Here is a 230,686-nt window from a genome sequence, read left to right as displayed (position 1 = left end):
CACGCCGTGGGTTACATATAAACTCACGCTGCGCGCGCCGGCATCACGTAGTACCTGAGCAGAGCCGATAAAGGTACCGCCCGCGTCGCAAAGGTCATCCACAATGAGCACGTCTTTGCCTGCCACATTGCCGGAGACGAGGGAAAAACCGGTCAGGTTACCCGTTGCAACATCACGCTCTTTCGTGAGGATGGCATAGTCCCGCGCCCCACTGGCTTTGGCTACGTTATGAATTTTCTTCAATGCCCCGGCATCGGGTGCTACAAGCATCAATTTGCCTGTGCTTATCGCCTGACGCAGATTTTCGCTTTTCATCAGGCAGGTTTCCTGTGCAATCACCACGCTATTGTTGATGGCCGCCGCTGCCGCATCACTGTGGGGATCCAGCAGAAGAACTTTATTGAAGTTCAGTGTGTTCAACTGGTTAGCGAATACTTTAAGCGCAAAACTGTCGCCGTTAACCATGTGTCGGTCCTGGCGCGCCCAGGGCAGCCATGCCAGTTCAAGATGGCTTACGGAGATGTCGGTAACGTGACGCACGGCATCAACCAGTTGGGCTAACAACATGAAATCGTTCATATCGCGCATGGCGGCAACGCGAACCCGCATGACCTGAGCAAAACGTGGCAGTTCACCGATGACTTTCAGCCATACCGCGCCGTCGGGAAAGACACCCCGTTCGATTTCAACGGGTTGATTATCAAGTGTTAACGCGATTCTGCTGGTCATGATTCACCTCACCATTAATTAGTGTCATTAAGACACTTATAATATTGTCCATGGGACACTTATTGGCAAGAGATTTTTTCCCTACCGCGCAAATAAAAAGTTAACAAATTGATATTTAAGGAGTTAAAAGTTAGCTTGCCGCCATTGGGTGGGCTGATAAACTTGTGGCGTGTTTAATAAGCCGAGTAAGCGATGATCAGCGAAGCAGAGTATCTGGATTCTTATGATGCCAGCCGGTTCCCTTCCCCCCTGGTGACGGTAGACAGTGTGCTGTTCACGCTGCACGAGCAGGCGCTTCGCGTTTTGCTGGTGAAACGAGCGAGTCACCCTCAACAGGGGCGTTGGGGCCTGCCTGGCGGATTTATCGATATGGAAAAAGATGAATCCACGCGAGCCACGGCATTACGTAAACTGACAGAAAAAACGGGCGTCTCCCCTTCCTGGCTGGAGCAACTGGATACGTTTTCCGGGGCAAAACGCGATCCCCGTGGCTGGAGTCTGACCATCGCCTGGTATGCGTTAATCTCCTGGGTAGCCTGCGCGCCGCATATCGCGAGCGTCAGCGATGCCAAATGGATGCCCGTAACCGGGCTGGATGATATCGACCTGGCCTTCGATCACCGGGAGATAATTCAGACGGCGCTACAACGGTTACGACAGAAAACCATGTACTCTTTACTGCCAGTGTATTGTCTGCCTGATACCTTTACCCAGACACAATTGCAGGAGGCGACGGAGATTATCCTCGGCCAGCCTATCCAGCGAAAAAGCCTGATTCGCCGATTTGAGGCCTCAGGCATGTTTGAAGAGACAGGCGAGAGCGTAGCGACAGGTGCGCGAAAAGCACGCTTGTGGCGACGAAAGCCGGGTGTCGATATTCATCTCTTTTCCCGAAATTTACTGACGGACTAGTATGGCCTGCACGATGTCCCGCGAAATGAAAAAACGGCGCAACATCGAGCAGCTATAGTTGTCCCATTCTTGATTCTATTGTTCTTTACTATGGCTGAAATTACACCTTCACGACTCTCGGAAATGGCTGCTGATAGCTCTGCGTTCCGCCCACTGCGCGGCGGAAGCAATCCGCATTTCCAGACCATGCTCCCGCGATTGATCCGCCGGAAACTGGGCTTTACGCCGACCTGGCAGCGCCTGGAACTGCCCGATGGCGATTTTGTGGATCTCGCCTGGAGCGAAGACCCTGTGCTGGCAAGACATAAACCACGGCTGGTGGTCTTTCACGGGCTGGAAGGCAGCCTGCACAGTCCCTATGCTCATGGACTGATAGAAGCAGCAAAAGCGCGCGGCTGGCTGGGCGTGGTGATGCATTTCCGTGGCTGCAGCGGTGAACCTAACCGCCTTAACCGCATTTATCACTCTGGCGAAACCGAAGATGGCACCTGGTTTTTGCACTGGCTACAACGGGAGTTTGGCCAGGTCCCTACCGCGGCGGTGGGCTATTCGCTGGGCGGCAATATGCTGGCCTGCCTGCTGGCTAAAGAGGAAAATCGCGTACCCCTGGATGCTGCGGTCATTGTCTCTGCTCCCTTTGTACTGGAAGCGTGCAGCGCCCATATCGAAACCGGCTTTTCACGGGTGTATCAGCACTATCTGCTCAACCTGCTGAAAGCCAATGCGTCGCGCAAATTAAAAGCCTATCCGGGTTCCTTACCCATTGATTTACGGCAGTTGAAACGTCTGCGTCGTCTGCGCGATTTTGATGATGCGATTACGGCGCGCATCCATGGTTTTGCCGATGCGATTGACTATTACCGCCAGTGCAGCGCCATGCCGTTGCTGAATAAAATCAGCAAACCGACGCTGATCATCCATGCTAAAGATGACCCCTTTATGGATCAAAATGTGATCCCCGATACGCAGACATTACCGCCGTCGGTAGAATATCAACTCACCGAACATGGCGGTCACGTGGGGTTTGTGGGCGGCACGTTACTTCACCCGGAAATGTGGCTGGAAAAACGTATCCCCGACTGGCTGCAAACTTATCTGGAAAGCTAAATGATTATTCCCTGGCAGGACCTGGCGCCTGAGACGCTCGACAGCCTGATTGAAAGCTTTGTCTTGCGTGAAGGCACCGATTATGGTGAACATGAGCGCTCACTCGAACAAAAGGTCGCCGATGTGAGACGGCAACTTAAAAACGGTGAGGCCGTACTGGTGTGGTCAGAACTGCACGAAACCGTCAACATTATGCCGCGCTCGCAGTTTCGCGAGTAACTCACTGGCGGCTGGCTTCGTCTACAACAATGGTTTACTCAGGGAGCTGCTATGTCCGCTAAACATCCGGTTATTGCCGTAACAGGTTCCAGCGGTGCGGGAACCACCACCACCAGCCTCGCGTTTCGCAAAATCTTTGCTCAACTGAATTTGCATGCCGCCGAGGTTGAAGGTGACAGTTTTCATCGCTATACCCGCCCTGAAATGGACATGGCAATTCGTAAAGCCCGCGATTTAGGTCGACATATCAGCTATTTTGGCCCGGAAGCGAATGACTTCGGCCTGCTGGAACAAACGTTTATTGAGTACGGACAAACCGGCACAGGCCAGGCACGAAAATATCTGCACACCTACGATGAAGCCGTTCCCTGGAACCAGGTTCCCGGTACGTTCACCCCCTGGCAGCCCCTGCCGGAGCCAACAGATGTGCTGTTTTATGAAGGGTTGCACGGCGGCGTGGTAACGCCCCAGCACGATGTCGCCCGCCACGTCGATCTGCTGGTAGGCGTGGTGCCCATCGTCAACCTCGAGTGGATGCAAAAGTTGGTACGCGATACCAGCGAGCGCGGTCATTCCCGTGAGGCAGTGATGGACTCGGTGGTTCGATCGATGGAAGACTACATCAATTTCATCACCCCACAATTTTCCCGCACCCATATTAATTTCCAGCGCGTGCCGACGGTGGATACCTCCAACCCGTTCGCCGCCAAAGTGATCCCATCGCTCGATGAGAGCTTTGTGGTGATTCATTTTCGAAATCTTGAAGGGATCGACTATCCCTGGTTGCTGGCGATGTTGCAGGGTTCGTTCATTTCACACATGAATACGCTTGTGGTGCCTGGCGGCAAAATGGGGTTAGCAATGGAGCTGATCATGACACCGCTGGTCCAACGGCTGATGGAAGGGAAGAAGATTCAATAGGCCTCCAGCCGACACAAGCGCTGTAGCCCCGGTAAGCGCGGCGCCACCGGGGAATGTGTCGGATACGCGACGCTTATCCGACCTATGTTCTCAGGCCTCAATCACCTCATATGAATGCGTGATTTTCACCGCTTTCTCCAGCATTAATGCCACGGAGCAATACTTCTCGGCAGAGAGATCCACCGCGCGCGATACCGCCGCCTCTTTCAGCTCTTTGCCGGTCACGATAAAGTGCAAATTGATATGCGTGAACAGACGCGGAGCCTCTTCACGACGCTCTGAGGTCAGCTTCACTTCGCAATCTTTCACATCGTGGCGGCCTTTCTGCAAAATAGATACAACATCGATAGCGCTGCATCCGCCTGCTGCCATCAGCACCATTTCCATCGGGCTTGGGGCTTTGTCGCCTGAGTTACCATCCATCAGGATCTGGTGCCCGGACGCAGACTCGCCAAGGAACGTTAAACCTTCTACCCATTTCACACGAGCTTGCATTTTTAATTCACTCCGGAGTTACAGTTTTCTTTACAGATTACGCGCACATAAGAAAACTCGCAACGGAAGGCGACCTGCGTCAAGCTGAAGCGAGACACCAGGAGACACGCGACAAAAGCTATGCTAAAACAATCACGATGCTACAGTGATACATTGACGTTATGCATGTATGCAGAGGACATCACATATTACAGGCCGCAGGCATGTCTGACGGTCCACTTCCCAGGTATGGGGAAGATAGATTGCAACCCCGGACGCGATATGTGAATCCAGCGTCTGGAGCCAGCTTATAACAGAGGATAACCGCGCATGGTGCTTGGCAAACCGCAAACAGACCCGACTCTCGAATGGTTCTTGTCTCATTGCCACATTCATAAGTACCCGTCGAAGAGCACGCTGATTCACCAGGGTGAAAAAGCGGAAACGTTGTATTACATCGTCAAAGGCTCAGTGGCTGTGCTAATCAAGGATGAAGAAGGTAAAGAGATGATCCTCTCTTACCTTAACCAGGGAGATTTTATCGGTGAACTGGGTCTGTTCGAAGAGGGTCAGGAGCGCAGTGCATGGGTACGCGCTAAAACCGCTTGTGAAGTGGCCGAAATCTCCTACAAAAAATTCCGCCAGTTAATTCAGGTGAACCCGGATATCCTGATGCGCTTATCTTCCCAGATGGCGCGTCGCCTGCAGGTCACCTCGGAAAAAGTCGGTAACCTCGCCTTCCTTGATGTGACGGGCCGTATCGCACAGACGCTGCTGAATCTGGCGAAACAACCGGATGCAATGACCCACCCGGACGGTATGCAAATTAAAATTACCCGCCAGGAAATTGGTCAGATCGTTGGCTGTTCCCGCGAAACCGTCGGCCGTATCCTGAAAATGCTGGAAGATCAAAACCTGATCTCCGCGCACGGTAAAACCATTGTCGTGTACGGTACACGTTAATTCTCAAGCGGCGCATCGCCCTTAACGATGCGCCGTTTTTGTCTCTCTTCCCCATGTGGCGCAGGCTGATTTATCACCCCGAAATCAACTATGCACTGCGACAAACGCTGGTGTTATGCCTCCCTGTGACCGTGGGTCTGATCGCAGGTCGTCTCGATCTTGGTCTGCTGTTTTCTCTCGTTCCCGCCTGCTGCAATATTGCCGGTCTGGATACTCTGCATAAACGTTTCTTCAAACGCGTCATTATCGGCGGCACACTCTTTGCTGGCAGTAGCCTCACCGTACAGCTATTACTGACGCAAAATATTCCGCTGCCGCTGATTCTGACCGGATTAACGCTCTTGCTCGGCGTCACAGCAGAAATCAGCGCATTACACGGGCGGCTTCTACCCGCCTCGCTCATTGCCGCCATCTTTACTCTCAGCCTCGCCGGTAACATGCCCATCTGGGAGCCGTTGCTGATTTATGGGCTGGGTACCCTGTGGTACGGCGCGTTTAACGCCTTCTGGTTCTGGTTGTGGCGAGAGCAACCGCTGCGTGAATCCTTGAGCCTGCTGTATCGCCAACTGGCGGGCTATTGCGAAGCAAAATACAGTTTACTGACGCAGCACGTCGATCCAGAAAAAGCCCTTCCGCCACTCCTGGCACGCCAGCAAAAGGCGGTGGATATGATTAGCCAGTGTTACCAACAACTGCATATGCTGGCGGCAAATAACAACAACGACTACAAGCGGTTACGCCGCGTCTTCCAGGTGGCGCTGGACTTACAGGAACATATTGCCGTCAGCCTCCACCAACCGCAGGAAGTGCAGGAGCTGGTCGAACGCAGCCATGCCGAGGAAGTTATCCGCTGGAATGCGCAAACCGTTGCCGCGCGGTTACGGGTCATAGCCGATGATATTCTTTATCACCGCTACCCCAAACGCTTCAATATGGATAAACAGATTGGCGCGCTGGAGAAAATTGCCCGCCAGCACCCGGATAACCCGGTTGGGCAGTTTTGCGCCTGGCATTTCAGCCAGATAGCCCGGGTTCTGCGTACCCAGCGCCCGCTCTATGTCCGTGATCTGATGGCGGAGAAGCAGCGCCGTTTGCCCCTGATCCCGGCCCTCAAAAGTTATCTGTCGTTGAAATCCTCCGCCTTACGTAATGCGGCACGCATTAGCGTCATGCTCAGTATTGCCAGCCTGATGGGCAGCGCGCTCCATCTGCCTAAACCTTACTGGATCATGATGACGGTGATGTTTGTTACGCAAAACGGTTATGGGGCGACACGCGTGCGCATCCTGCACCGGGCGGCAGGCACCATGGCCGGGCTGATCATTGCCGGCGCGACGCTGCACTACCACGTACCCGAAGGCTTCACGCTCACCGCGATGCTGATCGTCACCCTGGTGAGCTATCTGATTATCCGCAAAAGCTACGGCTGGGCGATGGTCGGTTTTACCCTCACCGCGGTCTATACGCTCCAGTTGCTTACACTGAATGGCGACCAGTTTATTGTTGCCCGTCTTATCGATACGTTGATCGGCTGCCTGATAGCTTTTGGTGGCATGGTCTGGCTGTGGCCTCAATGGCAAAGTGGCCTGCTGCGAAAAAATGCTCATGACGCGCTGGAAACTTACCAGGATGCCATTCGGCTGATCCTGAGCGATGATCCCCAGGCGACGCCGCTGGCCTGGCAGCGCATGCGGGTAAACCAGGCGCATAATGCGCTCTTTAACTCGCTGAATCAGGCCATGCTGGAGCCGGGTTTTGATACGCGTTACCTGGCAGACATGAAACTGTGGGTCACGCACAGTCAATTTATTGTCGAACATATTAATGCAATGACCACGCTGGCGCGGGAGCACACCATGCTCACGCCGGAACTGGCTCAGCGCTATCTGCAGTCCTGCGAAATTGCCCTGCAACGTTGTCAGCAGCGGCTGGAGTATGATGGTCCGGGAAGTTCAGGAGATGTGAATATTCTGGAGGCGCCAGAGAGCATGACGCATGGCCCAATGAGCACGCTGGAGCAACATCTGCAACGGATCCTGGGGCATCTGAACACCATGCACACCATTTCGTCGGTGGCATGGCGTCAGCGCCCACATCACGGCATTTGGTTAAATCGCCGCTTGCGCTCTTAAGCGTTAACCACGTTGGCTACAGCTTTAGCGAAGCGCAGCATACCTTCTGCGATATCGTTCTCTTCAATGATAAGCGACGGCGCAAAACGCATTACGTCAGGACCGGCATTAAGCACCATCAGCCCTTCATTTGCCGCCGCGTTGAGGAAATCACGCGCACGGCCTTTGTACTGCGGTTTCAGTTCCGCGCCAACCAGCAGCCCCATGCCGCGAATTTCGCTGAACAGGTCATACTGCGCATTGATGTCTTCAAGATGCTTAACGAACAGTTCGCGTTTCGCATTGACGCCATTTAAGACCTCTGGCGTATTAATGATGTCGAATGCCGCACCGGCAACAGCACAGGCCAGCGGATTACCGCCGTAGGTTGAACCGTGGGAACCCGGATGGAACGCGCTGGCGATCTCCTGAGTGGTGAGCATGGCGCTTACCGGGAAACCACCGCCGAGCGCTTTGGCGCTGGTCAGGATATCCGGGGTGATACCATAGTGCATGTAGGCGAAGAGATCGCCGCTGCGCCCCATTCCACACTGCACTTCATCAAACACCAGCAGCGCTTTGTGTTCATCGCACAGCTCACGCAAACCCTGTAAAAACTCTGGCGTTGCCGCCGTCACCCCGCCTTCCCCCTGAATCGGTTCAACCACGACTGCACAAGTATGATCGTCCATGACCGCTTTTACGGCATGCAGGTCGTTATAGGGCACATGAATGATATCCGCCGGTTTCGGACCGAATCCGTCCGAGTATTTCGGCTGACCGCCCACGGTCACGGTGAACAGCGAACGGCCATGGAACGCGTTGTGGAAAGCGATGATTTTGGTTTTATGCGGACTGTGTCGGGTAGATGCATAATAACGCGCCAGTTTGAATGCCGTTTCGTTGGCCTCGGTGCCGGAGTTCATAAACACCACGCGCTCGGCGAAGGTGGCGTCGATCAGCTTACGCGCCAGGCGCAATGCGGGTTCATTCGTAAACACGTTGCTGATATGCCACAGCGTTTCGCCCTGTGTTTTTAACGCTTCCACCAGCGCCGGATGGCAATGCCCCAGCGCGGTAACGGCGATACCACCCGCAAAATCAACGTACTCTTTACCCTGCTGATCCCACACGCGGCTACCTTTTCCTTTCACCGGAATAAATTCGGCCGGTGCGAAAATTGGTAGAATGACTTCGTCAAATGTTGCGCGCGTGATTGCACCCTGCTGAGTTGCCATGTAACCCCACCCTTTTTAAACAAGAAGTAGAAGTGAAAATATAATCACGAAATATGCATAAAAAATCACTCAATGGCAACTAAAAATCGGCGCGATGCAAAAAGTTATTCAATAACGCATGTCCCTGCTCGCTCAGAATACTTTCCGGGTGAAACTGCACGCCTTCCAGATCCCACTGACGATGGCGAATCCCCATGATCTCTTGCGTCTCGCTCCAGGCGGTCACCTCAAAGCAGTCCGGTAATGAAGGCGGATCGATCAACAAAGAGTGGTAGCGCGTGACGGTTAATGGATTATTCAGGCCGCGAAAAACGCCCTGCCCGGTATGGGTTATCGGAGAGGTTTTCCCGTGCATAACCTGTTGCGCCCGGACAATGCGAGCGCCAAAAACCTGGGCGATGGCCTGATGACCGAGGCAGACGCCGAGAATCGGCAACGTGCCAGCATAGTGGCGAATAACCTCCAGCGAGATACCCGATTCATCCGGCGTGCAGGGGCCTGGGGATATCACGATCTTTTTGGGGGCCATAATCGCAATATCCGCCAGGGTGATCTCATCATTACGCCTGACCTCGACCTGCGCCCCCAGTTCGCAAAAGTACTGATACAGGTTCCAGGTAAAAGAGTCGTAATTATCAATAAGCAGGATCATGGCGGCCTCATCATTTTAAGCCGCCCTATTCTACTCAGTTTCGACGGCTTCGCTTACCACTTTGCCGAAGATCTCGCACAGCGGTTTTAGGTCACCCATCGCCCCGGTCTGGTTCGCTTTACTCCAGTTTTCCGGGTCGACGCCACGCCAGTCCAGCCGGTATCCGGCATGCAGCGCAAGCTGCTCAAAGAAAATCCGCTGGGCAATGCCATTGCCAATACGAAATGGGTGCAGCACATTGATTTCACAGTAGTAATGCGCCAGTCGCTCAATAAATTCTTCCTTCCCAAGCCCCTGTAGCCACTCTTCGTCTTCCAGCGACTGCATTAACGCATTACCCTCTTTTTCGATGTATTCGAAATGGCAGAAACGCGTATCTCCCTGATAGATATCTACTTCGCGCACCTGTCCCGCCCAGTCGAAGACATCCTGGTAAATATGACGGTGAATGGCGCACAGATGGGGCAGCCCTCGGGCCAGCGGACCCAGTTCCAGCGTGGCGGCACGTAACGCGGTGAGCTCCCATGCCGCCTGTTCCAGCCGTTGCGCCTCGCGAATACCCAGCCTGTTGCGCATAACATTGATGCCAGAGTAGAAGTAAGGATCGCGACCGTCGCCGAATTTATCGCTCATAGTGCCTCCTTAGCTCTTCAATACGCGCCAGCGCTTCATCGGCTGTAAGCGTTACCAGCGGGCTTTCAACGCCTTCAAGACGCCTGCTGGCCTGAAAATTGACATTACGGTCTTGCTCCCAGAGACGGGATTTTTGTCGGTCGGTGAGTTTTTTGGTCATAACGCCTCCCTGATGTCTCGCTCATGTGCCACAAGTATAAGCAGCAATTTCGCGTCACGCAGGGAGGAGAACACGCACAGGCCGGGCGGCCCGTGCGAAAAAAAGATTATGGCAGGACTTTAGCAGAGAGGATAACAACCGGTTTTGTCGGCACATTCTGGTAAGGACCGACGTCGTGGGTTGGAACCTGAGAAATCTTGTCGGCGACATCCATCCCTTTGACAACTTTACCAAATACCGCATAGCCAAAATCACGTTGACCATGGTCCAGGAAGGCGTTGTCAGCGACGTTAATGAAGAATTGACTGGTGGCGCTGTCTTTATCTGCGGTACGGGCCATGGAGATGGTGCCGCGCGTATTGCGTAAACCGTTATCGGCTTCGTTTTTAATGGGCGGGTTAGGCTGTTTTTGCTGCATTTGCTCAGTAAAACCGCCACCCTGAACCATAAAACCCGGGATCACGCGGTGAAACGTGGTGTTGTTATAAAAACCGTTATTCACATAATCCACAAAGTTTTTCACCGACACGGGGGCTTTCTGACTGTTCAGCTCCAGTTCGATGTTGCCGGCTGACGTGGTGAGCAGAACATGGGGATCACCTTTTGCCGCCAGTGCGGAAGAGGAGATTGCAGAAAGGGCACAAACAGCCGCAATTGCCGCCAGAGTCGATTTAACCATGAGGTTTCCTTAACGAAATACAGGTAAGAAAGCGAGTGGCTTGATTCTAAAGAGCACTCCGCCACCAGGCCAGCCTTTTACTTAATTTTACGCAATTGAAACATATGTTACGCAGGCTGACCACGCATTGTGTGGTCATTCTGCTATCAGCTTCACTCACTCTTGCGATGAAACGCCACTTCTTCACCGCCACTGTCCGTCTGAATCCAGGTTTGCGCAGGTTGCGTGGTAGCAATCACCCGCCCCTGGCGAATGGACCAGCGCACCGGCGACTGACATCGCACCGCGTCAAAACCGCTCTCAACCGGCAAAATGATCATATTCGCCGGGTTACCCGTCTCAATACCGTAATCATCCAGACCAAAGGTTCTGGCGCTATTATCGGTAATCAACCGCAGGCCATCGTCGATTTGCTGATACCCCATCAACTGGCAAACATGCAAACCCATATGCAGCACCTGCAACATATTGCCCGTGCCGAGTGGATACCAGGGATCAAAGACATCATCATGGCCGAAGCAGACGTTAATCCCGGCGGTCAGCATCTCCTTCACGCGGGTGATCCCACGCCGCTTCGGATAATCATCAAAACGCCCCTGCAGATGGATATTCACCAGCGGATTGGCGACAAAGTTGATACCGGAGAGTTTCAGCAAGCGGAAAAGGCGAGAAGTATAGGCGCCGTTATAGGAGTGCATCGCCGTTGTGTGGCTGGCGGTAACGCGCGGCCCCATTTCCATTTTCAGCGCCAGCGCGGCGACCGTTTCGACAAACCTCGACTGTTCGTCGTCGATCTCGTCACAGTGAATATCCAGTGGTCGGTCATATTTCTGCGCCAGTTCAAAGGCGATATGCAGTGATTCCACCCCATACTCGCGGGTAAATTCAAAATGGGGAATCGCCCCTACCACATCCGCGCCAAGCTGTAAGGCCTCTTCCAGCAACGCTGCGCCGTTGGGGTAAGACAAGATCCCCTCTTGCGGGAAGGCGACGATTTGCAGGTCTATCCAGGGGGCGACTTCCTGTTTCACTTCCAGCATTGCTTTGAGCGCTGTCAGCGTCGGGTCGGAGACATCGACATGGGTGCGTACATGCTGAATACCGTTCGCCATTTGCCATTTTAACGTCTGCCAGGCGCGCTTTTTCACATCATCATGGCTGAGTAACGCTTTGCGTTCCGCCCAGCGTTCAATCCCCTCAAATAGCGTTCCCGACTGATTCCAGTTTGGCTCGCCTGCGGTTTGGGTGGTATCCAGGTGAATGTGCGGTTCAATGAACGGCGGCAGCGCCAGCCCGCCCCTGGCGTTTAAGACTTCGTAACTTTCATGTTGTGGGGCGCTCATCGGGGTGATGTCACCGAAGTGGCCCTTCTCAATCGCGATTTGCCATAGCCCTTTTCGCCCAGGTAAATGAACGTTCTGAACCAGCCAAAGTGGTGTTGCCGTCATGCTTCTACCCCCTGGTTATCACTGAAACGTTGTTTCAGGCAATTGCCATAAATTCACATCTTTTTTTGTACACAATTTCCACAATTCTGAAAAGCCTGACAGATCCGCGACTTATAAAAAACCATCAAAATCAATTATCTACCCATTAAGTGGTAGGTGAAGATGTATTTGACCTGCATCAATAAGTGCCGGGGCTGAATCGTTAAGGTAGGCAGTAATAGAAAAGAAATCGAGGCAAAAATGAGCAAAGTCAAACTCGCTATAATCGGTAACGGCATGGTCGGCCACCGTTTTATTGAGGATCTCCTCGATAAAGCAGATGCCAGCCAGTTCGATATTACCGTTTTTTGTGAAGAACCCCGTAAAGCCTACGATCGCGTTCACCTGTCTTCCTACTTTTCGCATCATACTGCGGAAGAACTGTCGCTGGTACGTGAAGGTTACTACGAAAAGCACGGCGTTAACGTTCTCGTTGGCGAACGTGCGATTACCATCAACCGCCAGGAGAAAGTAATCCACTCCAGCGCCGGTCGTACCGTCTATTACGACAAACTGATCATGGCGACTGGCTCTTACCCGTGGATCCCGCCTATTAAAGGCTCCGAAACCCAGGATTGCTTTGTTTACCGCACCATTGAAGACCTCAACGCCATTGAATCCTGCGCTCGTCGCAGCAAACGTGGTGCGGTGGTCGGCGGTGGCCTGCTCGGTCTGGAAGCCGCCGGCGCACTGAAAAACCTCGGCGTTGAAACGCACGTTATTGAATTTGCTCCCATGCTGATGGCTGAACAGCTCGATCAGATGGGCGGTGAACAGCTTAAACGCAAGATCGAAAGCATGGGTGTGCGTGTGCACACCAGCAAAAACACCAAAGAGATCGTCCAGGAAGGAACAAGCGCGCGTAAAACCATGCGCTTTGCCGACGGTACCGAGCTGGAAGTCGACTTTATCGTCTTCTCAACCGGTATTCGCCCGCGCGACAAACTGGCGACCCAATGTGGGCTGGATGTCGCGCAGCGTGGCGGTATCGTGATTAACGACACCTGTCAGACCTCTGATCCGGATATCTACGCGATTGGCGAATGTGCGAGCTGGAATAGCCATGTGTACGGTCTGGTCGCACCGGGCTACAAAATGGCGCAGGTCGCCGTGGACCATATCCTCGGCAATGCTAACGCCTTTGCGGGTGCAGACATGAGCGCCAAGCTGAAACTGCTGGGCGTGGACGTTGGCGGTATCGGCGATGCACATGGTCGCACGCCGGGCGCACGTAGCTACGTTTACCTCGACGAAAGCAAAGAAGTCTACAAACGCCTTATCGTTAGCCCTGACAACAAAACCCTGCTCGGCGCGGTACTGGTGGGTGACACCAGCGACTTCGGCAACCTGTTGCAACTGGTGCTGAATGCTATCGAACTACCGGAAAACCCGGATGCCTTGATCCTGCCTGCACACGCCAGCAGCGGCAAACCGTCTATCGGCGTGGATAAACTGCCGGACAGCGCACAAATCTGTTCCTGCTTCGACGTCACCAAAGGCATGCTGGTCGCCGCCATCAACAAAGGCTGCCACACCGTTGCCGCACTGAAAGCAGAAACCAAAGCCGGTACTGGCTGCGGCGGCTGTATTCCGCTGGTCACCCAGGTGCTGAACGCCGAGCTGGCGAAACAGGGCATCGAAGTCACCAATAACCTGTGTGAACACTTCGCCTACTCCCGTCAGGAGCTCTATCACCTGATTCGCGTTGAAGGCATTAAATCTTTCGACGAGTTGCTGGCGAAATATGGCAAAGGCTACGGTTGTGAAGTGTGTAAACCAACCGTGGGTTCTCTGCTGGCCTCCTGCTGGAACGAATACATTCTGAAACCGCAGCACACGCCGCTGCAGGATACCAACGACAACTTCCTGGCAAACATCCAGAAAGACGGCACCTACTCCGTGATCCCGCGCTCTGCCGGAGGCGAAATCACCCCGGAAGGGCTGATGGAAGTGGGCCGTATCGCCCGCAAATTTAATCTCTACACCAAAATCACCGGCTCACAGCGTATTGGCCTGTTTGGTGCGCAGAAAGACGATCTGCCGGAAATCTGGCGTCAGTTGATTGAAGCAGGCTTCGAAACGGGTCACGCGTATGCTAAAGCGCTGCGAATGGCGAAAACCTGCGTGGGCAGCACCTGGTGCCGCTACGGCGTGGGGGACAGCGTGGGCTTCGGCGTTGAGCTGGAAAACCGCTACAAAGGCATCCGCACTCCGCACAAAATGAAGTTTGGCGTTTCCGGCTGTACCCGTGAATGTGCCGAAGCACAGGGTAAAGATGTAGGCATTATCGCTACTGAAAAAGGCTGGAACCTGTATGTTTGCGGCAACGGCGGGATGAAACCACGCCATGCGGATTTGCTGGCGGCGGATCTCGACCGTGAAACCCTGCTCAAATACCTCGACCGTTTCATGATGTTCTATATCCGCACGGCCGACAAACTGACCCGTACGGCCTCCTGGCTGGATAATCTGGAAGGCGGCATCGCTTACCTCAAAAGCGTCATCATCGACAACAAACTGGGTCTGAACGACCAGCTTGAAGCCGAAATGGCGCGCCTGCGCGACGCTGTTATCTGCGAATGGACAGAAACCGTCAACAACCCGCAGGCACAGGTTCGCTTCAAACACTTTATCAACAGCGACAAACGCGACCCGAACGTTCAGGTTGTGGCAGAACGCGAGCAACATCGTCCGGCAACGCCATATGAACGCATCCCGGTCAAAATGGTGGAGGAAACCGTATGAGCCAGTGGAACACTATCTGCAAAATTGACGATATCGTCCCGGCAACCGGCGTCTGTGCCCTGCTGAATGGCAAACAGGTGGCCATTTTCCGCCCGCGTCACGATGACCAGGTTTACGCGATCAGCAATATCGACCCGTTCTTTCAGGCAAGCGTGCTGTCGCGCGGCCTGATTGCCGAGCACAACGGGGAGTTGTGGGTCGCCAGCCCGCTGAAAAAACAGCGTTTCCGCCTGCGTGACGGCATGTGCCTTGAAGATGAAAGCCGTTCTGTCGACCATTTCGACGCCCGTGTAAAAGACGGTGTGGTGCAACTTAAAGCGTAATTTCCAGTGGGGGTGCAATGCCCCCGCTTTTTAAACCTTTTTCTTTTTTAACTTTGGGTAATCAACACTATGTTTACAGACACTATTAATAAGTGTGCGGCTAACGCTGCGCGCATTTCACGCCTCTCGACAAATAATCCTGTGGGTTTCTGGATAAGCTCCGCTATGGCTGGCGCTTATGTGGGCTTAGGGATTATTTTGATTTTTACCCTCGGTAACTTACTTGACCCGTCAGTGCGTCCGCTGGTGATGGGCGCAACCTTCGGTATCGCCTTAACACTGGTTATCATCGCAGGGTCCGAACTCTTTACCGGCCATACCATGTTCCTGACTCTCGGTGTGAAAGCAGGCACCATCACTCAGGGCCAGATGTGGACCATTCTGCCGCAAACCTGGCTGGGTAATCTGTTAGGTTCCGTTCTGGTTGCGCTGCTGTATAACTGGGGTGGTGGTAGCTTACTGCCGCTGGATACCAGCCTTGTGCATACCGTTGCACTGGCCAAAACCAACGCGCCCGCAGGCGTGCTGTTCTTTAAAGGCGCGCTGTGTAACTGGCTGGTTTGCCTGGCAATCTGGATGGCGATTCGTACCGAAGGCGCCGCAAAGTTCCTCGCCATCTGGTGGTGTCTGCTGGCCTTTATCGCCTCTGGCTACGAGCACTCCGTTGCCAACATGACGCTGTTTGCCCTCTCGTGGTTTGGTCACCACAGCGAATCGTATACCCTCTCTGGAATTGGTCATAACCTGTTGTGGGTAACCCTGGGCAATACTTTCTCCGGTGCCGTGTTTATGGGCCTGGGTTACTGGTATGCTACGCCGAAAGCGGAGCGTCCGTCTGCAACCCAGACAGCGAAGAGCCAACCAATAACAACCCATTAATAAAGACACAAATAATTCGAGCCGCAGGCAACGCACCTGCGGCTCGCAGAATGATGTGTATTTGAGGTGATGTCGTGGACCATTTACCCATTTTTTGTCAATTACGCGACCGCGCCTGCCTGCTGGTAGGCGGCGGGGATGTTGCCGAACGTAAAGCCCGACTTTTGATGGATGCTGGTGCACGGCTTACCGTTAACTCACTCACCTTCGTTCCCCAGTTTCATGTGTGGGCTAACGAAGGGATGCTGACGCTGGTAGAAGGCGGTTTCGACGAGCGCCTGCTCGACCCTTGCTGGCTGGTGATTGCCGCGACCGATGATGAAGCGGTTAACCAACAGGTCAGCGACGCGGCGGAATCCCGCCGTATCTTCTGTAACGTGGTGGATGCGCCGAAGCAGGCGAGTTTTATCATGCCCTCCATTATTGACCGTTCTCCATTGATGGTTGCCGTCTCTTCCGGCGGTACCTCTCCGGTGCTGGCGCGTCTGTTGCGTGAAAAACTTGAATCGGTTCTTCCCCAGCATCTTGGGTACGTTGCCAGCTATGCTGGCAAACTGCGTCGCCGCGTAAAAGAGCACTTTGCCAGCGTTGCCGAACGCCGCCGCTTCTGGGAAAAACTGTTTGTTAACGACCGTCTCGCACAGTCGCTGGCAAATCAGGATTCTCCGGCTGTTGAAGCCATTACCGGGCAACTGCTTGCCGAGCCGCTGGATCATCGTGGCGAAGTGGTGCTGGTCGGCGCAGGCCCGGGCGACGCCGGTTTGTTGACGCTCAAAGGGTTGCAACAAATCCAGCAGGCCGACGTGGTGGTGTATGACCGCCTGGTCTCAGATGAAATCATGAATCTGGTACGTCGCGATGCCGACCGGGTGTTTGTTGGCAAACGCGCGGGTTATCACTGTGTGCCGCAGGAAGAGATTAATCAGATTCTGCTGCACGAAGCGCAACAGGGCAAACGTGTAGTGCGCCTGAAAGGGGGCGATCCGTTTATCTTCGGACGCGGCGGTGAAGAGCTGGAAACCCTGTGCCATGCAGGCATTCCCTTTTCGGTTGTCCCAGGCATTACCGCAGCCTCAGGGTGTTCTGCTTACTCAGGCATTCCGTTAACCCACAGGGATTATGCCCAGAGCGTACGCCTGGTCACGGGGCATTTAAAAACTGGCGGCGAACTGGACTGGGCAAATCTGGCGGCAGAAAAACAGACGCTGGTCTTCTATATGGGGCTGAACCAGGCGGCGACCATTCAGGAAAAATTGATTGAGCACGGCATGCAGGCAGATATGCCCGTCGCGCTGGTAGAAAACGGCACCTCGGTAAAACAGCGTGTCGTCAGCGGAGCTTTGACGGAGCTGGGTGAACTGGCCCGGCAGGTAGATAGCCCGGCGCTTATCATCGTTGGCCGCGTCGTCGGCCTGCGCGACAAGCTAAAGTGGTTTTAACATTTCCTTCCACAGGTTAGTCATTTCGCAGAGGTAACCCGGATAGGCGCTTGCGCCGCATCCGGGAGTCCCGGCAGCCCGACTCCATAATTCCGGAACCCACCCGGATTATTTAAATATTAAAATCAATAACTTAAACATCATATAGCGTCACAATTGCTCTCTCGTCGCAAATTTGTGATCTCTCTCGCCAATACAATTCATCATGTGTTGTTATATTGATTATGTGTCGTCATATACTGAAATAAGCCGTTGGCTGTCGGCGGATTTCAGGCGACACCCTTTTGACCCTACATACAACATTCTAAGAAAGGTATTGATATGGAAAGCCAGGAACTTCAACGCAAGCTCGGCTTCTGGGCCGTGCTCGCTATCGCCGTCGGGACAACCGTCGGTTCCGGTATTTTCGTTTCAGTGGGAGAAGTTGCAAAAGCGGCAGGATCGCCGTGGTTAACCGTACTCGCCTTTGTGATTGGCGGTCTGATCGTCATTCCACAAATGTGTGTCTACGCCGAACTCTCAACCGCCTACCCTGAAAACGGCGCGGATTATATTTATCTGAAAAATGCGGGCAGCCGTCCGCTGGCCTTTCTCTCCGGCTGGGCCAGCTTCTGGGCCAACGATGCCCCCTCATTATCGATTATGGCGCTGGCGGTGGTCAGTAATCTCGGCTTCCTGATGCCGCTCGATCCGCTCACCGGCAAGCTGGTGGCAACGGCGTTAATCATCATGTTTATGCTGCTGCATCTGCGCTCCGTCGAAGGCGGCGCCGCCTTCCAGACGCTGATCACCATCGCCAAGATTATTCCCTTCACCATCGTTATCGGCATTGGCATTTTCTGGTTCAAAACCGACAACTTCGCCGCGCCAGCAACTACGGCCACCGTTACTGCGGCCTCCGGCATTATGGCACTGCTGGCGGGCGTATCGGCCACCAGTTGGTCTTATACCGGTATGGCCTCCATCTGCTATATGACCGGCGAAATCAAAAACCCCGGCAAGACCATGCCGCGCGCATTGATTGGCTCCTGCCTGCTGGTTCTGGTGCTCTACTCCCTGCTGGCGCTGGTTATTTCCGGTCTGATGCCTTTTGAAAAACTGGCGGCCTCCGAAACGCCCATCTCCGACGCCCTGACCTATATTCCGGCGCTGGGCAGCATGGCGGGCATCTTCGTGGCGATCACTGCGATGATCGTTATTCTTGGCTCGCTTTCCAGTTGCGTGATGTACCAACCGCGCCTGGAGTATGCGATGGCGAAGGACAAGCTGTTTTTCAAATGCTTCGCCCATGTTCACCCGAAATACAACACCCCGGATGTATCAATTATTTTGCAGGGAGCGCTCGGGATCTTCTTCATCTTCGTCTCCGATCTGACCAGCCTGCTCGGCTACTTCACGCTGGTGATGTGCTTCAAAAACACCCTCACCTTCGGCTCGATTATCTGGTGTCGCAAACGCGACGACTACAAACCGCTCTGGCGCACGCCCCTGTTTGGCCTGATGACATTCCTTGCCATCTGCTCAAGCCTGATCCTCGTCGCCTCTACCTTTGTCTGGGCGCCTATTCCTGGTCTGATCTGCGCCCTGATCGTTATCGCCACCGGTCTGCCCGCTTATGCCTTCTGGGAAAAGCGCAATCGTCGGCTGGCCGCACTTTCGTAAACCCGTCTGGAGAAACGTTACATGTTGGATATTGATAAAAGCACCGTGGATTTCCTGGTTACCGAAAATATGGTGTCGGAAGTGGAGAAAGTTCTGCAACAGGATGTTCCCCGCGTTCACGGCATCGTTGATGAAATGTTGCGTCGCGGCATTGACCGGATCTATTTCGTGGCCTGTGGCTCGCCGCTCAACGCTGCGCAAACGGCGAAGCATCTTGCGGATCGTTATTCCGATTTACAGGTTTACGCGATGTCTGGCTGGGAGTTTTGCGATAACACCCCGCACCGCCTGGACAACCGCTGCGCGGTGATAGGGGTATCGGATTACGGCAAAACCGAAGAGGTCATTAAAGCGCTGGAACTAGGCCGTGCCTGTGGCGCACTGACCGCTGCCTTTACTAAAAAACCGGACAGCCCGATCACCGTCCCGGTGGAGTATGTTGTGGACTACCAGGCCGACTGCATCTGGGAAATCCATCTGCTGCTCTGCTACAGCGTGGTACTGGAGATGGTGACCCGCCTCGCGCCGAATGCGGAAATTGGCAAAATCAAAACCGATCTGCAGAAACTGCCGCAGGCACTGGGCTACCTGGTGCGTAACTGGGAAGAGAAAGGTCGTCAGCTTGGCGAGCAGGCAAGCTCATGGCCGATGATCTACACCGTTTCCGCCGGCCCGCTGCGCCCGCTGGGCTACAAGGAAGGGATTGTTACCCTGATGGAGTTTACCTGGACACACGGCTCGGTTATTGAGAGCGGGGAATTCCGCCACGGCCCGCTTGAAGTGGTGGAGCCTGGCGTCCCCTTCCTGTTCCTGCTCGGCAATGACGAAAGCCGCCACACCACTGAGCGTGCCATCCGCTTCGTCAAAGAGCGTACCGATAACGTCATCGTGATTGATTACGCCGACATTGCCCAGGGCCTGCACCCATGGCTGGCACCCTTCTTGATGTTCGTGCCGATGGAGTGGCTCTGCTACTACCTGTCGATTTACAAAGATCACAACCCGGATGATCGTCGCTATTACGGCGGCCTTGTGGAGTATTGATTTCGCTATCCGGCCCGACCGGGCCGGTTTTCCTTAAAAGGAGCAGAGCAATGAAAACAGGCATGTTTACCTGCGGTCACCAGCGTTTACCGGTGGAAGAGGCGTTTCGCGACGCGCATGAACTGGGCTATGACGGTATCGAATTGTGGGGCGGGCGTCCCCACGCTTTCGCCCCCGATTTGAAAGCGGGAGGGATTAAGCAAATCAAAGCACTCGCCCGCACATACCAGTTGCCCATTATCGGCTACACGCCAGAGACCAACGGCTACCCGTGGAATATGATGCTGGGCGATGAACGGATGCGCCGCGAAAGCCTGGATATGATCAAACTGGCGATGGATATGGCCAAAGAGATGGGCGCAGGCTTCACATTGATTTCCGCTGCCCATGCCGGCTATCTGACCACACCGGATGTAATCTGGCAGCGTCTGGCCGATAACCTGCATGAACTGTGCGAGTATGCGCAGGACATTGAGATGGATCTGGTGCTCGAACCACTTACGCCCTATGAGTCCAACGTGGTCTGCAATGCCAATGACGTGCTACGCGCTTTCTCGCTTGTCCCCTCGCCACGTCTGTACAGCATGATTGATATCTGCGCCCCCTGGGTGCAAGGCGAACCGGTGATGAGTTACTTCAATAAGTTGGGGAATAAACTTCGCCATTTGCATATCGTCGACAGCGACGGCGCAAGCGACAGCCACTATATCCCCGGTGAAGGCAAAATGCCGCTGCGGGAGCTGATGCGCGATGTTATCGCCAGCGGCTACAACGGTTATTGCACGATCGAGCTGGTGACCATGTACATGAACGAGCCGCGTCTCTTTGCCCGTCAGGCACTGGAGCGCTTTCGCGCGTTGCTGCCGGAGGAAAGCGCATGAAACGGCTGGCGACCATTGGCGATAACTGTGTCGACATCTATCCGCATCTCGGTAAAGCCTTTTCCGGCGGCAATGCGGTGAATGTTGCGGTTTACAGCACCCGTTACGGCATGCAGCCTGGCTGTGTGACATGGGTTGGTGAAGACGAATATGGTCGGATGTTAAAGGACGACCTGGCAAAGATGGGGGTCGACACCAGCCATGTGCATGTCAAACGCGGCGTCACCGCGCAAACGCAGGTAGAGCTGAAAGGTAATGATCGGGTGCTGGGCGACTATACCGAAGGTGTCATGGCAGAATTCACTCTGCAGGAGAGTGATTTTGCCTGGCTTGATGGCTATGACATTATTCACTCCGCTATCTGGGGACACGCTGAAAGCGCCTTTCCCCGGCTGCATGCGGCGGGCAAGCTGACGGCTTTTGACTTTGCCGATAAATGGGACAGCCCGCTCTGGCAAACCCTGCCGCCGCATCTCGATTTTGCCTTCGCCTCGGCGCCGCAGGAGGACACGGCGTTAAGGGAGCGAATGCAGGCGATAGTTGCGCACGGCGCAGGCATCGCTGTCGTCACGTTGGGTGAAAATGGCAGCATCGCCTGGGATGGCGAGCAGTTTTACCGCCAGGCCGCGGCTTGCGTTGATGTCATCGATACCATGGGCGCAGGGGACTCGTTTATTGCAGGCTTCCTCTGCGCTGTGGCCTGCGGCAGGCCGCTGACTGTGGCAATGGAGCAGGGTACATTCAGCGCGGCGCGTACCATTCAATACCATGGCGCATGGTAATACTGTGCTGGCATGAGCCGCATCATGCCAGCGCTCTGTTACTCGCTGATAAACAACCCTATAATTCCCCTATTCCATTCTTTTCAGGGTTGAGCCATGCCAGCTACGGACCGCTATTCTCACCAACTGCTCTACGCCACGGTTCGCCAGCGCCTGCTGGATGACATTGCCCAGGGCGTCTACAAAGCCGGACAACAGATCCCCACCGAAAGTGAACTGTGCGCGCAGTACAACGTCAGCAGGATCACGATCCGCAAGGCCATAAGCGATCTGGTGGCAGATGGGGTGTTGATTCGCTGGCAGGGGAAAGGAACGTTTGTACAAAGCCAGAAGGTGGAAAATGCCTTGCTGACCGTCAGCGGCTTTACCGATTTTGGCGTCTCGCAGGGCAAACCGACGAAAGAAAAGGTGATTGAACAGGCGCGTATCTCTGCCGCGCCGTTTTGCGAAAAGCTTAACATTCCGGGTAACAGTGAAGTTTTCCACTTAAGCCGGGTGATGTATCTGGACAAGGAACCGCTATTTATCGACAGTTCATGGATCCCGCTGTCACGCTATCCGCAATTTGACGCGTATTACAGCGAGGGAGAATCAACCTATCAGCTATTTCAAAAACATTTTGACACGCGGGTAGTGAGCGACAAAAAGACGATCGATATTTTCGCCGCCACCCGTTCACAGGTGCAGTGGCTTAAGTGCGAACTGGGCGAGCCGCTGTTTCGCATCAGCAAAATCGCCTTCGATCAAAACAGTAAACCGGTCCATGTTTCCGAACTTTTCTGCCGCGCGAACCGTATTACGCTAACGATTGATAACCAGCACGCGTAGGTAAGAGATCCCGGATGCGGCGTAAACGTCTTATTCGGACAACCATCCGGATCCATCCTGCACAGTCGATCCCCTCACCCCATTGGGGAGAGGGGAACATACGCACCGGCGGACTTACGGCTTCGCCACGAACCCAATAGCTTCGTAGACTTTTTTCAGCGTTTCAGACGCACGGGCGCTGGCTTTTTCAGCGCCCTCTTTCATGATCTTCTGCAAAAACGCTTCGTCATCACGATAGCGGTGATAACGCGCCTGCAGCTCAGTCAACATACCGGACACGGCGTCCGCGACTTCGCCTTTCAGATGACCATACATTTTACCTTCGAAGTGCTGCTCCAGTTCCGGAATGCTCTGGCCGGTTACGGCAGAGAGAATATCCAGCAGGTTAGAAACGCCCGCTTTGTTCTGGATGTCGTAACGCACGACCGGTGGCTCGTCACCGTCGGTCATCGCACGTTTGATTTTCTTCACCACCGATTTCGGATCTTCCAGCAGGCCGATAACGTTATTGCGGTTATCGTCAGACTTGGACATTTTCTTCGTTGGTTCCAGCAGGGACATCACGCGCGCGCCGGATTTCGGAATGAACGGCTCCGGCACTTTAAAGACGTCGCCGTAGATCGCGTTAAAACGCTGGGCGATGTCGCGGCTCAGCTCCAGGTGCTGTTTCTGGTCTTCGCCGACCGGAACCTGATTGGTCTGGTACAACAGAATATCCGCAGCCATCAGTACCGGATAATCGAACAGACCGGCGTTAATGTTTTCGGAGTAACGCGCTGATTTATCCTTGAACTGGGTCATACGGCTCAGTTCGCCGAAATAGGTGTAGCAGTTCAGCGCCCATCCCAACTGTGCATGTTCCGGCACGTGTGACTGAACGAAAATGGTACTTTTCTCAGGATCGATACCGCATGCCAGATAGAGCGCCAGCGTGTCCAGGGTCGCTTTGCGCAGTTTTTCAGGATCCTGACGCGCGGTGATGGCATGCAGGTCAACGATGCAATAGATGCAATGGTAGTCATCCTGCATGTTTACCCACTGACGCAGCGCACCCATGTAGTTACCAATGGTCAATTCACCTGAAGGCTGTGCGCCACTAAATACGATGGGTTTAGTCATGTTTCACGTCCTGATTTTCACTGTGCGGGAGCCCGAGTGCGGGCAGTAGTTCGTTGAAGCGGTCGTACACGTAGTCCGGCTCACTCAATGTAATGGCTTCGCCGTAATTGTAACCATAGGTCATGCCGACAGAGCAACAGCCGGCAGCCTGGGCGGCGAGAATATCATTACGAGAATCGCCAACGAACAGCAATTCGTTCGGCGCCAGACCCAGCTTTTCCGCCACCAACAGCAGCGGTTCCGGATGCGGCTTTTTGTTTTTCACGTCATCACCACCGATGACCACGCTGAAATAGTGCGCAATACCCAGCGTTTCAAGGAGCGGGGCAACAAATGGCGTAGGCTTGTTGGTGACCAGCGCCAGCGGGAAACCTTTTTCGTGCAGTGCAGCCAGCGTATGGGCCACATCAGGGAACAGAAAACTGCCCTCTTCCACCGACTCAGCGTAGTAGCGGTCAAACAGCTTACGCAGCATCACGGCCTGCTCTTCCTGTGGAATATCCGCATGGTTAATCGCCGGTTTACCGGACGCAGCGCGTTGCGCGTTGCGCTCCTGCAGCGACCAGGTCAGAGCGCGTGACATCAGCACATCTGCGCCATTACCAATCCAGGTGATGACCCGATCTTCACCCGCCTGAGGCAGTTCCAGCGCATATAATGCGTTATCTACCGCTGCCGCCAGCCCCGGCGCGCTGTCTACCAGCGTACCGTCGAGGTCAAAGGCTATTCCACGAATTACCTGCATTTTATCCATGACTTACCTTTGCCAATTCACTGCGCATTTCATCAATGACTTTTTTGTAATCCGGCTGATCAAAAATCGCCGAGCCCGCCACAAACATATCTGCACCTGCGGCGGCTATTTCAGCGATGTTGCTGACCTTCACACCGCCATCCACTTCCAGGCGAATATCCAAACCGGATTCATCAATCCGACGGCGCACTTCGCGCAGTTTATCAAGCGTATGTGGAATGAAGGATTGACCGCCGAAGCCAGGGTTCACTGACATCAGCAAAATGACATCCAGCTTATCCATGACATAGTCCAGATAACTCAGCGGCGTGGCAGGGTTAAAGACCAGACCGGCTTTACAGCCGTTCTCTTTGATCAATTGCAGCGTACGATCAACATGCTCAGAAGCTTCCGGATGGAACGTAATAATGCTTGCCCCGGCGGCGGCGAAATCCGGCACCAGACGATCAACCGGTTTCACCATCAGATGCACGTCAATCGGCGCCGTAATACCGTACTTACGCAGCGATTTCAGTACCATCGGTCCAATGGTCAGGTTCGGCACATAGTGGTTGTCCATTACATCGAAGTGAACCACATCGGCACCGGCAGCCAGCGCACTGGCAGTGTCTTCACCCAAACGGGCAAAATCAGCCGACAGAATCGAGGGGGCGATCAAATACTGTGTCATCCGCATCTCCTTGAGAAGAATCTACATTCATTTTACAGGGTGTAGACAAACGCATTTCTGACGGCGAAGCCGCTCTGGCTCAGACAGTTGCCGGGCGATAGAGCGCCAGCAGTTCATCCACCTTTTTACGTGTCCCACCGTTGCTGCTGATACTGCGTCGTACTTTCACAACGTGCAGTTTCGCCTGGCTATACCACTCACGCGTCAGCGCGGTGTCGTGGTTGGAAATCAGTACCGGGATCCGGTTATTCACAAGGCTCTCGGCAATGGCCGCCAGATGGGCCTGTTGCTCCAGGGTAAAGCTATTCGTATGGTACGCCGTAAAGTTCGCCGTGGCTGAGAGCGGAGCATAAGGCGGATCGCAATAGACCACCGAATTCGCATCCGCACGCGCCATGCTCTCGGCATAGGATTCGCAATAGAAGAAGGCATTTTGCGCCTTTTCCGCGAAATGGTACAACTCAGCTTCCGGGAAGTACGGTTTTTTGTAGCGGCCAAAGGGTACGTTAAATTCGCCGCGCAGATTGTAACGACACAGGCCGTTATAGCCGTGGCGGTTAAGGTACAAGAATAACAGCGCGCGCCGGAAAAGATCCTGGCTCTGGTTAAACTCAGTGCGCAACTGATAATAAGTTTCCGACTGGTTCGTCGCAGGCGTAAAGAGCTCCCGCGCGCCCTGAACATATTCATCCGCGCGTTCTTTGACGATGTTATAAAGGCCAATCAGATCGCTGTTGATATCCGCAAGAATGTAACGGGAAAATGAAGTATTGAGAAATACCGAGCCAGCACCAACGAAGGGTTCGATCAGGCATTCGCCTTTTGGCAAATGTCGTTCAATATCGGCAAGCAGAGGGTACTTTCCCCCTGCCCATTTCAGAAAAGCGCGATTTTTTTTCATGCTGGATGATTGATTACACTCTCTCCGGCTGTGGAGACAGCTCCGACAGCATCCTGCGCTTTATACACGTTATCATTCAGGCAAGGCCTGGGTGTGGCCTGCCTGAATGATGTTGTGACGTGAAATTATTTCAGGTCGGCCTGTACCTGATGAATAGGCTTGGCCCACGGGTTCTTAGCCTGAACATCTGATGGCAGTGCAGCAACAGCGCGTTTTGCATCATCCTTAGAGGCATACACACCGCTGACCAATACATACCACGGCTGGCCATTACGTGTTGTCTGATAAACCACAAAGTTTTTCAGATTTTCTTTTTTGGCCCAGGCATTCAGGTTGTTGTAATTAGAAGAACTGCTCAACTGCAGTGTGTAATGGTCGGCTGGCGCAGATTTCAGTGAGCCCACGTTACCCGTCGCCACGCTCGCACTGGCTGCAGGTGCAGCAGCAGTAGCTGCCGGTGCCGCAGGTGCAGTCGTGCTGGTTGTCGCTTTCGGCGTCGTCGCGGCCACGGTCGGCGCTTTGACCGGTTCAGAGGCCACAACTTTCGGTTGCGCTGCCGGAGCCTGAACAACAGCTTTCGGCTCTGCCTTCACCACCGGCGGTTTAACCTGCTGCTGTGGTTTCGGTTCGACAACCGCTTGTTTGTGTTCCGGGCGAGTCGTTGCCGTATGGTTTTCTGCGGTTGCTGCGGTATGAGTCGCATTCCCGCCGCCGTTACGTACTGGCGCAACGGTTGCAGGTTCCGTCGGCAGCGTGCTGTTTGCCACCGCGTTGTTGATCTGCGCCTGGTTTTGCGGCGAAGTGAGCGCGTTGTTCAAATCACCCTGCACTTCAAGACGCTGCTGGGCACCCGTGGTTGCAGGTGCCTGGCTTTGAGAAGGCGTAGAGGAGATGGGCGGCAGGGAAATATCCTGCGCTCCATTGCCATTGCCCGTCGTCGGCTGTGCAGCACCCGCAGTTTGTTCTGCAGAGGTGGTGCCCGGCGCGGGCTGAGTAGCATTAGCCTGATCGGCAGTACCACCGTTCCCCGAAAGGTCGATGTTTTTACTGCCAGATGAACTCTGTTGGGCCGTACTGTTGCTGGAAGGGGCTTTCAATGCGGAACCGATGCCGACAATCAGCAGCAGCAGCACCAGAACACCGACCCCCATCATCACGTACTGACGTGATGCAGGTTTTGCGGCGGCGGCTTTTTTACGCTTACGTGGGCGACGCTCTGCGCGCTCCTCGTCCAGTGAGTTTTCTTCCGCTTCATAATCTTCTTCTGCGTATTCTTCGCGATCATCGCGCGTCTTACGTGTTCTCGAAGGGCGACGCTCGTCAGCATCAAGTTCAACATCATCAAAATTGATCTGCGGCTCATCAACACGTTCAGAAGATTGACGAGAACGACCAGTACGACGATCGCTGGGATCGGGTTTCAGCTCGTCTTCTGGTTTGAATTCATCCATTTAACACCCCACTCAAAGGCTCATGCTAACAACAATTGCATTCGCCCGAAGTTAAACGCCACGCACGCGCAGCAAGACCTTTCTAATAAATTACGCCTGCTGACAATCAGCAATAGCGCCAAGTACAACGTCTTGTGACACTCCGCCACGAACTTCGCTTTTCCCTATTGCCAGCGGGAGCACCAAACGTAGCTCGCCGGCCAGAACTTTTTTGTCACGCAGCATGTGCGGGATATATGCCTGTGCGGTCATTTCCTTCGGTCCATGAACCGGCAGACCTGCACGCTCAAGCAGGGTAATAATGCGTTGGGTATCATCTTTACTGAACTGCCCAAGACGCTCGGAGGCACGTGCTGCCATCACCATTCCAGCAGCGACAGCTTCACCATGCAACCAGTTGCCGTAACCCATCTCGGCTTCAATGGCATGCCCAAAGGTATGCCCCAAATTCAGTAAAGCACGTAAGCCTGTTTCCCGCTCGTCAGCCGCCACAACTTCGGCTTTCAGCTCACAACAACGGCGAATACAGTACGCCATTGCCGGGCCATCCAGACGCAACAGCGCGTCCAGATTTTGCTCAAGCCAGTCAAAAAAAGCGCCATCAAGGATGATGCCGTATTTGATAACTTCGGCGAGACCAGAGGAAAGTTCACGCGCAGGCAGCGTTTTCAGGCAGTCGAGATCCACCACCACCGAGGCTGGCTGATAGAACGCGCCAATCATGTTTTTGCCCAGTGGATGGTTTACCGCCGTTTTGCCGCCAACAGAAGAGTCGACCTGCGAAAGCAACGTTGTGGGGACCTGAATGAAACGCACGCCACGCTGATAGCTGGCTGCGGCAAAACCGGTCAGATCGCCCACTACACCGCCACCCAGCGCGACAAGTGTTGTGTCACGACCGTGAGGTTTTTGCAAAAGCGCAGTGAAAACCGAGTCCAGCACCGTCAGGCTTTTATACTGCTCACCATCGGGTAAAACCACGCTATCGACTTTGATACCGGCCTTTTCAAGGACATGGCGAATCTTGTCGAGATAGAGTGGAGCCAGCGTTTCATTAGTGACCAGCATGACCTGGTCACCGGATTTCAGGGGCGAGAAGGAAGCTGGATCGTCGAACAAACCAGCCGCGATGGTGATAGGGTAACTACGATCCCCGAGAGTGACTGTGATCCTCTCCATGACGCGACATCCACCTTATTTGCTTAAACCCGCAGGCCTGTGTATTACGCCAGAATTAGTTGCTTTCCAGCATGTGAATAATCTGGTTTGCGACGACTTTCGCGCTCTGATCGTCTGTGCGAATGGTAACGTCGGCAATCTCTTCATACAGCGGATTGCGTTCATCAGCCAGCGCTTCCAGCACTTCACGCGGCGGCGTTTCCACCTGTAAAAGCGGACGTTTTTTGTCACGTTGAGTACGAGCCAGCTGCTTCTCGATAGTGGTTTCCAGATAAACCACTACGCCACGGGCGGAGAGACGATTACGGGTTTCGCGAGACTTCACAGAGCCACCACCGGTTGCCAGTACAATTCCCTGTTTTTCCGTTAGCTCGTTAATGATTTTTTCTTCGCGATCGCGGAAACCTTCTTCACCTTCTACATCGAAGACCCAGCCCACATCAGCTCCGGTTCGTTTCTCAATCTCTTGATCAGAATCGTAAAATTCCATATTGAGTTGTTGAGCTAACTGACGCCCAATAGTGCTTTTGCCGGCACCCATAGGCCCAACCAGAAAGATATTGCGTTTCTCTGCCATTTTTTCGGTACTACTAAGACTATTCGTTGATGATAAATCCGCTCCGTAGACACCGTGCGAAGCCGGACATGAACTGAAACCTCATATGCGATAGTGCGAGAGTCAGACCAAAAATTATCTCAGTACTGAGACTGGTTTGGCAACTGAATAAATTGCCGACCAGACGTTAACACTACTTATGGTAAGACGGAGATAGCTGACGCTCAAATCGGTACTCCTTGTAAGCTAAATCATCTCTCACGTCAAACACCTGTAGCGAGTTAGGCAGAAAAAGCGATACAGAATATGTATCGATCAACGAACTGGCACGAGCCTTGGTGTAATAAAGACCACCAGTTCACGGCGCTCATTATCTTTACCATCATGACGAAACAGTCGGCCAAACCAGGGTATCCCCCCTAAAATTGGTACACTGTCGGAACCGAGCTTGTTCTTTTGTGAGAAAATGCCTCCCAGCGCCAGGGTATCACCGCTTTTTATTTCGACCTGGGTTTCAATCTCCTGTTTATCAATCGCCAGTACCTCGCCATCAGCCTGCTGGAGCACCTGGCCCGGCATGTTCTGGGTAATACGCAACTTGAGACGCACACGGCTATCAGGCAGCACGGTCGGCGTCACCTCCATACCCAGCACCGCTTCTTTAAACTCTACCGACGTTGCGCCGCTTTCGCCGCTGGAGACCTGGTATGGGATTTCACTGCCTTGTTTAATGCTGGCAGGCTGCATGTGAGAGGCCAGTAATCGTGGGCTGGCGATGATCTCCAGTTGCTGTTTTTGTTCCAGTGCGGATAACTCAATATCCAACAACCGCCCGTTAATACTGCCGATATTAAAACCAACCCGGGTGCTGGCACTTTCAACCGACAGATCGCTAGAAAGCGATGACACCTGCCCGCGTTTTCCGGGCTTTGTCGCCTCCCCCAGCCCCCACTTCACGCCAAGTTCACGCAGGCTCTTTTCATTTATGGTGACAATGTGTGCGGCCAGTTCAACCTGTTCAACGGGCAAATCCATCTGCGCAACCCACTTTTCCAGTACGTTAAGCGAGGCCTTATGATCGCGAAGCAACAGCCGGTTGAGCCGATTGTCTACCGTGATCGTTCCTTTTGGCCCAAGGAGTTTTTCGCCAGCCTTTGCCAACTCACTGGTCTGCGCATAACGCAGCGTCAGGCTACGCTCTTCCAGCGGCAGACTCTGTTTTTGCTTTTCCAGCGCCGCCTCACGCGCATCGTACTGTTGCTGTTGCCAGCTTGCGGAATGCACATACAGGATGTTGCCCTCTCTGCGTAGTGTCAGCCCTGCGCTGGCAATCACCGTGTTCAGTGCCTGCTTCCAGGGAACATCGACAAGATGCAAGGAGAGTGTCCCGCTGACGTCCGGCGAGATCACCAGATTATGTTTTTCCTGCCCGGCAAGCGCCTGTAGGACCTGGGTGACGGGAACATCATCCACCATTAATGTCACGGGTGCAGGTGTTGCCGCGCTCGCCGCCAGGCTACTGAGGCAAAGGGCCACTACTGCTGTTCTTTTCATGCTGAGATCCTTCTCGTTTCCAGCGCCAGTGCGCGGGTTCACAACCTTCCCCTGTCGCGATGCGCATCTCTTCTTTATTAAATTCCAACACGCGCCAGCCTCCCGCAAGCGTTTCCCCCTTCTGCACGCGTCGCCATCTGCCGGCGGGATCGCGCACAATCCCTGTCGCGGCCTGAGACCTGCTTACCACGCCCTGGTAATGCCAAAGCGCAAGCTGGCTGACCATGCAGCGATCGGGAGGCGGCTTGAAAGGATCACGCATACCCGCCAGCATTAGCACCAGCAAACATGACGCTGCGATGCGTTTAGCCGCCATCATCGCTCTCCACCTGGAGCACAAAACGCAGCGCCTTGTCCTGCGCGGTGATGGAAAAAGCAGGTGCGAGCATTTGCCGTTCGGCAAGCCAGGAAAACGTCCGGGGAATCGATACCCACTGCGCCTCCAGCACCATCTCGCCCCCCCGATGGGCAGGACTCCAGCCAATCAGTTGGGCATCAGGAGTATGAAAATCCAGCGGTGAAAAGGCCTTTGGGATATCTGCTTGAGCATGCGCTATCTCCGGTGGTTTAAGGGCCAGGATCTCTCGCCAGCTTTCCTGCAATGCCGCCTGCTGCACAAGATATTGTTGCTCCCGTGCCGTTTGTTCACGCGTTATGGGCTGAATCTGCCACCACCACACCGCAAGCAGGAGAAGCACCATAAGCAATAATCCGTACCCGGCACGGGTTACGGGCGAGAGGGCGTACCAGAGATCAAGGCTGCGCGGCATGCTCATCTTCCTTATTAAGCTGATAGTGAAACTGCCAGCGCCCTTGCGCATCTCGCCCGGTCGAACCGGTTTGGCGAAGACGAAAACCGGCGGTCGTGTCCAGCGCCTGCTCCAGTTCGCTTAATGACTGAAACGTTCTGGCAATCCCCGACACGCTGAGTTGCCCTTGCTGAAAATGCACCTCCGTAAGCCAGGCACTGTCGGGCATTTTTTCCGCCAGTTCTGCCAGCCGCTGCTGCCATTGACGGGTCTGGTTGTGCCGCTGCATTCTGGCCTGCTGTTTTAACCACAACTGGTGTTGCGCCTGGAAATGCGGCTGTTTTGCCTTAAGCGCTGACAGCATTTGCGCGTCAGATTGCAGCCACAACGTAGCGATCTGCTTGTCCTGGCCTGCCTTTACCTGAAACACCAGGGTAATCAGCGCCATCAGGCCCACAGCATACGCCAGCAGTTGCCCCCAAAAGCGCCGACATGCCTGTTGCCGCTGCTCTCGCCAGGGCAGCAGGTTGATCATCTGTTCCATTAGCGAACCGCTCCCAGGGCCAGGCCAATCGCTACCGCGAAACGCATGCCATTTGGCGGTAAAGGCGGTTGCCGCTGCACAAGGACGCTCCAGGGGTCAAACTCGGGCGTTGCCGCTGTGCATAGCGCAACGTCGGCAATGTCCAGCCCGAGGCTTGCGCTTAGCGCGTTTACGGTGGGCTGATCTTCGTGCGACCGACGCCCCCATCCGGTGCGCGTTGCCCACAGCCATTGCGCGTCGCCTTCCCAAATAAGACAACGTGCCGGAGGCGGTAAAAAAGGGACAAGATGCTGTAACGCGCAGGCATCAGGCGTCAGGGAGGTCAAATTCAGGTGCAGAGAGGTTGCCAGTTCCAGCATTTCGGCCACGTCTTTATGCTGCGCCGCCGTCACGCTATAGGCCTGCGCCAGTGAATCTTCGGTATAGTCGAAACGCAAATCTGCCGCTGCCATTTCAAGTTCACGCGCCATGGCGTGAGAAACCCAGCTTGCCAGTTCGTTTTCCCGCAAGGCCATTGCCGGGCGGGGGAGCTTACGCTGCAATGTGCGCGCTGCCGGAAATGCCAGCCGTACCCGGTGGCGCTGCGGTAACGATTTTCGCCACGGTAAGAGCGTGGTCAACAACTGTTGTGGAGCCTTAAGCTGCCCGTTTTCAACTGTGCCCAATGGTAACGGGATGTGCCACCAACGGCGTAGCGCCAACCCTGTTCTGCCTGGGGTTAATGCGACGATGAAAACACTATCTTGCTGAATATGCAGTCCAATCTGCCAGTGCCCGAATGCCATAAATCGCGACCTCCTTATCGCCAGGAAAGATGACGGCTATATCAATGCATCAGGCTTGCATTTATACTACCGCGCGGTTGTTTATAAACTGCCCAAATGAAACTAAATGGGAATCCTCCGGTGAAGTTCGTAAAGTATTTATTGATCCTTGCAGTGTGTTGCATTCTGCTGGGAGCAGGCTCGATTTATGGGTTGTACAAATTCATTGAGCCACAGCTACCTGACGTCGCGACGCTGAAAGACGTGCGACTACAAATCCCGATGCAGGTCTATAGCGCCGACGGCGAATTGATTGCGCAGTACGGTGAAAAACGTCGTATTCCGCTGACGCTGAATCAGATTCCGCCAGAAATGGTGAAAGCGTTTGTCGCCACAGAAGACAGCCGCTTCTATGAACACCATGGCGTTGATCCGGTGGGGATTTTCCGTGCGGCCAGCGTAGCGCTTTTCTCTGGTCACGCCTCACAGGGTGCCAGCACCATCACGCAACAGCTCGCACGTAACTTCTTCCTGAGTCCGGAACGCACGCTGATGCGTAAAATCAAGGAAGTGTTCCTGGCTATCCGCATCGAGCAGTTATTGAATAAAGACGAGATCCTCGAGCTTTACCTCAATAAGATTTACCTCGGTTATCGTGCTTATGGCGTGGGTGCGGCGGCACAGGTCTACTTTGGCAAACCCGTCGACCAGCTCACCCTGAGTGAGATGGCGGTCATTGCCGGGTTGCCCAAAGCGCCATCCACCTTTAACCCGCTCTATTCGCTTGACCGCGCAACGGCTCGCCGTAATGTGGTGCTGTCCCGTATGCTGAGCGAGGGCTACATCAGCCAGACGCAGTATGACCAGGCGCGCGGCGAAGCCATTGATGCGGATTACCATGCGCCGGAAATTGCCTTCTCGGCGCCGTACCTCTCAGAAATGGTGCGTCAGGAGATGGTGAATCGCTACGGCGATAAAGCATACGAAGACGGTTATCGTGTTTACACCACCATCACCCGTAAAGTGCAGTTGGCGGCGCAGGATGCCGTGCGCAATAACGTGATGGACTACGATATGCGCCACGGTTATCGCGGCCCGTCGAATGTGCTGTGGAAACCGGGCGAAAGCGCGTGGGACAGTAAAAAAATCACCGACACCCTAAAAGCGTTGCCGACCTACGGGCCGCTGGAGCCTGCTGTCGTGACGGCCGCCAATGCGCAAGAAGCCACCGCGATGCTGGGCGACGGGACCTCCGTATCACTGCATATGGACGGAATGCGCTGGGCACGCCCTTATCGTTCCGACACCGCACAGGGCCCAACCCCACGCAAAGTGACCGATGTGGTGCTGGCAGGTCAGCAGATTTGGGTGCGCATGGTAAATGAAGGCTGGTGGCTGGCCCAGGTGCCGGATGTTAACTCTGCCCTGGTCTCCATCAACCCGCACGACGGTGCCGTGCTGGCGCTGGTTGGCGGCTTTGATTTCAATCAGAGCAAATTTAACCGCGCCACCCAGGCGCTGCGTCAGGTTGGCTCTAACATCAAACCATTCCTTTATACCGCGGCGATGGACAAAGGCCTGACGCTGGCCAGTATTCTGAACGATGTGCCTATCTCCCGTTGGGATGCAGGGGCGGGTTCCGACTGGCGTCCGAAAAACTCGCCAGATGAGTATGCCGGGCCAATTCGCCTGCGTCAGGGGCTGGGGCAGTCGAAGAACGTGGTGATGGTACGCGCTATGCGTGCAATGGGGGTAGATTACGCCGCCGAGTATTTACAGCGATTCGGTTTCCCGGCACAAAACATCGTGCACACGGAGTCGCTGGCGCTGGGTTCCGCGTCGTTCACGCCCATGCAGGTAGCACGCGGCTATTCAGTCATGGCGAACGGCGGTTTCCTCATCGATCCGTACTTCATTACCAAAATTGAAAACGATCAGGGTAATGTTCTGTTCGAAGCCCGGCCAAAGGTCGCCTGCGCGGAGTGTAATATCCCGGTAATTTATGGGGACACACCGAAATCAGACGTGCTGGAAAACAAAGATATGGAAAACGTCGCTATCTCTCAGGAGCAGCAGAATCCTTCCATACCGATGCCGCAACTGGAGCAAGCCAATCAGGATCTGGTGGTGAAGAGCGGTGGTCAGGAGTATGCACCGCACGTGATCAGTACGCCGCTATCGTTTTTAATCAAGAGCGCGCTTAACAGTAACATCTTCGGTGAACCAGGCTGGCAAGGCACAGGCTGGCGCGCAGGTCGCGATCTCAAACGTAATGATATCGGTGGGAAAACCGGGACCACCAACAGCTCGAAAGATGCCTGGTTCTCCGGTTATGGTCCGGGCGTAGTGACGTCGGTCTGGATCGGTTTTGATGATCACCGTCGCGATCTGGGACGCACCTCCGCGTCGGGCGCTATCAAAGATCAGATCTCGGGTTACGAAGGCGGCGCGAAGAGTGCGCAGCCAGCATGGGATGCTTACATGCAGGTTGTTCTCAATGGCGTACCGGAGCAACCGCTCACGCCACCGCCAGGAATAGTGACGGTAAATATCGACCGGAGCACAGGGCAACTGGCAAGTGGAGGCAGCAGCCGTCAGGAGTATTTTATTGACGGGACGCAGCCGACACAGCAGGCCGTGCACGAAGTGGGAACCACCATTATTGATAATGGCGAGACGCACGAATTGTTCTGATAAAAGCCTGCCAGGGCTCCCCGGATGGAACGCAAAAATGTTTTATCCGGGCGGGCCGCAGTTCTGTCAGACATAAAAAAAGCGCTTACGCGCTTTTTTATAACCTGCCCTGCCCTTTAAGCCACTCTCTTAATAAGAACAGCGCGCTTACATTGCGGGCCTCATTGAAATCAGGCTCTTCCAGCAAGTCCATTAAATGGGCCAGTGGCCAACGCACCTGCGGTAACGGCTCTGGCTCATCACCGGGCAGCGACTCCGGGTATAAATCCTCAGCGACCATGATATTCATTTTGCTGGAGAAATAAGACGGAGCCATGCTGAGTTTTTTCAGGAATGTTAATTCCTTCGCGCCAAAACCCACCTCTTCTTTAAGCTCGCGGTTGGCCGCCTCATACATATTTTCACCGGGATCGATCAATCCCTTGGAAAACCCCAGCTCATAAGATTCGGTACCCACAGCATATTCGCGAATGAGAATGATATGATCGTCTACAATAGGCACAATCATCACCGCTTCGCGTGACGAGGGACGCATACGTTCATAGACACGACGTACGCCGTTGCTGAATTCCAGGTCCACACTTTCGACGTTAAAAAGTCGTGAAGACGCGACGGTTTCAACGTTAAGAATGGTGGGTTTTTGCAATGATTCGCTCATTATTATCGGTCTTTCCAGAGATTACTGGCATTATTGTGCGACATGCGACACTGTTTCGGCAATGTTCTTCGCGCCTCATTTACATTCCTGTAACTTAGCAGAAGCTATTTCCCAAATAAACCTAAAAGTCAAGAGGTTGAAATAAAACTAAGAATTTGCTGATATTCGCTCTATTGCGGCTTTGCTACTATTTTGCATGTTGTCAGGCGCTCACCTATTAGACTAACGATTTGCCCGATAACGCTCCAGCCATATTCATTGAATTTACGGGAAAGGGTGCAACTGACTACACCTGCTAGTAAAAGTAAGATGGGGAAAGCATGAGCACCATTTTGATTTATTTCGCTGCTATGCTGGCCTGCGTATGCCTTGTTGGGTGGTTTTACAGAGCGCGATCGCAAAGACGATACCGCCTGCCACATCTGCAAGCTTTCGCTGGCGCGACAACCCGCAAATTAACTCCTGATGAGCGCAGCGCTGTTGAAAGCTATCTGGAATCGCTCTCCCGTACCCGTCAGGTACCGGGCCCGACCGGTGCGACGGCTGCCCCGATCTCCCTCACCCTCAACGCGCAAAGTAATACCGTCATCAGCGTCACCCGTGCGATCACTCGTTACGGGATTACGACCGATGCCCCGAACAAATGGCGCTACTATCTCGATTCTGTTGAAGTCCATCTGCCGCCGTTCTGGGAGCAGTATATCAATGACGAAAACAGCGTTGAGCTTATCCGTACCGACACTCTTCCGCTGGTCATTTCGCTAAATGGCCACGCCCTGAATGAATTCCGTCCGGAAGAACACAGCCTGGTGCCAGAACAGGTTCCCTCGTCCCACTCAGCTATCCGCGGCGAAGAGACGGAGCAAATTGAGCTACTTAATATTCGCCATGAAACGGTGGAAGAGTATGCGCTGAGCCGCCCGGACGGCATGCGTGAAGCCTTACTGGTTTCAACATCGTTTTTACTGTTCTTTTTCTGCCTGGTCACCCCGGACGTGTTTGTCCCGTGGCTTGCTGGTGGCGGAATTATGCTGCTTGCGGCCGGGCTCTGGGGCATCTTCGCACCGCCCGCGCAAACTGCGTTGCGCGAAATCCACTGCCTGCGCGGCACGCCCAAACGGTGGGGGCTTTTTGGTGAGAACAATCAGGAACAGATCAACAATATCTCGTTAGGCATTATTGATCTTATCTACCCAAAACACTGGCAACCTTTTATCGCCCAGGACCTGGGGCAACAAAGCGATATTGATATCTATCTCGATCGTCACGTGGTTCGACAGGGGCGCTTTTTATCGCTGCATGATGAGGTCAAGAACTTCCCCCTCCAGCATTGGGTGCGCAGCGCCGTGATTTCAGCCGGAGCGCTGCTGGTTCTGATTATGCTGCTGATGTGGGTTCCGCTGGATATGCCCATCAAGTTTACCCTTTCATGGATTAAAGGGGCGCAGACCATCGAAGCCACGAAAGTTAGTCAACTTGAAGAAGCAGGGCTGCGTATTGGTGACTCGCTAAAGATTCACGGCACCGGCATGTGTAGCATCCATTCGTCAAGCAACTGGAGCGCGCGCCAAAGCTCGCCTTTTGCGCCGTTCGACTGTTCACAAATTATCTGGAACGATGCGCCGCCGCTGCCCTTGCCGGAATCAGAAACCGTCACCAAAGCGACGGCACTGGTGGAAGCCGTCAACCGCCAGTTGCATCCGAAACAGGATGACGGCTCTCGCGTGAGCCCGGCGCTGCGTACGGCAATCCAAAAATCAGGCATGGTCTTACTGGATGATTTTTCTGAGATTGTGCTGAAAACGCAGGATCTCTGTTCAGCAGAGGATGACTGCCTGCGGCTTAAAAACGCGCTGGTCAACCTGGGGAACAGTAAAGACTGGGATACACTGACGTCACGCGCCAGCGCGGGCAAACTCACCGGCGTGAATGTGTTGCTGCGCCCGGTCAGCGCAGAATCGCTGGACAACCTGGTCACCACCTCCACCGCACCCTTTATTTTGCGCGAAACGACCCGCGCGGCACAGGCGCTTAACAGCCCGGCACCAGGCGGCTTCCTGATTGTGAGTGAAGAAGGAAGCGAGCTGGTAGATCAGCCCTACCCTGGTGTCGCGTTGTATGACTATCCTGCCGCCGAACAGTGGGCAGAGTTCCAACGCCTGGCGGGAATGCTGATGCAAACCCCTTTTACCGCCGAGGGCATCATCACCAATATTTCGACTGACGCCAACGGTACTCGTCATATCAGCCTGCACCGTATGCCAAATAGCACAACCGGGCTCTGGCGCTACGTCAGCACCGCGCTTCTGCTTCTGGCAATGATTGTCTGCTGCGTTTATAACGGCGTCCAGGCGCTGCGCCGCTACCATCGAAACCGCACGCGTCTGGCTGAAATTCAGCAATACTACGAAAACTGCCTGAACCCCGGGCTTATCCCCGCACCCGATAGCCTGACCTGATAAATGTCATGCGCGCCGGGTATGCTAACCTGTCGCGCATCGTTATTTCTGGCTGGAGTTTCTTATGCATTTTGATATCGACTGGCAGAACGTGGATACCGTTCTGCTGGACATGGACGGTACGCTGCTCGATCTCGCCTTTGATAATTATTTCTGGCAAAAACTGGTGCCGGAGACGTTTGGCGCAAAGCAGGGCATTTCACCCGCAGAGGCTCAGGCCATTCTTCGTCAGGAATATCATGCCGTTCAGCATACGCTAAACTGGTATTGTCTGGATTACTGGAGCGAACGCTTAGGGCTGGATATCTGCGCCATGACAACACAGCAGGGGCCGCGCGCCGTACTGCGTGAAGATACAGTCCCTTTTCTTGATGCGCTGCAAAAAAGTGGTAAGCGGCGCATTCTGTTGACCAATGCGCATCCGCATAATCTCGCGGTGAAACTTGAGCACACCGGTCTGGCATCACACCTTGATTTATTACTTTCCACCCACACATTTGGTTATCCGAAAGAGGATCAGCGTTTGTGGCAAGCCGTGGCGCAAGAGACCGGCTTAAACGCCGAAAGAACGCTGTTCATTGATGACAGTGAACCCATTCTGGATGCCGCCGCAAAATTTGGCATTCGTTACTGCCTGGGCGTAACCAACCCGGATTCAGGTCTGGCGGAGAAAAGCTATTTACGTCATCCTGGCATGAACGATTATCGCCACCTGATTCCCTCGCTGAGCGTGAAGGAGGGGTAATGAAAGAACAGTCAGCACCTGATGTTCGCCTCGATAAATGGCTGTGGGCCGCGCGTTTCTATAAAACACGCGCCTTAGCCCGCGAGATGATCGAAGGCGGCAAAGTGCATTACAACGGTCAGCGCAGCAAGCCGAGTAAAATCGTCGAACTGAATGCCACGCTGACGCTCAGGCAGGGCAATGACGAACGTACGGTGATTATTAAAGCTATTACCGAACAACGCCGCCCCGCCGCAGAAGCCGTCGAAATGTATGAAGAGACTGCGGAAAGCGTAGCGAAGCGCGAAAAAATGGCGCTGGCACGGAAGATGAATGCGCTTACAATGCCGCACCCCGATCGCCGTCCGGATAAAAAAGAACGCCGCGACCTGATGAAATTTAAATACGGTGACAGCGAGTAACGCGCACCCGCAAGAGAGAAAACTATGGCTCAACATGACCAATTACACCGTTACCTGTTCGAGAACTATGCCGTACGCGGTGAACTGGTAACCGTCTCCGAAACCTGGAAGCAGATCCTGGAAAACCATAGCTATCCGCAGCCAGTGAAAAACATTCTCGGCGAGTTGCTGGTCGCGACCAGCCTGCTGACTGCCACCCTGAAATTTGCGGGCGATATTACCGTTCAGCTACAGGGCGATGGCCCAATGAGCCTGGCCGTCATCAACGGTAACAACCGTCAACAGATGCGTGGTGTCGCGCGCGTACAGGGCGACATTGCTGACGATGCCGATCTGAAAACGCTGGTTGGCAATGGCTATCTGGTCATTACCATTACGCCAGAAGAAGGTGAACGTTATCAGGGCGTCGTCGGTCTGGAAGGCGATACGCTGGCAGCGTGTCTGGAAGATTACTTCCTGCGTTCCGAACAACTGCCGACCCGCTTGTTCATCCGTACAGGCGATGTGGAGGGTGCACCGGCTGCAGGCGGTATGCTGCTGCAGGTTTTACCCGCTCAGGATACCCAGGCTGTGGATTTTGAACACCTGGCAACCCTGACTGAAACGATCAAAGCAGAAGAGCTGCTTACGCTTCCGGCGCAGGATGTTCTGTGGCGTTTGTACCACGAAGAAGAAGTCACCCTGTACGACCCGCAGGATGTGGAATTCAAATGCACCTGCTCTCGTGAGCGCTGTGCTGGCGCATTAAAAACCCTGCCAGATGAAGAAGTTGACAGCATTATTGCCGAAGAGGGCGAGATCGACATGCATTGCGATTACTGCGGTAATCACTATCTGTTTAACGCCATGGATATCGCTGAAATCCGTAACAACGCCTCGCCTGCCGATCCGCAGGTCCACTAAGACCTTCCTTAATCGTCAGCAAAAGCGCCACCTGAACGGTGGCGCTTTTGCATAGCACGTCACGTTTCCGTTAAAATGTTTTCTGAAAGTCTTACGTAATTTACTTTCATGAAAGCGATTACAGTCACAAAGCTGCCGTTAAAAATATCGCTTTACGTCGCTTTAGTGACATTTTCTCGATTATTCTGGCTATTATTGCCAGAAACTGTGTCGCCACGTGACCCATGTCACAGCGTTTTCCGCGTTCCAGGGCTTGTCGAGATACGTAAATCTATGAGCCCCGTCGCGGTCAGGGAATGAGCAATAACCCTACAATTTCAGGCAGTACATATTGGCTAAGGAGTAGTGACATGCGCGTTAACGTTTTAACCCCGCAAGATCTCAAGGCTTATGGTATCAACGATGTTCAGGATATCGTCTATAACCCCGACTACGATACGCTGTATCAGGAAGAGCTCCGTCCAGACCTGGAAGGATACGAGCGCGGAGTATTGACGAATTCTGGTGCTGTCGCCGTCGACACCGGTATTTTCACCGGCCGTTCGCCGAAAGATAAGTATATTGTCCGTGATGACACCACCCGAGACACCGTCTGGTGGTCTGATAAAGGCAAAGGCAAGAACGACAACAAACCGCTCTCGCCCGAAGTCTGGCAACACTTGAAAGGGCTGGTGACGCAACAACTCTCCGGTAAACGTCTGTTTATTATCGACGCCTTTTGTGGCGCCAACGCGGATACCCGTCTCTCCGTTCGTTTCATCACAGAAGTCGCCTGGCAGGCGCACTTTGTGAAGAACATGTTTATCCGTCCGACAAACGAAGAACTCGCTGAGTTTAAACCTGATTTTATTGTCATGAACGGGGCGAAATGCACAAACCCGTTATGGAAAGAACAGGGATTGAATTCAGAAAACTTCGTTGCGTTCAACCTGACCGAACGCATTCAGTTGATTGGTGGTACCTGGTACGGCGGCGAAATGAAAAAAGGGATGTTCTCGATGATGAACTACCTGCTGCCGCTGAAAGGCATCGCATCGATGCACTGCTCGGCAAACGTCGGCGAGAAAGGCGATGTCGCCGTTTTCTTTGGCCTGTCAGGCACCGGGAAAACCACCCTTTCTACCGATCCAAAACGCCGCCTGATTGGCGATGACGAGCATGGCTGGGACGACGACGGCGTCTTCAACTTCGAAGGGGGTTGCTACGCCAAAACCATCCGACTGTCAGAGGAAGCGGAACCGGATATTTTCCACGCCATCCGTCGGGATGCTCTGCTGGAAAACGTGAGCGTACGCGCTGACGGCAGCATCGATTATGACGATGCCTCGAAAACAGAAAATACCCGAGTGTCGTACCCGATCTACCACATCGACAACATCGTTAAGCCCGTTTCAAAAGCCGGGCATGCAACAAAAGTTATCTTCCTGACCGCAGACGCATTCGGCGTGCTGCCGCCTGTTTCCCGCCTTACCGCAAGCCAGACGCAGTATCACTTCTTGTCAGGCTTTACGGCTAAACTGGCGGGCACGGAACGTGGCGTAACGGAGCCTACGCCCACCTTCTCCGCCTGCTTTGGCGCAGCATTCCTGTCGCTGCACCCTACGCAGTACGCAGAGGTGCTGGTGAAACGTATGCAGGCCGTCGGTGCGCAGGCATACCTGGTGAACACTGGCTGGAACGGGACCGGCAAACGCATCTCCATTAAAGATACGCGCGCGATTATCGATGCGATTCTGAATGGTGAACTGGATAACGCCGAGACCTTCACCCTGCCGATGTTTAACCTGGCTATCCCCACAACATTGCCCGGCGTGGAGACAAAAATCCTCGACCCACGTAATACTTACGCATCGCCGGAACAGTGGCAGGAGAAAGCAACGCAACTGGCTAAACTGTTCGTCAGTAACTTTGAGAAGTATACGGATACCCCTGCGGGCGCCGCACTGGTGAGCGCCGGACCGAAGCTGTAACTTTCCAACGCAAGCCAAACAAAACCCGTCTTCAATTCACTGAAGGCGGGTTTCTGTTAGTTCTCTTTGCCCGGCGTGTTCAGGCGAGTAATGGGAATCGGCAGCCAAGCACGGATCGACAAGCCTCCCCGCTCACTGGTACCAAGCTCAAGCAAACCGTTGTGGTTATCGACAATACGCTGAACAATCGCCAGCCCAAGACCCGTACCGCTGGTGCTACGCGCACTGTCGCCACGGACAAACGGCTGGAACAGATGTTTGCGCTGCTCCGGCTTGATGCCAGGGCCGTCATCCTCCACCTGGAACCAGGCGCGATTAAGCTCCGTACCGCTACTGACCTTGATCCAGCCATTACCGTAACGGGCAGCGTTCACCACCATATTGGCAACGGCACGCTTAATCGAAAGCGGGTGCATACGAACCAGAATTTCGCTGTCATTAAGCGCCGTATCAATTTCACGCTCATAGCCACTCTCGGCCGCTACCACTTCGCCCAGGACCGCGTTTAATTCGGCAATTTCCATCGGCATCTCCTGCCCGGTTCGCAGGTAGTCGATAAACTGCTCGATGATGGCGTTGCACTCTTCGATATCTTTATTGATCGATTCCGCAAGGTAGCCATCTTCTTCGGCCATCATCTCTGTGGCCAGACGAATACGCGTCAACGGCGTACGCAAATCGTGGCTCACCCCGGCCATCAGCAGGGTACGGTCATCCGCCAGTTGCTTGACCCCTGACGCCATCTGGTTAAACGCGCGTGTCACAGAACGCACTTCGGAGGCACCGTATTCACGCAGCGGCGGCGGAATATGTCCTTTGCCCACTTTTAGCGCGGCATGTTCCAGGTCGACCAGCGGTCGGTTCTGTATTCGGATAAACAGCCATGCGCCCCCTATCGCCAAAAGCATAATAGCCAGCGTGTAGCGGAACAGCGGGGAGAAATCGCCCTGATGAATTTCCGTCAACGGCACGCGTACCCAAATATTGGGTGACAGCCACGTTTTCAACCAGACAACCGGCGAGCTCTTGTTAACCTCAACGCGCACTTCCGTTGGGCCACCCAATTGCTGCGCCATCTGCTGGCTTAAAAATTCATAGTGCTGTGCCCAACGCAGGCCTGCGTCTTCTGCGGCTTCATTGGAATAGAGTGAGATACCGAGTTCGCGATAAATTTCACGACGAAATGCCGGAGGAACCACCAGTTGTGTACCGTCCTCCAGTTGCAGTTTATCGGTCATCAACATACGAACTTCGTAGGCGAGAACCTTATTAAACTGCTGGAGGCTGGGCAAAATCGCGAAATTCAGCACCACGAGGTAGGTCGTCACAAGGCTGACGAACAGCAATGTGACGATCAACAACAGCGTGCGGGCAAAAGAACTGCGCGGTGAGAAGCGCATTCGCCTCATGCTTTAGAACCGTCCGGCACAAAGACGTAGCCCAGACCCCAAACGGTCTGAATGTAACGTGGGTGAGCCGGATCCTCTTCCACCATGCGACGCAGGCGGGAGATTTGCACGTCGATAGAACGCTCCATCGCGGAGTATTCACGTCCACGCGCCAGGTTCATCAGCTTATCGCGCGACAGCGGCTCACGCGGATGGCTCACCAGCGCTTTCAGCACGGCGAACTCACCGCTGGTCAGCGGCATCGGCTCATCTTCGCGGAACATCTCGCGGGTACCGAGGTTCAGCTTGAACTTACCAAATGCGATAACCGCTTCTTCCTGCGAAGGCGCACCAGGCAGTTCATTTGCCTGACGACGCAGTACCGCACGGATACGCGCCAGCAGTTCACGCGGGTTAAACGGTTTTGGAATGTAGTCATCAGCACCGATTTCGAGGCCAACGATACGGTCAACTTCTTCCCCTTTCGCCGTCACCATAATGATCGGCATCGGGTTACTCTGGCTACGCAGGCGGCGACAGATGGACAGGCCATCTTCACCCGGCAGCATTAAGTCGAGAACCATCAAGTGGAATGATTCGCGGGTCAACAGGCGGTCCATTTGCTCCGCGTTAGCGACGCTACGAACCTGGAAGCCCTGCTCGGTAAGATAACGCTCAAGCAGCGCGCGCAGGCGCATATCGTCATCCACTACCAGAATCTTATAATTCTCTTGCATTGTTTTTACTCCCAAAGGTTCCGACAATTATGAATACGTATTCTAAAAAAGTGCGCGTCGAGGACCAGCTAAATCTGGTATAAATTCTAGTCGAAATTGTTACAAAGCATATTTAACAGTAGCTTATATGCACATTGCATCACAGAAATGATGATTAATCCGCACCTTAAGGGGCGGTGATTTGTAAAGAAATCAGAGAAAAAAGAAGGCCACGAAATGAAAACGCCCCTGATCACCCGAGAAGGCTACGACAAGCTGAAACAGGAACTGGATTTTCTCTGGCGTCAGGAGCGCCCGGAAGTCACCAAAAAAGTCACCTGGGCGGCGAGCCTCGGCGATCGCAGTGAAAATGCCGACTACCAGTACAATAAAAAGCGCCTGCGTGAAATAGACCGCCGCGTTCGCTATCTGACAAAGTGCCTGGAAAACCTGAAAATTGTCGATTACTCACCGCAACAGGAAGGCAAAGTCTTCTTCGGCGCGTGGGTGGAAATCGAAAATGACGATGGCAACACATTACGTTTTCGCATTGTCGGTTACGACGAAATTTTTGGTCGCAAAGACTACATCTCTATCGACTCGCCAATGGCGCGCGCGCTGCTGAAAAAAGAGGTCGGCGATGTCGCAGTGGTGCAAACGCCCGCCGGGGAAGCCACCTGGTACGTTAATGAAATCGAGTATGTAAAGTAACGCACCAGGAACTATCCGGTAGCCCCCGGCGCGACTGGCATTTTTCTGTCTCAGTCCGTATAACTATCCCCTGATTTTGTTCAGAAGATGATATTGAAATGATGAATGATTCGCTCTGCCGCATTATTGCGGGTGAACTTCAGGCCAGATCCGAACAGGTAGAAGCTGCCGTTCGCCTGCTTGATGAAGGGAACACCGTGCCGTTTATCGCGCGTTATCGTAAAGAAGTCACCGGCGGTCTGGATGACACGCAGCTGCGTAATCTGGAAACCCGCCTGGGATATTTGCGCGAACTCGAAGAACGCCGCCAGGCCATCCTGAAGTCGATTGGCGAGCAGGGTAAGCTCACCGATGAATTGAGCAAAGCCATCAACGGTACGCTCAGTAAAACCGAACTCGAAGATTTGTATTTACCGTACAAACCCAAGCGCCGCACCCGTGGACAAATCGCCATTGAAGCAGGCCTTGAGCCGCTGGCGGATTTGCTGTGGAACGAGCCTTCACACGACCCGGAAAACGAAGCTGCAAAATACGTCGATGCCGACAAAGGCGTTGCCGACACCAAAGCAGCGCTGGATGGCGCACGCTACATCCTGATGGAGCGCTTTGCCGAAGATGCGCAGTTGCTGGCGAAAGTGCGTGATTACCTGTGGAAAAACGCCCATCTGGTCGCCACCGTAGTGAGCGGCAAAGAAGAGGAAGGCGCAAAATTCCGCGATTATTTCGATCACCATGAGCCGATTTCCACCGTGCCGTCACACCGCGCGCTGGCCATGTTCCGTGGCCGCAACGAAGGGGTATTGCAGCTCTCACTGAATGCCGATCCGCAGTTTGATGAGCCGCCAAAAGAGAGCCATTGCGAGCAAATTATTCAGGATCACCTTGGCCTGCGGCTGAATAATGCGCCGGCAGATAGCTGGCGCAAAGGCGTTGTCAGTTGGACATGGCGTATTAAGGTGCTGATGCACCTGGAAACCGAACTGATGGGTACCGTGCGTGAACGTGCGGAAGATGAAGCGATCAACGTCTTCGCCCGTAACCTGCATGACCTGCTGATGGCCGCACCCGCTGGCCTGCGCGCAACGATGGGTCTCGATCCGGGTCTGCGTACCGGTGTGAAAGTCGCCGTTGTCGACGGCACGGGTAAGCTGGTTGCCACTGACACCATTTACCCACACACCGGCCAGGCAGCAAAAGCCGCCGTGGTGGTCGCCGCGCTATGCGAAAAACACAACGTTGAACTGGTCGCTATCGGCAACGGAACGGCATCGCGTGAAACCGAACGTTTCTTCCTGGACGTGCAGAAACAATTCCCGAAAGTCACCGCACAGAAAGTGATCGTCAGCGAGGCCGGAGCGTCGGTCTATTCCGCCTCTGAGCTGGCGGCGCTGGAATTCCCCGATCTGGACGTTTCCCTGCGTGGCGCGGTGTCAATCGCCCGTCGTCTGCAGGACCCGCTGGCCGAACTGGTGAAAATCGATCCGAAATCTATCGGGGTTGGTCAGTATCAGCATGACGTCAGCCAGACCCAGCTTGCCCGTAAACTGGACGCGGTCGTCGAAGATTGCGTAAACGCCGTCGGCGTGGACCTGAACACCGCGTCTGTTCCTCTGCTGACTCGCGTAGCCGGTTTAACCCGCATGATGGCGCAGAATATCGTCGCCTGGCGCGATGAGAATGGTCAGTTCCAGAATCGCCAGCAACTATTAAAAGTCAGCCGACTGGGGCCAAAAGCCTTTGAGCAGTGCGCGGGCTTCCTGCGTATCAACCATGGTGATAACCCGCTGGATGCCTCTACCGTGCACCCGGAAGCGTACCCGGTTGTGGAACGTATTCTGGCGGCGACAGAGCAGTCTCTGCGCGATCTGATGGGCAACAGTAGCGGCCTTAAATCACTGAAAGCGTCCGACTTTACCGACGAGCGCTTCGGGGTACCGACCGTTACTGACATCATCAAAGAGCTGGAAAAACCAGGCCGTGACCCGCGCCCGGAGTTCAAAACCGCCCAGTTTGCTGACGGTGTTGAAACGATGAATGACCTGCTGCCTGGCATGGTGCTTGAAGGTGCGGTGACCAACGTTACCAACTTCGGTGCGTTTGTGGATATCGGTGTGCATCAGGATGGCCTGGTACATATCTCTTCGCTTGCCGATAAATTTGTTGAAGATCCGCATACCGTCGTGAAAGCGGGGGATATCGTCAAAGTAAAAGTGCTGGAAGTGGACCTGCAACGCAAACGTATTGCGCTGACCATGCGCCTTGATGAGCAGCCGGGAGACAGCAATTCACGGCGTGGTAATGGTGGCGCTCGCGAGGCAGGCAACCGCCCTGCCGCCCGTCCGGCGAAACCACGCGGGCGCGAGTCGCAGCCTGCTGGCAACAGCGCCATGATGGATGCGCTGGCGGCAGCCATGGGCAAAAAACGTTAAACCCTTCGCCCTCTCCTTCGGGAGAGGGTACTCCCTCTTCCAGATGTTCAAATCTAAACAAACAGGTGTACTGCGTTATTTCTTACTTGCCAGTAACTCTTTGAATAATCTCTGGATTAATTTTCAAAATTATTAACTAATTTTATATTAGTTATATTTTAGTTAATAAACCCGCCTCATAACTCTTTATTATTTAAACTTTATTCTTATTATTAATTTAACCTTAAGTCCGGGTAATAAATTAAATATCCCTTCACTGTTTCTTATTTGTTATTGCAAACGGGAAAGGCAAAACAACATAAATTTTGAGCCATATCAACAATGGCTCGGATTGTGGTTCCGCTTTGCGCAATATCGCGGTTTAATAGTGATGATAAAAACTATTCTCATTATCATTGTATGAGTGGAGTGACACTCATTGCTGTGCTGGCTAACTAACTGGTTTCATGCGCTTTACTGGCGCATGGTGGGAATGTTGTTTGCGATACAGATAAGTAGGTCCTATGCAATTCTCTCCTGACAGTGCGTGGAAAATAACGGGGTTCTCTCGCGAAATTAGCCCTGCGTGGCGCCAGAAACTCCTCTCATTAGGCATGTTGCCCGGTTCATCATTTAATGTCGTGCGCGTAGCCCCCCTTGGTGATCCTATTCACATTGAAACCCGACGCGTTAATCTGGTCTTGCGTAAGAAAGATCTCGCGTTTCTGGAACTGGAAGCCGTTTCCCGCTAATGGCCCGGCCATGAAAGAGAGAGAAGAACAATGAAAAAATTGACCGTGGGATTAATTGGTAATCCTAATTCCGGCAAGACCACATTATTCAATCAGTTAACTGGTGCGCGCCAGCGCGTGGGGAACTGGGCGGGTGTCACGGTTGAGCGCAAAGAGGGGCAATTCTCTACGACCGACCATCAGGTTACGCTGGTCGATTTGCCCGGTACCTACTCCCTGACCACTATCTCGTCACAGACCTCACTGGATGAGCAAATTGCCTGTCACTACATTCTGAGCGGCGATGCGCACATCCTGATTAACGTCGTGGATGCCTCAAACCTCGAGCGCAACCTCTATCTCACGTTGCAGTTGCTGGAACTTGGCATTCCCTGCGTGGTGGCGCTGAATATGCTGGATATTGCCGAGAAGCAAAAAGTCCGCATTGATATCGACGCCCTCTCCGCTCGCCTCGGCTGCCCGGTTGTTCCGCTGGTGTCCACCCGAGGTCGCGGTATCGACGCGTTAAAAATCGCGCTTGATCGCCATCAGAAAAATAAACAAATCGAGCTTGTTCACTATGCCCAGCCGCTGTCGCGTGAAGCCGATGAGCTGGCGCAAGGCATGGCCGCGGACATGCCCATCCAACAACGTCGCTGGCTGGGCCTGCAAATGCTGGAAGGCGATATCTACAGCCGCGCTTACGCTGGTGATGCCGCCCACAAGCTGGATATTTCACTGGCACGCCTTCAGGACGAAATCGACGATCCCGCACTGCACATTGCCGATGCCCGTTATCAAACCATTGCCGCCATTTGCGAGGCGGTCAGTAACACCCTGACGGCGGAATCCAGCCAGTTTACGGCAGCCGTTGACCGAATCATTCTGAACCGCTTCCTTGGCTTACCGATTTTCCTGTTTGTGATGTACCTGATGTTCCTGCTCGCCATTAACATCGGTGGTGCGTTACAGCCGATTTTTGATGCGGGTTCAGTGGCGATTTTCGTCCACGGTATCCAGTGGCTGGGCTATACGCTGCATTTCCCGGAATGGCTGACCGTTTTCCTGGCTCAGGGGCTGGGCGGTGGTATCAACACGGTGCTACCGCTCGTACCGCAAATCGGCATGATGTACCTGTTTCTCTCATTCCTTGAAGACTCCGGCTATATGGCACGTGCGGCCTTCGTCATGGACCGTTTGATGCAGGCGCTGGGGCTGCCGGGTAAATCCTTCGTGCCGCTGATTGTCGGCTTTGGCTGCAATGTTCCCTCGGTGATGGGGGCCAGGACCCTGGATGCGCCGCGTGAACGTCTGATGACCATGATGATGGCACCGTTTATGTCCTGCGGCGCGCGTCTGGCCATTTTCGCTGTCTTCGCATCGGCCTTCTTCGGCCAGCAGGGGGCGTTACTGGTCTTTTCGCTATACGTGCTGGGCATTGTGATGGCAATCCTTACCGGCCTGATGCTTAAACACACCATCATGCGTGGCGAAGCGTCACCATTCATTATGGAACTACCGGTCTACCACGTGCCGCACCTGAAAAGTCTGGTCTTGCAGACCTGGCAGCGTCTGAAAGGCTTTGTGCTGCGGGCCGGTAAAGTCATTGTGATCGTGAGCATTTTCCTCAGTGCTCTCAATAGTTTCTCCTTGAGCGGTAAAACGGTCGATAACATTAACGATTCTGCGCTGGCGTCAGTAAGCCGCGTCTTTACCCCCATACTGGAACCGATTGGCGTGCACGGTGACCACTGGCAGGCGACCGTTGGCCTGGTGACGGGGGCAATGGCGAAAGAAGTGGTGGTCGGGACGCTCAACTCACTCTATACCGCCGAACACATTCAGAAAGCGGAATTCAATCCCGCAGAATACAATCTCGGCAATGAACTGATCGCCGCACTCGACGAGACCTGGAGCAGCCTGAAAAACACCTTCAGTCTGAGCGTACTGGCCAACCCTATTGAAGCCAGCAAGGGCGACGGTGAGATGGCAGAAGGCACTATGGGCGTGATGAGTGAGAAATTCGGCAGCGCCGCTGCGGCCTACAGCTACCTGATTTTCGTTCTGCTCTATACGCCGTGCATATCCGTAATGGGCGCCATTGCCCGTGAATCGAGCCGTGGCTGGATGGGGTTCTCCGTGCTGTGGGGGCTGAATATCGCCTATTCACTTGCCACGCTGTTCTATCAGGCCGTGAGTTTTGAGGAGCACCCGGTTTACAGCCTCACCTGTATTCTCGCGGTGATCTTGTTCAATGTCATCGTGATTGGCGGTCTGCGTCGCGCCAGAAGTCGCGTGGATGTGAATCTCCTGGCCAGCCGCAAAACCGTCGCCAGTTGTTGTGAAAGCCCGGCGGGCGACTGCCACTAAGGACACGAAACATGGCATCGTTAATTGAGGTTCGCGATATGCTTGCTTTACAGGGCCGGATGGAAATCAACCAGCTCTGTAACGCGCTGCATCTCTCCCGACCAATGGCCGATGCCATGCTGACGCGCATGGAAGCCATGGGCAAAGCAGTACGGATTCAGGAAGAGGCGGACGGCTGTCTGAGCGGCGAGTGCAAACAATGCCCGGAAGGAAAATCGGCCTGCCAGCGTGAATGGTGGTCACTGACAGGATGCTGATAGCGGGTCAGGCGACCCGCTCATAACATTACTTATAGACATCCGCCGTGGCATGGATGTCTTTTTCATTCTTCTCGCCGCTGGTCACAACGAAATATTTGCCGCCCAGTTCATCCGCTTTTTTCGACAGCTCTTTTTTCGCGTCCATGGGTGCCGAGGTATCAGACGTGGTAATCGTCCCCACTTTTGTCAGATTCATACCCGCGACCTTATCTTTTTCGAGTTCCTGCGCCGCCATAACGCCAAACGACAGGGAGCCAATCACCAGAGATGCAACAATACCTGTAACAAGTTTCATGGACTTGATTCTCCTCGGTTTTTTAGATTGTGATGCTGTGGTAAAGAAAGATAAGCCAACCGCAGCAACGCTCTGAGTATTGTCGTGAAACGGCATTTTTTCCAGGTGGCACAATAATTACACCGTGAAACTATTAAATTCTGTCAATGCTCTGCAGAAATCGTCCGGGTGAGAAATAAAAGGCGCATGGGCAGCTTTAGGAAATATCAGCGACTGGCTTTGTGGCCAGCGCGCATCCAGCGTGGCAACAATTTTGCGCGGCACCAGCCCATCTAATCGCCCGTAAAGCCGCAAGAAGGGAATCTCCAGCCCTGACAGCGCGTCGCGCAGATCTTCTGTTTTGAGGATCTCCAGCCCACCGTTCAGCACCTCTGTTGAGGGCATCGGTAACGACAATACCGCCTGCTTGAGCTGACGTGCATCCTGACGGGCTGTCTCCGTACCCATCGTCTGCAGAGCGAGAAAGCGCTCGACCGTACGTTGAAAATCCTCGCTGAGCTGTCGCTGGAAACCGGCCAGCACATCCGGTTTGATGCCAGGCCATTCATCCTGCGCGCCAAAACAAGGGGATGATGCAACCGTCACCAGGCCGCTGACGCGCTCAGGAGCAAGAAGCGCAACCTTGCTTGCGACAAGCCCGCCGAGGCTCCAGCCCAGCCAGACGGCGCGCTGCGGCGCCTGCGCCAACACACACTCCGCCATCTCCTGCAATGTCATTGCCGAAAATCCGCTACTGCGCCCATAACCCGGCAGGTCCACCAGATGCAGTGTAAATTGCGAGCGTAGTTGCGGCACAATGCAATCCCAAACCTGCGCGTTCAGCCCCCATCCGTGCAGCAGCACAAGATGGCAATTTCCTTCGCCTTTGGTTTCCCACCAGATGTTGTTCATCAGTTATCGTTCTCTTTCTTAAAACAGGGAGGGTGAACATGCTAACAGCGCCGGGCTTGTGCTGGCTATGTCGAATGCCGCTGGCGGTAGCGCACTGGGGCTTGTGTTCCTGCTGTACTCGGGCGGTGGTAGCTCCCCTGTCCGTTTGTCCAGCCTGTGGTTTGCCTGCCAGGAGTCGGATACTGCCTTGCGGCAGATGCCTGCAAAAACCGCCGCCGTGGCAACATCTGGTGGCGGTCAGCGACTACGCATTGCCATTGAGTATGCTGGTGCATCAGTTCAAATTCGTGCGACGACCCGAAATGGCAAATGCGCTGGCCCGGCTGCTGGTACTGGCAGTCATCAACGCACGCAGAACAACACAGTGGCAGAAACCCGATATGCTTATCAGCGTACCGCTTTATCGGCATCGCCAGTGGCGCAGAGGATATAACCAAAGTGATCTGCTCTGTCGTGCGCTTGCCCACTGGTTATGCTGTCGCTATGAACCGGGCGCCATTGTCCGCATTCGGGCAACGTCCATTCAGCATCATCTCAGCGCCCGGCTACGCAAACGCAACCTGAAAAATGCCTTTCGCCTTGAATTGCCCGTCCAGGGACTCCATATGGTTATCGTGGATGATGTCGTTACGACCGGCAGCACCGTCGCGGAAATAAGTCGGTTGCTCCTGCGCAACGGCGCGGCGTCTGTTCAGGTATGGTGCCTTTGTCGAACCTTGTAGACCCTCGATGATGGGCGTATTATAACCAAGTAAAATAGTCAACTATTAGGCCATTGCTATGATCCGTATCTCTGATGCTGCGCAAGCGCATTTTGCTAAACTGCTGGCAAATCAGGAAGAAGGGACACAAATCCGTGTATTTGTGATTAACCCAGGCACGCCAAACGCTGAATGCGGCGTCTCTTATTGTCCGCCAGATGCAGTGGAAGCAACTGACACCGCCCTGAAATTTGAACAACTGACCGCCTATGTCGATGAGTTAAGTGCACCGTACCTGGAAGATGCGGAAATTGATTTTGTCACCGATCAGTTGGGTTCCCAGCTCACCCTGAAAGCACCAAACGCGAAGATGCGTAAGGTGTCCGAAGACGCACCGCTGATGGAACGTGTTGAGTATCTGCTGCAATCGCAGATCAACCCGCAACTGGCAGGCCACGGCGGCCGCGTCACGCTGATGGAAATTACGGATGAAGGCTATGCCATCCTCCAGTTTGGCGGTGGTTGTAATGGCTGTTCAATGGTGGATGTAACGCTGAAAGAAGGGATCGAAAAGCAGTTGCTTAACGAATTCCCGGAACTGAAAGGTGTACGCGATCTTACCGAACACCAGCGCGGCGAGCACTCCTACTACTAAGCCGACTTTTATCTGATGCTCTCCCGATGCGGGAGAGCATGTTACCTGTATCTTTCCCCGCTATCTCGCGCCTCTTTTTTGCACTCATTTCCAGCCTGGAATATGACAGGCATCTCACTTCGTAAATTTTGACCCGCCGGGTGATTCTCTTTTCATAAATGTTACCCGTATCATCTGTGCCAGTACCAAAAATATAAAAACATCCAGCTATCCTTTTAAAAAGTGGATGTAAGGCATATCGGTACTCCAGCGCTTCGTTTTTACAGGGCTAAAACCTGCAATAACCGCTGAAAAACTGACGTTACCCATAACAAATTAAGGCCAGGTAAATCATGCCATTAGTCATCGTTGCTATCGGTGTAGTCTTGTTGTTGTTATTAATGATCCGCTTCAAATTGAACGGATTTATCGCTCTGATCCTGGTGGCACTCGCCGTCGGTATGATGCAGGGCATGCCTCTGGACGCAGTTATCAAATCTATCAAAGCCGGTGTGGGCGGAACGCTGGGCAGCCTTGCGCTGATCATGGGCTTCGGCGCCATGTTGGGTAAACTGCTGGCGGACTGCGGCGGCGCACAACGCATCGCCACAACGCTGATTGCAAAATTTGGCGAAAAACATATTCAGTGGGCCGTCGTACTGACCGGCTTTACCGTGGGTTTTGCGCTGTTCTATGAAGTGGGCTTCGTCCTGTTGCTGCCGCTGGTTTTCACTATCGCTGCCGCAGCCCGTATCCCGCTGCTGTATGTGGGTGTCCCGATGGCGGCCGCGCTTTCCGTTACTCACGGTTTCCTGCCTCCACACCCTGGCCCGACCGCAATCGCTACCATTTTCCATGCGGACATGGGTAAAACGCTGCTCTACGGTACACTGCTCGGTATCCCGACAGTGATTCTGGCCGGCCCGGTCTATGCACGCTTCCTGAAAGGCATCGACAAGCCGATTCCTGAAGGGCTGTACAACAAGAAAACCTTTACCGAAGAAGAAATGCCGGGCTTTGGCGTCAGCGTCTGGACCTCTCTGGTACCGGTGGTACTGATGGCGCTGCGTGCGGTTGCAGAGATGCTGCTGCCGAAAGGCCATGCGATTCTGCCTTACGCTGAGTTCTTCGGCGATCCGGTGATGGCGACCCTCATTGCGGTACTGATTGCCGTTTTCACCTTCGGCCTGAACCGTGGTCGTTCCATGGACGACATCAACGAAACGCTGACCAGCTCAATCAAAATCATTGCCATGATGCTGTTGATCATCGGCGGTGGCGGCGCATTCAAACAGGTTCTGGTTGATAGCGGCGTGGATAAATACATCGCTTCGCTGATGCATGAAACCAACATCTCGCCAATCTTTATGGCGTGGTCAATTGCCGCCGTACTGCGTATCGCGCTGGGTTCTGCAACCGTTGCAGCCATTACCGCAGGCGGGATTGTTGCGCCGCTGATTGCCACCACTGGCGTGAGCCCTGAACTGATGGTTATCGCGGTTGGTTCCGGTAGCGTAATTTTCTCTCACGTGAACGATCCAGGCTTCTGGCTGTTCAAGGAGTACTTCAACCTGACCATCGGGGAAACCATGAAGTCCTGGTCCGCACTGGAGACCATTATCTCTGTCTGCGGTCTGGTTGGCTGTCTGCTGCTGGGAATGGTGGTGTAAGTTCTACCGTCCAACTGGTTGTTAAAAAGAGAACCCGCCGAGTGGCGGGTTCTTTGTATTTACTTATTTACTTCTTCCCTGCCGCTTTCCGGCGTTTATCCAGGTCTTTAATCAGCTTGTTGACATTCTCATCGGCAAACATTTTTTCCAGTGACACGGCGAGCTTACGCCGCCAGTTTTTGTACTGGTAGCTGGTGCCCGGAATGTTCACCGGTCCGGCCATATCCAGCCAGTCTTCCGGCTGCAGCCCCAGCAACGCACTATTGCTGTCAGCGATATAGCGTTGCATACCACGATTAAGTACCGCACTCATTGGCATACGTGAGGCTTTATGCCCTACCCGTTTTGGCAAACAACCATGGGCGTGGAGCGCATCCAGCAGCCCCTGTTTTGCCAGTTCGCGATCGAGATACAACCCACGCAGCACCACTTCATCCGGGTACAGACCCAGCGTTTTACCGAGCGTCAGGTCACCACTTTCCCAGTATCCCCGCAGCGTCGGCAAATCATGAGTGGTCGCCACCGCCATTGACTGTGCCGGGTAAGCTTTAGGAGCACGGTAGCGCTTCTCGTGGTCATTTTCAAAATAGAGGACTTTGTAGGAGTAAACGCCGCTGTCGCGCAGCTTGCTGACGATCTCCACCGGCACCGTCCCCAAATCTTCGCCAATGACCATGCACTGATGACGCTGACTTTCCAGTGCAAGGATCGACAACAGGTCGTCCACCGGGTACTGCACATACGCCCCGTGATCTGCCGTTTCGCCATACGGGATCCACCACAGGCGCAGCATCGACATCACATGATCGATACGCAGCGCGCCACAGCTTTTCATATTGGCGCGCAGCAGCTCAATAAAGGGTTCGTAAGCGCGCGCGGCAATAATGTGCGGGTCCATCGGCGGCAATCCCCAGTTTTGCCCCAGCGGGCCGAGAATATCCGGCGGTGCCCCCACAGAGGCTTTCAGGCAGTACAACTCACGATCGCACCAGGTTTCCGAACCGCCTTCGGCAACGCCCACGGCGAGATCCCGGTACAACCCAATAGGCATATTGTGGCCCTGGCTCTCCTGCCAGCACTCGGCAAATTGCGTATACGCCAGCCACTGCAACCACAGGTAAAAGTTCACTTCATCGGCATGGCTTTCGCAAAAGGCTTTAACCGCCGGGCTGTCGGTTGACTGAAAATCTTCCGGCCAGGCAGGCCAGCCCCAACGTAGCGGATCTTCTTTCACCTGGTTGGCATGTAGCGCATCAAATGCCGCCTGCCAGTACAGACTTTCCCCCTCTTCCTTCACGAAGGCGTGAAACGCAGCGCGCAAATCGTCATCATCTTTACGCTGTGAAAACTGCACCCAGGCCAGGCGTAATGCCGCCAGTTTGAGGGCGGTCACACCTGCGTAATCGACAAACTCCGCGTCGCGAGCGGCATCCAGCGCCTTGCGCGTCGTAGGGAGTTTCCACCACGCCTGCGCCTCTTTGCTCAACTGAAAATCTTCTACCGCATTAACATCGATATAAATGATATTCAGCCAGCGGCGAGATGAAGGGCTGTAGGGGCTGGCGCTTTCCGGGTTGGCCGGATAGAGGGCGTGAATAGGGTTCAGGCCGATGAACGCGCCACCGCGCTGCCCCACCTCGCCCAGCATGACTTTCAGATCGCCAAAATCGCCGATCCCCCAGTTACGCTCAGAACGCAAGGTATAAAGCTGTACACACGCCCCCCAGAGTTTTTTCCCTTCCAGCAGCGCCTGCGGTTCATAGCAGCGCTTTGGGGTAACAATTAAGCGACAATGCCAGCTCTGCTCACTTTGCCGCAGCGTCAGGGTGTGATACCCCTGCGGTAACTTCGTTGGCAGGGTGAGGTTTTTCCCTGCGTCGACCAGGCCTTTATGCTGCTGACCGTCTTCGGTGGTGATTATCCAATTGAAAGTACCGTTTCCCTCAATCGGCAATGACTTCTTCTTTCCCTGGGTATGCACCAGCACATTCGGGACCGGCGTTACCGCGACAGGTGTCGCGGTAACAGCGTGCATAGCGTCAAGCAAACGTCGTTTGGTTTCCGCACCAATAGACTGTGGTTTGCCATGCGCATTGATGTAATCCGGGCTAATTCCCGCCGCCAGTGCGGCATTATCAAGACGTTTGCTCACTATGGCGTTTCCTTAGCGTTTTGCCTGCCAGATACGGGTTTGGTAATCACGGATCGAACGATCCGAACTGAACATGCCGCAACGTGCGGTATTCAATATTGTAGCCCTCGTCCAGGCTTCTTCATCGCGATAGAGCGTATCAACCCGTTTTTGCGCTTCAACGTAGGCGGCGAAATCCGCCAGAACCAGATAGGGATCGCCGCCCTGCTTACCGATGCTGTGCAGCATCTGGTCGAACGCATGCTTGTCGCCCTCGCTGTATTTGCCGCTCTCAAGTTCTTTGAGCACCGCATCCAACAGCTTGTCTTTCTTACGCCATTTCACCGGATCGTAGCCTTTGGCTTTCAACGCCTTCACCTCTTCCACGGTATGACCGAAGATGAAGATGTTTTCATCGCCAACCTGCTCGGCAATCTCCACGTTGGCACCGTCAAGGGTACCGACGGTGAGCGCACCGTTCAGCGCCAGCTTCATATTGCCGGTACCCGAGGCTTCTTTACCTGCGGTAGAAATTTGTTCAGACACATCTGCCGCCGGGATAAGACGTTCCGCCGCCGAAACGCAATAATCCGGCAGGAAAACCACTTTCAGCTTATCGCCCACCGTCTTATCGTTATTGATTACAGCAGCCACTTTATTGATGGCGTAAATGATATTTTTCGCAAGGTAGTAGCCCGGCGCGGCTTTCGCACCGAAGAGGAATACGCGTGGTACGCGGTCTGCCTGCGGATTTTCACGAATCTCTTTATACAGCGCCACAATATGCAGCAGGTTCAGATGCTGGCGTTTATATTCATGCAGACGTTTGATTTGAATATCAAACAGCGCATGCGGATTGATCTCAATGCCGGTACGCGCTTTGACAAACGCCGCAAGCTGCACCTTATTTTCCTGTTTGATAGCGCGATATTGCGCGCGGAATTTCGCGTCGTCGGCAAATTTTTCCAGATTCAGAAGCTGGTCGAGATCGTTCGCCCACTCATTTTTCAGCGACTTATCCAGTAATGCCGCCAGCGCCGGGTTGCACTGTTTAATCCAGCGACGCGGCGTAATACCATTAGTGACATTGTGGAATTTCGTCGGCCACAGTTGGTGATATTCCGGGAACAGATCTTTGACGACTAAATCTGAGTGCAGTGCCGCAACGCCGTTCACCGCAAAGCCGCCGACGACACACATATTGGCCATCCGCACCTGTTTGTTGTGCACCACCGCCAGTTTCGCCCACACGTCCTCATCGCCAGGCCAGGTTTGCTCAACCAGTACCTTAAAGCGATCGTTAATCTGTTTGATGATTTGCATATGGCGAGGCAGCAGCGCTTTTACCAGTTTTTCATCCCAGCACTCCAGCGCTTCCGGCATCAGCGTATGGTTGGTGTAGGCGAAGGTTTTGCTGGTAATAGCCCAGGCATCATCCCAGCTCAATTGATGTTCATCAATCAGCACGCGCAACATTTCCGGGATCGCAATGGTCGGATGCGTATCGTTAAGCTGGATAACTTCAAAGTCCGGCAACTGGGCAATTTTGCGCCCGGCCAGGTGATGACGACGCAAAATGTCCGCCACGGAGCAGGCACACTGGAAATATTGCTGCATCAGACGCAGCTTCTTGCCCGCCTGGTGGTTGTCATTCGGGTAGAGCACCTTGGTCAGTTTTTCTGCATCGATACCCTGCTGCTCGGCACGCAGGAAATCACCGTCGTTGAATTTGGTCAGATCGAACGGGTGCGCATGGGTCGCCTGCCACAATCGCAGCGGCTGCGCTACGCCGTTACGATAACCCAGTACCGGTAAATCCCAGGCTTCGCCGACAATCGTAAATTCCGGCGTCCAGTGACCGTCTTTACTCACTTTACCGCCAATGCCCACCTGCACGTTCAATTGCGCATTATGGCTAAACCAGGGGTAGCTGCGACGCTGCCAGTCATCCGGCGCCTCTTTCTGCTGACCATCGTCAAAAGACTGACGGAACAAGCCATACTGATAGTTCAGGCCATAGCCGGTGGCAGACTGGCCTACCGTTGCCATCGAGTCCAGGAAGCACGCCGCCAGACGCCCTAACCCACCGTTACCCAGCGCAGGGTCGGTCTCTTCTTCCAGCAGATCGCTCAGATTGATACCGCTTTCCTGCAGAATATCGCTCACCTCTTGATACCAACCAAGGTTGAGCAAGTTGTTACCTGTCAGGCGGCCAATCAGAAATTCCATTGAAATGTAGTTTACATGACGCTGGTTTTTCGCCGGTTTAGCCAGCGGTTGTGCCACCAGCAATTCTGCCAGCGCGCCGCTAACGGCCTGCCACCACTGGCGAGATGTCATCTCCTGGGCTGTGTGCAAACCAAAATGTTGCCACTGACGCGTCAGGGCCGCCTCAAATTGCGCTTTGTTAAACGTGGGCTTTGACATAGAGAATTCGGATCCTGTAATTGAAAAAACAACGTTAGCGCTAGTGTGCCAGGCTCATGAAACGACTTCCTCATCCTGCCAGGGATTCAACGGGGAGGAGCAGCAGGGATGAGCGAAAAGTGTGATCTCTGCCACCTAAAGTTAGCTGTTTTTTTAAGCATTCTTCAAGCATTTACTGTTTCAAGCGGGAGGAAAAAACACGGCGATGCGTCGTTCACTTACCGTGGGGATAACGGGGGGAGAATGTCAAAGAATTGAAATATTGTTTCAGGGAAATTATCACTCGCGGCATCAACATAATTTGAGTAAATAATATTTTCTTAAATGATAATTTCGCCTTTTGCTATTTGTGCGATTACCTCGCCGTTTTGGGAAATATTTCACCAAAGCCCCCAAAAGATGCAAAACTATTTCGCCTTATTTTGACGCGTTTTGCTGCAAATCGGGCTGCATACCCTTTCGCCACGGGTGCTGTCTCTTTTTTCGCAACTCAAATAGAAATGTGACATAGTGCAAATTCACAATCGTCAGATCCGGACATAACTTGCAATAATTCGGAATTTATCCGACCTTATTTATATTAATTACGAAGCGCAAAAAAAATCGTTTTTCCCCTTTGTCCTCACAGTGAAGTGATAACTATGTTGATTCCGTCTAAATTAAGTCGCCCGGTACGCCTCGACCATACTGTCGTTCGTGAGCGTCTGTTGGCTAAACTTTCCGGCGCGAACAATTTTCGGCTTGCGCTGATCACTAGCCCTGCTGGGTACGGAAAAACAACGCTCATTTCCCAATGGGCTTCCGGTAAAAATGACGTGGGCTGGTTTTCGCTGGATGAAGGCGACAACCAGCAGGAACGTTTTGCCAGCTATTTCATTGCTGCTATTCAACAGGCCACGGGTGGGCATTGCGTCACCAGTGAGGCAATGGCGCAAAAACGCCAGTACGCCAGCCTCTCCTCCCTCTTTGCTCAGTTGTTTATTGAGCTGGCAGAGTGGCAACGCGCGCTCTATCTGGTGATAGATGACTACCACCTCATCACCAACCCGGTGATTCATGAAGCCATGCGTTTCTTCTTGCGCCATCAGCCGGAAAACCTGACGCTGATTGTGCTGTCGCGCAATTTACCGCAGTTAGGCATTGCCAATCTGCGCGTACGTGAACAACTGCTGGAGATCGGCAGCCACCAACTGGCCTTTAATCATCAGGAAGCGAAGCAATTTTTTGATTGCCGCCTGACTTCCCCCATCGAAGCGGCAGAGAGCAGCCGTCTGTGTGATGACGTTGCCGGCTGGGCCACCGCGCTCCAACTCATTGCCCTTTCCGTACGCCAGAATCACAGTGCCGCGCAGCAATCCGCTCGTCGTCTGGCGGGGATCAACGCCAGCCATCTGTCCGATTATCTGGTGGATGAGGTGCTGGATAATGTCGATGCCAGCACGCGTCTGTTCTTACTGAAAAGCTCGCTATTGCGCTCGATGAACGATGCGCTGATTGTCCGTGTCACCGGCGAAGAAAATGGTCAGATGCGGCTGGAAGAAATTGAGCGCCAGGGGTTATTCCTGCAGCGCATGGATGACTCCGGCGAATGGTTCAGCTACCACCCGCTGTTCGGCAATTTCCTGCGCCAGCGCTGCCAGTGGGAACTGGCGACTGAACTACCGGAAATTCATCGCGCGGCGGCGGAAAGCTGGATGGCACAGGGATTCCCCAGCGAAGCCATCCACCACGCGCTGGCGGCGGGCGACGGCATTATGTTACGTGACATTCTGCTGCATCACGCCTGGGGCTTATTCAACCATAGCGAACTCAGCCTGCTGGAAGCCTCGCTGAAAGCGCTACCGTGGGAGAGCCTCCTGGAGAACCCGCGCCTGGTGCTGCTACAGGCCTGGCTGATGCAAAGCCAGCATCGCTACAGCGAAGTGAATACCTTGCTGGCCCGTGCCGAACAGGAGATGACCACCCAAATGGACGCCTCCCTGCACGGTGATTTCAACGCATTGCGCGCGCAGGTCGCGATCAATGATGGCGACGCCGCCGAAGCGGAACGCCTGGCGATGGTGGCGCTCGATGAACTGCCGCTTGCCAATTACTACAGCCGTATTGTCGCCACGTCGGTACACGGTGAAGTGCTGCACTGCAAAGGGCAACTGACCAACTCGCTGGCGTTGATGCAGCAAACCGAGCAGATGGCGCGCCGCCATGACGTGTGGCATTACGCCTTGTGGAGCCTGATTCAGCAGAGCGAAATTCTGTTTGCACAAGGGTTCTTGCAGGCTGCCTGGGAGACTCAGGAAAAAGGCTTTGTTCTGGTGCGCGAACAGCATCTTGAGCAGTTGCCGATGCACGAGTTCTTACTGCGCATTCGTTCGCAATTACTCTGGGCCTGGGCGCGTCTTGACGAATCTGAAGCCGCCGCTCGCCAGGGGATGGAGGTTCTCGCCTCCTTCCAGCCGCAGCAACAGTTACAGTGTCTGGCGCTGGTGATTCAAAATTCGCTGGCTCGCGGTGACCTGGATAATGCTCGCGCGCATTTACACCGTCTGGAGAACTTGCTGGGTAACGGCCAGTATCACAGCGACTGGGTGTCGAACGCCGATAAAGTCCGGGTGATTTACTGGAACATGACGGGCGATCGTAAATCAGCAGAGCAGTGGCTTCGCCAGACGCCTAAACCCGAATTCGCCAATAACCACTTCCTGCAAGGGCAGTGGCGCAATATCGCCAGAGCGCAAATTCTGCTTGGCGATTTCGACCCGGCTGAAATGGTGCTTGAAGAGCTCAACGAGAATGCCCGCAGCTTGCGCCTGATGAGTGATTTGAACCGCAACCTGCTGTTACTGAATCAGTTGTACTGGCAGTCCGGGCGTAAAAACGACGCACAGCGCGTGCTGCTTGAGGCACTGCAACTGGCCAACCGCACCGGGTTTATCAGCCACTTTGTTATTGAGGGCGAGGCCATGGCGCAGCAACTGCGTCAGCTTATTCAACTCAATACACTGCCGGAACTGGACCAGCACCGCGCGCAGCGTATTCTGCGTGACATCAACCAGCATCACCGGCATAAGTTCGCCCATTTTGACGAGAGCTTCGTTGAACGCTTGCTGAACCATCCGGAAGTGCCGGAGTTGATCCGCACCAGTCCGCTAACCCAGCGAGAGTGGCAGGTATTAGGGCTTATCTACTCAGGCTACAGCAATGAGCAGATCGCCGGTGAACTCGCCGTGGCGGCGACCACCATTAAAACGCATATCCGTAATTTGTATCAGAAGCTGGGGGTTGCCCACCGTCAGGATGCCGTATTGCATGCCCAGCGGCTGCTGAAAATGATGGGGTACGGTGTCTGAGTATCAGGTCGGGCTGCGCAACGCCGCCCGACGCGACTGCTTAGCATAACTCTAACTGGACGTTATTACTGGTGATCACCTGCATGACGCCAGCGGGTGGCATGATGTCGGTGTAAACGGCATTGACCATACTGATACTGCCCATGTTGACCATCGCGTTGCGTCCAAACTTCGAGTGATCCACCACCAACATCGCATGGCGCGAGTTTTCAATGATCGCCCGTTTGGTGCGCACTTCATGATAGTCAAACTCCAGCAGCGAACCATCAGCGTCAATGCCGCTGATGCCAAGAATGCCGAAGTCCAGACGGAACTGAGAAATAAAGTCCAGCGTGGCTTCGCCAACAATCCCACCGTCACGGCTACGCAACTCACCGCCAGCGAGGATGACGCGAAAATCTTCTTTTTTCAGCAGCGTGTTCGCCACGTTGAGGTTGTTCGTCACCACGCGTAAATCGCTGTGATCGAGCAGCGCGTGCGCCACGGCTTCCGGGGTGGTGCCAATATCAATAAACAACGTTGCGCCGTTTGGGATCTGACTGGCCACTTTACGGGCAATGCGTTCTTTCTCTGCCGTTTGCGTCGCCTTACGATCGTGCCAGGAGGTATTGACGGAGCTGGAAGGTAGCGCGGCCCCCCCATGGTGGCGCAGGATTTTGTTTTGATCGGCCAGATCGTTCAGATCGCGGCGAATAGTCTGCGGACTTACCGAGAATTGCTCTACCAGTTCTTCCGTGCTGACATATCCCTGCTGTTTAACCAGTTCAATGATCGCGTCATGACGTTGTGTTTGTTTCATGAAATGTCTCTGGATAATTATGTTCGTTTTCGCGCATTCAATGTATCTACCAGCGCCATCGCAAGGCCAATCAACAGCCCGCCGGTGTGTGCGCCGATAGCCGTATCCACTGCTGAGATGCCAAACCAGTCAGCAATCAGTAACACGACCGTAAAAATAGCCAGTCCACGAGGTAGCCAGACCGGGCGTTGCGGGTCCAGCTCACCACGTAGCCACACATAACCAATCAATGCATAGACCACACCTGACAAACCGCCAAACCACGGGCCAGCCAGTTTGTACTGTAAAAAGCCGCTCAGTAACGCGCTGATAAGGGTGATTACCACCAGCTTGCCGCTTCCCAGGCGTTTTTCCACCGCTCCGCCAAGATACCACCACCAGAACAGGTTAAAGATGATATGAACCAGCGAAAAGTGCATTAGCGCATGGCTAAAATAACGCCAGGCTTCAAATTGCACCGAAGCATCGTAGGGCCAGGCAAGCCAGACCATCACATCCTGATCGCTATACAGATTCATCAGAATAAAGACCAGGACGCAGGCCGCGAAGACAGAGAGAGTCATTGGCCCACCCCGTTCCCTCAGCGCCGCGCGCAGGGTAAAACCACGGTACTGCAGACCACTACCCGTCTCGCCGGATTGCCAGCTTGCGGCGAGATAACGCGGATCGGTGGGGTTTTCCAGAAAACGCGCCAGTTCAGCTTTCACGCGCTCTGCCTGGCTTTCGTCCGCCAGCCAGATATCGCATTGTGAGTGGCGTTGAATGGTAAGAATGACGCCCTGGGTTTGCATGTAATCAACAAACGCCTGGGCGATACGCGGATTGGTAAATGATGTAATCATCAACATGGCAGGCGGTCGCTTTGTCCCTGGAAAAGAGCACAGTATAGCGGCAGAGTCTTCACTCTCTAAAGGGATCCCTGCTCGACTTCCGCTGGAAAGTGACGGTGCCAGGCATCAAAGCCGCCATCAACACTGAATACCGCATCATAGCCTTGCTGGAGCAGGTATTGCGCCGCGCCTTTACTGCTATTGCCGTGATAGCACATCACCATCACCGGGGTATCGAAGTCGGTTTCGCGCATAAACGCACCGAGGGTGTCGTTTGTTAAATGAAAAGCGCCCGGCGTGTGGCCAATCGCATAGCTTTGTGGGTCACGAATATCAACCATTACCGCCTGCTTAAGCTGCAGTTTCTGGTGGGCCTCTTCAACATTAATACAGACAAATTGATCCATTCTGATCTCTTTTCTTTTTCGTATGGCAGGTGGTACGCCTGCTTCCTTTCCACACGTTCAGGGAGGAAAAAACAGGCAACATAAGTTTACCGCTTAGTGTACGTCCTCCAGGCGGAGAAACACCATTATGTTATGTATATCACTCTAAATTGTTTTTCTGATGTTACCAAAAGCGCGATCTTTTGCTATTATGAGCGATATCGAACATTTGTGAGCTTTAACGAAAGCGCGTGAGGGCAGCATGGAAACCAAAGATCTGATCGTTATTGGCGGGGGCATCAACGGTGCCGGTATCGCGGCAGACGCCGCCGGGCGAGGTTTATCCGTGCTGATGCTGGAAGCCCAGGACTTAGCTTGCGCAACTTCCAGCGCCAGCTCAAAATTGATTCACGGTGGCCTGCGCTACCTTGAACACTATGAGTTTCGGCTGGTTAGCGAGGCGCTGGCCGAGCGCGAAGTGCTGTTAAAAATGGCACCGCACATCGCCTTTCCGATGCGTTTCCGCTTACCGCATCGCCCGCACTTACGTCCGGCATGGATGATCCGTATCGGTCTTTTTATGTACGACAACCTGGGTAAACGCACCAGTTTACCCGGATCGCAAAGTTTGCGTTTTGGCTCAGAATCGGTCCTCAAACCTGAAATCGTGCGCGGTTTCGAATATTCTGACTGTTGGGTCGATGATGCCCGTATGGTCCTGGCGAATGCGCAGATGGTTGTGAAAAAAGGCGGCGAAGTGCGTACCCGTACGCGCGCTGTCTCAGCAAAACGTGAAAACGGTTTGTGGATTGTTGAAGCGGAAGATATCGACACCGGGGAAAAATTTAGCTGGCAAGCACGCGGTCTGGTCAATGCCACCGGCCCATGGGTTAAACAGTTCTTTGATGACGGGATGCATTTGCCGTCTCCGTATGGCATTCGTCTGATCAAAGGCAGCCATATCGTGGTGCCACGCGTTCATTCACAGAAACAGGCCTATATTCTGCAAAACGAAGATAAACGTATCGTCTTCGTGATCCCGTGGATGGATGAGTTTTCCATCATTGGTACAACCGATGTGGAATATAAAGGCGACCCGAAAAACGTCGAAATCGACGAAAGTGAAGTGAATTACCTGTTGAAGGTCTATAACGCGCACTTTAAAAAGCAACTGACGCGCAATGACATTGTCTGGACTTACTCCGGCGTGCGCCCGCTGTGTGACGATGAGTCCGACTCTCCACAGGCAATCACTCGCGACTACACGCTGGATATTCACGATCAGGACGGTAAAGCGCCGCTGCTGTCCGTCTTTGGCGGCAAGCTTACGACCTACCGCAAGCTGGCTGAACATGCGATGGAAAAATTGGCCTCCTACTATGAAGGTATCGGCCCGGCCTGGACCAAAAACTGTGTATTGCCTGGCGGGGATCTGGGGGGCGATCGCGATGACTATGCCGCGAAACTGCGTCGTCGTTACCCGTTCATTACCGAGTCGCTGGCCCGCCATTATGCCCGGACTTACGGCAGCAACAGCGAGCTGATTCTGGGGCAGGCAGGCTCAATTGAAGACCTGGGCGAGCATTTCGGCCATGAGCTTTACGAAGCCGAACTGCGTTACCTTGTTGAGCACGAATGGGTGCGCCGTCTGGACGATGCTATCTGGCGTCGTACCAAACTGGGCATGTGGCTCAATGCCGAGGAGCAATCCCGTGTGGCGCAGTGGCTGACCCGCCACAGCAAAGCGGAATTATCGCTGGCCTCTTAATCTTGAATGCCCCCGCTGACGCGCTTTCAGCGGGGGCCTTTTAGAGATGCTAGTTTGCCGGACTGTGCAACGGCACGTACCCCACATCCTCCACCAGCGCCTGCCCCTGCGGGCTTAAAAACCACGCCACCAGCTTTTGCGTTTCCGCCGTTGGGTTTTCACGCGTCACCATGTAAACATCCACAACGAAAGGGTATGTCTCGTTACGAATGTTCTCTTTCGTCGGCGCGACGCCATTGATGGCTAATAACTTGATACCCGCATTGGCATTCATCTTCGTGGCATAGTAGCGGAAGGTGTAACCGATTGCCCCTTTGTTGTTTTGGTACTCAGCCACTTTACGGATCACGCCCCCCATTCCCCTCGCCACTTCGGTCTCTTTTGGCGGCAGCATGGGCGTCTCTTTCATCACTTTCGCCAGCATCGTGGACTGACTTCCGGAATCTTCCGGCCGTTGCCAGACTTCGATATCACGCGCGTCACCGCCCACGTCGCTCCAGCGTGTCGTTTTGCCACTGAAAATGTCGCGCACCTGCTGCTGAGTCAGACTGTCGACAGGGTTATCGGCATGTGTAATGAACACAAAGGCTTCACGAGCAAACGGCGTGTAGGTCAGATTGACGTTCGCCGCCTGTGCCCGCTTTTTCTGCCCCTCAGAAGGTTGGGCGACAAAGATGATATCGGCTTTATCGGCAATAATATTTTTATAGGCGTCTGGCGTGCGTGACAGGGACAGGCAGCAGGCCTGAATACCATAAGAGGTCATGTCGTCCGGGAAACGGTTCAGCGCAAAGAAGGCCGAGGCGTATAGCGGGTAGGCTGCGGTCGCACCATCAAGGCGTGGGTGTTTGTCCGCGAAGGTAAAAGGAGCGGCACCGCGCAACGCCGTGAGTTTGTTATTGGGCCTGTCGGGGTAATAATCCCAGCGATCAAGAGATTCACTGACGGCATGCTCACTTGTTACCCGAGGGAATTTTTTCTGTCGTAACGCCGCCTGCCAGCAGGCCACCAGACTCAATATAATCAGCGCTAACACCAGCAGATTTCGCAAGCAAAGCGAGGCGCGAGAATCGGGCGCGTAGCGATGACGCCAGTAACAGCCGAGGGTAAAGCAGGCCTGGGTACCCACCGGGATAATCACCATCGCCCAAAACCAGCCGGTTAACAGCGCAATAAGGTTAATGCCCATCCAGGGTAGACCGAGTTTAAACATTATCCCGAACCAGCGGCTGCTAAAGCCCAGGCCAGACCGCTGCATAATGACTATCCAGCACAGCAATACGAGCAGCGCAGGCAGCAGTAACAAACTCTGGCGTAAGGCATTGTTCTCTTTCGGTTGGGTAAAGCGCGCCCACAGCCAACCCATAAGAAACATCATGACGCCACCCAATGCGTAAAACACGCATGTGGCGATATCACCGTTCGCAAATGAGCGTGAAAGATCCAGCGCAATAAGTGCTTTTTTAAGTAACTCCTGGACAAATAAGCACGCCGCCGCCGCGCCATGTGCTAACAACGGAACGCCAATAAACATCAATAAAAGCGATCTTACCCACCATCCGAATCCCATATCCTGCCACCTCATCCTTGTTTGTCGGCCAATTATAAAGGCGCGGCCTGGCAGCTCATCCCCCTGCATATTCTGAAAAAAAACGGAGCCCTGGGGCTCCGTGAGATATTTATGGCGAAAACGAAGGTGACTTACAGGCGTACCGGATCGATATGCCAGATCTGCTCGGCATACTCCTGAATCGTTCGGTCAGATGAGAAGTAGCCCATATTAGCGATGTTGTGCATCGCCTTCATGGTCCACTCTTCCGGGTTACGATAGAGCTCGTCTACTTTGTCCTGACAGTCAACGTAGCTGCGGAAATCGGCCAGTACCTGATAATGGTCGCCAAAGTTAATCAGCGAATCCACGAGATCGCGATAACGACCCGGCTCATTCGGGCTGAACAGGCCGGTCGCAATTTGCGTCAGTACCTGATGCAGCTCCTCATCTTTTTCGTAGTATTCACGCGGCGAATAGCCTTTACGGCGCAGCTCTTCAACTTCTTCGGCGGTATTACCAAAAATGAAGATGTTATCCGCCCCCACATGCTCAAGCATTTCTACGTTCGCACCGTCCAGCGTACCGATGGTCAACGCGCCATTGAGGGCAAACTTCATGTTACTGGTGCCGGACGCTTCCGTCCCTGCCAGCGAGATCTGCTCAGAAAGATCCGCCGCCGGAATGATCACCTGCGCGAGACTTACGCTGTAGTTGGGAATAAAGACCACTTTCAGCTTATCGCCAATCTGCGGATCGTTATTGATCACCGCCGCCACATCATTGATAAGGTGAATGATGTGCTTCGCCATGTAGTACGCCGACGCCGCTTTACCGGCGAAGATATTGACGCGTGGTACCCACTCTGCGGTTGGATCTGCTTTGATACGGTTGTAGCGGGTGATCACGTGCAGCACATTCATCAACTGACGCTTATATTCGTGGATACGTTTGATCTGCACATCGAAGAGCGCTTTCGGGTTGACCACCACATTAAGCTGCTGGCCTATTACCGCTGCCAGACGCTTTTTGTTCTCCAGCTTGGCATGGCGAATCGCCTGGTTCACCGTCGGGTAGTCGATATGCTGTTCCAGCTCGCTGAGCTGGCTCAGATCGGTACGCCAGGTGCGGCCAATATTCTCATCCAGCACGCCTGACAACGGCGGGTTCGCCAGCGCCAGCCAGCGACGCGGTGTGACACCGTTGGTCACGTTCGTAAAGCGCATCGGGAAAATGTTGGCGAAATCGGCAAACAGGGACTGCACCATCAGGTTGGAGTGCAATTCAGACACGCCATTCACTTTATGGCTCACCACCACGGCCAGCCACGCCATGCGCACGCGACGCCCGTTCGACTCATCGATAATCGACACACGACTCAGCAGGCCAATATCGTTAGGGTACTGTTCCTGAATGGTTTTCAGGAAGTAGTCATTAATTTCAAAGATGATTTGCAGGTGGCGCGGCAGGATCTTACCAAGCATATCAATCGGCCAGGTTTCCAGCGCTTCGCTCATCAGCGTGTGGTTGGTGTAGGAGAACACCTGGCAGGTCACCTCGAACGCTTCATCCCATGAGAATTTATGCTCATCAATCAGCAGACGCATCAACTCAGGGATCGACAATACCGGGTGGGTATCGTTCAGGTGAATCGCGGTTTTCTCCGCCAGATTGGCGTAGGTTTTGTGGAGCTGGTAATGGCGGCTCAAAATATCCTGAACGGTTGCCGACACCAGGAAGTACTCCTGACGCAGGCGCAACTCCCGGCCAGAATAGGTCGAGTCATCCGGATAGAGCACGCGAGATACGTTTTCGGAGTGGTTTTTATCTTCCACCGCCGCAAAATAGTCACCCTGGTTAAATTTACCCAGGTTGATTTCGCTACTCGCCTGCGCATTCCACAACCGCAGGGTGTTGGTCGCATCGGTATCGTAGCCAGGAATAATTTGGTCGTAGGCCACGGCCAAAATCTCTTCGGTCTCCAGCCAGTTAGACTTTTTGCCTTCCTGCTGGACGCGCCCGCCAAAACGCACTTTGTAGCGGGTGTTATGGCGTTTGAATTCCCATGGGTTACCGTATTCCAGCCAGTAATCCGGGGACTCTTTTTGCCGGCCATCAACAATGTTCTGCTTGAACATGCCGTAGTCGTAGCGAATACCATAACCGCGTCCAGGCAGCGCCAGCGTTGCCAGAGAATCCAGGAAGCAGGCCGCAAGACGCCCTAACCCCCCGTTACCCAATCCTGGGTCGTTTTCTTCGTCAATCAGCTCTTCCAGATCCAGCCCCATCTCTTCCAGAGCGTTTTTGACATCGTCATAAATACCTAATGACAACAAAGCGTTGGAAAGGGTGCGGCCAATCAAAAATTCCATCGACAGGTAGTAAACCTGGCGCATTTCCTGAGAGAGCTGTGCACGGTTGGAACGTAACCAGCGTTCTACCAGGCGGTCACGCACCGCAAACAGCGTGGCGTTCAGCCACTCATGTTTGTTGGCGATGACCGGATCTTTACCAATGGTAAACATCAGCTTGTAGGCGATCGAATGTTTTAGCGCTTCGATGCTCAATGTGGGTGATGCATATGTAAAAGGTGCATTCATACAAGTGATTCCTGGAAAACTATTTCAACCGATAGTAAAGATCGCGATAGGATTGCGCGGCGACCTGCCAGCTAAAATCCATGCCCATCGCCTGGCGCTGAACAAAACGCCAGAGAGAGGGACGGGACCACAACACGAAAGCACGCCGAATCGCGCGAAGCAGCGACCAGGCATTACTGTCTTCAAATACAAAACCACTGGCGATTCCATCTGCCAAATTCTCCAATGAGCTATCGGTCACGGTATCCGCCAGCCCGCCCGTGCGACGAACTAACGGCAACGTGCCGTACTTCAATCCATAAAGTTGCGTTAACCCACACGGCTCAAAACGGCTCGGAACCAGGATGACATCCGCCCCGCCCATAATGCGATGTGAAAACGCCTCGTGATACCCAATTTGCACGCCGACTTGCCCAGGATGTTCCGCCGCCGCCGCAAGGAAACCTTCCTGCAGAACCGGATCGCCCGCGCCAAGTAGCGCCAGTTGCCCGCCTTGCTCCAGCAAACCGGGTAATGCCTCCAGCACCAAATCCAATCCTTTCTGGCTGGTTAAGCGACTCACTACCGCAAAAAGCGGCGCTTTGTCGTTCACTTTCAGCCCCATGGCGATCTGTAGCTGGCGTTTGTTCTCCGCTTTTTCCTCCAGCGTATCCCGCGTATAACGCGATGAAAGCAGCAGGTCTGTTGCCGGATCCCAAATTTTTTCATCCACGCCGTTCAGAATACCGGACAGGCGCCCTTCAACTTGCCGCTGACGCAGCAGCCCCTCCATGCCGTAGGCAAACTGCGGCTCGGTAATTTCGCGAGCGTAGGTTGGGCTGACCGCCGTAATATGATCGGCGTAATAGAGACCGGCTTTCAGGAAAGAGATCTGTCCGTTGAATTCCAGCCCATGCATATTAAAGAACGACGATGGCAACTGTATTTCACTCATATGTTGCGCGTAATACATCCCCTGATAAGCCAGGTTATGTACCGTGAACACAGACTTCGCCGGTCTCCCCTTCGCCGCCAGATAAGCGGGCGCCAGCCCTGCATGCCAGTCGTGGGCATGGACGATATCGGGCCGCCAGAACGGGTCCAGCCCGCTGGCCATCTCTGCGCCGACCCAGCCAAGCAAGGCAAAACGCAGAACGTTATCGGTATAAGCAAAAAGATTGGTATCGTGATACGGGCTCCCGGGACGATCGTAAAGATGCGGCGCATCAATTAAGTAGATCCCCACCCCGTTGAAATGTCCGAACAGCAATGAAATACGACCAGCAAATGTATCCCGCCGCGAGACCACTTGAGCATCAGTCACGCCGCGACGAACATCCGGGAATGCAGGCAGCAAAACGCGCGTATCAACGCCATCGGCAATTTGCGCCGCAGGCAATGCGCCAATAACATCAGCCAGACCACCGGTCTTCAGCAACGGAAACATCTCAGAACATACATGTAAAACCTGCATTATCGCTCCTGTCAAAACCGCTAACACTTAGCGGGCGCTAGCGGGAAAAACAGCGCGCGGACCCCTTCCGCGCAAGGTTATCTCGATGCTGTTACTCTTGTTGCAATTTACGCAGCATTTCGCGCGTCACCAGTACGATGCCCTCTTCGGAGCGGTAGAACCGACGGGCATCCTCTTCTGCGTTTTCACCAATGATCGTCCCTTCCGGGATGACACAGGCCCGGTCAATAACGCAACGCCGCAAGCGACAGGAGCGTCCGACCCAGACCTCCGGTAAAAGAACAGCAGAGTCGATATTGCAGAACGAATTCACACGTACCCGTGAGAACAATACCGATTGCACCACTACCGATCCGGATATCACACATCCACCAGAAACCAGTGAGTTCAGTGTCATACCGTGACTTCCCGATCTGTCCTGAACAAATTTCGCCGGTGGTAAAGATTCATTATAGGTACGTATTGGCCAGTTACGGTCATACATGTCCAGTTCAGGTACAACTGATGCGAGATCGAGGTTTGCTTTCCAGTACGCTTCGAGGGTTCCTACGTCACGCCAGTAGGGTTCTGAGTCAGGGTCCGAATGCACACAGGATAATGGGAAGGGATGTGCATAAGCCATGCCAGACTTGGTTATCAGCGGGATGATATCTTTGCCGAAATCGTGACTGGAGTTTTCATTCTTGTCGTCTTGTTCAAGCAACTCGTAAAGGTACTCAGCATCGAAAACATATATCCCCATGCTGGCGAGCGATTTCGTGCTGTCATTAGGCATAGAAGGCGGGCTGGCGGGTTTTTCAACGAACTCGATAACTTTGTCGTTTTCATCCACAGCCATAACGCCAAACGCGCTTGCCTCTTCGATGGGCACCGGCAGACAGGCCACGGTGCAACGCGCACCTTTTTCGACATGATCAATAAGCATGCGTGAATAGTCCTGCTTATAGATATGGTCACCGGCCAGAATGACGATGTATTCCGCACCATAGCGGCGAATGATGTCGAGGTTCTGCGTGACCGCATCGGCGGTGCCGCGATACCAGCTCTCGCCATGCACACGCTGCTGCGCAGGTAGCAGATCGACAAATTCGTTCATCTCTTCGTTGAAGAAGGACCAGCCACGCTGAATATGCTGCACCAGCGTGTGGGATTGATACTGCGTGATCACACCAATACGACGAATACCGGAGTTAATGCAGTTGGATAATGCGAAATCGATAATACGGAACTTACCGCCGAAGTGAACCGCGGGTTTGGCGCGTTTTTTTGTCAAATCTTTAAGGCGGGTCCCGCGCCCTCCCGCAAGTATCAGGGCTACAGATTTTAATGGCAGCTGGCGCGCTAACATTAAGGGATCGTTCTTATCTAATCTAACCATGACTAACTCCTTTTTTATGACCTTTCAAAGACGCACACTCCGTGCGCGGGCCCATGCCAGACAGCCATCACTACCGGATTATCCTCACCGGCAAACGGAGGAACAGCACGCCATTCCCCTTCTGGTAGCACAATCTCAGCAACGTCATGCGTGCCGTTAATCGCCAGCAGTACACGATCGGACAGCAGGATTTGCAGGCGGTGGACACCGCTTTGCCACTCCGCAACGCTGAGAGGTTGCGCTTCCTGATTAAGCCAACGCACGTTGCCATCGCCCTCTTCCCACCATGCATCCCGGGTTAAGGCGGGAATGCGCTGGCGAAGGTGAATCAACGCGGCGGTAAATGCCATTAGCCCACTGTTTGCGTTTTGCCAGTCAAGCCAGGTCAACGCATTGTCCTGACAGTAAGCGTTGTTATTACCGTGCTGGCTATGACCATGTTCGTCACCGGCCAACAACATTGGTGTTCCCTGGGAAAGTAGCAGTGTTGTTAACAGGGCATGGACGCTTGCTCGCCTCCTTTCTGTCACGTCAAGACTGCTACTTAACCCTTCTATACCATGATTATTACTGTGGTTATTGTTAGTACCGTCGCGATTTTCCTCGCCATTCGCTTCGTTATGCTTATGGTTGAAACTCACGCAGTCACGCAACGTAAACCCGTCATGCGCCGTCACCAGATTGACCGACGCATGGGGCAGACGCCCTTCGCGACGGAACATATCGCTGGATGCGGCAAAACGCCCGGCAAATTCCCCAGGCGAGAGTGACTGCTCCAGCCAGAAGCGGCGGGCAGCATCACGAAAATGATCATTCCATTCGGCAAATAAGGGCGGGAAATTGCCCACCTGGTAACCGCCTTCGCCAATGTCCCACGGCTCCGCAATAAGCTTCACCAGTGAGAGTAACGGACAGTTTTTAATTGCCTCGAACAAGGGCGCCTGCTGGCTGAATCCCGGCGTGCGCCCCATAACCGTCGCCAAATCAAAGCGAAAGCCGTCGATATGGAACGTCTCAACCCAATATTTCAGGCAGGCCAGGGCATAGGCCACGCCGCTTGGGTTGTTCAAATTCAGGGTGTTACCGCAACCGGTCCAGTTTTCATAATCACCGTCGCCCCTTATCCAATAATAGCTACGGTTATCAATTCCGCGCAGGGAGAGCGTCGGACCATGCAGGTCAATTTCAGCGCTGTGGTTAAGCACAATATCGAGGATGACCTCAATACCGTTTTGATGCAGGGACTTAACTGCCTCACGAAACTCATTGATGGCTAACTCAGGAGAGGTGGCATAACGCGGGTCAAGTGCAAACAGCGCCAACGGGTTATAGCCCCAGTAGTTGCTTAACCCCAGACGTTGCAGACGCGGCTCGCTGATAAAATGCGCCACCGGCATCAGTTCCAGCGCGGTGATACCCAGCGTCTTGAAGTGATTGATCATGACCGGATGACCAAGGGCTTTATAGGTACCGCGGATCTCTTCTGGCAAATCCGGGTGCAGCCAGGTCAATCCTTTGACATGGGCTTCATAGATGACCGTATTGCCCCATGGCGTGCGTGGCGCGGCATCATTCCCCCAGTCAAACGCGTCATCCACGACCACGCTTTTCGGCGCGATTGCCGCGCTGTCATGCGGATCAGGAGCGTCATAGCCGCCGTGCAGCAATGGGCTGTCTTTCACGTCACCGTCGACACGGCGCGCACAGGGATCGAGCAGTAACTTCGCCGGGTTAAAGCGATGCCCCTGCCCCGGTTCCCACGGACCGTGTACGCGATAGCCATAACGCGTACCAGGCCGCGCATCTGCCAGGAAACCGTGCCAGACATCGCCGCTGCGGGCGGGCAAGTCATAACGTTGTTCGTTGCCTTCGTCATCAAAAATGCACAGTTCGACTCGCTCCGCATGTGCTGAAAATAGCGTGAAATTCACGCCATTTCTCTCTACATGGGCCCCAAGTGGCGTCGCGTTGCCTGCGGTCAGTTTGGTCATCACCCCTCCCGCACAAACCAGACAGTTGCCAGCGGCGGGATCGTCACAGAGAGAGAGTGCGCCCTGCCGTTCACCGGGATCTCATCACTCTGTACACCACCGCCATTGCCGGCATTGCTGCCGTGGTAGTGCATCGAGTCCGTGTTCAGCTCTTCACGCCAGCGCCCCGGCTGGTTGATACCAAAGCGGTAGTTATGGCGCGGAACCGGTGTGAAATTGCTGACGACAATGATCTCGTTGCCGGCTTTATCGCGACGTACAAAGACAAACACCGAGTTCTCATGGTCATCCACCACCAGCCATTCAAAGCCATACGGGTCGAAATCCAGCTCATGCAACGCTTTGTGATGACGGTAGACGTGGTTCATATCCCGCACCAGACGCTGCACGCCGTGGTGCCAGTTATCGCCCCCTTCAAGCAGATGCCAGTCGAGGCTACTGTCATGGTTCCACTCACGCCCTTGCGCAAACTCGTTACCCATAAACAGCAGTTTTTTACCGGGGAAGGCCCACATCCAGGCGTAGTACGCGCGCAGGTTGGCAAACTTCTGCCATGCATCGCCGGGCATACGGTCAAGAATGGATTTCTTGCCGTGTACCACTTCGTCATGGGAGAGCGGCAACACGAAATTTTCCGTGTAGTTGTAGAGCATGCCGAAGGTGAGTTTGTCGTGATGGTGTTTGCGATAGACCGGATCGAGCTTCATGTAATCCAGGGTGTCATGCATCCAGCCAAGGTTCCACTTGTACCAGAAACCCAGGCCGCCCAGTGATGGCGGACGCGAGACGCCGGCAAAGTCGGTGGACTCTTCTGCCATACTCACTGCGCCAGGAACCTGCTCGCCGAGGATACGGTTGGTGCTACGCAAAAATTCGATGGCCTCAAGGTTTTCCCGACCACCAAATTCGTTGGGGATCCACTCGCCTTGTTTACGGCTGTAATCGCGGTAAATCATGGAGGCGACCGCGTCCACGCGCAGAGCGTCGATACCAAAACGCTCAACCCAATAGAGCGCATTGCCCACCAGATAGTTGCTGACTTCGCGGCGACCATAGTTATAAATCAGGGTATTCCAGTCCTGATGGTAACCTTCACGCGGATCGCTGTGTTCATAGAGCGCGGTTCCGTCAAACTCGGCCAGGCCAAAGTCATCGGACGGGAAATGACCGGGCACCCAGTCCAGAATCACGTTCAACCCGGCAGCGTGTGCCGCTTTGATAAAGTAGATAAAGTCGTCGCGGGTGCCAAAGCGGCGCGTCGGGGCATAGAGACCCGTCGGCTGATAGCCCCAGCTTCCGTCAAACGGGTGCTCATTAACAGGCAGCAGCTCCAGATGGGTGAACCCCATCCATTTTGCATACGGCACCAGTTGGTCCGCCAGCTCGCGGTAGCTCAGCCAGAAATTATTGTCCGTGTGGCGACGCCATGACCCCAAATGCACCTCATAGATGGAGATGGGCGCATCAAACTCGTTGGCCTTTTTACGCGCCTCTGTCTGCTCTACCTTTTCCGGCAGATCGCAAATCATGGAGGCCGTTTCCGGGCGCATCTGGGCTTCAAAGGCATACGGGTCAGATTTGATCCGCAGATTGCCATGCGCATCAATCATCTCAAACTTATAGAGCTGGCCGTTGTGCGCCCCCGGAATGAAAAGCTCCCAGATACCGCTTTCACGACGCAGGCGCATCGGATGGCGGCGACCATCCCAGTAATTGAATTGCCCGACCACGGAAACACGGCGGGCGTTTGGCGCCCAGACAGAGAAGCGAGTCCCGGTCACGCCGTCCATCGTATCGGCATGTGCGCCCAGCGTTTCGTAAGGCCTGAGGTGGGTACCTTCGGAAAGCAGCCAGGCGTCCATATCCTGAATCAATGGACCAAAGCGGTAAGGATCGTCGATAAGATTTTGCTGGCCATGCCAGATAACGGCTAACTGGTAGCGAAAGGGGTTTTTGCGGCGCGGCATAACGCCACTAAAGAAACCACGTGAATCAAGGCAATCCAGATTGCCCACTTTGCGCCCGGTTTTGGGTTCGATTACCCAGACCTCGGTCGCATCAGGTAATAATGCGCGAACTTCCAGCCCGGCTTCCGTCTGGTGCATGCCGAGTACGGAAAAGGGGTCTGCAAAATGGCCTTCAATTAGCGCATTAATCACGTCTCTATCTACAAAAACAGACATGGTTTAATCCTTGTTGTCTCTGTCACACCTTCCCGGCAAGGTTATACGCCCAGCTGTGACATTCTTTTTGACCTGAACGGCGCAAGCACATAATGTGCATCCTCTCTGCTCCGTCCCACCTTCAGGCAAGATGCGTAAACACCCCACTTAAAGCATAGCCAACGCTTTATCTGACTCCCGAGAAAAATATCAACATCTGCGTACACTCCGTTAATACGCAAAAAAAAGGGGTGACAAGCACCCCTTTTTAAATAAATTTTTGATTACGCCAGTTGGCGTAGTATGCGGCGTAGCGGCTCCGCTGCGCCCCACAGGAGCTGGTCCCCTACGGTGAATGCGGAGAGGAAGTCCGACCCCATATTCAGCTTACGCAGACGCCCTACAGGGGTCGTCAGCGTGCCGGTTACCGCCGCAGGCGTCAGTTCGCGCATGGTGATTTCACGGTCGTTCGGCACCACTTTCGCCCATGGGTTATGGGCCGCCAGCAGCTCTTCGATGGTCGGGATAGACACATCTTTTTTCAATTTAATGGTAAATGCCTGGCTGTGGCAGCGCAGTGCGCCAACGCGGACACACAGGCCATCAACCGGAATCGTGGTGGTTGTGCCCAGAATCTTGTTGGTTTCAGCCTGGCCTTTCCACTCTTCGCGGCTTTGGCCGTTATCGAGCTGTTTGTCGATCCACGGAATCAGGCTGCCTGCCAACGGCACGCCGAAGTTGTCGACAGGCAGTTCGCCGCTGCGGGAAAGCTGGGTGACTTTGCGTTCGATATCGAGGATGGCAGACGCCGGATCTGCCAGTTCAGCAGCCACGAGGCCGTGCAGTTGCCCCATTTGCGCCAGCAGTTCACGCATATGACGCGCACCACCGCCGGAAGCCGCCTGATACGTCGCCACAGAAACCCATTCAACCAGATCATTGGAGAACAGACCGCCCAGTGACATCAGCATCAGGCTGACAGTACAGTTGCCGCCAACGAAGGTTTTGATGCCTTTGTTCAGACCGTCGGTGATGACAGCCTGGTTCACCGGGTCAAGAATGATGATGGCGTCATCTTTCATACGCAGAGAAGAGGCAGCATCGATCCAGTAACCCTGCCAGCCGCTTTCACGAAGCTTTGGATAAATTTCGTTGGTATAATCGCCGCCCTGGCAGGTGACAATGATGTCGAGGGCCTTCAGCGCTTCCAGATCGAATGCGTCCTGCAACGTACCGGTAGACTTACCGCCGAACGTCGGGGCTGCCTGACCAAGCTGGGAAGTTGAAAAGAAGACCGGGCGAATGGCGTCGAAGTCGCGCTCTTCTACCATGCGTTGCATGAGTACGGAGCCGACCATTCCGCGCCAACCGATAAAACCAACATTTTTCATAGCGTATTTCCTGCGAAGGTGTGTGCTGTTAGTGCGAGCCAGTATCCAACTGGCGCTAATAGTCCACCTTACAAAATGCACGCAAAGTCGCAAGTGAAATTAATCAATGATGGGCAAGCCATCAGAAATACCGCTAATCAGCGGCAAAATGGGTAATTGATAATGAGCGAAATCATTTCGGTGGCAGTGTTGTTGATCCTGATTATGGACCCTCTCGGGAACCTGCCGATATTTATGTCAGTACTCAAGCATACTGAGCCGAAGCGCCGCCGAAAAATCATGATTCGCGAGCTGCTCATCGCACTGGTGCTGATGCTGGTTTTCCTCTTCGCGGGCGAAAATATTCTGGCGTTTCTCAACCTACGTGCCGAAACGGTTTCGATTTCCGGCGGCATCATCCTGTTTCTGATCGCCATTAAGATGATTTTCCCCAGCGAGTCCGGCAGCAGCATGGGGCTGCCGGCGGGTGAAGAACCGTTTATCGTACCGCTGGCGGTTCCGCTGGTGGCCGGGCCAACGCTGCTTGCCACCCTGATGCTGCTTTCACACCAGTACCCTAATCAGATGGGCCATCTGGTGATTGCCCTGTTGATAGCCTGGGGCGGTACCGTGGCGATCTTGCTGCAATCATCGCTGTTCCTGCGTTTGCTCGGCGAGAAAGGGGTGAACGCGCTGGAGCGTTTAATGGGGCTGGTTCTGGTGATGCTCGCAACCCAGATGTTCCTGGACGGCATCCGCCTGTGGATGAAGGGCTAGGTAAAAGCAAAACGGCAACGGGAACAAAAGCAAAACGGCAACCTGAGTTGCCGTTTTTGGTGTTTGCTCCCTCTCCCCGTGGGAGAGGGCCGGGGTGAGGGCATCAGACCGCACCGTCTCCCTGCAATTCTTAACTCAACAACGTAAACGCAATCATCCCGACAATCGCCCCTGTGGTGCCCAGAATCGTTTCCATTAACGTCCAGGTTTTCAGCGTCTGTGCTTCGGTGGCGCCGGTAAACTTACCGAACAACCAGAAACCCGCATCATTCACATGGCTCACCACAATGGAACCACCCGCGATACAAATCGACAAGGCCGCCAGTTGCGCACCGGAAAAATGCAGTTGCTCAATCACCGGCATCACCAGACCCACCGCCGTCAAACAGGCAACGGTCGCCGACCCCTGAATAATGCGCACGGCGGCTGCCAGCACGAAACAGGTCACGGCAATCGGCAGCCCCATACCAGTCAGCGCTTCGCCCAGCGCCGGGCCAACACCGGAATCCACCAGCACCTGCTTGAATACACCGCCCGCACCAATCACCAGCAGGATAATCCCGGCAGGCTGCAATGCCTGACCGCAGATCTCCATGACCCGGTCTTTCGCCATGCCCTGGCGAATCGCCAGACCGTAGATTGCCACCAGGCAAGCCACCAGAATCGCGGTGAACGGGTGACCGATAAACTCCAGCCAGTTGTAAAGGTCCGAACCCTCTGCCACAAAACGTGCAGCGATAGTTTTCAGCCCCACCAGTACCAGCGGCAGCAGAATCAGCGACAGGCTAAAGCCGAATGAGGGCATTTTACCCTCGCCCAGATGCGGCTCAGTGATGTCGTCGGGGATATGCAGCGCGACATAGCGGCTGATAAAGTTGCCCCACAGCGGCCCGGCGATCAGCATTCCAGGAACGGCAGCGCACAGCCCAATCAGGATCATCCAGCCAAAGTCGGCGTGCATCTGGGAAGCCAGCAGCATCGGCGCAGGCCCAGGCAGCAGAAACGCTGCGGCTGCCGCCACGCCCGCAAACAGCGGAATCACCAGCTTCACAAGGTTAGTGCCGGTATGGCGCGCCATAGAGAAGGCAACGCTTATCAGCAACACCACCGCCACTTCAAAGAACAGCGGCAGCGCGCAAATCAACCCCGCCAGGCCAATCGCGAAATGCGCGCGATTGTGACCAAAAGATTTGAGCATCTTCACGGCAATCTGATCGACCGCGCCGGTCTCATGCAGAATTTTGCCGAACATCGCCCCTAAAGCCACCACGATGGCGAGGAAGCCCAGCGTCCCGCCCATCCCTTTTTCCATGGTCGCCGCAATCTTGATCAACGGCATACCGGAAAAAAGCCCTGCACCAATAGAAACCACCATCAAAGCAACGAAAGCATGCATACGCGCTTTCATGACTAAAAACAGCAGCAGCAACACAGAGCCAACTGCTGTTAAAACAAGCGTCAATGTACTCACAACAAACTGCCTTTATTTGTTAATCACTTCAATTGTGCTGGCGACAACACCTTCCAGGGGCTGGTCAATGTCAACGATCAGTACGTCGCGCTCATCCGCACCCGGCTCTTCCAGGGCTTCAAACTGGGTCACCAGCATTTGCGTTTTAAAGAAGTGGCCTTTACGCGCTTTCAGGCGGCTTTCGATAACATCGAAGTCCCCTTTCAGGTAGATAAAGGAGAGATTAGGGTTGCCGTCACGCAGCAGGTCGCGGTAACGCTTTTTCAGCGCCGAACAGACAATCAGCGACACTTTGTTGGTGCGCTGCATTGCAAAGGCCGCATCGTTGAGCGCCTGCAACCAGGGTTTACGGTCATCGTCATTCAACGGCTCGCCTGCGGCCATTTTCATGATGTTGGCGCGTGGATGAAGGAAGTCGCCGTCAAGAAACGCGGCATGGAGTTGATGCGCCACTTCACTGGCGACAGCGGATTTACCACTGCCAGATACGCCCATCAGGACATAGACGTGGTGATCATGGTTAGTCGTGCTCAAAGCGTAGCTCCCACAGGTACAAAGTGAATTGTTACGGGTAACAGTTATCGGTAACATTGTCCTGCCGGGGTAATGGATAAGCAATAACCATTCGTGCCAGAAGTGAATAAGTGTGAGCTACTTCAAATTTGTCAGACTAAATAGATCCACCCGGTGACAATGTGAAACCTAAATCTAACAATTTTGGCGTAACAGATTCACCACGAATGCGCGCCAGCAGGCGTTCTGCGCCAATACGCCCCATACGTTCACGCGGCGTAAGGACGCTCGCCAGACGCGGCTCCATTACCTGGCCAATGTCGTGACCGTGGAACCCGGCGATCGCCATATCATCAGGAACTTTCAGCCCCAAACGCTGGCATTCGAACGCCGCGCCGACCGCAAGGTCATCGTTGGTGCAAAAAATTCCGTCCAGTTGCGAGTATTCGCGACGCGCCTGCCGCATAAGCTCAATGCCCGCGGTATAGGACGAGGACTGTTCTACCATCACGCTGTATGGCGTCAGACCCGCATCAAGCATCGCCTGCTCATACCCCTTCTGTTTGATGATAGTACGTTCGTCGAGACGTGCGCCCAGGTAGGCCACCCGGCGATGACCACGTTCAATAATGGCCGCCGTCATCTGCCGCGCCGCTTCAAAGTTGTCGAAGCCAACGGCGATGTCCAGGCAAGGCGACTTGCTGTCCATCAGTTCAACAACAGGGATACCCGCCACTTCAATCATTTTCAGCGTGCGAGGCGTATGGGTACGTTCAGTGAGGATAAGGCCGTCAATATTCCACGACAGCATCGATTCAAGCCGCTCTTCTTCCAGCTCAGGCTTATAGCCGAAGTGCGCCAGCATGGTTTGATAGCCAAACGCATCCGTCACGCTTTCGATGCCGCGCAGGACTTCTGCGAACACCTGGTTGGTTAAAGAGGGAAGCAGCACGCCAACCGCACGGCTGGTGGCATTGGAGAGAATATCCGGAGCCCGATTCGGAATGTAGCCCAGTTCATCAAGTGCAGCCGCTATTTTAGACCGAAGCGCCACGGAGACTTGCTCCGGGTTGCGTAAAAATCGGCTGACCGTCATTTTGGTCACGCCAACGCGATCGGCCACATCCTGAAGTACGGGTCTTTTCTTTTTCATCGTCCTGAATTGATAAACGGGGAAACATCAGGCCAGTTTATCACGGACAGCACGCAACCTTCTGGTGTTAACCAGAAGGTTGCGTCATTTATTTAAGCCCGATCAAACTGGCGGCAGGTCGAAAAGTAAAATTTCGCTGTCGCTATCAGCATGAATGGACAGAGCCTGCTCGTCCCAGATGGCCAGGCCATCGCTGGTGGTCGCTTTCGTGCCGTTAATGGATACCTCACCTTTCACCACCTGAATCCAGATTTTGCGGTCTGCGGAAACCTGATACACAGACTGCTCATCTTTCAACAGCGCCCAGCGATAAAGCTCCATGTCCTGATGCACTTTCAGCGAACCGTCGCGAGCATCCGGCGACAGCACCAGTTGGCGGCCCTGCGTTGCATCAAAGCGGCGTTGTTCGTAACGCGGCGTGATGCCATTTTCTTCTGGAATAATCCAGATCTGGTACAGACGCAGCGGTTCAGTGGCGCTGGGGTTGTACTCAGAGTGCCGCACGCCGGTGCCAGCGCTCATGATCTGGAACTCACCCGCCGGAACCTGTTCTTTATTGCCCATGCTGTCCTGATGTTCGACCGCGCCTTGCAGTACATACGTCAGGATTTCCATATCTTTATGGGGATGGGTGCCAAACCCCTGCCCGGCATCGATCACGTCGTCGTTAATCACGCGCAGTGCAGAAAAACCCATAAAGTTTGCATCGTAATAGTTGGCAAACGAAAAGGTATGCCAGGAGTCAAGCCAGCCATGATTTGCGTGGCCACGGTCGTTTGCTTTGCGTAAATAAATCATGTTTTCACCCTCATGTTCGTTTCGATGGAGTAAGTGTGGACCCGATCGCTGACCAATCATAGAGGGTGAAAATTGACTCCTCTGTTCAAAAAAAATGAACGACTTTTTTAACCTTAAGACCACTTATTTTGCGAGGGTTACCGTAGAGGGAGAGGCCTGTTCGAAGGCGCGCTCCAGGATCTCCAGGTTGGTCAGAACATCAGATTCCTTGACGTAATTATCCGCCCCGGTGGTCAACGTGGCATAGAGCGCATCATAGACCCGGCCATAGTCACCAATTTCCGGTTTCAGCTCCTCACGCACCGTTTCACCCGCGTCATTCACATACTCCAGCACGCCGATACTGTCATCTGCCGCAAATCCCGCTTCACCAGGCATGATATTGGCCTTCAGGCTGGTCTCCTGCTGGTCGATGCCGTACTTGATAAATGATCCTCTGGTCCCGTGGACAATAAACTTCGGATAGTCGATTTTGACCAGATAGCTGGTTTTTACGATGGCTTTCAGATCGCCATAAAAGAGCTGCGCTTCAAAGGTGTCATCCGGGTTGGCCTTGTTGCGCAGGCTACGAATGTCATACGCCACATGGTCCGGGCGACCAAACAGTGAAATAATTTGATCCATCGTATGCACGCCAAGCCCGTAGAAGGATCCGTCCTGCGGCAGGCCAGGTTTCGTTTCTGCAACCGAGCGGTAGTAATCGAAGTGGCTCTCCACTTCAACAATTTCACCTAACTTGCCGCTCTCAATGGCTTTTTTGGCCATCAAAAAACAGGTGTCAAAGCGGCGATTCTGATACGGCGTGACGGTCAGGCCTTTGCTTTTTGCCAGTTCAAAGAGGGTGACGGCTTCGGCAATCGTTGGCGTGAATGGCTTTTCTACCAGCACGTTTTTCCCGGCTTCCAGCGCCCGTTTCGCGTACTCAAAATGGCTGTCCGCGTGGGTACAAACGATGACCAGCCTGACCTGCGGATCATTGAGCACCTCATCAAGATCGCTGGTGAAGTGAATATGCTGATACTGCGGATGCTGTTCTTCCGGTTTCGCATGGCGGCGAAAGATATGCGCCACATGCCAGGTATCTTTGCGATTCAGAACGTAAGGGAGGTGGTAGCGGGTGGTGCTTTTACCAAAGCCGATAAATGCGCAATGCAGAGTCATAATGCTGTCCTTGTTTAGCGTCGCAGCCTTAAACCTTAGCGCAAGACGCCCACCGATAAAAACCACTGTCATCAACGAACAAGACATACAGCCAAATCATTCTGAACTTACGATGCATTTACCGTGATTATAAAAGCAGAATAAACAACCACTTCCATTCTTAAAATCCTCTGACACGTCTTGATCTCATTGACCAAATTGCCGATAAAAGTGCCGCGAAAAGCAGGATGTTTCTCACAATAACGGGTCAGCCACGCATCGGGCTGGCTGCCATGGAAAGCGGCTCAGGGAAGTATGCATGGACAGAAAATATCTCCTGCTAAACCTCACCCTTCTGGTCTGGCTGTTTGCGCTTTTGGCCTGGTGCGTCGGCGCATCCTCGCTGGCGCGTTACGCAGGACTGCTGGCCTTTGCCACCTTTAGCGCTTTTATCCTGAGAGGATTCATAACAGGCATGTTCAAAAAACATAAAAACAGCGAAAACCCCGGCGCGATAGCTGCCACCCCTTCTACCGTTAATCAACACCAGGCCGAGACGGAAACATCTACGGTGATTGCCCGTGATGTTCATCTTGAAGGCAATATTGCTTCATCCAGCCCGGTGTACGTTTACGGCAGCGTACGGGGTGATATCGACGTGAAAGAGAGTCTGGTCAACGTCATGCGTGAAGGACGGGTCGAAGGCAACATTAACTGCCAGCAATTGATTATCGACGGCGCCGTGACAGGCCAGTGTACGGGCGATGCGGTAGATATTGCCGAAAACGGTACGCTAACCGGCACGCTGGTTTATCGCACGCTGAGCATAAAACAGGGCGGCACCTTTACAGGCCAGGCGGAACTGCGTGCCCCACGACAGGAGCAGACGAACGTTGTGGGGCTGGTGCTCGACACCACCACGGAGGGCGCAAGCAAAAAGGCTGAGGGAAAACGCAGTTAAAAAAAAGCCAGCACCCGGCTGGCTAAGAAATACTGGAAGCAATGTGAGCAATGTCGTGCTTTCAGGATTACCGCATCGGTTTCCCTGAACGCATGGCAATAATAATCATTATCATTCGCACTTGTCTACCCTTTTTTGCAAAAAATGGCAGTTGACGCACTTTGTAAACTTCGTGATGTTGAAGAGGATATTTCACTAAAAGAGGAAAAAGGAATGAGTGACATTGTGATACGCCATATTGAAGCCAGCGATGCAGAAGCATTACGCCACATCAATTCACATCCTGGGGTGTATCACGACACGCTACAAATTCCTCATCCTTCCATGGCGATGTGGCAAGAAAGGGCCGCCGTCAAACCAGGCCGACGCCACCTCGTTGCCTGTCTTGACGAAGAGGTCGTCGGACACCTGGCTCTGGATATCATGGAAAATCCCCGGCGCGGCCACGTTGCCACCTTTGGAATTGGCGTTTCAGCGGAAAAGCATGGGCGTGGCGTAGGCAGCGCGTTAATGCGCGAAATGGTGAACCTGTGCGACAACTGGCTGCGAATAGAACGTATTGAATTGACCGTCTTCGTTGATAATGCGCCGGCGCTGACGTTGTATCAGAAGTTTGGTTTTGAAATTGAAGGAACCGGAAAGCGCTTCGCCCTGCGCAACGGCGAATACGTGGATGCCTATTTTATGGCACGGATAAAACAGTAAGCCTCCACGATTAACAAACCGCTCAACCCATCCCCTCTCCCTTTCAGGAAGAGGGGATTGAGAAAGTTAATATCCCGCCGTTAAATCATCCACCGTACGCGGGTCAGACGCACCGTACAGCGTGCCGTCCGGGCCAACCATAATGCTCTGCGTACTGCCCATCGCCTCTTTCACAACAACCTTCTGCCCTTTCTGCTCAAGCAGCTTGAGGGTGTCCGGGCTAAAGCCTTTTTCGACGCGCAGCTCATCCGGCAGCCACTGATGATGAAAGCGCGGGGCGTTGGTCGCCTCGGCGACGTTCATCCCAAAATCGATGCTGTTTACCACGATTTGCAGCACAGTTGTGATGATTCGGCTACCGCCAGGACTCCCCGTAACCAGCCAGGTTTTCCCGTCTTTGACCACGATAGTCGGCGACATGGAAGAGAGCGGACGCTTGCCCGGCCCCACCGCATTCGCATCGCCCCCCACCAGCCCATAGACATTCGGCACGCCAGGTTTGGCCGAGAAATCATCCATTTCGTTGTTCATCAGGATGCCAGTATTTCCCGCCACAATCCCACTACCAAAGGTTGTGTTGAGGGTGTAGGTCACCGCGACGGCATTACCGTCTTTATCCACCACCGAATAGTGCGTTGTTTGGTTACTCTCGTAGGGCTCAAGCTTGCCCGGACGAATCTGGCTCGATGGCTTCGCTTTATTGACGTCGATTTGCTGAGCCAGCGATTTTGCATAATCCTTGTTGGTCAGCGCCTGCCAGGGCACCTTCACAAAATCCGGATCGCCAAGATATTCAGACCTGTCGGCATAGGCGTATTTTTCCGCCTCCGCCATTACCTGCAAAGTATCCGCGCTGCCGAAGCCATATTTTGCGAGGTCAAAGTTCTCAAGAATATTGAGGATCTGCACGATATGGATCCCCCCGGAAGAGGGCGGCGGCATGGAGAAAACCTGGTAGCCGCGATAGTCGCCGCTGATGGGGGTGCGCTCGACGGCTTTGTAATTGGCCAAATCTTCTTTCGTGATCAGCCCGCCGTTTTTACTCATCTCCTGAGCAATCTGATCGGCAATCGAGCCTTTATAGAATGCGTCCGGCCCTTTTTCAGCAATCATCTCCAGGCTCTTTGCCAGGTTCGCCTGAACCAGTTTGTCGCCCTTTTTCAGCGGCTCGCCGTCTTTCCAGAAAATGGCTTTACTGTTTTCATGGTTTGGCAGCACTTCACTGCCATAGGTTTTGAGATCGTCAGCCAGGGCGTCATTCACCACGAAGCCCTGCTTTGCCAGCTTAATGGCCGGCTGTACGACTTTATTCAGGGGCAATGTGCCATATTTTTCCAGCGCCAGCGAAAAGCCCGCCACTGTGCCCGGCGTACCGGAAGCTAAGTGTGAGGTGAGAGACTTTTTGCTGTCCGGGTTGCCCTGGTCGTCAAGAAACATATCGCGCGTTGCTGCTGCCGGGGCCATTTCACGAAAATCAATTGCGGTCGTTTTGCCATCTTTGGTACGGATCATCATAAACCCGCCGCCACCGAGATTACCGGCCTGCGGGTGCGTTACGGCCAGCGCATAGCCAACCGCCACGGCGGCATCCACGGCGTTGCCCCCCTGTTTGAGGATATCGACGCCAACACGGGTTGCGGTTTCGTCAACGGACGCCACCATCCCCTGTTTCGCACGAACCGGATGAAAGACATCCGCCTCAACGCCATACGACACCGGGGCCGGTGCCGCAACGGGCGGAGGTGCCGCCGCAACGCTAAAACATCCTCCCGCCATCAGAGCGGCTATTGCCACCCAACGCGCAAACTTCTGTTTCATCATCGTCGTTCTCCTGAGAAGGGGCTACAGTCCCCGCTTAAGTCTGGTTCAGAACTCCTAAAAGATCATCGTAGTGCGTGAAACGGAGTAAACTTAGAAGAACCTTCAGAAGGAGGAGAAGATGATGAAACGACTATTTATTCTGGCCGCGTTCTTGCCATTGGCCGCTTTCGCACAGCCGCTCAATACCACCAATAACCCGAACCAACCGGGTTATCAGATACCGAGTCAGCAGCGAATGCAGACGCAAATGCTTAATCAGCAACAGCAGCAAAAAGGGATGTTAAATCAGAATTTGCAGACGCAAACGCGCCTGCAACAGCAGCATCTGGAAGCGCAGATTAATAATAATTCCCAGCGGGTAAGGCAGGCGCAGCCGGGGGAGCTCGATCCGGGTACCCAGCAGATGCTCCCCAATACAAACGGCGGCATGTTGAACCAAAGCGTTAACAACGATGCGACACTGGGTCAGCAGCAACATATGCTGCCCGCTAACCAGGCCGGCAGCAGCATGCTGAATCAAAACCATACCAGCACGCCGCAAGCGAATATCCCGCTAAAAACCGTTACGCCTTAAGGCTGAAAATCTGGCCCGATGACTTCAATGTTGTCGGTACAGATGCAATCAACGCCCCAGCGTAGCAGTTGAGACGCACGCTGCGGGCGATTGACGGTATAAACCAGAATATGTAACCCGGCATCCCGCAGCATATCCACGCGTTCTTCATCAAGAAGCGTGTGATTAAGATGGATGGAGAAACATTCCAGACGGGTGGTCAGCTCCCGCCAGTCATCGCGCCATTCATCCAGCAGCAACCCCCGCGGTAGTTCCGGTGCCGCCGCTTTCGCCGCCTCCAGCGCATCAATTTCAAACGACGACAGCAGCGGTGTCGGCATATCAGCCCAGAGTTCGCGCGCCGCCAGTGCCACCACTTTGCCCGTCAGCGAGCCAGTGCCGGTCGTCGGTTTAATCTCGATATTCGCCATCATGCCGTACTGACGACAGCGGTCGGCAACCTGCGACAGCAGCGGCAGCGGTTCACCTTTGAATTCGCCGCCAAACCAGCCGCCTGCGTCTACTTTCAGCAGATCGTTCCATTCCAGATGCCCGGCAACACCCCAGCCATTGCTGGTGCGCTCGAGATTATCGTCATGCAGCAGAAAAATATGCCCGTCTTTCGACAACTTCGCATCGAACTCGATCATCGTGTGACCGTAGCGAGCGCCCACATCAATTGCCGCCAGCGTATTTTCCGGGGCGAGTTTACCACCGCCACGATGGGCGGCGACGTGGGGGTAAGGCCAGTTGCTCATACACGTTGTCCTGTTTCACCGTCAAAAAGGTGCAGGTGATTCTCCGGCAAATGCAGCCATAGCGTACTGCCCTGCTTCGGTCTGTCCTGATGTGCAAGGCGCACCACCAGCTTATGGTCGCCCCAGCGACCGTGGGCCAGGTTGTCTGCGCCAAGCATCTCAAGCGTATCCATCACCAGCGGTACGCCACCTGCGGACTGTGAGCTTAACGCAATATGTTCCGGGCGGATACCCAATGTCATTTTACGCCCGGCATAGCCCCGGTAGTACCAGTTAATGGGCAGGGCCATGCCGCTATCCAATTCAAAATGGGTACCGGTGTGACTGATACGCCCATCCAGCAAGTTCATCGCCGGGCTACCGATAAAACTCGCCACAAAGCGGCTGGCCGGTTTTTCGTACACCTCTACAGGTGTGCCGATCTGTTCCGCCACCCCTTTATTCATCACCATCACGCGCTGCGCCAGCGTCATTGCCTCTACCTGGTCGTGGGTTACGTAGAGCGACGTCGTTTTCAGGCGACGATGTAAATGCTGCAGTTCCAGCCGCATCTGGACGCGTAGTTTCGCATCAAGGTTTGATAGCGGTTCATCAAAGAGAAACACCGCCGGATCGCGCACAATGGCACGCCCCATCGCCACACGCTGACGCTGGCCGCCGGATAATTCGCGCGGACGGCGCTTTAACAGACCATCCAACTCCAGAATACGGGCCGCCTCTTTTACGCGCTCGGCAATGTGCTCTTTACCCATGCCGCGAATTTTTAGCCCCCAGGCCATGTTCTCTTCCACGCTCATATGCGGGTAGAGCGCATAGTTCTGGAACACCATCGCAATACCGCGATCTTTCGGCTCCGTTTCCGTCACGCGCTGGCTATCAATCCAGATATCGCCCGTGCTGACGCGCTCAAGGCCAGCGACCATGCGGAGCAGCGTCGACTTTCCGCAACCGGATGGCCCCACCATTACAATAAATTCGCCGTCCGCCACGTCCAGCGTCAGCGGCTGGATAACCTGCGTTTTGCCGTTATCCCAGCTTTTGGTTACGGCCTGTAATTTTAATCCTGCCATCTTATTTCTCACTGTCGACGAGGCCACGCACAAAGGCACGCTGCATGGCAAAAACGATAACCACCGGGGGAATCAGCGTGAGCAGCATTGCCGCCATCACCTGGTTCCATTGTGTTGAGCCCTCACCTACGGCAATCATGCCTTTAATGCCCGCAACAGCCGTGCCCAGATTGACGTCGCTGATGATAAGCAGAGGCCACAAATATTGGTTCCAGCCGTATATAAAGGTAATGACAAACAGCGCCGCCAGATTGGTTTTTGATAGCGGCAGCACGATGTCCCAGAAAAAGCGCATCGGCGAGGCACCATCAATACGTGCCGCTTCCATCAGTTCATCGGGAAGCGTCATAAAGAACTGGCGAAACAGAAATGTCGCCGTAGCGGAAGCCATCAGCGGTAGCGTTAACCCGGTGTAGCTGTCGAGCATTTTCAGGTTCGCAATCACTTCCACCGTCGGGAAGATACGCACTTCAACCGGCAGCATCAGGGTGATAAAAATCATCCAGAAGAAGAGGTTACGCAGCGGGAAACGAAACCAGACGATGGCAAAAGCGGATAGCATCGAAACGGCGATTTTCCCCACGGTAATGGAGAACGCCATGATGAAGCTGTTAAGCATCATCAGCCAGAACGGCGCACTGTTAGCCCCCACGCCGTTAATCCAAATCGCTTTCATGTTTTCCAGCAGGTGCGTGCCGGGAATCAGGGTCATTGGCGTTTCAAAAACGGCTTTGTTATCCAGCGTTGCCGCCACAAAGGCGACATACAGGGGAAACAGGATCGTCACAATGCCCAGGATAAGCAGAAGGTGGCTGAAAAAAGTCAGCCCTGGACGATTCTCAATCATTGGTAGCGTACCTTGCTTTCAACATAACGGAACTGAACGACCGTCAGCACGATCACCAGGAACATCAATACCACGGACTGTGCAGCGGATGCGGACAGATCCAGACCGGCAAAGCCCTCACGGTAAATCTTATAAATCAGCGTGGTCGTTGCCTGTACCGGGCCGCCCGCCGTCGCGGCATCAATCACCGGGAAGGTATCGAAGAAGGCGTACACCAGGTTGACCACCAGCAGGAAGAAACTCACCGGGGCAATCAGCGGCAGCGACAGCTTAAAGAAGCGGCGAATCGGCCCTGCGCCATCAATCGCCGCGGCTTCCACCAGGGAACGGGGGATAGATTGCAGCGCTGCGAAGAAGAATAAAAAGTTGTAACTAATCTGCTTCCAGATAGAAGCAAAAACCACCAGGAACATGGCCTGCCCACTATTTTGCGCGTGGTTCCAGTTATAGCCAAATTGTTCAAGAACGTGGGTTATCAAACCGCGACCGGGATTGAAGAGAAAGATCCACAACACAGCGGCGACCGCCGGGGCGACGGCATACGGGAGCAGCATCAATGTCTGGTATACACGGCTGCCGCGTACCACGTTGTCGACCAGCGCGGCAAAGAACAGGGAGGAGAACAGACCAAAAAAAGTGACCAGCGCGCTAAAACGCATCGTCGTCCAGAAGGACTCGAGGTAATAGCTGTCATGGAACAGGGCTACAAAGTTATCCAGGCCAACAAACTGGCTCGACAGGCCGAACGGATCAACGCTTTGAACCGAATACCACAGCGCTTCGCCCGCAGGCCAGATAAAGAAAATAATGGTGATAACCAGTTGAGGCGCGACCAGCAGGTAAGGCAGCCAGCGCGAACGAAACACCGGACGGGATGAGGACATAGTTATGCTCTGAGTTGTATTTTCCCCTCACCCTAACCCTCTTCCCACAGGGGCGAGGGGTGGGTTTGCGCCCTCTCCCTTTAAGGAAGAGGGCCGGGGTGAGGGGGTAAGCTATTAAGACTTAGTCGACTGTTCGAAGCGGCGAAGTAGCTGATTACCACGCTCTACGGCCGAATCCAGGGCCTGCTGCGGCGTTTTCTTACCGGTCCAGACGCTTTCCAGCTCTTCATCCACAATGGTACGAATCTGCGGCATGTTGCCCAGACGCAGACCTTTAGTGAACGGCAACGGCGGCTTGTTCAACATCTGACGCGTTGCGATGTCCGCACCCGGGTTCTTGTCATAGAAACCTTCTTTACGGGTCAGATCATATGCAGCGGTAGTAATCGGCAGATAGCCGGTTTTCTGGTGCCATTCAGCAGCGATTTCCGGTTTAGCCAGGAACTCAAGGAACTGCGCAACACCCGTATAGGTCGGCTTATCTTTGCCCTGCATAACCCACAGGCTGGCCCCGCCGATGATGGCGTTCTGCGGTGCGCCTTTCACGTCAGCGTCGTAAGGCATCATGCCTACACCGTAGTTAAATTTGGCGTAATGACGGATATCCGCCAGCGAGCCAGAGGAGGCAGTAGTAATCGCGCAGTCACCGTTATAGAACTTCTCGGTAGACTCGTCTTTACGACCGAAGTAGCTGAAATCCCCTTTCTTGTTCAGCTCTTCGAGCATGGCGATGTGTTTCACCTGCTCCGGTTTGTTGAACTCCAGAACCGCATCCGTACCGTCGAAACCGTTGTTTTTGGTCGCAACCGGCAGGCCGTGCCAGGCGCTGAAGTTTTCAATCTGAATCCAGCCCTGCCAACCGCTGGCGTAACCGCACTTCATCCCTGTGGCTTTCAGTTTGGCCGTGTACGCAGCCAGATCCTGCCAGGTTTTTGGTGGCTGCTCCGGATCTAAGCCCGCTTTTTTGAAGGCATCTTTGTTGTAATACAGCACCGGCGTGGAACTGTTGAACGGCTGAGACAGCAGGTGACCCGTTTTAGAATCGGTGTAGTAGCCGGCAACGGTCGGCACAAACTGAGACTCATCAAAGTTGATACCCGCGTCTTTAAATACTTCATAGACCGGCTTAATGGCTTTCGATGCCATCATGGTCGCCGTACCCACTTCGTAAACCTGCAGCAGAGCGGGCGCATTACCGGTACGGAACGCAGCGATACCCGCACTCAGGCTCTGCTCGTAGTTACCTTTGTACACCGGCACAATTTTGTAATCCGGGTGGGTATCGTTAAAACGTTGCGCCAGGGAGTCGACTTCTTTGCCTAACTCGCCTTCCATGGAATGCCAGAATGGGATTGTCGTGACAGCCATTGCGTTGCCTGCAAAGATCAACCCAAGAGCCAGTCCTAAAGCTGTGTGTCGTAACGGTGTCATTCGGTTTTCTCTCTTGTTGTGCCGGATGCGCGATATCACGCGTTTTATGCTCGCGAGGTAACATGACATGCTCGAATGACAGAAAAATAACCTTTTAATTACAATAAAGTGACAGCCAGACGTCAGAGAGATGATGGATTCATGAAAGCAGAGGGGAAAATATATTAGGATGTGCGGCCTGATGCCCTCACCCCGATCCTCTCCCACGGGGAGAGGGAGGAAACACTAAAAACGACAGCCTGATGGCTGCCGTTTCGCTTTTATTAACCGCCCAGATAGGCGCTACGCACCGCTTCGTTCGCCAGCAGCGCATCGCCGGTATCTTCCAGCACGACATGACCGTTTTCCAGCACGTAGCCGCGATCGGCGAGTTTCAGCGCCTGGTTGGCGTTCTGCTCGACGAGGAAGATGGTCATCCCTTCTTTACGCAGTTGTTCGATAGTATCGAAAATCTGCTGAATGATGATCGGCGCAAGACCCAGAGAAGGTTCGTCCAGCAGCAGCAGGCGCGGCTGACTCATCAGCGCACGGCCAATTGCTAGCATCTGCTGTTCACCGCCGGACATCGTGCCCGCACGCTGAATACGACGCTCATGCAGACGCGGGAACAGCTCGTAGACCCACTTGATGCGATCCTGGAACTGGTCGCGATCGGCAAAGAAGCCGCCCATCGCCAGGTTCTCTTCCACGGTCATACGGGAGAAGACGCGACGCCCTTCCGGGACAATCGCCACCGCTTCGCGCATAATTTTCGCCGTCTGCCAGTCGGTAATGTCTTTGCCATCAAACACAATACGACCGCTGGTTGCGCGCGGATCGCCACACAGGGTTCCCAGCAACGTGGTTTTACCCGCGCCGTTGGCACCGATCAGGGTGACAATCTCTCCCTGATTGATATGCAGGCTGACATCATGCAGCGCCTGGATTTTGCCGTAGTGGGCGCTAACTTTGTCAAAGGACAACATGACTTTTTCCATCTTATGCCTCACCAAGGTATGCGCGGATCACGTCCGGGTTATTACGAATTTCTTCCGGCGTACCGTTAGCCAGTGGCGTGCCCTGGTTGACGACATAAATACGATCGGAGATCCCCATCACCAGCTTCATATCATGCTCGATGAGCAGGATGGTGGTGTTGTGGTTGTTACGCAGCTCAACGATTAACTCGTCCAGCTCTTTGGTCTCTTTCGGGTTCAGCCCTGCCGCCGGTTCGTCCAGCATCAGGATTTCCGGCTGCGTCACCATGCAACGGGCAATCTCCAGACGACGCTGGTCGCCATAGGCCAGGTTACTTGCCTGACGGTTGGCATGCTCAAGCAGACCAATACGCTCAAGCCAGATGGCAGCACGATCCAGTGCTTCACTCTGCGCGCGGCGGAAAGATGGCGTTTTCAGCAGACCGGAGAAGACACCGGTTTTCAGTTGCTGATGCTGTGCCACCAGCAGGTTTTCAATCACCGTCATTTCACGGAACAGACGTACGTGCTGGAAAGTACGCACTACGCCCATGCGGGCAATTTGCTGGCCCGGCAGCCCTTCCAGATGCTGGTCACGCAGCATAATGGTGCCGCCCGTCGGTTTGTAGAAACCGGTCAGGCAGTTAAAGACGGTGGTTTTTCCCGCACCGTTAGGACCAATCAGCGAGACGATTTCCTGCGGATGTAAATCCAGCGCCACATTGTTGACGGCCAGCAGGCCGCCAAAGCGCATCATCAGGCCGTTTACGGATAACAATGGCTGACTCATGCCTGTTCTCCCTTTGCCTGACCGTTTTTCAGTTTCAGTTGCGGACGGGTCATCGGCAGTAAGCCTTGAGGACGCCAAATCATCATCAGTACCATCAATCCACCCAGCATCAACATGCTGTATTCATTGAAATCGCGCATCAGCTCGCGGGAAACCACCAGCAGAATCGCTGCCAGGATAACCGCAAACTGCGAACCCATACCGCCCAGCACCACAATGGCCAGCACAAAGGCAGACTCGGCAAAGGTGAAGGATTCCGGGCTGACAAAACCCTGGCGCGCGGCAAACAGCGTACCGGCAAAACCAGCAAACGCGGCGCTGATAGTGAAGGCAGTCAGTTTGATGCGAGTCGGGTTGAGGCCCAGAGAGCGGCAGGCAATTTCGTCTTCACGCAGCGCTTCCCAGGCACGGCCGAGCGGCATACGCAGCAGACGGTTAATCACAAACAGGGTGAGTACGACCAGCAGCAGCGCAACCATATAGAGGAAGACGACACGGTCGCTGGGGTCATAAGGCACGCCAAAGAAGTTGCTGAATGTATCCCAACCGCCCTCGCGCGCGGTACGGCTAAACTCCAGACCGAACAGCGTCGGCTTCGGAATCTGGCTGATCCCGTTCGGGCCACCGGTAATTTCGGTATTGTTCAGCAGCAGGATACGGACGATTTCGCCGAAACCGAGGGTGACAATCGCCAGGTAATCTCCGCGCAGACGCAGTACCGGGAAGCCAAGCAGGAAGCCTGCCGCCGCCGACACCAGGCCCGCCAGCGGCAGACATGTCCAGAAACCGAGACCATAATAGTGGTTAAGCAGCGCGAAGGTATAGGCGCCGATAGCGTAGAAACCGCCATAACCCAGCACCAGCAGACCGGACAGCCCCACCACCACATTCAGCCCAAGGCCGAGGATGATGTAAATCATGGTCATGGTGGCGATATCCACCGTACCGCGCGACACCACAAACGGCCATGCCACGGCAGCCACCAGCAGGGCCACCAGGAAGAGTTTCTGTTTAACGGTCGAACCGTCGATCGCCGGCAGAATGAATTTCGGCCCTGAGACGTTTTTCAGCGTCTTCTGGTAAACAGGACGCAGCAACTGGAAGAAAAAGACCACAGCCGTGCCAATGAACACCCATTCCCAACGAATGCTCGCTGCGGTGTTAACCACCAGCTTCGTACCATCCAGCTCTAACTGCACGCCCATAAAGACGCCCGCCAGCACGAAAAACATGGCGGCGGAGAGCAATGCCATCGCAAAATGCATCGGTTTCATACTTTTTCAACCTCCGGGCGACCCAGGATACCGGTCGGCATCACCAGCAGCACGACGATCAGCAGGGCAAAGGCCACAACGTCTTTATATTCCGTACTCAGGTACGCCGAGGAGAGTGCTTCGGTGATGCCCAGAATCAGGCCGCCGATCATTGCACCCGGAATGCTACCGATCCCGCCCAACACCGCTGCGGTAAAGGCCTTCATCCCCGCCATAAAGCCGATATAGGGGTTGATTACGCCATAGAACTGACCGAGCAACACGCCCGCCACTGCCGCCATCGCTGCACCAATCACAAAGGTCAGAGCAATCACGCGGTCAGTATTGATGCCAAGCAGGCTCGCCATTTTCAGGTCTTCTGAACAGGCGCGACAGGCGCGGCCCATGCGGGAATAACGGATAAACACCGTCAGGGCCAGCATCGAAACAAAGGTCACGATCCAGATAACCAGTTGCATGGTGGTGATGGTGGCCGCGAAATTATCACTGCTACCGACCGTCCACTGGCCGTTAAACAGGCTCGGCAACGCCACGTCACGTGAACCTTCGGTCAGGCTGACATAGTTTTGCAGGAAGATTGACATCCCGATGGCGGAAATCAGTGCAATCAGGCGTTTGGAGTTGCGCACCGGGCGGTAAGCCACGCGCTCAATACTCCAGCCATAAGCACTGGCAATGACGATAGCGCCGACAAAGCCTGCGGTAATCAACAGCCAACTGGCGTCGATTCCCATCATCATCAAAGCGGCAATAATCATAAAGGAGACATAACTGCCGATCATATAGACCTCGCCGTGGGCGAAGTTGATCATGCCGATAATGCCATACACCATGGTGTAACCGATGGCGATCAATGCATAGGTGCTTCCCAGCGTCACGCCGTTAAACATCTGCTGCAAGAAGTAGAGAAACTGCTCGGACATAACGTAACCTTTCTAAACCCGACAAGCCGGGATGTTGAACCCCCACTCTAAATAATTCGAGTTGCAGGAAGGCGGCAAGTTTGTTCATCCCCGGAAGCGTACAAATCGTACGTGACCGGGGATGGATAAACGCAGCCAACGCATCTGCGGCGCGAAGTATGATGAGTGGTTGCCTTATTTGGCTACCGTGGACGAACCATCGGCGTGCCACTGGAAGACTCCGAAATCAAATCCTTTCAAATCGCCTTTCTCATCCCAGTTCAGCGGCCCAATCACGGTTTTAGCTCCGTTAGCTTTTAAATCTTTCACCAGCGCGAGCGGTTCATTACTGCCAGAACGCTCCATTGCCTGCGCCAGAGACTGCACTGCGGCATAGGTGATCCAGACATACGGACCACTCGGGTCTTTCTTCTCGGCTTTTAACGCATCGACGATGGCCTGGTTAGCCGGATCCTGATCGTAGCGCTTCGGCATCGTTACCAGCATGCCTTCCGCCGCATCGCCCGCGATGTTGGAAAGGGATGCGTTACCTACGCCTTCCGGCCCCATAAACTGAGTCTGCAGGCCATTCGCACGCGCCTGACGCAGAATTTGTCCCATTTCCGGGTAATAACCACCGTAGTAGACAAAATCGATATTTTCTTTCTTAAGGCGAGCAACCAGCGCGGAGAAGTCTTTCTCACCGGCGGTGATACCGTCAAAGAAAACGATGTTCGCACCGCCAGCTTTCAGCCCTTCCTGAACGGAACGCGCCAGACCTTCACCGTACTGCTGCTTGTCGTGAATGATGGCAATACGCTGCGGCTTCACCGTGCCGAGGATATATTTCGCGGCGGTCGGCCCCTGAGAGGAGTCCAGCCCTGCGGTACGCATAATGTGCTGATAACCGCGCTGGGTGAGTTCCGGATTGGTCGCGCCGGGGGAGATCATCAAAATGCCTTCGTCTTCGTAGATGTCAGACGCAGGCTGCGTTGACGATGAGCAGAGATGTCCAATAACGTATTTGATGCCGTCGTTAACGACTTTATTCGCCACCGCAACGGCTTGTTTCGGGTCACAGGCGTCGTCGTATTCCACAGCGACCAGTTTGTCGCCCTTAACGCCGCCTTTAGCGTTGATATCTTTGATGGCCTGGCGCGCACCGTTGAACTCCATATCGCCCCATTGAGCAATCGGCCCGGACATCGCCCCCACAACCGCAACTTTTATATCCTTCGCCATGGCCGCGTGAGACATCGCAAGTGCAACCATCCCCGCGATTAATGTCTTCGCGTTCCTTCTCATTCTAAAATCCTCGTTCGTGATGTCGTGTGTAAATATATTGTTTTTTTATGGTTAAAAAGCATTCTGTACTTTTTATAGACAACGCTATTTTTACCAGTGCCATGAATGGTTTAGCGCAGTTTTTTGGCAAAAACCAGACTAAATACTCTATTTTTCAGGCGATTAAGCAGAGATAATATTCTGAATTCCGCTGGAGATAAACCAAAAAAGTTCAGTTTACAGCATAAAATAATGGCACAATGAGCGGAATAAAACGCTACCTTTCAGGGGAAAATGCTGCCTGTTTTTCAATCCCTAATGTTTAAATCTGCCGCAACGCCAGCCTCAAAAGTAATCGCCTGCAAACCGAAAAATGAAAAAGTAACAGCCCACGTCAGAGGAAATTGTTTACACTGCAGTTATCTTTTGAGACATGGACAAGCTGTGAATGAAATTGACCATTATCCGTCTGGTAAGTTTTACCGAGCAGGATCTTATTGATTTAGCTAAAGTCTGGCCGGAATACTCCCCTGCATCGCTGGAAGTTGACGAAACGCACCTTATTTATGCGGCGCGTTTTAACGACCGATTATTAGGCGCTGTTCGCGTAACCCTGAGTGGTACCCAGGCGGCACTGGATTCCCTGCGCGTACGTGACGTCACCCGTCGCCGCGGTGTTGGCCAATATTTGCTCGAAGAAGTGATCCGCGATAATCCATCGGTCACCACCTGGTGGATTACCGAAGCCGGCGTAGAAGATCGTAGCGTGATGGCCGCATTCGCTCAGGCGACGGGCTTTACCGCGCAGAATGATGGCTGGGTGAAGCATATAGACGCGTAACCGGATAAGCGCAGCGCATCCGGGAAAGCGCAAAGATGTAAAAACGGCAACCTTCGGGTTGCCGTTTGCATTTATCTCCGTGCGGCCTGATGCCCTCACCCCGCCCCTCTCCCACGGGGAGAGGGAGATGGGTAGGTGACCGGGGTTAACGGACGCGGCCAACACACTTGCGGTGCGAAAGGCGACGGTCAGGGTTTATTTCGCGTCAGTCGCGGTACCATTCGCATGCCAGGTAAACACGCCAAACTCAAAGCCTTTCAGGTCACCCTTCTGATCCCAGGACAATGGTCCCATAACGGTCTCAACAGTGTTGCCTTTCAGCCAGGTTGCGATAGCCGCCGGGTCGGAGGACTGGTTCAGGCCAGCCGCCAGAGACTGCAGCGCAGCGTAGGTGGTCCACACGAAGGCGCCGCTCGGATCCTGTTTCTTCGCTTTGATCGCGTCTACGATAGGTTTGTTCGCCGGAACCTGATCGTAGTTTTTCGGTTTGGTTACTAACATGCCTTCGGCAGAATCGCCCGCGATGTTAGACAGGGAAACGTTCGCTACGCCTTCCGGCCCCATGAATTTGGTTTGCAGACCGGCAGCACGAGACTGACGCAGGATCTGGCCCATTTCCGGGTGGTAGCCACCGTAGTAAACGAAGTCGATGTTCTCTTTTTTCAGACGCGCAACCAGCGTGGAGAAGTCTTTCTCGCCAGCGGTGATACCGTCAAAGAACACCACGTTCGCGCCGCCTTTTTTCAGGCCATCCTGCACAGCACGCGCCAGACCTTCGCCGTACTGCTGTTTATCGTGAATAACAGCAATGCGCTGCGGTTTAACGTGTTCCAGAATGTATTTTGCAGCCGTCGGGCCCTGATCAGAGTCCAGACCGGTGGTACGCAGAGTCAGTTTATAACCGCGAGCGGTCAGCTCAGGTGCGGTCGCTGCTGGCGTAATCATCAGAATACCTTCGTCTTCATAAATATCGGACGCAGGCTGAGTGGAAGAGGAGCACAGGTGACCAATAACGTATTTGATGCCGTCGTTAACCACTTTGTTCGCTACTGCAACGGCTTGTTTCGGGTCGCACGCATCATCATATTTGGTAATAACCAGCTTGTCGCCTTTGATACCGCCTTTGGCATTGATATCAGCAACAGCCTGCTCAGCGCCAGTAAACTCCTGATCACCGTATTGCGCAACCGGGCCAGACATCGCACCCACGACAGCAACTTTAATATCTTTCGCGAATGCCATGTTGCTCATCGCTAACGCGACACATCCTGCCAGTAACGCTTTACCCTTCATATTCATCCTGAGATTCCCCATTGTTTATGGTGATTGCATTTGTTGTGATGTTGTTGTTCGACACATTATTTTGCTGACGGTCATAAGCAAAGAATATGATAGTAGCCAGCACGGATGCCGCCCGTGTCTTGGCAGCATTCTCTGCTAAAACATACCCCATTTTCTAAAATTTGGAACAACAATTTTGAAGGTTATATAACAGGCGGATGACAGTGAGTAAGAAAGCCGCCAGGCGGCGGCTTTCATTGATCAGGTCAATTAGTGGGTCAGTGACTGGTAGATAATATCCAGCGCTTTACGGAACTGAACTTCCGGAATAGTCAGCGGATAGAGGAAGCGAATCACGTTACCGTAGACACCGCAACTCAACAGCAACAGCCCGGCGGCCAGAGCTTTATCCTGCACCTGCTTAGTGAATTCCGCCGACGGTTCACCGCTTTGCGGATCGTTAAACTCCACGGCCACCATAGAACCCTGGGCGCGAATATCCGCAATGTACGGACAGTCCGCTTTCGCTTTGGTCAGCACTTCAACCAGATGCTTACCCAGGTGGTTCGCGCGTTCGCAGAGATTCTCCTCTTCAATCACATCCATCACGGCATGCGCAGCGGCAACAGCCAGAGGGTTACCGGCATAAGTACCGCCTAACCCCCCCGGCGCGGGTGCGTCCATCACTTCCGCACGCCCCGCCACTGCTGACAGCGGCAGGCCGCCCGCCAGGCTTTTCGCCATGGTGATCAAGTCAGGTTTAACGCTGTAATGTTCCACCGCGAAGAGTTTACCGGTACGCGCAAAGCCGGACTGCACTTCATCGGTAATCAACAAAATCCCATGGGTATCACACAACTTACGCAACGCCTGCATAAAGTCGTCTGGCGCGATATTAAAGCCGCCTTCGCCCTGTACCGGCTCGAGTAAAATGGCTGCAACCTGATCGGGGGCGATATCCGCTTTAAAAATACGATCCAGGCTTTTCATAGCGTCTTCAGTACTGACGCCGTGCAGCGCATTCGGGAATTGCGCATGGAAAATGGAACCAGGGAACGGGCCAAAACCGATTTTGTACGGTGCCACTTTGCCGGTCAGCGCCATGGTCATATAGGTACGTCCGTGGAAACCGCCGCCGAAAGTAATCACACCAGGACGTTTGGTATAGGCGCGGGCGATTTTGACCGCGTTTTCCAGCGCTTCTGCCCCGGTTGAGAAAAAGGCTGTTTTGGCCGGGCCTTCTACCGGTACGCGTTCGTTAATGCGTTCCGCCAGCGAGACGTAGCTTTCGTAAGGGACAATCTGATAAGCCGTATGGGTAAAGGCCTGCAACTGTTTTTCCACTGCTGCGACAATTTTAGGATGGCGATGGCCGGTATTAAGCACCGCAATCCCGGCGGCGAAATCGATGACTTCGTTGCCTTCCACATCCCACAGAGTGGCATTTTCTGCTTTCTCGGCATAGAAGCCGCACATCACGCCAATACCACGCGGTGTCGCCTGTAAACGGCGTTGATGTAATTCGTTATTCTTCACCTTAAACTCCCCCGTCATTGATTCATTTCGCAGCAACCCTGTTTTGCAACAATGACACAAGCGGTCCTATAATCGAGTACCAGTTTTGAATAATTAAGGGATCCAATTTGCGTTCGCTCGTGTGTGATTTGCTGCAGTTGCGTCTGGACGAACAAACCGAAGGCAAACTGCATAAGAAATTATATAACGCGATTCGCCTGTCGATCCTCGAAGGGAGCCTGCCCCCGCAAAGCCGCCTGCCGCCGAGCCGGGATTTAGCCGCAGAACTCCACCTTTCGCGCAACACGGTCCTGACGGTTTACGAACAGCTTGTGGCGGAAGGATATGTCGTTTCCCGTGCCGGAAGCGGCACCTTTGTGGCACAGACGGTGCCGGACAGCCTGCTCACGGCGCCGCTGTCGCCAGCCGGACACAGTGCGGGCGATCTTCCTTCTCATCTTTCCTCACGCGGTCAGGCGTTATTGCAAAAAAGCAGCGCCAGCTCACGCCAGTGGGGGGCATTTTTACCCGGCGTGCCCGATGTCAGCGCCTTTCCACATGCCCTGTTTCGTAAAATCCAGGCACGTATCAGCCGCAAACCGCAGGCCAGCCAACTCTCCTACAGCGATGCAGGCGGTAGCCAGGCATTGCAGCAGGCGCTGGTGGAATATCTGCGCGTTACCCGCTCCGTGCGCTGTAGCGCCGGGCAAATCCTGATAACTGAGGGTATTCACCAGGCCATCGATCTGGTATCGCGCATGTTGTGTAACCCCGGCGATAGCGCATGGATTGAAGAGCCAGCCTACTGGGGCATTCGTAACGTTTTGAAGATGAACGGTGTAGAACTCCAGGCTATCGACGTCGATCTTTCCGGCATGCAGCCACCGGAGAGCGGAAACACGCCACCCAGGCTGATATTTGTAACCCCCTCTCATCAGTACCCGCTGGGCTGCGTCATGAGCCTGGAGCGACGCCAGCGCCTGCTGACGCTCGCCCGGCAAACGGGAAGCTGGATTGTTGAGGATGATTACGACAGCGAATTTCGCTTTTCCGGTCAGCCGATCCCCGCGCTCCAGGGACTGGTTGATGACGCGCCGGTTATCTACACCGGGACATTCAGCAAAACGCTCTACCCCGGTCTGCGTCTGGGTTATCTGGTGTTGCCGCGTCCCCTGATGCAGGCGTTAAAGACGGCGCATGCAGAACTGTATCGCGGCGGCCGGTTGCTGGACCAGGAGGCGCTGGCGCAGTTTATTACCGAGGGGCATTACACGGCACATATCCGACGGATGCGTCTGCTCTATGCCCGCCGACGCGCCCGACTGGCAAGCCTGATTGTCGAGGCGCTGGGTAAAGAGGCGCTGAGCGAATATAACGACAATGCCGGGCTGCATCTGGTGCTTTCACTGCCCGCAGAGTGTGATGATGTTGCCCTTGCCAGGCGCGCGAATGAACGAGGTGTTCTGGTGCGGGCACTGTCGCGGTACTACTCTGGCGATAAGCCGTTGAAAGGGTTGTTGATGGGGTTTGCCGCCATGGAGGAAGAAGAGATGGAATCGGCGTTCCAGATCTTGCTGGCCTGCCTGACTCCGGAGGTGGCGTCGCCTTATCCGGACTATATAACCCCGGCCCTGAAAGCAAAAAACTGAACGCCAGAAAACAAAAAGCCGGGTAGCTCTCGCTGACCCGGCCCATTCTTTAACGCACAGCGTTACGCTTCGATCGCGGCACGCAGTTTCTTCATCGCGTTCTTTTCCAACTGACGCACACGCTCAGCGGAAACACCGTAACGATCTGCCAGTTCCTGCAGCGTTGTTTTGTTCTCTTCATCCAACCAGCGAGCACGAATAATGGCCTGGCTACGCTCGTCGAGACCCTGCATCGCATCCGTCAGCTTATTAGCAGCCTGCTCTTCCCAGTTGTCGTCTTCAATGCCATCCGCAAAGTTAGACGATTTATCCTGCAGATAGAGTACCGGTGCCATAGGCTGGCTATCGGAAGATTCATCATCTGGCGACATATCGAAAGTCATGTCCTGCGCCGCCATACGTGATTCCATTTCACGCACGTCTTTGCTGGTCACGCCCAGTTCACGGGCAACCATTTCCACTTCGTCCTGGTTAAACCAGCCCAGACGCTGCTTGGTTTTACGCAGGTTAAAGAACAACTTACGCTGTGCTTTCGTGGTCGCGACTTTCACAATACGCCAGTTACGCAGCACGTATTCGTGAATCTCAGCTTTAATCCAGTGCACGGCGAAAGAGACGAGGCGCACACCCACTTCCGGGTTGAAGCGACGTACGGCTTTCATCAGGCCGATATTACCTTCCTGGATCAGATCCGCCTGCGGCAGACCATAGCCCGAATAGTTACGAGCAATATGAACAACAAAGCGCAGGTGTGACAGGATCAGCTTCTTAGCTGCTTCCAGATCGCCCTGGTAATGCAGCTTTTCAGCCAGTGCCCTTTCTTCATCAGCCGTCAACATCGGCCATGCGTTAGCGGCCCGGATATAAGATTCCAGGTTACCAACAGGGGCTAAAGCTAAAGTTTGCATTTCTTTGGTCATTCAAATCCTCTCAAATTACATTCGACTGGCGGCGGTCTGTCCCCATCAGGCAACACACATGCCAGCGTTAATGAGCAACGAGAATAGCATCCACTCTTGTATCAGACAGTGATTTTATCCACAAGTTCCAGGCTGGATTGTGAATAAATTAGGCACAAAATGTGACATAAGAATGAAAAACCGCGGCAAAGGAAAGGAGATATGCGCTATACGCTTTCCCTGCGACGGGAATACTGCATTGCAGGGAAAGAGTATATCAGACTTTTTTTACTGCGGAGTAAAGTGACGTAAATGTTGCACAGTTGCCAGCCAGGCAGCAACCCAGCCAATCATTGAGCACACCAGCAGCAACAGCAGGCATTCATCGAACGACAGGCCGTTCAGATCGAACTTCGTTCCGAATACCTGCGCCACCTCGCTCACCGCAGAGGAGAGCCGTAGCACCAGAATCTCAGAAAGAATCAGTGACAGGAAGGCGCCACTAAAGCCCAACAGCGCTCCACCGTACAGGAAAGGACGCAGAATAAAACCGTCCGTTGCGCCAATCAGTTTTTGCACGTTGATCGTATCGCGGCGGGCAAAAATGCTAAGACGCACACTGTTGCCGATAACGAGGAACACCGCCGCTACCATCAGCACACCAATCATTGCCGATACCCGACCAACCAGCCCGGTTAGCGCCGCAAGACGGGCAAACCAGCTGTCGTCCATCCGCACTTCATCAATACCGTGCAGTTTCGAAATACGGTCACGCAGCGTGTTTAGCGCATTCGTGCTCTGGAAGTCGAGCTTGGGGATCACCACCGCCACCGCAGGCAGCGGGTTCTCTTCCAGCATATCCAGCGCGCCGCCAAAACCAGACCAGTTGCGGAACTCGCCGAGCGCATCCTCACGGGACAGGTAGTTGACCTTCTCCACACCCTGCTCCGCCTGAAGCTGCCCTACCACCTGAGCCGCAGCGTCGTCATCCAGCGCCTTATCGAAATAGACTGTAATTTGCGGTGACGGATAATACTGCGAGGCGGCCTGGTTAACGTTTTTGTACACCATATAGCAGACACTCGGCAGCGTCAGGGAAATGGCAATCACCATTACCGTCAGGAACGTGGCAAAAGGTTTGCTTTTCAGGTCCTGTAACGCGCCCTGGAAGGCATAACGCACCTGTTCGTTAAAAACGTTGGTTTTACGCGAACTGACTTTCGGCGCACCTTTACCACGGCGCGGCGCGTTACGGCCCGCATCACCGGTACCGCTCGCCGATTTACGAAAACGATCCAGTTTGCTGCCAAATTGCCGCATTTGATTCAATGCATCACGCTTATTCACCCGCCAGGCCTCCATGCAAATGGCCATCGCTTAAAGTCAGCATGCGGTACGAACGCCGGGAAATCAGCCCCAGATCGTGCGTCGCCATTAACACGGTGACCCCAACACGATTGAACTCCTCAAACAGACGTAAAATCCCTTCGGAAAGGGCGTCGTCCAGGTTACCGGTCGGTTCGTCCGCCAGCAGTACCGCAGGTTTGTTCACTACCGCGCGGGCAATACCCACGCGCTGTTGTTCACCACCGGAAAGCTGAATCGGAAAACTCTTCGCTTTGTCGAGCAGACCTACCTTGTCCAGCGCTGCGGAAACACGGCGACGAATGTCGTCACCGCTGGCCCCGGCAATGATCAACGGGATAGCCACGTTGTCATAAACCGTCCTGTCCATCAGCAAATGGTGATCCTGGAAAATCATCCCGATCTGCCGACGCAGAAACGGCACTTCCCGGTTTTTCAGGCGCGTAATATCGTGCCCGCCAAAGACGATTTTCCCGGCGCTTGGCCGCTCAATGCCACAGATAAGCTTGAGCAGGGTACTCTTCCCTGCGCCGGAGTGGCCGGTCAGAAAGGCCATCTCGCCCGGTTGCAGATGGAATGTCACCCCCTGCAACGCTTGTCTCCCACCGAGATAGGCTTTGCTGACGTGTTCAAAGCGAATCATTGTTAATCCTCTCGGGCAAAAAGTGCCTCTATAAAATCGCCCGCGTTAAACGGACGTAGATCCTCAATACGTTCGCCGACCCCAATGTAGCGGATAGGAATGCCAAACTGATCCGCTACCGAGAAAATCACACCGCCCTTCGCCGTACCGTCCAGCTTGGTAAGGGTGATACCCGTCAGGCCAACGGCTTCATGGAACAGTTTGGCCTGGCTTATCGCATTCTGCCCGGTGCTGGCATCGATGGTCAGCATCACCTCATGCGGTGCGTCTTCGTCCAGCTTTTTCATCACGCGGACGATCTTTTTCAGCTCTTCCATCAGGTGCGCTTTATTCTGCAAGCGCCCGGCGGTATCGGCGATGAGTACATCCACATGACGCGCTTTGGCGGCCTGGATGGCATCGAAAATCACCGAGGCGGAGTCGGCCCCCGTATGTTGGGCGATAACCGGAATATTGTTACGCTGCCCCCACACCTGCAACTGCTCAACCGCCGCAGCACGGAAGGTGTCGCCAGCCGCCAGCATCACCGATTTACCCTGTTGTTCAAACTGACGCGCCAGTTTACCAATGGTGGTCGTTTTACCCACCCCATTGACGCCAACCATCAGAATAACAAACGGTGTTTTGCCTTCAACATTCAGCGGTTCATCAACTTTGGCAAGGATGTCACCCATCTCTTCTTTGAGCAAACCATACAGTGCCTCGGCATCACGCAGTTGTTTGCGCGACGCGCCTTCCGTCAGACTCGTAATGATTTTACGGGTGGTTTCTACCCCGACGTCGGCAATCAGTAACTGCTCTTCCAGCTCTTCAAAGAGATCATCGTCGATTTTTTTACCCCGGAACAGACTGATAAATCCGGAACCGAGATTCTCTTTGGTTTTCAGAAGGCTGCGTTTGAGTCGCGCGAAGAAACCCTCTTTGGTCGGCTTCTCTTGTTCAACAACGGTCTCTTCAACAACCCCTTCTGCAGGTTCGTCAACCGGCACCACCACCAGCGCTTCCTCAGCCGCGTCCGCAGCCAGAGCCTGGGCTTCCAGCTCTTCATCGCTGATCGGCGCGTCTTCGTCGACGGGCTCCTGCTCCGGCTGCCACTCTTGCGCGGCACTTTCCGGTTCGCTCACCTCTTCCGGCAGCGGCAGTTCTTCGCGCGCCACGACCTCAGGTTGTGGTTCCTCTTCTACTGGCTGTGGCTTTTCGCTTTCAACCAGTTTTTCAGTAACCTCAACGACCTCTTCTGCAAAGGTTTCGCTCTCTTCCTGGGTATGCGGCGGCTGCGTTTCGGCTGCCTGCTCCGCTTCTTTTTCTTTTACCTGATCTTTTTGCCCAAAGCCCAGCCAGGAAAAAAAGCCACGTTTCTTCTCATCTGCCATTTGCGACTACACTCCTCGCGGTTTATTCATGGCGCAGCCCGTACTGGCGCAACAGGGCTGAAAAATAGGGTTAATTAGATAGATAGTCTATCACTTTCCTTAACTCGCATCACCGCCTGCGGATTAAGGTTTCGCGCCGCGCCGGGCGCCGCTAGAATAGCAGGCCGAAATGATGAGCTAAGCGATGACCATGAAGAAACCCAATCGGGCCGCCACCGGCCAGATACGTATTATTGGTGGGCAATGGCGGGGACGCAAACTCCCGGTGCCGGACAGCCCCGGATTGCGCCCGACAACTGACCGTGTGCGCGAAACCCTATTTAACTGGCTGGCGCCGTCCATGGTCGACGCGCGTTGTCTCGACTGCTTTGCCGGCAGCGGCGCGCTGGGCTTAGAGGCCTTGTCACGCTACGCCGCCAGCGCCACGCTGCTCGAAATGGAACGCGGGGTCGCCCAGCAATTGCAGCAAAACCTGGCGACATTAAAAGCCGCCAACGGCAAAGTGATCACCGGGAATACCCTGGCCTGGCTGGCCCAAAGCGGCACGCCGCATGATATCGTGTTTGTCGACCCGCCGTTTCGCAAAGGGATGCTCGAAGAGACCTTAACCCTGCTGGAAAACAACGGCTGGCTGGCCAATGGCGCGCTAATCTACGTCGAAAGCGAAGTAGAGAATGGCCTGCCGCTGGTGCCTGCAAGCTGGAGTTTGCACCGGGAGAAAGTCGCGGGGCAGGTCGCCTACCGCTTATATCAGCGTGAATCACAAGGAGAGGAAAATGAGCATACTGATTAATCTGGGACGGCTGTTAATGCTCTTTGTCTGGGCATTTTTACTGCTGAACCTGTTTTCCCCGTTTCCTAAACCGCTCAATATTTTCGTCAACGTGGCGCTGTTTTTCACCGTGTTTATGCACGCCATTCAGGCGACGATGATGAAAAAAACGCTGCCGAAAGACGGTCCGCAAATGACACGGTTCGAAGAGTTTCGCATCTTTGTCTTTGGCGTTTTTGAGCTGCTTATCTGGCTGAAAAAACTGAAAGCAAAAAAATAAATGGCACATTTTTAAGATTCCCCTGTCTTCCGTAACATTGTCATTCACCTGCTACGACCACTAAACTCATTAGTAGAGCCGTGGGCATGGTGCTCGCGATACAATAACGGATTCAGGGACTTATTATGCTTTGGTCATTTATTGCTGTCTGTTTTTCCGCCTGGCTGTATGTTGACTCTTCCTACCGTGGGCCTGTCTGGCAGCGTTGGGTATTTAAACCTGTCACGCTGCTGCTGCTGTTATTACTGGCCTGGCAAGCCCCGATGTTTGATGCCATCAGCTACCTTGTGCTTGCCGGGCTGTGCGCCTCGCTGATTGGCGATGCGCTAACCCTACTGCCGCGCCAGCAACTGCTCTACGCCATTGGCGCCTTCTTCCTCGCCCACCTGCTTTACACCATCTATTTTGCCACGCAGATGTCGCTCTCCTTCTTCTGGCCGTTGCCGGTGGTGCTGCTGATCGTTGGCGCCCTGCTGATTGCGGTGATTTGGTCGCGCCTGGAAGAGCTGCGTTTGCCCGTTTGCACATTTATCGCCATGACGCTGGTGATGGTCTGGCTGGCCGGTGAGCTGTGGTTCTTCCGTCCCACCAGCCCGGCGCTCTCTGCCTTTGTTGGCGCGGCGCTGCTGCTAATCAGCAACGTCGTCTGGCTGGGTAGCCATTACCGTCGCCGCTTCCGTGCCGATAACGCGATTTCCGCAGCCTGCTACTTTGCCGGGCACTTCCTGATCGTGCGTTCGCTGTACATTTAAAACGCTTGACTCTGGAGTCGACTCCAGAGTGTATCCTCCGGTTAATGAGAAAATTATCATTCACCGGAGGATGCCATGACGCCCCTCGATAATAAAAAACCCCCGCAGTTTGCGGCCATGAAACTTCGTCCATTGGTGGAGAAAACCGCGCCCTGCACGTGCGACATCCCCTGTGAAATGCCTGATGCGCCCCTCGAAAGCGCCAACGGCGAACGTTATAGCTGGCTGGTGACAGGGATGGACTGCGCAGCCTGCGCCCGTAAGGTGGAAAATGCCGTCCGCCAGATAGCCGGGGTTAATCAGGTGCAGGTCGCCTTTGCCACCGAAAAACTCACGGTGATTGCCGATAACGATATCCGCAAGCAGGTAGAAAAAGCCGTGCAACAGGCCGGGTACGCCGTGCAGGATGAAAACGCCCCCAAAGCGGCTGCGCCGTCGCGCTGGCAGGAAAATATGCCGCTTCTGATCCTGATTGTGCTGATGGGTATCAGTTGGCTGCTGGAGCAGTTTAACCATCCGCTGGGCCAGACGGCCTTTATCGTGACGACCCTTGTGGGGCTCTTTCCCATTGCGCGCCAGGCATTGCGCCTGATGCGCAGCGGTAGCTGGTTTGCTATCGAAACCCTGATGAGCGTTGCCGCTATCGGTGCGCTGTTTATCGGTGCGACGGCAGAAGCCGCCATGGTGCTGCTGCTGTTCCTGGTGGGCGAACGGCTTGAAGGTTGGGCGGCCAGTCGCGCACGAAAAGGGGTGAGCGCGCTGATGGCGCTAAAACCCGATACCGCCACGCGCATCCACAAGGGGGAGCGGCAGACCGTTAGCGCCCAGGAATTGCGCCCCGGCGATGTTATCGAGGTCCCGGCTGGCGGGCGTTTACCGGCTGATGGCAAGCTTTTAACGCCGTTCGCCAGCTTTGATGAGAGCGCATTAACCGGTGAATCCCTGCCCGTCGAGCACAGCAACGGCGAGAGTATTCCTGCAGGGGCGACAAGCGTTGACAGACTGGTGACGCTGGAAGTGGTTTCCCGCCCCGGTGAAAGTGCCATTGACCGTATCCTCAAGCTGATAGAAGAAGCCGAAGAGCGCCGCGCGCCTATTGAGCGCTTTATCGATCGCTTTAGCCGGATTTATACCCCGGTGATTATGGTCATCGCCCTGCTGGTCGCCGTGCTGCCGCCGTTGCTGTTCGCGGCAAACTGGCTGGCGTGGATCTACAAAGGGCTGACGTTGCTGCTGATCGGTTGCCCGTGCGCGCTGGTTATCTCAACGCCTGCCGCCATTACCTCAGGCCTGGCAGCGGCGGCACGTCGTGGGGCGCTGATTAAAGGCGGCGCAGCGCTGGAGCAACTCGGTCGTATTCAGCATGTGGCGTTTGATAAAACCGGCACATTGACCGTCGGTAAACCGCAGGTTGTCGGCGTATATCCACTTGCCGGGGTTAAGGAAGAGACACTGCTGACATTGAGCGCTGCCGTGGAGCAGGGGTCGACCCATCCACTGGCGCAGGCTATTGTGCAGGAAGCCCGGACGCGCAAACGGGTGCTGCCGCAGGCTACCGAACAGCGCACCCTGACAGGTAAAGGTATTGAAGCGCAGGTGGAGGGCCAGCACATCCGCCTGAGCGCGCCGGATAAGCTGCCGCCAGAGACGCTGGATGGCGCGCTATTGGCGGATATCAATGCCCGCGAAAGCCAGGGGGAAACGGTTATCATCGCCCTGCGTGATGGCGTCGCTATTGGCTCCCTGTCGCTGCGCGATACCCTGCGAGAGGATGCGCGGGAAGCCATCGCCGCACTGCGTAATCTGGGCGTGGAGGGGGTGATGTTAACGGGCGATAACCCGCGTGCCGCTGCCGCCATTGCCGGAGAGTTGCAGATGGACTTCCGCGCCGGGCTATTACCCGAAGATAAAGTGAGCGCAGTCACCTTGCTCAATAAGGATGCTCCGCTGGCGATGATTGGCGACGGCATTAACGATGCCCCGGCGATGAAAGCCGCGACGATAGGCATTGCGATGGGCAGCGGGACGGACGTGGCGCTGGAAACCGCCGATGCGGCGTTAACCCATAACCGCCTCACCGGACTGGCGCAGATGATTCATCTTGCCCGCGCCACACAGGCCAATATCCGGCAGAACATTGCTATCGCTCTGGGGCTGAAAGCGATTTTCCTGGTAACAACATTGCTGGGGATAACGGGCCTGTGGCTGGCGGTACTGGCAGATACCGGCGCGACGGTATTGGTAACCGCCAACGCACTGCGTTTATTACGCAAATAAAAAAATCCCGGATGTCGCTTCGCTAACCCGGGATACCACCGGTTTTCTCCCTCTCCCCCAGGGAGAGGGTTGGGGTGAGGAGAATATGCGGCTCGGAAGGTGGGTTCCGTTCACCTTATGTTCATGGCGAAATGTCACCTCCGGACACGTGAACGGGTAAAGGGGAACACCGCGTTCCCCTTTACAATCCCCGCGGCCCCGCAAAAAATCGGTGCTTCGCACTGCGTTCGCCTCCCGCCCCGCTGCCTGCGGTCGGTTTGACTCGACGTCCTGTCTCGACAAACCTCAGTCCGCCATCCCTGGCGGCCTGACCTTGCCATCGGGTCTTCGTCTCACCGATTTCAGCGGGGACTCAACCCCCTCGCTGCACGCTCTGCGCCAGGGGGGCACAAAGATGTCGCTGTGGTTGTCATGCGGGAAAACGAGTCAGCCATGGCTAACAAGGTTGAAGATGTTCACAGTATCTACTCTTTTACCGTAGCCCGGGTAAGGCATCAGCCGCACCCGGGAAGTTTTTACTGCATTCCCAGCACTCCTGGCAGCCAGAGAGATATCGCCGGAATATAGGTCACCATCCCCAGCACAATCAGCAACATCGCGTAAAACGGCAGCATCGCCTTCACCACCGTTTCAATCTTCTGCTTACTCACCGCACTGGCGACGAACAACACCGATCCCACCGGTGGGGTAATCAATCCGATCCCGAGGTTGACCATCATGATCATGCCAAAATGTACCGGATGGATCCCCAGCGCATTCGTTACCGGCAGCAGCACTGGCGTCAGGATCAAAATGATCGGCGCCATATCCATCAAGGTGCCAATCAGTAGCAGCATGATATTGAGATACATCAGAATGACGTATTTATTGTCCGATAACGACGTGAAAAATTCGGTGATGCGCATCGGAAGCTGCATATAGGTCATCACGGCGCCAAAAGCGGCCGCAAAGCCGATAAGAATCATCACAATGGTGACCGTCTTCACGGTACGGCACATCAGCTTCGGCAGCTCATTCCATTTGTAATCACGGTAGATAAACATGGTGACGAAGAAGGCCCACAGGCAGGCGACAGCGGCAGATTCTGTGGCGGTAAAAATCCCGGAAAGAATGCCGCCGAGAATAATCACTACCGTCATTAGTCCCCATAGTGCATCAACGAACATCCTGATTGCCTGCTTAAAGGGAATCCGCTCCCCTTTCGGGTAACCGCGTTTGTGGGCAAAACCCAGACACAGAATCATCAGGCTCACGCCCAACAGCAAACCCGGCAGAACGCCCGCAATAAACAGCGTCGCAATGGATACCGTGCCTCCCGCCGCCAGCGAGTAAATGACCGAGTTATGACTGGGCGGGATCAGGATAGCCTGCACCGATCCGCTGGCCGTTACCGCCGCCGCATATTCACGCGGGTAGCCCTTCTTTTCCATTTCCGGGATCATCACGCTACCGATGGATGCCGTATCGGCGACCGACGAGCCGGAAATCGCGCCAAAAAAGGTCGATGCGACAATGTTCACCAGAGACAACCCGCCGCGAATGAACCCGACAAACAGATAGGCAAAATTGACCAGCCGCCGCGCGATGCCACCCTCCGCCATGATCGCGCCCGCCAGAATAAAAAACGGAATCGCCAGCAGCGTGAATTTGTTCACCCCGCTGGTTATCTGGATCATCAGCGCTTCCAGCGGAAGATCTATCCACAGCGCGCCGGCAACGGCACTCAACCCGACGGCAAACGCCACCGGCATACCCAGCGCCAGCAGAATGGCGAGGGTGAATAACAATACAAATGCGTCCATTGTTCACCCCTTACCCATGGTTGCCAATCAGTACGACCGGGCGGTTTTCCTGCGAGCCGAACAACAACCGTTCGAGCACAAACAGGATCAGAATGGCCGAACCTATCGGCAGCGGCAGATAACTTTCGCCTGAGGTCAGCAGGGGAAACTCCGCCACAGGTTGTTCCCACAGCTCAACGCACAGCCAGTAGCTGTACCAGCACATGATGAGAGAGATGAGCAGCATCAGCAGATCGACAAGCCGCGCGCATACCATCTTTAGCGTGTCAGGCAGACGATCCGTGAGCATGTTAACCGCAATGTGGGAACCGGCGCGGTACCCCACCGCCGCGCCAATGAACGTAAAAGTGACCATGCAGATGATGGCAATAGGTTCCGGCCATGACTCTCCGCGATTCAATACGTAACGCGAGAAAATGCCAATCGGAATAACAATCGTCATCACCAGCAGTGATATGCCGGCCACCGTCATAGCAAGCAGGTACAGGCGATCCATCCACTTTAAGTAGAGTTCTGACATACGTTCTCCGCAGAAAAGTGGGGTTATTTGACGTCAGCGATAGCTTTCATCAGATCCTGATGCTTATCGCCATACTGGGCGCGCACCGGCTCTGTCGCTTTGATAAACACCGATTTATCAATGTCATGAAATTGCACGCCGCCCGCTTTCATTTTATCCAGCGCCTGCTGGGTATAGGCTTCCCAGAGTTTGCGCTGTTCGAACTGTGCTTCACGCGCCAGGGTGAGGATTTTTTTCTGATCATCGGCGCTGAGTTTGTCCCATTTCACTTTGGAGTAGAGCAGCATTTCAGGGGTGATAAAGTGACCGCTGAGGGTATAGTTTTTGGCAACCGGCATATAGTTATGGGCGATAAACGTCGGCGGGTTATTTTCCGCGCCATCAATCACCCCCGTTTGCATGCCGCTATAGACCTCGCTCACCCCCATCGCCACCGAGTTAGCGCCCATCTGTTTTAACGTTGCCAGAGCGACGGGGCTGCCCTGCACGCGAATTTTCATGCCGTTCAGATCTTCGGGCTTAACCACCGGTTTTTTAGTGATGAGATTGCGCGTGCCGGAGTCCATCCAGCCCAGAAATACCAGCCGGGATTTCGGATTGGCCGTCAGCTTATCGCCAATCTGTTTACCGATATCGCCATCAATGACCTTGTGCATATGGTCTTCATCCCGGAAGACATACGGCAGGGTGAAAACTTCAATATCCGGGAGAATAGCGGCAACAGGGGCCATCGAGACGCGAATCATGTCGATAGCGCCCATTTGCGCCTGCTCGATCATCTGTTTTTCATCGCCCAGAACGCCGCCGGGAAAGACTTTAATCTCCAGCTTGCCGTCCGTTTGTTGTTTGAGTTTTTCACCCATGTTCTGCACAGCAACAATATTGGGATAGCCTTCCGGATGCACATCGGCAGCTTTAATCGTCTGCGCATTAACGGCGGATACAGATAACAGTGACACGGTGGACAGGCACAACGCGGCCAGCAACGGCTTGAAAGTCGTTTTCATCGGGTCTTCTCCAGGGTAGTGAAAGGTAAATGTTAAAACAATGTTTTATTTTTACGCTTAAAAACTAGACTACCGCTGGAAAAGGGAGGGTGAAGCGCCTCACAAAAAGCGCTAAAAAATGAAACGGCGGTTTAAATTGGTGGCAAGGATCGCAAACTGCGTAAAAACGCGGCCTGTAATGGGGAGTTATTGCCCTTTACGCACCAGATAGCGATACGGCAGCGATTGCGTCTCATGGGCCACCAGTTCGTGTTCCATAAAGCGGCAGAACCCCGGAATGTCACGGGTGGTCGCCGGATCGTCAGCAATCACCAGCAGGGTTTCACCCGGCAGCATATTGCGTACGGTTTTGCGCACCATCATCACCGGCTCAGGGCAACGCAGGCCCAGCGCGTCAAGAGTATGGTCGGCGGTAGTAAAGAGGTCGGTCATTTTCGTCTCACACGGGAAAAAACGGCATTAGTTTACGCTGCCCATTTTGTGACGCAAGCCAGGTTAACGATTGCGTTAAAAATAACCATTGCATCGGCGTAATGTTGCAGTATCATTCTGCGGCTTTGCACAGTATCAACACGCGCTATTGGCGCAGCCGTTTTATTAAGGCCAGCGCACAGGCACCCCGGCGTACACCGAGTACGTGAGGATGACAAGCACTGCCGATGTGAAAATGGCAAGAAAAATAGCGTGTTACATGTTTATTGGGTTCCCTCACCCCAAACACTAAAAAGGTCACAATATGACGCAGTTTTCACAAACTCAGCGCATGAAAGCGCTGTTCTGGCTATCCCTTTTTCACCTGCTGGTGATCACCTCCAGTAACTATCTGGTACAGCTACCGGTTAACATTTTCGGCTTCCATACCACCTGGGGCGCATTCAGTTTCCCGTTTATTTTCCTGGCGACAGATTTAACCGTGCGTATTTTTGGCGCGCCGCTCGCCCGACGGATTATTTTCGCCGTGATGGTACCTGCGCTGGTTATCTCCTACGGCATCTCTTCCCTGTTTTACATGGGAAGCTGGCAAGGCTTTGAAGCACTGACCCATTTCAACCTGTTCGTCGCCCGTATCGCCACCGCCAGCTTTATGGCTTACGCGCTGGGGCAGATCCTCGACGTGCATGTCTTTAACCGCCTGCGTCAGAACAAACGCTGGTGGCTGGCGCCTGCGGCCTCAACGGTGTTCGGTAACGCCAGCGACACCCTCGCCTTTTTCTTCATCGCCTTCTGGCACAGCCCGGACCCGTTTATGGCCGAACACTGGATGGAAATCGCCCTGGTGGATTACGCCTTTAAGGTCATTATCAGCATCGCCTTCTTCCTGCCGATGTACGGTGTGTTGTTGAATATGCTGTTGAAAAGACTGGCAGACAAATCTGAAATATCAGCGTTACAGGCCAGTTAAGAGTACGCGATGCCAGTTGTGGTAAGATGGCCCGCATGAGCCGTTATGGCTGTTTATCGAAAGGAAGAAGTCAATGCGCAATCTGGTTAAATATGTCGGTATTGGCCTGCTGGTAATGGGTCTGGCGGCCTGCGACAACAGCGACAGCAAAAAAACACCCGCTCAGGGGGCATCTGCAGAAAGCAACGCGACCGGGCAACCGGTAACGCTGCTTGATGGCAAACTCAGCTTCTCGCTGCCCGCAGACATGACCGATCAGAGCGGTAAACTGGGTACGCAGTCTAATAACATGCACGTTTACTCTGACTCAACCGGTCAGAAAGCGGTGATTGTGATTGTAGGCGACGACACTCAGGAAGGGCTGGATACGCTGGCAAAACGTCTGGAAGACCAACAGCGCAACCGCGACCCGCAGTTGCAGGTCGTGACCAACAAATCTATCGAGCTGAAAGGCCAGAAAATGCAGCAGCTCGACAGCATCATCTCTGCCAAAGGTCAAACGGCCTGGTCTACCGTAGTGCTGGGTAAAGTGGATAACAAACTGCTGACTTTGCAGGTGACGCTGCCGGCAGATAACCAGCAGCAGGCACAGACCGCAGCGGAAAACATCGTTAACACCCTGGTCATCAAGTAATCAGGAAGCGGCCTCCAGCGGAGGCCGTTTTTTTAGCCGCCACGTCAGCACGAACGCTCCCGCTACCAGCACCGCCGTCAGCAGATACACCATCGATACTCCCGACCAGGCCATCAACAGCCCGGCAAGCGGCCCGGTAATTCCCAGCGACATATCCATAAACACCGTGTAGGTGCCCAGCGCCGCGCCCTGATTGTGCTGCGGGACCGCTTTGACCGCCACCACCCCCAGCGCCGGGAAGACCAGCGAGAAGCCTGCCCCGGTCAGGAATACCCCGATTTTTGCCACCAGCGGAGCATCGGCGATGCCAACCAGAATCAGGCCGACCACCTCCACCGCCAGGCTTATCATCGCCACATTCAGGCCGCCCAGGCGGTTGATGCTGTTCGGAAACACCAGCCGCGAACCCACGAACGCCAGGCTAAACAGCGTCAGGGCGAAGGCCGCGCCATCCCACCCTTTCGCGTCATAAAAGAAGGTGATAAAGGTGGCAATAACCCCAAAACCAGCCGTACCCAACGCCAGCCCCATCCCATAAACCCAGACATAGCCGAGCACCGCACGAAATGGCAGTGGTTTACCTTTGCTGGCTTTTACTGCCGCACGCGGCAACGCGCAGGCAATCGCAATAAACGCCACCACCATAATGAACCCGCCCAGCCCGCTCAGTCCGGCGTAGTTGTAGCAAATGACGCCAAGCGGCGCCCCCAGCGCCATTGCGCCATAGGTCGCGATACCATTCCAGGAAATAACACGGGCAATATGCAGTGAACCGACAACCCCCACGCCCCAGAGCATCGACCCGGTTCCGGCGAAGCTTTGCCCGACACCGAGAATAATGCGCCCGACGCAGAGCAGCACCAGGCTGACCAGCGGCGAGCCGCTTTGCAGATCCGCCAGCAGATACCCCAGCCCACAAATGAACGCGCCGCAGAGACCAAACACCACCACTTTTTTCGGGCCGAGCATATCGGCATAGCGTCCGGCGTGTGGACGACTGATAAGGGTCGCGAAGTATTGCAGGCTAATGACCAGCCCTGCCCAGAAGGCGCTATAGCCCAGCGTTTCATGGACATAGCCGGGCAAAACTGCCAGCGGTAAACCTATCGTGAGGTAACTTGCGAAGTTGAAGATAACGACGGAGAGAATCCGCAGATTAAGACGTAATCCGCTTAGCGCCGGTTCAGCGGCTTGTTCGGGCATGGGGGTTCACCAGATTTTCACAACGATGTTTCACTATTACCACGTCATGGCCTGGAAATCAGCATGGAGATTAAGAATATGTGCCTCGGGCGAAGCGTCCGCCAGTGGCTACACTTATCGGGCGGTATAGAAAAGGAATTGCCCATGACACAGCCCCAACCCGATCGTGCGGGTTTACATATTCTGCTTAAACTGGCCTCACTGGTCATTATTCTGGCCGGTATTCATGCCGCTGCCGATATCATTGTTCAACTGTTACTGGCGCTCTTTTTCGCCATTGTGCTTAATCCGCTGGTCACCTGGTTTATTCGCCGGGGCGTGAAACGGCCTGTCGCCATCGCCATTGTGGTACTGGTGATGCTTGTCTTCCTGACCGCGCTGATTGGCGTGCTGGCCGCCTCGGTGAATGAGTTCATGACGATGCTGCCGAAATACAATCGGGAGTTCACGCGCAAATTCCTCCAGCTTCAGGATGCGCTCCCTTTCCTGCACCTGCATGTTTCGCCAGAACGGATGCTGCAACGAATGGATTCCGAGCGCGTAATGAGTTTTGCCACGACAATGATGACGCAACTGTCTAACGCAATGGCGAGCATCGTTTTACTGGTAATGACCATGGTATTCATGCTTTTTGAAGTGCGTCATGTGCCCTATAAAATGCGTTTCGCGCTGAATAACCCTCAGATTCATATCGCCGGTTTGCACCGCGCGCTTAAAGGTGTGTCTCACTATCTGGCGTTAAAAACGCTGCTCAGCCTGTGGACGGGGGTGATCGTCTGGGCGGGGCTGGCCATTATGGACATCCAGTTTGCGCTCATGTGGGGGGTACTGGCGTTTCTGCTTAATTACGTGCCGAATATCGGATCGGTGCTTTCGGCTATCCCACCGATGGTGCAGGCGCTGCTCTTTAACGGCCCGTATGAGTGGCTGCTGGTCGGCGGCCTGTTTCTCGTCGTGCACATGGTTATCGGCAATATTCTGGAACCACGCATGATGGGTCACCGACTCGGTATGTCGACACTGGTGGTCTTTCTTTCGTTACTGATTTGGGGTTGGTTGCTCGGTCCGGTGGGGATGCTGCTCTCTGTGCCGCTCACCAGCGTCTGTAAAATATGGATGGAAACCACTACCGGCGGGAGCAAGCTGGCGATTATGCTTGGCCCAGGCAGGCCGAAAAACCGCCTGCCCGGCTAACCCTGCGTTAGCGCAGGTTGTTAGGGAAATCCGCCGGAAGCTCACTGGCCGCGCAGGCGATGACGCTGTCATTGTCTGCGCCGCAGTCGCGCACAAAGGTAATAGTCGCAAACTCATCAATCACCTCGGTCGGATAGGCCGGGCCCGCCGCACGATAGGATTCCATCAGCGGAATATGATCGTTCTGGAAGCACACGGTTTTTTCCGGATTGTTGATCACCCAGCGAGGGAAGAAGATCGTGCCATGGAACAGGCGATCGCCGAGGTTGACGATCAAACTCACGTCAGTACCGGTCGGCTCGGTCCAGGAGATTTTATAAATGCTCTCACCAACGCGTACAATGTAAGCCTGCTGGTTTTTCACCCAACGGTTTGCCACGATACCGCTATGAATACGGTAGTCCAGCGTGGTCTCGTTTTTGACATAAATCTCGTAGTTCCAGCCGTTATCGTAGGTATAAACCAGATGTTTGCCGACGAAACCGCTCAGATCATGTTTATCAAAGCTGCTCATAATTGTTCTCCTCTTAATTGATGAGAAGATCGTACCGCTTCAAAAAATGAATGAATAACGCTATGTTTGAATTAAATTCATTCATTTTTTAGATGAGTCATGCATAAAACCACCCTCGAACAATGGTCGCTGCTGCAAAAAGTGGTGGAGCTGGGCAGTTTTGCGAAGGCCGCCGAAGAGACCCACCGCAGTCAGTCATCCGTGAGCTACAACCTGGCGCTCTTGCAGGAGCGTCTGGGCGTGGCGCTGCTGGTACAGGAAGGCCGCCGTGCGGTGCTCACCCCCTCCGGCGAACTGTTGCTTAACCAGGTAAAACCGCTGCTGAAAGCGTTCGACTACGTTGAAACCCGGGCGGCCACACTGCGCAACGGCCAGCGTACCCGGCTCGACCTGGTCGTAGACAGCATCTTTCCCCGCTCACGGCTGTTTGCCATTTTGCGCCAGTTCCAGCAGCGCTATCCGCAAACTCAGGTGCATCTGACCGAAGTCCTCGAAAACGCCTCCGTGGAGCGCCCCGCCTATGCCGAAGCCGACGTGATGGTGCTGACCCGTCGCCAGGACCTGACCGGGCGCGGCGAATGGCTGATGAATATTGATTTTGTCGCTGTCGCCCACCGGGATCATCCGTTGTGCGCCGAAACCGCGATCACTGAGGATGCTCTCGCCGCCTGGCCATTAATTCGCATCGCCGACCGGGAGAATCGCCTGCCGCAGGAGAGCGGTGAGTCATGGACTTTTTCTACCATCGATGCTGCCGTGGAAGCGGTGCAGTATCAGGTGGGTTACGGCTGGCTGCCGGAGGAGCGCATCGGGTCTCTGCTAGCCAGCGGCGTGCTGAAAATTCTGCCGCTCAGCCACGGTTCACGCCGCGCCACGCCGCTGCATTTGATTGTGAAAAAGGATCTGATGCCGCTCGATGAGCAGGTGGACACGCTGCTGCAACTGTTTAAGGGGCAGTAGTTAAAGATGGGGAGTTTACTGTCGGGGGAGGGGTTCCGCTGACCAGTCCCCTTCGCTCGCTTCACGATCTCCACACTTTTATCATGCCTTTTTGATCCCGCGCACCGCATTCGTATGATGAATCAATAAAATCGTCATACTCCTTTTGTGGCAGATTTTCAGGGAAAACCATGTCGTCCTTTCGCTCTCTTAGTGCGTTACTGCTGGCCTGTACTGCGTTTTTTGCCCAGGCTTCATCCCCTCAGGAATTGACCACCGCATGGCCGGTCAACGTAGGACCGCTTAATCCGCATCTCTATACGCCAAACCAAATGTTCGCCCAAAGCATGGTCTACGAGCCGCTGGTAAAATATCAGGCCGATGGCACGGTAAAACCCTGGCTGGCTAAAAGCTGGACCTCCTCTGAGGATGGTAAAACCTGGGTCTTTACGCTGCGTACGGATGTCACGTTCTCCAACGGCGAGCCATTTAACGCCCAGGCCGCGGTGGAAAACTTCCGTGCGGTGCTCGATAACCGCCAGCGTCATGCCTGGCTTGAGCTCGCCAACCAGATAACTGATGTGAAAGCGCTTAGCGACAACCAACTGCAAATCACCCTGAAAAGCGCCTATTACCCGTTCCTGCAGGAGCTTGCCCTGCCCCGCCCGTTCCGCTTTATCGCCCCCTCTCAGTTTAAAAACCACGAGACCATGAACGGCATCGAAGCCCCGATTGGCACGGGGCCGTGGGTATTGCAGACGTCGCGCCTGAATCAGTACGACGTGATGGTGCGTAACGAACACTACTGGGGCGAAAAACCGGCATTGAGCAAAATCACCATCAAAGTGATCCCGGACCCCACCAGCCGCGCGGTGGCCTTTGAAACTGGCGATCTCGATCTGTTATACGGCAACGAAGGGCTGCTGCCGCTCGATACCTTCTCCCGGTTTAGCCAAAACCCGGCGTTACGCACCCAGCTTTCCGCCCCGGTCGAAACGGTGATGCTGGCGCTGAACTCCGCCAAAGCGCCGACCAATGAGCAGTCCATCCGTGAGGCGCTCAACTACGCGGTCGATAAAAAGACGCTGATTGATAGCGCGCTGTATGGCACCCAAAAAGTAGCCGACACGCTGTTCGCCCCCACCGTGCCATACGCCAATATTGGTCTGAAAGCGCGTGAATACTCCCCGGCAAAAGCTCGCGCGCTGCTGGACGCTGACGGCTGGAAACTGCCGGATGGCAAAACGATCCGTGAGAAAGCGGGGCAGCCGCTGCATGTCGAACTTGCGTTTATCGGCACCGACGCGATGAGCAAATCAATGGCCGAAATTATCCAGGCTAACCTGCGCGATATCGGCGTGGACACGGCACTTGTGGGCGAGGAAGAGAGCAGTATTTATGCCCGCCAGCGCGATGGTCGTTTCGGCATGATTTTCAACCGCACCTGGGGCGCGCCTTATGATCCGCACGCCTTCTTAAGCTCCATGCGCGTCCCCTCTCACGCCGATTACCAGGCGCAGCTTGGCCTGCCGGATAAGGCGCAGATCGACAAAGAAATTGGCGAGGTGCTGACGACACGCGATGAAACCGAGCGCCAGGCGCTTTATCGCGACATCCTGACCCGCCTGCACGACGAAGCGGTCTATCTGCCCATCAGCTACGTCTCAACGCTGGTGGTGGCGAAGCCTGAACTGGGCGTCATTCCTTTCGCCCCTATCGCCAGCGATATTCCTTTTGAACACATTACCCCGGTGAAACCCTGATGCTGCGCTATGTCATTCGCCGTTTGTTACTGCTTATCCCGATGATCTTCGCCGCGTCGGTGGTCATCTTCCTGTTGCTACGCATGGGGGCGGGCGACCCGGCGCTGGATTATCTGCGCCTGTCGAACCTGCCGCCTACGCAGGAGATGGTGGCCTCAACGCGCATCATGCTGGGGCTGGATAAACCCCTGCCGCAGCAGTATCTGCACTGGCTATGGCAGGCGCTGCATCTCGATTTCGGTATCTCGTATGCGACCCAGCGCCCGGTGCTGGAGGATGTTCTGCACTTCCTGCCCGCCACATTACAACTGGCGGGCGCCGCGCTGATATTGATTTTGCTCACCTCCGTACCGCTGGGCATTTGGGCTGCACGCCACCGCAACAGCCTGCCGGACTATATCGTGCGTCTGATTGCCTTTCTTGGCGTCTCGATGCCCAATTTCTGGCTGGCCTTTTTGCTGGTGATGTTCTTTTCTGTCTATCTGCAATGGCTACCGGCAATGGGTTACGGCGGCTGGCAACATATCCTGCTGCCCGCCGTGTCGATTGCCTTTATGTCACTGGCGATCAACGCGCGCCTGTTGCGCGCCAGTATGCTGGAGGCCGCCGGACAGCGGCACGTCATCTGGGCGCGGCTGCGCGGATTGAGTGAAAAGCAGACCGAGCGTCAGCATATTTTGCGTAACGCGTCGCTGCCGGTGATCACCGCCCTCGGTATGCACGTGGGTGAACTGATTGGCGGTACGATGATTATCGAAAGCATCTTTGCCTGGCCGGGCATTGGCCGCTATGCCGTGTCGGCCATCTTCAACCGTGACTACCCGGTGATCCAGTGTTTTACGCTGGTGATGGTCATCGTATTCGCTCTGTGTAACCTGTTGGTAGATGTGCTCAGCGCCGCGCTCGACCCACGGATTCGTCACCATGAAGGAGCGCACGCATGAATTTTCTGCGTTCTGCCCGCTGGTCGGTGCGCTTTGCCGTACTGATTCTGGCGCTGTTGTTGGTCATCGCGGTGACCTGCCAGTGGTGGCTACCCTATGATCCGCAGGCGATTAACTTGCCCGCCCGCCTGTTACCCCCCGGTAGCGAACACTGGCTGGGTACCGACCATCTGGGGCGCGATATTTTCTCCCGGCTGCTGAGCGCCACCCGCGTCTCCTTAGGATCGGTCATGGCCTGTCTTCTGCTGGTGCTGACGCTGGGGTTGACGCTCGGCGGCTGCGCGGGGCTGGCCGGTGGCCGCATCGACCAGGCGATCATGCGCGTCGCAGATGTCTTTATGACTTTCCCCACCTCTATCCTGTCGTTCTTTATGGTCGGCGTATTGGGAACCGGGCTGACGAATGTGATTATCGCCATCGCCCTCTCCCACTGGGCCTGGTACGCCCGCATGGTGCGCAGCCTGGTTCTCTCTCTGCGCAGCCGCGAGTACATTCTGGCCGCCCGCCTGAGCGGGGCGAGCTATACGCAGGTGTTTATCGATCATCTGGCAGGCGCCGTGGTGCCTCCGCTGCTGGTGCTGGCGACGCTGGATATCGGCCATATGATGCTGCACGTGGCGGGGATGTCGTTCCTGGGGCTGGGCGTCAGCGCCCCCACCGCCGAATGGGGGGTAATGATTAACGATGCCCGTCAGTATATCTGGACGCAACCGCTGCAAATGCTGTGGCCGGGTCTGGCGCTGTTTGTCAGCGTGATGGCCTTTAATATGGTGGGCGATGCCCTGCGCGACCGCCTCGATCCACATCTGGAAACGGAGCATGCCCACTGATGCCTGCGCAACTTGAACTGCGAAATTTCACCCTTGAGGCGCAGCGTCCCCTCACCCATGACGTCTCACTCACCCTTCAGCGCGGGCGCGTGCTGGCGCTGGTCGGCGGAAGCGGCAGCGGGAAATCGCTGACCTGTGCCGCCGCGCTCGGCGTATTGCCTGCGGGTGTGCGGCAAACGGCGGGCACGCTGCTGGCAGATGGTCAGCCCATCTCGCCGCAGGCGCTGCGTGGGCTTAAGGTGGCGACCATTATGCAAAACCCGCGCAGTGCCTTTAACCCACTGCGGACCATGGCGGCGCACGCCAGGGAAACCTGCCGGGCGCTGGGCAAACCGGCGGATGACGCCACGCTTATCGCCGCCCTGAGCGACGTTGGGCTGGAGGCGCCGGAACGGGTACTGACGCTCTACCCGTTTGAGATGAGTGGCGGCATGTTGCAGCGCATGATGATCGCAATGGCGCTGCTCAGCGATGCGGCCTTTATTGTCGCCGATGAACCCACAACCGACCTCGACGCCGTGGCGCAGGCCAAAATTCTCGATCTGCTCGAACGTCTCTTACAAACCCGCCACTGCGGCATGTTGCTGGTTACCCATGATATGGGCGTAGTGGCGCGGCTCGCCGACGACGTGGCGGTGATGGAGGCAGGGCGTATTGTCGAGCAGGGCAGTGTCGATGTGCTGTTTCGCACCCCGCGACATCCGGTGACACGCAATCTGGTGGCGGCACATCTGGCGCTGTACGGGATGGAACTTAACCAATGAATTTACTCACCATGTCTAACGTCACCCACCGCTATCACGCCCACCCGGTGCTGGAGAATATCTCCCTTTCGATCAACAGTGGGGAAAGCCTTGCGCTGTTAGGGCGTAGCGGGTGTGGCAAAAGCACGCTGGCACGCCTGCTGGTTGGGCTGGAAAGGCCCGTCAGCGGTGAAATCAGTTGGCAGGGAACCCCGCTTTCCCGCATGTCCGGGGCGATGAAAAAAGACTTCCGCCGGGATATTCAACTGGTCTTTCAGGACGCCATCAGCGCCGCCAACCCCCGCAAAACGGTGCGCGACATTCTTGCCGAACCGTTGCGCCATCTGTTCAGCTTAAGCAAAACGGAACAGCACGCCCGCATCGAACAGTTGATGCGTGATGTGGAACTGGAAATCAGCCTGCTTGACCAGCGCCCACCGCAACTGAGCGGCGGGCAGTTACAGCGCGTCTGCCTGGCCCGCGCGCTGGCGACCCGCCCGACGCTGCTCATCCTTGATGAGGCCGTGTCCAGCCTGGATCTGGTCTTGCAGGCAGGCATCATTCGCCTGCTGAAAAAACTGCAACAGCACTCGGGCATCGCCTGCCTGTTTATCACCCACGATTTACGCCTGGTGGAGCGTTTTTGCCAGCGCGTGGTGGTGATGGAGAACGGCCATATCAGCGAAGACATTGCCGTCACCCACCCCTTACGCTTTACCTCTCTGGCCGGACAGGCGCTGCAACAGGCCGTCTTGCCCGCCTATCCCAAAACCCGAACGCCAGGAACACTGCCATGCAACGCGTAACCGTTACTCTTGATGATGACCTGCTTGCTACTCTCGACGATCTGAGCCAGCGCCGTGGCTATCACAATCGCTCCGAAGCGCTACGGGATATTTTACGCGACGCACTCACCCAGCAAGCGGCCTGCGAGCAGGACACACGGGGCTATGCGGTGCTGTCCTATGTGTATGAACATGAAAAGCGCGATCTGGCGAGCCGCATTGTCGCCACGCAGCACCACCATCATGACCTCTCCATCGCCACGTTACATGTGCACATCAACCATGACGACTGCCTGGAGATCGCCGTCCTGAAAGGTAAAATGGGCGATGTGCAGCAATTTGCCGATAGCGTCATCGCCCAGCGCGGTGTGCGCCATGGCCACCTTCAGTGCGTTACGGATGACACTACCCCGCCAGATCACGGGCATACGCACGGGTTGAAACATATTGTTCTGTAAGACGCAGCGCCTGCTCAATACGCGTGGGTTCGAGTGTGAACGGTAAATGCTCCAGAGCATCACGCGGGAAGGGAATACTGCGCGCCACCGCCTGGATGACCGCCAGGCGGATCTCTTTCAGCGGTGCCAGGGTTAGCGGCATCTCATACTGACGCAGCAGCGCCAGTAACACCGGATCGGGCTGGCTATTTTCATTTTCCAGAATGGATTGCACCAGCAGACTGAATCCCACACGTTCACCGTGTAGCCATTGACGCAAAGCCGGCTCCTGGGTGAGCCGGTTATGGATCGCATGCGCCACACCCGGCGTGGGGATTTCGCCGCGCACGCTGTTTGCCATACCGGCCACGGCAATATTGGCGTCAATAACGTTGATCAGCGCATCCGACACCACCTGAGCTTTATTATCGCGAATAGCCTGTTGACCATGTTTTTCATAAATTTCGACGGCCAGACGCGCGTTTTGCACTTTTAATTGCAGCCCCAGATTATCGGGGTTTTTCTGCAAATAAGGACGAAACTCGTACCATTTCGCCAGCGCATCGACGATGCCCGCTTTTAAATAACGCACATCGCTGCGGGCAATGACTTCGCTGTCCACCAGCACCAGGCGCGGCAGAGTGCGTAAAGCCTGGCTACTGATCTGCGCGCCTTCGTCCGTATAGAACACCGATAAAGGCGACCAGGCCGCACAGGTCGCTGCCAGCGTCGGAATGGTGATGGATTCGCCGCCCTCAAGGGTATCGGCGACGGCTTTGGCGGTATCCAGAACGCGCCCGCCGCCCACGCCGACAATAAACTGCACCCCCAGTTTTTTTGCCCGCTGCACATAGCGGGCAACGCTATCTTCGGTACAGTAGCCGGTCATGATCTCCGTCTGCCAGCGGATACCGCTGGCGCGTAAGCTCTCTTCAAGCCCAGGGTTGACCTGCGCCCATGCCTTTACGCTGGTAATTATCAAAATATGCTGGGTAAGCGGCGCAATATATTTTCCTGCGTCATGACGAATACCAGACTGGTGAAACCAGGTCTGCGGAGTTTTTATCGCAAGCATTGGCATGTCCATGTGTGCGCGAATTATTTCGCTTTATCTCACCATGCTACAAAAATAAAAATTAAAAACAATAATCTCTATTTCTTCTATTTTCATATCGATATCAAAATATCAGCTAAGCAATATTGGCGTTATTTGTGAATGTATTCTTTTGTATAACCCAGGATGTTCGTCCCAACGTCGCTGTTCAGGCTAAGTGCTACGCTTATTCCATCGTATTCACATAAAGATGAAGGAGCAGAGGATGAAAATTGATCTGAGTGGGAAAGTCGCACTGGTCACCGCCTCGACCGGTGGCATTGGTTTCGCCATAGCCACGGGGCTTGCCGAAAGCGGTGCGGAAGTGATCCTCAACGGACGTAGCGAGGCGTCAGTGAATAAAGCGCTCCAGGCGCTGAATGAGCGTGTACCGGGCGCAAAAGTGCGTACCGCCATTGCCGATCTGAGTTCGGCAGAGGGGGTCGAAACCTTATTAAGCGCGGCAACGGATGCCGATATCCTGGTCAATAATGCCGGGATTTACGGGCCGCAGGATTTTTATGCCACCGACGATGCGACCTGGGAAAATTACTGGCAAACCAATGTGATGTCGGGCGTGCGTCTTTCCCGTGCGTTGCTGCCAGCGATGGTGAAAAAAGGTTGGGGCCGCGTGGTCTTTATCTCCTCGGAATCGGCGCGCAACATTCCTGCCGATATGATTCATTACGGCGTGACCAAAACGGCCCAGCTCTCGCTGGCGCGCGGGCTGGCGAAGTTTGTCGCCGGTAGTGGCGTGACGGTCAACAGCGTGTTACCCGGCCCGACCCTTTCCGATGGCTTTGCCGCCATGATGCAGGACGAAGTGGCAAGGACTGGCAAGTCACTGGAAACGCTGGCGAAAGAGTTTGTGATGGCTCACCGTCCCAGCTCCGTTATTCAGCGGGCAGCGACGGTTGAAGAAGTGGCGAACATGGTGGTCTATGTTTGCTCGACTCAGGCATCGGCAACCTCAGGCGCGGCGCTGTGCGTTGACGGCGGCGTGGTGGATGACATTCTTTAACGCGTTTCTGGCAGGGCACGCGGTGTGCCCTGCCGGGAGAATTTACGGCCATGCCGGATAGAAGCGGCTCATCAGGATCATCAGCATTGGCGTAGTCAGGGTAGAAAGCAGAGTGGAAATCAACATGCTGGTTGCCGTCGCCCCTTGCAGCACTTTGAATTTCTGCGCCATCAGATAGACGTTTATCCCCACCGCCATTGACCCCAGTAAAACCACCACCTGGCTCTCCTGCTGCGGCAGATGCAGTGCGTAAGCGAGCGCCCAAATCAGCGCAGGCATCAACACCAGTTTAATCAGGCAGATAGCCGCGCTTTCCCGCAGCCCCTGGCTGATGTTGTAATGCGAGAGGCTCATGCCCAGCGTGACCAGGGTTAACGGCGCGGCAATCTGCCCTAACATGCTGACGGGGCCATCAATAAATTGCGGCAAGGTATGGTGAGTTGCGCTCCAGGCAAAGCCAGAAAAAATGCCGATAATCAGCGGATTACGCAGCACGTTGACCAGCGTTTTGCCAATGCCTTTCCAGGAAAAATTGCCGCTCTGCGCCCACTCCACCGAGACAGTTACCAGCGTCCACAGAATCAGGCTGTTAAACACCAGTACCAGCGCGACCGAGGCGAGGCTGGCCTGCCCCAGCAGAATCACCGCGACCGGGATCCCGAGCATTACGTTATTGGAAAAAATACCCCCAAGGCCAAATACCGATGCCGAGATGGCATCAAGGCCAAACACGCTTTTTGCGACAATGCGCCCGACAATATAGATCAACAGGCAACTGCCGAAATAGGCGATCAGCAAGCGCATATCCACCGGCGGGCTTTGGTAGAACTTGCTCATGACCTTAAATAACATGCAGGGCAAGGCAATCGAAAAACAGAAGCGGTTAAATACCCCACTGGCGGCTTCCGGCCAGCCGGCAAAACGCCCAAGACAATAACCCAACGCAATTAAGGAAAATAAAGGCGCAGACAGGATCATCTGCTGCGTAAGCTGCCCCAGAAAATTCGTCGTTTCCATCCGTTACCCTGCCCGTATCACCGTAAAAATGAATGATTTTTTATGTTTTTTGGCAGTATAGGGGTTTTGCCATGAAGAGTCAGTCTGGCTGAAACGGTGTTAGTGCCTTATTACAACATTTACGCTTTCTAATGCGGCATTTGCACATCATTGTGCGCAGAGCCTTGCCAGCGCGTTTTCAATCCTGCCGGAGTGGTGATTTAATATTTTCCACCTCATAGAGTACGGCCATAATCTTCGCCGATAACGCATAAAACTGTTTACCCTTTTCGGTTAATATCACCGATCGAATACTCCTTCCGCGTTGAATAAGCGTAAAACCAATATTATTTTCCAGCATTTGCAAACGTTCAGATAAACAGACCTGGCTAATACCTAAAAAACCGGCGGCGGCGGGTATGTTTCCAATACGCACCGCAGAAAGAAATGCATTCATTAATTCGAGAGTCATGATTTATTGCCATTACTGTTTACTCAATGAGCGAACCTGTTAGCCAGTATAATTATCACGCAAAGCTTCCTTGTCAATAAAATTAGCGCATAAAAGACGTCATAAAAAATAGTGTGATAACGCCGCGATCTGACATTTAAAAATGAAATTCATGCATTTCAAAATGAAATAGATGTGTTTTCCACTGGCTTTAAATATGTGATTAGCATCACCAATAAGAATATCACACAAAAATAACAAAAAATAAAAAAGACATAAATATCATATTGTTAAAAATAATTTAACTCATCAGGAACGCCCCTGGCACGCCATCTGCAATTATCAGTGCAAAACAACAATGGAGAGCGTCAGATGACTTATAAAATTTTACTTCCACAAGAAATCATGCAGGAAGGGAGAGAATATCTTGAGAGCCGGGGTTATGAACTTATTACAGGTTCCGGGATGGAAGAAGAAGATATCATCCGTGATATTCCGGAGTGCGACGGTATTATTGTTCGCCTTTCAAAAATGTCCGATCGCGTATTTGAAGCCGCGAAAAAACTGAAAGTTGTTGCCCGCCATGGTGCCGGTTATGACACAGTTGATCTGGAGTCGGCCAAACGCCACGGTGTGACCGTATTAAACGCGCCGATTGCTAACAGTATGTCTGTTGCCGAGCTGGCCATTTTTTACATGCTGCATTGTTCACGTAATTTCAAGCTGGTCGAAGAGAAAATGCTTGAGGATTACTACTGGGCAAAACTGCGCACGCCAAAAGTAGAGCTGGACGGTAAAACCGTAGGCCTGGTCGGCGTGGGCAACATTGGTTCCCGTGTCGCCATCAAAGCCCTGCATGGCTTCAACATGAAAGTCATCGCGTATGACCCGTACAAAACGCAGGACCAGGTGCCGGAAGGCGTTGAGTTAACCAGCGACTTTGAGCGAATTTTCAAAGAGAGCGATTTTGTCTCCCTGCATTGTCCTACCACGGCGGAAACCACCGATTTTGTTGGCGAAAAGCAGTTCTCGCTGATGAAACCGACCGCGTATTTCATTAATACCGCACGCGGCAAACTGGTCGATGAAAAAGCGCTATACCACGCACTTTCAACGCACGCCATCGCCGGTGCGGGTGTCGATGTGCTGAAAAAAGAGCCGTTCGACCCCGCCGATCCGATTTTCACCCTCAGCAATATTGTTATTGGTCCGCATATCGGCGCGGCCACAAAAGAAGCGACCGACCGCGCCTCTTTGCACTCCGCTATTGGTATCGATGAAGTGTTATCAGGTAAAAAACCGTCCTGGCCGGTGCCGGGTTTTTAAGGAGAAAATCATGTCTATCGGTAATCGCATTTTCACCAAACGTCCGGCATTCGACGTTGAGTTATTAAAACATTACGAGAAACTGCCCGCCGCGAATATCGCCGACACCATGAACCGTATTGCGGTCCTCGGCAATGGTATTAAACGTATTTCATCACCGAAGAAGCCGGTCATGGCGGGCTATGCCATTACGGTGAAAGCACGCGCTGGCGACAACCTGATGCTGCACGCCGCGCTGGATATGGCAACGGAAAATGATGTCATCGTGGTCTCTAACGAAGGCGATCGCTCCCGTGCGTTGATGGGCGAAATCATGGTGGCCTATGCCCACTACACCAAAAAAATCGCCGGTATCGTGCTTGATGGTCCGATCCGCGATATCGATGCCCTGTCCGTACTGGACTTCCCTCTCTTCGCCACCGGTTCGAACCCGGCGGGTCCGTTTAAAGAAGGGCCGGGTGAAGTGAACACCCCCATCGCCGTAGGCGGCGTGGCGGTCTGTCCGGGTGATTTAATTGTGGGTGATGCTGACGGTGTGATCGTCATACCGCTGAACGATGCAGCAGCCCTGCTCGACAAAGCCACCGACTACGCCAAATTTGATGCGGGCAAAGTGGAAGCGGCGAAGAGCGGCACCGCCAACCGCGCATGGGTAAGAAAATCATTAGACGAAAAAGGCGTTGAGTTTATTGACGACGTCTACCGCTAATTCGTGCAAATAATGAAATGCTGCACGTCGTGTGACGGCGTGCGGCTATTAAATACAGGTAATGTAAAATGCTTTATCTTAAACTCTTACCCATTATCTTTTTTCCCATTCTGTTTTGGGTTATTCCTCACCCGGAAGGCGTTTCTGCCCAGACCTGGGAAATGGTCGGTATCTATCTGGCGATGCTGTGCGGGCTGGTCCTGCGCCCGTTTACCGACGCTGTCATCATGCTCATCATCCTCGGTTTCGCCTCGCTGGTGATTGAACCAGGCCCGCTGTTCGCCGGATTCGGTAGCCCGATGGTGTGGTTTATCATCAGCGCTTTTATTATCTGTAAGGCTTTCGTGATCACGGGGTTAGGCAAACGTATCGCCTACCTGCTGCTTCAGCGCTATGGCAAAAATACCCTGACGCTGGGCTACCTGATGATGGTGACAGACACCGTGCTCGCTCCGGCAACCGGCTCGAACATGTCGCGTTCCGGCGGCATCACCTACCCCATTTTCCGTAATATCGCCGAAGCGCTGGGTTCAAAGCCGGATGATGGCAGCCGCAAGATTGGCGCCTATCTCACGATCCTGATGTATGTGGTGTCGATGGGTACCTCCAGCCTGTTTCTGACCGGGATGGCGACCAACTCCATTACCGTCTCGCTTGCAAACGAGATAATGCACGTCAATCTCGAGTGGATGGTGTGGTTCAAAGCCGCCATCGTACCGGCGGGCATTGTGCTGTTAGCCGCGCCCTGGATCCTCTATAAGCTCTACGCGCCTGAGCTGAAAACCATTACCAATGTTAACGAAATCGCGACCAAAGGATTGCAGGAGCTCGGCCCGGTCAAGCGCGAAGAGAAGCTACTGATCGTCTTCTTTTTGCTGGGCATTATCGGCTGGATGACCGGCTCCCTTACCGGGATTGAGTTTATTCCAGTCGGTCTCGCCTTCCTCGCCTGCTTGTTGCTGTTCGGCGTATTGAGCTGGAACGATGTGGTCAGCGAAAAATCGGCCTGGCAGACCTTCGTCTGGTACGGCGCGTTTTACGGGTGTGCGGTCGCGCTCTCCAAAGGCGGTTTCTACGTCTACCTGGTGGATGTGATCAAAAACTACCTCGATCTGTCGCAACTGAGTGAAATAAGTGCCCTGGGTGTGCTGGTGTTTATCAGCCTCGCGGTACGTTACTTCTTCGTGTCGAACAGCGCCTTCGTTGTGTCGTTCTATCCTGTGCTCTTTACCCTTGGGATGACCACTCAGGCACATCCGATGTATGTCGCGCTGTCCCTGGCCTTCTCTGCGGGGTACGGGGCGCTGCTCACCCACTACGGCAACGGTGCGGGGGTGTTTACCTTCTCCAGCGGTTATGTTCCGCAAAAAACCTTCTGGCTACTCGGCACCATCATGGTGCTGGTTAACGTCCTGGTCTTCTTCCTGATTGGTATTCCTTACTGGAAAATGATCGGTATCTGATTAAGGAGCGCGCGAAATGAAATTGGATATTCTGATTAAAAATGGTCTGGTGGCTGACCTGGATAGCGGCAGTTACATCAACCAGAACATCGGTATTGTCGGCAATCGTATTGTGGATTTACATACCGCCGACAGCCAGGCGGAAACCGTCATCGATGCGGCAGGCTGTATTGTTCTTCCTGGGCTGATTGATTTCCATGCCCACGTTTTTCACGGCGGCACCGCCATCAGCGTTAACCCGGATGTGCTATGCCTGCCCAACGGCGTAACCAGTGTGGTGGACGCCGGGAGTAGCGGCTGGGTTAACTATAAACTGTTTCGCAACAGCGTCATTCATACGGCGCAGACGCGCATCAAAAGCTACCTGAACGTGGTGAATGTAGGGCTCTCCACGCTGGGTGGTGGGCCGACGGGGTATCTGGAAAATACCAACCCGGCGAACTACAACGTCGAGAAAATCAGCCAGACGCTGAATGAGAACCGCGACAACATTCTTGGATTAAAACTGCGTTACAGCCAGGATATCGCGACCGGGCGCAATTTTAGTAGCGATCCATTTTATGCCGCCGTGGCGCTGGCACGAGAGCTTAAAACAACCCTCTGTGTCCATGTGACCGACTCCCGGTTGCCCGCCGATGAGCTGATCGGCCATTTCCAGACCGATGATATTTATGCCCACTGTTTCCACGGCACGGGTAATGCCATCCTCAAGGAAAGCGGAGAGGTGTTCCCTGCCATCAAGGAGGCCAAAGCACGCGGCGTGATTTTCGACTGTTCTAACGGCGTGGCCCATTTTGACTTCACGGTAGCCCGCAACGCCATGGAACAGGGCTTTAACCCGGATATCATTAGTACCGACCTGACGCTACGTAATAGCCTGCGCACGGACAAGGTATTCAGCCTGCTGTTTATTATGTCGAAATATCTCAACATGGGGATGTCGTTCTTCGATGTGGTTCGCGCGGTGACCCGCACCCCCGCACGCCTGATGAAAATGGAAGGGCAGATCGGCACGCTTGCGCCGGGGGCCTTTGCCGATATCGCCATCGTGAAATTGCGTAAAGAAAAGATCGTGTTTGAAGATACCAAAGGCACACAACTGGAAGGTGACCGTTATATCGATAACTGCGCCACCATCAGTAATGGGCAAATAGTCTATCGCCGACAGCGTTTTTAAAAGAGAAGGCAGTGTGTCTGTCTTTTGCCTGCGCACCGCAAATGCGCAGGCTTTTTTCGTTTTGCCAGGCAGCGCTTTGTGGCGTAAAGAGCGTGAGGATATGATGACTCCCGCATAAATCGATCACTCTGGATAACCAATGAAAAATAACGAAATTGCGATTTTCTCGGTGTCAAAAACTATCACCCAGCGCATATCCAACGTGCTTATCGAAAGAAAGATCGACATCCCCGTTTACGAGTTTCACTATTTTGACGTGGTGGAAAAAGCGCAGCAGCTTGTTGCGGGTGGCACCAAAATCATCATTAGCCGGGGTGGTACGGCAGCGCTATTACGCAACAGTCTTTCTATTCCGGTTATCGAAATCACCCACGAGCTGCACGGTATTTATCGCATTCTGCAGGAGGCGCGGAAAAAATCGCAGAAGATTGCCGCCGTAGGCTTTCCGCAGTTTTGTAATGTGCTGCGTCGTTATCAAAATATGACGAACGAAGACTTCAAAATCTGTCAGGTTTACAACCACTATGATATCGAGAATGTCGTAAAAAACCTGGCGGATAACGATTACCAGTTAGTAATTGGCGGCCTGACCGTCGCAGAGATGGCGAAGAAGTATGATTTGAATGTCATCATGGGCGATACCGATAATATTTCTATTGAACAGGCGCTGGATGTCGCTGAAAGCCTGTTGAAGTACATTAACAATGAAAACATGAAATTAACCATGTCCTGGTCTGCGCTGAATCAGTCGCACGAGGGCATTATGTGTCTGGACCAGTCAGGGGAAATTATCCATATCAATGCCCGTGGCTTTGCGTTATTCCAGTGCAATATTGGGGATAAGATCTTTAAAAAAGAGGCCTTCAAAAGCATTTATGGCAGCATCATCAATGAAATAGATATCAAAGAGCATGCTATCGAGATTGACGGCGAGACGGTCAATATTGCGGTGAAGCACTTTTCCAATAAGCACGGCTTTTATACCGTCATCACTGGTAGCAAGCAGGAACATAACGGCTGGTCCTCTTCCCGCACCAGCAAAAAGAGTGACCACAAAGGCTTTACCACCACGTATTCATTTGCCGACATTATCGGGCAATCCCCGGTGATGGAAGCCGCGATAGCACGGGCCAAAATCTACGCCGCTCACGATCTTCCCATTAATATTCTGGGTGATACCGGCACCGGTAAGGAGCTGTTTGCCCAGAGTATTCATCACGCCAGTCCACGTAGCGCTGAACCCTTTATTGCCATTAACTGTGCCGCCATTCCTGAAAGTCTGTTAGAGAGCGAGCTGTTTGGCTATGCCGATGGCGCCTTCACCAATGCGCGTCGGGGCGGTAAGCCGGGTATTTTCGAGATGGCGATGAATGGCACTGTCTTTATTGACGAAATCAGCGAAGCGCCGCTCCCGGTGCAAATCAAGCTACTGCGCATTTTGCAGGAAAAGCGGTTCAGTCGGGTGGGCGGCGACTCCCTCATCAGCGCCAGGTTCCGCTTAATTACCGCCAGTAATAAAGAGTTGGGCGCACAGGTGGCGGCCGGTGAGTTTCGCCAGGACCTCTGGTATCGCATTAATGTCCTTACGCTACAGTTGCCTGCACTCAGAGAGCGAACCGGCGATGTGATGCTGATTATTGAAGACCTGCTGGCAAAACATAACAAAGCACTGAGCTTCACTGATGAAGCGGTGGATTTTCTCAACAGCTACGCGTGGCCTGGCAATATCCGGGAGCTACAGGCGGTGATTTTACGGTTGATTGTATTGTTTGATATGCACGTTGTGGATGTCGATGCGCTGCAGTCGCTATGCCATATGTCAGTGTCTGTTGATGATGAAGATATCGTCCCGCAACCCGGTGATGTGGATTTGCTGAAAAAGCAGGAGCAGAAGCTGATTGGTGCGGTGATGAAACGTACCGGCGGCGATAAATCACAAGCCGCGGTGATGTTGGGGATAAGCCCGACAACGCTGTGGCGTAAGATGAAGGAATATGGAGTGGAAGGGGTTTGACATACTCCATACCGAGGGTAATTCCCAGATGGCGGCGCAAGCGCCTTGTCCGGGCTACGACCGGTTTTCTCCCTCTCCTCCGGGGAGAGGGTTGGGGTGAGGGGAATATGCGGCTCAGGTGGAGGGTTCCGTTCCCCTTTACAATCCCCGCGGCGTCACAAAGATGTCGCTATGGTTATCATGCGGGAAAACGAATCAGCCATGGCTAAAAAAATTGAAGACGTTCACAGTATCTTCGATTGGTAGCCCCGGTTAGCGCAGCGCCACCGGGGACAAAATCATAACCCATTCATTACGAATAGCTCTTCCGCGCATCCGAGAAAAACGCCAGCGTCTCCTCCAGACTCTTCGCCTGCTCCTCCAGCGACATGGCCGCCGCAGAGATCTGCTGCACCAGAGACGCATTCTGCTGGGTGGCGCTATCCATCTGATTGACCGCCTCGCTCACCTGACTCACGCCTTTCGTTTGCTCATCCAGCGCCTGCACAATCTCGGCAATCACCTGATGCACACTGGAAACCGAGGTAATGATTTGCTTCATCATCGCCCCCGTCTCATTCACCAGCGTAACCCCTTTACTGACGCGCCCGGACGACTCCTCAATCAGCGCTGAAATCTCTTTGGCCGCACTGGCGCTGCGCTGTGCAAGGCTGCGCACTTCACCGGCCACCACCGCGAAGCCTCTGCCCTGCTCACCGGCGCGGGCCGCTTCAACCGCCGCGTTCAATGCCAGAATATTGGTCTGAAAAGCGATGCTGTCGATGATGCTGTTAATATCGCCAATCTTGCCGGCGCTCTCATCAATCTTGCCGATGATATCCACCACTTGTGCCACCAGCGATTCACCCTGCCCGGCAATTTGCGCCGCGTTCTGCGTCAGTGATGTTGCCTTGTGCGCATTCTCCGCGTTGTTTTTGACGGTCACGGAAATCTGCTCCATGCTCGCCGCCGTCTGTACAATCGCCGCCGCCTGCTCTTCGGTCCGCGAAGCTAAATCGAGGTTGCCTGCCGCGATTTCACTGCTTCCCGCCCGCACGGAATGGCTGGCATCGCTGATGCTGCCCACAATACGCCGGAGCTGGGCTTGCATGGTGTGCAGGGCATAAAAGATGCTGCTGCTATCGCCGTTACGTACCGCAATCTGATGACTCAAATCCCCTTGCGCCACGGACAGCGCAATCTCTGAGGCTTCCGTCGGCTCGCCGCCTACCGGGCGCGCAACCTTGCGGGTAAACACCATCGCTACCACCACGCTGACAATGATAATACTCAGGATCATCAGCAAGATGGCGTTACGCAGGTAGTGCCACGCTTCGGCCATGACGACGCTGACTGGCGTCACAATCGCCAGCTTCCATGGCGTCTGACTGTTACCAATGTCGATGGTGCGCCAGGTCACAAACGCCGGTTCTTTTAGCAGGGCATCGTCGGTGCGCACCACCGCTTCCGCGCCGATTGTCCCCGACCAGGGTTTACCCGTTGCCGCCTTATCAGGGCTGGAAACCACTTTGTTATCCGCCGAGAGCAACAGCGCGTAACCCGTCCCTTCCCACGGCTTGATGGCGCCAATCATTTTTTGCAGCGTTTCCAGCGAGAAATCCGAAGTCACAGAGCCCTGAAACTTACCGTCGCGGATAATCGGCGCCGCGATGGAGGTCAGCATCACATCTACACCGTTATAGGGGTAGATGTACGGCTCGATAATCACCTCTTTCTGGCGCTGACGCGGCAAAAGGTAGTAGTCGCCGCTGCCCGGTGTTTCATAATCCACCAGGTTGTGTAGCGCCGGGTTACCACTGTTATCACGGTCAACATAGCGGGCGTAGCGGCCAGCCGGATCCTGATCCGCTTTTCCCGCAAACTCCGCGTCTTTGCCGTCAAACGTATTGGCTTCAAAGGCCAGTGACATCGACAAAAAATCAGGGTGCTGATGCAGATAATCGGCCAATAGCTGGTCCAGGCCACGCCGTTCTGTCAGCCCGGCCTGATGTAATGCCCAGGCGCTGTTGCCTAAATCGCGCGCGGCGTTCAGCGCAGAGTCGAGCTGTTGCTGAACACGCAATGATTCAGTGAGCGCAATTTGCTGGAGATGTCTTTTGGCGACCGCTTCTTGCTGGCCCATAGATTGCCAGAGCAACAGGCCAATGGTGACCAGGAACCCGGTGGTGATGGTGACAAAAATAGACGCCAGCATGAGTGTTCTGGCTGTGAGTTTTTTACGTGTGCTCATGTTTCCCCGCTCGGGCAATCGCCCTGTGGCAAATAACCCAATTAACTCATGCTTCATATATCGGTAAAGCCTGCTTAACACTTCACAGAAATTTGCATGAAATTTTTTTTACCCGGAAGGAGGTTCATTGAGGGCGCTGAGGAAATCAGAGGGTCTTTCCCTGATAGATTTGATAACCCAAATCGACAGTGTTGTGGTTGAGCGCGTCATTTTTTAGCTTATTCAATAACATCTGTGCTGCCATTCTGCCGATATCGAAGCGCGGCGTGATCACGCTCGCCAGGCTTGGGATCATCTGTTTCCCCATTTCCAGGCCATGAAAACCGGCGATGGAAATGCGCTCCGGGACGGCAAGGTCGTGCTCGCGGCAGTAAAACAGCGCGCCCATCGCAATATCGTCATTCGTGCAAAAAACACCATCAAGATCCGGGTGGGTTTTAAAGGCTTCGGCCATAAGCTGCGACCCAAGGTAGATAGACGAGCTCGCGCGGGGGTTGATACGGTAAGCCTCCAGTTGATGCTGGTTCATGGCATCGCAATAACCGCAAAAGCGCTGCTCATCACGCATATCGTCTTTCGAACCCAGATAGATAATTTTACGCCGCTGACGCTTAGCCAGCATGGTGCTCACCATGTCAAAGGCGGCCTGACGATTATCAAACCCCACTTCCATATCCATTTTGGCGCCCTGCACATCCATCAGTTCAACAATCGGGATTTTGGCGGAGCGCAGAAACTTAACGGTACGAACGGTATGGTGCTTTTCGGAAAGAATAATGCCGTCGATATTGTAGGAGAGCAGATTGATCACCGACTCCTCTTCGGACTCTTTGTTGTAATTATAGTTAGCGATAAGTGTCTGATAATTATGGTCAGATGTCACAGACTCAATGCCCGCGAGAATGTCAGCAAACAACTGATTCTGGAACGAGGGGATCAGCACACCCAGCGTATAGCTTTGCGCATTGAGCAACATGCCGGGCGCACGATTGGGTATGTAGTTGATCTCTTCCATGATCATCGCGATGCGCTCGCCGGTGGCCCTGGATACGGTTTTAGGCGAGCGGATATAGCGGCTGACGGTCATTTTGGTGACCCCCGCCAGCGTGGCGATATCCTGAAGTGAAATTCTGTGATTTCTCATCGTCTCTCCCTCCTCAGGGGAAGCGGTTTATCCACTTCCCCCGGGAATACCGTCATTGCGAAAAATGAAGTTAATGCAGGATGGCGTTAAGCGTCAGCACACCCAGTAAACCCATAAACGAAATTAGCGTTTCCATTACTGTCCATGTACGCAGTGTCTCACCAACGCTGAGATTAAAGTAGCCTTTGAACAGCCAGAATCCAGGATCGTTGACGTGTGACGCAATTACGCTACCCGCACCGGTAGCCAGCACCATCAGCGCCGGATCGGCATGGGTGACATTAATTATCGGCAGCACAACGCCAGCGGTCGTGATGGCCGCCACGGTGGCAGAGCCCAGCGCGATACGCAGCACGGCGGCAACGGTCCAGCACATCAGCAGCGGCGAGAGGGTTGTGCCCGTCATCAATTGTGAGATGTATTTGCCTACTCCGCTATCAACCAGCACCTGTTTGAACGCCCCACCGCCCGCAATAATGAAGACAATCATTGCGATAGCACCGATGGAGGCGCCGACCATTTCCATCACTTTTTCGAGATTACGGCCATTGCGCAACCCGAGAGTGAAAATGGCGATCACGATGGCGATAAACAGGGCCACCGCCGGGTTACCGACAAACTCAAAGAAGAGACGCGCGCTATTACCTTTTGGCAGGGTAATTTCACAAACCGCGGCAATTGCCATCAGGATCACGGGCATTACCGCCGCGAAAATACTGTTCCAGAAGCCCGGCATTTCATGATCGGCAAAAATATGCGGGTTGAATAACCCCTCCGGCGGCGCTTTTTCAAAACGCGTCAGCAGTTTCGAAAACAGCGGCCCGGCGACAATCACCGTCGGAATAGTGATGATCATGCCATACAGCAGGGTTGTCCCCAGATTGGCTTCGAAAATGGTGGCGATAGCGGTCGGCCCCGGATGCGGCGGCAGAAAACAGTGGGTGACGGACAGCGCGGTCACCATAGGTACACCGACATAGAGCAGCGGCAGGCCAGACGACGCCACCACGGTAAACACCAGCGGCAACAGCAGGACAAAGCCCACTTCGAAAAACATCGCCAGCCCCACGACCAGACCGGTAATCACCAGCGCCCATTGCACCCGCTCTTTACCGAATGTCGCAATCAGCGTCGTGGCAATACGCTGAGCGGCACCGGTGTCAGAAATCAGCTTCCCCAGCATGGCGCCAAAGCCAAGAATCATCGCCAGGCCGCCTAACGTTCCGCCAATTCCCCCCTGAATGGAGTGCAGCACGGCCTGCGCATCCATACCTTCGGCAAATCCCACAACGGCGGCAACCAGCACCAGGGCGATAAACCCATTAACTTTAAAACCAATCATTAAGACCAGCAGCAGCGCTACGCCTGCCGCGATAATCAGTAATGGCATAATCTTGTCTCTTGTTATGTGCCGAACCAGCAGCGCCGCAGCGCTGCATCTTAGTACTAACGAGTCACACAGCGACCAGCATGCCGCCGTCAACAAACAGAAGATGACCGTTAACAAAATCAGAGGCTTTAGAGGAGAGGAACACCGCAGCGCCAATCAGCTCTTCCGGGTTACCCCAACGCGCAGCAGGCGTACGTTTGCAGAGCCAGCCGGTGAAGGCTTCGTCTTCGACCAGCGCTTTGGTCATCTCGGTTTTGAAATAACCCGGAGCAATACCATTCACCTGAATGTTGTGTCGTGCCAGCTCAACGCACATGCCACGGGTCAGCATTTTTACCGCGCCTTTGGACGCGGCGTACGGCGTGATGGTGTCGCGGCCCAGTTCACTCTGCATGGAACAGATGTTGATCACTTTCCCGGCCTGACGCTCAACCATGCGACGGGTCACCGCTTGCGATACCAGGAAAACCGCCGTCTGGTTAACCGCGATCACGTCATTCCACTCTTGTTCCGGGAAGTCATTAAACGGGTGGCGGCGCTGGATACCGGCATTATTGACCAGAACATCAATCGGCCCGGTTTGTTCTTCGATACGTGCAATAGCGGCATCGATTTCTGCTTTTTTTGTCACGTTAAACGGAGCGGCCACAGCGCGGATATCCGCTGCGCGCAGTTTTTCAACAGCGGCATCAGCCCGCTCCTGATTAATATCGTTAACGATGATTTGTGCGCCGTATTTCCCAAGGCCGGTTGCTAATAAGTAGCCAATACCCTGTGCGGAACCGGTAATCAGGACATTCTTGCCCGCCAGTGAAAAAAGGTCGTTCATGGTCTTATTCCTTATCACGATGCATTAAAAAACGAGTTGAACTTTGGCGGCCTGGGTTTTATCGCCCGCGAATTTCAGCGCCTGCTCCAGCTCGGTGAAGGGGTATTCGCCGCTTAATAACGGCAGGGGATCCACCACACCATTCGCCAGCCAGGAGACAGCGGTATTAAATTCAGTGGTGAAACGGAAGGAGCCTTTCAGGGCAATCTCTTTGGCGATGAGCATCATCATCGGGAAATCCGCTACCGCGCCGCCCATCCCTACCTGAACCATCGCCCCTCTGGCGCGCGTCACTTCCAGGCAAGTGGTAATGGATGTTGGATTCCCCGACACTTCGAAGCTGACATCGAAGTAACCTTTTTCCGCTTTCCACGGCGTCAGATCGGCGCTACGCGGATCGAGGAGCGTGTCGGCCCCCATTTTTTGCGCCAGTTCCAGCGAGCGAGGGCTGATATCCGCGCAGACGATTTCTGCCGCGCCCAGCGTTTTCACCGCGCTGACAATCAGGCAGCCAATCGGACCTACGCCTGAGATAAAGACACGTTTGCCTTGTAAGTCACCGGCCTGATGAGCAGCGTGAATAGCAACAGCCAGCGGTTCGGCAAAAGCCATGATTTTGGCATCGGCATTACTGGAGAAAGGAACGCATTGCGCGGTATCCACCACTTTAAAGCGGGTAAAACCACCATCAACATGTGGAAAATACATGGCGCTACCAAAGAAACGCATTTCCGTACACTGATTTTCTTCTTTCGCCAGGCAATATTTACAATGACCACAAGGTTTCGATGGATTTACTGCTACAGTCTGGCCTTCCTGTAATTTTTCTGAATCTGAATGAACAATTTTGCCAATAACTTCATGGCCTAATACCATCGGTGCTTTAACAGAAAAATTACCGACCTTGCCTTCCTGATAATAATGTAAATCGGATCCACAAATCCCCCCACGGGTTATTTGTACCAATGTACCTTTATTATTCCATTCAATTTCCTGGTCGGTAACGTCAACAGTTTGCTTTCCCGCTACAACGCAGGATTGGGTTTTAATCTTCATGTTTCCTCTCTGGTCAGGACGTGGCCTGGTGGGCATTTAAACGGTTTTCCCTGACCTGAATTGTGACGAATATCACGCTCAAAAATTGTTACACTGCAATGTTACGCATAACGTGACGCGCTTTATAATTCTGCTTTTCATGTGCAGAAAAACATAAACGCATCGCTATTTGCACGGTAATATCCGCGTCATCAAAATGAGACAGGAGTAATTAAATGCGCGGTGAGAGTTATATTTTAATGGGGGTATCGGGAAGCGGAAAAACACTGATTGGAGCCAAAGCCGCCGCCGTACTTGGTGCGAAATTTATTGATGGGGACGATCTCCATCCGGCAAAGAATATCGATAAAATGTCAGCCAGCATTCCCTTAACCGATGAAGACAGATTACCATGGCTGGAACGATTAAATGACGCGTCTTATAGTCTGTATAAAAAGAATGAAACCGGTTTAATTGTTTGTTCGGCATTAAAAAAACGCTACCGCGATATTCTGCGTAAAGGCAGTCCGAATGTGCATTTTCTGTGGCTGGACGGCGATTATGAAACCATTCTGGCGAGGATGGCGAAACGGCAGGGGCACTTTATGCCAGTAGAATTACTGAAAAGTCAGTTCGCCGCGCTGGAACGCCCGGAACAGCAAGAAGATGACGTCATGCGCATAGACATCAACCATGAGGTCGATAACGTGGTGGAGCAGTGCGTGCAGGCAGTTGCTACACTGCGGGCCAAAAAGGGATAACCCACTACAGCGTTATCAATAGTGATAGCGGCAAGCCGCCGCCACACGACTGCCTCCATTTCAACGCGTCGTGGATGCCGCTGAGTGCAGAATTAGCTCGGTAATTTCAGAAGGTCGGCCAAGCCGTAGCGGAAAACCGTTCCACAGCCCGGCACCGTTACTGACATAGAGCGTCATTGGGCCGACCGCGTAACGACCAGAGATATAGCCGTTGTTGAGGGGTTTCACCAGTTGGTCAAGCCCCAACACCATCCCACCGTGAGTGTGACCGGAGAGCTGCAACTTCACCCCCGCGGCGGCGTTATCATCGGCGGTACCTGGCCGGTGGTCGAGCAGGATAACGGTGTCATCGGGGCGAGTGCCTTCCAGCGCACGTTTCAGGTCCGGCCCATCAAAACCGTAATTTTCCGCCACTTTATCCGGCACGCCGGCCAACACAAACGAGGCGTCACCGCGCACAATACGTACATGCTGGTTGGTCAAAAAGGGAATGCTCAGCGTCTGCCAGGCTGGCACCCAGCTTGCGTAGTCGAAATAGTATTCATGATTGCCGGTGATGGCATAGACGCCATCCGCCGCCCGCAGTTGTGTCAGCGGTTCGACATCCGGCAGGCGATCCTCTACGGAACCGTCTGACATATCGCCGGTAATCGCGATGAGATCCGGCTGCAGGGCGTTGGTTCTGGCAACAATCTGCTGCACCCACTGGCGGGGCAACAGGCGCGTGGCATGAATATCAGCCAGTTGTACCAGCCGGTAGCCATCAAAAGCAGGCGGCAGTCCGGGAATCGTCACATGGACGGTACGAACGTCAGGCACGCGCGTGGCCTGCCAAACGCCAATCCCTGCCAGCACCACAGACAGGACCAGCAGAGGTAGCGTGATGGGCAAGCCGGGGAGGGTTTTACGGGTCAGTAGCCCGACAAGTAAAGCGAGCATATCGCGCAGCAGAAGGAAACTGGCGAACAGCACCACGGCGCCGAACAATCCGCCAGCCAGCATCACAAGCGGGCGCGGCCATTCTGGTGAAAATGAACTCCCCCACAGCCAGCGGCTAAAAAAGCGGAACTCACAAATACCCACCAGCACAAGGAACAGGCCAAAGCGGAGAACAGGAGACAGTGGAAGCCACCAGATAAAACGAGAACCAATATAGAGTGCCGGTAACAACATCCAGATAAAAAACATCGTTATCTCCCTACCTGCGTTTGCATCACAAAGCGCGCGTAAATGAACCCTTTTAAAATTAGCACGTTGTTGTAATGCGCCGGTTGCTGTTTTCTTACGCGCTGCGGTGGTTGATTGGGGGGTTTTAGTAAGGGGGGCAAATAAAAAACGCTCTGATAATCCGCAAGAAACCTTATCAGAGCGTAGGGCGAAATGAACAGAGCCCTCAATGAACCGCGGAGATATCCACTTTTTTCGGTTTTGGCGCGAGCCAGATAATCATTGCGGCCACGGCGAAAATCACCGCAATTGCCATAAAGATTTGATTCGTTGCGACCATTACGCTCTGCCCCTGCAATAGCCAGTCAATCGAACCACGCACTTCCCCCATCTGCATTCCACTGTTGGTCATCGCCTGGGTCGCGACTGCGCCTCTGTCTGTCAACCCCGCCAGTTCCGCATGCACGTAGCGGGTCCGGTTTTCCCACGAGGTGTTGACCATCGAGGTGGCAAACGCGCCCGAAAGAGTACGGATAAAATTCATCAGCCCGGCGGCGGAATCCATCTCGCGATCCAGCACGCACCCCAGTGCAATGGCGGTAAGCGGCACGAAGAACAGCGGCATACCAATTCCCTGGAATAACATTGGCAAACTGATCTGTGAGAAGGTCATGCTCATGTCCGCCTGGCTGCGAAATAGCGTCCACAATCCCAGCCACAGTACCCCGGCAAAGACCAGCGGACGCGGGTCCATTTTGGTTGCCAGGTTGGCGATCAGCGGCGCGAGGAATACCGCCAGCACCCCCATTGTCGCCGTCGAATAGCCTGCAATGGTGGCGGTGTAGCCCATATAAATTTGCAGCCATAGCGGCGTAAGTACGGTAATGCCAAAGAACGCGCCAAACGCCAGCGACAGCGTCACCATGCTGGTTGTGAACCCCCGATGGCGGAAGACTTTCAGATCGACCACCGGGTTACGCTCCGTCAGTTCCCAAATCAGGAACGAGATAAAGCCAATCAGCGCGATAATGGCCAGCACGATAATGCGGGTCGAGGCAAACCAGTCATGGTCTTTACCTTCATCGAGCATGATCTGCAGGGCCGACACCCATACCACCAGCAGAACCAGCCCCACCACGTCGATAGGCGATTTCGCGGTTTGCGTTTCATAGCGTTGCAACATCTTCCAACACATCAGCCCCGCCAGGATGGCGAACGGCGTCTTGCAGATAAAGATGTAGTGCCAGCTAAACTGGTCGCAAATGACACCGCCAAGAATCGGCCCCATGATGGGCGCAACCAGCGTGGTCATACTCCAGATGCCAATGGCCACATGACCTTTGTTTCTGGGGAAGATTCGCATCATCAGCGTCTGAGACAGTGGCATCAGCGGGCCGCCGGAGAAGCCCAGAAAGACGCGGAACAGCACCAGCATATTCATACTGCTCGCCATGCCGCACAGAGTAGAGAAGACGCCAAACATCAGCAGGCAGATAACAAATACCCGCAGTGCGCCAAACCGTGAGGCCAGCCAGCCGGTGAGCGGGACCGAGATCGCCTCCGCTACCGCGTAGGAGGTGATGACGTAAGTGCCCTGGCTGGTCGACGTGCCCAGGCTACCGGCGATGTTCGACACCGAAACGTTGGCGATGGTGGTGTCCAGGATAGCCAGAAAATTGGCCATCGCCAGGCAGAGCGTCCCAAGCACCAACGCCCCGCCCGTCAGCGGCTGCGGGAATGTCTTTTGCGAAGTGTCACTCATTCTGGCGCCTTAATCCTGACGAGCCGTCGCCAGCCCTTCGCTGTCAGACGTGTTCAGTTTTTTGATTTTGCGGGTATCGATAGTGGCAATCATCGACAAACCAACCTGCAGCGGGTGTTTTGCCAGCTCGTTTTTATCCAGCGTGATACGCAGCGGCAGACGCTGAACCACCTTGATCCAGTTACCGGTAGCGTTTTGCGCCGGTATCATGGAAAACGCCGAGCCGGTACCGCCGGACACGCCGCTCACCACGCCGTGATACACCACTTTGTCGCCATAGATATCGGCGGTCACTTCCACCGGCTGACCAATTTTCACATGGCGTAGCTCCACCTCTTTGAAGTTGGCATCCACGTGAACATCATGCAGCGGCACCACGCTCATCAGCCGTTCGCCGTTCTGTACGCGCTGGCCGACCTGCACCTGACGGCGAGCAATAACGCCATCCACAGGCGCTTTAATGACAGTACGCGCCAGATCCACCTGCGCCTGTTCAACCTTCGCCTTTGCCAGCATCACTTCCGGGTTGGTTTCGACGGTAGCATTGATGGTCAGCGCGGCATTGGCTTTTTTCGCCCCGATGGTGGACAAGCGGTTAGCTGTGGCCTGCGCCGCAGCCGCTTTGGCGACATTGAGGCTGGACTCGGCCTGCGCCATCGCGTTACGCGCGTTGGTCAGCTCCTCGCCGGAAACCGCCCCGGATTTTGCCAGTGCCTCACGCCGTTTTAAGTCCACCTGTGCTTTGGTGAAATCCGACTGTGCGGCAACAAGCCGGGCCTGTGCCTGGGTTTCATCGGCTTCACGTGCCTTCACTTGTGCGGCAAGGCCTTCGTCGGTCGCCATATAGCTGCTGACCCGGCGGCGCGATTGCCCCAGATTAGCCTCAGCCTGCGCCAGCGCCAGACGGGCGTCGGTGTCGTCCAGTTGCACCAGTACATCCCCCTGCTTCACCGCCTGGGTATCGACGACGTTGACGGTTTGCACAATCCCGGTAACCGACGGCGTAACCTCAGCCACTTCGGCGGCGCTGTAGGCGTTGTCGGTAGAGACATAGCGCGAGCCAACAAAGTAGTACCAGAGACCATATCCCACAGCGGCAATCACAATTGCCGCCGCCAGCCCCATAAAGCCCTTTTTACGTGATGATGTGGCGCGCGACGCATCAAAGTTGTCGTCAGTCGCCGCGATTTTTGCCTGTGCCATAGAAAAACTTCCTGCCATTCAAATTAGGATTTGGATGCGACAAACCCACCGCCCAGCGCGTGGATCAATGAAACGTCGAGAGAAAATGCCTGAGATTGCAAATTCACCAGCGCGCGCTGGGTATCCAGCATGGCGTCTTCCGTTGTCAGGACATCCAGATAGGTCGCCAGACCGCCGCGATAGCGCTTATCGGCGATGTCATACGCCGCCCGTGCGTTATCAAAGGCGCTTTCGGTCTTCGCCAGACGTTCTTTTAGCGCTTTCGAACGGGTCACCACATTGGCGACATCGTGCAAGGCCTGCGTCAGCGTATTGTTGTAGGTCGCTACCGACTCTTCGTAATTCGCCTCCGCCGACGTTAACTGCCCGGAGAGCCGCCCGCCGGTAAAGATCGGCAGATACAGCGCCGGGCCAATGCTGCCCGCATCATTACCTGAACGGGTTAAGTTATTGAGACCAAAGGACTGATAACCAATAAACCCGGTAATACTGATATCGGGATAGTACGCCGCTTTAGCGACATGAATACGTTTGGCGGCTGCCTCCACGCGCCAGCGCGCGGCGCTGATATCCGGGCGGTGGCCGAGGATATTGATGCCGGTATTGGCAGGCAGGTTGAATGATTCATCAAGGTGAATAGCGGGACGCTGAATGGACAAGGCGCGGTCCGGGCCGTCACCGAGCAGGGCGGCAATGGCGTTTTTCTGCAACTGAATAGATTCATCGGCGGCAATCAACTCCGCTTCAGCCCGCTCTTTCAGCGCCTGCATTTGCCTGACGACTCCGTCGGTTTCCAGGCCGTTGCTGTTACGCTCGGCCATCAACTCCACGGTTTTGCTGCGGATTTCCAGCGCATTTTGCGTAGTGTCCCGGTTCAGATACAAGCGAGCCAGTTCCGCATATGCCTGTACCAGCGAGGTCTGAATCAGCAGTTTTGCCGACTGCATTTCCGCTTCTGCAGCCGCGTAATCTGAGGTGGCCGCTGCCACCGCCGCACGGTTTTTCCCCCAGAAATCGAGGCTGAAGCTGAGATTTACCGTCACCGAACCGTAATCGTTCCAGCCGTGTGGCGGCATATAGGATTGGTAAGCATAACTGACTTTGTCTTTCGAGGCCGATGCCGCCGCGCCGAGCTGAACGGAGCGTATCGCACCAATCTGTTCGGCAATACCCGCCGCATTACGCAGGCGGGCTTCCGCCACTTTTAGCGTGGGTGCCGAAGCCAGCGCGTTGGTCATCAGGCTGTCCAGTTGGCTGTCGTGATAGCGCAGCCACCACTGGGTATCGGGCCACTGCCCCTCTTTTGCGGTAGTCAACGACTGCGAAGAGGCCAGCTCCCCGGCGCCTTTTATATGGCCGAGTCGACTGTCCGGCGCGGTGGAACACCCCGCCAGCAGGAGCATTACAGTAAGAAGAGTTAACCGGGTGCCTGGAGGTAACAGAGTGCGGCGTAAATGTAAGTTATTAATTTTCAAGACACATCCTTTTTTGTACCGTACTGTACGGTTTTGTTATAAATTGACATAACTTCACAGTCAAGCGAAACTTGCGGGATGGACGAAGAGAGAAGAGAAGCGTATGCGGGTTAAGAGTGAAACAAAGCGACAAACCATACTGGACGTTGCCACCAAAGCCTTTATTGAGCTCGGTTTTAACAACACATCAATGTCAGAAATTGCCAGCCGTGTCGGTGGGTCAAAATCGACGCTCTATAACTATTTCAGTTCCAAGGAAGAGATCTTCTCGGCCGTCATGGAAACCTCAGCGAAAAGGGAAATCGCCGATGCGTTTGAATCCTTAGATTTCAAACAAGATATTGAAATCACATTAAATAAATTTGGCCGCCAGTATCTCGCCTCCATCATGCGTGGCAACATTCTGGCTATCTGGCGCATGGCCGTCAGCGAGTCGGAGCGCAGCGACATTGGCCAACGCTTTTACACGCAGGGGCCGCAGCGTGGCTGGAAGCTGTTAAGCGATTATCTGGGCAAAAAAATCGAAGAAGGCGTTCTGCGTAAATCCGACAGCGGGGTTTGCGCCATGCATCTAAAAGGATTGATTGAAGCCGAACTGTACCTCAGCGTGGTTCTCGGGGTCGAGGCCGCGCCGGATAGTAAGAAAATCGAAGAAGTGACCGCCCGCGCAGTGACGGTTTTTCTGCTCGCCTATCGGGCCTGATTCAGGGCAAAAAAAAGCGTATGTCGCCATACGCTTTTGTTCCTGTCACTCTGAATATCAGGCACCGTAATAGGCGCTGGAATAGAGTGTTTTCACATCTTGTACCGTTGGCTGATTGGGATTGGTCAGGGTGCACGGATCATCCACCGCGTTGTGACTCATCCGGTCGAGAACCTGCATAAATGCGGCCTCTTTAATTTCAACCTCGCCACATTGCCCAAGGGTTTCTGGAATATTCAGACGCTTATTCAGGCCCTTAATGGCGGTAATCAGGTTGCCAATGCCCAGCGCTTTCTCCAGCTTCTGGTATTTATTGGTATAGATAGAATTATATTGAATGATATACGGCAGCATAATGGCGTTCGCCAGACCATGCGTAATACCAAACTCCCCGCCAATCTTATGCGCCATAGAATGCACCAGCCCCAGAGACGCATTGGTGAACGCAATGCCCGCCAGTGCAGAGGCATTATGCATGTGCATACGCGCATTCAGGTCATTTGGCGACAAATAGGCGATTTCCAGATATTCGAACACCAGGCGAATGGCTTCGACCGCATAGGGATCGGTAAAGGAGTTGGCGGCAGTCGAGACATAGGCCTCAAGCGCGTGTGTCATCACATCCATCCCGGTATGCACGGTGACATGCGGCGGCATTTTTGCCGGAATGGTCGGGTCCAGAATGGCGATATCCGGCACCAGATCTGCCGCCACAATCGGGTATTTGATGTGATGAGCCGTATCGGTGATAACCGAGAACGCGGTGATTTCAGAGGCGCTGCCACTGGTGGACGGAATGGCGACAAAACGGGCTTTATTACGCAGTGCGGGCATGGAGCCGACGGGAATAATGTCTTCAAACGTCAGGTGCGGATGCTCGTAGAAACACCACATCACTTTTGCCGCATCCAGCGCGGAACCGCCGCCGAGTGCCACAATCCAGTCCGGTTCAAACGCCAGCATGGCTTTCGCCCCACGCCAGACCGTTTCAACAGAGGGGTTGGGTTCGACATTATCAATGACGGTGCACTCCATCCCGGCTTTCTTTAGCTCGCAGATGGCCCTGTCCAAAAAACCAAAGCGCTTCATTGAACTGCCGCCCGTAACCAGCGCGGCTTTTTTCCCTTTAAGGGTTGCCAGATGTTCTAATGCGTTTTCGCCATAAATAATACTGCGCGGAATAGAGAATGAAAGTGTCATAGAAGACTCCATAAATTTAAGATAAAAGATTGGGTTTTATTTTGCGCGCAGGCAGAAAAAGGAACGGGAAATAAGATGTGCGCAGAGTAAAAGCAAATCTTTGGCAGGACACCGGACGATTGTGGCAGCAATGCCCGAAGGAATTTGTGATGAAAGCGGAGGAATTAGACCGTACCGTTCTGGGCGTCTTTTTTCGCGTGCGCAAGAAGAAGATGGGCGTTAAGCAAAGTGCGCTAAAGCGCGGGCAGGCGGTTCAGCGATTGTCTGCCCCGCCTGAAAAAAAGTGGCAATTACAGCCCCGAATACTCGTGTGAAGGATCCGGCCAGGGTGTTAACAAATCAAAACCGCTGTCGGTAACCGCCACCATATGTTCCCACTGCGCCGAAAGAGAACGGTCTTTGGTGACCACCGTCCAACCGTCGGACAGCACGCTTGTCGCGGCTTTACCGGCGTTGATCATCGGCTCAATGGTAAAAATCATCCCTTTTTTCAGTACCAGCCCTGTCCCCGGGCGACCATAGTGCAGGATCTGCGGTTCTGCGTGATATTCCTGTCCCACGCCGTGACCACAGTACTCTTTCACCACTGAAAAACCGGCAGACTCCGCCACCTGCTGAATAGCCGCGCCGATATCGCCAAGCGTCGCGCCGGGGCGTACGGCTTTAATCCCGGCAACCATCGATTCATAGGTGATATGGGTCAGTCTCCTGGCACGCACGGAGGGCTCACCCACAAAATACATGCGGCTGGTATCGCCGTACCAACCATCCTTGATGATCGCCACGTCAATATTGATGATGTCACCCTCTTTGAGACGTTTCTCTGACGGAATGCCGTGACACACCACATGGTTGACCGACGTGCAGACGGTGCGGGTATAGCCGTTGTAACCAATGTTCGCCGGGATCACCTTTAATTCGTGGCGAATGAAATCGTGGCACAGTTTGTCGATCTCATCGGTTGTCACACCCGCGCGAACGTGGGGTTTGATCATCTCCAGCACTTTTGCCGCAGCGTGTCCCGCCGCGCGGGCCATTTCAATCTCTTCCTGAGAGTGCAGTTTGATGTTCGTCATCTGGCTTCATGCTCCATTTGCAATGACAGCAGCTCATCGTCAACCAGCTTGTTGATATCCACGCTGCCCTTAAGCTCCGCCCGAACCAGCAGGCGGGTGAGTTCCTGATGCGTCAAATGCGGATACAGCTCTGAAAGCATGCCGATTTTCAGCCAGTGCTCTGCCTGTGCATTGATTGAACGGCTCAGTGCGTTACTGGCAAGACGCAGGTTTTCGTGCATCAGGTCCGAGATTTTAACGATACCCATGGTCCATGCTTCACCTTATACGAATCATATATGAAACATATAATACATACTCTAAACCTGAAGGGGAATTTATTAATTCGCCTGCTAAAGACGGAAAAACCCGCTTTTCGCTATGCAATTTGCCAAAAGCAGCCTAGATTTTGTGAACAAGGGGATTTTTCCGATTTACCGCTACAGTCGCAAAAGGAAGAGAGCACACATGGCCCTTCACCCGGCAACACAGTTTCTGAATTCGTCACAAACCATTCGGCTACCGGTTTTCAGCGCCGAGCTTGCTTTTATTAAAAACGTTGAAGAAAAGCTGGCTTCGTTAAATTTACCGGTCAGTAACAAAGCGGTGATTCTGGCGATTATTCACCATCTTGAAGAGGAGAGTGACCCGGAAAAAACAAGGATGTACCGTAGTGCTCTGGAAATGGTTGTCAGTAGAACGCCGGACGATCTTTGAAAAGCGTGACGACAAAATCCTCACTTTGAAAAGTGAAAAACAACAACTTATCTGCTCAGGTATTTTTATCTGCAATCGTCACGGTTCAGCGGAAGCTGAAAAAGCCATAATAATTCGATAGTTAATGTTTTTTATCACCAATACCTGGCGAAACACTATTCATTTTTAGCAGTTTGCTATTTTTTACGGTTTGCTGATTCCAGCCAGTCCCCTTGTCTGCCGTATGGTCAACAAGTTTGATACTTTCCTGAACCTCTTTAATAGCAGCCAGAATGGCTTCCCGCCGTGATTCCCGCGGTTCCTGTTCGAGATTACGGGCAAGTTGAGCAATGAGTGCCTCGTGGGAAATAGGGGCATCCGCTTCAAGCAGCTCGAGAATGGCATCACCCATAACCAGTTCCACCAGACTCTCTTTGACATTTTTAATCATGCTGACTCCAGAATGCATTTCATGCGAATTCGCGATGACGGCAGCCGCAGATAATTAATCAGCCTCGCGGCTCAGTAATACTCGCAAGATATCAGCATAATGCGCTTCAAGTTCGGGGCGAGTATTTTTTTCAATACAGCCAGCAACGGCAATGCAGAGACTATGGCGAGTAATATACCGCCCTTCACGTAACATTTGGATAACAATAGCGCCTAATGTCTGCTCCAGACTAAGCTTCCCATTACCCGAGTCGCCCGCCGTCTCCTGCGGGCCGTCACTGTGTGAGTTATTCATATTTCACCTTACTTATGCATTCAGGAAAATACCTTACGGACAGTAACCATTAACAATGCTAAACAATAAGCATGGCGGGCATTGTGGCATTAGCCGCACATAATTGAAAGGATATCCGATCCTGTTAGCAAAGATAACTGCCCCGGAACAGTGACATTAAAAGCATGATACGTTAAAAAACAGTGTGTCTCACAATGTCAGGCGTTTAAGATTTTACTTATCTAATTAATATTAAAGCCAAATAACTTACTGAAACAACAACAATAAAAAAGCCGAAGGTGGTTATTCACCTTCGGGGTGGTTTAATGAATCTGATAGCTGCTGTGGTAAATTCCGCAGTGAGATTGCGGTGAAAAATGCTGGTGCGTTCGCACCTCATCAATCGCCCTTGAATAGCTCATTCGCAGGTTCCGGTCAGTTACATTAACCCGGTTATCATCCAGAGTGTGAATTAGTGTGTCATGCGTTATTTCCGCGCCACACTCAAGTAATTGAACCAACGCCTCACTAATAAGAATTTCTGTGGCTTTGTCGGTCGTTTTTACTGTCATCATCGCCTCCTCATGATTTGAATGTCAGGCTGCGGATATCGTCAATTCGCACAGCCTGGTACATTTATTTACTGCATTTTACGCAAAACCATTTTTCTGGCTTCCTGATAAATAGCCTTACGCTCTGCAATATTTGTTTTCTCCTCTTCCATCAGAAGAGTCAGGCTTAACCCGCGCGTGGTCACGGGTAAATTGTTTTTAATTAAATATGCTGCTGCGAAGCCTATCGCTTCACGAATCAGTTCATCTCGGGTCAAATTTACGTTACCGGATGGTTTAGTCATATAAACGAAAAAGTCTCCTGTTTCTTTTAGAAAGAAAAATTTACATATGTCAGATACAAGCAATCAGACCTGAATAATTAATGACATTGGATGCGTAAATATCTCGCCACCCGTATTACATAAAGAATCGGGGTATCCGGAAAATCATTATGAGCCCGATAAATAAAGGCAAAGCGTCCTCTTCCCTGTGCCAGTTAGCAGGGCAGAGTGTCAGGATATAAATGAAATCCAAACGCGAGTAGCAGCCCGATTAACGTGCCTGAACAAGACCCGTAAAAGAGTGCTTAGCCTTTCCCCGGGCTGTTTTAAAGCCGATTTTTACGGCACGGGTACGTTACTGAAAACTAATTTTCAGTAAGTGAGCTATGGTCATGGCGGGCATTTTTGAGCAGCGAATGCCCCAGCCAGATTTGAGATAATTGGTATTCATTCGTCACCTCCTCAGCGTGTTGCGTTAACATCAGCATTAGTGACTCACGTGATATTGCCTTGTTACTGGCTATATGAGAAAGTACTGCTTCACCGATCGCGATATAACCTAATTCATGTTTATCAATGGTTTTTACCAAACCCACCTCCTTTATTTTCAGCCATAAATAATGGCTTGCATTTTTATTATAGCCAGGCGGTTATTCGCCAAATAATATTCAGGGGATTCTTAACAAGGTAATAGAATGGATGAAAGGCTTGAACAGGCTGTGATCAGGGGGAATTATGCTGCGGGATATAAAGCGAGGAACGGAACAGAGTGAAAGGATTATCACGCAGCGGTGGCTGAACAATGCGAGAAGAATAAACGGAGGGCGGAAGTGAGCGACTCACCTTCAGTACAGGAGACAGAACAGCGTGCGCGTTACATTTCCGCTCTATGCCCCATGCAACGCGATGGCGAATCCCTGCTCCCGCCAGTGGGTAAACTGTTCTTGCTGATGACGCGATAACGCTTTACCGGTCCAGACAAAAATGTGCAGGCCTGGAAAAAGCTCCGGACGAAGAGTTTCCAACGGCTCCGCGAGGACGTCAATATTCCAGTCATGCTGAGACAACCGCCAGGCTTCCAGCCACATACGGGTGCGATCATCATTGCCCCAACCAATAAACAGCGCATCTTTTCCCATCTTCTTACGAGAACGGGTAAGGCACAGGACGGCGTAATCAATTAACACGCCATCTAATAAGCTACACATGGCGCGAGCCGTACTCTGATCGAGCGAAAGCCGTTGGCGTACAGGGACAAAGACATGATCGATAAGAACATCGGCGGTATGCTCCCGTCCCATCGCCATAATCAAGGCACGTAATTTTGCAGGGCGAACTTGCCTTAATACAGACATGACCTCTTCCTGAAGCGACTCCCAGCCATCATGGGAATCTACTTTTTTATCTTCAAGAAGCGCTTTGACTTTGCCGACCGGGACGCCGCTTTCTATCCAACGTTTAATTTCCTCAATCCGTTGAATATCTTCTTCGTCAAATTGTCGATGGCCCCCTTCACTACGCTGAGGTTTCAACAATCCATAGCGACGCTGCCACGCACGCAGCGTGACAGGATTTATTCCACATCGTTCAGCGACATCGCCAATACTGTAAAAGGTCATTGCTTCCCTCAATTCAAACCCAATACGTTACACTTCACATTCACTCTTCTGTACAGATTGTACAATTTTCATAACTTGTACAAACCAGAAAGTGCTTATGAGCAAGCATAACCGGAAACGGGCCATGTGCAAAAATGGATTTTATTTCACCGAAGCCAGCGCACGCAGAGAAAAGGCTGGCTTCCCCATACTGCCGAAAACACGTTGCGGCAAGGGAAAGCCAGTTGCTCACAGCAGATGGAATTTAAAGGCCACCTCTTTTTTCCGGCCACGCAATGGCAGGAATAGCCCCGGATGCAGGAGGGGCAAAAAGATAACCCTGGAATTGAGAGATACCCGCAGACTCCAGCCACATCCACTCTTCTGCCTTCTCCACCCCCACAGCCGAAACCATGATTTCCAGAGAAACGCAGCATTTGATGATGGCCTGAATAATGGCCTGCCGGGGGCCGCTTTTATGGACATCTTTGATCAGGTCGCGGTTAATTTTGATCCGCTCAGGCTGAAATTGCGCCAGCAACAGCAGGCCTGCAAATCCGGCACCAAAGTGATCGATGGCCACCCGAAACCCGGCTGCTTTCAATAACCTAACGGCATTCGTAAACTCATCCAGGCGGGAAATAATTTCATTTTCGGTGAACTCCACAATGACCTGTTCAGGCACCAGACCGTTGGTTTTAATGGCATCTAAAAGAAAACTAACCGCTCCGGGAACATTCACCAGCGTCATTGGCAGCAGGTTCACGGAGAGTGTCTGAGTCCCCAGATTCAGTGCGGCCGCCATCGCAAACGCCACCTGTTTACTTTTGAGATCGGCCTCATAGATTTCATCACGGCTAAGCCCTTCAAACCAGGCTTGCGCCGAGCGGCCCTCAGGGGTACGGATCAGGGCCTCAACTGAAACCACTCGCCGGGCGAAGGGATCGATAATGGGCTGGAAGGCAAAATAACAGCCGGCCTCGCGGTCAGGGGGCAAGATTTGAGAGAATGAATCGTTTTCATCCGTCACAAACTCCCAGGCATCACCCGGTGGAATCTCAAAATAATTCTCTTTTTCCAGGTCTTCTACAAACGTGCGAAAGAACTGAAGTGCGCGATCTTCATAGGTCAGTTGGTATCTGGAGGTGCCTTTATCAAGCACATGCTGCAGAACTTCCTCTCTGTCATATTCACGTAAATCAAAGAGTTCCATTCCTGACTTACCAAATCGCCGCAAGGGCGCGTAGTCGCGCAACAACTCAACCAGGTTGTAGTGCCGCTTATCGTTACAAATATGCTGATAAATAGCAGAAACACTTTCCTCAGGGCCTTCAAGCAACTGGAAAAAGTGGGTGCCGTTGAAAAGCAAAATCCCGGTGATATCTGCCTCACCATTTTTGAGATTCGCCGCAGCAACCATCTCCTCCAGCACGCTAAAGGAGACGTTATCGCAGATATGGCTACGGTAAATAAGAGTTGTGAGCATGAGCTATCCAAGAGAAAGCGTTGTAATTACCACAATGACAGAGGCTTACGCAGGGGACCTTGTAAACAACCATGACCAACGGCGGGTATACAACAGGTGAATGTGGAGACGACAGTCCCAACATCCATGTGGTTTTTTATGTCATCGCAGATAAACGCATCCCAAAAGTGTAGCCTGGAACAGTGAAATGTGCTGATTTTCTGCTTCCTATCTTATTGAAAATAAAGATATAGCATTTATTGCTTAAAATCATTGTTAAATTTGTACAATTTTTATGTACAGCTTTTCTATAGTTGTATAGCTTAACGACTTCAATTATTGACAACGGGTTATACAGGAGTGATGTATGCATCAGAACGGCTATCTTCCGGACACAGCGAATGCCATCGCTCGCTATTTCAGCGCTGCGGATCTTCCGTCACAACAAGAGACGTTAGGGCAGATTGTAGTGGACATCCTGCGGGATGGTCGGCATCTGAACCGTAAATCACTTTGTACAAAGTTACTGAGCCGTCTTGAGCAGGCGTCAACGCCAGAAGAGGAACGCCATTATCAGGGGCTTATCAGCCTGCTTTTTGGTAATGATTAAGCCAAATGCAGTAAAAGTATCCTGATAAATCAAGTCACTTCTGAGGGTTAAGGTGTCAGCCTGATTCCTGTCCAGAGATGACTTCATGCCGCGTTTCATTCATGAACAGAGCGGCAAGCAGAGATGCAGTTATGAATAGTAGTGATAATGAACAACTGACAGATGAATTGATTGGAGAGGCGCTACTTTTTCTTCTTAAAGAAAATGGCCCGATAAACACCCTGGCCCTCATTGCCCGGCTGCAAGAGATGGAGAGCCGCGAGCAGGATAGCCAGAGACGGGCGGTGCTTATGCGTCTGATCGAGGAAATCAGCAGTAATAAATTTGCCTCATCCCGTGTTCAGAATGGGAATGAGCAAGACGAGAACATCAGAGACGCCGGAGATAATGTCTATCCATTATTCGGCAATCGCCAACGGCAGGGCCGCAGTAAAAAGCAGTGATAGCTGATGGCCCCATTACGGAAAACTATACTAAGGCGTGAAAATGAACCAGGTGATGATTGAAAAATCAGAGCTTTATAAGAATTTGCCCAACAAGACATTGTCTGATTATTTTCGTAACGCTGGCGATTTATTGGCCGAAGAGGCGATTATTCTCGGGGGCGTGATCCGCAGCATTCTGGCTTACGATGGTCAAGTGACCAACAAAGCCATCATCCTGCGGCTGATTAACCTGATGGAAAATACAGAAGATGTCGTCAGAAAGGACATTCTTCGCAAAACCCTGGAGATCGTGGTCGATCATACGATGGACGATATCTGATCTTCGCAGGATCGGAAGGCACAACGGATCATGACCATCCAAAGACCACTTATTCTTCAACCAGCGCCTGCGCACACGCCCAGGCGCTGGCCCATGCCCACTGAAAGTTATAGCCGCCCAGCCAGCCGGTAACATCCATCACTTCACCAATAAAATAGAGTCCCGGTACCTTGCGGGCTTCCATCGTGCGTGAAGAGAGTTCGTTGGTATCGACACCGCCGAGCGTCACTTCCGCCGTGCGATAGCCTTCGGTGCCGTTAGGCTGCACGCGCCAGTTCGTCAGGGTGTCGATCAACGTTTCCTGGTCGCGGCTATTGAGCTGCTTAAGCGTGACATCCGGGATCTGCCCCAGTTGTTGCAGACACTCCACCAGCCGTTTCGGCAGTTGCATCGCAAGCGTGTTTTTCAGGCTTTGATTCGGGTGCGCCTGGCGCTGCTCGTTAAGCAGACTGTCGAGATCGCACTCCGGCAGCAGGTTGATAGTGACAAACTCCCCCGCCTGCCAGTAGCTGGAAATTTGCAGCACCGCTGGCCCGGAAAGGCCGCGATGGGTGAAAAGCAGGTTCTCTTTAAATACCGTGCCGTCTTCTGCGGTAATCACAGACGGCACCGAGACGCCGGAAAGCACCTGAAATTGTTCCAGCAAGGGTTTATGCAATGTAAACGGCACCAGTCCGGCACGCGTCGGCAGCACGTTCAGGCCAAACTGTTCAGCGAGCTTATAGCCAAACGGCGATGCGCCCAGACCTGGCATAGAAAGCCCGCCGGAAGCGACCACCAGTTTTTTCGCCGCCACCGTGTCACCATTCAATTGCAACGTGTAGCCATCGTCATCACGGGAAACACTCAGGACTTCACTACGCAAACGCAGCGTCACCTTGCCTTTTTCACACTCCGCCACCAGCATGTCGACAATCTGTTCAGCAGAGTCATCACAAAAGAGCTGGCCCAGCGTCTTTTCATGCCAGGCGATCCCGTACTTGCCCACCAGGTCAATAAAGTCCCATTGGGTATAACGGGCAAGGGCAGATTTGCAGAAATGGGGGTTCTGGCTGAGATAAGCCGCAGGCTCGACATAAAGGTTAGTAAAGTTGCAGCGACCGCCGCCGGACATCAGGATCTTGCGGCCAGGTTTCTTGCCATTATCCAGTAATAGCACGCGTAACCCCGCCTGCCCCGCCTGAGCTGCACAAAACATTCCCGCCGCACCGGCACCGATAACAATGGCATCAAACCGTTCCACACTAAAATCCTCTTCATTAGGTCGCGGCGGATTGTAAATAGTTCAGGGTGGTCACACCAGCACGAATACGCAGACAAATATCCATTACATTGAAAAATATAAGAATATGCTTAAAGCAGAGGAGGCTAACCAGAAAGAATGTCAAAAAAAGTCCATTTTTCACTTTGCCGATGCTGCCAAACTCCCTGATAATGCGCCGCGTTCATGTCCTCAAAATGGCGTAACGTCCTATGCTACATTTATTTGCCGGTCTGGATCTCCATACCGGGCTGTTACTTTTGCTTGCTCTGGGTTTTGTTCTGTTCTACGAAGCGATCAATGGCTTCCACGACACGGCGAACGCAGTGGCAACGGTTATCTATACCCGCGCTATGCGCTCACAGTTGGCTGTTGTTATGGCAGCGGTATTTAACTTCTTCGGCGTACTGCTGGGTGGGTTAAGCGTGGCCTATGCGATTGTGCATATGCTGCCGACCGATTTGCTGCTTAACGTCAGTTCAGCACATGGCCTTGCGATGGTCTTCTCTATGTTGCTGGCCGCGATCATCTGGAACCTCGGTACCTGGTATCTCGGCTTACCTGCATCCAGCTCCCACACCCTGATTGGCGCGATTATCGGTATTGGTTTAACCAATGCCCTGATGTCCGGCACCTCGGTAGTGGATGCGCTTAACATTCCAAAAGTGCTGAACATTTTTGCCTCCCTGATTGTCTCGCCAATTGTTGGCCTGATTTTCGCGGGCGGGCTGGTGTTCCTGCTGCGTCGGTTCTGGAGCGGCAGTAAAAAGCGCGCGCGTATCCACCTGACGCCCGCGGAGCGTGAAAAGCAAGACGGCAAAAGAAAGCCGCCTTTCTGGACGCGTATCGCGCTGATTCTTTCTGCTATTGGCGTGAGCTTCTCTCACGGCGCGAACGATGGTCAGAAAGGTATTGGTCTGATCATGCTGGTACTGATTGGCGTCGCACCTGCGGGCTTCGTGGTTAACATGAATGCCTCAGGTTATGACATCACCCGTACCCGTGACGCGGTGAACAACGTGGAAGTGTACTTCCAGCAGCATCCGGAACTTCTGCAGAAGGCAACAGGCGTAGCGCAACAACCGCTGACACCTGCGGAAACAGCGGCAACACCGGCACAGTTCCACTGTCATCCGAGCCGCGCCATTATCGCGCTGGATCGTGCTAAAGAGATGCTGACCGGGATTGAAAGCTACGACAAACTCGGCGTGGAGCAGCGCAGTCAGTTGCGTCGCATCATGCTTTGTCTGTCGGATATCACCGACCAGGTCGCGAAGCAGCCTGACGTCAATGCCGACGACCAGCGTCTGCTTAAGAAGCTGAAAAGCGACATGCTGAGCACCATCGAATACGCGCCAATCTGGATTATCATGGCCGTCGCGCTGGCGTTAGGTGTGGGTACGATGATTGGCTGGCGTCGTGTGGCGACCACCATCGGCGAAAAAATCGGTAAAAAAGGCATGACTTACGCGCAGGGCATGTCCGCACAGATGACTGCCGCAGTCTCCATCGGTCTGGCAAGCTATACCGGTATGCCCGTCTCCACCACGCACGTACTCTCGTCCTCAGTAGCAGGGACGATGATCGTCGATGGCGGCGGTCTGCAACGCAAAACCGTCACCAGCATTTTGATGGCCTGGGTCTTTACCCTACCGGCGTCAATCATCCTTTCGGGCGTGCTTTACTGGTTAGCCCTCAAGCTGATTTAACAACGAAACGGGTCAGGAAACTGGCCCGTTTTTTTTGCTCAGTGCCAAATCATCAGAGCAATCAGGCTCACCAGAATCAGCCCACAGAGCGCGCTGGTTAAGATGAACTGCCCGCGTACTCGCTCACAGCGGCGAATAAACTCTTCATCATGATGGTCGCGATAGCGCTGGCCATAAATGTACCAGACTAAACGCATCTGCTTGCTGGGTTGTCCATGGGAGGTAAAAAAGCCTCCGCCATCAACGTACTGGTAAAGCAAGGGGTCACAACCACGAAGTACCACTAACAATGCGCGCAATGACGAAAAATAACGCGCCATGTTAACCACACAAACGATGCACAAAGCCCAAAACAGCGCGACGGTGCTGATCATATCTCCTCCCCCGGCGAACCGCCCACGGAAACGTGATCCGGGATTACCGCTCCCAGATAATCAACCAAGTCATTCAGTGAAGAGTATTACCAATAGCCGATCGAGATCACAAACTGAAATCCAAACGGCTCATTAAATAGTGTAGGAGATTTGTTTATTTTTTTGCCACAACGTTAATCAATCTTGTGCATCTGGTTGTAAATATTGGTTAAGTGAATCGTGATCCAGGCAGATTGACGATAACTTCACAGAGTTATAAGGTAGAAATATTCCCATACTCTACGTAATTCGGGTTGCAGGAAGGCGGCAAGAGAATGAATCCCCTGAGCATAGAAGACCGTGCGATGGGATAAACGAACGTAGCCAACGCATCTGCGGCGTAAAGTACGAAGAGTATAAAATGAAATGCTTAAGGCCGGGCGCTACCCGTGCAGGTGGTACGCAGGACGCGGGAAACAGTGCTGTGTCAGGGGTGAGTAACCCTATGGTCATCGACAACTTATGGAAGGAGTAACACTATGGCTTACAAACACATTCTCATCGCAGTCGATCTTTCTCCTGAAAGCAAATTGCTGGTCGAAAAAGCAGTATCCATGGCGCGGCCTTATAACGCGAAGGTGTCACTGATTCATGTCGATGTAAATTATTCTGATCTCTACACCGGTCTTATCGACGTTAACCTCGGCGATATGCAAAAACGTATCTCTGATGAGACACACCATGCGCTGACCGAACTGTCTACCAACGCGGGCTATCCGATCACGGAGACCTTAAGCGGTAGCGGTGATTTGGGGCAGGTACTGGTAGATGCCATTAAGAAATACGATATGGATCTGGTGGTTTGCGGGCATCATCAGGACTTCTGGAGCAAACTGATGTCCTCCGCACGTCAGCTCATCAATACTGTCCATGTGGACATGCTGATTGTTCCGCTGAAAGATGAAGACGAAGAATAACCGTCCCTCTTTTCTTGCCTGCTAACGCCCGCTGCTGCGGGCGTTTTATTTTCTGGCGCTGATTTCCCCGCCAAAGGCCGATAAAACCGCCTTGTGCAATTACATGTAGCCCCGGTACGCGCACCACCAGGGAGGGGTCCCGGACGGCGGCTGTCGCCTTGTCCGGGCTACAAAACCCCAGACCGCTAAGCACTAAACTGTTCCCTCTCCCTGTGAGAAAGGGCCAGGGTGAGGGCAGCAGACCGCACTGCCCTCACCAATTCACTCCGGCGTCCCGGAATAAATATCAAACCGATGCCCCTTGGTGACCACCGCATTGGTAGTCGCCACATCGGCGAGCTGTGGCGCATAATCCGGGCGCTTCACCACCACACGTTTCGTCGCCAGTTGACGCGCGGGCTCCAGCAGGCCATCCGCGTCCAGATCCGGCCCCACCAACGACTGGAACACCCGCATCTCTTTCTTCACCAGCGCGCTTTTTTGCTTATGCGGAAACATCGGATCGAGATAAACCACCTGCGGACGCGGAGTAATATCCGCCAGCCCGGTCAGGCTGGAGGCATGAATCAACTGCAACCGCTCCTGTAACCAGGCGCCAATTTCCGGGTCCGCGTAGCCACGCGCCAGGCCATCATCCAGCAGTGCGGCAACCACCGGGTTGCGCTCTAACATCCGCACCCGGCAGCCGACTGACGCCAGCACAAAGGCATCACGCCCCAGCCCCGCCGTCGCGTCCACCACATCAGGCAGATAATCGCCCTTGATGCCAACGGCCTTCGCCACAGCCTCGCCGCGCCCACCGCCAAACTTACGTCGATGGGCCATCGCCCCACCCACGAAATCGACAAAAATACCGCCGAGCTTCGGCTCATCGCGTTTGCGCAGTTCCAGATGCGACGGTGTAAGCACCAGCGCCATCAGGTTATTTTCGTCATGTTCCAGGCCCCTGCGGGACGCAAGAACAGATAAGGCGCCGTCTCCGGCGCCTGTTTCATCTATCAAACAGATTTTCACTACATAAACCCTAAATAATTCAAGCGGCAGGAAGGCGGCAAGTGCGTGAATCCCCAGGAGCTTACAAGAGTAAGTGACTGGGGTGAGCAAACGTCGCCAACGCACATGCAGCTTGAAGTATGACGGGGATTAGCCTTCGATACCATAATGCTCCAGCATCGCATCCAGTTGCGGCTCACGGCCACGGAAACGCTTGAACAGCTCCATCGGCTCTTCGGAACCACCACGGGTCAGAATATTGTCGAGGAACGACTGTCCGGTTTCGCGGTTGAAAATCCCCTCTTCTTCAAAGCGTGAGTAGGCATCTGCCGCCAGCACATCCGCCCACAGGTAGCTGTAATACCCTGCGGCGTAGCCCCCTGCAAAGATATGGCTGAACGCGTGCGGGAAGCGGCCCCATGACGGGCTTGGCACCACGGCAACCTGTTTTTTAATTTCAAACAGCGTGTCGAGGATTTTGGCCCCCTGCTCCGGGCTAAACTCGGCGTGCAGGCGGAAATCGAACAGGCCGAACTCTAGCTGGCGCAGGATAAACAGCGCCGCCTGGTAGTTTTTCGCGGCCAGCATTTTATCCAGCAGATCCTGTGGCAGCGGCTCGCCCGTTTCATAATGACCCGAGATAAATGCCAGCGCTTCCGGCTCCCAGCACCAGTTTTCCATAAACTGGCTCGGCAGTTCGACCGCATCCCATGGCACACCGCTAATACCAGCAACCCCCGGCGTTTCGATACGGGTCAGCATATGATGCAGACCGTGACCAAATTCATGGAACAGCGTGATCACTTCATCATGGGTGAACAGCGCCGGTTTGCCGCTGACCGGACGGTTGAAGTTACAGGTAAGGTAGGCCACTGGTTTTTGCAGCGAACCGTCCGCCAGGCGCATTTGCCCAACACAGTCATCCATCCACGCGCCGCCGCGTTTGTGCTCACGGGCGTAGAGGTCAAGATAGAAACTACCGCGCAGTTCATTGCTTTCGTCATACAGCTCAAAGAAACGCACATCCGGATGCCAGACATCGACATCATGACGCTCTTTCGCGGTAATACCGTAAATCCGTTTCACCACTTCAAACAGGCCGCTTACCGCTTTGTTTTCCGGGAAGTACGGGCGCAACTGTTCGTCGCTAATGCTGTACAGATGCTGCTTCTGTTTTTCGCTGTAGTAAGCGATATCCCACGGTTGCAGCTCATCCACACCAAACTCTTTTTTGGCGAACGCACGCAGTTGCGCCAGCTCTCTTTCACCCTGCGGACGGGCGCGTTTGGCGAGATCGGTCAGGAAGTCGAGTACCTGCGCCGGGTTTTCCGCCATTTTGGTCGCCAGCGATTTATAGGCATAGCTTTCAAAACCGAGCAGTTGCGCCAGCTCGTGACGCAGGGCGAGAATTTCCGCCATCACCGGGCTGTTATCCCATTTACCTGCATTCGGCCCCTGGTCAGAGGCGCGGGTGCTATAAGCGCGGTACATCTCTTCGCGCAGCGGTTGGTTGTCGCAATAGGTCATCACCGGCAGATAGCTCGGGATATCCAGCGTCAGCAGGTAACCCTCTTGCTCTTTCGCTTCGGCCTGCGCTTTTGCAGCGGCCAGCGCGCTTTCCGGCATACCGGCCAGCTCGGCTTCATCGGTCACCAGCTTTGTCCAGCCCATGGTCGCATCGAGCACGTTGTTGCTGTACTGATTGCCCAGCTCAGACAGGCGCGCGGCAATTTCGCCGTAGCGTTTTTGTTTCTCTTTTTCGAGGCCGATACCGGACAGTTCGAAATCACGCAGGGCGTTATCGACAGATTTCTTCTGCGCAATGCTCAGGGTGGCGTAGTGATCGCCATTGCGTAAGTCGCGGTAGGCGTTGTACAGCCCTTCATGTTGCCCAACCCAGGTGCTGTATTCCGACAGTAACGGCAGCGTCTGCTCATAGGCTTCACGCAGTTCCGGGCTGTTTTTCACAGAATTCAAATGGCTCACCGGGGAGAACAGACGCCCCAGCACATCGTCCACTTCCGCCAGCGGCTGGCACAGATTTTCCCAGGTGTACGGCGCACCATGGGCTACCACGCTTTCCACCGCGGTACGGCAATCATCCAGCGCTTTCGTCACGGCAGGCACGACGTGTTCAGGCAGGATTTTTGAAAACGGCGGTAATTCGAAACGCGTGAGTAATGGATTGGTCATAAGCGCAGTCCTGTCCTGTTAAAGAGAGTGAGTGAAGCGCACGATCCGGCGCTCTGCATAACGTTGTAGCATGGGGTTAAGTGTAGAGGATTTCAATGGCAGGCGTTGCGCTGAACTGCTTATCGCTGCAATACCCATTTGCACATACGATGTCGTTTCCGCTATGAAATCAAAGTAATAAGAACCGTCGTACAGGGCGTATACTCATCACAACGGCGAAAAGGAGACCGCATGTTGAATTTCATTATGACAATACTGCCGCTACTGGCGCTTATCGGGCTGATACTTGTGTTTCCAAAATGGCGACATCGAAAAAACGACACACAAGCCAATCATGGGTTACGAAAGATATCCATCACCACCAAAACCTTTCGGCCAGGCAAAGGGGGACAGTTATTACCCACGGATTATTATTTCGATGAAGGGTACTTCTATGAAGTTCAGCTTGATGTGAAAAAATCTGTTCCACTGAGCGCGATAACCAAGATCGAGCGCGACAATATCAAAGTGAATAATCGTTCTTTCTGGATAGTGACTTACATGACTGACGGGCAGATGAAGCAGGCAAGATTCCGCCATAACTACACCCTGTTTAACACCGACTTTGCCGATTTCCTGGAGGCGGTTAAACGTGCTAACCCTGCCGCCAGCGTGCGCGAGCTGACCGCTTTTAGCCTCTGATTACCAATACGGTGCAGGCAACGCCCGCACCGTTGTCAAAACTTACTTCGCTTTATGCGCCATCGCATAGGCCGCAGGCAGATTCAGGCGCTGCCAGAAGTTCTGATCGGCAGTTTCGCCAGAGAGCGGGTAACCGTCTGGCAGCGCGGTTTTCACCATCAACTCGCGCCGCGCTGTCGCTGACAGTTTTGGCAGCGCCGCCTCCAGCAGCACTTCCGCCCCTTCCGGTACTTTCACTGCCTGCGTTTTCCCTTTTTGCTGCGGCAGGTCGTAGGTCATGGTAAAGCGGTAAAATTCTTTCATCGCCGGATCGCGGTACGGATCGTCTTTTCCCGCCGTTTTCGCACACTCCGCAAGCGACGCACCGCACTCTTTCTCCAGCGCCGTACGCAACTGATCGCGCGCTTCGTTGAACAGCTTGCGGTACGCCGGATCGTTGAGGTAATGCGCCACGTTACGCTGGGCCACTATTCTTGAACCCATCACATCCAGCGGATAGTGTACGCCCAGCACAATGCGCGAGTAACCATAGCGGGCACCGCGCTCCACCAGCGAATCAAAGCGCTCCGGGATCATCTCCGCCATCAACAGCGCATCGGTATAGCCGGTATTGGTATGGCCGCTTGGGAAGGAACCGCCATCGGCGGAGTACGGTTTGTTGTCTTTCACCACCACATCATCCGGGACCTGGTGAATGGTGTTGCCCTGAATAAGGAACGGACGCTTGTAGTCGAAGTGCTTCTTCGCCGCGCCGGTGCTGACTTCGCTGGCTTTAATTAACGCAGCCGCTTTGCCCAGCTCTCCCTTGTCATAGGCGTCAAGAAACGCTTTACCCAGACGCGGACCGAGCGCGTCGGACAGGAAGTACAAGTAGCTGATACCTTCTGCGTCCGCCAGCGCCTGATGGCGCAGCCCCTGGGTGGCATCGAGATTAATCGTCTCAACGGTTTTCAGGTTGGCATCCAGTACAGGAGCAGGCAGCTTGTTGAACGAGGAGAGCAATTCAATGCCGGCCTGCTGGTTATCTTTTACTTTGAAATCATAGCCGCTGGCTTTCAACCAGGCGGTGTCGGCCTGTTTTGCACTTTGCGACGCTTTTTCCAGGTGCTCACGCTCCACCTTTGCGCCGTCCCCTTTTAGCGCAGCACGCAGCGCGGCCAGAGACTGGTTTTCCAGGCTATCAAACACCTGGCTTTCCGAGGCCGGCGTGGTGGTATTGGCAATGTCGTGCGCAGTAGAGAGTGGCACATCTTTCGCCATCGCCTGATGAGCAAGCAGCAGTGAGACAGTTAACAGCGTTAAACGGATTTTCATTTTTTATCCTTTTATTCAAACGATTACCTTGCCTGCGCTCGACGCTAGCCCTGTAAGTTGACGCTTTTGTGACAGGGATAAATTTTGAAACGTTTTACGACTGCCTGAAACAACCGCAGGGTTCAACGACATTCCCGCGCAATCTACGGTAAACTGTGGCTAATCTCGTTCATATTCTGGAATTTCTATCTCCATGCTCAGTTATCGCCACAGCTTCCACGCAGGCAACCATGCCGACGTTCTCAAACACACCGTTCAGAGCCTGATCATTGAAGCGCTCAAAGAAAAAGAGAAACCGTTTCTCTATCTCGATACCCACGCGGGCGCGGGCCGCTATCAGCTTTCCGGCGAACATGCCGAACGCACCGGGGAGTATCTGGAAGGGATTGGACGCATCTGGCAACAAGACGATATTCCGGCTGAGCTGGAGCCGTACATGAGCGTGCTGCGCCACTTTAACCGCAACGAGACGCTGCGTTACTACCCAGGCTCGCCGCTGATTGCCCGTCAGTTGTTGCGCGAGCAGGACAGCCTGTTCCTGACAGAGTTGCATCCGAGCGACTATCCATTGCTGCGTCAGGAGTTCCAGAAAGACGAACGTGCCCGCGTTGAGCGTGCCGATGGCTACCAGCAGTTGAAAGCCAAACTGCCGCCAGTTTCCCGTCGCGGCCTGGTGCTGATAGACCCGCCGTATGAAATAAAAACCGATTATCAGGCGGTGGTATCCGGCATTAGCGAGGGCTACAAGCGCTTTGCAACCGGCACCTATGCTCTGTGGTACCCGGTGGTGCTGCGCCAGCAAATCAAACGTATGGTGCATGACCTGGAAGCAACGGGCATTCGTAAAATTCTGCAGATTGAGCTGGCGGTACGCCCGGACAGCGACCAGCGCGGGATGACCGCCTCCGGTATGATCGTGGTTAACCCGCCGTGGAAATTAGAAGCACAGATGAATAACGTGCTGCCGTGGCTGCACAGTAAACTGGTGCCCGCCGGAACAGGCCACACCCTCGTTAACTGGATTGTTCCCGAGTAATCGCAGCAATCGAAGGAACCTTGCTGGCTGCGCGTTACAATCGCGACACTTTCGACCTCGTTCAGGATTAAGAGCCTACCCAGTAGGCGTACATTGTTGCAGCGAGTTTGGACACGGACAACGCGGAACAACCGGAGCGTACACGCTGTACGTGAGGATTGTGAGCACTGCCCAGGTCCAAAATGGCCAATAAAATAGCCTAATTGGATAGGCTCTAAGGAATTAACCATGAGCAAACATTACGACTATATCGCCATTGGCGGTGGCAGCGGTGGCATTGCCTCGATTAACCGTGCCGCCATGTACGGCCAGAAGTGCGCGCTGATTGAAGCCAAAGAGCTTGGCGGCACCTGTGTGAATGTGGGTTGTGTTCCGAAAAAAGTGATGTGGCACGCGGCGCAAATCCGCGAGGCTATTGATCTGTACGGGCCGGACTACGGCTTCGACACCACCGTCAATCATTTTGACTGGAATAAACTGGTTGCCAGCCGCACGGCCTACATTGACCGTATCCACACCTCGTATGACAACGTGCTGGGTAAAAACAATGTCGATGTGATTCGTGGTTTCGCCCGCTTTATTGACGCGAAGACTGTCGAGGTTAATGGCGAGACGATCACCGCCGATCACATCCTGATCGCAACCGGTGGTCGCCCGAGCCATCCGAAAATTCCGGGAGCGGAATACGGTATCGACTCCGACGGTTTCTTTGCCCTGCCCGCGCTGCCTAAACGCGTGGCGGTGGTCGGTGCCGGCTATATCGCCGTTGAACTGGCCGGGGTGATTAACGGGCTGGGCGCAGAAGCGCATCTGTTCGTGCGTAAGCACTCTCCGCTGCGCAGTTTCGATCCGATGATCAGTGAAACGCTGGTTGAGGTGATGGCCGCCGAAGGCCCGACGCTACATACCCAGGCAGTCCCCAAAGCCGTGGTGAAAAACGCCGACGGCAGCCTGACGCTGGAGCTGGACGATGGACGCAGCCAGACAGTGGATTGCTTGATTTGGGCGATTGGTCGTGAACCGGCGAACGACACCTTCAATCTGGACATCACCGGGGTGAAAACCGACGAGAAAGGTTTCATCGTGGTGGATAAATTCCAGAATACCTCCGTGCCGGGTATTTACGCTGTCGGCGATAACACGGGTGCGGTTGAGCTGACCCCTGTCGCCGTGGCCGCAGGCCGTCGCCTGTCTGAACGCCTGTTTAATAACAAGCCGGACGAGCATCTGGATTACAGCAATATCCCGACCGTGGTGTTCAGCCATCCGCCGATCGGCACCGTGGGTTTAACCGAACCGCAGGCGCGCGAGCAGTATGGCGATAGCGAAGTCAAAGTGTATAAATCGTCGTTTACCGCGATGTATACCGCCGTGACCTCTCACCGCCAGCCGTGCCGCATGAAGTTAGTCTGCGTTGGCCCGGAAGAGAAAATCGTCGGTATCCACGGCATCGGTTTCGGGATGGATGAAATTCTGCAAGGCTTCGCGGTCGCCCTGAAAATGGGTGCCACCAAGAAGGACTTCGACAATACCGTGGCGATTCACCCAACGGCGGCAGAAGAGTTTGTCACCATGCGGTAAGCCCCACCCCGGGTGGCGGCTGACGCCTTACCCGGGCTACGACCTGTTTTCTCCCTCTCCCCCAGGGAGAGGGTTGGGGTGAGGGGAATATGCGGCTCGGAAGGTGGGTTCCGTTCCTCTTTACAATCCCCGCAGCACCGCCTCCAGGAATTTCTCTCCCTCGCCGATCACTCCTGACACTATGCTGTCAGGAGGGGGGTGCCATTATCTCGTTGTCGAAAACACAACGAGGGCAAGAAAATGAGCAACGTTATCAACTGGTTTGAGATTCCGGTTCAGGACCTGCAACGGGCAACCGCGTTTTATGAACATTGCATCGACGCGCAATTTCGTCAGGAGCATGTCGCCGGTATGTCGATGGCGGTCTTTCATTATCAGGAGCCTGCAATCGGCGGGGCGCTGGTAAAATCTGAGGCATTACAACCTTCCGCAAACGGCACCGTGGTCTATCTCTACACCGCAGATATCGCCGCGTCCCTCAAAAAAGTGGCGGAAAAAGGCGGCACCTGCTGCTTCGGGCCAGAAATTTTACCGGATGATATTGGCACCATTGCGCTTATCATTGACAGTGAAGGGAATAAAGTCGGGCTGCATCAACCGGCCTGACAACATTAACCGACCACTGACAGGAAATTTGCCATGAGCCGCCGTGCCGATCGTCTGTTCCAGATAGTCCAGATCCTGCGTACACGCCGTCGGGTCACGGCCGCTCTGCTGGCGGAGAGGCTGGAGGTGTCAGAGCGTACCGTTTATCGGGACATTCGCGATCTGTCGCTCTCCGGTGTGCCCATTCAGGGCGAGGCAGGGAGCGGCTATCGCCTGATGCCGGGGTTTGATATTCCCCCGCTGATGTTCACCGGTATGGAAGTGGAAGCGCTGATTGCCGCGATTGGCATGCTACAAACCTGGAGCGGCGACACACTGGCTAAAGCGGCGGGTTCGGCGCAGGAAAAGCTGCTGGCGGTACTGCCGACAGACCGGCACATCCTGGCCGAACGAAACCGCATCCTGACCCCGGACTTTGGCAAGTACCCACAGACGCGGCGCTGGTTTGATGTTTTCCATCAGGCCATGCGCCAGCGCGATGAGGTCTGGATCCGATATGAGAACGAGCAGGGTGAAGGTTCTGAGCGGGCGGTTCATCCGCTGGGCCTGTCGTTCTGGGGAGAAGTATGGGTACTGGTGGCCTGGTGCACGTTGCGTCAGGATTATCGCTGCTTCCGCCTCGATCGCTGCCAGGCCGTGACCTTAACCGGGAAACAGTTTGCCGAACGGCCCGACCGCTCCCTTGAGGATTTTATCCACCAGCAGAAGGCGAGAGCTAAGCGATACAGTGAAAAGCAGTAATAACAGTCGCACCGCCTGACATGACACTCTCAGTCCGCCATCTCCCGGAATTCCCGCGCCGGAAAATTACCCTATTTTCCCGGCTCTGATGTTAATCGGCCATGTAAAGGTCCGCGTTTGTACCGGGTCGCCCCAGAGGTCGCGTACGTCGTCGTAAAAGCGGGTTAACAGCCCCTCCTGCCCGGCGTCACGTGCGCGCTTCACCGCAGACCAGGTGGAGAGATAGCCCATCAAGGCGTCGAGATCCCACTGCAAACGAATCGCCATTTCCGGGACGGGAATTTCCGTAAAGGGGAAGGCGATGTCCGCATAACCGTTATCCACCAGTTGCCTTTCCGGGGGCCAGTAGGGGCCAATTTCGTCATAGTAGAACTGACGAACGCGCGCCCGGAGGGTCTCGTCAGGGTTGAGCACACCGTAGCTGATAATCGCAATCACCGCATTCGGCGCCGCAACCCGCCGGACTTCCCGGTAAAAGGCCGGTAAATCAAACCAGTGCGCCGCCTGGGCGACGGTAATCAGATTGATATCGCGTAGCGCTTGCGCAAGCTGTTCCGCCGGGCCTTGCAGATACGTAATGCGGGCATGAGGTGTGGCGTTGTCGATTTGCGTCTGGCTGGGATCAATCCCCGTCACTTTATCGAAGGCTGAGGCCAGTAACGTAGTCAACTGGCCCGTACCGCAACCGACATCCAGCGCATGGTGATGTTCCGGCGTTATTGAAAGCAGGTAATCCAGCAAGACTGCGGGATATTCCGGGCGATAGCGGGCGTAATCGGCGCCGCCGCTTGCAAACCAGTTCGGCATGGGGTGTCCTCTGTTTAGTAAAAATACAGTAGTGCGAATGGCTTTTTGCGACAAGGGGAATACACAGCGGGCATTAACGGGAAGGGTAAGTGGCGGACGCCAGAGAGAAGAAAGCCGACTCCGCAGAGTCGGCTATGTTGTCTGTCAGAGCTTGAAGCTGCCGACGACGTTTTCGAGTTGTACGGTTTGTTCTTCCATCGACTGCGCAGCCGCCGCCACCTCTTCGACCAGCGCCGCATTCTGCTGCGTGGCGCTATCGAGCTGGTTAATGGCGATATTGATCTGGGCAATCCCGCGACTTTGTTCATCGCTGGAAGAGCTGATTTCTGAGATCAGCACGCCCACACCTTCCACTTTTTCCATCAGGCCATCCATCGTCGTACCCGCCTGACGAACCAGCCCGCTACCCTGCTCAATGCTGCTCACCGACTCTTCAATCAATTTCTTGATCTCCTGAGCTGAGCGGGCGCTGCGCTGCGCCAGTGAACGAACTTCGCCAGCGACCACGGCGAAACCACGCCCATGCTCGCCCGCCCTTGCCGCTTCCACCGCGGCGTTAAGCGCCAGGATGTTGGTCTGGAAGGCGATGCCGTCAATCACACTGATGATTTCCACCACTTTCGAGGAGGACTCATTGATGTTATTCATCGTGGAGACGACTTTGTTAACCACATTGGCCCCTTGTTTTGCCGCAACGGAGGCCTCTTCCGCCAGCTTGTTCGCCTGCAACGCGTTCTCTGCGTTCAGGCGCACGGTACTGGTCAGCTCTTCCATTGATGCCGCCGTTTCCACAATCGATGCCGATTGATCTTCGGTGCGCGAGGAGAGGTTCAGGTTGCCACTGGCAATCTGGCGCGAAGCCGAAGAGATCGCCATCGAGCTACTCCCTACCTGCTGCATCAATTCATTAAGGAACGAAATGAACTTATTGAAGTTGTTGATAATGGCGTTAAATTCCGGGCTCTTACTTTGCGCAAGACGCTGCGTTAAATCCGCACCGCCGCTGGACAGCGCTTCAATATTACGATTGAGCAGCGTCACATTATGGAAAATATTGCGCACGATGATCATCATGATAAGGACGATAAGTATGCCAATAATCGCCTGTACGATGGTCAGCTTGGTCATAATAGCGTCAGACATACTTACCAGGTGGCTGCTCGGAATGTCGACCGCCATAAACCACGGGCTGCCGCTGATTGGCAGAACGAACAGGGAATGCGCCCCGTCTTCACCGTCATAGCTGCCACGCACTTCTGTTGTTTTCCCCTGGCCTAACAGGCTAACTAACGGTGCCGCCGCCGGAATGCCCAGATCGCGAACGTTTGACAGGGCCGGTTTATCCTGTACGGAGGAACCGTTACCGACGATTTTACCGTCCGCCTCAACAATCAGTACGCTGCCGTTTACCGCTTTACCCATGTCGACAGCAAGCTGGTTAAAGAAGCCCAGCGTCACATCGATGGTCGCCACGCCCCACGCTTTGCCATCTTTCCAGATCGCCATTGCACAGTTAGTTCGCGGCTGCGGGCTGGCTGCGTCCTGATAGGCTTTCGCCCACGCACACTCGCCTTTTGGCGCATTCATACCGTCTTTATACCAGGGCTGCTCCCAGTATTTTGCCGACTCTGGTTGGTTCCAGACGGTGTTGACCTGCAAATTGCCGCCCCCGTCGCGGGCATAGAAGGTACTGAATTTATCCCGAGCCGGATCGCGCTGCCCAGGCAGAGGCCAAATCCCGCCGCCGAAGACGTTTAAATCGCCGTATTGGTTTACCAGGCGCGGCAGTAATTCGTCAATTTGCTCGCTTTGCAGCCCAACAACCAGTTCAGTGATGGAGCGTTGCTGCGCCTTAACGCGGTTCATCTGCTCTTTTATCGCGTTACTTTGTAATTCAACCGTCGCCTGAATATTTTTGGTCTCCGTTTCGATAATCTGCGGAGAAACGAATAGCTTGATAACAATATAGGTAACTATCAATAAGATAACGAAAAAGCTTATAAGCAACAGGCCTATTCGGCCCTGGGTATTTTTCCATGTCATAATGGCAGCACTCGATCTGGTTGAATTAGGGGTTATAACGACATTTATTTGAAATTCTTTAATCTAAATCGTGCTACGGTTTCATATAAAACGAATTTCATATTACAAAATGACGTTTTAAAAAAAACGTTCTGCCGTTCACAATTTTTAAGTGCGATGCCTTGTTTCTATAAAAGATAATATGCCCGTATAAATCATTTCCCGTGAATGAACATACATCGATGATATCAATATCATTTTCATCAATATGCGAACATTCTCATGAAACAGAATAGTACGGGCAGCAATATGCGCGTTCGTACACTTTTCAAGCAGAAGAGGTGTTTACGCTCTGGCACAGCAAAGCAACGTCTCTATGCGGTTCTGGCAGGGAGAAACGCAACCATATGTGAGCCAGTCGCATGCTTTTACTGCGCTTTTGCGCGCGATGATACGCCGCCTGCCGGGCTATGGATTTCGGTACCGTTTTAAATGCCAATGCATGGCGATCATCCCATCAAGCAAGATATAAAAGCATTTTGATTGCCGTGAGTAACCTTATATTTCGTCGGGCAATATACTTAAATTAAATATTCGCCATGATATCCGAAACGAATACCATTCCCATCCAGGCATCCACATCTTTAAAAAGATGTCCGCATCAAACTAATATTTACGGGTCGTCAGATTAAATATTGCCAGGTGAGGCATCGACGGTCAGAAATTCATAGAATAGTTGCCGGGTTGATAACACGTACAAAATAACGGCTGTTTATCGGGATGGGCAATTTTTCAGACACTCGCAATATTCGTTTCATATGCGCTTGCGGGTAAACTGCTGTTCCAGCATCTCATTGCCCCACTGCTCCCCCTGCCACTCTTTTGTCAGCCGGAAGCCGAAGGATTCGTAGAGTCGCCGCGCCGCATCAAGCCCGCTAAATGTCCACAGTTGCACAGCCGCGAAGTTCTGGCTGTCGCAGAAATTCATCGCCTCAGTTAGCAACCGACGACCCACGCCACCGCCACGGCAATCGTCATCGAGGATAAACCAGCGAAGATGCGCCTCGTTGTCGCCCAGATCCTGCCCATCAATCGCGAGCGACCCCACAATCCGTCCATGATGAATGGCAAGCCAGATACGATTGCACGCAACATCCAGACGCCCGGCGAAGTCAGCCAGCCCGGCCGCCACTTTGCTTTCAAAAAAGTACCCGAAGCCATAATGGCGAGAGTAGTAGCTGGCATGCATTTCGCTGATTCGGCCAATCATGCCGGGACGATAGCCAGCAACAATCTCAATCTCATCTTGTTGTAACGGCGCTTCACCGTTCCGGCAGGCCGCCAGCGCATGTGCATAAGCTGAAAGGCCCTCGGCAACCGCGTGCTGCCGGGAAGGGGTGAGATGCGCCAGCGCCTCGATCACCCGCATACTGCCGTACTGATTAATGCGAGCGACGCTCTCTTTTCCCTGCGCGGTCAGTTGCAGCTCTTTAAAACGCGCATCATCTTTGGACGGAACTTCCTGAATTTCACCTGCGCGGACGAGCTTACCGAGCATACGACTTACGCTGGATTTCTCCAGCCCCAGCATCTGTACCAGTTGTGCGGCGGTCATGGCTCCCTGGCTTTCAATCTCCAAAAGGGTATGCACCGCTGAGGGAGAATAGTCTGTGGCGGCAAGGGTGGCATTCATAAACCCGAGTTCACGGACCATAAGACGGGAGGCAACACGGATTTCGTTAATCAGACTGGCGTTTTGCATGCATATGACCCTTCGCATCAATAGTTGTACAATACAACCATCTAAGGGCATAGCTGTCAATATGAACTGACGTACTCACCCCCGCGAGCGTAAAAAAGCTAAAAATAGCCAAAAAAAGCATAAGCCGTGCTGTGTTTGTTTTTTCACCACTAAAACAAACGAATAGCCCCGGCACGGGCCTGTAAAGCGCCCCGCTCGCCGCTTCGCCTTTACAATCCCCTTCCCGCTAAGCCCTTCACAGGCCGAATTTTTCGGCGCATAGTTGAACAAATGTTCAGCAGAGGAAGAGAGTGGTTGTAATGACAGACCGTCCGTTAATTATCCTGCAAGTAGGTTTTCCTTCAGAGTCTATTCGTGAAGTCCACGGCGATATCCCCTCCTGGTTCTGTCGTGCCATTCAGCACCCTCTTGAGAAAACAGAAGTTATCCGCGTGTTTGAAGGCGAAGCGCTTCCGCCGCCGGATGCCAACCGTGTGGCCGTGATTACCGGTTCATGGGCGATGGTGACGGATCGTCTCCCCTGGAGTGAAGCCGCTGCCGGGTGGGTACGCGAAGCCATGTCGATTGGCATGTCGCTGTTCGGTGTCTGCTACGGCCACCAGTTGATGGCACATGCGTTGGGCGGCGAAGTGGAGTGGCATCCGCAGGGGCGTGAGGTCGGCAGCCAGGCGATTCAACTTCATCCGCATGCCAGTAACGATGTGCTGCTGAGCACCTTGCCGCGTGAATTTCCCGCGCATCTGACTCATATGCAGACCGTCTCTCGCCTGCCGGAAGGGGCGCTGGCGCTGGCATCATCCGCCCATGACCAGCACCAGATTGTCCGCTACGGACCCAACGCCATGTCGACACAATTCCACCCGGAGTTCACTCCGGAGATCGCCGCTGACATGATTCGCCAGCGCGAAACCGTGCTGACCGAAGAAGGCTTTGACCCGCTGGCACTGCTATCAGGTGTTTTGCCCTCGCCGGAAGCCACAGAATTATTGCGCCGCTTTGTACATCAGGCGTTTAATCGTGAGGCACCGCAGCAGGAAGTGCTGGCGCAGAGTGCATAACCAATAAAGAGGCACCTACGATGCCTCTTTAAATATTTTATTCATAGGTAATAACAAACTCACTTTTAGCCCTTATCGTTCCGGGATTGATACTCCCATTCTTGGTAAAATAATGGGCTTTAAATTTTAGCTTCGTATTTTGAGAAGGCCACCATTTGACTAATACTTCTTTTCCAATTTCGAGAGGCGTGTCATCAAACATGATCTGAACGCCAACATTTTCGTTCCCCGAATTCATATTTTTCAGCACATCGTTACTTGCCACGCCAGGCATTTTATCACCATTAAAGGTGATCTTCGCTTTAGAGACATTATTTATGCAATCTATATTGATGGTAAATTCCTTGTTTGCGCCCTGATAACGCCAAAGTGATCTCATTAAATCGCTACGCCTTACCTCCGGTAATTCCACAGTACTATCATACGTTTTGACATCACAGGTAGGAACGAGGGGTACAATATCTCCATTGAAGACATAGTGAAGATTCCCCATCGTTATGCCCGTTGGTACCAGACCCGTATAATGCCTCATAGTAATTGAGGCTATATTTGTTCCCTGTGGGATAGGGTCATAGGGAGTTGTACTGTTTCTTAATAATCTGACTGAAATGGGTACTGTTGGATAGTCGACATATTGCACTGTGGGCCCCGGAAAAAGCTTGCAATCTCCATCAACCCAGACACACACATCCTTAGCGGCATTTCCTTCGATCCATCCTGAATTATTAATATTTACCTGTAATGTAAACCCCCGAATGGCTAATTCAGGATTGAAGTTGACCCACCAAATTCTAACGCTGTCTTTCATTGCTTCAGTTGGTCTACCTGTCGCTTTCAAGGAAGCCGTAGGACTCGCTGGAGAAGTGATGTTCCCGAGCGTTTTAGGAAATGTTGAAGCGTTCATATACACCGTGGTTTCCGTATTCGTCCACGTAAAATCCGTCCATTCCTCTGCACCGGCATACTGACTGATTGAACCAATGAAAAGGCCGGATATGAGACAACGCATTAAGCTATTTATTTTAATCACTCTCTCCATCCTTGAAATCACAAATAAAACAATAAAAAACCACTTTTATCAAAATAATATAAAACAGAAAGATGCAGAGAATATTGTTTAAGGAAATTACGTAGAAGCTCACAATCTGTCAACAATCTACCGTTATTCGAAAATAAAATAAGAATATGCACACATAATTTACTAACATTAATGAGAACACGGGCTTTTTACCATTTACATGGTGAATATTTTGATTAAAACAGATAAATTTAATACAGGGATGATTTGAATTTATGGCTCCTCTGCTCAAACTCCTCAATCAACCATTGCAATACCGACTGATCATCAAATAAACGATACGCTAACAGGATTGAGTCATAAGACGGCGAGCCATTTCACGATACGGCAGGCAGATCAGATCCCCCGCAGACACGCATCTACCCGCCAGCAGTTCTGCACCAGAGCGATAAAGGTGTCGGGCCCGCAGCCAGCATCAATATGGTCCGCGCCGGAGTTGGCCGCAGGGGATGAGTTTGTGATTCGGTGTTCAGGTGGTTGAAAAGGCAGGTATGCAGGCAGTGCGGTAATCGTTACGGCTCGTGCGGCGCCACAGCAGGCAGTGATGATAAACCACAGGGGGCATGGCAATGCCCCCTGAAAAGGAAAAGATTATTGGTAGGTAAAGGTAAATTCACTGTTAGCTTTGATGGAGCCGCTCTGTACGGTGCCGCCCTTATAGTAATAATAAGCGTTAAATTTCAAATTCTCGCTGTCAGCCGCCGCGCTTAGTAATTCAATATTCTCACCAATTTTCATCGCATTGCTTTTATAGAAAAGTTGAATGCCTATATTATCGTTGCCACTGAGCTTATTCACCAGAACATCTTCGCTGGCAATACCGGGCATTTTATCACCGTTAAATTTGACGGTCACCCTGGGCATATTTCCACAGGCGAGATTGATATTAAATTCTTTGCTCACCCCGGTGTATCGTCCCGCGCCCTGCCTCACCAGATCGCTACGCCTGACGTCGGGCATTATCACATTACTATCAAAGTTTTTAACATCGCATGTTGGTACAATTGCACTGATCTCACCACTAAGTTTATAACTTAGGGTAATACCCATCCGACCATTTGAATTGCCCCAGATACCGCTTGATCGCTGGTACGTGACGATAGTAGCTATAGTTGTATTATCAGGTATGGAAGTCATAATGGCTGCGTTAGAAGTTCGGCGAACCCTTATTCGTATGCTCCTTGTATTACCGCTATTGCTACCAGCAACAGGGCTACAATTATAATTCGTATTTCCGCCAGGCCAAATACAAGCATACTTAACCGCCGAAGGCGTTTGCCAGGCACCTCCTCCTAACGATACTTCAACAGTGTAATCTGCATTCATGAATGCAGGATCGATTGTGATACTTTGTATGCGCAAAGCATCCAACTCATCTGTGGTTGCGTGCCCAAAACATGATGATATAAACGAACTACTGATTAGTGGGGTATCTGATGAATTTTTCGGCATACCTGTAGCGGCCATCGTATAGGTTTCTTCTAACGGACGGCAACCAAACGCCATTGCAACTCTTGGCATGAATAGCATAGCCACCCATACTGTGCTAATAAAAATCACAATATATCTTTTCATTTTCCTTAATCCTTTTCCATTTTGAACATTCATTAAATTTATACATAAGCCACAACGCATACCTCAAAAAAATGGCTGCATTAAACATTAAAAAAACCAAAAGCACTTACAACAGGTAAAAAACAAGGCAAATATAATATTAGAAAGAACAAAAGTTACATCATCGAGACCACACAAGCAAAGTGTCATTCCAGTCAAATATAACTTCCAGATAATTAAAACAAAAAAATCACCCTCTTATAAATTGAATGATAATTTAAATAAATACTACCTAATTAGTTATTTGGCGCGTAAATGAATTGCCGTATTTTATCTTTTAACCAACCCTCACCACTTTCAATTCTTTTATCAGCCACTGCAATACCGACTGATCATCAAATAAACGATGCGCTAACAGGATTAAGTCATAAGACGGCGAGCCATTTCGCGATACAGCAGGCAGATCAGATCCCCCGCAGACACGCATCTACCCGCCAGCAGTTCTGCACCAGAGCGATAAAGGTGTCGGGCCCGCAGCCAGCATCAATATGGTCCGCGCCGGGGTTGACCGCAGGGGATGGGTTTGTGATTCGGGGGTCAGGTGGTTGAAAAGGCAGGTATGCAGGCAGTTCGGTATGTTACAGTGCGGTAATCGTTACGGCTCGTGCGGCGCCACAGCAGAAAGCGCCGGGGCATGATAATGCCCCAGAAAAGGAACAGGTTATTCGTAGGTAAAGGTGAACTCGGTCTGGGATTTAATGGGGCCGCTCTGTACTGCACCGCCTTTATAGTAATAATAGGCGTTAAATTTCAAATTCTCGCTGTCAGCCGCCGCGCTTAATAATTCAATATTCTCACCAATTTTCATCGCATTGCTTTTATAGAAAAGTTGAATGCCTATATTATCGTTGCCACTGAGCTTATTCACCAGAACATCTTCGCTGGCAATACCGGGCATTTTATCACCGTTAAATTTAACGGTCACCCTGGGCATATTTCCACAGGCGAGATTGATATTAAATTCTTTGGTCACCCCGGTGTATCGTCCCGCACCCTGCCTCACCAGATCGCTACGCCTGACGTCGGGCATTATCACATTACTATCAAAGTTTGTTATATCGCAGGTGGGGATAATAGGGGTAACAGCACCGTCAAATTTAAAATATAAAGTGGCTACAGGACTCGACCGCCCCGAGGGATACGCGCTTGAAAAATGCCATAAAATGACAGTCGCAATATCTGTACCGGCAGGTATTGGGTCATAAGCAGCCGTACTGTTTCTTAATAACCTCACCGATATGGCTTGCGTCGCCCTATTATTTACAGGCGTTGAGGTAGATCCATTGATGCTGCAATTGGCATCCACCCAAACACATTTTCCTACGGCAGCACTGGCCGACATCCATGATGAGTTAGCCACCTTGACCTGAAGAGTGAACCCGCGAGCAGTGAGATCAGGGTTTATTGTCACAGACTTAATTTTTGCTGAATCCTTGGAATTACTATTTGGCCAGCCACTGGCCAACACCGTCGCAGAAGCACTGGCTGCAGAGGTGATGTTTCCTAATGTCGCAGGAAAGGCAGACGCATTCATATACGCAGTCGTTGTTGCATTGTCCGGAACAAAATCAAACCCTATTGCAACCTGCGGCAATAGCCCATATAGCAAAAATGGCACAATCAGGAAGCAACGCATTGTTTTATTCATAAATTGCCTAAAGAGACCTGGCATTCACCACGGAAATTAATAATATTGAATTATTTTTACAATCTATATATGCTCGACATTTAAAGCACACCCTAACAATAATATTGCTTTCTGAGAAAGTTACCTATTCCAGACACTGTCTGTCAAGTATTTTGGCTGGGAAGATATGTAAATAAGAAATGGATTGTTATTTTAAAAAACACATTCGATGAATCAATATTAGAAATAAATACATTCACACAAATAATACGGAATACTATAATAATTACCTCATGTAAATTTTCAGTCCGATTAATCCATCCGCACCGTCTTTAGCTCCTCAATCAACCACTGCAATGCCGACTGATAATCAAATAAACGATGCGTTAACAGGATTAAGTCATAGGACGGCGCCCCCTCGGGTAATGCCATAATCCGTAGCGGCATCATCGCGGCAAGCTCCTTCGCAATGCGATACGGCACACACATCAGATAACCCGACGCCACCGCCACTCGACCTCCCACCGCGTAACTCTGCACTACCGTCGTGAGAGGGCGATAAAGGTGCTGCGTCAGCAGCCAGCTATCAATATGGTCCGCACCAGAGCTTACCGCCGGAAGATGAATTTGCGCTTCCGTGACCAGGTGTTTGAGGGTCAATTGTTCTGGCAGATCGCTACGCTCCAGCGAGGCAATCGCCACATAATGGTCGGAAATTAGCGGGTGTTTATTAAAATACTGCGGGATGTATTGCAGGTTATCCACGCCAATAAAGGCATCCAATTGCCCGCGCTCCACCCGTTCAAACTTAATGGTTTCGGAGAGAATATCGACGGACAGACGGACATTCGGCGCAGTGTGTTTAAATTTCGCCGTCAGGGCGGGCATGTACATAAACTCGAAGTAATCCACCGCGCCAATATAGAAAGTGTGCGGATCTTTGGCCGGGTTGAAATTGCCTTTCCCCCGCGTGGCCGCCTCCAGTTTGCTCAGGGCATTTTCAATCACCGGGATCATCGACGCCGCATAAGGGGTCGGTTCCATACCATTGCGGGTACGGACAAACATCTCATCATTAAGCTGCTCGCGCAGGCGATTGAGCGCATGGCTGAATGCCGATTGCGTAATATTGGCTTTGCGCGCGGCCCGCGTGACGTTTTTTTCTTTAGCCAGAATCGGCACCAGGCGCAACAAATTCAGATCCATCATGACTATGCATCCTGTTCATTATTTCATGCAAATAATACATTTTATGCATAACGCTGGAGATTGCTATAGTCATTGCAACGTAAAGTAAGCACGCCTGGTGTTTATAAACTGCACACTTCAACATCTGTTTTTATGGAGACGCTCATGAGAAATGTAACGGTTGCCGCTACTCAAATGGCCTGCACCTGGGAACTGGAAAAAAACGTTGCCAACGCTGAGCGTCTGGTACGTGAAGCACACAGCAAAGGCGCGCAGGTTATCCTGATTCAGGAGCTGTTCGCTGCTCCCTATTTCTGTATTGATCAGAGCCCGGAACACTATGCGCTGGCGCAAGAAGTGGCCACCAGTCCGCTGATCAAACATTTCTCTGCCCTGGCAAAAGAGCTGGAAGTTGTGCTGCCGTTAAGCCTGTTCGAAAAACACAACAACGCGTACTACAACTCGCTGGTGATGATCGATGCCGATGGCACCGTGATGGAAACCTACCGTAAAACGCATATTCCGAACGGCCCGGCTTATCAGGAAAAACAGTTCTTCATCCCAGGCGACACCGGCTTCAAAGTGTGGAATACCCGCTACGCGAAAATCGGCGTGGGCATCTGTTGGGATCAGTGGTTCCCGGAAACCGCACGCTGCCTGGCACTGAACGGCGCGGAGATCATTTTCTACCCAACGGCGATTGGTTCTGAACCCGCTTATCCGGACATCGACAGCCAGCCGCACTGGACGCGTGTTCAGCAGGGTCACGCGGCGGCAAACCTGGTGCCGGTTATCGCCTCTAACCGTATCGGTACCGAAGCGAGCAAATACATCGAAGGTCTGGAAATGACCTTCTACGGCTCATCGTTCATCGCCGATCAGACCGGTGAACTGGTCGCGCAGGCCAACAAAACTGACGAAGCCGTGCTGGTACACACCTTTGACCTGGACGCGATTGCCGCACAGCGCGCATCATGGGGCCTGTTCCGCGACCGTCGCCCGAACATGTACGGCACCATCGCCACCTCTGACGGCAGCGAAAGGAGCAAATAATGTCCGCGCTGACAACTCCACGTCAGGATGGCTTCGCCATGCCTGCAGAATGGGCACCGCATCAGGCAGTGTGGATGTGCTGGCCTTATCGTACTGACAACTGGCGCGCCAACGGTGCGCCAGCGCAAAAGGCGTTCGCCGCCGTGGCTGAGGCTATTTCCCGCAGGACGCCTGTCATTATGGCAGTGCCGCGTGCCGAAATGGAAAAAGCACGCAGTACCATGCCAGCCAGCGTGACGCTGGTGGAGATGGAAAGCGACGATGCCTGGATGCGCGACACCGGCCCAACCGTGGTGCGTAACCCGGCGGGAGAGATTCGTGCCATAAGCTGGACGTTTAACGCGTGGGGCGGTCTTCTCGGCGGCCTTTATGAAAGCTGGGATAAAGACCAACAAGTAGCAGGCCAGGTGGCGCAGTATCACCAGATGCCGTGCTACAACACCGACCTGATTCTGGAAGGCGGCTCCATTCATGTGGATGGTGAAGGTACGCTGATGACCACCGCAGAGTGTCTGCTCAACCCGAACCGCAACCCGCACCTGTCGCAGGCGGAGATTGAGCAGCAGTTGCGTGAGTATCTGGGCGTTGAGACCTTTATCTGGCTGCCAGAAGGGGTATTTAACGACGAGACCGACGGTCACATCGATAACATGTGCTGTTTTGTCCGCCCCGGTGAAGTGGCGTTGCACTGGACCGATGACGAGAACGATCCGCAGTACGCCCGTTCCGTTGCGGCACTCAACGTCCTGGAAAACACCACGGATGCGCGTGGCCGCAAGCTGAAAGTCTGGAAAGTGCCATCACCGCAGCCGATGTATGCCAGCGCAGAAGAGACCTGTGACGTTGAGAAAGGGACGGCGATTGAGCGCACCGAAGGTAATCGTCTGGCGGGCTCCTACGTGAATTATCTGGTCAGCAACGACCATATTATTTACCCGCTGCTGGACCCGGCCACCGATGCGCAGGCCGAAGTGCTGTTCCGTCAGATGTTCCCGGATTTCCTGATTACCGGCATTCCGGCTCGTGAAATTCTGCTCGGCGGTGGCAATATTCACTGCATTACGCAGCAGATCCCGCGTTAATTCCGTAGACCCTCACCCCAGCCCTCTCCCTAAAAGGGAGAGGGTGAAAAGCCAGCCCGCAGCCCGCATGATCGATCCCCTCTCCCTGCTCGATCGGTCCCTTACCCCCGCACCATCCGCACGTACTCCACCCCTTTTTTGAAGAAGTGTTCGCCTTCGGGACGGAAACCGAACCTGTTGTAGAAGTTGACGGCCCCGATACGTGCATCCAGACACACGTCATGTACGTCGGCTGCCGCCATCTTTTCCAGTACAGAATGCAACAAAAAGCCGCCAAAACCCTGCCCCTGATACGCTTCCAGCGTGGCGAACTTACGAATCTGGCAAACCGAGGCATCCAGCATAAAGACCGACAGGCAGCTCACCAGTTTACCGTTATGCAGCACGCCAAAATGCAGCGCATCATCGTCACCTTCCACCCGTGATGCATCGCGCGGAAGGTGCGGCCATAAAACCGGATGGCGGATATCAAGGCAGTTGTCGAGGGTCGTCGTCACGAATTCCATTATCGTCTCACGCAAATATGGCGAAAACACAGACGATAACACGCAACGATATCAGCCGATCATTCGATAACCTGATGTACCGTTAATGCAGCGTCTCCCATAACAGCTTTATCAACAGCGTTGCGGCAAGAATCAGAAAAAGACGGCGAATCCACAGGTTTCCGCCGCGCAGGGCAACTCGTACGCCCACCAGCGAACCACAAATAGCGGAAATCCCTAACGGTATCGCAATATCGTAATGAATAAGCCCGTTAGGAATTAAAAAGAACAGCGTGGAAAAATTGGTGCCGAAATTCACTACCTTTGCGCAGGCTGTTGCCCGTAAAAAATCAAAATGGAAAAAACGGATAAACAAAAAGAGCAGAAAACTGCCGGTACCCGGACCGATAAAACCGTCATAAAAGCCAATCGCAAAACCTAACAGCACGCCCTTCGCCAAATCACCTCGGGTGGGTTCCCGGCTGGTATCACTATGACCAAACTGCGGTTTAAACCAGGTGTACGCCAGCATGATCGCCAGCACCACAATCACTATCGGACGCATCCAGTCGGATGGCATAAAATCCAGCAATCTAATGCCCGTGTACGCGCCGATAACCGCACTTATTGCGGTCGGCAAAATCAATGACCACGGCAATCGCAGGCGCGCGGTGAATTGCTTGATAGACATCAGGTGCCCCATCACGGAGGAGCACTTGTCGATTCCCATTATTTCGGCAGGTGTGAACTGCGGCAGGGTAGAATAAAACGTCGGCATGGTAATCAGCCCGCCCCCGCCCACCGCCGCATTAATAATCCCGGCAATAAACGCCACGGGTATTAATACCAATAACTCACTGCTCATCTGTTTTCCCTGGTATCAGCGCTCAGGCCGCACGCGCGGTGCAGCCTTTAAAGAGTGGAATAGCGTTTTATTTATAATCTGGCGGCAATGGTAAGGTTGCGATGTATACCTGTCCAATATATAAATCTCTATGTATTTATATATCTGGAAATATAAATGGAATTCCGTCACCTTCGCTATTTCCTGGCCGTGGCTGAGGAGCTGCACTTTACCCGTGCCGCAGAAAAGCTCAATATCGGCCAGCCGCCATTATCACAGCAGATTCAGGCCCTTGAAGAAGAGCTGGGCGTTCTGTTATTCAATCGCACCCGACGCAAAGTCGCGTTGACAGAAGCGGGCGAGCATTTCGTGATTAAAGCCAGAGAGATGCTGCGACTCAGCAGCGACCTTCCCGCCGAGCTACGGGCCATCGCGCAGGGTAAAAGCGGCGAGTTACGTATTGGGTTTACCACCACCGGGCTGCTGGTCGATGAACTCAGTGCGCCGCTCAAAGCTTTCCGCCGTCACTATCCCGAGGTTCGGGTCACGCTCAGTGAGATGTACTCACAGCAGCAATTCACCGCTCTGCTCAATGAGGATATCGACGTGGGATACATTCGCGTCACGCCAGGAACCACCCGCGATGGCCTGAATATCCGGGTGCTCAGGCGCGACCAGCTCTGCGTCGTGCTGCCTGATGATCACCCCAAAGCCGCCTGTGAAACCCTGACCATTACTGATGTGAAAGATGAGCCTTTCATCTTTTATCCCGACACGGCCGGCGCATCCGTGCCGGATAAAGTCAGGCGTATGTGCCAGAAATCGGGCTTCACTCCCTATGTCGTCCAGGAGGCGGCGGAAGTGTTGACGCATATTGGACTTGTCGGCGCAGGCGTGGGCGTTTCCGTCTTACCCAGACCCATTGATCAGCTCAAGCCGAAGGGAGTGAAATTTATCCCGCTTGCCGAAGATGACGCAGAGTTATGCATGGCGATCGTCACCCGAGAGAGTGAAAATAACCCGCGAACGCTAAATTTTTTGCGGTTACTGACTGGCGTGAATGCGGGAAAGTTACCAGGCTAAAGGGATTGCCCTGAATATTCATAACCTGTTGCATTTTGAATGTTCTGAATTCTGTCGTTTCGCTTTCGGAGGAGCGGCAATTAAGCGATTGAAATTATAAAAATTAATTGATTTCGCTCTTTTTCCACCCGCGCCTAAACGTGATCTAGCGCACGCTTTGCACCCCAAAGATCGAAGCGAATGTCTAAGCTTATAGATATGCCGGGAAACACCCGTAAACTCTTACGACGACCTCCGGAGGCCAGTATTATTATGTTCAACCAGAAACTTCACAGCGCTGAATCCGTAGAATTTGGGATCGCACAAGAACCCCGCTACGAAATCGATCCCTGCGAGTTAAAACTGGCTGAAATGATCGACGCGGAGCCGGAACCGGAAATGATCGAGGGGCTGCCCGCTTCGGACGCCCTGACCCCATCCGATCGTTATCTTGAACTGTTTGAACACGTGCAGTCATCGCGTATTTTTGCCGATAGCAAAACATTCCCGGACTGTGCGCCGAAAATGGATCCGCTCGATATTTTAATCCGCTATCGCAAAATTAAGCGCAAACCCGATTTTGACCTGCGGCTGTTTGTTCAGGCGCACTTCTGGATGCCGGAAACCTATGGCAGTGAATACGTTTCGGACCCGGAAAACTCCCTCAAAGAGCATATAGACCAGCTATGGCCGGTGCTGACGCGTGAGCCGCAGGACCATATCCCGTGGTCATCACTGCTTGCTCTGCCACAGGCCTATATCGTCCCCGGTGGGCGATTTAGCGAGACCTACTATTGGGACTCCTACTTCACTATGCTGGGGCTGGCGGAAAGTGGTCGCCACGACATGCTGAAATGTATGGCGGACAACTTCGCGTGGATGATTGAACGCTACGGGCATATTCCAAACGGCAACCGCACCTACTATCTCAGCCGTTCGCAGCCGCCGGTGTTCGCCCTGATGGTAGAACTGTTTGAAGAGGATGGCGTGCGCGGCGCGCGACGCTACCTGGACCATCTGCTGATGGAGTATGACTTCTGGATGGATGGCGCGGAGTCGCTGCTGCCGAACCAGGCCTATCGCCACGCGGTACGTATGCCTGACGGATCCCTGCTCAACCGTTACTGGGATGACAGGGACACACCGCGTGATGAATCCTGGCTGGAGGATGTGGAAACCGCGAAGCACTCTTCTCGCCCGGCTAACGAGGTCTACCGGGATCTCCGTGCGGGTGCGGCTTCCGGTTGGGACTATTCGTCACGCTGGCTGCGAGACGCCAATCGCCTGGCGAGTATTCGCACCACCCAGTTCATCCCCATCGACCTGAACGCCTTCCTGTTCAAACTGGAAAGCGCTATCGCCAATATTGCCGGCTTAAAAGGTGAACGGGAGCAGGAGGCGGAATTCCGTCTTAAAGCCAGCGACAGACGGGCGGCGGTCAATCGCTACTTGTGGGATGAGGAGAAAGGCTGTTATCGCGACTATGACTGGCGTCGTGGCGAAATGGCGCTCTTTTCCGCTGCCAGCCTGGTCCCGCTGTATGTCGGCATGGCTACGCATGAGCAGGCAGATAAACTGGCTGAGGCCACGCGCACGCGCCTGATGACGCCTGGCGGTATTCTGGCGACGGAGTATGAAACCGGTGAACAGTGGGATAAACCCAACGGCTGGGCGCCTTTACAGTGGATGGCGATTCAGGGCTTCAAACTGTACGGCAACGACGCGTTGGGTGACGAGATTGCCCATAACTGGCTGCGCACCGTTAACCATTTCTACCAGCGCCACCACAAGCTGATTGAGAAATACCATATCGCCAGCAGCACGCCGCGCGAAGGGGGTGGGGGTGAATATCCGCTCCAGGATGGCTTTGGCTGGACAAACGGTGTGGTTCGTCGCCTCATCGGGTTATACGGGGAGCCGTAGCTCCCCCGTTGATTCAGTCGATAGCATCATAAATTGCCGACTGAATATCCGCCCATTTCTTCGTGTTATCGTCAGGCGCAGCCTCATAACGCAGTTGCGCCTGTTCCATTTCATAACGCTGACGTCTCACGACGGGTTCCGATGTACAGAACGCCTGCAGGTAATTCTTACGCAGCGATGTCAGTTTCGTGCCGGAAGCCATCTCATGCCCCATGTTTTCGATAAACCGGCGGCATGGGCGGTTTTCTTCCATTTGTAGCCGATAACGCAGCAACATCTCCAGCACATCCGTGTAATCGTTCGCCATCGCCTGCTCGGTCCACGACAGTTTCCAGCTCATGCCCGTACGGAGAAACAGCGACACGACGCGGGTATCGTTGCGGTCGATTGCGGAACGGAAGTTGCTCTCATCGCGGGGGATCCCCATTTTGGTCAACTCTTCTTTGGGCGTCGCTTTTTCCTTATCCTGAGAGATAGGCACCGTAATCCGCCCCTGCCCTGACGCCGGCACCGATACTGATGAGTCGCTAAACAACCAGAATGCTCCCGCCACGATGACCAGCACCGCAACGCCGACTGCGCCCCACAGTGCTTTGGAAAGCATCTGTTCACGCTCCTCGCGGGTACGCGCGGCGCGTTTTTCCGGCCTTTCAATTCCATCGCGAATTTGCATAGCATCACCTCCCGCCGCCCGATCTTTCTTGCGCGCCTGTTCCCAGAATGTATCTAAATCATCTTCCGCCTCTCGCAGCAAGCTTGCGGGATTAACCTGTATGCGCCCGTCTTCCCATGCCCGCTGCACTGGCCCGGCAATCTGCGGGTAATAGTTCTCCAGTAGCATCAACTGGTTCGAGGTTAACGGTTGCCCCGCGACGACAGCGCTGCGTATTTGCCGAATATCGTCCAGAAAGGTTTGCAATGTTTTGCGCGGCTCAAGAAACAGACTCAATACGGGTGAATCGTTAAAAAGCCGGGCATAATGCTGGCTAAATTCTTTCTTATCAATTAATAACAGCGCCAGTTCGCTAAATAACATACCACTGAGTACATCGTTGCGATCGCCGACTTTCAACCAGCGCCGAACGCAATCGGCGCCAAATCGCGTTTTCAGGTGGTTACTCAGCCGCAACGCATCCGGCCAGGCATTTGTTACCAGCGATTTGAGCATCAACTCCAGCGCCCGTAACTGTTTTAACCCCTGCTGCTGCCCTTCTTTGTCTGCATTGAGGGTTGTCGCATAGGTCAGCAATGGCTGCTTCGCCCGCAGATGTTCCAGCGTGCGCACGAAACGCAGCGCGACAATAAGCTGGTTCTCTGTAACGTTCTGCCCCTTTTCATAATACGGCACCAGTTGTTGCAAATGGCGTAGCTGTAAGGTGAACTGAGTTAATTCCGCATCATTAAGCCTTAACCGTTTTGCGACAGCGCCCCATCCGCCGAGGCTCAAACGTGCAATATCGAGTTGTTCAAGAAACCAGCGAGGATCCTTCCCTTCGTCAAAATGCACATTAAGCAGCATTAATATTTCTTTCGATGCCTGACGAATAATTCCTGTGCATTGCTCGAATTGTTCCCCCAGGTTCTGCGAGGATGTATGGGTCATTCTTTTCCTTTAAGTACAACCGGTGAAATAATTAACTGGAAAAAAAGAAACGTTAATTTTTCTTTATTTATGGATACTTAAAACATAGACCAGTTAATGATTATTATCAGTGATAGCGGTTTTAACACGAAAAAAACAATGGAGCTATTTTTATGCCGACGCTGGTCACGCCACGGCTCATTTGCACGCCGATAACATCGCAAGACTGGTCTTTTTTCCTCGCATTGCAGCAGGATCAGCAGGTCATGCGTTATGTTGCCGAAGACCGCCCTCAGGAAGCCATCCGCGAGGCGTTTGAATCCCGCCTGCCTGCCTGGTCTCCCGGCAGTGAGCACTGGTTATGTCTTGTGGTGCGCGACAACGCCACGCAAACCCCGCTTGGGGTGACGGGCTACCGCCATCACGAAGCAGACTGCGCCGAAGTCGGGTTTCTGTTTGCCCCCCAGGCACAGGGAAAAGGTTACGGGCTGGAGTCATTACAAGCGGTTTGCCGCTATGCCTTCACCGAAGGGGGCATTCGTCGCCTTGTCGCGACCGTAACGGCAGGAAACGACGCCTCTAAACGTTTACTGGAAAAAGCAGGATTTGTGCAGGAAGGTGAACTACGCGAAGCCTTCTGGCTGGCGGGGCGCTGGCATAACGACTGGCTGTTTGGTCTGCTGCACCATGAATACCGTGAAAGCAGATAATTCACCTGTCATCTTCCTCTCTCTGTGCCAGGCTTAGGCAGTGTTTTGGCAATAAAGAGGAGAGCATATGAAGAAGATTCTGCTGATAACAAGTTTTACAGCATTATTCTCCATGGCGGCATTCGCGCAGGATGCACCAGGTTTAAAGACGGACAAGGCGCCGCCGCCGCCGCATAAAATGGAAGATGGCTATCGCGGTATGGAAGATGCCCGTAGCATGACCATTAAACAGGCGAAAACCATGCATGACGGCGCTTCCGTTTCGCTCAAAGGGAACCTCGTGAAGAAAACGGGGGAGGATCTCTACCAGTTCCGCGACAAAACCGGGCAAATTGACGTGTATATCCCAATGGCCGTTTTCGATGGCAAAAATGTTTCCCCGGACGAACTGGTGGGCATTAGCGGGTCGTTAGATGCTAAACAGAAACCAGCCCGAATCAAAGTCACCCACTTTCAGAAGCAGTAAGTCTCACCGCCCGGTGGCATAACGCCGCCGGGCAAATGGTAATGCATACGTCTGAGACCGATAGCTAAACCACGTTAAACGATGACCTTTACAGGAACATCCCGCCCGAGACTTCCACGCGTTGAGCATTCATCCACGCCAGATCGTCGCTCAGCAGAGCCGCCATCGCGCCGCCAATATCATCCGGTTTACCGACGCGCCCCAGCGCCGTTTGCCCGGCAATATGTTTATTAATTTGCGGATTATCACGGACTTCACCGCCGCGGAAATCGGTCTCAATCGCGCCAGGGGCAATGATATTGACGGAAATCCCGCGCGGGCCCAGCTCTTTAGCCTGATAGCGGGTCAGCACTTCCATTGCCCCTTTCATCGCGCCATAGGTCGCGTATCCTGGCAGCGCAAAACGCGCCAGCCCGCTTGAGACATTGAGGATGCGCCCGCCATCTGCCAGCAATGGCAATAGGCGCTGTGTCAGGAAGAATGGCCCTTTAAAATGAATGTTCATTAATTCATCAAATTGCGCTTCACTGGCCTCAGCAAAGGGAACCGCGATGCCAACACCGGCATTGTTTAATAAATAATCAAATGTATCCCGATTCCAGACGTTTTTTAGCTGATGCTGTACGTCCAGGGCGAAAGCCTCGAAACTTGCAACATCGCCGACATTCAATTGTAAAGCCACCGCTTTCACGCCTTTTCCCTCAATTTCCGCCACAACTTCATCAGCCGCCTGCTGGTTGCTGTTGTAGGTCAGGATGACGGCGGTTCCGCGTTCTGCCAGCATCAGCGCTGCGTTTTTCCCCAGTCCACGGCTGCCGCCTGTTACTAATGCGATACGTTGTGTCATAAGAAACCTCGTTTTGTTGGGTGTTGACTGTGGAAAAAGCTTATTAGCTGGTGATAAAACAATAAAGGCGCTGAATTACACTTCACTGTTTCATTTACAACAACAATGGATGCGTTCGATGGATAAAATTTATGCAATGCAATTGTTCATCCGCGTGGCAGAACTGGAGAGTTTTTCCCGCGCGGCAGACTCATTAGGCCTCCCTAAAGGCAGCGTTTCGCGGCAGGTTCAGGCGCTGGAAAACCACCTTGGTACACAGTTGCTGCATCGCACAACGCGACGGGTGCAGCTTACCCAGGACGGGATGGTCTATTACGAGCGGGCGAAAGATTTGCTCGCCAATATGGACGAACTTGACGGACTTTTTCTGCACGATCCGTCGAGCATCAGTGGGCGGTTGCGAGTTGATATGCCCGTGGCCGTGGCGAAAAACCTGGTGATTCCACGGCTACCGGCGTTTTTGCAGCAATATCCCGGTATTGAACTGGAGCTAAGCAGCAGCGACCGGCTGGTGGATATTATTCGCGAGGGGTTTGACTGCGTGGTGCGCGTCGGCACGCTGAAAGATTCCGGCCTGATTGCCCGCCCGCTGGGTAAGCTTTCCATTATTAATTGCGCCAGCCCCGACTACCTGGCGCGTTTCGGCTACCCGGAAAGTCTGGACGATCTCTCTTCGCATGCGGTTGTGCATTACGCCCTTAACCTCGGCGCGCGTCCGCAAGGCTTTGAAGTCTGCCTCGATAAGCAGACCACGTGGGTGAAAACCGGCGGCATTTTGACAGTCAACAGTACCGAGACCTACCACGCCGCCTGCCTCGCAGGGCTTGGCATTATCCAGGTGCCGCGCGTCGGCGTGCGGGAAGCGCTACGCGCAGGAAAGCTGGTGGAGATCCTGCCGCAATATCGTGCAGAACCTATGCCGGTATCACTTATTTATCCCCATCGTCGTAATTTGTCGCGCCGCGTGCATCTGTTTATGGAATGGCTGGCCGGAGTGATGAAAGATTACGTTGATTAGACGCAGTCTATAATTTTATTCACTGCGAGTTAAAAAGAAGGAAAATTGCCCTGATGACGCCGGAAAACAGCGAAAAACGTCCGACCCAGGATCTGGATTACGAGCCAGTCAGAAAAATGGATACATCGGGAACATCAACGAAAGACACCCCTCCCAGCGCGGGTGACAACAAGGCGCCCTCACCGCTGGAAACGGTCACCCAGGTGGCGAAAAAAGTGCAGCGCCGTCCAATGATTGCGCACCTGATCCGCGCCACTGAACGCTTCAATGATCGTATGGGAAACCAGTTTGGCGCGGCCATCACCTATTTCTCATTTTTGTCGATGATCCCCATCCTGATGGTCTCCTTTGCCGCTGCCGGGTTTGTGCTGGCCTCACATCCCACGCTATTGCAGGACATTTTCAATAAGATCCTGACCAACGTCAGCGACCCGACGCTGGCGACAACCCTGAAAAGCACCATCAATACCGCCGTGCAGCAGCGTACCACGGTGGGGATTGTCGGGCTGGCGATTGCGCTTTACTCCGGCGTTAACTGGATGGGCAACCTGCGCGAGGCGATACGCGCCCAGTCGCGGGATGTCTGGGAGCGTAACCCACAGGATCAGGAAAAAATCTGGGTGAAGTACTTCCGCGATTTTATTTCGCTGATTGGCCTGCTGGTGGCGCTGATTGTCACGCTTTCCATCACCTCGATTGCCGGTTCGGCGCAGCAGATGATTATCTCCGCCCTCTATCTTGATAATATTGAGTGGCTGAAACCTGCATGGCGACTGATTGGTCTGGCGATCTCTATATTCGCCAACTACTTGTTGTTCTTCTGGATTTTCTGGCGGCTACCGCGCCACCGTCCACGGAAAAAGGCGTTGATTCGCGGTACGTTTATTGCGGCGATCGGCTTTGAGGTGATCAAAATTGTGATGACCTACATGCTGCCATCGCTGGTGAAATCTCCCTCTGGCGCCGCCTTTGGTTCTGTACTGGGTTTGATGGCGTTCTTCTACTTCTTTGCCCGGCTGACGCTGTTTTGCGCCGCCTGGATTGCCACTGCGCACTACAAAGACGATCCACGGATGCCAGGCAAAACACACCGCTAAATCCCTAACTGGGCTGAATATTTCAGCCCAATTCATCATTTCAGCATTAATATCCAAGCCGTAACTTTTATTTAACCTAAAACCAGTTTTAAATTCTATTATTGAAATTATGTGAAGCATTTCATAGAAGCGAAATCGCAGGTCTGAAAATTATCCGCTTTTTGCCTGGTTTTTGTACGTTTCCGCACTTTGTTACAGATTGAAATGTCGCTTTTGCTGTGGCTAATATGGTCGTTCGTTCGCCAAAAAATAAGAAAATTTTATGCAAGCCACAGCCACAACCTTAGACAACGAGCAGGAAATCACGCCGGTAAACTCACGCAGTAAAGTCGTTATCGCTTCACTGATTGGCACCGCTATCGAGTTCTTCGATTTCTATATCTATGCCACTGCGGCGGTTATCGTTTTCCCGCATATCTTCTTCCCGCAGGGTGACCCGACCGCCGCAACGTTGCAGTCGCTCGCCACCTTTGCGATTGCTTTCGTCGCGCGTCCCATTGGTTCCGCCGTGTTTGGTCACTTCGGCGACCGCGTAGGGCGTAAAGTCACCCTGGTGGCGTCGTTGCTGACGATGGGGATCTCCACCGTATTAATTGGCCTGCTGCCAGGCTATGAAACCATCGGCGTGATGGCTCCGTTGCTGCTGGCGCTGGCACGTTTTGGCCAGGGTCTGGGGCTGGGTGGTGAATGGGGCGGCGCGGCGCTTCTGGCAACCGAAAACGCACCGCCACGCAAACGCGCGTTGTATGGCTCTTTCCCACAACTGGGCGCGCCGATTGGTTTCTTCTTTGCGAACGGCACCTTCCTGCTGCTCTCCTGGTTACTGACCGACGAACAGTTTATGAGCTGGGGCTGGCGCGTACCCTTTATCTTCTCTGCCGTGCTGGTGTTGATTGGCCTGTATGTTCGCGTGTCTCTGCATGAAACGCCGGTATTTGCGAAAATCGCCGCCGCGAAAAAACAGGTGAAAATCCCGCTGGGCACCCTGCTGACCAAACATGTCCGTGTGACCGTGCTGGGCACCTTCATCATGTTGGCCACCTACACGCTGTTTTACATCATGACCGTCTATTCCATGACATTCAGCACCTCGCCTGTCGGGCTGGGTATGCCGCGAAACGAAGTGCTGTGGATGCTGATGATGGCGGTCATTGGTTTTGGTGTGATGGTGCCGGTTGCCGGGCTGCTGGCCGATAAATATGGCCGTCGCAAAAGCATGATCGCCATTACAACACTGATCATTCTGTTTGCGCTGTTCGTCTTCCCGCCGCTGTTAGGCTCCGGCAACCCGGCGCTGGTAATGGCTTACCTGCTGATCGGTCTGAGCCTGATGGGGCTGACTTTTGGCCCGATGGGTGCGCTGCTGCCGGAGCTGTTCCCGACCGAAGTGCGCTACACCGGTGCATCGTTCTCGTATAACGTGTCATCAATTCTGGGGGCGTCCGTTGCGCCTTATATCGCCACCTGGCTGCAGGCGAACTACGGTCTGATGTATGTGGGGATTTATCTGGCGGCGATGGCAGCCCTGACGCTGACCGCGCTGTTGTTGACTCACGAGACCAAACACCAGTCGCTGTAATGATCATTACGTCTTTCCCGGATGCGGCGTCAACGCCTTATCCGGGCTACCGCCCCGTCATCTGATGCTCACTCGATCGGTCCCCTCTCCCTTTGAGGGAGAGGGTTAGGGTGAGGGGCAACCACCGCACCAATCTCTTACTTTTTCATCTGTGCCAGAATCGCCCGGCACTGGTTGGCTTCGCCTTCTGATGGCGAAATCAATGCCAGCAGTGCAGCCGCAGGTGTCACCAGCGTTGCCAGCGCTGCGGCCACCGCACCACGGGCAATCAGCGGTCCCGGTTTTACCCCCGCCTGCGGATTTTTAAATGTTCCGCGCACATACAAAGGTGAACGCAGCGTAACGATACGCACCCCTTTACTTTCCGGGTTAATGGTCAGGTCCAGTTGCTCCGAGGCGAAACTCGCCGTACCCGTCACATTCACCAGCGCGTTTTCGGTATCAAAAGCGAAGATTTGCGGACGCGCCACGCCATTAACCAGATCGAGATTCGCCGCCGCGCAGTTCACCCGCACCTCATCGTCGCCAAAGATCTTGCCGATAACGTAGTTACCCACATTCAGCCCGGCAATCTCCATCAGATTACGGCTGATAAGCCCGTCATTCATCAACAGCTTAAGGTTACCGTTGCTGGTGCCCAGCAACGCCGCTACGGAGTTCCCTGTCCCCCGGAAATCCGCATCGCCATTCATCTCACCGAGGGTTTTCTGCATCAGCTCGACATTTGGCATCAGTTGTTTCAGTTTTAACCGTCGCGCCTGGATTTCCGCACGCCCCTGCATCGGCTTTTTATCCCCTTCAAGGCGAATATTGGATGAGATCGTCCCGCCCGCTAAGCCGAATTTCAACGGCTGCAGTTTCAGATCCGCATTCTGTAAAATGATATGGGTTGTGAGGTCGCTTATCGGCAATGTGCTGCCATGCTCAATGCGCTTCCCTTTAAAACGCACGTCGGCATCCATCGTGTTCCATTTGTCGGTTTCAAAGCGATCGTAAGGCAACACCTTCCCGGCAGGCTGGATATTTTTTTCACCCTTCTTCTGCTCTGCCTGTTTCGCTTTATCTCCCCCTTTACCGGAGTCCACGCCGATCAAGGGGCCAAGGTCGGCCAAACGAAGCTGCCGAGACTCCAAATCGCCTTCCAGTTTCGGACGTGGTTTACCGGTGGTATAGGTGAGTGAGCCATGTATGTCGCTTTCGCCGATACGCCCGTTAAAATCGCGATAATCATAGACACTGCTTTTTTCGCTATCTATCTTCGCCACCAGATGACCATCCGTTTCAAACGGCGGGGTATCCGGCAGCAGCACGCCTGTCAGTTCGTAGAGATCCCCCAGGGTATCGCCAGCGAATTTCAACTGGAGGTCGACGCCGCCCATTTTCATCGGGTCGTTAACCTTGCCGACAAAGGCCACACGGGTGTTGCCGGAGCGGAAATCTGCCTGCACCGGGAAAGGCGTGTCTTCGCTGCGTAGCGCCAGCATGCCACCGATTTTCCCCGTGCCTGTCAGCGGTTGGCCGTTATAATGCCCCTGGGCTTTCAGCCCGAAAACATAATCTGCCACGCGCGTTTTATCTTTACTGTTGCCCGTGACTTCATTGAAAGGGAGCGGTTTTCCTAACGGATCGACGAGGATCTCGATATCCGCTTTGCTCACCTTGTCGTTAACAGCGATACGCCCTTGATCGAAGAGAATATTATCTAGGCGGAACGACCAGCCGGAAGGCTGCGCATTGGGATCGTTGTTTTCTGCACTGGCGAGCTTAAAGGTCCAGTTGTTGTTCTTTTCAGACAGGCGGATCAGGCGCGCATCCGGCTTTTGCAGTTTGATCCACGGCAGGTAAACGGTTTTCGTTAATAGCGCCAGCGGTGCGAGAGTGGCTTCGACGCGCGGTAGGTGCACCATGGTGACTTCGGGGATCTCAGGTGGGTTACCGAGGACAATATCGTCGGCATGAATGTGCGGCCAGGGTATCCAGCTACGCCAGCCCGTCTCCTCTTTTTGTCGCTCCCACACCACGCCCAAATCACCGCGAATCGCAAAGGGGCGATTAAGTTCGGTAGAGACTTTCTGATTAATGGTCGGTTTGATGCGATTCCAGTCAAAGGTGGCAATGATAATGATGGCCACCACAATCAATAAAACCAGTGTTCCAGTGACAGCAATAATCGCTTTGCTTGTTTTTGTCATGCGGGCACCCTTTCTTTATTGCCTTGCCTGTCATAAAGATAGCCGAGGCTGGCAGAAAGGGGTGCCCTGCGATCAGAGCTCCAGCAGTACGTTTTCCAGCGTATTCAGTGGAACCGGGCGCGAAAGGAAGTAGCCTTGTGCGGCAAAAGCCGGAGAATTCTGAACGTCACGCCACTCGTCAAGGGTTTCAACACCTTCAACAATCACCCCCTGGCAGTAGCGATTCATTAACTGAATGAGCAGCGCGAACAGGTTGCGTCCTTCGGGCGTCTTGCGCAGCATAATAAACAGGTCGCGCGACACTTTGATGTAGTCATAATGCATTTCGCTAAGCGCCGAGAAGTTGGCCATTCCGGTACCAAAATCATCCAGCCACAGCGGTCCCATTTCACTGATCGTGGCGAACGTGGAGTCTTGCGGCAGGCGGATATGTTCCACCAGTTCAAAACGGATCCACGGCACGGTGTCGATGAGGGCTTTTAATGCTTTATTCGAGCGCATGGCTATCAGCGTGGGCCCATCGACATTTACGGATGCCAGCACGCCGTGCTGCTCGAAAAAGTCTTTCTGTTTGGCCAGCAGAGCGATCTGTTCGTGTACCACGTCGACACGATGGCGCACCGCGACCTCGGAAAAATAGCGGTCCGGTGGGATACGCTGATCGGGCTGGCTCGGATGCGTCACAATGGTCAGCACCTCAACCGCCATCAGGCGACCATCAGTTTTGTAAATTGGCTGATAAGTATAAGCACGCTCACACTGCAGCCAAAAACGACGTTCCTGTAGGCTTTCTATGCTCGCCTCGGAGTAGTTCAGCCGCTGGATAACCTGCTTTAACTTCATTTCTTCTTCCTGTTGAAAATGAGTAGCCCCGGAGCTCTCGTCATTGGGTTATCGGCCCCTGAGGTGAGAACTTTACCTTCATGACCCACGCAAAATGAAAAAGCACTTTGCGGAATCAGCAGAGAATACGTTCTGTGTCAAAAAAATAATGGAACGTCGTTTTAATATAGTTGACCACGAAACGCGCACAACGCACACTACCGTTAATTCATCTGATTCAGGTTCCGGACTATGTCAAAGAAAATTGCCGTCATCGGCGAATGCATGATTGAACTGTCACAAAAAGGCGCGGAAGTGAATCGCGGTTTCGGTGGCGACACACTCAATACGTCGGTTTACATCGCTCGTCAGGTAGACGCTGCGGCGTTATCCGTGCATTACGTTACTGCGCTGGGTACCGACAGTTTCAGCCAACAGATGCTGGAATCCTGGCAGGCAGAAAACGTCGATACCACCCTGACTCAGCGCATGGAAAATCGACTGCCCGGCCTGTATTACATCGAGACCGATGACACCGGCGAGCGCACCTTTTACTACTGGCGTAACGAAGCCGCGGCAAAATTCTGGCTGGAAAGCGAGCAGTCTGCCGCCATTTGTGAAGAGCTGGCGACCTTTGATTATTTGTATCTCAGCGGTATCAGCCTGGCGATTTTAAGCCCGGCAAGCCGTACTAAGCTGCTGTCACTGCTGCAGGAATGTCGCGCAAACGGCGGTCAGGTGATTTTCGATAACAACTACCGTCCGCGTTTGTGGGCCAGCAAAGAAGAGACCCGTCAGGTCTATCAGCAAATGCTCGCTTGTACTGACATCGCTTTCCTGACGCTCGATGACGAAGATCTGCTGTGGGGCGCACAGCCGGTGGAAGACGTTATCGCACGCACTCAGCAGGCGGGCGTAAAAGAGGTGGTGATTAAACGCGGTGCGGACTCCTGCCTGGTCGCAATCCAGGGAGAAGCCCTGAAAGAAGTGCCAGCGGTGAAATTGCCAAAAGAGAAAGTGGTGGATACTACCGCAGCGGGTGATTCATTCAGCGCCGGGTATCTGGCCGTGCGCCTGACCGGTGGCGATGCCGAAGCTGCTGCCAGACGCGGCCACTTAACGGCCAGCACGGTAATTCAATACCGTGGCGCGATCATTCCACGCGACGCCATGCCGAACTAAGGATTTTCCCTGCCTCCTGTCCGGGGCAGGTCTTTTTCCCCTCACCCTAACCCTCTCCCCAAAGAGGAGAGGGGACCGATCGTGCTCGCATTTTTGTGGGGATTCCTCAGCCTACAGGGAAAGGGGACTATTTCGTGCGGTCTGAACGTTTGGTAGCCCGGAGCAGGCGTTTATGCCGCATCCGGGAACACCCACAACGCTTACTGCTGCGGCGGAATATCCGACACATCCTGATGGGCATCATCCACGTTGGCTGGCGCGGCATTCTGCTCACCAGAAGACATCAACTCTTCCCAGCTCGCCTGCAGATCCTTCATGTTGTACTCCGGCTCGCCTTTCGGCTGCAGCAATACCAACGCCATATCCTGCGAAAGCTGCTGACGTAAATCCTGATTCAGCATTTCTTTCGTCAGGCTACTCAGGAAGTTCTGGCGCAATTTTTGGTACTGCTCGGGCGCGATATCCACCACCTGGTTTTGCAGCGAACGCATCCGCTGGCTAATCAGGATGTCGGTATCCGTGCGGGCATAAGTGGCAAACAGCTTCTGAAGCTCAAGATTTTTTTGCGCCACCAGCGCATCAAACTCTTCTTGCGGCAGGCCGCGATCGCGCACTTTCGCCAGCTCGCGGGCCACGATATCCAGATTGCTGTTGAGCCTATCGTTTGGCGAGTCAAGATTGATGGCACACTGCGCACGCTGGAACAACACCCGACAGTCGAAGCTCAGACCAATGTCTTTCACGTTGGTCTTCGCCAGATACTGCTGCACGTGCCAGAACAGCGCCTCGCGGGCTAAATCAGCACGCCAGTAGCGTTGCAAGGCCGCAGATTCACGAATCGGCTGCCAGGCGGTATCCCACATGATGGAAAGACGATCCTGACGCACAGAATCCGTCATGATACTGACTGGCTGACGCGGCAGTGGCGATAAGGTTGGCACCGGGGCCGGTGTTTCGCGCTTGCCTTTAAGATCGCCAAACGCTTTGTTAATCTGCTCGGCAACCGCGCGGCTATCAACGTTACCCACCACAATCAGCGTCATCGCGTCCGGGGTGTACCATTTCTGATGGAAGGCCTGAAGCTGTTTCGCATCCAGCGGTTGTTTGAGCGTTTCAGCCGGATCATGGCCGAGCAATGACGACCCTTTCAGGCGATAGCGCCACCAGTTGTCTTTGGTGTTACCCGGCCAGGTCGCCACCATATCTTCGCTCGCCAGCGCATGGTTAATCGTTTCTGGCGTAATGGTGAGGCGCCCGGTGCTGTCTGACAGCCAGACCAGCGCTTCTTTGAGCAAATCGTTGCGGTTATTCGGCAGGCTCAGATTGAACATCGTGTATTCATACGAGACCAGCGCGGGAGGTAACGGACGCTTCGGGTCGATACCCTGCTGCCACAGTGAACGTACCTGTGCAGGTTGCAGGCTACCGCTTTGGGTCAGCGCAATACGTGGAAGAAAATGGCTAAAGCCGCTCTGTTGCGTACTCTCGGTGAGCGAACCGGTATTAATAGACAGACGTACTTCGATGCGATCGCTGGGGCGTTGTGGTGTGGCCAGGACTTGCCATTGCAAACCATTTGCCAGTGTCCCCTGTTGCCAGGCCGGGTCGGGCTGGAGCGCATCTGCCTGCACATAACCGACGGCTGCCATCATGAGCAAACCGCCTGTTAACAATCGAATTTTTGTGCCCTGCATGAGAACCCCTGATCAACGTTCCTGGTTAAAAAGTCAGCCCCGACATGTCTGGAGGCTAAAGATACTTTAACACTTCGCTGTTAGACCTCACGAATCGCAAAATGTCACACAGCGAAGTGAAAAATCCCGGGCAATTCGTTTTGAATTGTGACGGGCCAGGGGGTAATTATGCGCAGGCACCCGTAGCCCGACAAGGACTACGGGGCTAAGTAGCGAAATTAAGAGGAAATTTCGCCGGTTTTGCTGCTTGATGCACGATTATTCAGCGTATCCGTTAGCTTTTTCTGATCGAGCTCTTTTACCCATTTCGCCACGACCACGGTCGCCACGCCATTACCGACCAGGTTAGTCAGCGCACGCGCTTCTGACATAAAGCGGTCGATACCCAGAATCAGCGCCAGCCCTGCTACCGGTAAATGGCCCACCGCGGAAATGGTTGCCGCCAGTACGATAAAACCGCTCCCGGTCACCCCCGCTGCGCCTTTTGACGAGAGCAACAGGACCACCAGCAAGGTTATCTGATGGAAAATATCCATATGGCTGTTCGTTGCCTGGGCGATAAAGACGGCCGCCATCGTCAGGTAAATAGAGGTTCCGTCGAGGTTAAACGAGTAGCCGGTAGGGATAACCAGCCCCACGACGGACTTGCGACAACCGAGGCGTTCCATCTTCTCAAGCATACGCGGCAGCGCAGACTCGGACGAAGAGGTCCCCAGCACGATCAGCAGTTCTTCGCGGATATAACGGATAAATTTGAAAATGTTAAAGCCCGTTGCGCGGGCAATCGAACCCAGCACCACCACCACGAACAGAATACAGGTGATATAGAAGCAGATAATGAGCTGCCCCAACTGGATCAGCGTGCCAACACCGTACTTACCGATGGTAAAGGCCATCGCGCCAAACGCACCAATCGGTGCAAGACGCATAATAAAGTTGATGATGCCGAAAATGACCTGCGAGAAACTTTCAATCACGTTGAAAATTAGCTGGCCCTTGTTGCCCAGACGGTGCAGCGCGAAACCAAACAGCACGGCAAACAGCAGCACCTGCAAAATGTTGCCGCTGGCAAACGCGCCAATCACACTGCCCGGGATAACGTCCATGAGGAAGGCGACGATACCCTGCTCTTTGGCCTGTTCTGCATACACCGCAACCGCTTTAGCATCCAGCGTGGAGGGGTCAACATTCATCCCCGCCCCGGGCTGCACAACGTTGACGATAATCAGGCCGATAATCAGTGCCAGCGTACTGACCACTTCAAAATAGAGCAACGCCACCGCACCTGTGCGGCCTACCGCCTTCATGCTTTCCATACCGGCGATACCTGTCACTACCGTACAGAAGATGACAGGGGCGATAATCATTTTAATCAGCTTAACGAAGGCATCACCAAGCGGTTTCATTTGCGCGCCCAGTTCCGGGTAGAAATGGCCGAGCAAAATACCGATAGCGATTGCCGTCAGTACCTGGAAATACAGACTTTTAAACAGAGAGGTTTTCATAGGGTGTCCTTGAGGTATAAACCACAGGCTTTTTGGGGATTTCTCGCGCCTGCGGGTTAAAAATAACACCCAGAAAACATGACAGAAATATACTCACATCAAATTTGAAACAATGATGTTAAAAAGTTAGAGCTGACTCGTACAAGCCAGCAACATTTCAACCATTTTCAGCATTGTCTGGCATCGAAAAATAACGCGCTTCAAATGCTTCCGGCGTCATGGCGCGATCAAACAAAAATCCCTGTACGATTTCCACACCCGCATTTTGCAGCCATTCGCGCTGCGCTTCGGTTTCGACCCCTTCGGCGATAATGTGTAAATCCAGGCTTCGCGCCATGTGGATAATCGACGCCACCATGCTGCTGTCGTCGGGCAAGCCTTCAACAAAAATTTTGTCGATTTTAAGTACATCTACCGGCAGTGACTTCATATGGTGTAATTGACGTAACCCGGCATAGCCCATGCCGAAATCGTCCAGCGCAATACGCACCCCCGCATTCCGCAGCGGGCGCAGAATGGTCACCGCCGCCTGTGGGTCATCAATGCGACGGCTCTCAGTCACTTCAAGAATCAAGGTGTTGGGTTTAATTCGATAGCGATTGAGCAGTTCCAGCATGTCCGGCACCATATCGTGGTGCATCAGTTGCAACGCCGAGAGATTCACCGACAGCGGCATCATCAGCCCGCGCTCTTGCCAGGCAGACAACAGACGGCACGACTCTTCCAGCACCCAATAACCCACGGTAACCATTAGCCCGCACGACTCGATACGTTCGATTAACCCTTCCGGCAGCTCCCAACTGCCATCCGGTTGCTCCATACGCAGCAATGTTTCGGCGCTCACCACCGCATTCGTGGCGAGGTCCACCTGCGGCTGAAGCCAGATGGCAAACTTGCGATTTTCAAGCGCGGTCAGGATATTGCTCTCTTCCGTCAGCCGTTTTTGCGCCTCTTCCATCTCTTTTGGATCGAAGAATTGAATCTGATTTTTCCCTTTGCGTCGCGATGTAAACGCCGCTGAAGCCGCACGTCGATAAAGCTGTTCTGCGGTCTGGTCGCCATGGAACATCGCCACACCGATGCTGGCACTCGGGCGCAACTGAATGCCGTGAATGGGCACGCGTTCATTAATAACAGTGAGTACTTGCTGACCTAATGTTATGGCGTGCCATGGCTCTTTCACCCCGTGGGCGATAATGGCGAAGTCATAGGCACTGACCTGGGCGAGCACCATCCGCGGTGAAATGACAGATTTCAGCTTCTCCACCAGCGTCAATAGCAGCATCTCGCGCTGTGACTCTTTCAGCACACCCGCCGTATCCTGCAACGTTTCACAGGCGATAAACATCAGCGCGGTAGTCTTCTGCCGTGCCACCACCTGATCCAGCAGCGCCATCAGGAAAGCTTTGTTTGGCAGTTCCGATACCGGGAAGAGGGTCGACTGGGTGTTCAGCTCATCATGCTGACGCAACAGGTTTTGCTGATTACGGTTATAGCTGCGAACCAGGCTGCCAATCTCATCATCCTGATGGTGACGCGGCAACGCCAGTTGGTGCCCGACCTGGTCCTGCTGCGGTACATCGCTCAGTTCGCGGGCGATTTTGCGCAGCGGATGGACGATCAATCGGTTAATACACCAGGTGATCGCCACCGTCATAATCAACGTCAAAAGTAAGTAAGCAGTTACCAACGTCGAAAGGGTGCTCATCACGAATTTATAGACGCGATAAGAGTCCGCTTCGAGCACCAGATAGGCAATCGGCTGTGGATTGGCGGGGCGCTGCAGGGAGTAAATGGGCAATGAAATCTGGATAGGCAGTTCAAACACCCGCGCGATCATCATAGGCACCGGGCGCTCGGGAATAAATCGCAGGCGCAACGCCTGAAACTGATTGGGCAGCACCACATCCGCGCGGATAACCACCCCGGCAGGCTTAATTTGCTTAAGCACCGATTCCGCTTCCGGGAAATCGGCCTTTAATATGGCTTCGGACAGCGGTTCACGTACCGAACGGGCAATACTTTCCAGTTGCGTAGCCGTGTTGTAGCGATTCTGCTGCACAAAATGAAACAGCAAAATGACGCAAAAAATGAAAATAAACACCATCGCCACGGAAAAAACCGCAGTCATCTGTTTAATCGTTAAAGAACGGCTGACACGCAAAATCACTCTCCAGAGATACACAAGCGCAGGGCAATAAAATACAACTCCGCCGCCAGAGTATACCCTATCGTGACAGTTTGAGATAAAGAGGCGTCAAGATTGCCTCAGCGCCAACGCTATGAGGAAAAAGCGTCAGCAATACACGGAATAATAAGCACAAATTTCATGTGGCGGGCCATATTGCCCGCCACGCTTCCCCCAGGAATTATCCTCATTATTACCAGTCAGCGTATGGCGTCAGCGTCTGCGGCGGCATGTCCATATCGCCCTGCCATCCTGCGGCGGAATAACGGATAAAGAGCATTCCCTGGCTTGGCGTGTAATCTTTCGCCTGCTGAATATTCACGCCAAGGCCAACGGACCAGTTCGCGTTAATACGCCGTTCAACCAACGCCTGGGCGGTATAACCCACGCCGCTCGATGAACTCCCTTCCTCCAGCGCGGTTCTGGCGTCGGTACGATAATCCGCCGGGATCAAATTCAGTAACGGATAGCTTCGTTCCGTTTTCTTACGCGAATGTGACCAGGAGGCAGACCCACCCAACTCCCAGGACCAGTTCTCCGTACGTTGACGCCAGGTCACGGGCACCGAAAATGACAAATATTCTTGCGGGCTATAATAGCCCCCTTGCCCCAGGGTGTAGTGGCTCAGATCTTTGTCGTAGTGCCAAATCATATTATTAAGGCCAATGGTCAGACGGCGGTTATTCTCATTGATAAGCTTGTAGTAATACCCCGCCATCCAGCGCACTCGCCAGTTGTCAGCCACATTTTTCCCGGTCAACTGATCGGCGCCTAAAGAGGCCCAGACGCCGTGCGCCTCGCCACGGTCATAGCTCATGCTGGCGGTGGCGCCGTTCGCCCGCACGCCGCCCCATGTGGTACCGGGATGATCGCCATTGCCGTTATCTTTCTGCCCGCCAAACGCCAGTAAGGAGCTGGAGATCGGACGACGATGCACATTCAGCGTGTAGCCAATCGCCCCGATATCATTGCTGTAGCTCAGGCCGCCGACGATATCCACCACGTTAAAACCAATCGGCGTGGTGCCAATATCCATATCCCAGGTCTTATTGCGCCAGCCTACCGCAACGCTCACGCCGTTAGCCGTCTGGGTGCGGTCACCGCCCTCACAGGCCACTTCATTACAGGTTCCCCAGTGCGGCGAATATGTCCCGTCATCTTTAAGCGAGAACTTTCCGGCATCCATATTCACCATATCGGTACGAAAGAACATCCTGCCGTCAGCCAGCGGCGCATCGGCCTGCAGCATAGTGGTGTGGGCTTTTAAATCAGAGTAGCCGCCCGTACCGCTCGACCCCCAGTAGTTATGCTCCAGCGTGACATTCACATCCTGCTGACGATAAAGTTCTGCGGCATCGCCGCGCACGCCGCGTTTCAGCCAGTCATCTTTCTCATTGTTACGGGTTTTATAGGTGAATTCGTCATTAGTGGCGGGACGGGTTGCCGCCACGCCCGATGCAACCATCGCGTCTTTATAGGTTTCCAGCGCCGCCTGCGGTTGCCCCTCCTGCACCTGGAAACGCGCCGCATCACGCAGCACCAGCGCGCTTTCCATCGAAGGCGGTAGCCCCTTCGCCTGCGGCACAATCTCGCTGAAAGTCTGACGGGCGGCGTCATTATCGCCCACCGCCGCCTGCACCATTGCTACCCGGCGTTGGGTATTGATCGTCCGTGGCGCAGTCGGGGTAGCGGCCGGTAATTTCGCCAGCAGTCCACGCGAAGCCATGCGGTTGCCGTCGGCGGCATAAATTTCTGCCAGCCCCAGTACCGCATCTTCATTGGTCGGCTCGCGATTCAACACGCGCTGATAGGTCGATATCGCCGTGGGATTATCGCCCCGCTGTTGCGCCCAGTCGGCGAGCGTCAAATCAATACGCGTCGACGCAGGCTGCTGTTGAAGAAAAGCGATTGCCTCCGCCTCATGGCCCGTATCGCGCAACTGATTAGCCCGCTCCAGGCGTTGATTAGCTTCCAGCCTGTCGGAGAGTTCCTGAATATTGCTGTTCCACTTGTCGCGCGACAGCGTGTTGAGGTGCGCCAGCGCCGCGCTCTCCTGGTTATTGCCGGAAAGATAGAGGCCGTAAGCGTAAACCTGCTCAGGGTCTGTGGGCTTATTGCGCGCCAGCGCGCGCATCTGCGCGTCGGCTTCAATCTGTTGACCGGCGGAGCGCAAATCACTGGCCAGACGGTAGGTCACCCACACACTATCCGGGTCCAGCGCCAGACGACGTTTTTGCAATACGGCAGCCTGCGCCCAGTTGCCCTGATTTTCCAGCCGCTCCGCCTCTTGCGCGAGTCGGTCGTTGGTCAGGCTGCGTTCAATATCGTTAATGCTGCGCCGCTGGCTGGCGCTCAGTGACTGAATAAAGGCATCGGCTTTTTCCGGCGACTGCGCGCGGTAAATATTCGCCAGACCGCGTACCGCGTTGCTGTTGCCGCTATCCATACGCAGTGCCTGGTAATAGAAACGCTCGGCGGCGGCGGTATCCTTGCGGGCCATTGCCGCATCGCCCAGCCCCAGCACCGCGTAGCTGTCGGTATTATCAATCGCACGCGCCTGCTGGTAGAGGCGTTCCGCCTGGGCAGGATTTTTCGCCGCCAGTTGCGCATCGCCTTGTTGGATCAGCAACCAGTAACGGTTCACCTTGAGCAGGCTGTCCCATTTGCCGCGATTATCGCTATTGGGATCGAGGGCGATGGCCCGCTCAAACTGCGCCACCGCCCGGGCACGATCGCCCTTCTGGGAATAGGCCTGCCCCAGCGCCCCGACGGCTTCGCTGTCCTGATGATTTTTGCTTACGGCATCCTGCAATGCGCCAATCGCCGTGCCGCCCTTGCCCGCTTCCACGGCCGCCAGCCCGCTGGCACGCTCCCGAAATGCCGGGTCAGCCAACTGTTTCTGTTGTGCATCAAGCTGCTGGCGCGCCGTCACAACCGTATCCCCTTCACTGAACACGCTCAGGAAACGCTTGAGAGCCGCCACGCTTTTTTCGCTGACGGCCATGCCCTGAATCTGCTGATACCAGAGATTGGCTGCGGCATCGCGCCCGGTGTTGTTTTTCGCCATTTGCTCAAGAACGGCATAGCCTTCTTCGTTGCGCCCGTCGGCGATTAACAGCCGTGCCAGCGTACTTTGCAAATCGGCATTTCCCGGATTGCTGGCATTAAGGGCTTTCAACTGAGTAATGGCTTCGTTGTGTCGCGCCGGAACTTTCGCCACCTGAATCCAGTATTCCGCCGCCAGATCGCCTGCTGGCGCACTGCCGTTAAACATCTTCTCGTAAGCGGCAACGGCCTCCTGCGGATGCCCCGTGGCAGCCTGTAAACGCGCTTCCTGCAAGGCCTGTCGCCCTTCGGGTGTCGACAGCGCCATCGTGATACGCGACGCTTTGGTCGCGCTGGCGTTTGGTGCGAGAGCGTTCAGCCGCGCCATCTGCTTTTGCGCTCCGGCATTATCACCCTGACGCAGCAGATAGCGCAGACGCGCGGCAATCACATCCGGGTCGTCGGGGGCCATTAATTCAAGGCGATATAACGACTGGCGTACTAAATCTTCACGTTTGGTGGTTTCGCCCAGGCGTACCTGTTCAAGCAGTTGTTGTTGCGCGCCCGGTGCCGCCTGCGCGAAAGTCATCACTGAGATGCCGAGCGTGAAAGACAATAAACTTAATGTGAGCTTGCGCATTGCTGGCCCCAGTCAGGTTGTAACTCACCGCGAGGGGTGAAGCGGAAACGATGCTCGTCCCAACCTTGTCCGAAAAGGGTCAGAACATAACTGTAATACGCGTCTTCGCCGGGGAAGCGATCCGCCACCCGCTGACGCTGCGCCGCCTGAGCATCACGATCCTGTAAAAACGGCAGGAGTGCCGCCGAGAAACCCACAGGGCCATTACCCTGTACCTTGCCGGTCGCCACGTTGACTCTTTCTGGCGGCACACCCTGTTTCGCCGTCATGGTTTCCATGGGTTTGAGGCGCGCCAGCATACGCGCCTTTTGCGGGTCGCTGTCATGCATCATGCCTACCCATGCATACACGCGAATCGCATCGTAACCCCCGATAACCGGCTTATCGGCGGTAAGCTGCCAGCCCTTATTTTTCTGATAACTCACCCAGTCAGGCGAGAACCCTTTCGGCGCGCTTTCCATAATTAACCGCAGGTTGGTCTCCCGTAGCGTCGTCCAGGGCGCGCCATAACGGGTAAAGTACTGGGCCAGTTGGGGCGGCAGATAGCCGGGGTTGAAGCGCCAGGTATCGTTATCAGCAAACCCGATCTTGCCGGGAAGCAGCATGGAGCCAAGGCCGGGCACCGTGGTCACCTCTTCTTTGGCAATGCGCGAGAGCAGCGCTTTTCCGATCCCGGTATAGTCCGGCATGTTCCACAGCCGTCCGGCTTCCAGCAGAGACCAGGCAATCCAGATATCCGCATCCGACGCGGAGTTGGTATCCAGTACCGTCCATTCGGTTTCATTTTTCCGCCCCCACAGCCATGCAGGAAGCCGCGCGCTTAAATCCCCTTCCGCCAGGTTATTTTGCGTCCAGCTCAGCACCGTTTTAAAGGCATCGCGATCGTTCGCCGCAAGGGCAAAGAACAGGGCATAGCTTTGCCCTTCGGAGGTGGTTATCTGGCGGGCATCACTTGGGTCGATGACGCGTCCGCCATCGCTAATATAGTCCTGTTTAAAGCGCTCCCATGCGGGCCAGTTACAGGCGGCGCTTACCTGCGCCGCCGCCAGCATAAGCGCCGCCATGACCATCCAGCGTAGCGCTTTCATCACCGCTTACTCGTGATCCGGGTCGAGACGACGACGGCTAATAATACGCAGCAGACGCCACAGCACCCATGCCAGCAATACCACGCTCACCGCGGCCAGAATCGCCAGCAGTACCGGATGGTTCGCCAGCGCATACCAGATACGTTCGAACCACGGCAGGTGGCCCACGTAGTAGATGTCACCCACACGCAGACCGTTCACCCCCGATTCGCGAATCACCGACACGGAGCCGAAAATCGAGGCACGTTTACCGCTGTCATTCATCGCGTCGTTTAACAACTCGTAGCCGCGCGGGCTATCCGCCAGCAGTGCAACCACGCTGCGCTGATCGTTATAAGGCGACTGGAAGCCGATAATGGCCGCCATCGGGCCGCTGGACGACACCGAGGTCTGCGCATCCGCCTGACGATCAACATCATCAGGCGTCACACCAGGGAACGGCGTCTGGCGCAGCGGCGTTTTCACCCAGCTTTGCGCCGCGTGAACCAGCAGGTCGATACGCTTGTCGTCTTTCAGTTTTTCCGGGAGCGCGCCGATGATCATGATGTCGGCGTCTTTCCCCTGAATCTGCGTACCGTCATTGGTCAATGTCACGTTAATTGCCGGGAAGCCCGTTTGCGCACCGACGGTAGCCAGCGAGTCCAGCAGCGTGGTCAGTTGCCCCTCCGTCGGAGTTGGCGGCACCACAACAATGGTTTCAGACAGGTCAGCCATTCGGGTGAACGGGAAGCCTGCATTGGCAAACGCGCGCAGATCCGGCATCGCCAGGAAATGGTAGTACTTCGAGAAGTCGATGGTGGAATCGTCGCCAATCACCACACGGTTTTGCACCGGCTGGAAGGTGACGCAGTTGTCGATAGTGCCCCCCGGCATGGGATTCATATACTGGAAGTCAAAGCGCAGTTGGTTCACCGCCCCCAGTTTCAGCGCCGGAATAGAAACATCGGTTTTACCATCCAGCAGCCCCTGTAACACCGGCAGGCGCAGCAGTAGTCGGTTGGTATCCTGATTACTGACCAGACTGAAATATTGCAGGAACTGGTTGTTCAGGCTGATATCCATGCGCGAATTGTCTTTGGTCGGCGGCGCGGTATAACGATAGTTCAGGTGCATATCGATACCGTTACTGCGCAAGAGATAGAGATCCGGCGGCAGGTTCAACGCGACATTGATCGACGCCGGTTGCAGGCCCGTGGACTGCAACTGCTCTTCATAGGTTTTCAGTTCACCAAAGGTGACCGCACGGTCAGTGCGTATCCAGTTCGGCGCATCATAGGGTTTGCGCGCCAGCAGTGGTTTCACTTCATCAACGGTGACACTGCTGCCACGGAACAACACGTTCCCCTGAGCGATACCTTTTGCCGCCTGTAACAGGTCTTTGTCATCGCGCCCAAATACCACCAGTAATTTCACATAAGGATTGTTCGGGTGGCTCATCATGGTGATGGTTGGGGCGTTCACCGCCGGTGCGTCACGCAGGAAATCCGGACGCTTGTCGTTGGTGGCGAAAATAATCGCATTACGATCCGGCAGACCGTTGTACATGACCGGGAAATTCTGCCCCCGCCAGCCGGTACGCGAACCAAACCAGGAGGCAATGACCGCCGCCGCCTGCTGCTCAGCCAGATCCGGCGCACCGGCGAAGACCATCGGCAGCGTTAACGGACGGGTGTCACGCGGGTCGAAGAACGGGATCGGGAAGTGCGACAGGTCGTTTTGCACGGCCAGCGTCTGGTAAGAAAGTTCCAGCGAGCTACTGCGGCCAATATCCATCCACAGCGTCGTGCTGGCCGGGTTTTCACAGACATCGCGATAGTGACCGACAAACTCCAGCCGCACGCGGTTGAAGTCGGTAATGTAAAGCGGGTCGATGGGCACCTGCGCAAAGGTCTTTTTACCCAGTTGTTCTTTGGTGACCGGCAGCACGCCCATCAGTTCGTCATTCAGGTAGACCTTTAGCTGCGACTGGACCGGCAGCAGTGACGGTGATGGGGTATATTCGAGATTGAGCAGCGCTTTCGACACCACTTCATCGCTGCGCGTGCCGAACTCAATGCCATTGTTCGGGTTGACACCGCGCAGCACCATACTGCCTGGCGGCGGCGCAATCTCAGCAAACGTCAGCTTGACCTCGCGCGATGGCGCATTTGAAAGCGTCACGGCCGGCGTCACCTGCCCTGTGGCATGGCTTCCGGTCGGGGGTGCCGGTTGCGTTTGTCCCTCTGTCGGGGTGGTAGGGACCAGCGTTTCCGATTGTGTTGGCGCAGGCGTCGCGACCGGCTGGGTCGCAGGCGCGACGGCAGGCACGGTGGGGGCCGCTTGCGCCGCCGGGTTACCGGGTGCCGCATACGTCATCAGGGAGGGTATAGCGCTCATCCCCACAGCCACTGCACAAATCCAGGAAAGTTTTCTTTTCATCGCGTTTTCATCATTGTTGAGCCAATCACGTCACGGGGTGCTGTATTACCGCTTCACGTTCCGGGCGACGCGGTATAAACGACACAATCCAGGCAACCAGTATGGTTAGCGACCGGAAAATCATTTTCACAGACGGTGGAGCAAATTCCGCGAGATGGCGATAACCACGGAAGCCCAGTTTTAAAATATCCATTAAGCTTTCCAGTGGCTTATCTTCCGGGAAGCTGTCCTGCCACAACGCCCATGTATCCGCACGGGCAAATGTACACTGCACAAAATCGATATGCTGTTTCGTGGTCAGCGGCATTAATTGCAGCCCCACCTCATTGCCGGAAACGCGCACGACCATTGTCGGGAAGACATACTCTTGTTGGCCGCGTTTTAACAGCAGGCTGACTTTCTGCCCTTCCAGTACCTGGGCCTGGCCGTTGATTTTGATCCCCAGGCCGCCGTCGGAGAAATCATGCACGGTACAGGAGAACAGATGACCGTCTTCGCGGGCGATAGCCGCAGGCATGGCTATCTCCACGCGGTGCGCGCGACGAACCTGCTTGCTTTCCACCGATACCGCCACCGCGCCACCGAGGATAATCAGGTTGTAGAACACCCATGCGATACTGACGAAGACCGTTAAAATCTCGTTTTGCGGGCCGTAGAAATAACGCCAGATGCCCACCAGCACGCCGACGATGTTCAGCAAAACAAGGAAGATATAGGGCCGGGAGATAACCCAGTCGACATACTCTTCTTCGACCAGTCCCCCTTTTGCGGTGACGTTGAATTTGCCCTTGTGCGGGTTAAAGAGCGCCACCAGAGTCGGCGGTGCGATATACCAGGCCAGTACGGTTTCGTAGATTTCACTCCAGAACGAATGGCGATATTTACCCTGAATTTTGGAGTTGGTCAGGCTGGCGTGGATCATGTGCGGCAAAACAAACAGCGCAATCATGATGGCTGGCGCATAGATGATGTAGGCATGCAGCAGCAGGAACGCCAGCGGCGCGGTGAGAAACACCAGGCGCGGGATCCCGGAGAGGAAGTGCAGCATGGCGTTGACGTAACACAGACGCTGCGCCAGTTTCAGCCCTTTGCCGAGCAGGGGATTATCGAGACGGAAAATCTGAATCATCCCGCGCGCCCAGCGGATACGCTGGCCGATGTGCGCCGACAGACTCTCCGTTGCCAGACCGGCGGCCTGAGGAATACGCATATAGGCAGAAGTATGTCCTCTGCGATGCAGGCGCAGCGAGGTATGGGCATCTTCGGTGACCGTTTCCACCGCGATACCGCCAATCTCATCCAGCGGACCACGACGAATGACCGCACACGAGCCGCAGAAGAAGGTGGCATCCCACATATCGTTGCCGTCCTGAACCAGCCCGTAGAACAGAGTTCCTTCGTTTGGCGTTTTACGGAAACGGCCAAGGTTGCGCTCGAACGGGTCCGGCGAGAAAAAGTGGTGCGGCGTCTGCATCATCGCCAGATCTTTTTCTTTGATAAACCAGCCCATGGTCATTTGCAGGAAAGAGCGCGTCGGCACGTGGTCGCAGTCAAAAATCGAAACGAAATCGCCTTTGGCATATTTCAGCGCGTTATTGATGTTCCCGGCTTTCGCGTGCTCATGGGTGGTACGGGCGATGTATTCCACGCCCACGGTCTGGGCAAACTGACGAAACTCTTCCCGACCGCCGTCATCAAGGATCCAGATTTTGAGTTTATCTTTCGGCCAGTCGATACCCATCGCCGCATAAATGGTGTTTTTCACCACATTTAAATCTTCGTTATAGGTGGGCACAAAAATATCGACCGACGGCCAGAGAGCCATATCTTTTGGCAGCGGCACCGGCTGACGATTAAGCGGCCAGGCCACCTGGAAATAGCCGAGAATGAGCACAATCCACGCATAGGTTTCAGCGAACAGCAACACGATACCGCACACCAGGCTGACCGGGTCATCCCAGTTCAGGGTCGAGGTATAGCGCCACCAGATGTAGCGGCAGGAGACCGTTAGCGACAGGACGATCAGCATCAGCGCGGAGAAACGCCCCGGAATACGACGAACCAACAGGGCCACGCCCCATAACAGCAGCAGGAAAATGAGCTGCGACAGTGGGTTAAACGGCTGGGTAATGCAGACGATCGCCAGAATCAGCGAGAAGGTGATGATGATCCCCAGAATGAAACGTCGCGTTCTCCGGCTGAGATGCCCCAGTTCTTTTTGGTTATCCAGGTGGCGGGTCTGGTCAGAAACGCGGGTGGGCAGAGAATCCAGCCAGCGATGGTAACGTTCGCGCAGCTTATGGACGCGTTCAGGTTTCTGCGCCTGCGCTGCCACATGCTGTGGCAAAGTTGCCAGCAGCCAGAGGACCTGCAACAGATAACGTGCCGGGTCAAGCGGACGCGGTTTGTCCGGATTAATGTGTGGAAACAGCGCCTGATGCTGCTCACGCACCCGCTGCCAGCGATCATTTTCCAGCGGCAGAAACAGCCATGCCAGTGCTACCCAGAAACAGCCGCATGCCGCACTGAACCCCGACGCCTTATTCCGGCGATAAAAGCGGTAACGCTCGCTTAAGCGGGTATATACCGGGGGGGTCAGAAACAAGGCGGCCAGACGACTCATTCAGGCACCCTCGCGTGTTGTTCCCCTGGCGTGGCTGCGGGCGAACAGTGCAGCAAACACCAGTTTGCCAGCGTCAGGATCTCTTCTGCCGCCAGTGAATCACTCCGGTATTCTCCCAACGGCTGTTTGGCTGCCAGACATTCCACCATCGCTTCATCACGGTGGATGAGAACAGGCATCAGGTTGCGCTGGCTTTGAAGCCACACCTGATACAGGTCATCCTGCAATTGGCTGCCAATACGTAAATCATTAATCAGGATGTGCGCGCCTGTCGGCAGCCGCTGTTGGTGCAGGCGCACGTGGCAGTTGGTATCCGGTTTCACCACCGCCAGCGTGTGGTCGCAATATTCAAGAAACTGGCGCGCCAGCGGCGAGCAGCCGTGCGGTAAGTCAACCAGCACCCATTGGTAGCGCTGCTGTGCTTTCAGCGCCTGTAATAGCGTCGTTAGCTGGCCCGGGGGCTGATATAAGAGGTGCTGGTTTTCCCATTCGGCATCCGTCAGGCGGCCAAAGGGCAGGATGTCGATGCTGGAGGTATAACGCAGGCCCGCGTCGCGCCAGTCTTTGCCGTCCAGAAGCGCGCGCGCCCAACCGTCGGCGTGGTCGAAATCAACATTAAATGAGAGGCGCAGGAGGTTATCGGGGCAGGCGTCAATAACAAGTACCGATTCCCCTAAAAGTTGTAATGCCCAGCCAAGCGCCGCGGTAATTGATGTGGTGCCCACACCGCCGCGTACCCCTTGTAACCCCAATACAGCCATCCACGGCTTCCTTATTGTTGACGAGCAAATTCTGCCAGCAGGGGCCAACGTTTAATAGCCGCCGCCAACTGTTCTCGTTGGGAAATATCGGCATAATCTATTTCGGGCAGAGAAAACACCTTACTGAGCGCCAAAAAATCATTTTGAAACGTATAACCCAGCGTCGAATCCATCTGAGTTTTAGGTTCATCGTTATGCATTCAGACACGACCCTTATAATCAGGAAAAGATTGCGTACATTCTTAGTAAGGTATTTGCGACGAAATTCGTTTACATGCTAAATCTGATGTTCTTTAATTTCAATGTTAGGTTTATTTCTCTGCTTTCGCTAGTAAACTGAGATACAGATAAATTACGCGTAGAGGGACACCGTGGACCCCATATTTTCTATTGGCATCCAGTCGCTATGGGACGAATTACGTCACATGCCTGCCGGCGGCGTCTGGTGGATTAACGCCGATCGTGAAGAAGACGCAATTAGCCTTGTTAATCAAACAATTGCATCGCAATCTGAAAACGCGAAAGTCGCGGTTGCGGGTATGGGTTATGATTTGCAGAACATCCTCAGATTAGAATCCGATCGCGGCCCCAAAAAAATACAACTTTTTTCCATGCCAAGTCACGAAAAAGGTCTATACTTTTTCTCCCGCGATTTACTTTGTTCTATTGAACCTGAGAATTATTTACTCATTTTGCTGTGTGCAAATAACGCCTGGCAGAATATTTCGGCAGAGAAATTACACCACTGGCTAATACGAATTCATGAGTGGACGAAATATCATAACTGCGCATTGCTGGTAATAAACCCTGCAAACAATAGCGACAGGCAATCATCAGTATTGATAGGTAAATACCGTTCATTGTTCGGTTTGGCTAGTTTGCGTTATACAAGCGGAACGCATCTTTATGATGTGGCCTGGTGGTGTAACGACAGAGGCGTGAGTGCCCAGCAACAACTTATTCTTGAACATCACGATGGTCACTGGCAATTAGCGAACCAGGAAGAGGCCTCCGTCCAGCCGCGCAGTGATGAAAAACGGGTGCTCAGTAATGTCGATGTGCTGGAAGGGGCGCCCGCGCTTTCTGAACACTGGACGCTATTTAAAACCAACGAAGGAATGTTTGACGAGGCGCGAACCAGCCAGGCCGCGACCCTTATTTTCGCCCTGAGTCAGAATAACCAAATCGAAACCATTGCCCGCCAGATTCATACTCTGCGCCGCCAGCGCGGTAGCGCACTGAAGATTATCGTTCGTGAAACCAGGGCCAGCCTGCGCGCCACCGATGAACGTTTGCTGTTGCGGTGTGGCGCAAACATGGTCATCCCCTGGAACGCCCCACTCTCCCGCTGCCTGACGCTTATCGAAAGCGTACAGGGGCAACAATTTAAACGCATTGTGCCGGAAGATATCTCTACGCTGCTCTCAATGACACTGCCGCTCAAGCTGCGCGGCTTCCAGCCGTGGACCACGTTCTGTGAAGCGGTAGCCAATATGGTGAATAACACGCTGTTACCGCCAGACGGCAAGGGGGTGCTGGTGGCGCTGCGCCCGGTGCCCGGTATTCGCGTAGAACAAGCGCTAACGCTCTGCCGCCCGAACCGTGCCGGGGATATTGTCACCATCGGCGATAATCGCCTGTTGATGTTTTTGTCGTTCTGTCGTGTGAACGATCTCGACACCGCCCTTAACCACATTTTCCCGTTACCTACAGCCGACATCTTCTCTAACCGCATGGTGTGGTTCGAAGACAACCAGATTGCGGCCGAGCTGGTGCTATTGCGGGAAGTCGGGCCGGAAAAATGGGGCAGTCCGCTGGCGGGTACAAGCGATGAGCCGAAAATCATGAATGCCGAGCATGACGGGCAAGTCTGGCGACGTATCCCCCAACCCCTGCGACTGTTAAGTGAAGAGACGGGGAGCGCATCATGATGTCCATCGCCGATATTATTGAACTCGTTATCCTTTGCGCGCTGATTTTCTTCCCGCTGGGCTATCTGGCACGCCACTGGCTGTACCGCATTCGTCTTATTGCAAGAATAATGTTTATTAAACCTCGCTACGTTAAACCGGCCGGCATATTGCGTCGGGAATCGTTCGTCAAGGCAGACCGAAAACATGACTAATCAAACGCTGACGCCTTCCAGGCCCTCGACGCTGTGGCAACACTGGCGCGGTTTATCCGGCTGGAATTTCTATTTTTTGGTGAAATTTGGTTTGCTGTGGGCGGGCTACCTTAATTTTCATCCATTGCTGAACCTGGTGTTTATGGCCTTTTTGTTGATGCCATTGCCAGGTCCGGGCCTGCACCGCCTGCGCCACTGGATTGCCCTCCCGATTGGTTTCGGCCTGTTCTGGCATGATACCTGGCTACCGGGTATCGATAGCATTATGAGCCAGGGCTCCCAGGTGGCAGGCTTTAGCGCCGATTACCTGCTCGATCTGGTAACGCGTTTTATTAACTGGCAGATGATTGGCGCGCTGTTCGTGTTGCTGATCGCCTGGCTGTTCCTGGCGCAGTGGATACGCGTCACGGTATTTGTTGTCGCTATTATGATCTGGCTGAATGTGCTGACGATTGTCGGCCCGGCCTTCACCCTGTGGCCGCAAAGCACCCAACAAAACACCCTTGCCACAACGGGCGGTACGGTGGCGCCGACCGTCGCGAATACCGCGGCAACACCCGTGGTGGGCGATATTCCGGCACAAACCGCGCCGCCAACCTCTGAGAACCTGAATGCCTGGCTCGCCAGTTTCTATGCCTCCGAAGAGAAACGCCAGACGCCGTTCCCGACCCAGTTGCCGACAGATGCACAGCCTTTTGATCTGCTGGTTATCAACATCTGTTCGCTCTCCTGGTCAGATATTGAAGCCGCAGGTTTGTCATCGCACCCACTGTGGTCACATTTCGATATCGTCTTTAAGCAGTTTAATTCGGCCACTGCCTATAGCGGCCCGGCGGCCATTCGTCTGCTACGCGCGAGCTGCGGTCAGACATCGCATAAAAATCTCTACCAGACAGCCGGCGCCCAGTGCTACCTGTTTGATAACCTGGCCAAACTGGGCTTCACCCAACAGTTGATGATGGATCACAACGGCGTGTTTGGTGATTTCCTCAAAGAGATCCGCGACAACGGCGGCGTGCAGGTGCCGTTGATGAATCAGGCAGGCTTGCCGCCGGTTCTGTTGTCGTTTGATGGCTCCCCGGTCTATGACGATACCGCCGTGTTGAACCGCTGGATGGAGAACGAGGCGAACAATAATGGTCAGCGTACCGCGACCTTCTATAACCTGCTGCCACTGCACGACGGTAACCATTTCCCCGGCGTGCGCCAGACGGCGGATTATAAAATTCGCGCCCAGAAATTGTTTGATGAGCTGGATGCCTTCTTCACGCAACTGGAGAAATCCGGGCGTAAGGTGATGGTGGTGATGGTGCCGGAACATGGCGCGGCGCTGCAGGGCGACAAGATGCAGGTTTCCGGCCTGCGTGATATTCCAAGCCCATCAATTACCCACGTCCCAACGGCAATCAAGTTCTTTGGTATGAAGGCGCCGCATGAAGGGCCTGCAATTGAGATCAATCAACCGAGCAGCTTCCTGGCGATATCAGAACTGGTAACGCGCGTGCTGGATGGCAAGATATTCACCGAAGATCGTGTGAACTGGGATCAGTTGACCAGCGGCCTGCCGCAGACAGCGCCGGTTTCAGAAAATGCTAACGCCGTGGTGATTCAGTACCAGAATAAGCCGTATGTTCGGCTGAACGGCGGCGACTGGGTGCCCTATCCGCAGTAGGTTATTTCCCCTCGCCCTGGCCCTCTCCCCAAAGAGGAGAGGGGACCGTTCGTGCTCGCATTTTTGTGGGGACTCCTCACCCCTCAAGGGAGAGGGTGAGGAGACATCACCAGGAAAAGCGGAAAATTACTGTTGCTGCTGTGCCAGCCAGACCAACATTTTCAGACTGGCAGAATAATAATCATCCTGTGCGTTGATTTGCGGCTCGCCAGACGTTTGACCCATCGTCAAATCACGTACCGCCAGCAAACCGCCATTCATATTGTACGGGGCGGTATCGTTGGTTGTAACGTTCACCCAGGCCGGGGTGCGGCTACGATCATAACCCTGCCACCAGTTGCGCCACGGCGTCAGCAGCGAACTTTGCGGGTTCCACCATGAGATATACAACGGAATACGAATGGCGTCGAAACTCATGCGCGGCGGCCACTCTTTAGCAGGGCTCAGTTTGCCATCCGCCGACAGTGATACCCAGTCGGTAGGCAAATGCGATTGACCCCAGCCCATTTTGCCAAGCAGCGTAGTGCTATCACGGATCAGATCATTCCAGACCACCAGATGACTACGGTTGGCGAACGCTTTCCATGCCGGGAAGATAAAATAGGACGGGTTCAGGTTCACATAACTGTTGAGATTGAACCCCTTCGCCCCCGGCAGCATCACCCGATAACCCGCATAATTGATCACCGTATGTTTAATCATCGCCTGGGTAATGGCATCCGATGCGGTGGCATAGCTGTTATCATTCCAGCGCTGACTGGCTTTTAACAATGCCCATGCAATTAACGCATCGCCATCCGTTGCGTCATTCTTATCGGCAATCGGATCCGGCTCGACGGGATTAAAACGCCAGTAGAACAGACCATTGTCCTTGTTCCTGAGCGTCTTATCTGTCCATCCCCAGATGCGGTCAAACGCCGCTTTATCATTGCTGGCCACCGCCATCAGCATGGCGAAACCCTGGCCTTCCGTGTGAGAGACGTTTTTATTGCCGGTATCAACAATACGGCCATCCGTCATCAGAAAGCGCGCTTTGTACGCTTCCCAGGCCTGTCCCGCCTGTGAAAACGAGGAAAAAAGCACACTCACCATCATCACCATCATGGCGAAAACGCGTTTAAACATACTCAGACTCATTGTGGGTTAGCGTAGCGGAACACAACGTCCGATACGGAGTAAAGCCGTTCGCGGCTAAAAGCGAGATGCGATTGCCCGCCCTGTCCCTGCAGCCAACGGGAATAAAGCCCTTCCAGTATGGCGCAAAATGCGTAACACCAACGCGTCTGGCTGTTCTCATCCCGGGAAACCGGTAACCCCTGATGGCGGAACGATAATCCCTCTTCGCTGGCATCAATATCAATATAGCCCCAATTAAACTCCGCAAGCAGCGCGTTGATGTTGGTTTCGAGTTCGCCGATGGTTTGTGAGGCAGGCAGAGGAAAACGTTCCGCCAGCGATGCCCCCATCTGGCGCAAGAAGGGTTGGCTTTCCGCTTCCCCCACGTTTCTCACCATGCCATCAACCATTACCGACAGCAGGTCAAACCAACCGGCCGGCGTTTGCTGCCGTTGAAAATAAGACAGCAGTAAAGGATTAGCCGTACTCGACGTCATTATTTATCTCCCAACATATAGCGGAACCAGATCCCGGCAGTACTTTCGTTATAGTCGCCAAAGGTGTCGTAACCGACCCTACCGCCGACGGTCATGTTCTTGTTCAGGTTGTAATCAATCCCTGCCCGGAAGGTATAGCCAATCCCGTTTTGCGATTTGCTGCCATACTGCGCTTCTTTGGTAAAGCCCATATCAGCCAGTTGCTGCAACATTCTCTGTGCTTCGGGATCGTTCGGGAAATAATCGCTCTTATCTTGGGTGTAGGACTGGTATCCCACCGATCCGCCCAGGCTCAGCTTCCAGTTATCGATTTTTTGTGAGAAATCGACAGGTAACGACACGCTGACATAGTTCTGTGGGCTAAAGTAGCCCCCCTGCCCATAGGTGAAGTAGCTGAGGTTTTTCGAGAAATTCATCCAACTGACGCTTAAGCCCGTCTGCAACTGACGGAAATCATCATGCCACGGACGCAGGTACACGCCGGCGTTGGCGTTGGCGCTGGTGTTGCTCGCCACGTTGTTGCCAATGTAGCTGTAACCACCGCCCCCCACGAAGAAGCCCGCATCACCGTCGTCGTAGCTCAGTTGTACGCTACCGCCGTTTTTCGTCACCTGGCCCCAACTGTCTCCTGAATATTTATCTTTCAGGCCAACATAGGAGAGCAGGCTATCGGTCACCGCGCGGCGTTCGCCGGTCAGAATTAACGTCAGGTAATTGGAAAGCTTCGGCGACCATTTCACTCCGCCCACCAGCGTACTCATGTCCTGACCGAGCGGCGTACTGCCAATATCCACACGGTAGCTATCGCCACTGAGCGCCATATTCAGCTCAACGCCGTTGCCGTTTTGCGAATCCGTTGATGAGTTAATCGGATCGCTGGAACTCGCTTTATAGCTGGAAGTACTGAGCGCTTTAAGACGGCCTAAATCGGTACCTAACAATCTGTCCAGACGTTCCAGGCCAGTATCAGTAAACGGCGACAATTTGTTCGCATCCGCATACCCGGACAGGTCGGTAAACTTGTCCGTCGCATTGGTATCGGTCGTGGTATTGGCATTGGTGACAGACTGACTGATATTGGTCACCGCATTCGCCAGTGGGTTCGAGCCATAACGGCGCCAGGCATCGCCCGAAGCGGTTCCTGAACTCAAACTGATTGGCGTGGCGGTAAACTCGAAGCGCGACTCACCAAACGGCGAACTTGACCAGGTCAGCGGCGTTTTGGCTTCGGTCAGTTTACTGGTGCCCGACTCACCGTCACGGCCACGGATATCGACCTCGCCCTGCAACCACATCCCTTTCTTCTCATCAAGCTCCTGCATCATGTTATCAACCTGACGCAGCGTGCGGCTTTGCGCGGTCTCGACCGGCAAATCGGTACGGGTTGTGCCCGGTAAACTGCTCCCCGGTTCACGGGCCACTTGCGCGACCTGCCACGGCAGAATAGTGCCGTACAACGCCAGTGGAGAACTCGACTGCGGCGGCGTTTTACTGGTAGTGGTAAACGGATTATCTGCCAACAGTATGCCGCCAATCGTCGGCGTAGCCGCGCTGTTAGACGACTCCAGCCCCACCAGTTTGCCGCGTGCGCTACGTAAGTAGGTCATCGCCTGCTGGTGGTTGCCTTTTGCCTCTTCCAGACGCGCCAGCAACAGCATACGTTCTGGTGAGCTGTCTCTACGCAGACCGCTGGCAAGGGTGGTGGCCTTTTGCACGTTATTCTCAGACAACGCAACGTCGATAGCCCCCACACGCGCCGCCTGATCCTCGGTATCACGGGTCATCAGATAGTCGTAGAGTACGCCCGCTTCTTTGTTCATTTTGCCTGTCTGGTACAGACGGCCCATGGCGAACATCAAATCGGTGTTTTGCGGGTCGCTTTGCAGCGCACGGATCAGCTTGTCATACGCCGCGGCGTAGTTGCCCTCTTCACGCAGTTTGTCGGCTTCATTAATCACGTAGCCATTGCGGATCCCCGCAAGCTGAGCAGGCGTACTGCGCGCCTGTAGCTCCGGGTTCGACATCAGGGTTTGCGCTTCCTGAGTAAGCCCCGCCTGGTTCAGTACCGCTATCTGATCGGCATAATCCCCGGCGTTGCCTTCTACGCCATCTTTAATACTATTGCGCACCAGCGATACGGCGGTGGTGATGTCACCCGAACGGGCAAGCATCCGCGCCAGTTTCCCTGCATCGACCGGGCTTTTCGGCGGCTGACTGGCCAGCGCTTTCAGCGTATTGGACGCCGCGGTCATGTTCCCTTGTGAAAGGTAACGTTCTGCCGTCGCCATTTGCAGGTTGTAATTCACACTTTCCGACAGATCGCGCATCTGGCTATTACGGCTGGACGGCGGAATACGCGCCAGCAGAGAGTTGGCCTGCTGCCAGGCCCCGCTTTCGCTGGCATAGAGCGCAGCGGCGTACAGTGAATTGCTGTTAGCACCATCGCGACCCGCCGGGATCATCACCGTGGCCGCTTCACCTTCCTGCCCGGATTTTTGCAGCAGGCGGGCAAGGTCAAGACGCAACCACGGATCATCCGGCACGCGGGCAACGCCCTGGCGCAGTACCGAAATCGCCTGGTCAGTATTACCGGCCTGGACCAGTTGCTGTGCCTGACGGCGAATCGGATCGCCAGGCGCCCCCGCGACCACACGCGGCTGCAGTTTTTCCTGCAGGCTGGCGGGTAAAGTGCGCAGCATCGCCTGCGCTTCTTCCGTTTTATTCTGGTCGCGCAGGACGTAATAGAGGTTTTCCCGTGCCGGGGCGTTCTGCGGCTGCTCGTTGAGAAGTCCCCGCAGGGTCTGTTCGGCCTGCGAAAAGTCTTTGTTCTGCCGCAGTACAGAAGCACGGAACAGTTTTCCTGCCGTGCCACGCTCCCCGCTCTCTTGTGCCAGCGGGGCCGAAAGCGCCAGCGCCTGGCTAATATTGCCCTCTTTCAATGCCTGCTGCGCCTGGGCGAGCTGGCCGTAAAACGCCGCATCTGCGGCCTGATTTTTACGCTCATCAGAAGCATCCCCGCCCTGACTGGCTGCCCGATTCAGGTACTGTGCCGCCGCTTTGTAATCACCGCTACGCTGGGCGATGTAGCCCATCCCGGCAAGGGCGTCAGCATCGTTAGGGTTGGTTTGCAGCACCTGCTCAAATTTGTTTTTTGCCGCACTGTTATCACCGCTGTTCAGTGCGGTATAGCCCGCGCCTTTCGCCGCGCCGCCGACATTTTTACGGTAATAGTTCTGGACATCAGTATCCTGAGGATGCCGCTGTAGCCAGGTGTCGTAGAAGCGCTCATCGCCTGCCTGCGGCCCCAGCCATAACAGCGCCTGACGCAACCCGTCATCGGCCTCTTTACTGCCGCTGGCCATCGGTTCGAGCAACAAAATGCCGTCGCGGCGTGTCTCTTCACGCCAGGTCAGGATTTTGCCGAGTGCAATGCGCGCCGAGGTATCCTGCGGGTTATGCATCACGAAATTTTTCAGTTGCGACACGGCCTGCGGATAAAGGGTTTTATCTCCCGCCATCGTCTGGTAGTACTCAGGGGCGAGGCTGGGTGGCGGCGTATCGCCGTTAAACATGCTGCGCCAGGTCGCCAGCGCCGCCGGTACGTTACCGCTGCGCGCCTGCTGGCGGGCAAGGCTCAATTGCCCCTGCGGAACCTGCGTCAGTTGTTTGGCATTATCCAGCGCCTGCAACCCCGGATCGTCAGGAGAAACCTGCGCCAGCCGCGTACGCCACTGGGACGAGACTTGCAGATCGCCATTTTGCTGCGCCCATAACGCCATCAGGTACATCGCCTGGGTGTTATTGGCATCCACCATCAATACTTTACGCAGCGACTCCATCGCCAGGTCATCGTGGGATTTCTCATGCCAGTAATTCGCCTGGTCAAATAAGGCTTTGAGCGCGGCATCATTCGCGGCGGCATGAGCCAGCCCTGGTATACCGAAAGTGAGCGCGCTGGACAGGCACAGCGTCGTCAAACGGCGGGCGGTTTTTATCATCATTCTTGTCACCCTCTTATTTGCGGTTGTCCAAATCCAGACGTCGTTTTGCGCGATTTCTCAGCAAGACAAAGATCGCCGAGCCAACAATGCAACCAAATAGCAGTCCTAAAATCGCCAACAGCGCCGAGTGCTGATTCGCATACCAAATTACCCGCATCTGCGTTGGCATCTCGCCACTCGGGAACTGCTCACCCACGCGGAAGCTGCGCACGCCGTTCTCATTGGTGATCACCGCTGCGTCGCCACGGATCCCGGCGTTAATTTTCGCTGAGGCGAGGTCACCGTGCAGGCGTGAGAGCTGCTCGTCATTGCTGCCGATAGCCAGTACCACCAGACGATCGTTATTCCACGGTGAACGGAAGCTGACAAACCCGCGCCAGGCTTCGTTGGAGGAGAAGTAGCGGTCGGCTTCCAGCCCGTCTGATGCCCAGTCCCCTGCTATCCACCGTTTGATACGCTCCCAGGTCGTCGGCTCACGTACACCCAACGTCGAGTCGTGCATCACAAACGGCGAGGTATTGAGGATCGCGCGGTTAAAGTCATGCTGATCCAGGCCCGTGACCGCCAGCACATCGCGGTCGTTCAGCAGTTCAACACCCGCCCCGCCAGTGGGTACGCCGAGCAACACGCGGTTGCGGCCCAGCGCCGTTCCCGTCGCGTTACCGGAACGTGCCGTCATATCTAAAAGCGTGGCAATCTGCGTTTCAGTCGGTTTTTCCGGCAGCATCAGCACCGTTTCCGAATAATCCGCAAGCCGGGTGAACGGGAAGGACGCGCCCACAAAATAAGAGAGGTTCGGCAACAGCGCGAAGTGACGCGTATGGCTGAGATCAATCCACGAGTCGTCTTCGATACGGCTCTTAATGTTATTGTTCAGCAGCACACTACACGGGGCGCTCGCCTTGGGTTGAATGTTGAAGTACAGCGAGAGCTGGTTGTCGCCATAGATCATGTACGGCTCCAGCGGCATATCAAACTTCTCCTGGCGCGCATCACCGCCAAGCTTATGCCACAACGTTTCCAGCGCCCCCTGCTTATTCACCGGCAGGTTATGCAGGAAAGTATCGTTCATGGTCATGCTGAGCCACGAACGGTCTTCGTCAATCCAGCTTTCCGTCGGGAAACGGTAACCAATATGCAGAGGTATCGTTTCGCCATCCCACAGGAACAGATCCGGTGCCGCACGGAATGCTACGCGCAACGCATCGTGCCACAGACCCGTGGTGGTCAGGCTCTGATCTTTACGGATCAGTTCTGACAGTTTTACCGGACGATCGGTAGGGATCCAGCGCGGCGCATCGTAAGGCTTACTCGCCGGGATCGTTTGGGTGGTGACATCCACCGACGGCGTCTGCATGCCGAAATTGCCGCGGGTTAAACGCCATGCCGCCGCGCGCAGGCTGGCATCATCTTTACCCACCACCAGCAGCAGCTTATAAACCGGGTTTGCCGGGTTATCGACCACTTTGAGTAGCGGCTGCTCGGTGGCCGGCAGCGTCAGGCCACCAATTTGC

The 230,686-nt window shown here is 53.9% G+C and carries 203 protein-coding genes (2 of these 203 running past the window's edge); 85 read left to right on the top strand and 118 right to left on the bottom strand.

The features are described from left to right. Positions 1-729, bottom strand: partial view of a ribose-phosphate diphosphokinase gene (gene prs, locus C5523_RS02120; protein WP_107223555.1) — the 5' portion only. It extends 132 nt beyond the left edge of the window; only the first 729 of its 861 coding nucleotides appear in the window; it begins with the start codon at positions 727-729; the stop codon falls past the left edge of the window. A gap of 192 nt (positions 730-921) precedes the next feature. On the opposite strand from prs, the gene C5523_RS02115 reads away from it, so the two are divergent. From C5523_RS02115 to C5523_RS02100, 4 genes are all read left to right on the top strand, one after another. Further along, the gene (locus C5523_RS02115) at positions 922-1,641 is read left to right on the top strand and encodes an NUDIX domain-containing protein (protein WP_041851415.1); all 720 of its coding nucleotides are present in this window, start codon (positions 922-924) and stop codon (positions 1,639-1,641) included. 90 nt (positions 1,642-1,731) lie between these two features. Beyond that, the gene (locus tag C5523_RS02110; protein WP_108700536.1) at positions 1,732-2,748 is read left to right on the top strand and encodes a hydrolase; all 1,017 of its coding nucleotides are present in this window, start codon (positions 1,732-1,734) and stop codon (positions 2,746-2,748) included. After that, the gene (locus tag C5523_RS02105) at positions 2,749-2,967 is read left to right on the top strand and encodes a YheU family protein (protein ID WP_041851414.1); all 219 of its coding nucleotides are present in this window, start codon (positions 2,749-2,751) and stop codon (positions 2,965-2,967) included. Positions 2,968-3,018: 51 nt separating this feature from the next. After that, positions 3,019-3,888 carry a phosphoribulokinase gene (locus tag C5523_RS02100; protein ID WP_041851413.1) on the top strand — a complete coding sequence of 290 codons (870 nt, stop codon included), beginning with the start codon at positions 3,019-3,021 and terminating at the stop codon, positions 3,886-3,888. A gap of 90 nt (positions 3,889-3,978) precedes the next feature. Here C5523_RS02100 and C5523_RS02095 read toward each other — a convergent pair whose 3' ends face one another. Beyond that, positions 3,979-4,383: an OsmC family protein gene (locus tag C5523_RS02095; RefSeq protein WP_041851412.1), complete on the bottom strand. Its 405-nt coding sequence runs from the start codon at positions 4,381-4,383 to the stop codon at positions 3,979-3,981. 309 nt (positions 4,384-4,692) lie between these two features. Between C5523_RS02095 and crp the strand changes: the two genes are divergently transcribed. Next, complete coding sequence (crp, locus tag C5523_RS02090; RefSeq protein ID WP_000242758.1) at positions 4,693-5,325, top strand: cAMP-activated global transcriptional regulator CRP; 633 nt, start codon at positions 4,693-4,695, stop codon at positions 5,323-5,325. 53 nt (positions 5,326-5,378) lie between these two features. Continuing rightward, the gene (locus C5523_RS02085; protein ID WP_108700535.1) at positions 5,379-7,457 is read left to right on the top strand and encodes a YccS/YhfK family putative transporter; all 2,079 of its coding nucleotides are present in this window, start codon (positions 5,379-5,381) and stop codon (positions 7,455-7,457) included. Here the strand turns inward: C5523_RS02085 and C5523_RS02080 are convergent. The 6 genes from C5523_RS02080 to C5523_RS02055 all read right to left on the bottom strand — a co-directional run bounded on the left by C5523_RS02080 (position 7,454) and on the right by C5523_RS02055 (position 12,246). Then, positions 7,454-8,674: an aspartate aminotransferase family protein gene (locus C5523_RS02080; protein WP_071194933.1), complete on the bottom strand. Its 1,221-nt coding sequence runs from the start codon at positions 8,672-8,674 to the stop codon at positions 7,454-7,456. The two genes, C5523_RS02085 and C5523_RS02080, sit on opposite strands and share 4 nt — an antisense overlap. Positions 8,675-8,753: 79 nt before the next feature. Then, on the bottom strand, positions 8,754-9,326 hold the full coding sequence (pabA, locus tag C5523_RS02075) for an aminodeoxychorismate synthase component 2 (RefSeq protein WP_041851409.1): 573 nt from the start codon (positions 9,324-9,326) through the stop codon (positions 8,754-8,756). Positions 9,327-9,356: 30 nt separating this feature from the next. Then, the gene (locus C5523_RS02070) at positions 9,357-9,959 is read right to left on the bottom strand and encodes a putative adenosine monophosphate-protein transferase Fic (RefSeq protein WP_108700534.1); all 603 of its coding nucleotides are present in this window, start codon (positions 9,957-9,959) and stop codon (positions 9,357-9,359) included. After that, the gene (locus C5523_RS02065; RefSeq protein WP_064572417.1) at positions 9,949-10,119 is read right to left on the bottom strand and encodes a YhfG family protein; all 171 of its coding nucleotides are present in this window, start codon (positions 10,117-10,119) and stop codon (positions 9,949-9,951) included. The genes C5523_RS02070 and C5523_RS02065 overlap by 11 nt, the downstream gene beginning before the upstream one ends. Positions 10,120-10,225: 106 nt before the next feature. Continuing rightward, positions 10,226-10,798: a peptidylprolyl isomerase A gene (ppiA, locus tag C5523_RS02060; RefSeq protein WP_041851407.1), complete on the bottom strand. Its 573-nt coding sequence runs from the start codon at positions 10,796-10,798 to the stop codon at positions 10,226-10,228. 152 nt (positions 10,799-10,950) lie between these two features. Next, positions 10,951-12,246, bottom strand: a complete 1,296-nt coding sequence (locus C5523_RS02055) for a cytosine deaminase (protein WP_108700533.1) — start codon at positions 12,244-12,246, stop codon at positions 10,951-10,953. Between the two features lie 240 nt (positions 12,247-12,486). On the opposite strand from C5523_RS02055, the gene nirB reads away from it, so the two are divergent. The 9 genes from nirB to C5523_RS02010 all read left to right on the top strand — a co-directional run bounded on the left by nirB (position 12,487) and on the right by C5523_RS02010 (position 22,868). Next, positions 12,487-15,030 carry a nitrite reductase large subunit NirB gene (gene nirB / locus C5523_RS02050; RefSeq protein WP_108700532.1) on the top strand — a complete coding sequence of 848 codons (2,544 nt, stop codon included), beginning with the start codon at positions 12,487-12,489 and terminating at the stop codon, positions 15,028-15,030. Then, positions 15,027-15,353 carry a nitrite reductase small subunit NirD gene (nirD, locus tag C5523_RS02045; RefSeq protein WP_041851404.1) on the top strand — a complete coding sequence of 109 codons (327 nt, stop codon included), beginning with the start codon at positions 15,027-15,029 and terminating at the stop codon, positions 15,351-15,353. The genes nirB and nirD overlap by 4 nt, the downstream gene beginning before the upstream one ends. A 69-nt stretch (positions 15,354-15,422) precedes the next feature. Then, positions 15,423-16,232, top strand: coding sequence for a nitrite transporter NirC (gene nirC / locus C5523_RS02040; RefSeq protein WP_108700531.1), 810 nt, complete (start codon positions 15,423-15,425; stop codon positions 16,230-16,232). 74 nt (positions 16,233-16,306) lie between these two features. Further along, on the top strand, positions 16,307-17,671 hold the full coding sequence (gene cysG, locus C5523_RS02035; RefSeq protein ID WP_079497015.1) for a siroheme synthase CysG: 1,365 nt from the start codon (positions 16,307-16,309) through the stop codon (positions 17,669-17,671). Between the two features lie 321 nt (positions 17,672-17,992). Beyond that, positions 17,993-19,333, top strand: a complete 1,341-nt coding sequence (gene frlA, locus C5523_RS02030; protein ID WP_041851401.1) for a fructoselysine/psicoselysine transporter FrlA — start codon at positions 17,993-17,995, stop codon at positions 19,331-19,333. A gap of 21 nt (positions 19,334-19,354) precedes the next feature. Further along, entirely contained in the window at positions 19,355-20,377 is a 1,023-nt protein-coding gene (gene frlB / locus C5523_RS02025) for a fructoselysine 6-phosphate deglycase (protein ID WP_108700530.1), read from the top strand. Between the two features lie 50 nt (positions 20,378-20,427). Beyond that, positions 20,428-21,258 (top strand): fructoselysine 3-epimerase, encoded by an 831-nt coding sequence (frlC, locus tag C5523_RS02020; RefSeq protein ID WP_071194939.1) that lies wholly within the window; start codon positions 20,428-20,430, stop codon positions 21,256-21,258. Beyond that, positions 21,255-22,040 (top strand): fructoselysine 6-kinase, encoded by a 786-nt coding sequence (frlD, locus tag C5523_RS02015; RefSeq protein ID WP_108700529.1) that lies wholly within the window; start codon positions 21,255-21,257, stop codon positions 22,038-22,040. The genes frlC and frlD overlap by 4 nt, the downstream gene beginning before the upstream one ends. A gap of 96 nt (positions 22,041-22,136) precedes the next feature. Next, positions 22,137-22,868: a GntR family transcriptional regulator gene (locus C5523_RS02010; protein WP_041851397.1), complete on the top strand. Its 732-nt coding sequence runs from the start codon at positions 22,137-22,139 to the stop codon at positions 22,866-22,868. Positions 22,869-22,982: 114 nt separating this feature from the next. Here the strand turns inward: C5523_RS02010 and trpS are convergent, their stop codons facing one another. From trpS to C5523_RS01945, 12 genes are all read right to left on the bottom strand, one after another. Then, the gene (gene trpS, locus C5523_RS02005) at positions 22,983-23,987 is read right to left on the bottom strand and encodes a tryptophan--tRNA ligase (RefSeq protein ID WP_041851396.1); all 1,005 of its coding nucleotides are present in this window, start codon (positions 23,985-23,987) and stop codon (positions 22,983-22,985) included. Continuing rightward, complete coding sequence (gene gph, locus C5523_RS02000) at positions 23,980-24,741, bottom strand: phosphoglycolate phosphatase (RefSeq protein WP_041851395.1); 762 nt, start codon at positions 24,739-24,741, stop codon at positions 23,980-23,982. Before gph ends, trpS begins: the two co-directional genes overlap by 8 nt. Then, on the bottom strand, positions 24,734-25,411 hold the full coding sequence (gene rpe, locus C5523_RS01995; RefSeq protein WP_041851394.1) for a ribulose-phosphate 3-epimerase: 678 nt from the start codon (positions 25,409-25,411) through the stop codon (positions 24,734-24,736). The genes gph and rpe overlap by 8 nt, the downstream gene beginning before the upstream one ends. Before the next feature lie 79 nt (positions 25,412-25,490). Next, positions 25,491-26,312 (bottom strand): adenine-specific DNA-methyltransferase, encoded by an 822-nt coding sequence (gene dam / locus C5523_RS01990; RefSeq protein WP_041851393.1) that lies wholly within the window; start codon positions 26,310-26,312, stop codon positions 25,491-25,493. A gap of 125 nt (positions 26,313-26,437) precedes the next feature. Then, positions 26,438-27,763 (bottom strand): cell division protein DamX, encoded by a 1,326-nt coding sequence (gene damX / locus C5523_RS01985; RefSeq protein ID WP_071194941.1) that lies wholly within the window; start codon positions 27,761-27,763, stop codon positions 26,438-26,440. A gap of 90 nt (positions 27,764-27,853) precedes the next feature. Next, on the bottom strand, positions 27,854-28,942 hold the full coding sequence (aroB, locus tag C5523_RS01980) for a 3-dehydroquinate synthase (RefSeq protein WP_071194942.1): 1,089 nt from the start codon (positions 28,940-28,942) through the stop codon (positions 27,854-27,856). 55 nt (positions 28,943-28,997) lie between these two features. After that, entirely contained in the window at positions 28,998-29,519 is a 522-nt protein-coding gene (gene aroK / locus C5523_RS01975; protein ID WP_035892101.1) for a shikimate kinase AroK, read from the bottom strand. Between the two features lie 294 nt (positions 29,520-29,813). Continuing rightward, the gene (gene hofQ, locus C5523_RS01965; RefSeq protein WP_108700528.1) at positions 29,814-31,052 is read right to left on the bottom strand and encodes a DNA uptake porin HofQ; all 1,239 of its coding nucleotides are present in this window, start codon (positions 31,050-31,052) and stop codon (positions 29,814-29,816) included. After that, positions 31,015-31,371, bottom strand: coding sequence for a HofP DNA utilization family protein (locus C5523_RS01960; protein ID WP_223878753.1), 357 nt, complete (start codon positions 31,369-31,371; stop codon positions 31,015-31,017). The genes hofQ and C5523_RS01960 overlap by 38 nt, the downstream gene beginning before the upstream one ends. Next, the gene (locus tag C5523_RS01955) at positions 31,358-31,822 is read right to left on the bottom strand and encodes a hypothetical protein (RefSeq protein WP_108700527.1); all 465 of its coding nucleotides are present in this window, start codon (positions 31,820-31,822) and stop codon (positions 31,358-31,360) included. The genes C5523_RS01960 and C5523_RS01955 overlap by 14 nt, the downstream gene beginning before the upstream one ends. After that, on the bottom strand, positions 31,806-32,345 hold the full coding sequence (locus tag C5523_RS01950; protein ID WP_071194944.1) for a PilN domain-containing protein: 540 nt from the start codon (positions 32,343-32,345) through the stop codon (positions 31,806-31,808). The genes C5523_RS01955 and C5523_RS01950 overlap by 17 nt, the downstream gene beginning before the upstream one ends. Continuing rightward, on the bottom strand, positions 32,345-33,130 hold the full coding sequence (locus tag C5523_RS01945; RefSeq protein ID WP_108700526.1) for a DNA utilization protein HofM: 786 nt from the start codon (positions 33,128-33,130) through the stop codon (positions 32,345-32,347). The genes C5523_RS01950 and C5523_RS01945 overlap by 1 nt, the downstream gene beginning before the upstream one ends. A gap of 120 nt (positions 33,131-33,250) precedes the next feature. Between C5523_RS01945 and mrcA the strand changes: the two genes are divergently transcribed. Continuing rightward, positions 33,251-35,803 (top strand): peptidoglycan glycosyltransferase/peptidoglycan DD-transpeptidase MrcA, encoded by a 2,553-nt coding sequence (gene mrcA / locus C5523_RS01940; protein ID WP_041851387.1) that lies wholly within the window; start codon positions 33,251-33,253, stop codon positions 35,801-35,803. A 97-nt stretch (positions 35,804-35,900) separates the two neighbouring features. On the opposite strand, the gene nudE is transcribed toward mrcA, so the two are convergent. Then, positions 35,901-36,461, bottom strand: a complete 561-nt coding sequence (nudE, locus tag C5523_RS01935) for an ADP compounds hydrolase NudE (RefSeq protein WP_041851386.1) — start codon at positions 36,459-36,461, stop codon at positions 35,901-35,903. A 320-nt stretch (positions 36,462-36,781) separates the two neighbouring features. Between nudE and C5523_RS01930 the strand changes: the two genes are divergently transcribed. The 5 genes from C5523_RS01930 (at position 36,782) to pckA (ending at position 42,939) form a co-directional block, all read left to right on the top strand. Then, positions 36,782-38,920, top strand: coding sequence for an intracellular growth attenuator family protein (locus tag C5523_RS01930; protein WP_108700524.1), 2,139 nt, complete (start codon positions 36,782-36,784; stop codon positions 38,918-38,920). 64 nt (positions 38,921-38,984) lie between these two features. Beyond that, positions 38,985-39,665 carry a GMP/IMP nucleotidase gene (yrfG, locus tag C5523_RS01925; protein ID WP_041851384.1) on the top strand — a complete coding sequence of 227 codons (681 nt, stop codon included), beginning with the start codon at positions 38,985-38,987 and terminating at the stop codon, positions 39,663-39,665. Beyond that, positions 39,665-40,066: a ribosome-associated heat shock protein Hsp15 gene (hslR, locus tag C5523_RS01920; protein WP_041851383.1), complete on the top strand. Its 402-nt coding sequence runs from the start codon at positions 39,665-39,667 to the stop codon at positions 40,064-40,066. The genes yrfG and hslR overlap by 1 nt, the downstream gene beginning before the upstream one ends. 24 nt (positions 40,067-40,090) lie before the next feature. Further along, positions 40,091-40,969 carry an Hsp33 family molecular chaperone HslO gene (gene hslO / locus C5523_RS01915; RefSeq protein WP_041851382.1) on the top strand — a complete coding sequence of 293 codons (879 nt, stop codon included), beginning with the start codon at positions 40,091-40,093 and terminating at the stop codon, positions 40,967-40,969. Between the two features lie 350 nt (positions 40,970-41,319). Further along, positions 41,320-42,939, top strand: coding sequence for a phosphoenolpyruvate carboxykinase (ATP) (gene pckA / locus C5523_RS01910; protein WP_041851381.1), 1,620 nt, complete (start codon positions 41,320-41,322; stop codon positions 42,937-42,939). 56 nt (positions 42,940-42,995) lie between these two features. Here the strand turns inward: pckA and envZ are convergent, their stop codons facing one another. Both envZ and ompR read right to left on the bottom strand, forming a co-directional pair. Continuing rightward, on the bottom strand, positions 42,996-44,348 hold the full coding sequence (envZ, locus tag C5523_RS01905) for a two-component system sensor histidine kinase EnvZ (protein WP_041851380.1): 1,353 nt from the start codon (positions 44,346-44,348) through the stop codon (positions 42,996-42,998). Next, entirely contained in the window at positions 44,345-45,064 is a 720-nt protein-coding gene (ompR, locus tag C5523_RS01900) for a two-component system response regulator OmpR (RefSeq protein ID WP_001157751.1), read from the bottom strand. Before ompR ends, envZ begins: the two co-directional genes overlap by 4 nt. A gap of 216 nt (positions 45,065-45,280) precedes the next feature. On the opposite strand from ompR, the gene greB reads away from it, so the two are divergent. The 5 genes from greB (at position 45,281) to feoC (ending at position 51,520) form a co-directional block, all read left to right on the top strand. After that, positions 45,281-45,754: a transcription elongation factor GreB gene (gene greB, locus C5523_RS01895; RefSeq protein ID WP_041851379.1), complete on the top strand. Its 474-nt coding sequence runs from the start codon at positions 45,281-45,283 to the stop codon at positions 45,752-45,754. Positions 45,755-45,852: 98 nt separating this feature from the next. Next, positions 45,853-48,183 (top strand): Tex family protein, encoded by a 2,331-nt coding sequence (locus C5523_RS01890; RefSeq protein WP_108700523.1) that lies wholly within the window; start codon positions 45,853-45,855, stop codon positions 48,181-48,183. A 503-nt stretch (positions 48,184-48,686) separates the two neighbouring features. Then, positions 48,687-48,914 carry a ferrous iron transporter A gene (gene feoA, locus C5523_RS01885; RefSeq protein WP_041851377.1) on the top strand — a complete coding sequence of 76 codons (228 nt, stop codon included), beginning with the start codon at positions 48,687-48,689 and terminating at the stop codon, positions 48,912-48,914. A 30-nt stretch (positions 48,915-48,944) separates the two neighbouring features. Beyond that, the gene (gene feoB, locus C5523_RS01880; RefSeq protein ID WP_108700522.1) at positions 48,945-51,263 is read left to right on the top strand and encodes a Fe(2+) transporter permease subunit FeoB; all 2,319 of its coding nucleotides are present in this window, start codon (positions 48,945-48,947) and stop codon (positions 51,261-51,263) included. 11 nt (positions 51,264-51,274) lie between these two features. Then, complete coding sequence (gene feoC, locus C5523_RS01875; protein ID WP_041851375.1) at positions 51,275-51,520, top strand: [Fe-S]-dependent transcriptional repressor FeoC; 246 nt, start codon at positions 51,275-51,277, stop codon at positions 51,518-51,520. Positions 51,521-51,548: 28 nt separating this feature from the next. Here feoC and C5523_RS01870 read toward each other — a convergent pair whose 3' ends face one another. Together C5523_RS01870 and bioH are read right to left on the bottom strand one after the other, a co-directional pair. Next, the gene (locus tag C5523_RS01870; RefSeq protein WP_041851374.1) at positions 51,549-51,818 is read right to left on the bottom strand and encodes a YdgH/BhsA/McbA-like domain containing protein; all 270 of its coding nucleotides are present in this window, start codon (positions 51,816-51,818) and stop codon (positions 51,549-51,551) included. A 117-nt stretch (positions 51,819-51,935) separates the two neighbouring features. After that, a complete protein-coding gene (gene bioH / locus C5523_RS01865) occupies positions 51,936-52,709 on the bottom strand; it encodes a pimeloyl-ACP methyl ester esterase BioH (protein ID WP_108700521.1) in 774 nt (257 codons plus the stop codon). Positions 52,710-52,747: 38 nt separating this feature from the next. Here bioH and gntX point away from each other — a divergent pair, with 38 nt between their 5' ends. The 3 genes from gntX to gntT all read left to right on the top strand — a co-directional run bounded on the left by gntX (position 52,748) and on the right by gntT (position 55,714). Further along, on the top strand, positions 52,748-53,431 hold the full coding sequence (gene gntX, locus C5523_RS01860; RefSeq protein WP_108700520.1) for a DNA utilization protein GntX: 684 nt from the start codon (positions 52,748-52,750) through the stop codon (positions 53,429-53,431). Positions 53,432-53,489: 58 nt separating this feature from the next. Beyond that, positions 53,490-54,065, top strand: a complete 576-nt coding sequence (gene nfuA / locus C5523_RS01855) for a Fe-S biogenesis protein NfuA (protein WP_041851371.1) — start codon at positions 53,490-53,492, stop codon at positions 54,063-54,065. A gap of 332 nt (positions 54,066-54,397) precedes the next feature. Continuing rightward, a complete protein-coding gene (gntT, locus tag C5523_RS01850; RefSeq protein ID WP_041851370.1) occupies positions 54,398-55,714 on the top strand; it encodes a gluconate transporter in 1,317 nt (438 codons plus the stop codon). A gap of 67 nt (positions 55,715-55,781) precedes the next feature. Here the strand turns inward: gntT and malQ are convergent, their stop codons facing one another. Together malQ and malP are read right to left on the bottom strand one after the other, a co-directional pair. Continuing rightward, a complete protein-coding gene (gene malQ, locus C5523_RS01845; RefSeq protein ID WP_071194951.1) occupies positions 55,782-57,869 on the bottom strand; it encodes a 4-alpha-glucanotransferase in 2,088 nt (695 codons plus the stop codon). Between the two features lie 9 nt (positions 57,870-57,878). After that, positions 57,879-60,272, bottom strand: coding sequence for a maltodextrin phosphorylase (malP, locus tag C5523_RS01840; protein ID WP_108700519.1), 2,394 nt, complete (start codon positions 60,270-60,272; stop codon positions 57,879-57,881). Positions 60,273-60,913: 641 nt separating this feature from the next. On the opposite strand from malP, the gene malT reads away from it, so the two are divergent. After that, a complete protein-coding gene (gene malT / locus C5523_RS01835; RefSeq protein WP_041851367.1) occupies positions 60,914-63,619 on the top strand; it encodes an HTH-type transcriptional regulator MalT in 2,706 nt (901 codons plus the stop codon). Between the two features lie 40 nt (positions 63,620-63,659). Here the strand turns inward: malT and C5523_RS01830 are convergent, their stop codons facing one another. Genes C5523_RS01830 through glpE form a run of 3 tightly spaced genes read right to left on the bottom strand, consistent with a single transcriptional unit; the run spans position 63,660 to position 65,655 of the window. Next, positions 63,660-64,418, bottom strand: coding sequence for a DeoR/GlpR family transcriptional regulator (locus tag C5523_RS01830; RefSeq protein WP_041851366.1), 759 nt, complete (start codon positions 64,416-64,418; stop codon positions 63,660-63,662). Positions 64,419-64,435: 17 nt separating this feature from the next. After that, positions 64,436-65,266 (bottom strand): rhomboid family intramembrane serine protease GlpG, encoded by an 831-nt coding sequence (glpG, locus tag C5523_RS01825; protein WP_108700518.1) that lies wholly within the window; start codon positions 65,264-65,266, stop codon positions 64,436-64,438. A 59-nt stretch (positions 65,267-65,325) separates the two neighbouring features. Next, complete coding sequence (gene glpE / locus C5523_RS01820) at positions 65,326-65,655, bottom strand: thiosulfate sulfurtransferase GlpE (RefSeq protein WP_041851364.1); 330 nt, start codon at positions 65,653-65,655, stop codon at positions 65,326-65,328. 241 nt (positions 65,656-65,896) lie between these two features. Here glpE and glpD point away from each other — a divergent pair, with 241 nt between their 5' ends. After that, entirely contained in the window at positions 65,897-67,402 is a 1,506-nt protein-coding gene (gene glpD / locus C5523_RS01815) for a glycerol-3-phosphate dehydrogenase (RefSeq protein WP_108700517.1), read from the top strand. Between the two features lie 49 nt (positions 67,403-67,451). Here the strand turns inward: glpD and C5523_RS01810 are convergent, their stop codons facing one another. The 7 genes from C5523_RS01810 to asd form a co-directional block, all read right to left on the bottom strand. Beyond that, positions 67,452-68,972 carry a PstS family phosphate ABC transporter substrate-binding protein gene (locus tag C5523_RS01810; protein WP_108700516.1) on the bottom strand — a complete coding sequence of 507 codons (1,521 nt, stop codon included), beginning with the start codon at positions 68,970-68,972 and terminating at the stop codon, positions 67,452-67,454. Positions 68,973-69,103: 131 nt separating this feature from the next. Beyond that, positions 69,104-71,551: a glycogen phosphorylase gene (glgP, locus tag C5523_RS01805; protein ID WP_041851361.1), complete on the bottom strand. Its 2,448-nt coding sequence runs from the start codon at positions 71,549-71,551 to the stop codon at positions 69,104-69,106. A 19-nt stretch (positions 71,552-71,570) separates the two neighbouring features. After that, positions 71,571-73,004: a glycogen synthase GlgA gene (gene glgA, locus C5523_RS01800; RefSeq protein ID WP_041851360.1), complete on the bottom strand. Its 1,434-nt coding sequence runs from the start codon at positions 73,002-73,004 to the stop codon at positions 71,571-71,573. A 91-nt stretch (positions 73,005-73,095) separates the two neighbouring features. After that, on the bottom strand, positions 73,096-74,382 hold the full coding sequence (gene glgC / locus C5523_RS01795; protein WP_041851359.1) for a glucose-1-phosphate adenylyltransferase: 1,287 nt from the start codon (positions 74,380-74,382) through the stop codon (positions 73,096-73,098). 14 nt (positions 74,383-74,396) lie between these two features. Beyond that, entirely contained in the window at positions 74,397-76,373 is a 1,977-nt protein-coding gene (gene glgX / locus C5523_RS01790) for a glycogen debranching protein GlgX (RefSeq protein ID WP_108700515.1), read from the bottom strand. After that, entirely contained in the window at positions 76,373-78,556 is a 2,184-nt protein-coding gene (gene glgB / locus C5523_RS01785) for a 1,4-alpha-glucan branching enzyme (RefSeq protein ID WP_041851357.1), read from the bottom strand. Before glgB ends, glgX begins: the two co-directional genes overlap by 1 nt. 263 nt (positions 78,557-78,819) lie before the next feature. After that, positions 78,820-79,926 carry an aspartate-semialdehyde dehydrogenase gene (gene asd, locus C5523_RS01780; RefSeq protein ID WP_041851356.1) on the bottom strand — a complete coding sequence of 369 codons (1,107 nt, stop codon included), beginning with the start codon at positions 79,924-79,926 and terminating at the stop codon, positions 78,820-78,822. Positions 79,927-80,088: 162 nt separating this feature from the next. On the opposite strand from asd, the gene C5523_RS01775 reads away from it, so the two are divergent. Further along, positions 80,089-80,682, top strand: coding sequence for a YhgN family NAAT transporter (locus C5523_RS01775; RefSeq protein WP_041851355.1), 594 nt, complete (start codon positions 80,089-80,091; stop codon positions 80,680-80,682). A gap of 130 nt (positions 80,683-80,812) precedes the next feature. Here the strand turns inward: C5523_RS01775 and gntU are convergent, their stop codons facing one another. The 5 genes from gntU to C5523_RS01750 form a co-directional block, all read right to left on the bottom strand. Next, complete coding sequence (gene gntU, locus C5523_RS01770) at positions 80,813-82,153, bottom strand: gluconate transporter (RefSeq protein ID WP_041851354.1); 1,341 nt, start codon at positions 82,151-82,153, stop codon at positions 80,813-80,815. Positions 82,154-82,165: 12 nt separating this feature from the next. Further along, positions 82,166-82,687, bottom strand: coding sequence for a gluconokinase (gene gntK, locus C5523_RS01765; protein ID WP_064572416.1), 522 nt, complete (start codon positions 82,685-82,687; stop codon positions 82,166-82,168). Between the two features lie 136 nt (positions 82,688-82,823). After that, complete coding sequence (gntR, locus tag C5523_RS01760; RefSeq protein WP_041851352.1) at positions 82,824-83,819, bottom strand: gluconate operon transcriptional repressor GntR; 996 nt, start codon at positions 83,817-83,819, stop codon at positions 82,824-82,826. A gap of 102 nt (positions 83,820-83,921) precedes the next feature. Next, entirely contained in the window at positions 83,922-84,617 is a 696-nt protein-coding gene (locus tag C5523_RS01755; protein WP_041851351.1) for a pirin family protein, read from the bottom strand. A gap of 123 nt (positions 84,618-84,740) precedes the next feature. Next, a complete protein-coding gene (locus C5523_RS01750) occupies positions 84,741-85,778 on the bottom strand; it encodes an oxidoreductase (RefSeq protein ID WP_108700514.1) in 1,038 nt (345 codons plus the stop codon). Positions 85,779-86,076: 298 nt separating this feature from the next. Here C5523_RS01750 and C5523_RS01745 point away from each other — a divergent pair, with 298 nt between their 5' ends. After that, positions 86,077-86,718: a polymer-forming cytoskeletal protein gene (locus tag C5523_RS01745; RefSeq protein ID WP_107223571.1), complete on the top strand. Its 642-nt coding sequence runs from the start codon at positions 86,077-86,079 to the stop codon at positions 86,716-86,718. Between the two features lie 213 nt (positions 86,719-86,931). After that, entirely contained in the window at positions 86,932-87,423 is a 492-nt protein-coding gene (gene yhhY, locus C5523_RS01740) for an N-acetyltransferase (protein WP_041851348.1), read from the top strand. Between the two features lie 66 nt (positions 87,424-87,489). Here the strand turns inward: yhhY and ggt are convergent, their stop codons facing one another. Beyond that, a complete protein-coding gene (gene ggt, locus C5523_RS01735) occupies positions 87,490-89,244 on the bottom strand; it encodes a gamma-glutamyltransferase (RefSeq protein WP_079496994.1) in 1,755 nt (584 codons plus the stop codon). Between the two features lie 121 nt (positions 89,245-89,365). Between ggt and C5523_RS01730 the strand changes: the two genes are divergently transcribed. Then, positions 89,366-89,818: a DUF2756 family protein gene (locus tag C5523_RS01730; RefSeq protein ID WP_041851447.1), complete on the top strand. Its 453-nt coding sequence runs from the start codon at positions 89,366-89,368 to the stop codon at positions 89,816-89,818. Here C5523_RS01730 and ugpQ read toward each other — a convergent pair. From ugpQ to livK, 10 genes are all read right to left on the bottom strand, one after another. After that, on the bottom strand, positions 89,815-90,555 hold the full coding sequence (gene ugpQ, locus C5523_RS01725; RefSeq protein ID WP_108700513.1) for a glycerophosphodiester phosphodiesterase: 741 nt from the start codon (positions 90,553-90,555) through the stop codon (positions 89,815-89,817). The genes C5523_RS01730 and ugpQ overlap by 4 nt on opposite strands. Continuing rightward, positions 90,552-91,625, bottom strand: coding sequence for a sn-glycerol-3-phosphate import ATP-binding protein UgpC (locus tag C5523_RS01720; RefSeq protein WP_107223573.1), 1,074 nt, complete (start codon positions 91,623-91,625; stop codon positions 90,552-90,554). The genes ugpQ and C5523_RS01720 overlap by 4 nt, the downstream gene beginning before the upstream one ends. A gap of 1 nt (position 91,626) precedes the next feature. Then, entirely contained in the window at positions 91,627-92,472 is an 846-nt protein-coding gene (gene ugpE / locus C5523_RS01715) for a sn-glycerol-3-phosphate ABC transporter permease UgpE (RefSeq protein ID WP_041851344.1), read from the bottom strand. Beyond that, on the bottom strand, positions 92,469-93,356 hold the full coding sequence (gene ugpA, locus C5523_RS01710) for a sn-glycerol-3-phosphate ABC transporter permease UgpA (RefSeq protein WP_041851343.1): 888 nt from the start codon (positions 93,354-93,356) through the stop codon (positions 92,469-92,471). The genes ugpE and ugpA overlap by 4 nt, the downstream gene beginning before the upstream one ends. A gap of 114 nt (positions 93,357-93,470) precedes the next feature. Next, on the bottom strand, positions 93,471-94,787 hold the full coding sequence (gene ugpB, locus C5523_RS01705; RefSeq protein WP_041851342.1) for a sn-glycerol-3-phosphate ABC transporter substrate-binding protein UgpB: 1,317 nt from the start codon (positions 94,785-94,787) through the stop codon (positions 93,471-93,473). A 263-nt stretch (positions 94,788-95,050) separates the two neighbouring features. Next, positions 95,051-95,764, bottom strand: a complete 714-nt coding sequence (livF, locus tag C5523_RS01700) for a high-affinity branched-chain amino acid ABC transporter ATP-binding protein LivF (protein WP_041851341.1) — start codon at positions 95,762-95,764, stop codon at positions 95,051-95,053. A gap of 1 nt (position 95,765) precedes the next feature. Next, the gene (gene livG, locus C5523_RS01695) at positions 95,766-96,533 is read right to left on the bottom strand and encodes a high-affinity branched-chain amino acid ABC transporter ATP-binding protein LivG (protein ID WP_041851340.1); all 768 of its coding nucleotides are present in this window, start codon (positions 96,531-96,533) and stop codon (positions 95,766-95,768) included. Then, positions 96,530-97,807, bottom strand: coding sequence for a branched chain amino acid ABC transporter permease LivM (gene livM, locus C5523_RS01690; RefSeq protein WP_041851339.1), 1,278 nt, complete (start codon positions 97,805-97,807; stop codon positions 96,530-96,532). The genes livG and livM overlap by 4 nt, the downstream gene beginning before the upstream one ends. After that, the gene (gene livH / locus C5523_RS01685; RefSeq protein ID WP_041851338.1) at positions 97,804-98,730 is read right to left on the bottom strand and encodes a high-affinity branched-chain amino acid ABC transporter permease LivH; all 927 of its coding nucleotides are present in this window, start codon (positions 98,728-98,730) and stop codon (positions 97,804-97,806) included. Before livH ends, livM begins: the two co-directional genes overlap by 4 nt. 174 nt (positions 98,731-98,904) lie before the next feature. Next, the gene (gene livK, locus C5523_RS01680; protein ID WP_041851337.1) at positions 98,905-100,014 is read right to left on the bottom strand and encodes a high-affinity branched-chain amino acid ABC transporter substrate-binding protein LivK; all 1,110 of its coding nucleotides are present in this window, start codon (positions 100,012-100,014) and stop codon (positions 98,905-98,907) included. Positions 100,015-100,441: 427 nt separating this feature from the next. Between livK and panM the strand changes: the two genes are divergently transcribed. Next, positions 100,442-100,834 (top strand): aspartate 1-decarboxylase autocleavage activator PanM, encoded by a 393-nt coding sequence (panM, locus tag C5523_RS01675; protein ID WP_041851336.1) that lies wholly within the window; start codon positions 100,442-100,444, stop codon positions 100,832-100,834. A gap of 195 nt (positions 100,835-101,029) precedes the next feature. On the opposite strand, the gene C5523_RS01670 is transcribed toward panM, so the two are convergent. Both C5523_RS01670 and C5523_RS01665 read right to left on the bottom strand, forming a co-directional pair. After that, positions 101,030-102,133 (bottom strand): branched-chain amino acid ABC transporter substrate-binding protein, encoded by a 1,104-nt coding sequence (locus C5523_RS01670; protein WP_162303313.1) that lies wholly within the window; start codon positions 102,131-102,133, stop codon positions 101,030-101,032. A 252-nt stretch (positions 102,134-102,385) separates the two neighbouring features. After that, positions 102,386-103,651, bottom strand: coding sequence for a 4-aminobutyrate--2-oxoglutarate transaminase (locus tag C5523_RS01665; protein WP_108702273.1), 1,266 nt, complete (start codon positions 103,649-103,651; stop codon positions 102,386-102,388). A 107-nt stretch (positions 103,652-103,758) separates the two neighbouring features. Here C5523_RS01665 and C5523_RS01660 point away from each other — a divergent pair, with 107 nt between their 5' ends. Further along, positions 103,759-105,279 carry a PLP-dependent aminotransferase family protein gene (locus C5523_RS01660; protein ID WP_108700512.1) on the top strand — a complete coding sequence of 507 codons (1,521 nt, stop codon included), beginning with the start codon at positions 103,759-103,761 and terminating at the stop codon, positions 105,277-105,279. A gap of 62 nt (positions 105,280-105,341) precedes the next feature. Here C5523_RS01660 and rpoH read toward each other — a convergent pair whose 3' ends face one another. The 4 genes from rpoH to ftsY form a co-directional block, all read right to left on the bottom strand. Further along, positions 105,342-106,199 carry an RNA polymerase sigma factor RpoH gene (gene rpoH, locus C5523_RS01655; RefSeq protein WP_041851334.1) on the bottom strand — a complete coding sequence of 286 codons (858 nt, stop codon included), beginning with the start codon at positions 106,197-106,199 and terminating at the stop codon, positions 105,342-105,344. Positions 106,200-106,466: 267 nt separating this feature from the next. Then, on the bottom strand, positions 106,467-107,525 hold the full coding sequence (ftsX, locus tag C5523_RS01650; RefSeq protein ID WP_041851333.1) for a permease-like cell division protein FtsX: 1,059 nt from the start codon (positions 107,523-107,525) through the stop codon (positions 106,467-106,469). Beyond that, positions 107,518-108,186 (bottom strand): cell division ATP-binding protein FtsE, encoded by a 669-nt coding sequence (gene ftsE / locus C5523_RS01645; protein WP_041851332.1) that lies wholly within the window; start codon positions 108,184-108,186, stop codon positions 107,518-107,520. The genes ftsX and ftsE overlap by 8 nt, the downstream gene beginning before the upstream one ends. Positions 108,187-108,188: 2 nt before the next feature. Next, positions 108,189-109,559 carry a signal recognition particle-docking protein FtsY gene (gene ftsY / locus C5523_RS01640; RefSeq protein WP_108700511.1) on the bottom strand — a complete coding sequence of 457 codons (1,371 nt, stop codon included), beginning with the start codon at positions 109,557-109,559 and terminating at the stop codon, positions 108,189-108,191. Between the two features lie 190 nt (positions 109,560-109,749). On the opposite strand from ftsY, the gene rsmD reads away from it, so the two are divergent. From rsmD to zntA, 4 genes are all read left to right on the top strand, one after another. Continuing rightward, the gene (gene rsmD / locus C5523_RS01635; RefSeq protein ID WP_041851444.1) at positions 109,750-110,352 is read left to right on the top strand and encodes a 16S rRNA (guanine(966)-N(2))-methyltransferase; all 603 of its coding nucleotides are present in this window, start codon (positions 109,750-109,752) and stop codon (positions 110,350-110,352) included. Then, a complete protein-coding gene (locus C5523_RS01630; protein WP_041851330.1) occupies positions 110,336-110,611 on the top strand; it encodes a DUF1145 family protein in 276 nt (91 codons plus the stop codon). Before rsmD ends, C5523_RS01630 begins: the two co-directional genes overlap by 17 nt. A 125-nt stretch (positions 110,612-110,736) precedes the next feature. Next, entirely contained in the window at positions 110,737-111,363 is a 627-nt protein-coding gene (locus tag C5523_RS01625; protein ID WP_108700510.1) for a lysoplasmalogenase, read from the top strand. 75 nt (positions 111,364-111,438) lie between these two features. Continuing rightward, on the top strand, positions 111,439-113,640 hold the full coding sequence (gene zntA / locus C5523_RS01620) for a Zn(II)/Cd(II)/Pb(II) translocating P-type ATPase ZntA (protein WP_108700509.1): 2,202 nt from the start codon (positions 111,439-111,441) through the stop codon (positions 113,638-113,640). 515 nt (positions 113,641-114,155) lie between these two features. On the opposite strand, the gene C5523_RS01615 is transcribed toward zntA, so the two are convergent. The 4 genes from C5523_RS01615 to tusA all read right to left on the bottom strand — a co-directional run bounded on the left by C5523_RS01615 (position 114,156) and on the right by tusA (position 117,401). Then, a complete protein-coding gene (locus C5523_RS01615) occupies positions 114,156-115,442 on the bottom strand; it encodes a TRAP transporter large permease (protein WP_108700508.1) in 1,287 nt (428 codons plus the stop codon). A 10-nt stretch (positions 115,443-115,452) separates the two neighbouring features. After that, a complete protein-coding gene (locus C5523_RS01610; protein ID WP_041851326.1) occupies positions 115,453-115,962 on the bottom strand; it encodes a TRAP transporter small permease in 510 nt (169 codons plus the stop codon). Between the two features lie 23 nt (positions 115,963-115,985). Further along, complete coding sequence (locus C5523_RS01605) at positions 115,986-116,969, bottom strand: TRAP transporter substrate-binding protein (RefSeq protein ID WP_041851325.1); 984 nt, start codon at positions 116,967-116,969, stop codon at positions 115,986-115,988. Between the two features lie 186 nt (positions 116,970-117,155). Further along, a complete protein-coding gene (gene tusA, locus C5523_RS01600) occupies positions 117,156-117,401 on the bottom strand; it encodes a sulfurtransferase TusA (RefSeq protein ID WP_041851324.1) in 246 nt (81 codons plus the stop codon). A gap of 304 nt (positions 117,402-117,705) precedes the next feature. Between tusA and C5523_RS01595 the strand changes: the two genes are divergently transcribed. Next, a complete protein-coding gene (locus tag C5523_RS01595) occupies positions 117,706-118,371 on the top strand; it encodes a 7-cyano-7-deazaguanine/7-aminomethyl-7-deazaguanine transporter (RefSeq protein WP_041851323.1) in 666 nt (221 codons plus the stop codon). Positions 118,372-118,444: 73 nt separating this feature from the next. Next, complete coding sequence (locus tag C5523_RS01590) at positions 118,445-119,005, top strand: DcrB family lipoprotein (RefSeq protein ID WP_041851322.1); 561 nt, start codon at positions 118,445-118,447, stop codon at positions 119,003-119,005. Here the strand turns inward: C5523_RS01590 and C5523_RS01585 are convergent, their stop codons facing one another. Beyond that, positions 119,006-120,208: an MFS transporter gene (locus tag C5523_RS01585; protein ID WP_041851321.1), complete on the bottom strand. Its 1,203-nt coding sequence runs from the start codon at positions 120,206-120,208 to the stop codon at positions 119,006-119,008. A 144-nt stretch (positions 120,209-120,352) separates the two neighbouring features. On the opposite strand from C5523_RS01585, the gene C5523_RS01580 reads away from it, so the two are divergent. Then, positions 120,353-121,402: an AI-2E family transporter gene (locus C5523_RS01580; protein WP_041851320.1), complete on the top strand. Its 1,050-nt coding sequence runs from the start codon at positions 120,353-120,355 to the stop codon at positions 121,400-121,402. A 7-nt stretch (positions 121,403-121,409) separates the two neighbouring features. Here C5523_RS01580 and C5523_RS01575 read toward each other — a convergent pair whose 3' ends face one another. Next, positions 121,410-121,916 (bottom strand): phenolic acid decarboxylase, encoded by a 507-nt coding sequence (locus C5523_RS01575; RefSeq protein ID WP_041851319.1) that lies wholly within the window; start codon positions 121,914-121,916, stop codon positions 121,410-121,412. 99 nt (positions 121,917-122,015) lie between these two features. Here C5523_RS01575 and C5523_RS01570 point away from each other — a divergent pair, with 99 nt between their 5' ends. From C5523_RS01570 to nikR, 7 genes are all read left to right on the top strand, one after another. Further along, complete coding sequence (locus C5523_RS01570; protein WP_071194972.1) at positions 122,016-122,876, top strand: LysR family transcriptional regulator; 861 nt, start codon at positions 122,016-122,018, stop codon at positions 122,874-122,876. 170 nt (positions 122,877-123,046) lie between these two features. Beyond that, positions 123,047-124,618 carry a nickel ABC transporter substrate-binding protein gene (gene nikA, locus C5523_RS01565; protein WP_108700507.1) on the top strand — a complete coding sequence of 524 codons (1,572 nt, stop codon included), beginning with the start codon at positions 123,047-123,049 and terminating at the stop codon, positions 124,616-124,618. Continuing rightward, the gene (gene nikB / locus C5523_RS01560; protein WP_041851316.1) at positions 124,618-125,562 is read left to right on the top strand and encodes a nickel ABC transporter permease subunit NikB; all 945 of its coding nucleotides are present in this window, start codon (positions 124,618-124,620) and stop codon (positions 125,560-125,562) included. Before nikA ends, nikB begins: the two co-directional genes overlap by 1 nt. Next, complete coding sequence (gene nikC, locus C5523_RS01555) at positions 125,559-126,392, top strand: nickel ABC transporter permease subunit NikC (RefSeq protein WP_108700506.1); 834 nt, start codon at positions 125,559-125,561, stop codon at positions 126,390-126,392. The genes nikB and nikC overlap by 4 nt, the downstream gene beginning before the upstream one ends. Then, entirely contained in the window at positions 126,392-127,156 is a 765-nt protein-coding gene (nikD, locus tag C5523_RS01550) for a nickel import ATP-binding protein NikD (protein ID WP_041851314.1), read from the top strand. The genes nikC and nikD overlap by 1 nt, the downstream gene beginning before the upstream one ends. Further along, positions 127,153-127,941, top strand: coding sequence for a nickel import ATP-binding protein NikE (gene nikE, locus C5523_RS01545; protein WP_071194976.1), 789 nt, complete (start codon positions 127,153-127,155; stop codon positions 127,939-127,941). The genes nikD and nikE overlap by 4 nt, the downstream gene beginning before the upstream one ends. Beyond that, complete coding sequence (gene nikR, locus C5523_RS01540; protein WP_108700505.1) at positions 127,929-128,378, top strand: nickel-responsive transcriptional regulator NikR; 450 nt, start codon at positions 127,929-127,931, stop codon at positions 128,376-128,378. Before nikE ends, nikR begins: the two co-directional genes overlap by 13 nt. Here nikR and C5523_RS01535 read toward each other — a convergent pair. Next, the gene (locus tag C5523_RS01535; RefSeq protein WP_079496985.1) at positions 128,326-129,432 is read right to left on the bottom strand and encodes an iron-containing alcohol dehydrogenase family protein; all 1,107 of its coding nucleotides are present in this window, start codon (positions 129,430-129,432) and stop codon (positions 128,326-128,328) included. The genes nikR and C5523_RS01535 overlap by 53 nt on opposite strands. 244 nt (positions 129,433-129,676) lie before the next feature. On the opposite strand from C5523_RS01535, the gene C5523_RS01530 reads away from it, so the two are divergent. Next, entirely contained in the window at positions 129,677-130,471 is a 795-nt protein-coding gene (locus tag C5523_RS01530; RefSeq protein WP_108700504.1) for an SDR family NAD(P)-dependent oxidoreductase, read from the top strand. 42 nt (positions 130,472-130,513) lie between these two features. On the opposite strand, the gene C5523_RS01525 is transcribed toward C5523_RS01530, so the two are convergent. Together C5523_RS01525 and C5523_RS01520 are read right to left on the bottom strand one after the other, a co-directional pair. Next, positions 130,514-131,488 carry an AEC family transporter gene (locus C5523_RS01525; protein ID WP_108700503.1) on the bottom strand — a complete coding sequence of 325 codons (975 nt, stop codon included), beginning with the start codon at positions 131,486-131,488 and terminating at the stop codon, positions 130,514-130,516. A 178-nt stretch (positions 131,489-131,666) separates the two neighbouring features. After that, positions 131,667-131,939: a LysR family transcriptional regulator gene (locus C5523_RS01520; protein ID WP_108700502.1), complete on the bottom strand. Its 273-nt coding sequence runs from the start codon at positions 131,937-131,939 to the stop codon at positions 131,667-131,669. 351 nt (positions 131,940-132,290) lie between these two features. Here C5523_RS01520 and C5523_RS01515 point away from each other — a divergent pair, with 351 nt between their 5' ends. The 5 genes from C5523_RS01515 (at position 132,291) to C5523_RS01495 (ending at position 138,607) form a co-directional block, all read left to right on the top strand. Continuing rightward, on the top strand, positions 132,291-133,244 hold the full coding sequence (locus C5523_RS01515; RefSeq protein WP_071194982.1) for a hydroxyacid dehydrogenase: 954 nt from the start codon (positions 132,291-132,293) through the stop codon (positions 133,242-133,244). Between the two features lie 10 nt (positions 133,245-133,254). After that, a complete protein-coding gene (locus tag C5523_RS01510; protein WP_107224404.1) occupies positions 133,255-133,953 on the top strand; it encodes an RraA family protein in 699 nt (232 codons plus the stop codon). Between the two features lie 68 nt (positions 133,954-134,021). Then, positions 134,022-135,416 (top strand): DASS family sodium-coupled anion symporter, encoded by a 1,395-nt coding sequence (locus C5523_RS01505; protein WP_079496980.1) that lies wholly within the window; start codon positions 134,022-134,024, stop codon positions 135,414-135,416. Positions 135,417-135,432: 16 nt separating this feature from the next. Continuing rightward, complete coding sequence (locus C5523_RS01500; protein ID WP_108700501.1) at positions 135,433-136,593, top strand: metallo-dependent hydrolase; 1,161 nt, start codon at positions 135,433-135,435, stop codon at positions 136,591-136,593. Positions 136,594-136,732: 139 nt separating this feature from the next. Further along, a complete protein-coding gene (locus C5523_RS01495) occupies positions 136,733-138,607 on the top strand; it encodes a sigma 54-interacting transcriptional regulator (RefSeq protein WP_108700500.1) in 1,875 nt (624 codons plus the stop codon). 292 nt (positions 138,608-138,899) lie between these two features. Here C5523_RS01495 and C5523_RS01490 read toward each other — a convergent pair whose 3' ends face one another. From C5523_RS01490 to idnD, 5 genes are all read right to left on the bottom strand, one after another. Beyond that, positions 138,900-140,837 carry a methyl-accepting chemotaxis protein gene (locus tag C5523_RS01490; protein ID WP_041851309.1) on the bottom strand — a complete coding sequence of 646 codons (1,938 nt, stop codon included), beginning with the start codon at positions 140,835-140,837 and terminating at the stop codon, positions 138,900-138,902. 145 nt (positions 140,838-140,982) lie between these two features. After that, complete coding sequence (locus C5523_RS01485; RefSeq protein ID WP_041851308.1) at positions 140,983-141,981, bottom strand: LacI family DNA-binding transcriptional regulator; 999 nt, start codon at positions 141,979-141,981, stop codon at positions 140,983-140,985. A gap of 70 nt (positions 141,982-142,051) precedes the next feature. After that, positions 142,052-143,371, bottom strand: a complete 1,320-nt coding sequence (locus tag C5523_RS01480; RefSeq protein WP_041851307.1) for a gluconate:H+ symporter — start codon at positions 143,369-143,371, stop codon at positions 142,052-142,054. A gap of 64 nt (positions 143,372-143,435) precedes the next feature. Then, the gene (gene idnO / locus C5523_RS01475; RefSeq protein WP_041851306.1) at positions 143,436-144,200 is read right to left on the bottom strand and encodes a gluconate 5-dehydrogenase; all 765 of its coding nucleotides are present in this window, start codon (positions 144,198-144,200) and stop codon (positions 143,436-143,438) included. A 24-nt stretch (positions 144,201-144,224) separates the two neighbouring features. Beyond that, a complete protein-coding gene (idnD, locus tag C5523_RS01470) occupies positions 144,225-145,256 on the bottom strand; it encodes an L-idonate 5-dehydrogenase (RefSeq protein WP_071194987.1) in 1,032 nt (343 codons plus the stop codon). Positions 145,257-145,471: 215 nt separating this feature from the next. Between idnD and idnK the strand changes: the two genes are divergently transcribed. Beyond that, positions 145,472-145,996 carry a gluconokinase gene (idnK, locus tag C5523_RS01465; RefSeq protein ID WP_041851304.1) on the top strand — a complete coding sequence of 175 codons (525 nt, stop codon included), beginning with the start codon at positions 145,472-145,474 and terminating at the stop codon, positions 145,994-145,996. A gap of 60 nt (positions 145,997-146,056) precedes the next feature. Here the strand turns inward: idnK and C5523_RS01460 are convergent, their stop codons facing one another. The 4 genes from C5523_RS01460 to C5523_RS01445 form a co-directional block, all read right to left on the bottom strand. Then, the gene (locus C5523_RS01460) at positions 146,057-147,184 is read right to left on the bottom strand and encodes a metallophosphoesterase (RefSeq protein WP_108700498.1); all 1,128 of its coding nucleotides are present in this window, start codon (positions 147,182-147,184) and stop codon (positions 146,057-146,059) included. Positions 147,185-147,389: 205 nt separating this feature from the next. Then, positions 147,390-148,925, bottom strand: a complete 1,536-nt coding sequence (locus C5523_RS01455; protein ID WP_108700497.1) for a DHA2 family efflux MFS transporter permease subunit — start codon at positions 148,923-148,925, stop codon at positions 147,390-147,392. Between the two features lie 9 nt (positions 148,926-148,934). Beyond that, a complete protein-coding gene (locus tag C5523_RS01450; protein ID WP_304596180.1) occupies positions 148,935-150,128 on the bottom strand; it encodes an HlyD family secretion protein in 1,194 nt (397 codons plus the stop codon). Between the two features lie 23 nt (positions 150,129-150,151). Next, positions 150,152-151,603, bottom strand: coding sequence for an efflux transporter outer membrane subunit (locus tag C5523_RS01445; RefSeq protein ID WP_223878752.1), 1,452 nt, complete (start codon positions 151,601-151,603; stop codon positions 150,152-150,154). A gap of 103 nt (positions 151,604-151,706) precedes the next feature. Between C5523_RS01445 and C5523_RS01440 the strand changes: the two genes are divergently transcribed. Next, positions 151,707-152,306: a TetR/AcrR family transcriptional regulator gene (locus C5523_RS01440; protein WP_041851300.1), complete on the top strand. Its 600-nt coding sequence runs from the start codon at positions 151,707-151,709 to the stop codon at positions 152,304-152,306. 57 nt (positions 152,307-152,363) lie between these two features. On the opposite strand, the gene C5523_RS01435 is transcribed toward C5523_RS01440, so the two are convergent. Next, on the bottom strand, positions 152,364-153,506 hold the full coding sequence (locus C5523_RS01435) for an iron-containing alcohol dehydrogenase (protein ID WP_108700495.1): 1,143 nt from the start codon (positions 153,504-153,506) through the stop codon (positions 152,364-152,366). A gap of 77 nt (positions 153,507-153,583) precedes the next feature. Between C5523_RS01435 and C5523_RS27200 the strand changes: the two genes are divergently transcribed. Then, a complete protein-coding gene (locus tag C5523_RS27200; protein WP_155525382.1) occupies positions 153,584-153,820 on the top strand; it encodes a hypothetical protein in 237 nt (78 codons plus the stop codon). On the opposite strand, the gene map is transcribed toward C5523_RS27200, so the two are convergent. Both map and C5523_RS01425 read right to left on the bottom strand, forming a co-directional pair. Continuing rightward, positions 153,797-154,582 carry a type I methionyl aminopeptidase gene (map, locus tag C5523_RS01430; RefSeq protein ID WP_108700494.1) on the bottom strand — a complete coding sequence of 262 codons (786 nt, stop codon included), beginning with the start codon at positions 154,580-154,582 and terminating at the stop codon, positions 153,797-153,799. The two genes, C5523_RS27200 and map, sit on opposite strands and share 24 nt — an antisense overlap. Continuing rightward, positions 154,579-154,830 (bottom strand): ParD-like family protein, encoded by a 252-nt coding sequence (locus C5523_RS01425; protein WP_108700493.1) that lies wholly within the window; start codon positions 154,828-154,830, stop codon positions 154,579-154,581. The genes map and C5523_RS01425 overlap by 4 nt, the downstream gene beginning before the upstream one ends. A 199-nt stretch (positions 154,831-155,029) precedes the next feature. On the opposite strand from C5523_RS01425, the gene C5523_RS01420 reads away from it, so the two are divergent. Continuing rightward, on the top strand, positions 155,030-155,278 hold the full coding sequence (locus C5523_RS01420; protein ID WP_172960869.1) for a biofilm development regulator YmgB/AriR family protein: 249 nt from the start codon (positions 155,030-155,032) through the stop codon (positions 155,276-155,278). A gap of 121 nt (positions 155,279-155,399) precedes the next feature. Here the strand turns inward: C5523_RS01420 and C5523_RS01415 are convergent, their stop codons facing one another. The 7 genes from C5523_RS01415 to C5523_RS01385 form a co-directional block, all read right to left on the bottom strand. Continuing rightward, positions 155,400-155,708, bottom strand: a complete 309-nt coding sequence (locus C5523_RS01415) for a hypothetical protein (protein ID WP_041851296.1) — start codon at positions 155,706-155,708, stop codon at positions 155,400-155,402. A gap of 54 nt (positions 155,709-155,762) precedes the next feature. Next, positions 155,763-156,002: a hypothetical protein gene (locus C5523_RS01410; protein ID WP_071194997.1), complete on the bottom strand. Its 240-nt coding sequence runs from the start codon at positions 156,000-156,002 to the stop codon at positions 155,763-155,765. 302 nt (positions 156,003-156,304) lie between these two features. Continuing rightward, entirely contained in the window at positions 156,305-156,556 is a 252-nt protein-coding gene (locus C5523_RS01405) for a hypothetical protein (protein ID WP_155525381.1), read from the bottom strand. Positions 156,557-156,621: 65 nt separating this feature from the next. Beyond that, complete coding sequence (locus C5523_RS01400; protein ID WP_041851293.1) at positions 156,622-156,837, bottom strand: hypothetical protein; 216 nt, start codon at positions 156,835-156,837, stop codon at positions 156,622-156,624. Between the two features lie 344 nt (positions 156,838-157,181). Beyond that, the gene (locus tag C5523_RS01395; RefSeq protein ID WP_041851292.1) at positions 157,182-157,406 is read right to left on the bottom strand and encodes a hypothetical protein; all 225 of its coding nucleotides are present in this window, start codon (positions 157,404-157,406) and stop codon (positions 157,182-157,184) included. 297 nt (positions 157,407-157,703) lie between these two features. Beyond that, a complete protein-coding gene (locus C5523_RS01390) occupies positions 157,704-158,435 on the bottom strand; it encodes a MerR family transcriptional regulator (RefSeq protein ID WP_041851291.1) in 732 nt (243 codons plus the stop codon). A 244-nt stretch (positions 158,436-158,679) separates the two neighbouring features. After that, positions 158,680-159,900 (bottom strand): diguanylate phosphodiesterase, encoded by a 1,221-nt coding sequence (locus tag C5523_RS01385; protein ID WP_108700490.1) that lies wholly within the window; start codon positions 159,898-159,900, stop codon positions 158,680-158,682. 346 nt (positions 159,901-160,246) lie between these two features. On the opposite strand from C5523_RS01385, the gene ycgZ reads away from it, so the two are divergent. The 3 genes from ycgZ to C5523_RS01370 all read left to right on the top strand — a co-directional run bounded on the left by ycgZ (position 160,247) and on the right by C5523_RS01370 (position 161,254). Next, positions 160,247-160,489 carry a regulatory protein YcgZ gene (gene ycgZ, locus C5523_RS01380; RefSeq protein WP_041851289.1) on the top strand — a complete coding sequence of 81 codons (243 nt, stop codon included), beginning with the start codon at positions 160,247-160,249 and terminating at the stop codon, positions 160,487-160,489. Positions 160,490-160,620: 131 nt separating this feature from the next. Continuing rightward, positions 160,621-160,932: a hypothetical protein gene (locus C5523_RS01375; RefSeq protein ID WP_107224418.1), complete on the top strand. Its 312-nt coding sequence runs from the start codon at positions 160,621-160,623 to the stop codon at positions 160,930-160,932. Positions 160,933-160,987: 55 nt separating this feature from the next. After that, on the top strand, positions 160,988-161,254 hold the full coding sequence (locus C5523_RS01370; protein WP_041851440.1) for a biofilm development regulator YmgB/AriR family protein: 267 nt from the start codon (positions 160,988-160,990) through the stop codon (positions 161,252-161,254). Positions 161,255-161,303: 49 nt separating this feature from the next. On the opposite strand, the gene C5523_RS01365 is transcribed toward C5523_RS01370, so the two are convergent. Next, positions 161,304-162,497, bottom strand: coding sequence for an NAD(P)/FAD-dependent oxidoreductase (locus C5523_RS01365; protein WP_103245159.1), 1,194 nt, complete (start codon positions 162,495-162,497; stop codon positions 161,304-161,306). A 230-nt stretch (positions 162,498-162,727) separates the two neighbouring features. Between C5523_RS01365 and pitA the strand changes: the two genes are divergently transcribed. After that, entirely contained in the window at positions 162,728-164,224 is a 1,497-nt protein-coding gene (pitA, locus tag C5523_RS01360; protein WP_041851286.1) for an inorganic phosphate transporter PitA, read from the top strand. A 38-nt stretch (positions 164,225-164,262) separates the two neighbouring features. Here the strand turns inward: pitA and uspB are convergent, their stop codons facing one another. Next, positions 164,263-164,598: a universal stress protein UspB gene (gene uspB / locus C5523_RS01355; protein ID WP_041851285.1), complete on the bottom strand. Its 336-nt coding sequence runs from the start codon at positions 164,596-164,598 to the stop codon at positions 164,263-164,265. A 518-nt stretch (positions 164,599-165,116) separates the two neighbouring features. Here uspB and uspA point away from each other — a divergent pair. Beyond that, a complete protein-coding gene (gene uspA, locus C5523_RS01350) occupies positions 165,117-165,554 on the top strand; it encodes a universal stress protein UspA (protein WP_041851284.1) in 438 nt (145 codons plus the stop codon). A gap of 261 nt (positions 165,555-165,815) precedes the next feature. Here uspA and rsmJ read toward each other — a convergent pair whose 3' ends face one another. Beyond that, positions 165,816-166,568 carry a 16S rRNA (guanine(1516)-N(2))-methyltransferase RsmJ gene (gene rsmJ / locus C5523_RS01345; RefSeq protein WP_108700489.1) on the bottom strand — a complete coding sequence of 251 codons (753 nt, stop codon included), beginning with the start codon at positions 166,566-166,568 and terminating at the stop codon, positions 165,816-165,818. 129 nt (positions 166,569-166,697) lie between these two features. After that, positions 166,698-168,740, bottom strand: a complete 2,043-nt coding sequence (gene prlC / locus C5523_RS01340) for an oligopeptidase A (protein WP_108700488.1) — start codon at positions 168,738-168,740, stop codon at positions 166,698-166,700. A 231-nt stretch (positions 168,741-168,971) separates the two neighbouring features. On the opposite strand from prlC, the gene C5523_RS01335 reads away from it, so the two are divergent. Further along, entirely contained in the window at positions 168,972-169,421 is a 450-nt protein-coding gene (locus C5523_RS01335; protein WP_052249309.1) for a hypothetical protein, read from the top strand. 42 nt (positions 169,422-169,463) lie between these two features. Here C5523_RS01335 and C5523_RS01330 read toward each other — a convergent pair whose 3' ends face one another. Next, positions 169,464-170,735, bottom strand: coding sequence for a phosphatase PAP2 family protein (locus C5523_RS01330; protein WP_071195003.1), 1,272 nt, complete (start codon positions 170,733-170,735; stop codon positions 169,464-169,466). A 193-nt stretch (positions 170,736-170,928) separates the two neighbouring features. On the opposite strand from C5523_RS01330, the gene C5523_RS01325 reads away from it, so the two are divergent. The 4 genes from C5523_RS01325 (at position 170,929) to C5523_RS01305 (ending at position 174,699) form a co-directional block, all read left to right on the top strand. Further along, positions 170,929-171,771, top strand: coding sequence for a 23S rRNA (adenine(2030)-N(6))-methyltransferase RlmJ (locus tag C5523_RS01325; RefSeq protein WP_041851280.1), 843 nt, complete (start codon positions 170,929-170,931; stop codon positions 171,769-171,771). A 228-nt stretch (positions 171,772-171,999) separates the two neighbouring features. Further along, positions 172,000-173,352: a glutathione-disulfide reductase gene (gorA, locus tag C5523_RS01315; RefSeq protein WP_071195004.1), complete on the top strand. Its 1,353-nt coding sequence runs from the start codon at positions 172,000-172,002 to the stop codon at positions 173,350-173,352. Positions 173,353-173,592: 240 nt separating this feature from the next. After that, positions 173,593-173,958, top strand: a complete 366-nt coding sequence (locus C5523_RS01310; protein WP_039080253.1) for a VOC family protein — start codon at positions 173,593-173,595, stop codon at positions 173,956-173,958. A gap of 33 nt (positions 173,959-173,991) precedes the next feature. Then, positions 173,992-174,699: a YafY family protein gene (locus tag C5523_RS01305; RefSeq protein WP_071195005.1), complete on the top strand. Its 708-nt coding sequence runs from the start codon at positions 173,992-173,994 to the stop codon at positions 174,697-174,699. A 66-nt stretch (positions 174,700-174,765) separates the two neighbouring features. Here the strand turns inward: C5523_RS01305 and C5523_RS01300 are convergent, their stop codons facing one another. The 3 genes from C5523_RS01300 to C5523_RS01290 all read right to left on the bottom strand — a co-directional run bounded on the left by C5523_RS01300 (position 174,766) and on the right by C5523_RS01290 (position 179,290). Continuing rightward, positions 174,766-175,506, bottom strand: coding sequence for a class I SAM-dependent methyltransferase (locus C5523_RS01300; RefSeq protein ID WP_107224329.1), 741 nt, complete (start codon positions 175,504-175,506; stop codon positions 174,766-174,768). Positions 175,507-175,650: 144 nt separating this feature from the next. After that, positions 175,651-177,549, bottom strand: coding sequence for a methyl-accepting chemotaxis protein (locus tag C5523_RS01295; protein ID WP_071195007.1), 1,899 nt, complete (start codon positions 177,547-177,549; stop codon positions 175,651-175,653). A gap of 793 nt (positions 177,550-178,342) precedes the next feature. After that, complete coding sequence (locus C5523_RS01290) at positions 178,343-179,290, bottom strand: bifunctional helix-turn-helix transcriptional regulator/GNAT family N-acetyltransferase (protein WP_108700487.1); 948 nt, start codon at positions 179,288-179,290, stop codon at positions 178,343-178,345. Between the two features lie 299 nt (positions 179,291-179,589). Here C5523_RS01290 and C5523_RS01285 point away from each other — a divergent pair, with 299 nt between their 5' ends. Beyond that, on the top strand, positions 179,590-180,348 hold the full coding sequence (locus C5523_RS01285) for a glutamine amidotransferase (RefSeq protein ID WP_108700486.1): 759 nt from the start codon (positions 179,590-179,592) through the stop codon (positions 180,346-180,348). A 37-nt stretch (positions 180,349-180,385) separates the two neighbouring features. On the opposite strand, the gene C5523_RS01280 is transcribed toward C5523_RS01285, so the two are convergent. The 4 genes from C5523_RS01280 to C5523_RS01265 form a co-directional block, all read right to left on the bottom strand. After that, entirely contained in the window at positions 180,386-181,378 is a 993-nt protein-coding gene (locus tag C5523_RS01280; protein ID WP_172960868.1) for a fimbrial protein, read from the bottom strand. A gap of 639 nt (positions 181,379-182,017) precedes the next feature. Further along, on the bottom strand, positions 182,018-183,001 hold the full coding sequence (locus C5523_RS01275; RefSeq protein ID WP_172960867.1) for a fimbrial protein: 984 nt from the start codon (positions 182,999-183,001) through the stop codon (positions 182,018-182,020). 700 nt (positions 183,002-183,701) lie between these two features. Next, on the bottom strand, positions 183,702-184,688 hold the full coding sequence (locus C5523_RS27195) for a fimbrial protein (RefSeq protein ID WP_155525380.1): 987 nt from the start codon (positions 184,686-184,688) through the stop codon (positions 183,702-183,704). A 291-nt stretch (positions 184,689-184,979) separates the two neighbouring features. Next, positions 184,980-185,876 carry a LysR family transcriptional regulator gene (locus C5523_RS01265; protein WP_039080241.1) on the bottom strand — a complete coding sequence of 299 codons (897 nt, stop codon included), beginning with the start codon at positions 185,874-185,876 and terminating at the stop codon, positions 184,980-184,982. Between the two features lie 144 nt (positions 185,877-186,020). On the opposite strand from C5523_RS01265, the gene aguB reads away from it, so the two are divergent. Together aguB and aguA are read left to right on the top strand one after the other, a co-directional pair. Further along, positions 186,021-186,908 (top strand): N-carbamoylputrescine amidase, encoded by an 888-nt coding sequence (gene aguB, locus C5523_RS01260; protein ID WP_039080240.1) that lies wholly within the window; start codon positions 186,021-186,023, stop codon positions 186,906-186,908. Further along, on the top strand, positions 186,908-187,990 hold the full coding sequence (gene aguA / locus C5523_RS01255) for an agmatine deiminase (RefSeq protein WP_079496951.1): 1,083 nt from the start codon (positions 186,908-186,910) through the stop codon (positions 187,988-187,990). Before aguB ends, aguA begins: the two co-directional genes overlap by 1 nt. Positions 187,991-188,091: 101 nt before the next feature. Here aguA and C5523_RS01250 read toward each other — a convergent pair whose 3' ends face one another. After that, positions 188,092-188,496: a GNAT family N-acetyltransferase gene (locus tag C5523_RS01250; RefSeq protein WP_039080238.1), complete on the bottom strand. Its 405-nt coding sequence runs from the start codon at positions 188,494-188,496 to the stop codon at positions 188,092-188,094. 82 nt (positions 188,497-188,578) lie between these two features. Further along, positions 188,579-189,340, bottom strand: a complete 762-nt coding sequence (locus C5523_RS01245; RefSeq protein ID WP_071195016.1) for a sulfite exporter TauE/SafE family protein — start codon at positions 189,338-189,340, stop codon at positions 188,579-188,581. A gap of 156 nt (positions 189,341-189,496) precedes the next feature. On the opposite strand from C5523_RS01245, the gene C5523_RS01240 reads away from it, so the two are divergent. Then, positions 189,497-190,402, top strand: coding sequence for a LysR substrate-binding domain-containing protein (locus C5523_RS01240; protein ID WP_107224337.1), 906 nt, complete (start codon positions 189,497-189,499; stop codon positions 190,400-190,402). 252 nt (positions 190,403-190,654) lie between these two features. Further along, on the top strand, positions 190,655-192,304 hold the full coding sequence (locus C5523_RS01235) for an alpha,alpha-trehalase (RefSeq protein WP_039080235.1): 1,650 nt from the start codon (positions 190,655-190,657) through the stop codon (positions 192,302-192,304). Between the two features lie 13 nt (positions 192,305-192,317). Here the strand turns inward: C5523_RS01235 and C5523_RS01230 are convergent, their stop codons facing one another. Continuing rightward, complete coding sequence (locus C5523_RS01230) at positions 192,318-193,907, bottom strand: STY4199 family HEPN domain-containing protein (protein WP_079496948.1); 1,590 nt, start codon at positions 193,905-193,907, stop codon at positions 192,318-192,320. A gap of 152 nt (positions 193,908-194,059) precedes the next feature. Here C5523_RS01230 and C5523_RS01225 point away from each other — a divergent pair, with 152 nt between their 5' ends. Beyond that, positions 194,060-194,596 (top strand): GNAT family N-acetyltransferase, encoded by a 537-nt coding sequence (locus tag C5523_RS01225; protein WP_108700482.1) that lies wholly within the window; start codon positions 194,060-194,062, stop codon positions 194,594-194,596. A gap of 67 nt (positions 194,597-194,663) precedes the next feature. Continuing rightward, positions 194,664-195,062 (top strand): YdeI family stress tolerance OB fold protein, encoded by a 399-nt coding sequence (locus C5523_RS01220; RefSeq protein ID WP_039080232.1) that lies wholly within the window; start codon positions 194,664-194,666, stop codon positions 195,060-195,062. Between the two features lie 88 nt (positions 195,063-195,150). Here the strand turns inward: C5523_RS01220 and C5523_RS01215 are convergent, their stop codons facing one another. Continuing rightward, positions 195,151-195,909, bottom strand: a complete 759-nt coding sequence (locus C5523_RS01215) for an SDR family NAD(P)-dependent oxidoreductase (protein ID WP_108700481.1) — start codon at positions 195,907-195,909, stop codon at positions 195,151-195,153. A gap of 118 nt (positions 195,910-196,027) precedes the next feature. Here C5523_RS01215 and C5523_RS01210 point away from each other — a divergent pair, with 118 nt between their 5' ends. From C5523_RS01210 to C5523_RS01200, 3 genes are all read left to right on the top strand, one after another. Then, complete coding sequence (locus C5523_RS01210) at positions 196,028-196,927, top strand: LysR family transcriptional regulator (protein ID WP_071195020.1); 900 nt, start codon at positions 196,028-196,030, stop codon at positions 196,925-196,927. A gap of 53 nt (positions 196,928-196,980) precedes the next feature. Further along, positions 196,981-198,024 carry an inner membrane protein YhjD gene (gene yhjD / locus C5523_RS01205; protein WP_039080229.1) on the top strand — a complete coding sequence of 348 codons (1,044 nt, stop codon included), beginning with the start codon at positions 196,981-196,983 and terminating at the stop codon, positions 198,022-198,024. Positions 198,025-198,286: 262 nt separating this feature from the next. Beyond that, a complete protein-coding gene (locus C5523_RS01200; protein WP_039080228.1) occupies positions 198,287-199,603 on the top strand; it encodes an MFS transporter in 1,317 nt (438 codons plus the stop codon). A gap of 137 nt (positions 199,604-199,740) precedes the next feature. Here the strand turns inward: C5523_RS01200 and C5523_RS01195 are convergent, their stop codons facing one another. Further along, positions 199,741-201,795 carry an AsmA family protein gene (locus C5523_RS01195; protein WP_079496945.1) on the bottom strand — a complete coding sequence of 685 codons (2,055 nt, stop codon included), beginning with the start codon at positions 201,793-201,795 and terminating at the stop codon, positions 199,741-199,743. Between the two features lie 72 nt (positions 201,796-201,867). Further along, positions 201,868-202,638 carry a cyclic-guanylate-specific phosphodiesterase gene (gene pdeH, locus C5523_RS01190; RefSeq protein WP_039080226.1) on the bottom strand — a complete coding sequence of 257 codons (771 nt, stop codon included), beginning with the start codon at positions 202,636-202,638 and terminating at the stop codon, positions 201,868-201,870. Between the two features lie 231 nt (positions 202,639-202,869). Between pdeH and C5523_RS01185 the strand changes: the two genes are divergently transcribed. Beyond that, entirely contained in the window at positions 202,870-203,799 is a 930-nt protein-coding gene (locus tag C5523_RS01185) for a sugar kinase (RefSeq protein WP_039080225.1), read from the top strand. A 200-nt stretch (positions 203,800-203,999) separates the two neighbouring features. Here the strand turns inward: C5523_RS01185 and C5523_RS01180 are convergent, their stop codons facing one another. The 9 genes from C5523_RS01180 to bcsR form a co-directional block, all read right to left on the bottom strand. Next, entirely contained in the window at positions 204,000-205,493 is a 1,494-nt protein-coding gene (locus tag C5523_RS01180; RefSeq protein ID WP_039080224.1) for a pitrilysin family protein, read from the bottom strand. 218 nt (positions 205,494-205,711) lie between these two features. Further along, on the bottom strand, positions 205,712-206,998 hold the full coding sequence (locus C5523_RS01175; RefSeq protein ID WP_039080223.1) for a dicarboxylate/amino acid:cation symporter: 1,287 nt from the start codon (positions 206,996-206,998) through the stop codon (positions 205,712-205,714). Between the two features lie 157 nt (positions 206,999-207,155). Next, entirely contained in the window at positions 207,156-209,162 is a 2,007-nt protein-coding gene (gene hmsP / locus C5523_RS01165; protein WP_039080222.1) for a biofilm formation regulator HmsP, read from the bottom strand. Positions 209,163-209,379: 217 nt separating this feature from the next. Next, positions 209,380-212,871 (bottom strand): cellulose synthase complex outer membrane protein BcsC, encoded by a 3,492-nt coding sequence (gene bcsC, locus C5523_RS01160; RefSeq protein ID WP_108700480.1) that lies wholly within the window; start codon positions 212,869-212,871, stop codon positions 209,380-209,382. Further along, positions 212,853-213,959, bottom strand: a complete 1,107-nt coding sequence (gene bcsZ / locus C5523_RS01155) for a cellulose synthase complex periplasmic endoglucanase BcsZ (RefSeq protein ID WP_108700479.1) — start codon at positions 213,957-213,959, stop codon at positions 212,853-212,855. Before bcsZ ends, bcsC begins: the two co-directional genes overlap by 19 nt. Before the next feature lie 6 nt (positions 213,960-213,965). Continuing rightward, the gene (bcsB, locus tag C5523_RS01150) at positions 213,966-216,377 is read right to left on the bottom strand and encodes a cellulose biosynthesis cyclic di-GMP-binding regulatory protein BcsB (RefSeq protein ID WP_052249308.1); all 2,412 of its coding nucleotides are present in this window, start codon (positions 216,375-216,377) and stop codon (positions 213,966-213,968) included. A 25-nt stretch (positions 216,378-216,402) separates the two neighbouring features. Then, positions 216,403-219,000: a UDP-forming cellulose synthase catalytic subunit gene (gene bcsA, locus C5523_RS01145; protein WP_108700478.1), complete on the bottom strand. Its 2,598-nt coding sequence runs from the start codon at positions 218,998-219,000 to the stop codon at positions 216,403-216,405. Further along, a complete protein-coding gene (bcsQ, locus tag C5523_RS01140) occupies positions 218,997-219,761 on the bottom strand; it encodes a cellulose biosynthesis protein BcsQ (RefSeq protein WP_079496939.1) in 765 nt (254 codons plus the stop codon). The genes bcsA and bcsQ overlap by 4 nt, the downstream gene beginning before the upstream one ends. Positions 219,762-219,772: 11 nt before the next feature. After that, positions 219,773-219,961 (bottom strand): cellulose biosynthesis protein BcsR, encoded by a 189-nt coding sequence (gene bcsR, locus C5523_RS01135; RefSeq protein ID WP_039080217.1) that lies wholly within the window; start codon positions 219,959-219,961, stop codon positions 219,773-219,775. Positions 219,962-220,132: 171 nt separating this feature from the next. Here bcsR and bcsE point away from each other — a divergent pair, with 171 nt between their 5' ends. The 3 genes from bcsE to bcsG are packed head-to-tail and all read left to right on the top strand — an operon-like array spanning position 220,133 to position 223,558. Further along, positions 220,133-221,692, top strand: a complete 1,560-nt coding sequence (bcsE, locus tag C5523_RS01130; protein ID WP_079496938.1) for a cellulose biosynthesis c-di-GMP-binding protein BcsE — start codon at positions 220,133-220,135, stop codon at positions 221,690-221,692. Further along, positions 221,689-221,886, top strand: a complete 198-nt coding sequence (gene bcsF / locus C5523_RS01125; protein ID WP_039080215.1) for a cellulose biosynthesis protein BcsF — start codon at positions 221,689-221,691, stop codon at positions 221,884-221,886. The genes bcsE and bcsF overlap by 4 nt, the downstream gene beginning before the upstream one ends. Further along, a complete protein-coding gene (gene bcsG / locus C5523_RS01120; protein WP_108700477.1) occupies positions 221,879-223,558 on the top strand; it encodes a cellulose biosynthesis protein BcsG in 1,680 nt (559 codons plus the stop codon). Before bcsF ends, bcsG begins: the two co-directional genes overlap by 8 nt. A gap of 126 nt (positions 223,559-223,684) precedes the next feature. On the opposite strand, the gene C5523_RS01115 is transcribed toward bcsG, so the two are convergent. The 4 genes in view from C5523_RS01115 to bcsB (C5523_RS01100) are tightly spaced (at most 13 nt apart) and all read right to left on the bottom strand, a layout consistent with a single transcriptional unit that may run on beyond the window. Next, entirely contained in the window at positions 223,685-224,683 is a 999-nt protein-coding gene (locus C5523_RS01115; protein ID WP_039080213.1) for a glycosyl hydrolase family 8, read from the bottom strand. 8 nt (positions 224,684-224,691) lie between these two features. Then, entirely contained in the window at positions 224,692-225,171 is a 480-nt protein-coding gene (bcsD, locus tag C5523_RS01110; protein ID WP_025760132.1) for a cellulose biosynthesis protein BcsD, read from the bottom strand. Then, on the bottom strand, positions 225,171-229,172 hold the full coding sequence (locus C5523_RS01105) for a cellulose biosynthesis protein BcsC (RefSeq protein WP_108700476.1): 4,002 nt from the start codon (positions 229,170-229,172) through the stop codon (positions 225,171-225,173). Before C5523_RS01105 ends, bcsD begins: the two co-directional genes overlap by 1 nt. Positions 229,173-229,185: 13 nt before the next feature. After that, positions 229,186-230,686: the 3' portion of a cellulose biosynthesis cyclic di-GMP-binding regulatory protein BcsB gene (gene bcsB / locus C5523_RS01100; protein ID WP_108700475.1), read on the bottom strand. Its footprint extends 794 nt past the window's final position; the window shows 1,501 of its 2,295 coding nt (coding positions 795-2,295); its start codon lies off the right edge, out of view; its stop codon occupies positions 229,186-229,188.

The sequence above is a fragment of the Phytobacter sp. SCO41 genome, from assembly GCF_003073275.1.
Taxonomy (GTDB): Bacteria; Pseudomonadota; Gammaproteobacteria; order Enterobacterales; family Enterobacteriaceae; genus Phytobacter; species Phytobacter diazotrophicus.
The sequence above is the reverse complement of the archived record's forward strand: the minus strand, read 5'-3'. Positions and strand labels throughout refer to the sequence as shown.

Excerpts from the sequence above, each read along its gene's own strand:
- C5523_RS02115 (WP_041851415.1), top strand. The coding sequence starts at position 922 with ATGATCAGCGAAGCAGAGTATCTGGATTCTTATGATGCCAGCCGGTTC.
- C5523_RS02110 (WP_108700536.1), top strand. The coding sequence starts at position 1,732 with ATGGCTGAAATTACACCTTCACGACTCTCGGAAATGGCTGCTGATAGC.
- C5523_RS02105 (WP_041851414.1), top strand. The coding sequence starts at position 2,749 with ATGATTATTCCCTGGCAGGACCTGGCGCCTGAGACGCTCGACAGCCTG.
- C5523_RS02100 (WP_041851413.1), top strand. The coding sequence starts at position 3,019 with ATGTCCGCTAAACATCCGGTTATTGCCGTAACAGGTTCCAGCGGTGCG.
- C5523_RS02095 (WP_041851412.1), bottom strand. The coding sequence starts at position 4,383 with ATGCAAGCTCGTGTGAAATGGGTAGAAGGTTTAACGTTCCTTGGCGAG.
- crp (WP_000242758.1), top strand. The coding sequence starts at position 4,693 with ATGGTGCTTGGCAAACCGCAAACAGACCCGACTCTCGAATGGTTCTTG.
- C5523_RS02085 (WP_108700535.1), top strand. The coding sequence starts at position 5,379 with ATGTGGCGCAGGCTGATTTATCACCCCGAAATCAACTATGCACTGCGA.
- C5523_RS02080 (WP_071194933.1), bottom strand. The coding sequence starts at position 8,674 with ATGGCAACTCAGCAGGGTGCAATCACGCGCGCAACATTTGACGAAGTC.
- pabA (WP_041851409.1), bottom strand. The coding sequence starts at position 9,326 with ATGATCCTGCTTATTGATAATTACGACTCTTTTACCTGGAACCTGTAT.
- C5523_RS02070 (WP_108700534.1), bottom strand. The coding sequence starts at position 9,959 with ATGAGCGATAAATTCGGCGACGGTCGCGATCCTTACTTCTACTCTGGC.
- C5523_RS02065 (WP_064572417.1), bottom strand. The coding sequence starts at position 10,119 with ATGACCAAAAAACTCACCGACCGACAAAAATCCCGTCTCTGGGAGCAA.
- ppiA (WP_041851407.1), bottom strand. The coding sequence starts at position 10,798 with ATGGTTAAATCGACTCTGGCGGCAATTGCGGCTGTTTGTGCCCTTTCT.
- C5523_RS02055 (WP_108700533.1), bottom strand. The coding sequence starts at position 12,246 with ATGACGGCAACACCACTTTGGCTGGTTCAGAACGTTCATTTACCTGGG.
- nirB (WP_108700532.1), top strand. The coding sequence starts at position 12,487 with ATGAGCAAAGTCAAACTCGCTATAATCGGTAACGGCATGGTCGGCCAC.
- nirD (WP_041851404.1), top strand. The coding sequence starts at position 15,027 with ATGAGCCAGTGGAACACTATCTGCAAAATTGACGATATCGTCCCGGCA.
- nirC (WP_108700531.1), top strand. The coding sequence starts at position 15,423 with ATGTTTACAGACACTATTAATAAGTGTGCGGCTAACGCTGCGCGCATT.
- frlA (WP_041851401.1), top strand. The coding sequence starts at position 17,993 with ATGGAAAGCCAGGAACTTCAACGCAAGCTCGGCTTCTGGGCCGTGCTC.
- frlB (WP_108700530.1), top strand. The coding sequence starts at position 19,355 with ATGTTGGATATTGATAAAAGCACCGTGGATTTCCTGGTTACCGAAAAT.
- frlC (WP_071194939.1), top strand. The coding sequence starts at position 20,428 with ATGAAAACAGGCATGTTTACCTGCGGTCACCAGCGTTTACCGGTGGAA.
- frlD (WP_108700529.1), top strand. The coding sequence starts at position 21,255 with ATGAAACGGCTGGCGACCATTGGCGATAACTGTGTCGACATCTATCCG.
- C5523_RS02010 (WP_041851397.1), top strand. The coding sequence starts at position 22,137 with ATGCCAGCTACGGACCGCTATTCTCACCAACTGCTCTACGCCACGGTT.
- trpS (WP_041851396.1), bottom strand. The coding sequence starts at position 23,987 with ATGACTAAACCCATCGTATTTAGTGGCGCACAGCCTTCAGGTGAATTG.
- gph (WP_041851395.1), bottom strand. The coding sequence starts at position 24,741 with ATGGATAAAATGCAGGTAATTCGTGGAATAGCCTTTGACCTCGACGGT.
- rpe (WP_041851394.1), bottom strand. The coding sequence starts at position 25,411 with ATGACACAGTATTTGATCGCCCCCTCGATTCTGTCGGCTGATTTTGCC.
- dam (WP_041851393.1), bottom strand. The coding sequence starts at position 26,312 with ATGAAAAAAAATCGCGCTTTTCTGAAATGGGCAGGGGGAAAGTACCCT.
- damX (WP_071194941.1), bottom strand. The coding sequence starts at position 27,763 with ATGGATGAATTCAAACCAGAAGACGAGCTGAAACCCGATCCCAGCGAT.
- aroB (WP_071194942.1), bottom strand. The coding sequence starts at position 28,942 with ATGGAGAGGATCACAGTCACTCTCGGGGATCGTAGTTACCCTATCACC.
- aroK (WP_035892101.1), bottom strand. The coding sequence starts at position 29,519 with ATGGCAGAGAAACGCAATATCTTTCTGGTTGGGCCTATGGGTGCCGGC.
- hofQ (WP_108700528.1), bottom strand. The coding sequence starts at position 31,052 with ATGAAAAGAACAGCAGTAGTGGCCCTTTGCCTCAGTAGCCTGGCGGCG.
- C5523_RS01960 (WP_223878753.1), bottom strand. The coding sequence starts at position 31,371 with ATGATGGCGGCTAAACGCATCGCAGCGTCATGTTTGCTGGTGCTAATG.
- C5523_RS01955 (WP_108700527.1), bottom strand. The coding sequence starts at position 31,822 with ATGCCGCGCAGCCTTGATCTCTGGTACGCCCTCTCGCCCGTAACCCGT.
- C5523_RS01950 (WP_071194944.1), bottom strand. The coding sequence starts at position 32,345 with ATGGAACAGATGATCAACCTGCTGCCCTGGCGAGAGCAGCGGCAACAG.
- C5523_RS01945 (WP_108700526.1), bottom strand. The coding sequence starts at position 33,130 with ATGGCATTCGGGCACTGGCAGATTGGACTGCATATTCAGCAAGATAGT.
- nudE (WP_041851386.1), bottom strand. The coding sequence starts at position 36,461 with ATGAGCGAATCATTGCAAAAACCCACCATTCTTAACGTTGAAACCGTC.
- C5523_RS01930 (WP_108700524.1), top strand. The coding sequence starts at position 36,782 with ATGAGCACCATTTTGATTTATTTCGCTGCTATGCTGGCCTGCGTATGC.
- yrfG (WP_041851384.1), top strand. The coding sequence starts at position 38,985 with ATGCATTTTGATATCGACTGGCAGAACGTGGATACCGTTCTGCTGGAC.
- hslR (WP_041851383.1), top strand. The coding sequence starts at position 39,665 with ATGAAAGAACAGTCAGCACCTGATGTTCGCCTCGATAAATGGCTGTGG.
- hslO (WP_041851382.1), top strand. The coding sequence starts at position 40,091 with ATGGCTCAACATGACCAATTACACCGTTACCTGTTCGAGAACTATGCC.
- pckA (WP_041851381.1), top strand. The coding sequence starts at position 41,320 with ATGCGCGTTAACGTTTTAACCCCGCAAGATCTCAAGGCTTATGGTATC.
- envZ (WP_041851380.1), bottom strand. The coding sequence starts at position 44,348 with ATGAGGCGAATGCGCTTCTCACCGCGCAGTTCTTTTGCCCGCACGCTG.
- ompR (WP_001157751.1), bottom strand. The coding sequence starts at position 45,064 with ATGCAAGAGAATTATAAGATTCTGGTAGTGGATGACGATATGCGCCTG.
- greB (WP_041851379.1), top strand. The coding sequence starts at position 45,281 with ATGAAAACGCCCCTGATCACCCGAGAAGGCTACGACAAGCTGAAACAG.
- C5523_RS01890 (WP_108700523.1), top strand. The coding sequence starts at position 45,853 with ATGATGAATGATTCGCTCTGCCGCATTATTGCGGGTGAACTTCAGGCC.
- feoA (WP_041851377.1), top strand. The coding sequence starts at position 48,687 with ATGCAATTCTCTCCTGACAGTGCGTGGAAAATAACGGGGTTCTCTCGC.
- feoB (WP_108700522.1), top strand. The coding sequence starts at position 48,945 with ATGAAAAAATTGACCGTGGGATTAATTGGTAATCCTAATTCCGGCAAG.
- feoC (WP_041851375.1), top strand. The coding sequence starts at position 51,275 with ATGGCATCGTTAATTGAGGTTCGCGATATGCTTGCTTTACAGGGCCGG.
- C5523_RS01870 (WP_041851374.1), bottom strand. The coding sequence starts at position 51,818 with ATGAAACTTGTTACAGGTATTGTTGCATCTCTGGTGATTGGCTCCCTG.
- bioH (WP_108700521.1), bottom strand. The coding sequence starts at position 52,709 with ATGAACAACATCTGGTGGGAAACCAAAGGCGAAGGAAATTGCCATCTT.
- gntX (WP_108700520.1), top strand. The coding sequence starts at position 52,748 with ATGCTAACAGCGCCGGGCTTGTGCTGGCTATGTCGAATGCCGCTGGCG.
- nfuA (WP_041851371.1), top strand. The coding sequence starts at position 53,490 with ATGATCCGTATCTCTGATGCTGCGCAAGCGCATTTTGCTAAACTGCTG.
- gntT (WP_041851370.1), top strand. The coding sequence starts at position 54,398 with ATGCCATTAGTCATCGTTGCTATCGGTGTAGTCTTGTTGTTGTTATTA.
- malP (WP_108700519.1), bottom strand. The coding sequence starts at position 60,272 with ATGTCAAAGCCCACGTTTAACAAAGCGCAATTTGAGGCGGCCCTGACG.
- malT (WP_041851367.1), top strand. The coding sequence starts at position 60,914 with ATGTTGATTCCGTCTAAATTAAGTCGCCCGGTACGCCTCGACCATACT.
- C5523_RS01830 (WP_041851366.1), bottom strand. The coding sequence starts at position 64,418 with ATGAAACAAACACAACGTCATGACGCGATCATTGAACTGGTTAAACAG.
- glpG (WP_108700518.1), bottom strand. The coding sequence starts at position 65,266 with ATGTTGATGATTACATCATTTACCAATCCGCGTATCGCCCAGGCGTTT.
- glpE (WP_041851364.1), bottom strand. The coding sequence starts at position 65,655 with ATGGATCAATTTGTCTGTATTAATGTTGAAGAGGCCCACCAGAAACTG.
- glpD (WP_108700517.1), top strand. The coding sequence starts at position 65,897 with ATGGAAACCAAAGATCTGATCGTTATTGGCGGGGGCATCAACGGTGCC.
- C5523_RS01810 (WP_108700516.1), bottom strand. The coding sequence starts at position 68,972 with ATGGGATTCGGATGGTGGGTAAGATCGCTTTTATTGATGTTTATTGGC.
- glgP (WP_041851361.1), bottom strand. The coding sequence starts at position 71,551 with ATGAATGCACCTTTTACATATGCATCACCCACATTGAGCATCGAAGCG.
- glgA (WP_041851360.1), bottom strand. The coding sequence starts at position 73,004 with ATGCAGGTTTTACATGTATGTTCTGAGATGTTTCCGTTGCTGAAGACC.
- glgC (WP_041851359.1), bottom strand. The coding sequence starts at position 74,382 with ATGGTTAGATTAGATAAGAACGATCCCTTAATGTTAGCGCGCCAGCTG.
- glgX (WP_108700515.1), bottom strand. The coding sequence starts at position 76,373 with ATGACCAAACTGACCGCAGGCAACGCGACGCCACTTGGGGCCCATGTA.
- glgB (WP_041851357.1), bottom strand. The coding sequence starts at position 78,556 with ATGTCTGTTTTTGTAGATAGAGACGTGATTAATGCGCTAATTGAAGGC.
- asd (WP_041851356.1), bottom strand. The coding sequence starts at position 79,926 with ATGAAAAATGTTGGTTTTATCGGTTGGCGCGGAATGGTCGGCTCCGTA.
- C5523_RS01775 (WP_041851355.1), top strand. The coding sequence starts at position 80,089 with ATGAGCGAAATCATTTCGGTGGCAGTGTTGTTGATCCTGATTATGGAC.
- gntR (WP_041851352.1), bottom strand. The coding sequence starts at position 83,819 with ATGAAAAAGAAAAGACCCGTACTTCAGGATGTGGCCGATCGCGTTGGC.
- C5523_RS01755 (WP_041851351.1), bottom strand. The coding sequence starts at position 84,617 with ATGATTTATTTACGCAAAGCAAACGACCGTGGCCACGCAAATCATGGC.
- C5523_RS01750 (WP_108700514.1), bottom strand. The coding sequence starts at position 85,778 with ATGACTCTGCATTGCGCATTTATCGGCTTTGGTAAAAGCACCACCCGC.
- C5523_RS01745 (WP_107223571.1), top strand. The coding sequence starts at position 86,077 with ATGGACAGAAAATATCTCCTGCTAAACCTCACCCTTCTGGTCTGGCTG.
- yhhY (WP_041851348.1), top strand. The coding sequence starts at position 86,932 with ATGAGTGACATTGTGATACGCCATATTGAAGCCAGCGATGCAGAAGCA.
- ggt (WP_079496994.1), bottom strand. The coding sequence starts at position 89,244 with ATGATGAAACAGAAGTTTGCGCGTTGGGTGGCAATAGCCGCTCTGATG.
- C5523_RS01730 (WP_041851447.1), top strand. The coding sequence starts at position 89,366 with ATGAAACGACTATTTATTCTGGCCGCGTTCTTGCCATTGGCCGCTTTC.
- ugpQ (WP_108700513.1), bottom strand. The coding sequence starts at position 90,555 with ATGAGCAACTGGCCTTACCCCCACGTCGCCGCCCATCGTGGCGGTGGT.
- C5523_RS01720 (WP_107223573.1), bottom strand. The coding sequence starts at position 91,625 with ATGGCAGGATTAAAATTACAGGCCGTAACCAAAAGCTGGGATAACGGC.
- ugpE (WP_041851344.1), bottom strand. The coding sequence starts at position 92,472 with ATGATTGAGAATCGTCCAGGGCTGACTTTTTTCAGCCACCTTCTGCTT.
- ugpA (WP_041851343.1), bottom strand. The coding sequence starts at position 93,356 with ATGTCCTCATCCCGTCCGGTGTTTCGTTCGCGCTGGCTGCCTTACCTG.
- ugpB (WP_041851342.1), bottom strand. The coding sequence starts at position 94,787 with ATGACACCGTTACGACACACAGCTTTAGGACTGGCTCTTGGGTTGATC.
- livF (WP_041851341.1), bottom strand. The coding sequence starts at position 95,764 with ATGGAAAAAGTCATGTTGTCCTTTGACAAAGTTAGCGCCCACTACGGC.
- livG (WP_041851340.1), bottom strand. The coding sequence starts at position 96,533 with ATGAGTCAGCCATTGTTATCCGTAAACGGCCTGATGATGCGCTTTGGC.
- livM (WP_041851339.1), bottom strand. The coding sequence starts at position 97,807 with ATGAAACCGATGCATTTTGCGATGGCATTGCTCTCCGCCGCCATGTTT.
- livH (WP_041851338.1), bottom strand. The coding sequence starts at position 98,730 with ATGTCCGAGCAGTTTCTCTACTTCTTGCAGCAGATGTTTAACGGCGTG.
- livK (WP_041851337.1), bottom strand. The coding sequence starts at position 100,014 with ATGAGAAGGAACGCGAAGACATTAATCGCGGGGATGGTTGCACTTGCG.
- panM (WP_041851336.1), top strand. The coding sequence starts at position 100,442 with ATGAAATTGACCATTATCCGTCTGGTAAGTTTTACCGAGCAGGATCTT.
- C5523_RS01670 (WP_162303313.1), bottom strand. The coding sequence starts at position 102,133 with ATGAATATGAAGGGTAAAGCGTTACTGGCAGGATGTGTCGCGTTAGCG.
- rpoH (WP_041851334.1), bottom strand. The coding sequence starts at position 106,199 with ATGACCAAAGAAATGCAAACTTTAGCTTTAGCCCCTGTTGGTAACCTG.
- ftsE (WP_041851332.1), bottom strand. The coding sequence starts at position 108,186 with ATGATTCGCTTTGAACACGTCAGCAAAGCCTATCTCGGTGGGAGACAA.
- ftsY (WP_108700511.1), bottom strand. The coding sequence starts at position 109,559 with ATGGCAGATGAGAAGAAACGTGGCTTTTTTTCCTGGCTGGGCTTTGGG.
- rsmD (WP_041851444.1), top strand. The coding sequence starts at position 109,750 with ATGAAGAAACCCAATCGGGCCGCCACCGGCCAGATACGTATTATTGGT.
- C5523_RS01630 (WP_041851330.1), top strand. The coding sequence starts at position 110,336 with ATGAGCATACTGATTAATCTGGGACGGCTGTTAATGCTCTTTGTCTGG.
- C5523_RS01625 (WP_108700510.1), top strand. The coding sequence starts at position 110,737 with ATGCTTTGGTCATTTATTGCTGTCTGTTTTTCCGCCTGGCTGTATGTT.
- zntA (WP_108700509.1), top strand. The coding sequence starts at position 111,439 with ATGACGCCCCTCGATAATAAAAAACCCCCGCAGTTTGCGGCCATGAAA.
- C5523_RS01615 (WP_108700508.1), bottom strand. The coding sequence starts at position 115,442 with ATGGACGCATTTGTATTGTTATTCACCCTCGCCATTCTGCTGGCGCTG.
- C5523_RS01610 (WP_041851326.1), bottom strand. The coding sequence starts at position 115,962 with ATGTCAGAACTCTACTTAAAGTGGATGGATCGCCTGTACCTGCTTGCT.
- C5523_RS01605 (WP_041851325.1), bottom strand. The coding sequence starts at position 116,969 with ATGAAAACGACTTTCAAGCCGTTGCTGGCCGCGTTGTGCCTGTCCACC.
- tusA (WP_041851324.1), bottom strand. The coding sequence starts at position 117,401 with ATGACCGACCTCTTTACTACCGCCGACCATACTCTTGACGCGCTGGGC.
- C5523_RS01595 (WP_041851323.1), top strand. The coding sequence starts at position 117,706 with ATGACGCAGTTTTCACAAACTCAGCGCATGAAAGCGCTGTTCTGGCTA.
- C5523_RS01590 (WP_041851322.1), top strand. The coding sequence starts at position 118,445 with ATGCGCAATCTGGTTAAATATGTCGGTATTGGCCTGCTGGTAATGGGT.
- C5523_RS01585 (WP_041851321.1), bottom strand. The coding sequence starts at position 120,208 with ATGCCCGAACAAGCCGCTGAACCGGCGCTAAGCGGATTACGTCTTAAT.
- C5523_RS01580 (WP_041851320.1), top strand. The coding sequence starts at position 120,353 with ATGACACAGCCCCAACCCGATCGTGCGGGTTTACATATTCTGCTTAAA.
- C5523_RS01575 (WP_041851319.1), bottom strand. The coding sequence starts at position 121,916 with ATGAGCAGCTTTGATAAACATGATCTGAGCGGTTTCGTCGGCAAACAT.
- C5523_RS01570 (WP_071194972.1), top strand. The coding sequence starts at position 122,016 with ATGCATAAAACCACCCTCGAACAATGGTCGCTGCTGCAAAAAGTGGTG.
- nikA (WP_108700507.1), top strand. The coding sequence starts at position 123,047 with ATGTCGTCCTTTCGCTCTCTTAGTGCGTTACTGCTGGCCTGTACTGCG.
- nikB (WP_041851316.1), top strand. The coding sequence starts at position 124,618 with ATGCTGCGCTATGTCATTCGCCGTTTGTTACTGCTTATCCCGATGATC.
- nikC (WP_108700506.1), top strand. The coding sequence starts at position 125,559 with ATGAATTTTCTGCGTTCTGCCCGCTGGTCGGTGCGCTTTGCCGTACTG.
- nikD (WP_041851314.1), top strand. The coding sequence starts at position 126,392 with ATGCCTGCGCAACTTGAACTGCGAAATTTCACCCTTGAGGCGCAGCGT.
- nikE (WP_071194976.1), top strand. The coding sequence starts at position 127,153 with ATGAATTTACTCACCATGTCTAACGTCACCCACCGCTATCACGCCCAC.
- nikR (WP_108700505.1), top strand. The coding sequence starts at position 127,929 with ATGCAACGCGTAACCGTTACTCTTGATGATGACCTGCTTGCTACTCTC.
- C5523_RS01535 (WP_079496985.1), bottom strand. The coding sequence starts at position 129,432 with ATGCTTGCGATAAAAACTCCGCAGACCTGGTTTCACCAGTCTGGTATT.
- C5523_RS01530 (WP_108700504.1), top strand. The coding sequence starts at position 129,677 with ATGAAAATTGATCTGAGTGGGAAAGTCGCACTGGTCACCGCCTCGACC.
- C5523_RS01525 (WP_108700503.1), bottom strand. The coding sequence starts at position 131,488 with ATGGAAACGACGAATTTTCTGGGGCAGCTTACGCAGCAGATGATCCTG.
- C5523_RS01520 (WP_108700502.1), bottom strand. The coding sequence starts at position 131,939 with ATGACTCTCGAATTAATGAATGCATTTCTTTCTGCGGTGCGTATTGGA.
- C5523_RS01515 (WP_071194982.1), top strand. The coding sequence starts at position 132,291 with ATGACTTATAAAATTTTACTTCCACAAGAAATCATGCAGGAAGGGAGA.
- C5523_RS01510 (WP_107224404.1), top strand. The coding sequence starts at position 133,255 with ATGTCTATCGGTAATCGCATTTTCACCAAACGTCCGGCATTCGACGTT.
- C5523_RS01505 (WP_079496980.1), top strand. The coding sequence starts at position 134,022 with ATGCTTTATCTTAAACTCTTACCCATTATCTTTTTTCCCATTCTGTTT.
- C5523_RS01500 (WP_108700501.1), top strand. The coding sequence starts at position 135,433 with ATGAAATTGGATATTCTGATTAAAAATGGTCTGGTGGCTGACCTGGAT.
- C5523_RS01495 (WP_108700500.1), top strand. The coding sequence starts at position 136,733 with ATGAAAAATAACGAAATTGCGATTTTCTCGGTGTCAAAAACTATCACC.
- C5523_RS01490 (WP_041851309.1), bottom strand. The coding sequence starts at position 140,837 with ATGAGCACACGTAAAAAACTCACAGCCAGAACACTCATGCTGGCGTCT.
- C5523_RS01485 (WP_041851308.1), bottom strand. The coding sequence starts at position 141,981 with ATGAGAAATCACAGAATTTCACTTCAGGATATCGCCACGCTGGCGGGG.
- C5523_RS01480 (WP_041851307.1), bottom strand. The coding sequence starts at position 143,371 with ATGCCATTACTGATTATCGCGGCAGGCGTAGCGCTGCTGCTGGTCTTA.
- idnO (WP_041851306.1), bottom strand. The coding sequence starts at position 144,200 with ATGAACGACCTTTTTTCACTGGCGGGCAAGAATGTCCTGATTACCGGT.
- idnD (WP_071194987.1), bottom strand. The coding sequence starts at position 145,256 with ATGAAGATTAAAACCCAATCCTGCGTTGTAGCGGGAAAGCAAACTGTT.
- idnK (WP_041851304.1), top strand. The coding sequence starts at position 145,472 with ATGCGCGGTGAGAGTTATATTTTAATGGGGGTATCGGGAAGCGGAAAA.
- C5523_RS01460 (WP_108700498.1), bottom strand. The coding sequence starts at position 147,184 with ATGTTTTTTATCTGGATGTTGTTACCGGCACTCTATATTGGTTCTCGT.
- C5523_RS01455 (WP_108700497.1), bottom strand. The coding sequence starts at position 148,925 with ATGAGTGACACTTCGCAAAAGACATTCCCGCAGCCGCTGACGGGCGGG.
- C5523_RS01450 (WP_304596180.1), bottom strand. The coding sequence starts at position 150,128 with ATGGCACAGGCAAAAATCGCGGCGACTGACGACAACTTTGATGCGTCG.
- C5523_RS01440 (WP_041851300.1), top strand. The coding sequence starts at position 151,707 with ATGCGGGTTAAGAGTGAAACAAAGCGACAAACCATACTGGACGTTGCC.
- C5523_RS01435 (WP_108700495.1), bottom strand. The coding sequence starts at position 153,506 with ATGACACTTTCATTCTCTATTCCGCGCAGTATTATTTATGGCGAAAAC.
- map (WP_108700494.1), bottom strand. The coding sequence starts at position 154,582 with ATGACGAACATCAAACTGCACTCTCAGGAAGAGATTGAAATGGCCCGC.
- C5523_RS01425 (WP_108700493.1), bottom strand. The coding sequence starts at position 154,830 with ATGGGTATCGTTAAAATCTCGGACCTGATGCACGAAAACCTGCGTCTT.
- C5523_RS01420 (WP_172960869.1), top strand. The coding sequence starts at position 155,030 with ATGGCCCTTCACCCGGCAACACAGTTTCTGAATTCGTCACAAACCATT.
- C5523_RS01415 (WP_041851296.1), bottom strand. The coding sequence starts at position 155,708 with ATGATTAAAAATGTCAAAGAGAGTCTGGTGGAACTGGTTATGGGTGAT.
- C5523_RS01410 (WP_071194997.1), bottom strand. The coding sequence starts at position 156,002 with ATGAATAACTCACACAGTGACGGCCCGCAGGAGACGGCGGGCGACTCG.
- C5523_RS01405 (WP_155525381.1), bottom strand. The coding sequence starts at position 156,556 with ATGATGACAGTAAAAACGACCGACAAAGCCACAGAAATTCTTATTAGT.
- C5523_RS01400 (WP_041851293.1), bottom strand. The coding sequence starts at position 156,837 with ATGACTAAACCATCCGGTAACGTAAATTTGACCCGAGATGAACTGATT.
- C5523_RS01390 (WP_041851291.1), bottom strand. The coding sequence starts at position 158,435 with ATGACCTTTTACAGTATTGGCGATGTCGCTGAACGATGTGGAATAAAT.
- C5523_RS01385 (WP_108700490.1), bottom strand. The coding sequence starts at position 159,900 with ATGCTCACAACTCTTATTTACCGTAGCCATATCTGCGATAACGTCTCC.
- ycgZ (WP_041851289.1), top strand. The coding sequence starts at position 160,247 with ATGCATCAGAACGGCTATCTTCCGGACACAGCGAATGCCATCGCTCGC.
- C5523_RS01375 (WP_107224418.1), top strand. The coding sequence starts at position 160,621 with ATGAATAGTAGTGATAATGAACAACTGACAGATGAATTGATTGGAGAG.
- C5523_RS01370 (WP_041851440.1), top strand. The coding sequence starts at position 160,988 with ATGATTGAAAAATCAGAGCTTTATAAGAATTTGCCCAACAAGACATTG.
- pitA (WP_041851286.1), top strand. The coding sequence starts at position 162,728 with ATGCTACATTTATTTGCCGGTCTGGATCTCCATACCGGGCTGTTACTT.
- uspB (WP_041851285.1), bottom strand. The coding sequence starts at position 164,598 with ATGATCAGCACCGTCGCGCTGTTTTGGGCTTTGTGCATCGTTTGTGTG.
- uspA (WP_041851284.1), top strand. The coding sequence starts at position 165,117 with ATGGCTTACAAACACATTCTCATCGCAGTCGATCTTTCTCCTGAAAGC.
- prlC (WP_108700488.1), bottom strand. The coding sequence starts at position 168,740 with ATGACCAATCCATTACTCACGCGTTTCGAATTACCGCCGTTTTCAAAA.
- C5523_RS01335 (WP_052249309.1), top strand. The coding sequence starts at position 168,972 with ATGTTGAATTTCATTATGACAATACTGCCGCTACTGGCGCTTATCGGG.
- C5523_RS01330 (WP_071195003.1), bottom strand. The coding sequence starts at position 170,735 with ATGAAAATCCGTTTAACGCTGTTAACTGTCTCACTGCTGCTTGCTCAT.
- C5523_RS01325 (WP_041851280.1), top strand. The coding sequence starts at position 170,929 with ATGCTCAGTTATCGCCACAGCTTCCACGCAGGCAACCATGCCGACGTT.
- gorA (WP_071195004.1), top strand. The coding sequence starts at position 172,000 with ATGAGCAAACATTACGACTATATCGCCATTGGCGGTGGCAGCGGTGGC.
- C5523_RS01310 (WP_039080253.1), top strand. The coding sequence starts at position 173,593 with ATGAGCAACGTTATCAACTGGTTTGAGATTCCGGTTCAGGACCTGCAA.
- C5523_RS01305 (WP_071195005.1), top strand. The coding sequence starts at position 173,992 with ATGAGCCGCCGTGCCGATCGTCTGTTCCAGATAGTCCAGATCCTGCGT.
- C5523_RS01300 (WP_107224329.1), bottom strand. The coding sequence starts at position 175,506 with ATGCCGAACTGGTTTGCAAGCGGCGGCGCCGATTACGCCCGCTATCGC.
- C5523_RS01295 (WP_071195007.1), bottom strand. The coding sequence starts at position 177,549 with ATGACATGGAAAAATACCCAGGGCCGAATAGGCCTGTTGCTTATAAGC.
- C5523_RS01290 (WP_108700487.1), bottom strand. The coding sequence starts at position 179,290 with ATGCAAAACGCCAGTCTGATTAACGAAATCCGTGTTGCCTCCCGTCTT.
- C5523_RS01285 (WP_108700486.1), top strand. The coding sequence starts at position 179,590 with ATGACAGACCGTCCGTTAATTATCCTGCAAGTAGGTTTTCCTTCAGAG.
- C5523_RS01275 (WP_172960867.1), bottom strand. The coding sequence starts at position 183,001 with ATGAAAAGATATATTGTGATTTTTATTAGCACAGTATGGGTGGCTATG.
- C5523_RS27195 (WP_155525380.1), bottom strand. The coding sequence starts at position 184,688 with ATGAATAAAACAATGCGTTGCTTCCTGATTGTGCCATTTTTGCTATAT.
- C5523_RS01265 (WP_039080241.1), bottom strand. The coding sequence starts at position 185,876 with ATGATGGATCTGAATTTGTTGCGCCTGGTGCCGATTCTGGCTAAAGAA.
- aguB (WP_039080240.1), top strand. The coding sequence starts at position 186,021 with ATGAGAAATGTAACGGTTGCCGCTACTCAAATGGCCTGCACCTGGGAA.
- aguA (WP_079496951.1), top strand. The coding sequence starts at position 186,908 with ATGTCCGCGCTGACAACTCCACGTCAGGATGGCTTCGCCATGCCTGCA.
- C5523_RS01250 (WP_039080238.1), bottom strand. The coding sequence starts at position 188,496 with ATGGAATTCGTGACGACGACCCTCGACAACTGCCTTGATATCCGCCAT.
- C5523_RS01245 (WP_071195016.1), bottom strand. The coding sequence starts at position 189,340 with ATGAGCAGTGAGTTATTGGTATTAATACCCGTGGCGTTTATTGCCGGG.
- C5523_RS01240 (WP_107224337.1), top strand. The coding sequence starts at position 189,497 with ATGGAATTCCGTCACCTTCGCTATTTCCTGGCCGTGGCTGAGGAGCTG.
- C5523_RS01235 (WP_039080235.1), top strand. The coding sequence starts at position 190,655 with ATGTTCAACCAGAAACTTCACAGCGCTGAATCCGTAGAATTTGGGATC.
- C5523_RS01230 (WP_079496948.1), bottom strand. The coding sequence starts at position 193,907 with ATGACCCATACATCCTCGCAGAACCTGGGGGAACAATTCGAGCAATGC.
- C5523_RS01225 (WP_108700482.1), top strand. The coding sequence starts at position 194,060 with ATGCCGACGCTGGTCACGCCACGGCTCATTTGCACGCCGATAACATCG.
- C5523_RS01220 (WP_039080232.1), top strand. The coding sequence starts at position 194,664 with ATGAAGAAGATTCTGCTGATAACAAGTTTTACAGCATTATTCTCCATG.
- C5523_RS01215 (WP_108700481.1), bottom strand. The coding sequence starts at position 195,909 with ATGACACAACGTATCGCATTAGTAACAGGCGGCAGCCGTGGACTGGGG.
- C5523_RS01210 (WP_071195020.1), top strand. The coding sequence starts at position 196,028 with ATGGATAAAATTTATGCAATGCAATTGTTCATCCGCGTGGCAGAACTG.
- yhjD (WP_039080229.1), top strand. The coding sequence starts at position 196,981 with ATGACGCCGGAAAACAGCGAAAAACGTCCGACCCAGGATCTGGATTAC.
- C5523_RS01200 (WP_039080228.1), top strand. The coding sequence starts at position 198,287 with ATGCAAGCCACAGCCACAACCTTAGACAACGAGCAGGAAATCACGCCG.
- C5523_RS01195 (WP_079496945.1), bottom strand. The coding sequence starts at position 201,795 with ATGACAAAAACAAGCAAAGCGATTATTGCTGTCACTGGAACACTGGTT.
- pdeH (WP_039080226.1), bottom strand. The coding sequence starts at position 202,638 with ATGAAGTTAAAGCAGGTTATCCAGCGGCTGAACTACTCCGAGGCGAGC.
- C5523_RS01185 (WP_039080225.1), top strand. The coding sequence starts at position 202,870 with ATGTCAAAGAAAATTGCCGTCATCGGCGAATGCATGATTGAACTGTCA.
- C5523_RS01180 (WP_039080224.1), bottom strand. The coding sequence starts at position 205,493 with ATGCAGGGCACAAAAATTCGATTGTTAACAGGCGGTTTGCTCATGATG.
- C5523_RS01175 (WP_039080223.1), bottom strand. The coding sequence starts at position 206,998 with ATGAAAACCTCTCTGTTTAAAAGTCTGTATTTCCAGGTACTGACGGCA.
- bcsC (WP_108700480.1), bottom strand. The coding sequence starts at position 212,871 with ATGCGCAAGCTCACATTAAGTTTATTGTCTTTCACGCTCGGCATCTCA.
- bcsZ (WP_108700479.1), bottom strand. The coding sequence starts at position 213,959 with ATGAAAGCGCTACGCTGGATGGTCATGGCGGCGCTTATGCTGGCGGCG.
- bcsB (WP_052249308.1), bottom strand. The coding sequence starts at position 216,377 with ATGAAAAGAAAACTTTCCTGGATTTGTGCAGTGGCTGTGGGGATGAGC.
- bcsA (WP_108700478.1), bottom strand. The coding sequence starts at position 219,000 with ATGAGTCGTCTGGCCGCCTTGTTTCTGACCCCCCCGGTATATACCCGC.
- bcsQ (WP_079496939.1), bottom strand. The coding sequence starts at position 219,761 with ATGGCTGTATTGGGGTTACAAGGGGTACGCGGCGGTGTGGGCACCACA.
- bcsR (WP_039080217.1), bottom strand. The coding sequence starts at position 219,961 with ATGCATAACGATGAACCTAAAACTCAGATGGATTCGACGCTGGGTTAT.
- bcsF (WP_039080215.1), top strand. The coding sequence starts at position 221,689 with ATGATGTCCATCGCCGATATTATTGAACTCGTTATCCTTTGCGCGCTG.
- bcsG (WP_108700477.1), top strand. The coding sequence starts at position 221,879 with ATGACTAATCAAACGCTGACGCCTTCCAGGCCCTCGACGCTGTGGCAA.
- C5523_RS01115 (WP_039080213.1), bottom strand. The coding sequence starts at position 224,683 with ATGTTTAAACGCGTTTTCGCCATGATGGTGATGATGGTGAGTGTGCTT.
- bcsD (WP_025760132.1), bottom strand. The coding sequence starts at position 225,171 with ATGACGTCGAGTACGGCTAATCCTTTACTGCTGTCTTATTTTCAACGG.
- C5523_RS01105 (WP_108700476.1), bottom strand. The coding sequence starts at position 229,172 with ATGATGATAAAAACCGCCCGCCGTTTGACGACGCTGTGCCTGTCCAGC.